This is a genomic window from Actinomadura sp. 9N215 (assembly GCF_044326345.1).
Classification (GTDB): domain Bacteria; phylum Actinomycetota; class Actinomycetes; order Streptosporangiales; family Streptosporangiaceae; genus Spirillospora.
In genome coordinates this window covers 1-229774 of sequence record NZ_JBIRBA010000009.1, presented here as the reverse complement: position 1 = coordinate 229774, position 229774 = coordinate 1, and the positions used below count along the sequence as shown (strand labels likewise).

Here is a 229774-nt window from a genome sequence, read left to right as displayed (position 1 = left end):
TCGTCGCCGGCGGACTGCTGGTCGGGCTCGCGTCCGGGGCGCTCAACTTCAAGTCCGACTACGACTTCCAGTCCAGCTTCCCGCAGGACACCGAGTCCGCGCAGGCCACCAAGGACCTGCAGAAGGGCTTCCCGGCCGGGCAGAACACGCCGGTCGAGGTCATGATCCGCTCCACCGACGGCCAGCCGCTGGACAAGTCCGACCTGGACGCCTTCGGGCAGAAGGCGAAGTCCCTGCCGGGCGTCGGCGGCGTACAGGCCACCGAGCTCAGCAAGGACCCGAAGGTCGCCCAGATCGACCTGGTCCTCAACGGCAACCCGGTCGACAACAAGGCCATCAACCTGGTCAAGAGCGATCTCGGACCGGCCGTCCACGACATCGCGCCCCAGGGCACCGAGGTGTTCGTCGGCGGCGAGACCGCGATCTACAGCGACATCAACCGGGTCGTCAACCGCGACCTGTCGGTGATCCTGCCGATCGCCGGAGCGCTCATCGCGCTGATCCTGCTGGCGCTGCTCCGGTCGGTGGTCGCGCCGCTGTACCTGGTCCCGGCGGTGCTGCTCGGCTTCGCCGCGACGCTGGGCTCCGCGGTGTACGTCTTCCAGGGCATCAAGGGCGAACCCGGGGAGATCTTCCACCTGCCGATCATGCTGTACCTGTTCGTGCTGGCCATCGGGACCGACTACAACATCCTGATGACCGCGCGGCTCCGCGAGGAGGCCAAGGAGGGCCACGAGCCGCGCAAGGCGGCGGCGCTGGCGGTCCAGCACGGCGGCCCGACGGTCGCCGCGGCCGGGCTGATCCTGGCCGGGACGTTCTCGGTCATGCTGCTCGCCAAGGTGTCGATGCTGCAGCAGATGGGCTTCTCCATCGCGCTGGGGATCGCGCTGTCGGCCTTCGTCATGGCGATGTTCCTGGTGCCGGGCGTCACCGCCCTGCTGGGCCACAAGGCCTGGTGGCCGGGACACGGCGACGAACCGAAGAAGAAGCAGGTCAAGTCCGCCGACACGCGGGAGGACTTCCTCCCGTCCGGGTACCGGTGATCGGCGCCCCATAGACGTCGGGTTGCGCGGCCCGGCCCGAAATGCCGCCCGCGAAACCCGACATCCTTCCAAGATAGAAGCGCCGGAGACCAGGAGGTCTCCGGCGCTTCGCCGTCTCGATCAGCCCCCGCCCGCCAGGAACGCGATGAGGTCCTGCCGCGTCACGAGCCCCTTCGGCTTCCCGTCGACCAGGACCACCGCGGCGCCGGACTTCTCCAGCACCCCGACCGCCTTGCTCACCGGCTCCCCCGAGCCGAGCGTCGGCAGCGGCTCCGACATGTGCAGTTCCACCGGCTCGGTCAGCTTCGCGCGCTCCTTGACGAGGATGTCGAGCAGGTCGCTCTCCACCACGGAGCCGATCACCTCCGCCGCCATGACCGGCGGCTCCTCCTTCATCACCGGGAGCTGCGACACCTCGTACTCCCGCATGATCGCGATGGCCGTCTGCACGCTCTCGTGCGGGTGGACGTGCACGAACTCGGGCAGCGTCCGCCCCTTGCGGGTGAGCACCTCGCCGACCCGCGCCTCCTCCGTCGCCGGGATGAGGAAGCCGTAGTCCGCCATCCACTCGTCATTGAAGATCTTGGTGAGGTAGCCCCGGCCGCCGTCCGGCAGCAGCACCACGACGACGCCGTCCGGCCCGGCCCGCTCCGCGACGCGCAGCGCCGCGACGACCGCCATCCCGCACGACCCGCCGACCAGCAGCGCCTCCTCGCGCGCCAGCCGCCGCGTCATGTTGAACGAGTCCTTGTCGGACACGGCGATGACGTCGTCGCAGATGTCCCGGTCATAGGTCTCGGGCCAGATGTCCTCCCCCACCCCCTCGGTGAGGTAGGGACGCCCGCTCCCCCCGGAGTACACGGACCCCTCCGGATCGGCCCCGATGATCTTGACCCGGCCCCCGGAGACCTCCTTCAGGTACTTCCCGGCGCCGCTGATCGTCCCGCCGGTCCCGATCCCGGCGACGAAGTGCGTGACGCGCCCCTCCGTCTGCTCCCAGACCTCGGGCCCGGTCGTCTCGTAGTGCGACACAGGGTTCTGCGGATTGGTGTACTGGTTCGGCTTCCAGGCGCCGGGGATCTCCGCGGCCAGCCGGTCCGACACCGAGTAGTACGAGTCGGGATGCTCGGGCGACACCGCCGTCGGGCACACCACGACCTCCGCGCCGTACGCCCGCAGCACGTCGATCTTGTCCTTGGCGACCTTGTCCGGGCACACGAAGACGCACCGGTACCCCCGGTACTGCGCCACGATGGCGAGCCCGACCCCGGTGTTCCCGGACGTCGGCTCCACGATCGTCCCGCCGGGCCGCAGCTCACCGGACCGTTCCGCCGCGTCGATCATGCGGACCGCGATCCGGTCCTTCACCGAGCCGCCGGGGTTGAAGTACTCCACCTTGGCGAGCACCTGCGCCCGGCCACCTGTGGCCGCGCCGTCGGTCACCTTGCGCAGCCGGACGAGCGGGGTGTTGCCCATCAGCTCGACGAGCGAATCGTGTACGTGCACCGCGACATCCTTGTCGTTCAGTGGTCGCGCCCCTGTTCACACACAGGACACCGGGACGCGGGTCCGGTCGGTCCCTTTTCCGACGGTAGCCGAGACGGACGCATGCGGGCATCAACGAGCCCGCCCGCGGGTAGAACGTGATCACGGAGGGTCAACGACGCATGTTGAGAGCATTCACGGCACGCCGCATCGCGGCGGCCGCGGCGTACGGGGGCGGCGGGATCACGGCCCTGGGCGGCATCACCTTCGGCCTCGTCGTGGCCGAGGCCAAACTCGCCCGCAGGATCATCGAGGCGACGCCCAACGGCGACCCGCCGCCGTCCGACGGCCTCTACGGCGGCGCGTTCGGCTCGACGCCCTTGTCCCTCGTCATGATCGGCGACTCCACCGCCGCCGGGCTGGGCGTCCACACCCCGGAGGAGACCCCGGCCGCGCTGCTCGCCACCGGCCTGTCCGCGATCGCCGACCGTCCCGTCCGGCTGACGAACGTCGCCCGATCCGGCGCCCGCTCGCCGTCCCTGCGCGGCCAGGTCGACCGCGCCCTGCAGACCCGTCCCGACATCGCCGTCATCATGATCGGCGCCAACGACGTGACCGGGCGCATCCCGCCCGCCGACTCCGTCCGCCACCTCGCGGACGCCGTCGAACGCCTCCGCGCCGTCGGAAGCCACGTCGTCGTCGGCACCTGCCCCGACCTGGGCTCCGTCAAGCCGCTGATGCCGCCGCTGAGATGGATCGCCCGCCGCGCCAGCCGCCAGCTCGCCGCCGCCCAGACCATCGCGGCGGTCGAACGCGGCGCCCGCTCCATCTCGCTGGGCGACCTCCTGGGCCGCGAGTTCGCCGCCGACCCGCTCTCGATGTTCAGCGAGGACCGCTATCACCCGTCCGCCCGGGGCTACGCCGCGGCGGCCGCGGCCGTCCTGCCGTCGATCGCGTCCGCGCTGGGCCTGGAACCCGACCTGGCCGAACGCCCTGGCGAGGGCGTCCTGCCGGTGTACCTGGCCGCCGCCGAGGCCGCCGAGGTCTCGGGCACCGAGGTCCGCGGCGCACCCGCGGCAGGCCGCGAACGGCCCCGCTGGGCCACCCTCCTACGCCGCCGCGCGGTGCCCGCCGACGAGTCCCCCACAACAGTCGCCCCCGACCTGGCCTGACGCCAAAACCAGGCCCAATTCTAAAAGCAGTTCAATTTACGAACTGGGGGCTGCGGCCGACGCGTCGGGCGGGGCGGGCGGAGCCTGGCCGATGAAATCCGTACCGGGGGCGGGCCTGTACGCAGCGCCGCCACCAGCCACGATTCTAGGTGCGAGAAGACAAAATGGACCCGACCGCCGGCGCCCCAAACATGAACAGGACCATTCTCGAAAACGCTCAATCAAGAAGCGGGGACAGGCCCGTCACGACCACCGAATGAGAGCCGTCCAGCAAGAGCCGGAAACAAGCCCACACGGGAGACGAGGACCGGGGCCCGTCCGGTCACCATCGACGAGCCCCGGTCGGTCATCCGACTCCGTCGTCCGGCCGCCGCCCGCGCTTGCGGCGGCCGGGCCGGTGGCGTCGTGTTCAGCGTCTGGCTCCCGCCGTCCCGCCCACATGGGGCGGGTGTCATCACCGCGCCGGGAACCACCGAACCGGCGAGCACCCCGCACTATTTGACTTCTGGTCAACAAAATCGGGACCCGCATCACGGGCTCCGATGGGGTAGCAGCTAGATTGCTGGTGACCGACGAGTAACACCGACCGTCACGGAACACGGCCGCACATCGCCCGCGCGGCGGCGTCCCGGGACACGGCCGCGCGGCACGCAGGGCGGCAGGGCCGCGAGACCGGTCGGTGCGGTCACTCGCAGGAACGGCCGCCGAGACAGGAGACCCGCACATGCCCGAGGCAGTCATCGTCGCAACCGCGCGCTCACCGATCGGCCGCGCATTCAAGGGGTCGCTCAAGGACATGCGGCCCGACGACCTCACCGCCCAGATGATCACCGCCGCGACGGCGAAGGTCCCGCAGCTGGACCCGAGCCAGATCGACGACCTCCTGCTCGGCTGCGGGCTGCCCGGCGGCGAGCAGGGCTACAACATGGGCCGCGTGGTGTCCGTCCTGCTGGGCTGGGACGACGTGCCCGGCGCCACCATCACCCGGTACTGCTCGTCCTCCCTCCAGACGACCCGGATGGCCTTCCACGCGATCAAGGCGGGCGAGGCGGACGTCATCGTCTCGGCGGGCGTCGAGACCGTCAGCCGGTTCGCCAAGGGCAGCAGCGACGGCCTGCCCGACACGCAGAACCCGCAGTTCGCCGACGCCCAGGCCCGCACGGCCAAGGCGGGCGAGGGCGGCTCGCCCGTGTGGCACGACCCGCGCGAGGACGGCGGCCTCCCGGACATCTACATCGCGATGGGCCAGACCGCCGAGAACGTCGCGGGCCTCCGCGGCGTGTCGCGGCAGGCGCAGGACGAGTTCGGCGTCCGCTCGCAGAACCTCGCCGAGAAGGCGCTCGCCAACGGCTTCTGGGAGAAGGACATCACCCCGGTGACGCTGCCGGACGGCACCGTCCTCGCCAAGGACGACGGCCCCAGGCCCGGCACCACCTACGAGAAGGTCTCGCAGCTCCAGCCGGTGTTCCGCCCGGACGGGACGGTCACCGCCGGCAACTGCTGCCCCCTGAACGACGGCGCCGCCGCGGTCGTCGTCATGAGCGACACGAAGGCCGCCGAACTCGGCATCACGCCGCTGGCCCGGATCGTCTCGACCGGCGTCACCGGCCTGTCCCCCGAGATCATGGGCCTCGGCCCGGTGGGGGCGTCCCGCAAAGCCCTCGCCAAGGCCGGCATGACGATCGACGACATCGACCTCGTCGAGATCAACGAGGCGTTCGCCGCGCAGGTGCTGCCGTCCGCCGAGGACCTCGGCATCGACATCGACAAGCTGAACGTGAACGGCGGCGCGATCGCGGTCGGGCACCCGTTCGGCATGACCGGCGCCCGCATCACCTCCACGCTGCTCAACAGCCTGAAGTTCCACGACAAGCAGTTCGGGCTGGAGACGATGTGCGTCGGCGGCGGCCAGGGCATGGCGATGGTCGTCGAACGCCTCTCCTGACCCCCGACCCGGCACGGCCCGCCGCGGCGAAACCGCCACGGCGGGCCGTCCACTCACCCCACAAGCCGCCACAACCCCACCAGGCCCTCACGGCCCACATGCCCTCACAGCCCCACAGGCCAGCCACGCAACCCAACGGACCGCCCGCCCGACCCCGCGGACCATCCGCCCGACCCGACGGCCCGTCGGCGCCACCGGGCTGGCCACCTGCGGGTTTCCGGAGAACATCCCCGTTATTGACGATCTACGTAACGTAATAGATAGGTCCCCGTTAGGGGGTTGTCACATCCGGTCTCCTGTTGCAGAGTCAGCAGGAAGAGCCCCGCGACCTGGAGGTGCCAATTGTCACTGAACCACTCGCCGGAGACGCACAGCAAGCTGATAGCCCGCATTCCGCAAGTCACAGGACGTGACATCCCCGAGTGGTTCACCGCCATCGAGAACGGCCCGTCGTTCATCCGCTGCGAGGAACGCAGCTCCTGGCTGGCCGAAGAGCACAACCTCTCCCACGGCTACGCCGCGGCGCTGGTGCGCGAGCACGAGCGCGCCCGCCGTGCGAGGCACTACTGAGCCTGAGCGCTTGAAGACCAGCGCATCCCGCGCCGAGCAGAGAGCAAGGCGCCCCTGAGAACTTCATACGGACTTGGTGGGATCCCGCCACCGGATGCCCCCGTCGTCGTGCCGCCAACGTTGCGCCACGACCCTGGCGCAGAGATCCCACGATGATCAGCCCCACGCGCAGGCGCGGGGCTGATCACTGACACGACACCCCGCCGACACAGCGCAACTCCCCGACACGGCTCCCGCTGACACGGCACCTCACGCTGACACGGCGCAACTCGCTGACACGGCAGGGGCTCAGCCCCCAGGACTGCCGCTCCACTTCACAGCTCAGCGCGCCGATCACAAGGCTCCCGCCTCACTAGGCTCCCGCCGACCGGCATTCCCCCCGATACAGGGCCGACTAGGCAGTCGCAGATGGGGAAAGGCGCGCGGTCAGGGCGTCGGCGCCAGGACCAGACAGGTCCGGTAGAGCCGCATGACGACCAGCGCACAGCAGCAGAAGCGCGGACATCGGAGCCCGGACCTCGGGACCCTGGCCCGCCGACCAGGGCGTGTCGGCGGCGACCAGCCGGAACCCGGCCACCTTCCGGGTCGCGGGAAGCGGCCGAGGCCAGCGCATCGACAGCAACCGACCGGCGGCGACGGCCGCGGCGGGCGCCGGCATGTCGTGGCGGAGGCCCAGCGGGACGGCGATGTCCTGTCCGTGGACGAGGATGTCGGTGAGCGTCTCCAGGTACGTGACCCCGACATTGTGCCGCCGTGACCCGGCCATGCCCCGGATCTGGGCGATGATCTGCGCGGTCGACAGTGCCGCGGCGCGCCGGCACGCCACGTGGTGGACGGTCCGGTCGAGGCTGCCGCGCCACTGCGCCATCATCGCGATCGCGGCGCCGAGGCCGATCTGCTGCAGGGTCAGGTGCGCGGCGACGTCCCGTACGGTCCAGCCGGTGCACAGCGACGGCTGCCGCCACTGGTCGTCCGACAGGTCGCCGAGCAGGTCGGCCAGGCTGTCCCGCTGCGCGTCGATCACCTGCCAGACCTGATCGCGGTCCATCTCCCCCATCTTGCCCGCCTCTCCGATCATGGCGTTCTCCCCCGCTTCGCCGGCTTCGCTGGTGCGTCCGTTGAGCGGGGCCGGACGACCGTCGTGACGAGCGCCGAGATCTGCGCGGACGGGTCGAACGCCGGATCCGGGTTGGCCAGCTGGTGCAGGACGACCCCCGTCCAGTGGTTCATGATGATCGGGGCGTCGCGTCCGGGGTCGGTGGAGCCGGCGATGCGGAGCCAGTTGGTGAACCAGGCGTTGACCCGGGCCCCGGTGTCGGTGAGTTGCGCGCGCAGCGACGGGTGGATGCCAGCCTCGACGAGGATCGCGTACCGGGCGAGGGTCAGTGTCCGGTGCGGACCGGTCGCGTCCTGCGCGAAGGCGGTGAGGGCGTGGGCCAGTTCCTGCGGCGTGGTCGGGCACACGCGTGCGGCGACCTCGTCCCAGCCGGCCCGCTCCCGGGCGGCGAACCGCTCCACCACAGCGTTGAGCAGGGCGTCCCGGGTGCGGAAGTGGTTGGACGCTGAGCCGTCCGGCAGCTCAGCGGCGGCGTCGACGGCGCGATGGGTGAGCCCGCGCATCCCCCGCTCACCGAGCACGGAGATCGCGGCATCGAGCAACTGCTCACGCCGGTTCGACACACCCCGGACACTACATCAGTAGTGTGATCTACTTCAATAGTAGTGGCGCCATCAGGGTGACCTGGAGCATGGATCAGGGCGCCGTGTCCGGGTTCCGTTAATTCAGTGCGCCGTATCCGGTGCCTCTGACCCGATACTCGAAAGCATTTCCCCGAAATGCCGGGTTTCTGCTATCCGGCAAAGCCTCCGGTGGCAACGGCGAGACTCGCCGAAACCCGGCTTCAATGTGTGCGTGAATAGCGCCCATCGGGCGGACCGGCGCCCTGCGGCAGAGCGCCGGCCGGCCGTTGTGTGCCCCTGGTCGGACTCGAACCGACACGTTGGCTCTTTTAGGGAGCCCGCCTCTGCCATTGGGCTACAGGGGCGGCGCAATCATATCGAGTCAGCGGCACATCACGGTGCGTCCTTTACGCCACAGTCATGGGCGCCCCAGCCATGCGCACACGGTCATGCGGGCACCGCCAAACAAGCACCAAGGTGATCACAGATGTGGGCATGGATGCGAACACCAAGGCAGGCGACGATGCAGAACCCGAGGTAGGCGCCGAGGTGGGCACGGTCATGCGGGCGTGGTCGCGGCGGCGCGGACGTCCTGGTCCCGGCGCGTCGCGAGGATCTCGTGCCTGCCGGTCTGCCCGCTCTCGCAGGCCAGGGCGGACGCGGCGAGATAGAGGAGCCAGACGCGCGCCCGGCCGGGTCCGGCCAGTTCCGCGCATTCGGTCCAGTGGCGGCGCAGGTTCGCGGCCCAGGCGCGCAGCGTGCGCGCGTGGTCTTCGCGGAGTGCCGTGACACCGCGCACTTCGAGCCCTGCCTCCTCCAGGTCGTCGACGAGCGCGCCGAGCGGGCGCGGATCGCCGTCGTCCGGGACCATGTAGCCGGTGGTGAGGCCGCGCCGGACCCGGTGCGGCCCGGGACGGCGGACCGGCTGCTGCAGGACGAGCCGTCCCCCGGGCGCGAGAAGTTCGTGCAACCGGGACGCCGGCCGGTCGATGGACGTCACCCCCGCCAGCCCGACGATCGCGTCGTACGGCCCGTCACCGGCCTCGGCCAGGTCGAAGCCGCGGACTTCGACGTCGTCGTCCGCGGTCACGGCGCGCGCGTGGTCGGCCTGCTCGGGCGTGCGGGCGAGCGCGACGACCCGGGCGCCGTGCTGGACGGCGGTGTACCGCGCGAACGCCCCCCAACCGCAGTTCAGGTCGAGGAGCCGGGCGCCGGGGAACAGCCCGAGCCGCTCGGCGACGGCCGCATGCGCGGCGAGCTGAGCGGCACGAAGGTCGGCGAGGCCGGCCCAGTTTGCGGTGCCGTGGGCGAGGGTGGCGCCGAAGAGCCGGGCGAAGAAGGCGGCGGGCTCCCTCATCGGCTCGGCTTCCGGCCCGTTCGGGGCACCGCGCCGTCCGGGGAGGAGCTCCTCGGGGGGCGGTTTCGGTTCGGGGCCGACGGCGCCCAAGGTCACGGCGGTACGGACGATGTCGCGCTTGTCGTCGCCGCTCAGCCGCATCGGCTCGTCGCCGTCGCGCATCACCCGCTGGACGGCGTCGAGCGCGGCGAAGACGTCCCCCTCGATGTCCAGCTCACCGGCCACGTAGGCGCGGACGAGGCCCATCTCGCCCGGCTTCCACAGCAGCCGCCGCAGCGCCCGCCGGTGCCTGACGACGAACGCGGGCGCGCCGGGCGGGCCGATGGAGCTGCCGTCCCAGGCCAGGACGCGGATCGGCAGCGCGTCCGCCGCCGTCCGTCCATCCCCCAGCAGGATCCTGGTGAGCAGCGGCGCCAGCCGGAACGCCACGCCCTTCGCCGCGGCGTCCGGCTCACCGACGTCGGCACCGGTGTCGGCACCGGCCTCGGCGTCGCCGGGAGCCGCCGTCTCCAGTTCCGCGGGCACCTCGCTCCAGGCCGCGTCGCCTTCGCCCATGGCGGCATCGTGCATGGCAGGGCGCGCCTCCTCGCGGGGACGATGTCGGACCATCAATGTCCGGGCAGGTCAGGTCAGGTGTCGTGCTGCCGGCCGGCGGCCAGCTCGAACTCCTGGTGCGGCCATTCCAGCTCGCCGAGGGAGACGATCTCGCGCCGGAAGAACGCCGCGAGCGTCCAGTCCATGGTGATCCGGAATTTGCGATTGACGGTCGGCATCCGCGACAAATGATATGTGCGGTGCATGAACCAGGCCGGGAGCCCGCGGAGCTTCAATCCGTAGACGTTCGCCACGCCTTTGTGCAGGCCAAGGCTCGCCACCGAGCCGACGTAGGCGTGCCGGTACGGCTTTCTGGGCTTTCCGCGCAGATCCGCCACGATGTTGTCACCCAGGCGTTTGGCCTGCCTGACCGCGTGCTGCGCGTTGGGCGCGGTGAACTCCCCGGTGTCGGTGAGGTCGGGGACGGCCGCGTTGTCGCCCGCCGTGTAGACGCCCTCCACCCCGTCGACGGTCAGCTCGGCGGTCGCCTTGAGGCGACCCTTGGCGTCCAGGGGGAGGTCGCTCCCCTTGATGACGGGATGCGGTTTCACGCCTGCGGTCCACACGAGCGTCCCGGCGTCGAACTCCTCGCCGTCGCTGAGCACGATGTGCCGCTTCTCGGCGGACTTCAGCAGCGTCTCCAGCTTGATCTCGATGCCGCGGCGGCGCAGCGCCTCCGCCGTCCAGCGCCCCATCTCCGGGCCCACCTCGGGCAGAATCCGGTCGGTCGCCTCGACCATCACCCAGCGCATCTCGCGCTCGTCGATCTGGTACGAGCGGCACGCGTCCCTGGCCATGTCCTCCAGCTCGCCCATGGCCTCGACGCCCGCGAACCCGGCCCCGACGAACACGAACGTCAGCGCCCGCTTCCTGATCTGCTCGTCGTCCGCGTTGGACGCGGCGATGTCGAGCTGGTGCAGGACGTGGTTGCGCAGGAAGATGGCCTCTTCGATGGTCTTGAAGCCGATCCCGCAGTCGGCGAGGCCCGGGATCGGCAGCGTCCGCGAGATGGACCCGAGCGCCACCACGAGCAGGTCGTAGCCGACCTCCCGTTCGGGCACGCCCGCCGTCTGCGAGCCCGCGGGCCGGACCGTCAGCCGCTTGGACGCGTGGTCGATCCGCGTGACGAACCCGTTCAGGATCCGGCAGCGGCCGAGCACCCGCCGCAGCGGCGCCACGACATGGCGCGGCTCCAGGTTCCCGGCCGCGGCCTCCGGCAGGAACGGCTGGTAGGTCATGTAGGACTGGGGATCGATGACCGTGACGATCACCTCGCCGCGGCGCAGCTCGCCGCGCAGCCTCTTCTGCAGGCGCAGGGCCGTGTACATGCCGACGTACCCACCGCCGACGATCACGATGTGCGTCGCGGAGCCGCGGCCGGACGGGTTGTGACCGGAAGGATTGCGATCGGAAGGCATGCCGGGAGCGATACCCGCATCTGGGGCCCGATCACCACACGGCAGGCCACAGCTGCTACGACGGCCGCGGGCGACCCGATTCCGCGAATCCGCGCATCACGCGAACTTCACCGAGCGAATCCGCATCTCACCGGACGTATCAGAAGGTACCGGCGCCGTTCACAGGCGCCGGGAGTGAGACGACGCGGGGTCAGGGCCGGACGGGGGCGCCAAGCGGCCGCGGGACGCGGGACGTCGGACCGGGACAGGGCCGGTCCCGACCGCACCGGCCGCTTGGCCAAGGCCCTGCCCCGCCGTCGCACTCGTCCACACCACGGGCACGATCGCACTCGCCCGCACGTCCGGGCTAGCGGTAATCGCGGGCGCGGGTGAGGACGGCGTCCAGCATGTCCTCGGTGACCCGGCCGGTGAAGGTGTTCTGCTGGCTCGGGTGGTAGCAGCCCAGCATCAGGACGGGCCCGCGCCGTCCCGCCGACGGCGGCGGGGTCAGCTCGATCTCGGCGCCGTGCCCAAACTTCGGCCGCGGCCGCGGCAGCCCGTACCCGGCCTGCCTGAGCGCGGGCCACACGCCCTGCCAGGCGAACCCGCCGAGGCACACGACGCAGCGGACGCTCGCCGCGACCCGCTCGACCTCGCGGGCCAGCCACGGCAGGCACGTCGTGCGCTCCCGCGGCGTCGGCTTGTTGTCGGGCGGCGCGCAGCGGACGGTCGCGACCATCCGCGCGCCGATCAGCCGCTGCCCGTCGCCCGCGCGGACGCTGGTCGGCAGCGCGGCGAGCCCGACCCGGTGCAGCGACGCGAACAGCCAGTCGCCCGAGCGGTCCCCGGTGAAGATCCGCCCGGTGCGGTTGCCGCCGTGCGCCGCGGGGGCGAGCCCGACGATCAGGACCCGCGGCTCCGGTTCGCCCCAACCGGCGATGGGACGCCCCCAGTACTCCTCGTCCGCGAACGCGCGGCGCCGCTGAACAGCGATTTTCTCCCGCCATTCCACGAGCCGGTCGCACGCCCTGCACACCGACTGGCGGGCGCACAGCTCGTCCAGGTCCGGCGCCCCGGCGGCCAGCTCGACGACGTCTCCAGTGCCGTGCGCGACGGGGGTTTCGGCGGTGGCCGGGTCTTCGGGCCAGCCGGATCCGGGCGGCACGAACGAGGCGTTGGCGGTCGGCATACCATCGATCGTCGCACGCCACAGGCCGTGGCCGGGTTCCGCCCAACTCTCTGCACAGGCGGTCTCTCTCGGTACGATGCGTTCGCCGGTCGGGGAGGCGGGGATGTCCGGCACGCCATGTGCGAAGCGGAGGCAGGGCAGTGTCGCAACCGGGCTGGTATCCAGACCCCTACGGCACCGGCAGCCTGCGCTGGTGGGACGGCGAGAACTGGACGGAGCGCCTCAACCCGGAGCCGTCGCGTCCGCCCCGGTTGCGTCTCCCCGCGCAGGAGCAGCGGCCGCGCGACGACTACGAGGAGACCCAGTACGGGGAGAACCACTACGCCGCCCCGCACTTCCAGCAGCCGACCTGGGAGGCCCGTCCGGCCGTCCAGCCGCTGGACGTGAACGTCCGCGGCGTCCACCTGTACGCGGACGACCGGTTCGTGGCGTACGGGAACGCGTCGCTCCAGTGGCCACATGTGGAATGGGTGGCGTACTGGGCGGCGGAGCGTCCGGCCGGATACGGCCAGGTCGCCGGCACCCAGTGGATCTTCCAGGCGGGCCGGTACCCGTTCCGCGGCGGCCCCCGCGTCGAGGTGGTCATCGAGCAGGACTCGCTGCCCGCGAGCGCGATGGCGAGAGAAACGGGCGCGACCCCCGACGTGGAGGGCGAGCCGGAGCACGTGTGGGGACGGCTCATCCAGCTGTGCCAGGAGCACGCCGAGCAGCGGCTGGTGGCGGAGCTGGCGCGACGCGTCAGGTCGGGCGAGTCGGTCGACGTGGCGCAGGGCCTGACCGTGCATCCGGGCGGCGTCCGCGGCAACCGCGTCTCGCTGAGCTGGGCGGCCATCGCCGGCGCGACGGTGGACGGCGGACGGGTGTGGATCCAGCAGGCCAGCAGCGCCGCGCCGGTCCTCTACATCCCGCAGCAGAACCCGAACGCGGTGCTCATCCCGGCCCTGCTGTCCCAGCTCAAGCACTGACTCCCGCAGGGGCGGGCGTCAGACCAGGGACCAGTCAGACCAGGGACCAGTCAGACCAGGGACCAGGCGAGGCCGTCCAGGATGTCGTGCTCGCTGGCCACGACGGCGCCGAACCCGTACTCCCGCATGATCCGGTCCAGGATCAGCGCGCCCGCGCCGATCACGTCGACACGCCCGGGATGCATGACGCCGAACTGGGCGCGCTCGGCGCGGGTGGCGTGCAGCAGCCGCCGCGTCACCTCGTGGACCTGGGTGGCGGTGACGCGGGACAGGTGGATGCGGGACGAGTCGTACACCGGCAGGTCGAGCGCGATCCCGACGACGGTGGTGACGGACCCGGCGAGCCCGACGAGGGTGCGCGCCTCGTGCACCGGAACCGTCTCGCGGACTTCGGCGAGCGCCGCGTCGATGTCGGCGGCGGCGCCGGAGATCTGCTGGGGCGACGGCGGGTCGGCGTCCCTGAGGTGCCGCTCGGTCATCCGCACGCAGCCGATGTCGATGGAGCGGGCGGCGTCGGCCGACGAGGTCCCGACGACGAACTCGGTGGACCCGCCGCCGATGTCGACGACCAGGTAGGGCCGCGCCGGACGCAGCGCGGCCAGCTCCCGCGTGGCGCCCAGGAACGACAGCTCGGCCTCCTCGTCCCCGGTGATCACCTCGGGGACGACGCCGAAGATGTCGACGACGCCGCTGACGAAGTCGGCCCGGTTCTCGGCGTCGCGGGTCGCGCTCGTCGCCACCACCCGCGTCTTGATCGGGCCGTGCCCGGCCCGCGCCCCGTGCCGGTCGATCAGCTCGGCGTAGCCGCGCATGGCGGTGAAGGTACGTTCCAGAGCGGCGGGCGACAGCCGGCCGGTCTCGTCGACGCCCTCCCCCAGCCGGACGATCTCCATGCGGCGCTCGACGTCGGTGAGGGTCCCGCCGCCGGTCAGCGCGCCGCCGGCGTCGCCAGGCGCGATGTCGGCGATGAGGAGGCGGACGGAGTTCGTCCCGCAGTCGATGGTCGCGACGCGCGTCACCGCTCCACCCTCGCTTCCGCGCCGGTGCCGGTGCCGGTGCCTGCCGTGCCTGCGGCCGGGTCCACGGCGACGCAGGGACCGGAGCGCCACCATTCGGGCAGCGCGTCCAGCCCTTCGCGGCCGAACGGGCTGATGCCGGGCACGGCGAGCTCGTGGGCGACGAGGGCGTGCAGGCATTTGACGCGTTCCGGCATGCCGCCCGCGCTCTGCGTGCCTTCGGGCAGCGGCTCGATGCCGTCCTCGCGGGCCGCGTCGCCGCGCCGCCGCAGGTAGTCCTCGTGCTCGGCCGCGTACCTGGCCCGCAGGGACGGATCGGCGGCGAGCCTCGCCTGCATCTCCCGCATGAGCCCGCCGCCCTCCAGCGTCCCGATGGCGGACGCGGCCTTCGGGCAGGTCAGGTAGAACAGCGTGGGGAACGGCGTCCCGTCGGGCAGCCGCGGCGCCGTCTCGATCACGGCGGGCAGCCCGCACGGGCAGCGGCTCGCCACCCGGCGGATGCCGCGCGGCTCCCGTCCGAGCTGGGCCGCGACGGCGGCCGTGTCACGTGCTTCGATCATCTGCGTCCCCACCCGCGGATCTCCCCGATCCGCCTCGACAGCGCGTCTCACCGCGCCCCTCCGGCTAACGGCGTCCCTCCCACGGGCCACGCCCCTCCCACGAGCAGCGCCCTCACACGAGCAACGCCCTCCCACAAGCAGTGCCCTCCCACAAGCAGTGCCCCTCCATCGAGCAGTGCCCCTCCCACGAGCAACGCCCTCCAGCGACTGGCAACGTCCCTCCGGCGACCACTCCGTCCGACGATCCTTCCGTCCGACGCCTTCGTTTCGGCGGTGCCCTGCGGCGGCGCCGGGGGCGGCGCGGCGGCGGATCCCGTCCCGGAGGGTCCGGCCCTCCCCGCCGGACGCGTCCGTTCCTGGCCTGCCGGGCCCGTCCACGAGCCCGTCTCCGGTCCGTTCCGGCCGGGGGACGGTCAGCGCGGCCTGTCGGCGGCCTCCACCGACCGCCACAGCGTCTCGTACCAGGGCGGCCTGGTCGTCGGTCCGCCCTTGCGGGCCTGCCGTCCGTCACCCCCGCTGCCGTCCAGGACGATGTAGCACTTTACGTCAGGACGGCAGTAATGGAGCCTTCGCGTCGCCTCACGCTCAATGTACGACTTCTCGCCCAGTTGTTGCTTCCGTTGGGCAAGGATCTCCACTTGCCGCCGGGCCACGGCCTCCTTGCGCTGGAGGTCCGCGATCTCCTTGCGCTGCGCGATGTACTCGCGGACGGGATAGGCCAGGCTCAGCGCGATGGCGCACACCACCACCGCCAGGATCGCGGCACGGCTGGTCAGCGCCGGATTGCCGCGGCGTGCGCCGCCGCCGTCCGCGGCCTCGGGGCCCGTCTCTTCGTCGTCGTGCCCGCCTTTGGGGCCGGCCTTGTCGTCAGCCATCGTGTCCCCTGCGTGGTCGTACCGAACTCGCGTGTCTCGGGTATGCGGTCGGGGTCGTCCGTCCGAAACCCAGCCGCCCGGAGACCGGAACAGGGTTCCGGCTCCGGGTCGCGCCGGCTCGGCCGTGCGCTCCGGCCGGTCCGCGCGCTGTCAGCCCTGCGCGTCAAAGCGCGGGAACGCCGCCGCGCCGGCGTAGCGGGCGGCGTCGTCCAGCAGCTCCTCGATGCGCAGCAGCTGGTTGTACTTCGCGACGCGGTCGCTGCGGGCGGGCGCGCCGGTCTTGATCTGCCCGCAGTTGGTCGCGACGGCCAGGTCGGCGATCGTGGTGTCCTCCGTCTCGCCGGAGCGGTGGCTCATCATGCAGCGGTAGCCGCTGGTCTGCGCGAGCGAGACGGCGTCGAGGGTCTCGCTGAGCGTGCCGATCTGGTTGACCTTGACCAGCAGCGCGTTCGCGGCCCGGGCCCTGATGCCGCGGGCCAGCCGCTCGGGGTTGGTGACGAACAGGTCGTCGCCGACGATCTGGACGCGGTCGCCGACGGCCGCGGTGAGGCCCTCCCAGCCGGGCCAGTCCTCCTCGTCGAGCGGGTCCTCGATGGAGACGAGGGGGTACTCGCTGATCAGCTCGCCGTAGTAGGCGGCCATGTCGTCGGCGGTGCGCTTGGCGCCCTCGAAGGTGTACTGCCCGCCGGCGTGGAACTCGGTGGCGGCGACGTCCAGGGCGAGCGCGATGTCGCGGCCCGGGGTGAAGCCCGCCTTGCGGATCGCCTCCATGATCAGGTCGAGCGCGTCGCGGTTGCTCGGCAGGTCGGGCGCGAAGCCGCCCTCGTCGCCGAGGCCGGTGTTGAGGCCCTTGGACTTCAGCACCGACTTCAGCGCGTGGTAGGTCTCGGCGCCCCAGCGCAGCGCCTCCGCGAAGGTCGCCGCGCCGATCGGCGCGATCATGAACTCCTGGACGTCGACGTTCGTGTCGGCGTGCGCGCCGCCGTTCAGGATGTTCATCATCGGGACGGGCAGCAGGTGCGCGTTCGGGCCGCCGACGTAGCGGAACAGCGGCAGCCCGGCGGAGTCGGCGGCGGCCTTGGCGACGGCCAGGCTGACGCCGAGGATCGCGTTGGCGCCGAGCGCCGACTTGGCCGGTGTGCCGTCCAGGTCGACCAGCATCTGGTCGATCAGCCGCTGGTCGGACGCCGGGTAGCCGACGAGCTTCTCGTCGATGGTCTCGTTGACGGCCCGGACGGCGTTCCGGACGCCCTTCCCGCCGTAGCGCTCGCCGCCGTCCCGCAGCTCGACCGCCTCGAACTGGCCGGTGGAGGCCCCGCTCGGCACGGCCGCGTGCGCCTCGGTCCCATCGGCGAGCAGCACCTCGACCTCGACGGTCGGATTGCCGCGGGAGTCCAGAATCTCCCGGGCGAGTACGGCCTCGATCGACGACACGGGGAACCCCCTGATGATGCGTGTGTCTGTGCGACTGGTCCGCGCACAGCGGTCTTGTATCTCGGTCCTGGGTGCAGGCACCGAGCCTAGCCGGGCGGCCCGCGCGCCGCCGAACGGGCTCGCCGTCCGCCGCGCGACGCCGTACAAATCGGACGATCCAGGAACATCAGCGACACCTCCCGGCTGAACGATCTTTTACCCGTCCACCACGGTCGCGTTTGCCCTGTTCCGGCAAGAAAGACCTGGTACTGGCAGGAGCGTCCCCGGGAGGTCGTCATACGTGTCCGGCAGAGGCGGTTCCGGCCGGGGCGCTCCCGGCCCGGACGCCCTTGGCCCGGGCGTTCCCGGCCCAAGCGCTCCCCGCCCGGGCGTTCCCGGCCCGGCTGGCCCGCCACGGGCCTGAGCGGCTGGATCTGGCGGGCCGTGCTGCGCCACCCGAAGATCCGGCTGCGGGTGACGCTGACCTCGACGCTGGTCGCCTTCGTCCTGATCTCGGTGATGGCGGGGCTGGTGCTGGCGGGCAGCAGGCAGCAGACGTTCGAGGACACCGTCCAGGACATCTCGCAGGACGGCCGCCGCGTGGCGACCTTGGCCGAGGCCGGCGGCCTGGCGCCCGAGCTCGGCGGCAGCGGCGGCGACCTGCTCCAGGTCGTGGACTCCGAGAACCGGGTGATCGCGGCGTCCCCGCGGATGCGCGGCCGGCCGCCCGTGCAGTTCCCGCCTCCCCCGCCGTTCGACGACCGCCGGGAGGGCCGGAGCTGCAACGTCGACGGGCCGGGCGGGCGCTGCTTCCTCGTCGTCGAGTACCGCGTGGGGGTGGGACGGTCCGCCAAGTTCATCTTCTCGCTGGCGCCCGAGCCCGGGCTCGTGCCGCAGCCGAAGCTCGCCCTGCTCCTGCTGATGGGCATCGTGACCGGCACCTCCATCGTCGGCACCGGGACGTGGCGGTCGGTGGGCCGCACCCTGCGCCCGGTGGACGACATCCGCCGGGAACTGGACGAGATCACCGCGACGGACCTGGAGCGCCGCGTGCCGCAGCCGTCCCGCCGCGACGAGGTGGGCCTGCTCGCCATGAGCATCAACGCGACGCTGGACCGGCTGGAGCGGGCGGTGGCGCGGCAGCGCGCGTTCGTCATCGACGTGTCCCACGAGCTGCGCAGCCCGCTCGCCGCGCTGCGGATGGAGCTGGAGCTGGCCATGTCGGCCCCGGACGAGACCGACGTGCGCGAAACGCTCCAGGCCGTCCTGATCAACACCGACCGGGTGTCGGCGGTGGTGGACGACCTGCTGGCGCTGTCCCGCCTGGAGGCCGACAAGAACTTCCCGCGCGAGCCGGTGGACCTGACCGAGCTGGCGGACCAGGAGGTGCTGCGCCGCCCGTTCCGCACCCAGGTGACCGTCCTGGCGGAGGGAGCGGTGACGGTGAACGGCGGCCGCGGCGAGCTGTCCCGGCTGCTGACGAACCTCATGGACAACGCCGACCGGCACGCGGCGTCCGAGGTGACGGTCATCATCGGCATGGAGCAGCCGTCCACCGCGGTGGTCGAGGTGATCGACGACGGCACCGGTGTCGCGCCGAAGGACCGGGAGCGGGTGTTCGAGCGCTTCGCGCGGCTGGCGGAGGGGCGGCACCGCGACGCCGGCGGCACCGGCCTCGGCCTCGCGATCTCCCGTGACATCGCCGAGGCGCACAGCGGCTCGCTGGTCCTCACCGACCGCGTGGACGGCCTCCCCGGCGCCCGGTTCGTCCTGCGCCTCCCCCGCTGAGGGCGGGCCGGTCCTGGAGCCGGGCCGTCAGGCCTCAGCGCAGGTCAGGCAGGCCTCGGCGCAGGTCAGGCAGGCCTCGGCGCAGGTCAGGCAGGCCTCGGCGCAGGTCAGGCAGGCCTCAGCGCAGGTCAGGCAGGAGGACGCGGGTCAGGTCAGGCCGAGTTCGGTGCGGAGGCGGTCGCGTTCGTACTCCAGCAGCTCGATCTGGCCCTCCAGCTCCTCCCGGGCGGCGAGGTACTGCCCGGAGTCGACGTTGTCCCCGGCGTCGGCGGGCGGCGGGGTGAGGTCGGCGCGGAGCCGGTCGAGGGACTCGTCGATGTCGCGGAGCCGGGCGTGCCGGTCGTCCTCGCCGGACCGGTCACTGTCGCCCTGACCCATGCTGCTCTGGTTCATGTGTTCCTCCTGTGGGTCTGCATGCCCGTGGCAGGACGGTTCACCCGCGCCCGGAGATCAGATGCGGATCACGGTCTTGCCGCGCGCGCCGCCCGCCCGGTTGGCGGCCAGGGCGTCGGGCGCGTCCTCCAGCGGCACCTCGCGCTCGACGCGGACGCGGAGATCGCTCGCGTCGACGAGGTCGGAGAGCCGGTCGAGCACGTCCGGCGAGAGGCCGCCGTCCACGTTGACGCCGCGCAGGCCTTTGGCCTCCATGGAGTCGGGGTTCACGGCCCAGACCGAGCTGGCGTACGTCCCGCCCGGCCGCAGGAGCTGCGCGATGTCCTCGGTGGCGGGGGTGTCGCTGACCACGTCGAGGACGGCGTCGATCCCGTCGTTGTGGACGGCCAGCACCCGCGCGTTGAGGTCGTCGTCCGCGGAGTCGCCGTTGCGGGAGTAGGCGACGGTCTCGTCCGCGCCGAGGCGGCGCATCGTCCCGGCCATGTCGTCGCGGGCGGTGGCGATGACCTTGGCGCCGGCCAGGGACGCGAGCTGCACCATGCCCTGCCCGACGCCGCCGGTCGCCCCGACGACGAGGACGGTCTGCCCCGCGTCGACGCGCGCCTCGTCCACCATCGCCAGCGCGGCCGCGCTCGCGGTCGGCACCGCCGCGGCCTGCGTGTAGATCATCCCTTCCGGCATCTTGGCGACCGGCCCGTCGTCGCGGGTGATGGCGTACTCGGCGAACGCGCCGAGGCCCCGCTTGATCGAGCCGAACGCGCCGTAGACCTGCTCGCCGTGCCGCAGCCGGGTCACGCCCGGGCCGACGTCCTCCACGACGCCGGCGCCGTCCACGCCCAGGATCAGCGGGAACGACGTGTCGACCGAATCCTTGACCATGCCGTCGGCGAGCTTCCAGTCGAACGGGTTCAGCCCGGCCGCGATCATCTTGACGAGGATCTCCCCGGGGCCAGGCTCCGGGCGCGGCAGGCTCATCAGCGCCGGTGTGGCGCCGTACTCGGACACGGCGATGGCTCGCATGACGATCGTCCCCCCGAACGGATTCGCAGCGGTTCACGCGGGTGAACCCGACCGGTGATCTACCCGGAGATCGTCCGGTCACACGGATCCGCAGGTCAGGGCGGTGTCAGCTGGCCGCGGTCGCCGTCCGGGACGGTCGGGAACGTCGGCGGCGGGGTGATCGGCGGGATCGGCGGATGCTGGTCGCCGCCACCGCCGTCGTCGCCGCCGGGACCCGGGCCCTTGCTGACGTGCAGCGTGATGGTCTCCTCGGGCTCGGCGGAGCCGGGGCCCGGCGACATCTCGGCGACGGTGCCCTTCTTGTACTCGCGGGACTTGACGGGCTTGCCGACGCGGGTCTTGAAGCCGGCGTCGCGGAGCTTCTCGATGGCCTCGTCCGGCTTCATGCCGCGGACGTCGGGAACCTTGACCTTCTCCTCGCCCGACCCCTTGCTGAAGAATCGCGACGGCGGCCGGTCGAACGAGGTCGCCGACGTGCCGGACAGCGCGCCGAGCATGCTCTGCTTCCAGATCGGCGCGGGGATCGTCGCGCCGAACACGGTGCCGTAGCAGCGGCCGTCCATGCACAGGCCGTCCATCGGGTACCGGTAGCCGCCGCGCGGGTCGCCGACCCAGACGGCGGCGGCGAGGTCCGGCGTGTACCCGGCGAACCAGGCGGCGGAGAAGTCGTCGACCGTGCCGGTCTTCCCGGCGGCGTCGCGGCCGAGGCCCATCCCGCGGGCCGTGCCCTTGGTGAGGACGCCGGTCAGCACGTGGTTGACGGCGTCCGCGACGCCCTTGTCCATGACCTGGTCGCATTCGCGCGGAGGCACCTTGTGCCTGCGTCCGGTCGCGTCAGTGATCGCCTTGATGGCGATCGGCTTGCAGTACTTGCCGCGCGCGCCGAACGCCGCGTACGCCGCCGCGAGCCGCAGCGGCGAGACGGGGTTGGAGCCGAGCGTGAACGACGGGACCTGCTCCAGCCGCTCCCCGTCCGACTTCCGCATCCCGAGCCGTTCGGCCATCTTGACGGTGTCGCAGAGGCCGACCTCCTTCTCCAGCGCGAGGAAGAAGGTGTTGACGGAGTGCTGGGTGCCGGTGACGATGCTGAACTGCTTACCGCCCTCGCCGTCGGCGGCGTTGCCCAGCGACACCGAAGGGTCGCCGACGCGCTGCCCCTTGCAGTTGCGGTAGCCGACGGGCGTGTACTCGCGCGGAGCCATCAGCCTGGTGCCGAACGGCATGCCCTCGTCCAGCGCGGCGGCCAGCGTGAACACCTTGAACGTCGACCCGGCCTGCATGCCGATGCTGGAGCCGTGGCTGGCGTCGGCGGCGAAGTTGATCCAGGTCTTGCCGCGTTCCTTGTCGGGCCCGAGCGCGCGGTCGACGACCATCGCCTTGATCTCGCCGGTGCCCGGCTCGACCATCGCCTCCGCCGCCGCCTTGCGCGCGGAGTTCCTGGGCGGGACGTGCTCGTTCACGGCGCGCTGCGCGGCCTTCTGCGCCCGCCGGTCCATGGTGGTGCGGATCGTGAGGCCGCCCCGCTTGAGGAGCTTCTCCCGTTCCACCGCCGTCTTGCCGAACACCTCGTTGGTGAGGATCTCCCGCTGGACGTAGTCGCAGAAGAACGGCGCCTTGCTGGTGACGCAGCCGCTCTTGACGTCGTCCACGTTCAGCCTGATCGGGAGGCGCGCGGTGGCGTCCGCCGTGGCGCGGTCGATCCAGCCGAGCTCGGCCATCCGGTTCAGGACGATGTTGCGGCGCTGCCGGGCCGCGCCGGGATGCTGCGTCGGGTCGTAGGCGTACGGGTAGCGGATGACGCCGGCGAGCAGCGTCGCCTCGGCCAGGGTCAGCTCGGACGCGTGCTTGGAGAAGTAGTGCCGGGACGCCGCCTCGATGCCGTAGGCGCCGTCGCCGTAGTAGGCGATGTTGAGGTAGCGGCGCAGGATCTCGTCCTTGGTGAACCGCTTCTCCAGCGCGACCGCGTACCGGAGCTCGCGGATCTTGCGCGCCGCCGTCACCTCCTGCGCCTCGGCCCGCTCGTCGGCCGAGTCCGCCTGGGTGATCAGCAGGTTCTTGACGTACTGCTGCGTGATGCCGGACCCGCCCTGCGTGACCTGGCCGTGGCCGAGGTTGCTCGCGAGCGCCCGCAGCGTGCCCTGCGCGTCGATGGCGCCGTGGTTGTAGAAGCGGCTGTCCTCGATGGCCAGCACCGCGATCCGGAGGACGGGCGCGATCTTCTCCAGCGGGACGTCGACCCGGTTCTGGTAGAAGAACGTGGCGATGGTGCGGCCTTCGGCGTCGAGGATCGTGGACCGCTGCGGGACGCCGGACGTGCTGAGCCCCTCCGGCTCCTTCAGGAACCAGTCCGCGGCGTCGCGGGCGCCGATCCCGGCGGCGCAGGTGGTGGGGAGCAGCATCAGCGCGACCAGGCCGCCCGCGAGGCCGCCTAACGTGAACAGGCCGCGAAGCGCGCGGGCCTTCTCGGCGCGGGTCGTGGACGCGGTGAAGACGCGGCGGGGCCGGCGCCGCGGCGCCAGGGCACCATCGTCCATCGGGACGCCCTGTGCTACAGCGGGCTCCTCTGAGTCACCATCAGCCCCAGCCGACACGCGCTCAGAGTAGACGCGCCTCCCCGGCCGTACTACCCCATCGGCGATATTCGGGTAGATACCTCGCGAATCAGTCTCGCCGTTGTCGGGGTCATCGCCGGTCTTGCCGTTCCCACGCTCGGACACGATCGCGGAATACCCGCGATACCGCCCGCAACTCGGCTTCCGGGTCAAGGCCGACGTCGGCCGCCTCCCGGACGAGCGCGAAAAGCCGTCCGCCCACGTCGCTCCCGGCCGCCTCGCCACCCGCCAGACCAGCACCCGCCAGATCACCACCGGGCAGATCGGCGCCGGTGAGATCGGTGCCCGTCCGGCCGGCGGCGGCCGGATCGGCGACGGTCAGGTCGTCCGCGAGCGCGGACGGGGCGTCGATGCGCGCCGCGCGGCGCTGGAGCTGCGCGGCGAGCGACAGCGCGGGCTGCCCCATCGGGACGCCGTCGAGGGCCGACGCGTCCTCCCCGCTCTTCTCCGCCCGCTCGGCCGCCTTGATCTGCTCCCAGTTGGCGTTGACCTCGTCGGCGCCGGAGACGGTCACGTCCCCGAACACGTGCGGATGGCGCCGGACGAGCTTGTCCACGATCGCGCCCGCCACGTCGTCGATGGTGAACGCGGTCTCGTCGTCGCGTTCGGCGGCGACCACCGAGTGGAACGCCACCTGCATCAGCACGTCGCCGAGCTCCTCGCGCAGCGCGCCGTAGTCGCCCGACTCGATGGTGTCGAGGACCTCGTACGCCTCCTCCAGCAGGTACGGGACGAGCGTGGCGTGCGTCTGCTTGCGGTCCCACGGGCATTCGCGGCGCAGCGTGTCCATGACGGAGACGAGGTCGAGCAGCCGGGCGCCTGGCAGGTCGTACGACCCGTGCAGCACCTCCACGTCCAGCGGGTCGTCCACCACCAGGTGGCCGATCTCGCGCATCAGCGACTCGTCGCCCTCCGGCGCCGCGATCCACAGGACGTCCGCGCGGCGCGCGTCCGCGACCAGCCGGGCGGCGTCGGGCGCGTCCACCGTCTCGGGGACGATCCCGGCGTCGCCCAGGGACGGCAGCAGCGGATGCCCCGCCCGGGCGCGGACGGCCGACGCCGACCGGAGCGCGTCCCACGCGCGCCAGGTCAGCAGGCCCGGCGCCACCCGGTGCGTGGTCGCGAGCAGTGTCAGGCTCATGCGCCCCGGGTACCCGAATCAGGGCTGGACAGCCGGAACGTGACCGGCCCGACCTCGAACTTGCCCGGGTCGTAGGTCCCGTAGCGCGGGTTGACCTCGACGTCCATGCGGTCGGCCGTGCTCCGGAACGTCTCTTGCCAGCGGTTCTCGGCCTGGAGCGTCGCCGGGCCCTGCGGGTTGTTCGGGTCGGCGCCGAACGACCGCATCACCGCGCCCTGCGCAGCGAAGAGCCGCGCGAGGTCGCGGGTGTGCTCGCGGGGCAGCCCGTTCGCCAGCGTGATCGAGTCGGCCCCGCCGGGCAGCTTCCGCTGCGCGACCTCCTCGTTCATCCCCGCGACGACGGCGTCGACCTGCGCCCCGGTGACCGTCACCTTCGCCCGCTCGGCGACCTCGTCGACGACCCGGAAGTGGATCAGCAGGGTCAGCGCGCCCTGCAGGTCGGACTCGGAGTCAGCGGCGAGCTGCGGGCCGGCCGGGTTGGCGCGCAGCTGGTTGGCCGTGGGGTCGGCCCTGAACTGCTCCCGCCAGTCGCGGACGGTCTGGCTCAGCGAGGTGACGGTGATGCGGTTGTCGCCGACGATCGCGGCGGCGCCGACCTTCGGCGAGTCGCCGCAGCCGGTCAGCGCGCCGGCCGCGACCACGGCGGCCACGGCCGCCGCCGCGGCCTTCACGGATCTACCGTGCACGGAAACCTCGTCTCATCGTGGTCGATCGGCTGTTGATCACCTGGGGGTCGCGCCAGACTACCGGTTGCCGCCGGGTACCACGGGCTCCAGGGGACGCCCCCGGATCAGACCTCAGCCGGGGCCACGGGTCGTGCGGCCGGAGGCGCCCCGCGCCGGAGGTCGCACGGCCCGCCGGTCGGCGGGCCGTTTCGCGAGACGCGTCAGCGGCTCGGGAAACGGTTCGCCGACCGTGGCGGGGGTTCCAGGGGGTCGCCCCCCTGGGTGAACAGGGCCTGGACTAGGTCGGTTGCCCAGTGCAGTAGTTCCTGATCGCGGAGCGGACGGCCGCCGAGCTGCGCGGTCTTCGGCGTCGGGACGAGCAGGGTGTCGGTCGCCGGCTTGAGGATGCTCTTCGGGTACAGCCGCTGGAGCCTGACCTGCTTGGAGTCGGGCAGGCGCACCGGCGTGAACTTGATGAAGGTGCCCTGGACGGTCACGTCGCTGAGCCCGGCGCGGCGCGCCCTCGTCCGGAACCGCGCCACTTCGAGGAGGTTCAGCACCGGGACGGGCAGGGGCCCGAACCGGTCCTTCAGCTCGTCGTGGACGGCGCCGATCTCGTCCTCGGACGTGATCGCGGCGATGCGGCGGTAGGCGTCCAGCCGGAGCCGTTCGCCCGGGACGTACTCGTGCGGAAGGTGCGCGTCGACGGGCAGCTCGACCTTCGTCTCGACGGCCTCCGGTTCGCGGCCGCCCTCCTTCAGGTCCCGGACCGCCTCCCCGACCATCCGGACGTACAGGTCGAACCCGACGCCCGCGACGTGCCCGGACTGCTCCGCGCCGAGGATGTTGCCCGCGCCGCGGATCTCCAGGTCCTTCATCGCGACGTACATGCCGGCGCCGATCTCGGTGTGCTGCGCGAGGGTCGCGAGCCGCTCGTGCGCGGTCTCGGTCAGCGGCTGTTCCGGCTGGTAGAGGAAGTACGAGTAGGCGCGCTCGCGGCCGCGTCCGACGCGTCCGCGGAGCTGGTGGAGCTGCGACAGGCCGTACATGTCGGCGCGGTCGACGATGAGCGTGTTGGCGTTGGGCACGTCCAGCCCCGACTCGACGATGGTCGTCGCGACCAGGACGTCGTAGTTCCTCTCCCAGAAGTCGACCATGACCTTTTCGAGCTCGTGCTCGTTCATCTGGCCGTGCGCGATGCCGATCCGCGCCTCCGGGACGAGCTTCGCCAGGTTCGCCGCCACCTTGTTGATCGACCGGACCCGGTTGTGCACGAAGAACACCTGGCCCTCGCGCAGCAGCTCGCGCCGGATCGCCGCCGCGATCTGCTTCTCCTCGTACGGGCCGACGAACGTCAGGACGGGATGCCGCTCCTCAGGCGGCGTCAGGATCGTCGACATCTCCCGGATGCCGGTCAGGCCCATCTCCAGCGTCCGCGGGATCGGCGTCGCGGACATCGCGAGGACGTCGACCTGCGTCCTGAGCCGCTTCAGCTCCTCCTTGTGCTCGACGCCGAACCGCTGCTCCTCGTCGATGACGACCAGCCCGAGGTTCTTGAACCGGGTCTGCGACGACAGGATCCGGTGCGTGCCGACGATGACGTCGACGGTGCCGTCGGCCATGCCGCGCAGCGTCTCGCCGATCTCCCTGTCGGACTGGAACCGGCTGATCGGCTTCACCACCACGGGGAACGCCGCGAACCGCTCGGTGAACGTCGACATGTGCTGCTGCACCAGCAGCGTCGTCGGGACCAGCACCGCGACCTGCTTGCCGTCCTGGACGGCCTTGAACGCCGCCCGCACCGCGATCTCCGTCTTGCCGTAGCCGACGTCGCCGCAGATCAGCCGGTCCATCGGGACGGGCTTCTCCATGTCGAGCTTGACCTCGTCGATGGCGGCGAGCTGGTCGGGCGTCTCCACGTACGGGAACGCGTCCTCCAGCTCCCGCTGCCACGGGGTGTCGGCGCCGAACGGGTGGCCGGGGCTCGCCATCCGCGCCGAGTACAGCCGGATCAGCTCCCCGGCGATCTGCTTGACCGCCTTGCGGGCGCGGGACTTGGCCTTCTGCCAGTCGGCGCCGCCGAGCCGGTGCAGGCTCGGCGCCTCGCCGCCGACGTAGCGGGTCAGCTCTTCGAGCTGGTCGGTCGGGACGAACAGCCGGTCGCTCTTGGCGTACTCCAGGATCAGGTACTCGCGGGTGGCGCCCTGGACCGTCCGGCTGACCATCTCCACGTACCGGCCGACGCCGTGCTGCTCGTGCACCACGTAGTCGCCCGCCTTGAGCTGCAGCGGGTCGATGCCGCCGCGCCGCCGCGACGGCATCCGCCGCGCGTCCTTGGTGGACGACTTCTGCCCGGACAGGTCGGTCTCGGTCAGCACCGCCAGCCTGACCGACTCCCAGGTGAACCCGCTCTCCAGCAGCCCTGTCGTGACGGTGACGACCCGCGGGTCGGGCGGTCCGGCGAGGTCGGCGAGCCGCGCGCCGATCCCCTCCTCCCCCACGAGCTGGACGAGGCGCTCCGCCGGGCCGTGCCCGGCGGTGACCATCACGACGCGCCAGCCGCCGTCGATCCAGCCCTTGAGGTCGCCGACGACGCGCATCGTGTCGCCCCGGTACGCCTCAGCGGGCTGCACGCCGAGGTTGAGGGCGTCCCCCTCGGGGTTGAGGGCTGTCACGCTCCAGCGGGGCAGGCCCAGCTCCGTGCTGTGCGCGCGGACCTCCTCCAGCGACCGGAACGCCGCCGCGCCCAGGTCGATCGGCGCCTCTCCCCCGGCCGCGGCGTTGACCCAGCTCGCCTCCAGGAACTCCTGGCTCGTCCGGACGAGCTCCTCCGCCCGGGTGCGGATCCGCTCCGGCTCGCACACCAGCAGCGCGGACCCGTCCGGCAGCAGGTCGGTCAGCAGCTCCATGCTGTCGGCGAGGACGGGCGAGAACGCCTCCATGCCCTCGACGGTGTCGCCGTCGGCGATCCGGCCGAGGATCTCCTCAAGGGCCGGGTGCTCCTCGGCCAGCAGCTTCGCGCGCTCGCGGACGTCCTGCGTCAGCGGCAGCTCGCGGCACGGCGGCGCCCACAGCCCGGCCTGCGCGACCTCCAGCGAACGCTGGTCGGCGGCCTTGAAGTAGCGGATCTCCTCGACGGTGTCGCCCCAGAACTCCACCCGGAGCGGGTGCTCCTCGGTCGGCGGGAACACGTCCAGGATCCCGCCGCGCACCGCGATCTCGCCGCGCTTCTCCACCAGGTCGACGCGGTGGTACCCGGCGTCGACGAGGCTGCGGACGGCGTCGTCCATGTCGGCGTCCTCGCCGGAGACCAGCCGGACCGGCTCCAGGTCGGCGAGACCGGACACGATCGGCTGCAGCACCGCCCGGATCGGCGTCACGACGACGTCCAGCACACCGCCCTTGACCGCACTGCCCGCCTCCTCCTCGGTGGGCGGACCGCCCGCCCCCGGGTGGACGAGCCGTCGCAGCACGGCGATGCGCTGCCCGACCGTGTCGGAGCGCGGCGACAGCTTCTCGTGCGGCAGCGTCTCCCACGCCGGGAAGTGCGCGACGCGGTCGGGCGCGAGCAGGCTCGTCAGCGCCGCCGTCAGGTCTTCGGCCTCGCGTCCCGTGGCGGTCACCGCGAGCACGACCCCGCCGCCCGGCTCGGCGCCGGAGCCGGGGCCGGGGCCGCTGACGCGGCGGGCGAGCGCCGCCGCCAGGATCGGCCACAGGGAGGACGGCGCGACGATCTCCTGATCCGTCCGCGCCGTCGTGAGAGCGCGCTCCAACCCGGGATCGGTGCACGCGAGATCAACAAGTCCAGAAAGCGTCATCATCGCCGTTTCGTCAGCCGGAGCAGGGCAGCCCGAAAACCCGGAAATCCCACACGGATCCCGGTACCGCGTTCCAGGGTACGCGCCGCGGCGCCCTCTCGTTCAGGCTGCGCCGCAGCTCACAGACGGGACGAGGACGGCGACGCAGCGCGACACGGCCATTACCAAGAATAGGCAAATAGCGGACGGACCGCAGTCAGGCGATTACGCTGCGATACCGTGACCGATCTGCGTACGCCGCCGGTCAACGACGGCGATCTCTTCTCAGAACGCGCTCGTCAGTACGCCCTAGAGAAGCCCCTGCAGCGGATCCACATCCTGGAAGCGGGCTGCGGCTGGGGCACGGGCTTGGACCTCGGCGACCGCGAACACCACGTCACGGGCGTCGACATGGAGTCCCCCGAGCTGCGCGCCTACACCTGCGAGCGGCCCGACCTGGACACCTGGCATCTCGGCGACCTGCGGACCGTGCCGCTGCCGCCGCGCGCGTACGACGTCGTCCACGCCTCGTACCTGATCGAGCGCGTCCCGCACGCCGAGCTGGTCCTCGACCGGTTCGTCGCGGCGCTGAAGCCCGGCGGGCTGCTGCTGGTCCACCTGCGCGACCGCAACACCGCGTTCGGCTTCCTCGACCGGACGCTCCCGCGGTGGCTGCACACCTCCGGCCGCCGGCGGCGCAGGCGGGCCCACGGCGTCCGCCCTGGACGCGGCCCGGGCGGCGCCCACGCCCGCGTCCCGTATCCGGCCGGCGGCGACGCGTCCGGCACGGAATCCGGCCGAGAGGACGGCGCGGCGACGGCCACGGAGCTGACCCCGCGGCCGGTGGTCCGGACGAGCCCGCCGCCGGCGGTCTACGACCGGGTCGCGTCGCGGTCGGGCATGCAGTGGTACTGCGTGATGCGCGGGCTGGTCGTCGCGGAGGAATACACCTCGCGGCAGGCCATCGCGGCCCTCGGGGCCGGAACCGGCCTCGCCGAGTTGCTTTGCCGGCTGGTGTCGGTGCTCAGCAGGGGCCGCCTCCCCGCGGACCACAGCGAGGTCACGTTCGTGATCCGCAAGCCGGAGAACCGTTTCGCCAGGGTTATCTGACTCCCGCGTACGGGCGGGCGGTGGTGCGCGAGGCAGGCCGGACGCAGTATTTTTCCTGCGGAAACTCCTCCCACACGGTTCAGCCCGGCCGCCGCGCCTTCGCCACGGCGGCGACGCAAGATCGGAGATCGCGGTGACCGCCGAGCCCGGCCTGTCCGACACGCTGCGCGACCTGCCCGCCTGGACCCCGGGTCCGGTGGAGCTCGCCGACCTGGAGCTGATCCTGGCCGGCGCGTACCGGCCGCTGACCGGGTTCCTCGGCTCGTACGACACCGCCATGGTGATCGCGGGCGGACGGCTCGCGGATGGGACCCCGTGGCCGGTCCCGGTCACGCTGTCCGTCCCGAAGGAGCTGACCGGGCACGAGCGGGTCGTCCTTCAAGACCCGGAGGGCGTGCCGGTCGCGGTCCTGCGCGTCGCGGAGGCGTGGCAGGACCCGACGAGCCAGGGATGGCGGCTCGCCGGGCCGCTTGAGGCCCTCCGCGCTCCTGCGCACGGACCGTTCCACCGCCTGCGGCGCCGTCCCGACGAGCTCGACCTCGCCGAAGGGAACGTTCTCGCGGTGGCCACCCGCGTCCCGCTGCACCGCAAGCAGCTCGGGCAGCTGAGGCAGGTCGCCGAGCGGCTCGGCGCCCAGGTGATCGTCCTGCCGCTGCTGGGCGGCGAGCACGACGAGTCGCTGGTCCGGGCGCTGCTCGGCGTCCGCAAGGAGCTGCCGGACGGCGCGCGGATCATCCCCGTCCCGCTTCCGGCGCGCGGCGGAGTCGTGGGCGGCGCGCGGGAACGCGACCTCCTGCTGCACGCGCACGTCGCCGCCGCGTACGGCGCCACGCATCTGCTCTCCGAGCACGAGGTCGAGGACACCGCGATCCCCGTGGTCGTGCCGGAGCCGTGGGCCTACGACGCCGACGTCGAGGTCTGGCGGCCGGTCGCGCGCATCGAGCCCGACCACGTCCAGGCCGAGCTGACCCAGGAGCGGCTGAACGAGCTGCTGGACGCCGGCGAGCCTGTCCCCGACTGGTTCACCCCGCCCGCCGTCGCCGCCGAGCTGGCGCTGGCGCGCCCGCCGAAGCTGTCCCGCGGCATCACGGTGTTCTTCACGGGCCTGTCGGGCTCGGGGAAGTCGACGGTCGCGCGCGGCCTCGCCGACGCGCTGGTCGAGCGCGGCGGCCGGACGGTCACGCTGCTGGACGGCGACGTCGTGCGGCGGATGCTGTCGTCCGGCCTGACGTTCTCCCGCGCCGACCGCGACCTCAACATCCGGCGCATCGGGTTCGTCGCCGCCGAGATCACCCGGCACGGCGGCACGGCGATCTGCGCGCCGATCGCGCCGTACGCGGCGACCCGCGCGGAGGTCAGGCGGATGGTGTCCGCCGTCGGCGACTTCATCCTCGTGCACGTCGCGACGCCGCTGGAGGAGTGCGAGCGGCGCGACCGCAAGGGCCTGTACGCCAAGGCCCGCGCGGGTGTGATCCCCGAGTTCACCGGCATCTCCGACCCGTACGAGGAGCCGGCGGACGCCGACCTGACGCTCGACACGTCCCGGATGACGCCGGACGAGGCGGTCGCGAAGGTCCTCGACCTGCTGGTCGGCGGCGGCTGGGTACGCTCCGCGTAGACCTGGGTACGGAAAGGCGACAAATCCCGAACTAGGGGTTCGAAAGGGATACCAGGGTTAGCAGGTATGGATGACCTCCTTTACCCTGATGGACGAGTTTCCCGACAAACCAGGTAGGTCATGCCGATGGACTTCGATTGGACGATGGCGCTGGGCTCTTTCCTCGTCGCCATCATCGTCGGGCTGACCGGCATGGGCGGCGGCGCGCTGATGACGCCGATGCTCGTGACGTTCTTCGGGGTCAGCCCGCTCGCCGCCGTCTCCAGCGACCTGGTGGCCGCCGCCGTGATGAAGCCCGTCGGCAGCGCGGTGCACTACCGCCAGGGCACCATCGACATGCGGCTGGTCGGCTGGCTGTGCGCGGGCTCGGTGCCGGCGGCGTTCTCCGGCGTCCTGCTCGCGCGGGCGCTCGGCGACGGCGACCAGGTCGAGGACATCATCAGCAAGGCCATGGGCGTCGCCCTCATGATCGCCGCCATGGGCCTCGTCATGCGCGGCTACCTGTCCCGCCGCGCGGGCGGCGCCCCCGGCGCCACCGAAGAGAAGGACGGCGGGACGGCGTCGAGAGTGAAGGTGCGGCCGGTGCCGACCGTGCTGGTCGGCGTGATCGGCGGGCTCGTCGTCGGCATCACCTCGGTCGGCTCAGGCTCGCTCATCATCGTCGCGCTGCTGGCCCTCTACCCGGCGCTGAAGGCCAACCAACTCGTCGGCACCGACCTGCTCCAGGCCGTGCCGCTGGTGTTCGCGGCCGCAATCGGCCACCTACTGTTCGGCGACTTCAGGATGGAGGTCACCGCCGCGCTGCTCGTCGGCTCCGTCCCCGGCGTCTACCTCGGCTCGCGGATCTCCTCGCGCGCGCCCAGCGGCGTCATCCGGCGCATCCTGACGCTCGTCCTGGTCGCGTCGTCCCTGAAGATGTTCGGGCTCGGCGCCGTCCCGCTGGCCTGGACGCTCACCGCCCTCACCGCCGCCGCGGCCGCCGCATGGCTCGTCCTGCGCCGCCGCGCCGCCCGGACCCCCCTCCCCGCCACGGACACCGCGACCGCGTCGGCGGACGAACTCGTCCGCTGAGCCGCCCCGGGCCACCCCCGGGCGCACCCGGGCGCGCCCGCCGCCCTGGCCGGGCTGAGCACCGGAAATAGGGGGAAACGCGACCAGTAGCCCAGCGCGCACCAGTACGGTGGTCACCTATCCGTTCGTCTTGAACATCCCGCCCTGAGCAAGAAGGACCGTCATCCGTGATGCCGCACTCCATCCGGCGCGTCCAGGTCCAGCGAGTCCGTCGCCTGGCGCTCGCCGTTCTGGCCGCCTGCGCGACGCTGTTCGCCGCCCCCGGGCTGCCCGCCGCGCGGGCCGACGTGAACCCCGTCCAGCTCGCCGACGCGCTGGTGTCGTACAACTCGCTCTACGTGGCCTCCGGCACAGGGAAGTGGGACACCGATCCCACGCTCGACTACCTCCGCAAGACGATGGACGGCCAGAAGCTGCCCGTCTACGTCATGGTGCTGCCGAAGAGCAAGGACCTCCCGGACGCCGCGTCCCAGGACGCCCTGCTGAAGCAGGTCGCCGAGCAGGTGGGACGGTCGGGCACGTACGTGCTGCTCACCGGTAGCAGCCTGCGGGCCCACTCGACGTCCCTGAACCCGGCGACCACCACCCGGCTGGTCGAGCAGGCGCAGCGCCAGGGCGGGAAGAACCAGCTGAAGGCGATGGGGAATCTGATCAAGTCCGCCGGCAGCGCCCCGCAGGAGACGTCGGCCCCGGGCCGGGCCGCCAACGGAGGCCGCTACATCCCGCCCGTCAAGAAGGACGACTCGGGTTCGACCGGCATCCTGCTGATCGTGGCGGGGATCGTCGTGGTCGCCGCGCTCGCGGCGGCCGGCGCGGTGCTGCTCAGGCGGCGCAAGCGGGGCGGAGCGAACGCCGCGAAGCCCGGCAGGCACACCGGAAAGCCGACCCGGCCCGCGGCCGCCAAGCCCGGCACGCCCAACCCCACCGGCACGACCCCCGGCGGCCGCAACCCCGCCGCGCCCAACCCCGGCGACCCGACACCCGCGGGTACAGGCCCCGGCGGCGCGACGTCCGGCAACGCCACGCCCGGCGGCGCGATGCCCGGCAACGGAGCGTCCGGCAACGCGACGCCCGGCGGCGAGGTGAAGCCCAATGGCGCCAGGTCCGGCGGTGCGTCCCAGGGTGCCGGTCAACACGGAGGCACGCCCGCGCGGGACGCCACGACGCCCGAGAACAGGTGATCGTCACCGGCGCGTTCCCGAGCCCGAACAGCGTCCCCCGGTCGGGCTTCGTTCAATTCATGGCACCGGACGAGTCAAGGTAGTGTAACGTCGGCCGACACTGTCGCTCGGCCCGATGGCATCGTCCGCCGCCCGCCGACCGATGATCGAGGGAGACTCCACACCATGGATCCGTCATCCCGGCCGGACTCGATAGAGATCACCGACTATCCGGCGATCCTCCGCCGCCGCTGGCGGCTCGTGCTCCTCGCCACCGCCGCCGGCCTCGCCGCGGCGTTCGCCCTCGTGCTGGTGTCACCGAAGACCTACTCCTCCCAGGCGTCGATCCAGGTCACGGAGACCGGCGCCGACGAGGCCCCGTCCAACGCCCGCGGCACCGGGGGGGCCAACCTCGACACTGAGGCGCAGATCGTCAAGTCCACGGAGGTCGCGGCGCGGGCCAGGGAGCTGCTGAAGTCGTCGGAGAACCCGGGCGCGCTGGCCGACCGCGTCACGGTGACGGTGCCGCCAAACTCCAGCATCCTCACCATCGCCTACGACGGCCCCTCCGCCACGGAGGCCCGCGACGGCGCCCGCGCCTTCTCCCAGGCGTACCTGGACAACCGCGCGGCAAGCGCGCGCGGCAAGCTCGACGCCGACATCAAGAACGCCACCGAACGGCTCGACAAGCTGACCGCGCGGCTGCAGGAGGTCGTCGGCATGCTGCGGCTGACCACCAGGGGCACCGCGGCGAGGGCCAACGCGCAGAACCAGCAGCGAATCATCACCGGCGAGATCCAGGCGCTGAACGAGCGGCTGGCCTCGGCCAACATCAAGGCGAGCAACATCACGCCGGGCACGGTCATCACCGGCGCGTCCCTGCCCGACACGCCGTCCAACCCGAACCCGCGGCTCTACCTGCCCGCCGGGCTGATGGCCGGGCTCCTCTTCGGGCTGGTGATCGCGGTCCTGCGCGACCGGGCCGACAAGCACATCCGGCACCCGCAGGACATCGAGCGGACGACCGGGCTGCCGGTGCTGATGACGACGCCGTTCGGCCGCCGTGAGGCCACGCTCGACCTGCAGCTCGGCCGCAGCCGGATCGGGCAGAGCTTCAACCAGCTCGCGCACCTCGTCACCGCCACGCTCGGCCACGGCAACCACGTCATCCTCGTGACCGGGGCCGCGTCCGGCGTCGGTCCGGGCGTCGTCGCCGCCAACCTGGCCGCCGCGTTCGTGCGGACCGAGTCCAAGGTGATGCTGGTGTGCGCCAACCTCGACTCCAGCGCGTCCGCCGACCTGCTCGGCGTCCCGCCCGGCCCGGGTCTCGCCGAGGTGCTGCTGGAGCAGGAGGACCTCGCCAAGGTCGCGCGCGTCTCCCCGCGCGTCCCGAACCTCCGCGTGATCACCTCGGGCGTCGACGTCGACATGGCGTCCGAGCTGCTCCAACGGCAGAACATGGACCGGCTGATCGAGCGGCTGCGGCGGACGGTCGGCTACGTCATCATCGAGACCGCGTCCACCACCGTCAGCGCGGACGCGCAGGCCCTCGCCGACGCGGCGGACGCCGCGCTGGTCGTGGTGGAGATCCCGCTGACCAGGCATGACGACGTCGCGCTCGGGCTCAGGCAGCTGGAGCGGATGGGCACCGCGGTGCTCGGCGCCGTCGGTGTGCCCGAGCAGGGCGAGCCGAAGCCGTCCCCCCAGCCGCCGCAGCGGCGCCCCGCGCCCGCCGCGATGCGCCGTCCCGCCGCGGCCGCGCAGCCGGCGATCGAGCCCGGGCAGCCCGATGTCCGCGGCTCCACGCCCGGCGCGGGGCCGGGGCAGCCGGTCGTCGAACCGCGGCTCTCCCGCCGCCGGACGGCCGGCGGCCGCGAGCCCCGCGACGCCCGCGAGGCCCGTCCCGCCCGGGACCGGACGGAGAGCGACGACGAGCGGAAGCGCTTCGAGAACGGCGACACGCTCAGGTTCAAGCCCGCCGACGTGCTCGACAAGCCCATGGCGGACAAGCGCGTCGTCGAGAAGCCGTCGTCCGAGAAGCCGCCCCGGGACGCGTCCGCCCGCGAGACGCCGGCCGGTGAGAAGCCGCGCGGCGCGAAGCACGCCCCGGCCCGCGAGGATCGGCTCCCGGACGAGCTCGGCGGGGAGAAGACCAAGAGCATGCTCGAGGCGCTCGACCCGACGGCGTCGCCCAACGGGAAGACGCTCCCCGACACGACGTGGCGGCGCTAGCGGGCCGGGCCGTGCATCCGTCGTCCCGGGCCGGCCTCGCCGCCCCACCCGCAGCCACCCCGCCCGCAGCCGCCCGTCCCGCGGTCGCCTCACGTGCGGCTGCTCCTGCTGCGGCCGCTTCGCTCGCAGCCGCCTTCTCCTCGGCCGCCCCTGCCGCGGCCGCTTCGGTCGCGGCCGGGCTTCGCGCGGCCGCTCCTGTGCCGGTCGACCCGCGATGATCGTCGATCTGCCGCGGGAGGGCCGGACGTCGGCGCGGCCCCTGAGCTCGGTCCCGGAACCGGCCGCCGGGCGGCCCGGCCGCCCGCTGCCCGCCTGGCCGCTGTACGCGCTGTTCGCGATCTACCCGGTGTGGTGGGCGCTCGGCATGACGTCCATCATCTGGGGCGCCGCCGCGGTCCCGATGGCGTGGCTGCTGATGCGGCGGCGGCGGATCAAGGTCCCGCCCGGCTTCGGGATCTGGGTGCTGTTCCTGATCTGGGCCGCCGCCGGCGCCGCCTCGCTCGGCCTCGTCGCCCCCGGCACCATGCCGGACTCGGGCGGCTTCCTGGGCTTCGCCCAGCGCATCGTCCTGTACACCGCCGCCACGGTCATGTTCCTCTACATCGGGAACCTCACCGAGGAGCAGATGCCGCTGCGGAAGCTGGCGCGGCTGCTCGGCCTCCTCGGCATCGTGACGGTGATCGGCGGCGTGCTGGGCGTCCTGTTCCCCGAGGCGAGCTTCACCTCCCCGGTGGAGATGCTGCTGCCCAAGTCGTTCACGGGCAGCAAATGGGTCCAGGACATGGTCCATCCCGGCCTCGCGCAGGTGCAGGACGTGCTCGGCACGACGTCCAACGCGCGTCCCAAGGCGCCCTTCGAGTACACGAACATCTGGGGCAACAACCTCGTCGTCCTCATGGTGTGGGTGTTCGTCGGCTGGTGGTCCACCGGGTCCCGCGGCGCGAAATGGGCGGTGGCGGTGCTCGCGGTGGTCGCCGCCATCCCGACCGTCTACTCGCTGAACCGGGCGATGTGGCTGGGGATCGTGATCGCCGTCCTGTACGTCGCGTTCCGGCTGATGATGCAGGGTCGCCTGTTCGTGCTCGGGGCGCTGGCGCTCGGCCTGATCGTCGGGATGCTGGTGTTCGCGCTGTCCCCGCTGAGCACCATGGTCAAGGCGCGCGCCGAGCACGGGCACAGCGACAACATCCGCTCCACGCTGGCGCTGCGGTCGTGGGAGGCGGCGGTGAGCTCACCCGTCCTCGGCTACGGGTCGGGACGGGCGCTGCGCGGCAGCCCGTCGTCCATCGCCATCGGACGGACGCCGAGCTGCGAGCAGTGCGGCAACTCCACGGTCGGCAGCACCGGGCAGCTGTGGCTCCTCCTGATCTCCAACGGTTTCGTCGGGACGGCGCTGTTCTTCGGTTTCTTCCTGCATTCGCTGTGGCGCTACCGGCATGACCGAACCGCGTACGGCATCGGCGGCTCCCTCGTCGTGCTGCTGTCGTTCTGGTTCAGCACGGCCTACACGTCCGCGGGGTCGCCGCTGTCGCTGACCTTCGTGAGCCTTGCCCTGCTGTGGCGCAGCGACCAGGCGCGCCGACGACAAGAAGACGGGTGAACTACACGTGGGAACATCCTCCGGCCCTGCTCCGGCGGCCGTGTCGGGCCGCGCCCGCTATGTGGCGGAGATCGCGGCGCTGCTGTGGCCGCCGCCGCGGCACGTCGCGATGGGGTCCGGCGCCGGTGGCACGGGACGGCCCGTCCGCGAGTACCTGCTGGTGCCGCACGCGCGGGAGCCGCGGCTGATGCTGCCCGCGGCCGGCCGTCCGGGCGCGACGGCGGTGCTCGGCTTCAACAAGGACCGTTCCCGCAAGGCGAACCTGCTGTCCCGCGCGCTGGCGATCGGCCTGCGGTCCGGTGTGGGCGGCCCGCTCCTGCGGGACCGCATCCGCGTCTACGAGACAGGACCGTCGAACGGCACGGCCGCGGACGAGGCGTCCACGGGGCCGGCCGACGCGCCGGACATCGAGGGATATCTCGGGCGCGTGCTCGGTGCTGAGGTGACGATCGCCCTGCACATCGGGCCGGACCGCGCCAACCGCAAGCCGGTGGCGCAGGTCCTCGCGCGGGACGGACGGACGCTCGGCTACGCCAAGATCGGCGTCAACGAGCTGACCCGCGAGCTGGTCAGGGCCGAGCGGACGGCCCTCGAAACGCTCGCGAAGCGGCCGATGCCCACGGTGCGGGTCCCGTCGATCGCGCACGCCGGGCAGTGGAACGGTCTGGAGATCCTCGTCCTGGACCCGCTGCCGGTGTGGTCGCGGCACGCGACGCTCAGCCATGACCGCATGATGGCGGCGGTCGCGGAGGTGGCGGAGGTCGACGGCGTCGAACGGCTCCCGCTCACCGCCGCCCCCTACTGGGACGCGCTCCGCTCCCGCGCCACGGCACTCGGCACCGACGCGGCCAGAGAGATCACGGCGGCGCTGGACAGGGTGGCCGAGCGCGCGGGCGACCGCGTCCTGCCCTTCGGCGCCTGGCACGGCGACTGGACGGCCTGGAACATGGCCGCGCTGCCCGACACGATGCTGGTCTGGGACTGGGAGCGCTTCGGCACGGGCGTGCCGGTCGGGTTCGACGCGGTGCACTACGTGACGCAGGACGCCATCACCGAGGGCGGCGTCGATCCGCGGCGGGCCGCCGACGAGGGGCTGGCCGGGGCGCCGGAGGCGCTGGCGCCGCTCGGTCTCACGCCCGACGAGGCGACGCTCGTGGCCCTGCTGTATCTCGCCGAGCTCGGCACCCGCTACCTGACCGACCGGCAGGACGAGGCCGGAGCCCGCCTCGGACGCCTCGACACGTGGCTCCTGCCGGTGCTCACCTCATGGTCGGACCGGGTGGGCTGACGCGACCGCTCCACGCGAAACGCGGGAAGCGCTCTACGCGAAACGCCTGAGGGGCGGGCCAGGTGATCTGGTCCGCCCCTCAGGCGTTCCGGTGTCCGGCCCGGCTCACGAGGAGCCGGGCCGGACGCCGCGTCACTGCTGCGGCTTCAGCACGATCGTCCACATGGCGGCCTTGTTGGCCGCCACGTTCGCGGTCGCGGTGAGCCCGCCGTAGGCGCCGAGCGGCACGGAGCCGCCCGAGTCGCCGACCAGGACGCTGATGCTCGACGAGCTGCCGCCGCCCTCGGTCCCGCGCGTCGTGATCGCCGGCGGGGCCGTCCAGCCGGTGGTCGTCCCCTTGTCGGACCAGTAGGAGATGACCACGCTGCCCGCGGCGGCGACGTCCGCCTTCGGCGTCACGTGCTCCGTGGCGGACGTGAGGCCGACGCCGTGGGCCGCGCCCGCGACCGGGTCGGTGGCGTTGGTCCCGCGGTAGGTCAGCAGCCGGGCGTCGGTCTTGGCGAAGCCGCTCAGGCCGACCTTGACGACGGAGCCCGCGTCGCCGGCGACGGCGACCCGCTTGTAGACCGTGCTGGTCATGCTCCCGGCGGTGACCTCGTCGACCTTCGTCCAGCCGGCCGGCGGGGCGGTGACCGTGACCGTGCTGCTGTTCTTGGTCATGATCAGCACCATGCCGTCGCCGGGTGCGACGGCGGCGGGCACCGTCACGGCCGGCGCGTTGGTGTTGCGGTTGTCGCCGGCGCCGCCGCGGTACGCGATGGCCTTGTCGACGACCTGGACGCTCTTGCTCACCGTGCCGGTGTCGCCGTCGTTGTCCGTCACCGTCAGCTTGACCGTGTAGGTGCCGCTCTCCTCGTAGGTGTGCTGCGGCGCGGCGCCGGTGCCGGTCTTGCCGTCCCCGAAGTCCCACGCGTAGCCGGTGATCTGGCCGTCGGAGTCGAGGGACGCGGCGCCCTGGAAGTCGCAGGCGCGGGCCTCGCAGGACGAGGTGAACGCCGCCACCGGCTCCTTGTTGGGCGTGCCGGCGAGCAGGAACAGGGCGCGTGCGCGCCAGTCCCCGGTGGACTCGGCGGTCTTGACGGTGCCCGCGACGGGCGCGCCGTCCTTGAACTCGACGCTCTTGAGGTCGCCGCTGGCCTTGCTCGCCCAGTACAGCTTGCCTCCGGCGACGAACATGCCCTCGACGTCGCTCCAGCTCAGCCCGGTGACACCGGTGGACGCGGTGTAGACCTCGCCGCCGACGATGCCGCTCTCGGGCTCGAAGTAGCGGTAGTAGAGCCTGCCGGTCGCGCCGAACCCGGACCGCGTGTAGTAGACGCGGCCGTCCTGGAAGAACATGCCGGTGATGTCGTCGACCTCGCCGTGCCAGGTGGACATGTTCGCCAGCTGGTCGGCGGTGTTGATCGTCTCGGGGGCGCCGAAGGACGTCCCGTTGAACGTCCGCCGGTTGAACGTGCCGTTGGACGCGCCGTAGTACAGCTGCCCGTTGATCATGAAGGCGCCGCGGGCGGCCGACCAGGGGGTGCCGCCGTTCGGGACGGACGCGGCCGCCCCGGCGGTGGTGCCGTCGAAGTGGCGCTTGTCGACGTTGTTGTCCGCGCTGCCGTCGGCCATGAAGACGTCACCGGGAAGCTTGCCGGTGTTGTTCTTCGGGATCTGCTTGCCGCCGGCCAGCGGGAACTTGGCGATCTTGGCGTGGTACTCGCCGCCGACCTGGTCGGTGTCGGCGCCGAACCACAGGCCGTCGGGGGTGGGGAGGATGTCCTCCACCGCGTGCCCGCGGTCGCGCGTCGGGTTCCAGGCGAACGGGACGCCGTTGACGGGGTTGAGCGCGGCGATGCCGGGCCGGCTGACGGCGCCCTGGCAGGCGCGGTCCGCGCAGAACGGGTTGTTCAGCCAGCGGTTGTGGCCGCCGACGTAGACGGCCGCGCCGGTGATCGCGACGGCGCTCAGCGTGTCGCCGCCGGTGTGGTTGACCCAGGTGGGCTTGAGGTCGGTGCCGCTCTGGTCGGTCTTCCACCGGGTGGCGGTGTCGCAGAGGGTGTTGGCGTAGTAGGCGCCGGTCGAGACGATGACGAAGTACTCACCGTCGGGCGAGAACTCGACGTCCCGCAGGTAGGTCTCCACCGAGCGGGTGCACTGGGCCTCGAAGCCCCTGGTGTAGTAGTTCGCCACCGCGGCCTTGTCGCCGGTGAGGTCCAGCATGGCGAACTGGTCGCGGGTCTTGCCGTCCATCTGCGTGAAGTTGCCGATGACGGCCATCTTGCTCGCGTCCGGGGTGATCGAGAACTGCCAGACCTTGGTGGTGCCGCCGTTGTGCAGGCCGCCGACGCCGAGGTCGACGAAGTCGGTGAGCTTGCCGGTGCCGGCGTCGAGCGCGGCCAGCGCGGGGTGCGACTGGTTGGCGATCTTGGCGAAGGAGCCGCCGATGAAGAGCCGGCCCTTGGACAGGCCGATCGTGCGGACCATGCCGTCGACGACCGGCGGCTTGAACGTGGTGACCGTCGACCCGTTGGCGACGTTCAGCAGCGCGACGCCCTTCAGCGCGGCGCCGTTCACGTTGTTGAAGCTGCCCGCGACGTAGACGGACTTGCCGTCCGGCGCCGCCTGCAGGTCGTACACCGCGCGGTCGACCTTGGGCACGAACGCCGTGTCGATCTTCCCGGTCGTCGCGTTGAACGCGAGGATGTTGGCGCGGGCGAAGGCCGTGCTGTTGCCGACCTCCTTCACCTGCGTGAAGGTGCCGCCCACGATGATCTTGTCACCGATCTGCTCGATCGCGTAGACGGTGCCGTCGAGGATGTTGGGGGACCAGTTCACCGGGTCGGGGCTCACCAGCCGGTCCTGGGTCAGCCGTTCCGCGGACGCCTGTCCGGCGAGGGCGAAAACCCCCGTCACGACAAGCAGTACCGCGGCCAGCGCTCTACACGTTCGAACCATCTACGGTCACTCCTGGAATTGCCCCGTCGGGGCCCACCGAGGCGCGGGGCCTATATGAGGGGACGGCCACCGCGCACCACCGTTGCGCGAGAACGTTACCGCTCGCACATCGTCCGGCTCACGAGTTCCCAGTGGTCAGCCGGTGTTACATAAATTGTTATGTACGTTAGGTAAAAGTCCGCTACGGAAAGTGATTCATGCCTGGCCGCGGTAAACCTTCCTCCCGGCCGGGGCGTCTACTGCTGACCCTCTTCACCGCCGGATTGGCTGGACGGCTCATCTGCCGGGCTACGGCATAATTGCGCAGAACCCCTCTCACGCTGCGGCGTCCAGGCCTTCGGCCCGACCTCTCAAGGTGCCATGTCCCTCATCATCGCCCTCCTGCTGCCTTTGGGCCTGCTGCTGATCGCGCTCGCCGGCGCCGCCGCCTTCTACCGCGCCGGCCGGCTCGACACGGCCCATGCCCGAGCAGGCGCCCACGCCGGACCAGGCGCCCACGCCGGAGCAGGAGCCCACTCCGGAGCAGGCGCCGACGCTGGAGCGGTCGCCCGGCCCGGGGCAGGCGCCCACGGCATGGAACCCGCCGGACCCCGGGGCCGAGGCCGGAGCCGCGGCCGGGGCGGGATCGTCGCGTGGCTGCGCGGCGGGCCGGTCGGACGGCTAAGCGCGCCCTGGCGATTCATGGTGGTGGCCGCCGGGGCCCTCGCGGTCGCCTGGTGCGTCTCCGCCGCGCTCGGCCCGGTGGCGGTGGCGGCCCAGCCGTTCGACGACTGGGTCTACGAGGGCACGCTCGACCACCAGATCGGGTTCTGGAAGTCGTTCAACGAGGTGATCACGGACGTCAGCACGTCGTGGCTCGTCCGGGGGACGTGCGTCGGGGCCGTCCTGATGCTGACGCTGGTGTGGCGGCGGCACCGCTGGCTGCCGGCCGCCGCGATGGGCGCCATGCTGTTCGCCTCGCACTACCTCGTCCTCGGCCTGACCTACCTGATGGACCGCCCCGCCCCGCCCAACTCGGGTGGAACGTACCCGTCGGGCGGGAACGTCCGGGTCGTCGCGGTGTACGGCATCGTGGCCTTTTTCTTCTTCCTCAGCGCGCGGACGAGCCGCCGCGGCCGGGTGATCGGCTGGACGATCCTGGCCCTGCTCGCCTGGATCGAGGCATATTCTCGCACCTACCTGGCCGTCCACTGGGTGTCCGACGTGATCGCGGGGCTCGTCTTCGGCGTCCTGATTCTCGTCGCGCTGAACCTCGCGACCCGCGCCGCCATCGGCGACGAGGACCCGGCCGTCGACCTCTCGGGGCCGGAGCCGGCGCACACCTACGGGCAGCGGGCCCCGCAGCGCGCGACGACCGGCGCCGCCGGGCCCGGTGCACCGGCCGGACTAGGCGCGCCAGGTGCGCCGGCCGCGCTGGGCGCACCGGGCGCACCGACCGGGCCGGGCACGCCGGCCGGACTGGGCGGGCCGGGCTGAGCGACTGCAGAACGAGGATCGGGGGGCGTTGAATCTTGAAGGAGCCGACCACTCCCCCTCAGGCGAACGGGCCGCAGGCGCCCGGGCCTGGGGGAGGTCGAGACGGGACCGCGCCGAAGCGCCGCGGGACGCTCACGCGCCCGTGGGCGATGGCGCTGGTCGCGGGCGCGGCGGGCGTCGTGCTGGCGGGCGTCGCGGGGCTCGCCTGGGCCGCCCGCGACGGCGGGCCCGCGCCCGTGCGGGAGCTCGACTCCTATCCGCAGGGCGGGCCGCGTCCGCCCGGGCAGGGCGCCTGGTTCGGCGCGTACGTCGAACCGCGGGACGGCGACCACTCCCAGCAGAGCCAGATCGGCGCGGTCACCGACTTCGACCGGCGGATCGGCGGCCCGATGGACCTCGTCCGCTCCTACTACCCGTGGGAGAAGCCGTTCCCGCGGGAGATCGACCAGCGGTTCGCCGGCGAGGGCCGGGTGATGATGATCGGCTGGGGCGGCACCGGCACCGAGTCGATCGTCAAGGGACGCGAGGACGACGTGATCCGCGCCCGCGCCCGCGACGTGAAGAAGCTCGGCAGGCCCGTCCTGCTGGCGTGGCGCGGCGAGATGGACCGGCCGAACCTGCAGAAGGAGATCGGCTCCCCGGAGCAGTACGTCGCCGCGTGGCGGCGCATCAGGGGGATCTTCCATGCCGAGGGCGCGTCCAACGTCGGCTGGGTGTGGTGCCCGACGGTCGAGGGCTTCGACGCGGGCCGCGCCGGCGCCTACTATCCGGGCGACGGGCAGGTCGACTGGCTGTGCGCCGACGGGTACGCCTATCCGGAGCTGCGCCCGCCCGAGCAAGTCTTCGGGTCGTTCCTGAATTGGGCGAAGGGCCACGACAAGCCCGTCGTCATCGGCGAGTACGGCGCCGAGGAGAAGGGCGGCGCACGCGCGGAATGGCTGCGCTCGTTCGGCGACTACATCCGGCGGGAGCCGCAGGTCAAGGCGCTCGCCTACTACGACAAGAACCACCGGCACAACAAGAAGACGACGATGTACTACTCGCTGCGCGGCCACCCCGAATCGATGCGCGCCTTCCGTGAGCTGGCCCAGTCGTCCTATTTCAACCCCGACGGAAGGATGCGGCCGTGACCGGTTCCCAGGCGCTGACGGGATCCGCCAAACAGACGGTCCGCAAGGGCGTGCGGGCCGTGGGGCGTCTCACCCACGAGGCGCGGATGGTCCCCGATTTCCTCATCGTCGGGGCGCAGCGGTGCGGCACCACGTCGCTGTTCCGTTATCTGCGCGCGCACCCGGCCGTCCTGCGGGACCGCATGGACAAGGGCGTGCACTACTTCGACATGGCCTATGACCGCGGATTTCCGTGGTACAAGGCGCATTTCCCGTTGAAGGCGACCGCCCGCCTGGTGGAGCGCCGCGTCGGGGTGCGGCCGCAGACATTCGAGGCCAGCCCTTTCTACATGTTCCATCCGCTCGCCCCGGAACGGATCGCGAAAGACCTGCCGGACGTGAAACTGATCGTGATGGTGCGCGACCCGGTGGAACGCGCCTATTCGGCGCACGCCCAAGAGGTGCGGCGGGGGTTCGAGACCGAGCCGTTCGAACGTGCGCTGGAACTGGAGGAGGAGCGGCTGGACGGCGAGGTCGACAAGATGGTCGCCGACCCGTCGTATCTGAGCTTCGCCGTCCAGCATCACGCCTACCGCGCCCGCGGACGGTACGCCGAGCAGCTGGAACGGCTGGAGGGCCTGGTCGGACGGGAGCGCATCCACGTCATCGACAACCACGCGCTCGCGACCTGCCCCGAGAGCGTCTACGACGGCGTGCTGACGTTCCTCGGCCTGCCGGGCGGGCAGTATCCGGCGTTCGAGCGGCACAACGCCGCGCCCCGCGCGTCGAAGCTCTCCGACGCGGTGCGCCGGGAACTGGCGGACCATTTCCTGCCCGAGGACGAGCGCCTCGCCGGCTGGCTCGGGAAGCCGCCGTCTTGGCGATGACGTCGACCTCCGAGACGACCACGACCACGACCGGGACCGCCGGACGCGGGACGGCCGATCTGCGGGCGCTGGCCCGCGGCGGTGTCCTGAACTTCATGGGCGCCGGGTTCGCCGCCGTCGCCCAGTTCCTGTCCGTGGTGGTGCTGACCCGCGGGTTCAGCAAGCAGGAGGCGGGCGTCTTCTTCGCCGCCACCACGGTCTTCCTGATGGGCCTGGCGCTCGCGCGGCTCGGCACCGACGTGGGGCTCGTCTACTTCATCGCGCGGACGCGGGCGCTCGGCTTCGGGCACCGCGTCGCCGCGTACGTCCGCGCGGCGTTCGGGCCGACGGTCGTCGCGGCGCTCGTGATCGCCGCCGCGCTGTACGCGGCCGCGCCGTGGATCGCCGAGGCGGCGGTGGAAGGCCCGGCCGACGACGGCGCCCGCTACCTGCGCGCGCTCGCGCTGTTCCTGCCTGCGGCGGCCGTGTCCGACGCGGCGCTGGCCGCCACGCGCGGGTACCGCGCCATGCGGCCGACGGCGCTGGTCGAGAACATCGCCCGGCAGGGCCTCCAGCTGTCGCTGCTGGCGGGCCTCGCGCTGTTCGGCGCGACGTCGCTGCTGGGCGCGGCCTGGGCGGGCCCCTACATCGTGACCGCGGTGCTCGCCGTCCTCCTCCTGCGCCGCCTGATGCGCCGCCCCGTCCCGCCGCTCGAACCCGCCACGGCGGAGCCGAACAAGGCGGGCCCTGCGGAGCCGAACAAGGCGGCCGGTGCGGAGACTCCCGGCGGGACGACCCGTGAGTTCTGGCGGTACACGGCGCCGCGGGCCATCGCGTCGCTCGCGCAGATCGTCCTGCAGCGGTTCGACATCGTCCTCGTCGCGGGCCTGCTCGGCCCGGTGCAGGCGGCCGTGTACACGGCGGCCACCCGCTACGTCGTGGTGGGGCAGATCGGCAACCAGGCCCTGGGCCAGGCGGTGCAGCCGCAGCTCAGCGCCGTCCTGTCGCGCGGGGACATGGCCGGGGCCCGGTCGCTCTACCAGACGGCGACGTGCTGGCTCGTCCTGCTCACCTGGCCCGTCTACCTTGTGTTCGCCACGTTCGCGCCCTACTCGCTGCAACTCTTCGGCGGCGGGTACGAGGAGGGCGCCGACGTGGTGCTGATCCTGTCGCTGACCATGCTGTTCGCGACGATCTGCGGCCAGGTCGACACCGTGCTGATCATGGCGGGGAAGACGACCTGGAACCTCGCGAACATCGTGACCGCGATGACCGTCAACATCGTCGCCGACCTGCTGCTGATCCCGTGGCTGGGGATCACCGGCGCGGCGGCCGGGTGGGCGATCGCGCTGTTCGTGAAGAACGCCGTGCCGCTGGCGCAGATCGCGCACGTGCTGCGGCTGCACCCGTTCGGGCGCGGGACGCTCACCGCCGCCGCACTCGCCGGCGTCGGCTTCGGCGTCCTGCCGCTGACGACGCGGCTGCTCCTGGACGGTCTCCTGCCACTCCTCGTCGCCACCTTCGTCGGAGCCTGCCTCTACGGGACGGGCTGCCTGCTGCGCCGCGACGTCCTGCGGCTGGACGAGATCCGCCGCATCCGACGACGACGCACCGCCCCCTCCTGAACCGGCTCGCCCCCCAGACCTCCTCCCCCCGGAATTCCCCCGAAGCCTCCTCCCCCACCCCACGCCCGTGAAGGAGTCCAATGCCACCGACCGGAAGACATGTCCTGCTGATCGGGTCCGCGGGCGGCCATCTGACGCAGCTGCTGGCCCTCGAACCCTGGTGGCGTCCGCATGAGCGCTCCTGGGTGACGTTCGAGTCCCGGCACGCGGAGTCGCTGCTGGACGGCGAGCGTGTGTCCTGGGCCTACCAGCCCACCACCCGCAACATCCCGAACCTGCTCCGCAACACCAGGCTCGCCTGGCGGCTGCTGCGCAGGTCGCGGCCGGACGTCGTCGTGTCCACGGGCGCGGGCGTCGCGCTCCCGTTCTTCGTCCTGGCCAAGCTGATGCGGATCCCGTCGGTGTACATCGAGGTGTACGACCGCATCGACTCGCCCACCCTGACCGGACGGCTGTGCCGCCCCTTCGCGTCGCTCTTCCTCATCCAGTGGGACGAGCAGCGCCGCTTCTACCCGAACTCCGTCGTCGTGGGGAACCTGCTGTGAACGATCGTCCGCTGGTGCTCGTGACCGTCGGCACCGACCACCACCGCTTCGACCGGCTCGTCGAGTGGGTGGACCGCTGGTTCGACGAGATGGGGCGGGGCCGGGTCCGCTGCGTCGTCCAGCACGGCGCGTCCCGGGCGCCCGAGCACGCCGAGCCCCGCGACTTCCTCGACCATGTCGAGCTGCTGGAGCTGATGGGGCGGGCGTCCGCCGTGGTGACGCACGCGGGCGCGTCGACGATCGGTGAGGCGCGCCGCCTCGGCCGGCTGCCGGTCATCGTGCCGCGCGACCCCGCCCTCGACGAGATCGTGGACGGCCACCAGATCGACTTCCTCCGCCGGATCGAGGAGAAGGGCCTGGTCGCCGCCTGCGCCACCGAGAAGGACCTCCGCACGCGGCTCGACCGCCTCCTCGACGAACCGGACGCGTTCCTGCTGGCCGAGGGCGACTCCGGGGCCGTCCAGGCGGCGGCCGTCCAGCGGACCGGCTCGCTGATCGACACCCTGATGAACGTCCGCGCCAAGACGCCCGGCGAGACGCCCGGCGAGACGCCCGGCGAGACGCCCGGCGAGACGTCCGGCGAGACGTCCGGCGAGACGCTCAGCGAGGCGAACCAGGCGGGCAAGGCGGACGAGGGCGGCGAGCCGGAGGAATTCCCGGGCGTGACCGTCGTCGTCGCGACCCGCGACCGGCCCGAGCTGCTGCGCGTCGCGCTCGACTCGATCCTCGCCCAGGACTATCCCGGCGACGTCCGCTGCCTCGTCGTCCACGACCAGAGCGAGATCGACGGCACGCTCGTCGTCGACAGGCCGGGACGGCGGGTGTCGGTCATGTCCAACACCCGGGCGCCGGGCCTCGCCGGGGCGCGGAACTCGGGCATCCTCGCGGCGGCGAGCGAGCTCGTCGCGTTCTGCGACGACGACGACCGGTGGCTGCCCGGCAAGCTGACCGCGCAGGTCGCGGCGCTGCGGTCCGCGCCGGGCGCGGGACTCGCCTGCTGCGGCATCCGCGTGCTGTACGACGACACGAAGGTCGACCGGACGCTCGACCGCGCCGAGGTCACCTTCACCGATCTGCTGCGCTCCCGCCTCACCGAGCTGCACCCGTCGACGTTCCTGCTCCGCCGGGACGCGCTGATCGAGCGGATCGGCCTGGTCAGCGAGGAGGTCCCGGGCAGCCACGGCGAGGACTACGAGTTCCTGCTCCGCGCCGCCAGGGACGCCGCGATCGTCAACGTCCCGGACGTGCACGTCGAGGTGCTGTGGCACAAGCGGTCGTACTTCGCGCAGCGGTGGCAGGTCATCGCCGAGGCCCTGGCCTGGCTGCTGGAGCGCTTCCCCGAGTTCCGGCTCATGCCCGCCGGGTACGGGCGCATCGCCGGGCAGATCGCGTTCGCGGAGGCGGCGTCGGGCCGCCGCCGCGCCGCGCTGCGGTGGGTGCGCCGGACCGTCCGGGCGAACTGGCGGGAGCCGCGCGCCTACCTGGCCGTCGCGATCGCCTGCCGTCTCGTCGGCGCGGACCGGATCGTCCGGTTCCTGCACCGCCGCGGCCGCGGCGTCTGAGCCTCCGCTCTCCGGCGGCGGTCAGTCGCCGGAGACGCGGAACTTGGTGGTGTAGGGGGCCTGGCCCGCACCCGCGAGGGCGGCGACCTCGGCGGGCCTGTCCATCAGCCGGTACGGGCAGGCCATGCCCTTCGGCGGCTGCCACAGCTGGACGGCCTTGATCTGCGGGTAGCGCTGCAGCGTGCCCGGGATCTGCTTGTACCAGCGCACGGACAGCGCGGGATCGGCGAACCGCACCGACGCCATGCCGTTGAGCATGTACGGCTTGCGCGGGTCGATCCCGGCCTTCGCGCCGTCCGTCTTGAGCCAGTCGTAGAACGGCTTGAACGTGTCCTCGAACGACCGGAACCGGCGGTTCTCCCAGACCCGGCCGTCGCAGAGGGTGCCGAGGTAGTTCTCCCAGCCGATCCAGTCGACGTACCGGTCGCCGGGGTAGAAGCCCGCCGCGCGCGGGAGGTTGCCGGAGTACCCGGTGAGGACCCACACCCAGACGGCGTTGGACGCGCCGTTGCGCTCGTAGATGCCGTGGACGCGGCGCCACGCCCGCGCGAAGTCGGCCGGGGTGCCGCGCGTCCGCGCCTTCGCCTTGGTGTCGGGCTCGTGGTCGAACGTCAGGAACACCGGCTCGCCGAAGGCGGCGACGCCTCGGGCCTGCTTGGTCAGGGCGGCGTCCCAGCGTCCGGCGGCGATGTCGCTCCACCGGGCCGACCCGGAGCCGGAGAAGGGCCGGGACGCGATGTTGATGTGCAGGATCCGTCCCTGCGCGGCCAGCCGTTTCGCCTCGCGGCTCGGCACCTTCGTCTGGTCGACGCCGTGCCAGAAGTGCACGAGGTCGAACCGGCGGCCGAGCCTGGCCTCCAGCACGTGGAGCGGGTCGATGCCCGGGCTGTCACCCCACAGGACGCCGCAGCCGGGCACGAGGTTCGCGCGCATGACGCAGGCACCACCGCCCGACGCTCGTGGACGCGGCGCGCGGGACTCCCGGCTCACCGCACCGACACCGGCGTCGGCCGGGGACGACCGGGGCGCGGGCCGTGACGTGGCCGTGCCGAGCGACGGGGACGGCCGCCGGACGTCGGCGGCAGGACGGGCACCGGCCTCGCCGCCCCCGTCGTAGAGAACGAAGACGGCACCGGACCCGGCCACGACGCTGGCGGTCGCGGCCAGCGCGGCACGGCGGCGCCACCGCCGGGACCGGCCGGAACGCTGGGGTGGACGTGGCACAACCAGCAACCTAGCCGTACCGGGAACCCCCGTGCATCCCAGACCACATCCGGACAACCACGACACATCGCCCAGGCGGGGCCGGGTGGGTCAGCCGGGTGGGGGCCGGGTGGGGGCCAGGCTCAGCCGCTCGGGCGGCGGCGGTACCCGTAGCGGCCGAGCATCGGCATCGTCACCGCCGTGACCAGCGCGCGGTGCACGGGACGCGTCGCCTCGCGCCACGCCTCGTCCGCCCGCAGCTCGACCCGTCCCGTGCGGAACCGCATCGGGTTGCCCGCCACCTGGTGGTTCGCGCTCAGCTCCACCGTGGCGGGGTCGGCGAACGGCGGCTCGGCGCCGTCCAGTCCGGCGAAGCGGGCGATGCCGCGCACCGTGTCGGCGGGCGCGGCGGCGAAGTCCTCGTAGCGGACGCGCAACGTGGGAACCCCCGCCCGGGCCAGCAGGTCGAACCCGAAGTTCTGCGCGTCCCAGTGCAGCGCGGTCTTCCCCGGCGACCAGCGCGCCATGAACTCGCCCTCCGCCGTGTCGCCGACCGCCTCCGGGCGCCGCACCGTCTTCGCCCACGAGTGGGCCACGGCCCGGGGGTCCCGGACGACGTGGACGATCCGCAGGTCGATGTCCGGGCTCCACCGCAGGCAGTGCGCCAGCGACGCCGACTTGCTGGAGTCGATCAGCACCTGGGCGCCGCTCACCTCGCGGACGGCGCCGTACAGCCGCGCGTAGACGGCGTTGTGCTTCTCGACGCGGCCGCGCAGGTCGTCGGCGAGCCGGGCGCGGGCGAGGGACGGGATGTACCGGGTGCGGTCCGCCGACGCCTTCACGTCAAGGAAGCCGGCGACGTCGAACGACGGCCAGCCGCCGAACGCGCTCTCCCCGGCCTTGCGCCACAGCTCGCAGTCGTGGAACGGCTCGCCGCAGCCGCAGCGCTCGCCGTCCACGACGCCGCGCTGCCACAGGTGGACGACCTCGCCCATCGCGAACGCGCCGTCCAGCTCCCCGAGGATCCGCTCCAGCAGCGTCGACCCGCTGCGCCCGAGCCCCCCGATGAACAGCACCCTGATCGAGTCCGCTGATCGCTCCACCGGGGCCATTACCGGGCGCCGGTGATCATGCCGGCGCCGACGGTGTTGTTGGTGGCCTCGTCGATGAGGATGAACCCGCCGGTGAGGCGGTTGCGGCCGTAGTCGTCGACGAACAGCGGCTGCGTGACCCGGAGCGCGACCCGGCCGATCTCGTTGAGCTCCAGGGCCGTCGCCTGCTCGTCGCGGTGCAGGGTGTTGACGTCCAGGCGGTAGTGCAGGTCCTTCACCACGGCCCGCGCGGTCCGCGTCGTGTGCTTGATGATCAGCTTGGTGCGTGGGGCGAGGGTGCGGTCGGGGGTCATCCAGCACACCATCGCGTCGATGTCCTGCGCGACCTCGGGACGGTTGTTCGGACGCGCGATCATGTCGCCGCGGGAGATGTCGATGTCGTCGGCGAGCCGCAGCGTCACCGACATCGGCGCGAACGCCTCGTCGACCGGGCCGCGCGGCCCGTCGATGTGCGTGATCGTCGTGGTCAGCCCGGACGGCAGGTGCACCACCTCGTCGCCCGGCTTCAGCACCCCGCCCGCGACCTGCCCCGCGTACCCGCGGTAGTCGTGCAGCTCGGGGTCGGTGGACGCGTGCGGACGGATCACGTACTGCACCGGGAACCGCACGTCGATCAGGTTCCGGTCCGACGCGATGTGCACGTGCTCCAGGTGGTGCAGCAGCGACGACCCCTCGTACCACGGCATGTTCACGCTGCGCTGGACGACGTTGTCGCCGTGCAGCGCCGAGATCGGGATGAACGTCATGTCCGTCACCTCCAGCTTGGAGGCGAACGCGGTGAACTCGTCCACGATCCGCTCGTAGACGCCCTGGTCGTAGTCGACCAGGTCCATCTTGTTGATCGCGACGACGAGGTGCGGGACCTGCAGCAGCGTGGTCAGGAACGCGTGCCGCCGCGACTGCTCCAGGATGCCCTTGCGGGCGTCCACGAGGATGATCGCCAGGTCGGCCGTCGACGCGCCCGTCACCATGTTGCGCGTGTACTGAATATGGCCCGGGGTGTCGGCGATGATGAACTTGCGGCGCGGCGTCGCGAAGTAGCGGTACGCCACGTCGATCGTGATGCCCTGCTCCCGCTCGGCGCGCAGCCCGTCGGTCAGCAGCGCCAGGTTCGTGTACTCCTCGCCGCGGTCGGCGCTCGTCTTCTCCACCGACTCCAGCTGGTCCTCGAAGATCGACTTGGAGTCGAACAGCAGCCGCCCGATCAGCGTGGACTTGCCGTCGTCGACGCTGCCGGCGGTGGCGAACCGCAGCAGATCCATGCTCTTCACCGTGGACGGCCGCTGCGCGGGCCCGGTAGCGGCCATTAGAAGTAGCCCTCCTTCTTGCGGTCCTCCATGGCGGCCTCGCTGGTGCGGTCGTCGGCGCGGGTCTGGCCGCGCTCGGTGATCCGCGTGGCCGCGATCTCCTCGATCACCTCGTCCAGCGTCGTGGCGGACGACTTCACCGCGCCGGTGCAGGACGCGTCCCCGACCGTCCGGTACCGGACGGTCGCCTCGAACTCCGGCTCGTCGTCGCCGCGGTTCGCGAACCCGGTCTGCGCGTCCAGCAGCAGCCCGTCCCGCTCGAACACGCGGCGGGCGTGCGCGAAGTAGATCGGCGGGAGCTCCAGCTCCTCCCGGCGGACGTAGTCCCAGATGTCGAGCTCCGTCCAGTTCGACAGCGGGAACACCCGCACATGCTCACCCTGGACGATTTTGGTGTTGAACAGGTTCCACAGCTCGGGGCGCTGGTTCTTCGGGTCCCACTGGCCGAACTCGTCCCGGAACGACACCACCCGCTCCTTCGCCCTGGCCTTCTCCTCGTCGCGGCGCGCACCGCCGAACGCCGCGTCGAACCGGTGCTCCTCGATGGCGTCCAGCAGCGACGTCGTCTGCAGCCGGTTCCGGGACGCGCGCCGCCCCTTCTCCTCCACCACCCGGCCGCTGTCGATCGACTCCTGGACGGACGCCACCACCAGCCGGATGCCCAGGTCGGCGACCCTGCGGTCGCGGAACTCGATCACCTCGGGGAAGTTGTGCCCGGTGTCGACGTGCATCACCGGGAACGGGATCGGCGCCGGCCAGAACGCCTTCTGCGCCAGCCGCAGCATCACGATGCTGTCCTTGCCGCCCGAGAACAGCAGCACCGGCCGCTCGAACTCGGCCGCCACCTCACGGAAGATCTGGATCGACTCGGCCTCAAGGACGTCTAGCTGGGACAGCAGATAATCGCAACGCTGCATGGTCTAAGGGCTCTTTTCACGCTGTTGTGGCAGATGCACCAGTGGCCGACGGGGACGGAGGCCACACCCGGATCGAACGCCGGCCCGCCGCGAATCAGTCCCGCCTGGCCGGAGACGGCCCCTCCGGGCGGTCCCGCGGAGCGGGTGCCGCAGGGGCGGGTTCCGGCGGGCGGATCAGTCGGGCAGGGCGCCGCGCACGTCCCGGATGCCGGTCAGCAGCGTCCGCGCCGACACAGGGTGGCACACCAGGATATCCGGGAGCCGGGGGTCCTTCCGGTTGTACTCCAGCGCCGACCCGTCGACGCGGGACGCGTGCGCGCCCGCGGCGAGCGCCACCGCCGCCGGGGCCGCCGAGTCCCACTCGTACTGCCCGCCCGCGTGCACGTACGCGTCGACCTCGCCGAGCAGCACCGCGGAGATCTTCGCCCCCGCCGACCCGATCGGCACCAGCTCGACGTCCAGGTCAAGCTGTTCCGCCAGGAGCCGGACGAACTCGGGCGGCCGGGTGCGGCTGACGGCGATGCGGAGCTTGCCCGCGTCCGGCGCCGGGACGTGCAGCGGGACCTCGCGCGGCTGCCCCCTGCGGGACGCGTCCCAGCCGTTCCCGAGGGTGTGGGGGGTCGTCCCCCCGCCGTGAATCGGCCCGGCCGTCACCGGGTCGGGCTCGCCGGGGTCGACCCGGACGAGGGAGGCGCCGCCGGTCGCGTCCGTCCGGAGGGTCAGGCCCTGCGCCGGGAGCGCCACCGCCCCCGCGGCCAGCCGTCCCCCGCCGCCGGACGGGTCGCGCCGCCACAGCGCCACGTGGACGGCCCAGTCGCGGCGGCCCTCCTCGGAGAACTCGCGGGTGCCGTCCAGCGGGTCGACGATCCAGACCCGGTCGGCCGTCAGGCGCTCCGCGTCGGCCGTGTTGCGGGTCGGGGCGCGGTCGTCGCCGCCCACCCGCTTCCCCGCGACGGCGGAGCGGCCCTCCTCGGACAGGACGGCGTCGCCGGGACAGCGCTCCGCCAGCGCCGCCATCAGGTACTCGTGCGCCCGCAGGTCGCCCGCGTCCTTCAGGGCCCGCGCGTCGGCGAAGCCCTGCTCGTCCCGAACGTCCAGCAGCAGGCGTCCCGCCGCCGCGGCGAGCTCCGCCGCCAGCGCATGGTCGTCCGCCACCGCTTCCACCGTCATCCCTTGATCACATTCCCGGCTCGGCTGATCTGCTCGGTCAACTTTCTCATGCGCACCGGAAACCGCCCACCGCCGGGGCGGACGATCCCGGCACCGGCGCGGTCAGCACGCCCGGAGCCCATCGCCCCGCGCGGTCAGTACGCCCCGGAGCCGCGGAAGACCGCCGACCACGTCTTCCACATGATCTGCAGGTCGAGCGCGAGCGTCCAGTTGTCGACGTACCGCAGGTCGAGCCGGACCGACTCCTCCCACGTCAGGTCGGCGCGGCCGCTCACCTGCCACAGGCCCGTCAGCCCCGGCTTCACCACCAGCCGCCGGTACACGTCGCCGCCGTACTGGGCGACCTCCTCCGGCAGCGGCGGACGCGGCCCGACCAGCGACATGTCGCCGCGCAGCACGTTGAACAGCTGCGGCAGCTCGTCCAGCGAGTAGCGGCGCAGCCACCGGCCCACCCGGGTCACCCGCGGGTCCGCGCGGATCTTGAAGAGCACGCCGTCGTTCTCGTTCTGCCTCAGCAGCTCGACCTTGCGGGCCTCCGCGTCCCGCACCATCGTGCGGAACTTCAGCACCGTGAACTCGCGGCCGCCGCGGCCCACCCTGACCTGCCGGAACATCACCGGGCCCGCGCTCGTCACCTTGATCAGGAACGCGACGACCGCCAGCAGCGGGCTCAGCAGGACGAGCCCGCCCAGCGCCGCCGTCCGGTCGAACATCCCCTTGAGAACCTTGCGGCCGCCGTCCAGCTCGGGATGCTCCACGTGCAGGAGCGGCAGCCCCGCCACCGGACGGATCGAGATGCGGGGGCCGGTCACGTCCATCAGCGCGGGGGCGACCACCAGCTCCACGTCGTTCCGCTCGATCTGCCAGGCCAGCCGGCGCAGCGCCGTCCCGTCCATCTCCGGACAGGCCAGCACCGCCACCGAGTCGGCGCCGATCCGGTCGGCGACCCCGGCCGCCTGGCTGAAGTCGCCCAGCACCGGCACGCCCTCGACCTCGCTGACGGCGTCGTCGCCCGCGGCCAGCGCGGGCGGCAGGCACACCGCCACGATGTCCATCCCGTGGTAGCGCTTCTGCCGCAGCACCCGGATGAGGTCGGCGACGGACGTCCGGTGCCCCACCGCGACCACGCGGCGCATGCACTCGCCGTTCCAGCGCTTGCGGTGCAGCCACTTGCGCAGCCGGTACCTGGCGAAGATGTTCAGGAACGTGCCGAACGGCATCGCCATCACGACGTAGCCGCGCGCCACCTCCGTCTTGGTGGCGTACGCGATGATCGCCAGCGCCGCCATGAAGATGAACCCGGCGCGAAGCACCCGGTGGAACTCCTCGTAGCCGACGCCGAGGTACCGCGGCTGGTAGGCCCGGCACATCATCAGTATCGGCACCCACACCACGGGCAGCGCCACCGTCAGCGCGACGTACGGCGCCGTGGGGTCGGTCGGCACCCCGGGGAACCGGAGCACGAAGGCGATCACACCGGCCAGGAGCATGCTGAGGAAATCGAGGTATCCAGCGACCCGGCGGTACAATCCGCTCCAGCTCTGGAACGTCGCACGCGCCTGCTCATGGCTGATCGATGACTCGGCCTGGACCTTGTCAACGACGGCCATAAACCTCTCACCGATCCCCTGTAACGCACGCCCCGTCAGCGCGATTCACACCGAAGACGGCTGAACGTCGCTTGAGGTTCACAAGCATCATGAACCTCAATCGAGGAGCATCCTACGACCGCTTTGCCATGGTCAGGGCCCGAACACGCCCATCACCCCAGCAAGTCGGGCAAACCCGGCCGGACGTGCAGCGCAACACCCCCGATGCGCACGGTCATCGGCCCGATGGATCTTACGGTCCCGACCGATGGCCGGATCCGGTCAGCCCATTCACACCGCACACCTCGGTTCCGGCCACGCGCCTCCGGGGCCGGTTCAGCCCGCGTGGAAGACGTTCTGCGCCGCGCCCAGCCCATCGGTGATCAGCGCCTCCACTGCGTCCGCCGCCCGGTCCACGTCGAGATCGAGATCCTTGCGCTCGGCCGCGGAGAAGTCCTTCAGCACGAACGCCGCCGCGTCCATCCGCCCGGGCGGACGGCCCACCCCGAACCGCACCCGCAGGTAGTCCCGCGTACCGAGCGACTTCGTGACCGACCGCAGCCCGTTGTGGCCATTGTCACCACCGCCCTGCTTGAGCCGCACCGCCCCGAACGGGATGTCCAGCTCGTCATGGACGACGATCAGCCGCTCCACCGGCACCTTGTAGAAGTCGCACAGCCCCTTCACCGGGCCGCCCGACTCGTTCATGAACGAACGCGGCTTCGCCAGCACCGCCCGCGCGCCGGCGAGCCGGCCCTCCAGCACGTCCGCCCGCGCCCGATGCGACTTGAACCGCCCGCCCGCCCGCGCGGCGAGGACGTCCAGCACCATGAACCCGGCGTTGTGCCGGTTCCTGGCGTACGAAGGCCCGGGATTGCCCAGGCCGGCCACCAGCCAGAGATCCCCGCTCACGCGATCCCTCCACAGCGAAACGGCCCCCGCCGGTGCGCGCACCCGCGGGGGCCGTGCAGAACACGGGCCGTGAAACAGCGGCCGGTCACCCGGCGCGCGCCGCCTCCGTCACTCGGAGCCGGACTCGCCCTCCGACTCGGCGCCCTCGCCCTCGGCCTCCGCGGCCTCGGCCTCCGCCTCGACCTCCGGCTCCGTCGACACGCTCGCGTCGCGGATCTGGACGATGAGGACCTCGTCGTCGGCCACCAGCGTCGTGCCCGACGGGAGCTTCAGGTCCTTGGCGAGCACCTGGCTGTCGATCTCCAGGCCGCTGATGTCCAGTTCGACGGACTCGGGGATGTGCGTGGCCTCCGTCTCGACGGAGATCTCCACCGCCGTCTGCGCGATCTGACCGCCCGCGATCACGTCGCCGACCAGGACGACCGGCAGGTCCACGACGACCTTCTCGCCGCGCTTCACCAGCAGCAGGTCGACGTGCTCCAGGAACCCCTTGACCGGGTCGCGCTGCACGTCCTTCGGCAGCGCCAGCTCGGCGCCGTCGCCGAGCCCCTCGATCGTCAGCAGCACGTTCGGCGTCTTGAGCGCCAACATCAGGTCGTGGCCCGGCAGCGAGATGTGCTGCGGGTCGGTGCCGTGACCGTAGAGCACGGCGGGCACCCTGCCGGCCCGGCGGGTGCGCCGCGCGGCACCCTTACCGAACTCGGTGCGCGGCTCGGCGGCGATGCGTACCTCGGACACGGGGAAGACTCCTCATTGTTGCGATCCACGGCCGTCCGGTCATCGGACGTCCGCTACGGACAGTAGCGACCCTCGCACGCCAACGGGGGCGGGCGACTCAAAGACTCATTGCGTTACCCAGGGAGCGCGGGACCTAACCGGCACGCACTGAACAACCTGAAGCAGACGCGGTCGCCAAAGTCTAGCCGATCGAAGCCCCACCCCAAGCCGCAGGCCCGACCCGGTAACGGCTACGCCACCCCGCGCCCCCGCTCCGCACAACCTCCAACCACCACCGCACCCGCTCCGCACAAACCCCGGCCACCACCGCAACCCCGCGACGACCCTGACACTCGCGATCGCGACCGAAGGCAGGTTTCGAGCCTGCGAGAAACCTGATCACGCAGCGAGCCCCCAGGCGAGACGAAGCGATGCAGCGATCGCACCGCGTTCTTCGACGATGGAGGGCCGCCAAGGCCCGAAGGAGGAGAAGAACGCAATATTAAGAGTGTCCGCCGAAGAGGCTGGTGACGGAGCCGTCGGAGAAGACCTCGTTGATGGCGCGGGCGATCAGCGGGGCGATGGGCAGGACGGTCAGCTTGTCGAACCGCTTCTCCTCCGGGATCGGCAGGGTGTTCGTCAACACGACCTCAGAGACACGCGAGTTCTTCAACCGGTCGACCGCCGGACCCGACAGCACGCCGTGCGTGGCGGCGACCACGACCCTGGCGGCGCCGTGGTCGAACAGGGCGTCCGCGGCCTTCACGATCGTCCCACCGGTGTCGATCATGTCGTCGACCACGACGCAGGTGCGGCCCTCGACCTCGCCGACGACGTCGAACACCTTGACCTCGTTCGCCACGTCCGGGTCGCGCTTCTTGTGGATGATCGCCATCGGGACGCCGCCCAGCCGGTCCGACCAGCGCTCGGTCACCCGGACCCGGCCCGCGTCCGGGGCCACCACCGTCACCTGCGAGGTGTCCAGGCGGCTCTCGAAATGGTGGGCCAGCAGGTCCAGCGCGAACAGGTGGTCGACCGGGCCGTTGAAGAAGCCCTGGATCTGCGCGGTGTGCAGGTCGACGGTGATCAACCGGTCGGCGCCCGCGGTCTTGAACAGGTCCGCCATCAGGCGGGCGGAGATCGGCTCACGGCCGCGGTGCTTCTTGTCCTGCCTGGCGTACCCGAAGAACGGCGCCACGACGGTGATCCGCTTGGCCGACGCGCGCTTCAACGCGTCCACCATGATCAGCTGCTCCATGATCCACTGGTTGATGGGCGCGGTGTGGCTCTGGATCACAAAGGCGTCGGAGCCGCGGACGGACTCCAGGAACCGCACGAACGTCTCCCCGTTCGCGAAGTCGTACGCGGACGTCGGCGTGAGGTCGACGTGGAGGTTGTCGGCTACTTCCCTGGCCAGGTCCGGGTGGGCTCGGCCGGTGAAGAGCATCAGTTTCTTCTGACCGCTCGCTTTGATGCCACTCACCTTTGACAACTCCCCCTCAATGGAAAATGCCTTCACGTGGGTTGTCGTCCCCACTCCCGCGCACCACAAGAGTCCGGGGCACGGGGTCGCCTTGTTATTCGCCGCGGAGGACGCCGCTGTCCTCCACGTCCCCGCCGAGGGGCGGGGGAGTCTTCGCCGGACGCGCCGAGGTTACGGCGCGTCCCCCTCATGGGCCTCGTCCGCCTCTTGCGCATCCTGCGCCTTCCGGGCACGGCGGGCCGCGTCCGCCGCGGGGGTTCCCGGGCGCTTGCGCTCGACCCAGCCCTCGACGTTGCGCTGCCGTGCCCGCGCGACCGCCATCGCCCCCGCCGGGACGTCCTGGACGATCACCGAACCGGCGGCGGTGTAGGCGCCGTCGCCCACCGTCACCGGCGCGACGAACATGTTGTCGCTGCCCGTCTTCACATGCGACCCGATGACGCTGCGGTGCTTCCGCACGCCGTCGTAGTTCACGAACACCGAGCTCGCGCCGATGTTCGAGTGCTCGCCGATCTCCGCGTCGCCGACGTAGGTCAGGTGCGGCACCTTCGTGCCCTCGCCGATGTCGGCGTTCTTCGTCTCGACGTAGGTGCCGATCTTGCCCTTGCGGGCCAGCCGCGTCCCAGGCCGGAGGTAGGCGTACGGCCCGACCGACGCCTCGGAGCCGATCTCCGCCTCGACGCACACCGCGTTGACGACGGTCGCGCCGGCGCCGACGCGCGTGTCCGTGAGCGTGCAGTTCGGCCCGATCCGGGCGCCCTCGCCCAGATGCGTCCGGCCGTGCAGCTGCGTGCCGGGATGGACTTCCGCGTCCTGCTCGGCGGTCACGTCGACGTCGATCCACGTCGTCGCGGGGTCGACGACCGTGACGCCGGCCCGCATGTGCGCTTCGAGGATCCGGTCGTTCAGCTGCCTGCGCGCCTGCGCGAGCTGCACCTTGTCGTTGACGCCCTGCGTCTCGACCCAGTCGGCGGCCAGGTGCGCGCCCGCCCGGTGGCCGTCGCCGCGCACGATCGCGACCACGTCGGTGAGGTACTCCTCGCCCTTGGCGTTGTCGGTGGTGACGCGCTTGAGCGCGTCCGCCAGCAGGGCTCCGTCGAAGGCGTACATGCCGACGTTGATCTCGTTGATGGCGCGCTGCTCGTCGGTCGCGTCCTTGTGCTCGACGATCGCCGCGACGCTGCCGTCCGCCGCGCGGACCATGCGGCCGTAGCCGGTCGCGTCGGGCATCTCGGTCGTCAGGACGGTCGCCGCGTTCCGCTCGCCCTCATGCGTCCGGACGAGCGCGCCGAGCGTCTCGCCGCGCAGCAGGGGGACGTCGCCGTTGAGGACCACCACGGTCCCGTCCAGGGCACCGGTCTGCTCCAGCGCCATCCGGACGGCGTGGCCCGTCCCGTTCTGCCGTTCCTGGACGGCCGGCTCGGCGTCCGGCGCGGCCCCGGCGAGATGCTCGACGACCTGCTCGCGCCGGTGCCCGACGACCACGACGAGCCGCTCGGGCTCCAGCTCGCGGGCGGCGGCCAGCACGTGGCCGAGCATGCTTCGCCCGCACAGCTCGTGCAGCACCTTCGAGGTACGGGACTTCATCCTGGTGCCCTCGCCCGCGGCGAGAACGATGACGGCGGCCGGGCGGCTCGCAGCACTCACAAGGAGGCTCCTCGGCATCGCGGACGGATCGGTCGCGAGCACGCCCACCTGCGACATCCCTGCCCACCAGGCCGGACGCACCCGACACGGGCAGGATACCGCCCACACCCCACCTGTCACCCCGGCCACCCACCGGGACGACCCGGCCGCGACATTTCAGACAGCTCCGGCGCCAGGGCTCGAACCTGGACTAACAACTCCAAAGGATGTCGTGCTGCCGATTACACTACGCCGGACCAAGCAGTCGGCTCACATGAGACCGCGAGCCAACCGGCCCCTACGATACTCACAGACGCGCGGCAGAGCCCACCTCATTCCGCCGAAGCGCACCGCCTGCCGACGATCTCCTTCATGCCCTGATCCGAGCGCGCGAGGAGGCGAGCTTCGGCGGCCCCAGGACCGAGCATGGCGCCATAGGCCCATCCCTCGATCCTCTGATAGAGCTCCGCACTCTTGGTCACGGTGATGTGCAGGCAGCCCCGGTACCCGTCGACGAGATTCTTCCTGTTGGTCTTGGGGTCGTGTCGCTTGATCACCGGCTTCTGGAACTCATCGGGCGGAACCTCGATCAACTTCGACCACCATTCCGTGGCCTCCGCGATGTCGGCCGTCTCATGGATGTGCAACCGGATCCGCAGCTGTTCCGGGGACACTCCCGCCACCTGAAGGAATCGGTGGAAGAGGACGATCAGAGCCGGGTCGCTGTTGATGAACGACACCCGCTCGCGGCGCCGGTAGATCTTGTCCTTCTCCCCCTCGCACCAGTAGACGAGCGCGCCGGCCAACAGCGTCTCGCGTTCGGAGAGTTCTCCGGCCTCCCGGCAGGCAGTGAGCTTCACCTTCTGACGTTCTGCCTCACGTGCGATATGAAGCGGTTCCCACCGCGCCTTCCACATGGCCGCGACTCGCTCTTGCTCATGGCCCGGCCGTGGCGGGGCGGGGACGTCTCTTAACCACAGGGAGCAGGTGCTGATGGAGATGTCGAGCGAGCCTGCGATCTCACGGTAGGTCCAGCCCCGGCGGCGGAGTTCGATGGCCTTGGGCTTGAGCTTGTCTCGGACTTCGCCCGGCATTGGTCCACTCATGAGAGAAGCATACCAGCAATTTTAACTTTCTGTAGTTGACTCATAACATACTGCAATGAAGTGAATTGGTTCATATGTTCGATTTTGCGTACGTCTTTGGAGCGGCGGCGGAGAGGGTGGGGGTGAACCTTCGGGTGGGGGCGTGCGTTCGTCCTGGGTGAGGGGCATCTCGTCGGTCTGGCGCTTCCGCTTGCTCGGGGAGGGCGGACGATGGTGTCAGAAGAGTGTTTTGTGGCGGATGGGGCAGTTTCTCACTGAATTTACCGTTCATCGGTGTCCAACCTACGGTTCCGTAGGTTACGTTGGAGTAGGTATGGCTGCTCGAAGCCGCAGCGAGCGGTGACCGCAACGCCGCAGGGAGTACCGCAGATGCCGCAGGGAGTGGTGACGCAATGACGACAGCGCCGGCCGTGGACTCGCCTCGTCCTCAGAGGCTTCCGGAGATCGCTCCCGAACCCAGGGGGAACGCCGAACGCGCGCTGGTCGCGGCGTTCACGGTCGTTCCGTTCCTGGCCCTGTTCGCGGTGATCCCGCTGGCCTGGGGCAGGTTCCTCGGCTGGACGGACATCGTGCTCATGGCCGTGTTCTACGTGCTGTCCGCCGGGGGCGTCACGGTCGGGTACCACCGGCACTTCACGCACGGGTCGTTCCGGGCCAAACGTCCGCTGAAGGTCTTCCTGGCGCTGGCGGGGAGCATGGCGATCGAGGGGCCCGTCATCACGTGGGTCGCCGACCACCGCCGGCACCACAAGCACTCGGACAAGGAGATGGACCCGCACTCGCCGTGGCGCTTCGGCAGCGACTGGAAGGCGCTGACGAAGGGGCTGGCGTGGGCGCACTACGGGTGGCTGTTCGACGGCAACCGGACGTCCAAGCGGCGGTTCGCCAAGGACCTGCTGAACGACCCGGACATCAGGCGCATCCATCTCGCGTTCCCCGGGCTGGTGGCGGTGTCGTTCCTGCTCCCGGCGCTCATCGGCGGCATGGTCTCGATGTCGTGGGGCGGGTTCCTGACGGCGCTGTTCTGGGCGGGGTTCGTCCGGATCACGCTCGTCCACCACGTCACGTGGTCGATCAACTCGATCTGTCACACGTTCGGCAAGGAGGACTTCGAGGTCCGCGACAAGTCCAGGAACGTGTGGTGGCTGGCGATCCCCTCGCTGGGCGAGTCGTGGCACAACCTGCACCATTCGGACCCGACGTGCGCGCGGCACGGGGTGCTGAAGGGGCAGGTCGACATTAGCGCGCGGATCATCTGGGCGTTCGAGAAGGCGGGCTGGGCCTACGACGTCCGGTGGCCGAACGATGACCGGCTGGCCGCGAAGCGCACCAAGCAGGCGGTTTGAGCGCCACAATTGATCCCGTGACAGAACCCGCTCCCAGACCCCGCAGAAAGCGGATGACGGGCAAGGAACGCCGCGAGCAGCTCCTCGACATCGGCCGGACGCTGTTCGCCGGGCGCGGGCTCGACGGCACGTCGGTGGAGGAGATCGCCTCCGCGGCGGGCGTGTCGAAGCCCGTGGTGTACGAGCACTTCGGCGGCAAGGAGGGCCTGTACGCGGTCGTCGTCGACCGGGAGTTCGAGCGGCTGCTGAGGCTCGTCACCGAGGCGCTGAACTCGGCGATCCACTACCGGAGCAAGCTGGAGAAGGCGGCGCTGGCGCTGCTGGAGTACATCGAGGAGAACCCGGACGGCTTCCGGATCCTCGTCCGGGACTCGCACGGCGGCACCGGCACCGGCAGCTACGCGAGCCTGCTGAGCGAGATCGCCGGCGAGGTGGAGTACATCCTCGCGCAGGAGTTCGACCGGCACGGCTACGACGACAAGTTCGCGTCGCTGTACGCGCAGAGCCTGGTCGGCATGGTCGCGCTGACGGGCCAGTGGTGGCTGGACGTCCGCAAGCCGCGCCGGGAGGAGGTGGCGGCGCACGTGGTGAACCTCGCGTGGAACGGCCTGTCGGGGCTCGAACCGAAGCCGTCCCTCGATCCGCGCCGCCGGCGCAAGGAGCTGGAGCGCCTGGAGAAGCGCGCGGAGAAGGCCGCCGCGAAGGCGGAGAAGGCGGAGGAGAAGGCCGCGGCCAAGGAGGAGAAGGCGGCGGCCAGGGCGGTGCGCGCCCAGCGCAAGGGCCGCCGCGATCCCGAGGTCGCCGACCCGTCGCCGTGATCCGGACGCGTCAGTGGGACGCGGGCGACGGTTGCAGGAATTCGAGCCGGTTGCCCACCGGGTCGTCGGCGTAGAAGCGGCGGAATCCGGGGAACAGGTCGTCCGGTGTGACGTCGTGGCCCGCGGCGCGGAGGCGTTCGGCGAGCGCGTCGAGGTCCCGGACGAGGAGCGCAGGGTGGGCCTTGCGGGCGGGACGGAAGTCGCGCTCGATGCCGAGGTGCAGTTCGACGCCGTCGCCGCGGAACCAGGCTCCTCCTCTCCCGGCGAGTCCGGGCGGCTTGGCGGCCTCCTCCAGCCCGAGGACGCCGGTGTAGAAGGCGCGGAGCAGGCCTTCGCTGCCGGGCGGCGCGGCGAGCAGGACGTGGTGGACACCGCTGATCATCTGTGTCTCCTCGGTGCGCGACCGGCGGCCGCCCGGAGTTCTTCTGGGCGGCCGCCGGCCAGGGGTCGCCGGTCTCGGGTCGCGAGGCCGGGATACGCCGGACGCCGCCGGACCGTCCGAGCTGGCACACCGCAGGGGAACGAGTCGCTTCCCCCGGCCGGGCCGGGCGGCGTCCCGTCCTTGGGCGCCGCGGCCGCGCGCCGCTTGCGCGCACGGCATCTCTCGACGTCAAGACACAGCATGACCCGGACTGTATCTTGATGTCAAGAATCATTCCGGGTGGCGATCACGAAGATCCGCCGGAAGGGGAACACGGTGCCGTAGGGCGCGGGCGGGTACGCCTCGCGCAGCCTCTCCCGGTAGGCGGCCAGGAACTCCTCCGTCTCGCCGGGGTCGAGGGCGGACAGGACGGGACGCAGCGTGCTGCCCTTGACCCATTCGAGGACGGGATCGTCGCCCTGCAGGACCTGGACGTGGGTCGTCTCCCAGGCGTCCACCGCGCAGCCGTGGCGGGCCAGCAGGTCGAGGTAGCCGGCCGGGTCGAGGACGGGGGCGTCCCGCTGGAGCGCGCCGAGCTTGTCGCGCCAGCGGTCGGACCGGCCCAGCTCGCGCAGCAGAACGTGGCTCGGCTCGCCGAAGTTGCCGGGGACCTGGAAGGCGAGGCGTCCGCCCGGTGTGAGCGCGTCCGTCCACCGGGGCAGCAGGTCGGGGTGCTCCGGGATCCAGTGCAGGACGGCGTTGCTGACGATGAGGTCGACGGGGCCCTCGGGACGCCAGGCGGCGACGTCCCCGACGCGGAAGCTCAGCCGTCCGGGGATCTCGCGCCTGCGGGCCTCGGCGATCATCTCGGCGGAGCCGTCCAGGCCGTCGATGACCGCGGCCGGCCATCGGGCGGCGAGGGTCGCGGTCAGCTCTCCCGTGCCGCAGCCGAGGTCGACGATGCGGGCCGGGCCGGCGTCGGCGCCAGCGGTGGGGGCGGAGTCGGTGAGGCGTCTGACGAGTTCGCGGAAGGGTCGGGCGCGTTCGCCGCCGAATGCCTCGTACTGCGCGGGGTCCCACACCGTGTTCATAGTCCGCCTCACGTGTCTCGACATCGAGATACAGCGTGCTCACCGCCATATCTTGATGTCAAGAGTATGGGTGGGTAGGTCGCCCGGGGGATGCGGTCCGGCCCTCGCGCTTCCTACGCTCGCGAGCATGACGCAGAGCAGAGAATCGGGTGGGTGGGCGCTGGTGCTCGGGCCGGGCGGACCGGTCGGGACGGCGTGGCTGGCGGGCCTCGCCGCCGGGCTGCGCCTGGCGGGCGTCGAACCGGCCGCCGCGGAGCCGATCGTCGGGACGTCGGCGGGCGCGATCGCCGGCGCGATGATCGCGACCGGACGCGAGCTGGCCGCGGTGGCGGAGCTGCCGCTCCGGGGCCGGGACAGACCGGCGGCGGACGGCTCGGTGATGGTCAGGGCGCTCGAACTGACCGGCTCCCCCGGCCTGGACCCGGACGAGGTCAGGCGCCGGATCGGACGGCTCGCGCTGGAGGCCGAGGCACTGCCCGAGGAACGGCACCGGGCCGGAATGCAGTTCCTCGTGGGGACGGACGAGTGGCCCGTCCGGCGAACCGGACGGCCCCGGCTGCTCATCACCGCGGTGGACGTCGAGTCGGGCAAGCCGGTCGTGTGGGACGACGGCAGCGGCATCCCGCTGACGGCCGCCGTCGCGGCGAGCAGCGCCGCGCCCGGGTTCGCCGAGCCGGTGACCATCGCGGGCCGCCGCTACATGGACGGCGCGTTCGGCGGCGGCTCCAACGCGTACCTGGCGGCGGGCGCGAACGCCTGCACGGGCGCGGACGCCGACGCGGGCGTGGTCGTGCTGGTCGAGCCGATCCCGCAGATGTCGGACGGCCCGGGCGCGGACGTCCGGATCGTCCCGGACGAGCGGACGCTTGAGGCGTTCGGCGACAACGTCGGCGACATGGCGCGCTGGGCGCCGGCCTACCGGGAGGGCCTCCGGCAGGCCCCGGCGGCGGCGGAGCTGATCGGATCGGTCGTCAGCGTTCCGGGCGGGTGACTCGGCCGTCAGGGCCCCAGGCGGGGGGCTCGGTCGTCAGGGGTCAGGGCGGGTGATGAGGCCGCGGTCGAGGGCGACGATGACGGCGTGGGTGCGGTCGCTGACGTCGAGCTTGGCGAAGACGCGCAGCAGGTGCGTCTTGACGGTCGCCTCGGCGATGACGAGGCGGCGGCCGATGTCGGCGTTGGACAGCCCGTCCGCGACGGCGTTGAGGACGTCGATCTCCCGCGCGGTCAGCGCCACCGGCGCGGGCCGCCGCATCCGGGCGACGAGCTTCTCGGCGACGCGCGGCGCGAGGACGGTCTCGCCGCGGGCCGCGGCGTGGATGGCGTCGACGAGCTGGTCGCGGGTCGTGTCCTTGAGGAGGTAGCCGATGGCGCCGGCCTCGATCGCGTGCTCGATGTCGGCGTCGGTGTCGTAGGTGGTGAGGACGAGCACGCGGGTGCCGCCCCGGCCGGTGATCTCGGCGGTGGCGGCGACGCCGTCCAGGACGGGCATGCGCAGGTCGAGGAGCGCCACGTCGGGACGGAGCCGGTCGGCGAGCTCGACGGCCGCGCGCCCGTCGCCGGCCTCGCCGACGATGTCGATGGTGGGCTCCGAGGCCAGCAGCGCGACGACGCCCGCGCGCATGACCGTGTGGTCGTCCACGATGATGATCCGGAGCCTGCGGTCGGTCATGTCATGCCTCTCCGGAGCTCGTGGGCAGGGGGATCAGGGCGTGGACGCGGGTGCCGTCGCCGGGCGAGCTGGTGACGGTGAGCTCGCCGCCGAGTTCGGCGACGCGGCGGCGCATGCCGTCCAGGCCGAACCCGCGGGACTCGCCGGACTCGCCGGCCGCCGGACGGGCGCCGGTCGGGAAGCCGCGGCCGTCGTCGGTGATCTCCAGTTCGACGCCGTGCGGGTGCCGTTCGAGGACGACGCCGACCGTCGTCGCGGCGGCGTGCTTGCGGACGTTGGCCAGGGACTCCTGCGTGCAGCGCAGCAGCGCGATCCGGGTCGGCTGGTCGCAGTCGACGTCGGGCAGGTCGGCGGTGACGGTGAGCCCGGTGTCCTCGGCGAACCGGTCGAGGGTGCGGCGCAGCGCGCCCGCGACGGAGGCGGGCGCCACGCTGTTCGCGGACGCCGACCCGACGAGCACCCGCGCCTCGGCGAGGTTCTCGCGGGCGGTCTGCTCGATCGAGAGGAGCTGCTGGGAGCTCCTGTCCGGGTCGGCGTCGAGTCCGTTCCGGGCCGCCTCCGCCAGGACGACGATGGACGCGAAGCCCTGCGCGAGCGTGTCGTGGATCTCGCGGGCGAGCCGTTCCCGCTCGTCGGCGGCGCCCTGGCGGCGCTGGGCCTCGGCGAGCCGCCGCTGGGCGTCCTCCAGGTCCGCGGTGAGGAGGCGGGCGCGTTCGTCGCGCTGCCCGACGACCCGGTGCATCCACAGCCCGAACAGCACTCCGGCGGAGTAGCCGATGAGGGCGGCGATCGCGTTCCCGGTGAGGATCTCGCCGTCCCGTCCCTGCTGGACGATGTTCCCGGCGACCGTGGCCGCGGCGGCGGCGCCGCTGAGGACGACCGCGCGCCGCGGGCCTCCCGCGAGGATCCAGAAGTGCGGGAGCGACACGATCAGCAGGGACGCGGCGCCGTCCATCAGGTAGGAGACGGCGCCGATCCCGAGGATGAGCACGCCGAGGAACGCGTACCGGCGGACGGCCGCGTTCCCCGGAAACGTGCCGGTGATCGGATAGCAGAGCGCGAGCACGACCAGCAGCGACAGCGTCGTGGACCTCGTCGTGTTCGGCTGGTCCCACACGGCCATGGCCTGCGGGATCAGTCCGAAGGACAGCCAGAACGCGGCGTACCACCGGCGGAGTGCCCGTTGCGCCATGCGATCAGACTACGTTTTCCGCCGACGGCCCGGTGACCATGGGGTCACGCACCGGGCCTTCCGGTGCGGAGGGCCCAGTCGGCAGGGAGGGCCGGGACGGCCACCAGCTCTTCTCGCCGAGGAGCCGTCCGCCGGACCTGGCCCGCTCCTCCCGTTCCCGCTTGAGGTAGAAGAGGGTGTAGTCGACGCCGACGGCCATGCCGATCAGCAGGATCATGCTGGCGCCGACGCCCACGTCCGGGAAGGCGTGGGAGGCGAGCATCGACAGGCCCACGGCCGCCGCGATCGACGTCAGGGCCAGCAGGATCGGCACGACGGCCAGCGACACCGACCCGAACACCACCAGCAACGTGATCAGCGTGATGGGCAGCGCGATGACCTCGGTGCGCGACAGGTCCTCGCCGCGCAGCTCGTCGATGCCCTTGCCGATGGACGGCCCGCCGGTCTCCTCCACGCGCACGCCGGGATGCGCGGCCCGCACCTCGGCCGTCTGCGCGAGCAGCGGATCGACGTGCTTCTTGCCTTCGAGTTCGGGGCCGCGCAGCGTGACCTTGACGCGGACGGCCGTCCCGTCACCCGACCGGATCGGCGCGGACACCGACTCGACCTCGGGAAGCCGCTTCATACGGGACGCGGCGTCACGCGCGGCGGCGTCGGCGGCGGGCGCGTCCAGCGTGCCCGGCGTGCCCGGCGTGCCCGGCGTGCCCGGCGTGCCCGGCGTGCCCGGCGTGGCCGTGCCCGGCGTGGTCGCGCCCGGCTTCGCGCTGATCAGGATGTGTTCGACGGGCTTCTGCTGGAGGCCGCCTTCGGTCGCCATCGCCTCGCCCCGGCCGGCCTCGCCGATCCAGAAGTCCTCGGTGGTGGCGGCCTGGCCGCCGACCGCGATACCGGCGCCGAGGCACATCATCACGAACAGGAACCATCCGGCGATCGCTCTCCATGGGTGCCCGGCGCTCCACCGGGCCGCGCTTGTCGTCAGACTGGGAACAGAGGGGTTCGTCATACTGGAAATGCTGGTCGCGGGCCCCCCGTCCGCATGAGGCTCGACCGGCTGAACTTCGTGTCCACCGATCGGTGGACCCCCGCCGCCGAACCCCTTTTCTCGATATCAAGGCAGGTAGGGTGGTCGACCATGGCGCAGGATGAGGTGGACCGGCTCGTCGAGGCGTGGCGCACCGAGCGCCCGGACCTGGACGTCCGGCCGCTGCAGGTCCTCAGCCGCGTCTCCCGGCTGGCCCGGCACCTCGACCGCGCCAGGCGCGGCGCGTTCGCCGACCACGACCTGGAGTCGTGGGAGTTCGACGTCCTCACGGCGCTGCGCCGCGCGGGCAGCCCCTACCAGCTCAGCCCGGGGCGGCTGCTGCGGGCCACGCTCGTCACGTCCGGGACGATGACGAACCGCATCGACCGGCTCGCGGCGGCCGGGCTCGTCGAGCGGCATCCCGACCCGCAGGACAAGCGCGGCGTCCTGGTCCGTCTCACCGGCGCGGGCATGACCCGGGTGGACGCCGCGTTCGCCGACCTCCTCGAACGGGAGCAGGCCATCCTCGAAAGCCTCAGCCCCGTCCAGCGCGAGGCGCTTGCCGATCTGCTCCGCACGCTGCTCATCCCGTTCGACGAATAGCGGGCCGATCCGGCCGGTTAACCGATGTCCTCGGCGAGCATCAGCCATTCCTCTTCGACCGTGGCGGCCTCGGCCTGGATCTCCTTGAGACGCCCGTCGAGTTCCTGGAGCTTGGCGTAGTCGGTGGCGTGCGCCGCGAGCTGCTCGTGCAGGTCGGCCTCCTGCCCGGCGAGCTTCTCCAGGCGGCGTTCGAGCCGGTCGAGCTCCTTGCGGGCCTTCCAGTCCTGCCCGCCCTTGGGCCTGGGCGCGTCCTTGCCGGCGGGCGCATTCCTGCCGGCGGGGGCGGCCTTCCTCGCGGGGACGGGCGTGCCGTCGGAGCGCGCGGGCTTCGGGGCCGTCCCGGCGGCGCGGCGTTCGAGGTATTCGTCGACGCCGCCGGGCAGCATCGACACGCGTCCGTCGCCGAGCAGCGCCACGACGTGGTCGGTGACGCGCTCCAGGAAGTACCGGTCGTGGCTGACGACGACCAGCGTGCCGGGCCAGCCGTCCAGGAGGTCTTCGACCTCGGTGAGCGTCTCGATGTCGAGGTCGTTGGTGGGCTCGTCCAGGAGGAGGACGTTGGGTTCGCCCATCAGGAGGCGGAGAAGTTGCAGCCGGCGCCGTTCACCGCCGGACAGGTCGCCGACGGGCGTCCACTGGCGTTCGCGGTGGAAGCCGAGGCGTTCGAGGAGCTGGCTCGCGGTCCAGTCGCGCTTGCCGACGGTGATGCGGCGGCGGATCTCCTCCACCGACTCCAGGACGCGCTGAGACGGCTCGATGTCCTCCAGGTTCTGCGTCAGGTGCGCGAGCTGGACGGTCTTCCCCCGCACCACCCTCCCGGACACCGCGGGCACCGAGCCGTCCAGCAGGCGCAGCAGCGTGCTCTTGCCGCTGCCGTTGACGCCGACGAGCCCGACGCGGTCACCCGGGCCGAGCCGCCACGTCATGCGCTCGAAAATGGTGCGGGCCGCGGCGTCCTCGCCGACCCGGACGGTCGCGTCCTCCACGTCGTAGACGGTCTTGCCGAGCCGCGCTGTCGCGAAGCGAGTCAGTTCCACCGAGTCGCGCAGCGGCGGCTCGTCGGCGATCAGCGCCTGCGCGGCGTCCACCCGGAACTTCGGCTTGGACGTGCGGGCCTGCGGGCCGCGCCGCAGCCACGCCAGCTCCTTGCGGAGCAGGTTCTGCCGCTTGGCCTCGGTCGCGGCGGCGATCCTGGAGCGTTCGGCCTTCGCGAGGACGTAGGCGGAGTAGCCGCCCTCGTAGCGTTCGACGCCTCCGTCGACGACCTCCCACGTCCGGTCGGTGACCTCGTCCAGGAACCAGCGGTCGTGGGTGACGACGAGCAGTGCGGACTTGCGGCCCTTCAGGTGCCGGGCCAGCCAGTCGATGGCCTCGATGTCGAGGTGGTTGGTGGGCTCGTCCAGGAGCAGCACGTCGGACTCGGGGACGAGGAGCCGGGCCAGCGCGACCCGGCGGCGTTCGCCGCCCGACATCCCCGCGAGCGGCGCGTCCAGGTCGAGGCCGGCGAGCAGGCCGCCGAGGACGTCGCGGGCGCGGACGTCGCCCGCCCATTCGTGCTCGGCGCGGTCGCCCAGGACCACGGACCTGACCGTCGCGTCTTCGGCGAAGTCGTCCCGCTGGGCCAGGTGGCCGAGCCGCAGCCCGCGCGAGTGCGTGACGCGCCCGGCGTCGGGCTCGGTCTCCCGCGCGAGGACGGACACGAGGGTGCTCTTGCCGCCGCCGTTCCGGCCGACGACGCCGACGCGGTCGCCCTCGTCCAGGCCGAGGGACACGGCGTCGAGCAGCGGTTCCGGCGCGTAGGCCTTGGCGACGTTCTCAACGTTGATCAGATTCACGACGCCACCAAGCCTATTGGCCCCGCCGAACCCGTCCGACCGGGCGGGTCCCGGGCCGTCAGGCTCCGGGCGGCGGGCCTTGCGGCCCTTGCGGCCCTTGCGGGCCGTGCCCGGGCGGCGGAGGGCCGTATCCGGGCTGGCCTTGCCCTGGCTGGCCGTACCCAGGCTGGGCGTATCCCGGTGGGGGGCCGGTGTACTGGTTCTTGTTCCGGCTGGAGGACGCGACGGCGACGATGATCACCACGATCACGGCCACGAGTCCCAGCACGAAGAGCAGGAGCAGGAGGAGCGCCATGGATCCAACCGTCGTCATGTTCGTCCTCGGCCGATCGGTCGGTCGGGGGGCGGGAGGGTCAGCGCATGGCCGGCGGGGTCGGGCCTCCGTCGGCCTGCGCCTCAAGGCTAGCGGCCCGCGCGCGTCCCGCGACGACCGAGCCGGGCGCGTTGCGGCGCACGTCCCGGTCGCGGCGCACGGCCAGCAGGACGAGCGTCGCCATCATCGCGATCGCCATGACGGCGAGCAGCCCGGACAGGTACGTCATCGCTCCACCTCGCCGGAGGGATCAGCGCTTGCGCGAATCGGTGTCACGGATACATGACGCCTGTCGTGCGCAAGAAGTTCGCTTGTGTGACAAGCGCATCTACCCTTTTTTATTAGGAAAGCTTCTTGTTGGGGAGGGGGCGGAGGTCACATCGCCGTCGCGCCGGGGACGGGTCCGTGCGCCCGCAGGACCTGCCGGGCGACGCCCGCGCCGTCCAGCGCCTCGGCGAGCTCGGCGGCGTCCTCCTCGGTCTCCGCGAGGAACGCGCACGTCGGTCCGGACCCGGACACGAGCGCCCCGGCCGCGCCAAGATCGTGACCCGCGTCGAGGACGCGCCCCAGCGACGGCCGCAGCGACAGCGCCGCCTCCTGGAGATCGTTGGTCAGCGCCGCGCCGAGCCCCTTGGCGTCGCCGGTGGCGAGCGCGGTCATCAGCGCCTCGGAGACCACCGGCGGCGCCGCCTCCACCCCCTGGGCCGCGCGGATCCGGTCGCATTCGCCGTAGACGGCGGGCGTGGACAGGCCGCCGTCGGCGGTCGCGAACACCCAGTGGAACGTCCCGCGGGTCAGGGCGGGGGTGAGCCGCTCGCCGCGTCCGACGCCGATCGCGGTGCCGCCGAGGATGGCGAACGGCACGTCGCTGCCGAGCTCCGCGCCCAGTACCAGCAGGTCGTCGCGGGTGATGACGGGCTCGTCGCGGTCGTCCCAGAGCCGGGCGCAGGCGACCAGCGCGGCGGCGGCGTCGGCGCTGCCGCCCGCCATGCCGCCCGCCACCGGGATCGCCTTGCGGATCCGGATCGCGACGCGGGGTTCGACGCCGAGCCGGGCGGCGACGAGCCTGGCCGCCTTCGCCGCGAGGTTGTCGTCGTCGACCGGGACGTCGCCGACGTCCACCCGCGAGTACGGGGCGGACTCGACGCGCACCTCAAGCCGCGGCCCGTCCGCGGCCGTCACGTCGTCGAACAGGGAGACGGCATGGAACACGTTGACGAGGTCGTGGTAGCCGTCGTCGCGGATCGGCCCCACTCCGAGCTGAAGGTTGACCTTGGCGGGGACGCGTACGCTCACTGCGGTCACGACGGAAACCCTACGGCCAATTCCGAGCGGACGCGCCCCGGCCCGGCGTCATCGTGCGGCCCGGTCGGCCCTACCGCCAGGCGCATCAGTCTCCGCTGGTCACGGGCAGGTTGCGGGGGTTGAAGTAGGGGGTCGTGGCGAGTTCGCGGAGGGCCGACACGGTGTGCTTGTCGCCGGTCACCGCGTACGCGCGGCGCTTGTCGCGGGCGTTCGCGGCCTGCTCGTCGGAGTTGAAGTACACGACGGCCTTGACCTGCGGGTCCTGCAGCGTCTTCGACGCCTCCCTGAGCCATTCGGCGCGGCGCTCCCCGTACGACTTCGGCACGCCGAACTCGGCGATCATGATGGGCTTCTCGCGGTCCCGGGCCCACTGGAGGAACATCTTCACGGCCTCCGACAGGTCGCGGTACTCGTAGTCGGTGCCGGGCTGCGCGTCGGCGCAGATCCAGTCGACCTGGTCGTCGCCTGGATAGAACGCCGGGGCGTCGCCGCCGCCGAAGCCGCGGGCGCTGGGGCACCACACCCACGCGACGTTGTCGACCTTCTCCTGCTTGAAGATCGCGCGCAGGTGCTTCCAGGCCGCGACGAAGTCGTCCGGCGAGTGGACCCGTTTCTTGCCGGCCGCCTTGTCCATGTCCCGCGACCAGCGCAGGAAGACCGGCTTGCCGAGGGCCTTGACGGCGCGGGCCCGGCTCTTGACGAGCTCGTCGTACTCGCCCTGGACGATCTTCTTCGTGTCGGCCTCGCCCCAGGTCAGCAGCAGATAGCGGTTGCCGTCGGTGACGGACTTGTCGAGCCCGGCGGGGAACTCCGCCGTCCAGCTCCGGTAGTTCTGCACGATGTCGAGCTGCCGTCCGAGCTGCTGCTCGAAGCCGACGACCGGGGCCATTCCCGGCTTCTCCGCGTCCTTGCCGGTGGGCTTCACGGTCGGCGCATCCGACGGCGACTTCGACGCCGACGCCGACGCCGAGCCCGACGGAGAGCCCGAGGGCGATTCCGGCGGAGAGCCGGACTTGGACGCGGACGGCCCGCCCTCCCCCTCCGGCGGCACCCAGGCCCCGAAGTACGCCCCCTCCTTCGGCGGCACCGGCGCCACGCCCGCCCGCGCCGTCGTCGTGATCTTCGGTGCGGCCCCCGCGCCGCCGCCGCAGCCCGCCGCCACCGTCGCGACCATCGCCGCGGTGGCGAGCAGGGCGGTCCCCACGATCGGCAACCTCGCCCGCGCCGTCCGCGAACGCCCCTTCACATCGACCTCCGGCTCGTGCTGTCTAGTCGTCCCCTGTGGAGGCTGTCCAGTGTCCCCCGTGGAGGTTCCGCTCCCGCTCCCCGGTACCCACCAAGCTGAGGCACCCCGTGCTCGGAACACCGTGCCTGAAACACGCCTCAGGGGGTTGGGAGCCGATCTCCCCGGCGTGAAGGACCATACTCGGCAATACGGGCGAAGGCGGCCACGTCCAGAGCTTCGCCCCTCGACCGCGGGTCGACGCCCGCCGCGCGCAGCGCCTCCTCCGCGGCCGCCGCGGACCCGGCCCACCCGGCCAGCGCCGCCCGCAGCGTCTTGCGGCGCTGCGCGAACGCGGCGTCGACCACGGCGAACACCTCCGCGCGGGTCGCCGCGGTCGGCGGCGGCTCGCGGCGGGTGAACGCGACCAGGCCCGAGTCGACGTTCGGCGCGGGCCAGAACACCGCACGCCCGACCGCCCCGGCCCTGCGCGCGTCCCCGTACCAGGCGAGCTTCACCGACGGCACCCCGTAGATCTTCCCGCCGGGCGCGGCGACCATCCGGTCGGCGACCTCGGCCTGCACCATGACGAGCCCGGTCCGCAGCGACGGCAGGGCGGCCAGCAGGTGCAGGACGACCGGCACCGCCACGTTGTACGGCAGGTTCGCGACGAGCGCCGTCGGCTCGGGCCCGGGCACCTGTGTGATCTTCATCGCATCGGCGTGCACGACCTCCAGCCGTCCGGCGAGCTCCGGTGCACGCGCCGCGACGGTGCCGGGCAGCGCCGCGGCCAGCGCCGCGTCGACCTCCACGGCGACGACGCGGCCCGCCTCCGGCAGCAGCGCCAGCGTCAGCGACCCGAGACCCGGCCCCACCTCGATCACGACGTCGTCGGCGTGCGGCGCGGCCGTCCGGACGATCCGCCGGACGGTGTTCGCGTCGATGACGAAGTTCTGCCCGAGCGTCTTCGTCGGCCTGACGCCGAGCCGTTCCGCCAGCTCACGCACGTCTGCCGGACCGAGCAGCGCCGCCTGTGTCTCCCCCACGGCCCCGATTGTTCCAGCTCAGCTGAACAGGTACTTCCCGCAGTGCGGCCATTGGCCCTGCCAGCGTCCGTTCACCCGCTTGTAGAGCAGCTGCGCCCGGTAGGTCTGCTCGGCGGCGCTGGCGTCCGACGGCTTGCCCTTGCCGCCGACCGACGCCCACGAGGTCATGGAGAACTGGTACAGGCCGTAGTACCCGGCCGGGTTCACGGCTTTCGGGTTGTTGTTGGACTCGCAGCCCGCGAGCCCCCGCCAGTTGAGCCCGGCGGCCGAACCGGTGCCCGCCGCCTTCGGGCCGACCGCGAGGATCCGCGCGACGGGCTTCCGCTTGATCCGCTGCGTGATGATCTTCTTGACGGGCTTGGCCTTCGCGGCCGCCCCGGTCGCTCCGGCCTTCGCCCCCCGCGCGTTCTTCGAGACCGGCCGCCGGACGTACGCCCAGGTCACGACCTTGATGCCGGGACGGCCCTCGCGCAGCACCTTCTCGTCCCACGGCGCCACCGAGGCGCTCTTCTTGCGGATGGTCTTGGCGGGCACCTTCACGACCGCGGTCTTCGGCGCCGACAGCAGCCGCAGGACCTTGACGACGTCCCCGGCGGGCTGGTCCACGGCCGGCTTGACCAGGTCGTGCGGGCCCAGCGCGATCTTGGCCTGGTCGAGGACCTGCTGGACGGTCGTGCCGGTCGTCATCGTCTCGGCCGGCTTGCCGTCGACGACGATGACGACCTTGCGCGGCGCGGGCGCGCTGGTGCGGGGCGCGTCCGCGGCGGCCCGCTGCGGACCGGCCGATCCGCCCCCGCCGCAGCCCGCCAGCACCACCGCGCTCAACAGCGCAGGGGCCAGCAGCCATGGGACGGCAGGACGCGGGGAGTGGCGACGCACGGGAACCTCCAGGGGGTCGGGCTCGGGGGTGCCCGCTCAGAGGCCAGAGAGTAAGCCCGTCCCCCGGGTCTCCGCCACCACATCGCCCACATGCGTCCCCCAGCCCCCGCCTGAGCCACCTGATCGGCGGTCGACCTCGCCGGACGCCTACGATCAGGAGGCCGATTCGGCTACCAGGGACCGAAGGCGCGCTCGCCGTTGGCGGCGATGGCGGTGCACAGGTCCGCCACGTCCACGCCCTTGATCTCCGCCATGGCGCGGACGGTGTACGGGATCAGGTACGACGCGTTCGGCTTGCCGCGGTGCGGGATCGGCGTCAGGAACGGCGCGTCCGTCTCCACGAGCACCAGGTCGAGCGGCGCCGTCCGCAGCGCCTCGCGCAGCGGCTCGGCGTTCTTGAACGTGACGTTCCCGGCGAAGCTCATCAGATAGCCGTGCCCGGCGCAGATCTCGGCCATCCGGGCGTCGCCCGAGTAGCAGTGGAAGACGACCGTGCCGGGCGCGCCCTCCTCGTCCAGGACGCGCAGGACGTCGTCGTGCGCGTCGCGGTCGTGGATGACGAGGGCCTTGCCGGTGCGCTTGGCGATCTCGATGTGGGCGCGGAAGGCGCGGTGCTGGTCGGCCTTCGGCGCCCAGTCGCGGTAGTAGTCCAGGCCGGTCTCGCCGATCGCGCGGACCTTGCGGTGCTTGGCCAGCCGCGCCACGTCCTCCAGGACGGCGTCGGAGATCCGGGTCGTCTCGTTCGGGTGGATCGCCACGGCGGCGTACACGTCGTCGAACTCGTCGGCGGCCTCCACGGCGAACCGCGACGACGGCAGGTCGCAGCCGATCGTGACGATCCGGGTGACGCCCGCCGCCTTCGCCGACCTCAGCTGCTCCTGCACCGGCGTGTCGACGATGTCGAGGTGGCAGTGGCTGTCGAACACGTCCACCGGGAGCCGCTCGGGGAGCGGCGGGAACGAGCGTGAACTCTGCCCGTCCCCGTTCCGGCTCATCGGTTCTCCAGCCTGGCGAGCTCCTCGTCGACGACGGACGTGTCCAGCTTCGTGAACAGCGGCGTCGGTTTCGCCAGCGCCACGCCGGGCTTGATCGGCGTGGACTCCCAGCGCGCCTCGGTCGCGTAGTCGCCGGTCAGGATGGTGTAGTCGGGGCCGCCGTCCTCCGAGACGGTCTGCAGCTCCGGCATGCCGCTCCACACGCCCTGCCCGCCGAGCATCTCGTACACCTTCTGCGACGAGCGCGGCAGGAACGGCGTCAGCAGCGTCTTCGCGTCGTCGACGACCTGCAGCGCGGTGTAAAGGATCGACTTGACGCGGGCCGGGTCGTCCTTGAGCTTCCAGGGCGCCTGGTCGGACAGGTACTTGTTGGCGTCGCGGACGACGTCCAGCGCCTCGGTGATCGAGTTCTTGAACCGGGACCGTTCGAGCTCCGCGCCCACCGCCGCGAACGCGCTCCGGCTGCGCTCCAGCAGCGCCCGGTCGGCGTCGGTGAGGTCGCCCGCCTCGGGGATCGCGCCGAAGTTCTTCGCCGCCATGTTCACCGACCGGTTGACGAGGTTGCCCCACGCGGCGACCAGCTCGTCGTTGTTGCGGCGGACGAACTCGGCCCACGTGAAGTCGGTGTCCTGGTTCTCGGGTCCGGCGATCGCGACGTAGTAGCGCAGCGCGTCGACGTCGTAGCGGGCGAGGAAGTCCTGGACGTAGATCACGACCTGGCGGGACGAGGAGAACTTCCTGCCCTCCATCGTCAGGAACTCCGACGACACGACCTCCGTCGGCACGTTCAGCGCGCCCAGCGAACCGGGCGTGCCGCCCTTGTCGCCCTGGCCGCTGTAGCCGAGGAGCATCGCGGGCCAGATCTCGGCGTGGAAGACGATGTTGTCCTTGCCCATGAAGTAGTAGGACAGGGCGTCCGGGTCCTGCCACCAGGCGCGCCACGCCTCCGGGTCGCCGGACCGCCGCGCCCACTCCACGGACGCGGAGAAGTACCCGACGACCGCGTCGAACCACACGTACAGCTTCTTCGCCGGGTTGTCGCGCCAGCCGTCCAGCGGGATCGGGACGCCCCAGTCGAGGTCGCGGCTGATCGCGCGCGGCTGCATTTGGTCCAGCAGGTTCAGCGCGAACTTCAGCACGTTCGGCCGCCACGCCAGGGCGCCGTTCTGCTTGCCGCGCAGGTACCGGCCGAGGACCTCGGTGAACGCGGGCAGGTCGAGCATGAAGTGCTCGGTCTCGACGAACTTCGGCGTCTCGCCGTTGATCCGCGACACCGGGTTGATCAGGTCGACGGGGTCGAGCTGGTTGCCGCAGTTGTCGCACTGGTCGCCGCGTGCGCCGTCGTACCCGCAGATGGGGCAGGTGCCCTCGATGTAGCGGTCGGGGAGCGTCCGTCCCGTGGACGGCGAGATCGCGCCCATCGTCTTCTGCGGGAAGATGTAGCCGTTGTCGTACAGGCCCTTGAAGATCTCCTGGACGACGGCGTAGTGGTTCCGCGTCGTCGTCCGGGTGAACAGGTCGTAGGTCATGCCGAGGCCGTGCAGGTCCTGCGCGATGACCTCGTTGTAGCGGTCGGCGAGCTCCCGCGCGGACACGCCCTCCTTGTCGGCCTGCACCTGGATCGGCGTGCCGTGCTCGTCGGTGCCGCTGACCATCAGGACCTTGCCGCCCGCCATCCGCTGGTAGCGGCTGAACATGTCGGCGGGCAGCGCGAAACCGGAGACGTGCCCGATGTGACGGGGCCCGTTGGCGTACGGCCAGGCGGGCGCGGTCAAGATATGACGGCTTGACGAGGACATGGAATCAAGGGTAGTCGCGTCACGGGCGCCCCGGCACGCGAGTAGCCTGGTCCGGCGTCGCAGCCGCGCGATCCCCACGATCCCATGGAGGCGGAGCCAGGCATGGCCCAGACCACGTCCGATCAGCCGGCCGTCGACGAGGCGGGAGCCGGAGCCGACCCGGACGACCCGCCCCGAGACCTGCCGGCCCGCGCGGCCGCACGGCTGACCGCTCGGCTGGCGGGGCGGGTACGGCGGACGCGGCGCGTGGTGTGGCTGTCCCTGCTGGTCGCGGCCGCGACGGTGCTCATGCAGTGGGTGATCATGACCCCGCCGCTGTACTTCGACCCGTACTACGTGTGGCTCGCCGCCCGCGACTGGCCCGACGTCCCGCTGACGCAGTGGCCGTTCGACGAGGTCCCGCACCAGGTCACCCGGATCGGGCTGGTGCTGCCGGCGCGGCTCGTCCAGGAGGTCATCGGGGACGGGCAGGCCGCGTTCTTCGTCGTCGCGGCGCTCGGCGGCTGCGCGTTCTTCGTTGGAACGTACCTGGTCGTCAGGTCGCTGTTCGGGGACGTGGCGGGCGTCGCGTCCGCGGCGGTCCTGCTCGTCCACCCGTTCTTCACGATGACGAACCCGTTCGGCCGCGAGATCACCTGGTCGACCGGGCTGGTGCTGCCGGACATGCCCGGCGCCGGGCTGTTCACGATCGGGATGGCGGGCCTCGTCGTCGCGAGCCGCAGGACCGGACGCGCCCAGACCCGCATGCTGGTCGCCGCCGGGGTGTTCATGGCGTCGGCGTTCCTCGTTCGGGAGTTCCTGGCGTTCCTGTTCCTGCCCATCCCGGTCTACCTGGCTCTGCTGCGGATCCCGTGGCGCCGGAACGTCACGGTCGGCGCGCCGATGCTCGCGATCCTGGCGGTCAACCTCGTCCACAACCAGATCGTGTGGGGCAGCCCGCTCGCCGGGCTGATCTCGGCCGCCGAGCACGGCGGCCAGTCCCGCGACGTCGTGACGCGCGGCCTCGCCGCCCGCTCGTTCCTGCGCGCCATGCACGACTGGAACGCTCTCGGCCTGGTGTTCACCGCCGCGCTGGCGCTGACGATCGTCGGCTGGGCGGTGACCCGCGACCGGCGGCTCGCGCTGGTCCTGGTGTGGTTCTTCACGCTCGCCGTGCCGCTGACGCTGTTCTCCGGCGTCCTCGACCCCAACGACATCTCGCTGCGAGCCTGGCTCCAGCGGTACTGGTTCGCGGTGCTGCCCGCGCTGCTCGGGGGCGGCTTCGGCTCCCTGATCCTGATGTTCCGGATGCTGCCGTCCGGGCTGGTGTCCCGGCTGCGGCTCGGCACCCTGGTCGTTCCGGTGCTGGCGGTGGCGTTGGGCGGGACGTACGTGGTGGCCGCCGTCCGCGCCGTCCCCGACCTGCCGCGCGACAACGCGTGGAGCGAGCTGCGCGGCTACCTCGCCGGGCACCGCGACATCACGCTGATCTGCGCCGACCGGCGGCTCGCGCAGACCCTCACGTTCTACACGCGGGACGTCTGGGGCGACCCGGTCTGGCGCGGCGAGATCCGCGACTTCCCGCACTACATGCCGCAGGTCCCGCGGAACGCGACCGAGGGGCCGATGCTGTACACGCGGTGGCGCGGGATGGAGTCGCCGATCGCGGGCGGGTGGCGTCCTGACCCGGCGCATGGTTGGCGGCTCATGTGGCGCTCGTCCGACGGCGTCCTGCAACTCTGGAACCCGCCGCCCCAGCCTCCGCAGGACTAGCGGCCGCTGGCCGATGGGAGGACGGGCCTAGCGGCCCAGGCGACCCAGTCGCCCTGGATGGTGCGGCGGCTGTCGATGATCCGCCAGCCGGGCGGGGCGCCCTTGGGCCAGGACGCGGCGGCGGGCTTGTCCTTCGGCCACGCCAGGACGACCATGTCCACGTTCTGGGGCGGCGGGGTCCAGCGGGCGTCGAAGACGCTGCCGTCGCTCCACCAGGCCCAGTAGTAGTGCGACAGCCTGATCGTCCACGGGACGTTCCAGTCGACCGCGATGGACCGCTGACCGTGCAGGTCGATGCTCTGCCTGATGTCGGTGTGCGCGGTCTCCTCGCGGACCAGCGGGCGGGCGATGCGGTCGGTCGCGGTCATGGACATCCCGACCGCGACGACGGCCAGCACGCCCGCGAGCAGCAGCGGCCCGCTGCGCCGCAACCGGACGACCGCCACGGACGCGCCCAGCAGCACGAGGGCCGTGGCTGTGGCGTGCCATAGGCGGAACGACTCCCAGTCCCATGTCAGGAAGGACGTCTCCGGGAAGTCGTAGGCCGTGTGGGTGTACTGGGTCAGCAGATCGCCCGCGTACCACTGGACGACGCACGCGGCGATGACCGTCATGGTGGCCGCCGACGCCGTCGCCCACAGCAGCGTCCGCGGCGACGTGCGCAGCAGCACCGCGACCCCGACGGCGAACAGCACCGGCGTGACCGAGGCGAGGTAGCGGCCGTAGACGTAGTTGCCGACGCGGTACTCGACCGGCAGCGCCGCCGAGGTGGCGAACGCGACGCCCGCCACGATGACGACGAGCGCGAGCGCGAGCGCCCGCGTCCGGCCGGACGTGCCCAGCGGCGTGCCCGCCGGACGGACGGCGACGAACGCGACGGCGACGAGGCCGATCGCCGCCATCCCGCCGGTCGCGACGGCCTGGTACCAGACCTGGCCGGTGCCGAGCGACAGCATCCAGCCCCAGCCGTCCTCGGTGGTGAGCCGCCGGACGACGTTGCCGCCGAGGTCGTTGTCCCCCTGCGGGTACATGTGCGGCAGCAGCGACCGGTTCAGCAGCATCCCGGCGCCCGTCCCGGCGGCGGCGGCGAGCGCGGCGAGGGACGTCGCGCGCCAGGACCGCCACCGGAACACAAGCGCGGCGGCCAGCAGCGCCACGTGCGCGACCAGCAGGACCGCGCCGCGCGTGTGGCAGGCGTAGGCGTAGGCGACGAGCAGCGACGCGCCCGTCCCGGCGAGCGCGAGCCGGGAGGACGCGCGCCGTCCGGCCGGGGGCGGGGCGTTCAGCCACGCGTGGACGAGCAGCAGCCAGCCGGCCAGGATCACCGGGAGGACCGCGTCGGTCAGCGCGAACTCGGAGTAGAACAGCACGCACGGCAGCACCGCCGTCACGTGCCCGAACACGTACGACCAGCGCCTGCGCACCCCGAGGCGGCGCAGCAGCAGGTAGGCCAGCGGGAGCATCGCGGCGCTGATCAGCGCGTTGATCACCAGGGCGCCGCGGTAGACGGTCACCGGGTCGTCGCCGAACCAGAACGCGGGCGTGAGCAGGAGCGGGTACCCGCCGCGGTAGACGGTCCCGAACGACATGTCCGCGTCGGGACCGCCGGTCAGGACGCGGGCGGCGAACAGGTAGCCCGACTCGTCCGGGGTCGCGACCGGCACCGTCTGCCCGGAGGCCAGCACGAGCCGGACGGCGACCTGCGCGACCCAGCCGAGGACGAACAGCCAGGCCCAGCGGCGGCGGCTCGGCCGGGACGGGGCGGGGCGCCGGTCCGGCGGCGCGACCGGCGGACGCGCGCTGACAGCCGGCCCGGCAGCCGACCGGGCGACCGATCGGGCGGCCGGCCCGGGCGCTGACGGAGCCGGTGACGCGGTCTCGGCGCCCGCCGGCGTTGGCGTGCTCATCGACGTACGGCCCCCCGGGCGCCGGGCTGTCAGAGAACGGTGATCCATCGGCGGTCAAGCCTGTCACAACGCGGCCGGGACACCGGTCCGGGGCCCGGAAACAGTCAGCGAGTCCTCGGCATTCGCGACGGTCTGTCCCGCCTGTTTTTCAGATGTTGACAATCATCGTGCGACGGATCGGCGACCGGTACGACCCGGCCGGTCCCGCTATTTCCTGGACGCGCCGCCCTCGTCCCCTTCGCCGCCCTCAGACGCCTGCGGCTTCGACTTCGACCTCGTGGCGTCCGCCTTGCCGGCGGCACCGTTCCCGGCGGCGCCCTTCCTCGCAGGGCTCTTCCGAGCGGCGGCGCCCTTCCCGGCGGTGACCCTCGCGGGCTGCTCTTCGTTGGCGCCCTCGGCACTCTCGGCGTCCTCGGCGTCCTTGGCGACGCGGCGGGCTGCGGCGTCCACGACGCCCGCGGCCTCCTCGGCCGGGTCGATGATCGGCGGGTGCTGGCGGCGGCGGATGCCGAGGATGCTGACGAACAGCGACGCGAAGATGGCCTGGAGGCTCATCACGAGCGCGGTGGCGGCGGGGACGACGATGCGCAGCGACTCGCGCGGGTCCAGCTCGCCGAAGCTGTTGACGCGCCAGTGCAGCAGCGACGCGACGAGTCCGCCGAGACCGGCGACGGCGAGCAGCCCGCCGAGCAGCAGCCCGCGTTCCAGGCTCCACCAGTCGATGATCTTCTGGACCCGCCGGTCGTGCGGCAGGAATCCCTCCTGCATCGCGTAGACCTTCGTGAGCAGCGCGAACAGCACCGCCTGGAAGCCGATCACCAGCGCGGCCCCGGCGCCGACCAGCGTGTCGACGTCGAACGCGATCTCCCCGACCGTGACGGGACCGGTCGACAGTGCGATCCCGGCGAGCAGTCCGAGCGTCATGAAGACGAGACCGGGGATGAGGAACAGCCAGCGCGGGCTGTAGAGCATGAGGAAGCGGAGATGACGCCAACCGTCACGCCAGGTGTTCAGGTGCGGGGCGCGGGTCCGGCCGTCCGGCGACAGGGTCGTCGGGACCTCGCGGATGTCGTAGCCCTGCAGGGTCGCCTTGACGACCATCTCGCTGGCGAACTCCATGCCGCCGGTCTGCAGGCCGAGCCGCATGATCGCTTCCTTGTCGAAGGCGCGCAGCCCGCAGTGGAAGTCGCCGATCTTGCTGCGGAAGAACAGCCGGCCGACGAAGCTCAGCACCGGGTTGCCGAGGTAGCGGTGCAGCGGCGGCATGGCGCCTTCGGCGATGCCGCCCTTGAACCGGTTGCCCATGACGAGGTCGGCGCCGTCGCGCAGCTCGTCGAGGAACGGCCCGAGCGTGGCGAAGTCGTAGGAGTCGTCGGCGTCGCCCATCGCGACGTACCGGCCGCGCGCGGCGCGGATCCCGCCCATCAGGGCGTTGCCGTACCCCTTGTCGATGACCGGCACGACACGTGCCCCCGCGTCCCGGGCGAGCTGCTGGCTGCCGTCGGTGCTGCCGTTGTCGGCGATGACGACCTCGCCGTCGATGCCCTTGTCCTCGAAGAAGCCGATCGTCTTGCGGACGCAGGTCTCGACCGTCTCGGCCTCGTTCAGACACGGCATCACTACGGAGAGTTCCACGCGATCTCCTTCGTTACCCCTGGTGACGTTTCCCCGGATGACGTTTCCCCTGATGACCGCCCGCGGGGTGATCTACTAATCTCAGTTGTTCCGCGCGGCGGCCCGTCGTCGTTCATGAATCTCGCGGTTCATGATGCCTGCCGGCGCCGGGTATTGATGCCCGCTCTCGTCAAGAGCACCCGTATCGTGTTGCCCTATCGCAACCCAAAAAACGTCACCGCCACGGTCGCGGGCGGCAGGCTAGGACGTCAAGCATACGGGCACAGCGGCCCGGAAGGGGTGGGTCGGCTGTGACGCGCGCCGAACGACGCAGTGCCGCTGGACGACCCAGCGCCGCTGGACGACAACGCAGTGCCGCTGGACAACGCAGTGCCGCCGGACAGGGGGCCGGACACCGAAGGGGAGGTGCGGCAGTGGCGGGCGAATCGCCGCGGGGCACCACGGCCGGTCTCGGGCTGGACGACGCGACACAGGGCCACACACCGCAGGGCGGCACGGCGCTGGCCACGGCCGACGCGGCCGCCGGCGGCGCGGACGGACGGCCTGGCGCCGCGAGCACGCGCGACGGCGACGCCCGCGACGGCGACACGCCCGGGAGCACGACGGGCGGCACGGCCACCGTCCCGGTCCCCGACGAGGACCTGGAGGGCGCCGGGCGATCCGGCTCGGCCGCGGCGGACCCGGAGTCCGGAGACCCGGACGGCACGCCGGACGACGAGTCCGCGGACTCCCGGCGCAGGCGGCGCGGCCGCGGCCTGTGGGAGCTGGCCCGGCGGCACCCCGCGTTCAGTGTGATCATTGCCACAGCGGCGCTGCTCCGCGTGATCGCGATGCTCGGCTACCAGCCGGTGATGTTCTTCAACGACAGCTTCGACTACCTGCACGTCGCGACCGACCCGTACCCGCATCCGCTGCGGCCCGACGGCTACTCGTTCCTGCTGCTCGGCCTCAAGCCGTTCCACAGCTTCGTGCTCGTCGCGGCCGTCCAGCACCTCATGGGCCTCGCCATGGGCGTGATGATCTACGCGCTGCTGCGGCGGAAGTTCCGGCTGCCCGGCTGGGGCGCCGCGCTCGCCGCCGCGCCCGTGCTGCTGGACGCCTACCAGCTCCAGCTCGAACACCTCGTCCTGTCGGACACGATGTTCACGTTCCTGGTGATGAGCGCGGTCACGCTGCTGCTGTGGCACGACCGGCCGTCCTGGAAGATCGGCGCGGCGGTCGGCCTGATCGTGGGCCTGGCCTGGCTGACCCGGTCGGTCGGCATGCCGGTGCTGCTCGGCGTCCTGGTGTACATGCTGATCCGGCGCAGCGGCTGGAAGCTGCTGGCGGCCACGCTGGCGGCCTGCATGCTGCCCGTGCTGGCCTACATGGGCTGGTACCAGGCCGAGAGCGGCAAGTTCGCGATCACCGAGAGCAACGGGATCTTCCTGTACGCGCGGGTCTACAAGTTCGCCGACTGCCACCAGATGAAGGACCTGCCGGTCAGCGAGTACCCGCTGTGCACCGAGCCCGCGAACCGCCTGCCCAACTCGCAGGACGGCATCTGGAACTCCCAGTCGCCGCTCAACCGGTACACCGGCACGCGGTTCAGCCCGGAGAACAACGCGCTCGGCAACGATTTCGCCAAGCGCGCGATCGTCGCGCAGCCGCTCGACTACCTGCGGGTCGTCGCGCACGACTTCTTCCGGGTGTTCCGGTGGGAGCGAACGGTGTTCCCCGACCCGGCGACGTACTCGCAGTACGAGTTCGAGCGGAAGAGCAGGCCGCTGCCCGACTGGCACATGGCGGGCGGCGGGATCGCGTCCGCGGAGGCCAGGGCCTACGAGCGCGGCGAGGCCCGTCCCCAGGTCGTCGAGCCGTTCGCCGGGGTCGCCCGCGGCTACCAGGACGTCTTCTACCTGCGCGGGACGATGATCGGCGTCATCCTGCTCGTCGGGCTGGCGGGGCTCGTCCCGCTGTGGCGGCGGTTCGGCGGCGAGGCGCTCCTGCCGTGGACGCTCGCGACCGGGCTGCTGCTGGCCCCGGCCGCGACGGCGGAGTTCGACTACCGGTACGTGCTGCCCGCCATCCCCCTCGCCGCGCTCGCCGCCGGGACGGCGTTCAGGCCCGAGGCCCGCGGGACGGTCGTCGCCTGGACGCGCCGCCTCGCCGCCCTGCCGAGAGCGCGCCGCGGCCCGGGCAAGGCGACACCCACGGACGCCGCCCCCGAGCCCCCCAAGACCTCCGAGCCCCCGGCGAGTTAACGCGCGCCGAGCGTGTTCACCAGGCGTGCATGCGGCGGAGATGGAACACCATCGCCACATCGCTGCCGCTGCGCACCTTCGGCGCCTCGGTGTGCCTGCCCTTCGCCGCGGACAGCGCTTTGACGTTCTGGCTCTGGCAGTTCGGGCAGGAACGGTCCACCCAGGGTGTCGTGCAGGGCTGCCCGCCGCGCTCGTAGATGACGGCCGCGTTCCCGTGCCCGTCCCCGTAATGGCGGACGTCCAGCTCCTCGTCCCAGGTCGTTGTGCAGTTGAGGCACTCGAAAACCCAGACCTCGTGGCTCGACCATGCGTCCTGCATGGCACTCACCTCCGCATCCGTGGTGACGCCACCAACTCCATAGTGCGCCCGCCGCACGCCGTCGGCGCGGGTCATTCCCCGAAAGAACCGTTTCGACCGCTCCGATTCCCGGCGGCCGTCCCCTGGCCGGGATTCCTGGCCTGGACGACGGCGTCGTAGACCACGCGTTTGGGGGCGCCGTTCTCCTTGGCGACCTCCGCGATGGCCTGCTTGCGGGGCGTCCCGGCGTCCTCGCGGGCGGCGACGGCGGCCGCGAGCTCGGCCGGGTCGGACAGCCCCTCCGGCTCGGGCGCCCCGCCGACCACCAGCGTGATCTCGCCGAGCACGCCGTCCTCGGCCCACGCGGCCAGCTCTCCGAGCGGCCCCCGGCGGATCTCCTCGTAGGTCTTGGTCAGCTCCCGGCAGACGGCGGCCGGACGGTCCGCGCCGAACGCGTCCGCCATCGCCGCGAGCGTGGCGGGCAGGCGGCGCGGCGACTCGAAGAACACCATCGTGCGGGGCTCGCGGGCGAGCGCGTCCAGCCGCCGGGCGCGCTCGCCGGGCTTGCGCGGCGGGAAGCCCTCGAAGCAGAACCGGTCGGTGGGCAGCCCGGACGCGACCAGCGCGGTCGTGACGGCGGACGGCCCGGGCAGCACGGACACCGGCACGCCCTCGGCGACGGCCGCGCGGACGAGCCGGTATCCGGGGTCGGACACGCCGGGCATGCCCGCGTCGGTGATGACGAGGACGTCCCGTCCGGCCAGGAGTTCGGCCAGCAGCGCGTCCGCCCGCGCCTTCTCGTTCTGGTCGTGGTAGGACACGATCCGCGCGGTGAGCGACACGCCGAGGTCGTTCGCCAGGCGCCGCAGCCGCCGCGTGTCCTCGGCGGCGATCACCGGCGTGTCCGCCAGCGCCCGCCGCAGCCGCGCCGACGCGTCCTCCGGCCGCCCGATCGGCGCCGCCGCGAGCACCAGAGTCCCCATCACGAACGCCATCCTTCCAGGGACCCCGGCCACCTCAGCCACCGCCGCGACCACGCAACAACCGAAACCGTCGCGATCGTGTCCGAAGGCAGGTTTCGAGCTTGCGAGCAACCTGATCGCGCAGCGAGCCGCCAGGCGAGTCGGAGCGATGCAGCGATCGCATCGCGTTTCTCGACGATGGAGGGCCGCCAAGGCCCGAAGGAGGAGAGAAATGCAAATAAACTCGCGGGATGGCGACGGATCTCGTTCACGCCCCGGCGACCGGGTCGCGGCGCAGGCCGCCCCCGCTCAGGGAATGGCTCGCTCCCGCGATCCCCGGCCACCCGCTGCTGTCCTGGCTCGGGCCGCTCCTGGTGACGGTGTTCGCCGGGTACCTGCGGTTCGACGGCCTGGGGTCGCCGAAGCAGGTCGTCTTCGACGAGACGTACTACGCCAAGGACGCGATGGCCCTGCTGAAGTTCGGCTGGGAGCACAACACCGTCAAGAACGCCGACAAGATGCTGATCGCCGATCAGCACGCGAACGTCTGGGGGGACGGGCCCTCGTTCGTCGCGCACCCGCCGTTCGGCAAGTGGATGATCGCCGTCGGCGAGTGGATGTTCGGCGCGACGCCGTTCGGATGGCGGTTCATGCCCGCCCTCGCCGGGACGCTGTCGGTGCTGATCCTGTGCCGGGTCGCGCGCCGGATGACGGGGTCGACGCTGCTCGGCTGCGCCGCCGGGCTGCTGCTCGCCGTGGACGGCCTGGCATTCGTGACGAGCCGCACCGCGCTCCTCGACATCTTCGTGATGTTCTGGATCCTCGCCGGTTTCGCCTGCCTGGTGAACGACCGCGACCGCTCCCGCCGCGTCCTCGCCGAGAAGATCGAGCGGGGCGACGCCTCGGTCTACGGGCCGTTCCTCGCGCACGGCTGGCGGTGGGGCGCGGGGGTCTGCCTCGGCCTGGCCTGCGCCACCAAGTGGACGGGCGTCTTCTACGTCGCCGCGTTCGGGCTGATGGTCGTCCTGTGGGACTACGGGGCCCGCCGCGCCGCCGGGGTCAGGGCGCCGCTCACCGGGACGGTGCTGCTGGAGGCCGTCCCGGCGTTCGTGCAGCTCGTCGTGGTCGGGGTCATCACGTACCTGGTGACCTGGTGGGGCTGGATCTTCAAGCCGGGGGCGTGGGGACGCGGTGAGGCGTCCAGCCATGTGCTGTGGCGCCCGTTCGAGGCCATGCCGGACCTGTGGCGCCACCACAAGCAGATCCTCGACTTCCACACCGGGCTGGACGACAAGCATCCGTACCAGTCGTGGCCGTGGGACTGGCCGGTCCTGAAGCGTCCGGTCGCGTTCTTCTACACCGAGCCCAAGGGCGCCTGCGGCGGCGCGACGCGCTGCTCCCGCGAGATCCTCGGGATCGGCACGCCCGCGCTGTGGTGGGGCGCGCTGGCGGCGCTGATCGCGGTGCTGTTCATCTGGGTGATGCTGCGGGACTGGCGGGCCGGGGCGATCCTGGTCGGCTTCCTCGCCGGGTGGCTCACGTGGTTCCCGTCGGCGTTCTCCGAGCGGACGATGTTCCTGTTCTACGCGACGCCGCTGATCCCGTTCATGGTGCTGGCGGTCGTCCTGGTCCTGGGCTATCTGATGGGGCCCGCGCCCGCCTGGTTCGCGGGCGCGCACGCCGCCCGCCGAGGCGAGGACGCGGACTACCACGACGACGCGGAGGGCGGCGCGTCGACGCTCCCCGGCTACGGGCAGGGCGGCGGCGCGCACACGCCCGTGCACCCGGGCGCGCCGCCTCCGGGCGCGGGGACGCGGCGGCTGGTCGGCGCTGCCGCCGCGGGCGCGTTCATGCTGGTGGTGCTGGCGAACTTCGCGTACTTCCACCCGATCCTGTCGGCGCAGACGATCCCGTACGAGGACTGGCACGAGCGGATCTGGTTCGACTCCTGGGTCTAGGCCCCCCGACCGGGCAGCGGGTCAGGCGGTGGCGTTGGCGGGGACGGCCGGGGCGGTGCGCGGGCGGAGCGTCCGGGCGCCGAGCAGGCAGCAGGCCAGGGCGAGGACGCCGCCCGCCCCGGCCCCGGCGAACGCGCCGGGGACACCCGCGAGGTCCTGCCCGAGCCCGGCGGCGAACGAGCCGGCCGAGCTGCCCGCGCCGACCGCCGCGACGACCCACGCGAACGCCTCGGTGACGGTCCCGCTCGGCGCGAGCCGGTCGACGAGCGTGAAACTGCACGCCAGCACGGGCGCGAGGAACACGCCGGACACGAACGCCAGCACCGACATCGCCGCCAGTCCCGGCGCGACGACGAGCGGGACGTATCCGGCGGCGAGCGCGGCCAGCAGCCACGGCAGCCGCCGGTGCGGCGCGCCCGCCCACCGCCGGGCCCCGTAGACGATCCCGCCGGTGAGCGCGCCGCCCGCCATGCACGCCAGCAGCAGCCCGGACGCGATGCCGCTGTCCTGCCGTTCGGCGTAGGCGACGACGGCGACCGCGTACACGCCGAGCGCGATCCCCGCGCACGCCAGGGACAGCAGCAGCACCCGCAGGCCGGACGACCGCAGCGGACCGGCCCAGTCGGAGGCGCGCGGCTCGCCCGTCCAGCGGCGGGACGGCCCGGACAGCGCGACGATCAGCGTCCCGGCGACGCCGAGCGCGCCGGTCAGCAGCAGCGCGGTCTCGGTGTTCACGACGGCCGCGGCGACGACGAGCAGCGGCCCGAGGGTGAAGAGGAGCTCCTGGGACGCGGCGTCCAGCGCGTACGCGGCGTCGACCTGCTCGGGGCCGTCGAGGACGTCCGGCCACAGCGCGCGCAGCCCGGCCTCCAGCGGCGGTGTCGCGAACCCGGCGACGACCACCGCGACCACGGCCGCGGGCAGCGGACCGGCGCCGACGGCGGCGAGCAGCCCGAAGCCCGCAGCGGACGCGCACGCGGCCGGGACCAGGACGCGGGGCTGCCCGAACCGGTCCATGGCGCGGCCGAGGACGGGCTGCCCGGCGGCCATCGCCAGGCCGAGGATCGCGGCGAGCGTCCCGGCGAGGGGGTAGCCGCCGCCGTCCGCCCGGACGTGCAGGACGACGGCGAGCATGGCCATCCCGTTGGGCAGCCGGCCGAGGAGGGTCGCGCCGAGCAGCCTCCCCGCATACGGCCGTCGCAGGAAGACGACATAACCCCGCATGATCCCCCCGTATAGATCCCCGTCATACGTATTACCTGCCGGGGTCATACGTACCACTCCGCGGCGGCGCGGCGCTAGTCTGAAATCGTCCAAGATCCGCCAGGGAGGCCCAGGTGCCGGCAGTCAGCCGTCCCACCAGCAAGGACGTGGCTCACGAGGCCGGGGTCTCGCAGTCCACGGTCTCGCTCGTGCTCGGCGGCAAGTGGACCGGCCGGGTGTCCCCCGCCACCGCGCGCAGCGTGCGCAGCGCGGCGGAGCGCCTCGGCTACCGGCCCAACCTGGCGGCCCGCAACCTGCGGCTCGGCACGACCCGGACCGTCCTGCTGATGGTCCCGACACTGACCGCGCCGTTCTTCGGCCCCGTCTACACGGGCGCGGCGCGGGTGGCGTCCCGGCACGGCTTCGGCGTCGTCGTGTCCACCTGGTCGGACGACACCGCCGGACGCGCCGACAGCCCGTTCGCCGCGCCGGACGAGGCGATCGACGGCGTCCTCGCGTCCTCCATCGCCGTGGAGGCGCTCGGCGAATTCCGGCAGACGCCCGCCGTGATGCTCGACAGCGGCCCGGCCGACCCGGCGGACCCGGCGGGTCACCGCGTCCCCACGGTCGACTTCGGCGTCGCGGACGGGATGCGCGACATCGCCGCGCACCTCGCCGGACTCGGCCACCGCCGCTTCGGGCACGTGGCCGCCGCCGTCGACCAGTGGACGTTCCGCGCCCGCGCCGACGCCCTCGCCGACGCCGTCGCCGCGCTGCCCGGGGCGACCCTGCGGCGCGCCTCCTGCGCGATCGACGTCGGCTCGGCCAAGGACGCCGCCGCGCGGCTGCTGGACCGTCCCTCCCGGCCGACGACCCTGATCTGCGACGACGACCTGATCGCCGCGGGCGCCTACAAGGCGGCGCGGGCCCGCGGCCTGGACGTCCCCGCCGACCTGTCCGTCACGGGGTTCGACGACGTGCTGCTCGCCACCGCGCTGGAGCCGGAGCTGACGACCGTCCGGCTGCCGGCGGAGGAGCTGGGCGCGCAGGGCATGACGGCGCTGCTCGACCTCCTCGCGGGGCGCCGTCCCGCGCCCCGCGTCCTGCCGGGGCAGCTGATGATCCGCGGGTCGACCGCGCCTGCCGTGTAGGCGTCGCTCCAGTTCAGGGCGTATTCATAGGGAAAGCGCTATCGATATGCGTCCAATATCAATATTGGACATGCCGTTGCCCGCTCTGTTCTGCTCTGCTCCATGAAGACTCGCGCTTCCCGGTTCCGGACGCCGCTCGGCGCCGCCGTCCTCGCCCTCTCGGCCTTCGCCGCGATCGCCGGCTGCGACTCCGAGGCCGTCCCGAAGAGCGGCCCCACCGCGGAGGGCGGCGCGTCCCAGCGCCCGCAGGCCTCCGCGCGGCCCGTGCCCGCGCCCGCCCAGGCCGAGGTCACGGAGAAGCTCCGCCGCCTGGAGAAGTCGCGCGGCACGCGCATCGGCGCGTACGCCGTCGACACCGGCACCGGCCGTTTCGCGGGCCACCGCGCGGACGAGACGTTCCCGTTCGCGTCCATGTTCAAGGCGATGGCCTGCGGCGCGGTCCTGCGGAAGGCGCGCGGTTCCGACCCGGGCCTGATGGACCGTGTCCTCCGCTACACGAAGAGCGATCTGCTCCCCCACTCACCCGTCACCGAGAAGCACGTGAACACCGGGATGACGGTCGCCGACCTGTGCCACGCGACGATCACCCAGAGCGACAACACCGCGGGGAACCTGGTGCTGAAGGAGGTCGGCGGGCCGTCCGGCCTCACCGCCTTCCTCCGCTCCCTCGGCGACACGGTCAGCCGCAGCGACCGCTGGGAGCCCGGCCTCAACGACTGGCGGCCGGGCGAGCGGCGCGACACGACCGCGCCGCGCGCCTGGGCGGGGAGCCTGCGCACCCTCACGGCGGGCGACGCCCTCGCGCCCGCCGACCGCGACCGGCTCAACGCCTGGCTGAGGGCCACGGTCACCGGCGACAAGCGGATCCGCGCCGGGCTGCCCGAGGGCTGGACGGCCGGCGACAAGACCGGCACCGGCGGCACCTACGGCAGCGCCGACGATGTCGCGATCGTCTGGCCCCCGTCCCGCGCCCCGCTGGTCATCGCGGTGCTGACGACCAGGCCGGACGCGGAGGCGGAGACCGACGAGCGGGCCATCGCGGAGGCCACCCGCGTCCTCGTCCAGGCCCTGCGCTGAGCCCGGCGGCCGGTCAGAGGCCCTTGAGGAAGTTCGCGGCGATGGGCGCGGCCGCCTCGGCCCCGGTGCCGCCGCCCTCGACGATGACGGCGAACGCGACGTCCTTCCGGTAGCCGATGAACCAGGCATGGGTCGGCGGGTTCTCGCCTTCGCCGAACTCGGCGGTGCCGGTCTTGCCCGCCGTACCGGACGGGAACGCGACGCCGGACGCCGTCCCCTCGCTGACCACGGCGGGCATGATCGTCTGAAGCGCCTTCTTCACGGCCGGTTCGAGCCTCTTCGGCGGCTCCGGCTTCCGGCCGCCGGTGTCCACGGCCTGCACGGCGTCGCCGGCGCTGACGAGGCGCGGCGACCTCCAGGTGCCGTCGGCCGCGGCCGCGGCGACGGCGGCCATGTTGAGCGGGCTGGTCAGCACCTGGCCCTGCCCGAAGGACGCGGCGGCGAACGCGGTGTCGTCCTTGTTGGCGGGGAACGCGGCGCGGACGGCCGGGACCCCGGCGATGACCGGCGCGTTGAAGCCGAACTGCGTCGCGACCTGGGCGAGCCGCTTCTCGCCGAGCCTGTCGACGGCGAGCCGCGCGAACGTGGTGTTGCACGAGTGCGCGAACGCCTCGCGGAACGGGATCGTCCCGAAGTCCTCGTGCTTGTAGTTATGAAAGGAGCGGCCGCCGACCGTGGTGGTGGCGGGGCACGCGACCTTCGTGGCCGCGCCGGTGCCGCCCGCGACGAGCGCGGCGGCGGTGACGACCTTGAACGTCGATCCTGGCGGGTACTGGCCCATCAGCGCCCGGTTGTAGCCGCCGGGCTTGTTCGCCACGGCGAGGATCTCGCCCGTGGACGGACGCAGCGCGACCATCGCGGCGGGCTTCTTCGCCGCGTTGAGGGCCTTCCCGGCGGCGGCCTGCACCTTCGGGTCGATGGTCGTCTGGAGGGACTTGCCGGGGCTGTCGTCGAACCGCTTGAGCGTCTTGACCGGGTCGCCGCTCGCGTCGACGATCTGCACGGCGAGCCCTGGCGTCCCGGCGAGCCGCCGCTCGTACTGCTTCTGAAGGCCGTCCATGCCGACCGGGTCGTCCTTGCGGTAGGGGGCGCGGAGCCTCGTCGCGGCCTCGGCGGACGCGGGCCCGACCGGCCCGGCGAGCTGCCGCGCGGACCCGGACGGCGAGTCGGTCAACGGACTGCCGTCGACGGCGAGGATCGCCGCGCGCTCCGGCCAGACACGCCCGGCGCTCAGCCGCTGCCCCTCCTTGAGCTCCGGGTACAGGAGCTGCGGCGACCACCGGACGCGCCACTCGCCGTCCTGCTCGACGAGCGGCAGCGGCGCCTCGTACTTCCACGTCCGGGTGCCCGCGAGGAGCAGTTCGGCGCTGTAGGACGCGCCCGCCTTCCCGCCGTCCGCGCTTCCCACGGACGCGACGGTGTAGCGCTGCGAGGTGAGCTCCAGGTCGTCGTACATGCGGGTGAGGCGCTGCTCGAAGTCGGCGGGCGGCCGGTCGGTCAGCGCCTTCATCGCCGCGTGGTCGCGCTTCGTCCAGGCCGCGAGGTAGCTCTCCGCGGTGTCCCTGGGGTCGTCTCCCCTGGTCAGGAACCACACCGTCCCCGCCACCACGACCGCGGCCGCCGTCGCGGCCGCCGCGACGGCGACCATCCGGGATCGGCGCATCATCGATCTCCCCCCTGAAGCACACAGGGCCCCTGAAAGACGCGGGCCCCTGAATGAAGACACAAGGACACCAGCCGTGCGCCGAAATGTCCAAGATTGATATTAATGTCATAGGTATATCCGAATTGATATGATCGCTGGTCGTGAACGTCGTCGGCCATCTGCGGTGCTTCGTCATCGTCGCGGAAGAGCTGCACTTCGGCCGCGCGGCGGAACGTCTCGGCATGGCGCAGCCGCCGCTCAGCCAGCGCATCCAGCGGCTGGAGCGGGAGCTCGGCGTCCGGCTGTTCGACCGGACGAGCCGGCGCGTCGAGCTCACCGCGCCCGGCAGGCTCCTGCTGGACGAGGCCCGTGACATCCTCACCCGCGTGGAGCGCATCTACTCCGTCGCTGAGCGGGCCAGGCGCGGCGAGGTCGGCACGGTGCGGGCGGGCGTGCCGAGCGACCTCGGCGGCCCGATCGTCGCCGCGCTGATCGCCGCCTTCCGGGACCGCCGTCCCGACCTGCGGCTCGACCTGCGCGAGACGGGCACGGCCGGGCAGGTCCGCGCGCTCGCCGAGGGCGCGCTGGACGCCGGGGTCGTGCGCCACCCCTGCGACTCCCGCGACCTCGAACTCGGCCCGATGCTCGCCCAGCCCCTCGGCGCCCTCCTCCCCTCCGCCGCCAGCGCCGACCGCCACGCGGAGGTCCACTTGGCGGACCTGCACGGGCTCGACCTCGTCGTGCCGCCGCGGGAGGACGCGCCCGGCGCGCACGACGACCTCCTCGCGGCCTGCCGCCGGCACGGGTACGCGCCCGCCGCCGTCCACGAGGCGCGGCATCCGCAGTTCGCGCTGGGACTCGTCCTCGCGGGGACGGCGGTGGCGCTCGTCCCCCGCACCGACGACTCCGCCGGGGCGACGTGGCGTCCGCTGGTCGGCGGGCCCCTCGCCTGGCGGACGTCGTGCGCGTGGCGGCGGGCCCGCGACCCCGAGCACGCCCGCGCGATCGCCGACTTCACCGCCGTCGCGACCGCCGTCCTCCGCACCGAGGCGGGCATGGCGCCGCTGGACGGCGCGCCCGCCCGCCGCGTCGTCCCGCGTCCGTCGTCCGGATTTCTGGCATGAGCGAGGTGAGTCCGGGCGTGAGCGCGTCGCGGGACGTCCGGGCGGACGTGGTGGAGCGCATCGAGGCGGAGTTCCGCTCCGCGGGCGTCACCGGGTTCCTGCACGCCGCCGACATGGACACCGGGCGGGAGGTCGCCGTCCGCGCCGACGCGCTCGTCGTGCTCGCGTCGGTGTTCAAGGTGCCGCTGCTCGTCGCGTTCCACCGGCAGGCCGCCGAGGGGCTGATCGACCCGTCCGAGCAGGTCACGCTGCCTGCGGACGGCCGCACCACCGGGCCCACCGGGGTGTCGGGAATGCTGGACGAAGCCCGCCTCTCGCTCCGCGACCTCACCTTCATGATGATCACCGTCAGCGACAACGCCGCCGCCGACGCCGTGCTGGACCGGGTCGGCCGGGACGCGGTCAACGCGACGGCGGCGGCGCTCGGCCTGCGCGACACCGTCGTCGAGGTCAGCGGCCGCGAACTGCACGAGACCCTGCTCGCGGACGCCGGGGCCGGCAGCGTCGCCGACGTGTGGGCCAAGCTGGACGAGCCCGGAATGCGGTCCCGCCTCCGCGCCCTCGACCCCGCCAGGACGAGCCGCAGCACCCCCCGCGACATGACCCGGCTGCTGTCGGCGATCTGGCGGGACGAGGCCGCGCCGCCCGAGGGCTGCACGGCGATGCGCCGGTTGTTCGGGCTCCAGGTGTGGCCGCACCGGCTGTCGTCCGGGTTCCCCTACGACGACGTGGTCGTCAGCGGCAAGACCGGGACGCTGCCGACCCTCCGCAACGAGGTCGGGGTCGTCGAGTACCCGGACGGCGGACGGTACGCCGTCGCGGTGTTCACGAGGTCGCCGCTGCCCGTCGCCGTCCTGCCGGAGGCCGACGCCGTCATCGGCACCGCCGCCCGCATCGCCGTCGAGTCCCTCCGCCGCCGCCCCTGACCGCGCACCCGCCCGCCGGTCTGTTCGCACCGTCGCCCGCCGGACCGTTCGCATCGACCGCGCGACTGAACGTGACAGCCCCAATACCTCTGATTGGGCGGACCGCTAACCCGGCACTCCCTCGGGAAACGTAGGCTGTACCCCTGCTTTGATCGTTCTTGGGGAGACTTCTTTGCGGCTGCCGGAGCACCTTGAGCTACTGCTCACCGACGAGCCGGTCCTCGACGTCTACTCGCACGGCCCGTGGCGCGTTCCGGACGGGCTCTTCGAGGAGATCTCGGCGCGGATCGACGGGCTGGCGGCCGACCCGCGGGCCGCGGACCTGACCACCGACGAGCACAAGCTGCTCACGCTGCCCGCGTCGCTGGTCACCGCGGAGATCTTCGGCATCCTGGCGTTCCTGCCCGGCGGCGGCGCGATCAAGGCGGGCTCGTGGTCGCAGCTGCCGGAGCGGCTGCTGTACCGGCATCTGGTCAACCCCGGCCCGATCAGCACCCGGATGACCCGCTGGGACGCGCCCGGTGGCCGGTGGCGGCCACCGGTCGACTGGTTGATCGAGGCGCCCGACCGTGAGCTGGCGATCGACCTGGCGCGCGACTGCCTGTCCGTCCTGGAGGGCGTCGAGCCGCTGGAGGAACGCCGCAAGGCGCTGCTGCGGATGTACGACGACCCGCCCGCCTGCGACGTCAACCTGCCGAAGATGGAGCTCCGGGAGCACTGGCACGCGCACGCGGGCGACGACATCGTCACCGCCGTCCCGGAACTGCTCGGCCCCGTCGGCTACCTGGAGTGGGTGTGCGCGGGCCTGCTCGCCGCGTACGAGCACCTGACGGACGCGGCGCCGCGCGACGAGAACGTCGAGGTGCACCTGGTCCAGTTGCTGTTGCAGGGCAGCATGGAGCACGTCCCGGCGGAACTGGCCGCCGCGCTCGGCGAGGACCGGTACGGCGATCTCCAGCAGCGCTTCCCCGGTGAGCGTCGCGGGTTCAAGCCGGGCGCGTGGCAGGAACGGACGCGGGCGTGGCTCGTCCGGGCCCTGGTCGCCGGGGCCGCCGACGCCTGCCGCGGCTGGCTCGACATGGCGATGCGGTTCATCGCGGTCGTGCAGGGCCTGCCGGGCGACCCGTGGTTCCCGAAGGCCGAGTGGATCCCGGTCGGGCAGTTCCAGACCGACCTGCGCCGCCTGTACGCGCCGCGCCGCCGCGTCGTGAACCCGCTGACCGAGACGCTGAAGAGCGTCCCGGCGAAGGCCGCCAGGCCCGCCGGGTCACGGTCGCGCGGGCGTCCGGAGATCGCCACGTCGCTGGTCGGGCAGCCCGAGGTCGTGCAGGCGCTGGACGAGCTGACCCGCGGCGACGAACCCGTCCGGCTGCTGCTCGCCGGGCCCGACGCCACCGGCAAGCGCGACGCCGCGCAGGAGCTGGCGAAGGCCCTCGCGCTCGGCCGCGACCCGCACTGGGTCACCGACAACCTGTTCACCGGGCAGCGGCTGTCGGACGCGGTCGCCAAGCTGCACGCCGACGCCCGCGACTGCGCCGGGGACCGGCTGCTCATCATCGAGGGCCTGGACGGCATCGTCACCGACCCCGGCAACGGCGAGGCCATCGCCGCCGAACTGCACCGGCTGCTCGCCGTCCATCCGGACCTGCACCTGGTGGCGCTGTGCGACGCGGGCGGCGAGGACCGGATCCGCGAGATCAACCCCGTCCTGCCGCAGCGGTTCCGCATCGCCAGGACCCGCCCGTTCACCGCGGACGGGCACGCCGAGCTGTTCCGCCGCGCGCTGGACGCCCGCGGCGCCCGCGGCACCCGGCAGGCCGTGGAGGCGGCGGGCGCGCTGCTGGCCGCGACACCGCCGATGCAGACGCTCCGCAACGCGCGCCTGGCCCCTCACCTCGCCGATCAGGTCGTCGCCACCGTCCGCGCCCGCATCGCCAAGGACCCTGCCGCGGCCGCGACGGACGCAACCAAAACTGCAACGGCCTCGGACAAGAGCGCAACGGACCCAGCCAAGAACACAGCAGCCAAGGCCGCGACGGCGGCGCCCGCCAAAGACCCGGCCCAAGACGCCGCGACGACCGCCAAGGACGCGGGCGGCCGGGACGCGGCGCCGGCCGCCAAGGAAGTGGTCGTCCGCAAGCACGACATCCCGGACACGCTCGACACCTCGCTCGCCGCCGGGAACCCGCTCGCCGAACTGCACACCCTCACCGGCCTCGACACCGTCAAGCACGAGATCGCGCTCATCGTCGCCGGGACGCACGCGGCGCGGCTGCGCAGCGAGTCCGGGCTGCAGATCACGCCGCCGACCCGGCACATGGTGTTCACCGGCAACCCGGGGACCGGCAAGACGATGGTGGCGCGGCTGCTCGGCCGCATCTACAAGCGGCTCGGCGTGCTGTCGTCCGGGCACCTCATCGAGGCGTCCCGCGCGCACCTCGTCGGCGAGTACATCGGGCAGACCGCGCCGCGCACCCGCCGCCTGGTGGAACGCGCGCTCGGCGGCGTCCTGTTCATCGACGAGGCGTACACGCTGACGCAGTCCCCGCTGAAGGGCGACTACGGGCACGAGGCGATCGCCGAACTGGTCAAGCTGATGGAGGACCACCGCGACGACCTCATCGTGATCGTGGCCGGGTACCAGCAGGAGATGGCGGAGTTCCTCGTCGCCAACCCGGGCCTCGACTCGCGTTTCCCCAAGCAGATCCACTTCCCCGACTACACCGACGACGAGCTGATCACCGTGTTCGGGCAGCTCGCCGCCGCGGACGGCTTCAAGCTCGCGCCCGGGACCGACGACGTCCTGCTCGCGATGCTGCGCCGCGCGCCCCGCGGCCCGTCGTTCGGCAACGGCCGCCTCATGCGCAACATGCTGGACGTCGCCGTCGCGAACCAGGCCGACCGCGTCGCGTCCGCCGCCTTCGCCGCCAAGAGGCAGGAGACCGCGAAGAAGGAAGGCGGCAGGAAGGAAAGCGGCAAGAAGAAGGTCAGGACGCCCACGAAGAAGGAACTGATCACGCTGACGGCCGAGGACCTGCCCCCGCTCCTGGATCATCCCGAGGAATTCTTCGGCCTGTACCTGTAGCCCGGTGGGTATGACGTAGATGGCTTCCCCGCCCGCCGAAGGCGAGGAGGTCTCCATGCGCCCGGACGACCGGCGTCTCCTGCGGGCCATCGCCGATCGGGAGACGGCCCGGCTGCGGGACGGGACGCGCCCTTGGTCATGGTGGCTGGAACGCGCCGTCCTGCACGGGCGCCGCCACGGTTACACCGCCATCCTCCTGATCGGCGCGCAGTGGCGGGGCGCCACGGACGTCCGCTCGTACGAGGCGTGGCGTTCCGCGGGCCGCCAGGTCAGGAGGGGCGAGACGGGCATCCGCGTCCTGGGCCGGACGACGGGCGCCCCGCGCGCCGTCTTCGACGTGTCCCAGACGGACGGCCTCCCGCTCCCCCAGACGCCCGTCCACCGTCCGCCGGACGCCGAACACCACCTCGCGGCCATCCAGGCGAGGGCCCCCGACCGGGGCGTGCGGCGGATCGAGGCCGACTCGGTCGCATTCCTCGTCGCGGCCTGGCTCGGCGCGGAGCCGCCCATGCCCGCCTTCCCCTCGCGGGCGTTCTGGGCGGGCCCGGGACTGGGCGACCGCATCCTCCGCACGGCCAGGCGCGTGCACGGGCGCGTGTCAGGCGCGTCCGCGTCCCAGAACGGGATCATGGCGGACGCCCACCGTTTCTTCCGCGCCCGGCTCACCACCGGCTGGGTGCCCGGCTACCTGGCCGGACGCGGGTTCCCCCCGGGCGTCCAACGCCACTGGCGGATCGGATGCGCACCGCCGGGGCCGCACGCCCTCACCGGCCACCTCCGGACGCTCGGCCACGGCGACGACGAGATCGCCGCCGCGGGCCTGGCGCGTCCCGACGCCGCCGGACGCCTCCGCGACACGTTCCGCGACCGCGCCATGTTCGCGATCCGGACACCGGACGGCGCCGTCGCGGGTTTCATCGGACGCCGCCGCGACGGAGCCCCCGGCCCCAAGTACCTCAACGGCCCCGACACGTCCCTCTTCCACAAGGGCGAGCTGCTGTTCGGGCTGCACGAGGCCCGCGACCGCCTCGCGGCCGGGGCGCGTCCCGTGATCGTCGAGGGCCCGCTGGACGCGATCGCCGTCACGATGGCCGGGCCCGCCGAGTACGCGGCCGTGGCGACGTGCGGCCTCGCCCTGACCACGGCGCAGCTGGCCGCCCTCGAAGAGGTCGCCGATCTGGAGGCCGCGGGCGTGCTCGTCGCGCTGGACGGCGACCCCGCCGGACGGTCCGGGACCGTCCGCGCGTGGGAGCGGCTCGCCGGTGTCGGCGGCCCGGTCGAGACCGCGGGCCTGCCCGACGGCCACGACCCCGCCGGGCTCCTCCAGGCCGAGGGCCGCGCGGCCCTCCGCCGGGCCCTCCGCACCCGGACGCCGCTGATCGACGCGGTCGTCGACGCCGCCGTCGATCGCGCGGGCGGGACGCTCGGGTCGCCGGAGGAACGGCTGGCCGCGATCCGGGCCGCGGCCAGGATCATCGCCGTCCGTCCGGCGGAGGCGGCGCGTCAGGTCGTCCGCGTCGCGTCCCGGGTCGACGTGCCGCCCGCCCTCATCACCGAAGTGCTGGTGGACACCGTCAGCCCGTGAGCGCGGCGAGCCGTCCGGCGGCGTCGAACAGCAGGCTCTCGCCGCCGCGCCGGGTGACGAACTGCGCCCCGACCGGCAGCCCGCCGACCGTCCCGGCCGGGACGCTCAGCGCGGGCAGGCCCAGCACGTTCCACGCGCAGGTGAGGCTCACCAGCGCCGGCGCCCACCGGCCGAACGGCCCCTCCGTCTCGCCGATCGGCGGGGCCGTCATCATCATGGTCGGCAGGGCCAGCAGGTCGTAGCGGTCCAGCAGACCCGCCACCTGACCGGCGAACTCGTCCCGTTCGCGGAACGCCCGGATGTACCGCCAGCCCAGCGTCCGCGACGCCTGCTCCAGGCGTTCCAGCGTCAGCGGCTGGTACCGCTCGGGCGCCTCCGCGACGCGCTCGGCATGGATCTCGTACGCCTCGCAATCCTGGATCGCCCGGAAGATCCGCCGCAGCTCGAACAGGTCGAGCGGCTCGGCGGGCGCGTCCGGGAACAGCGCCCGGACGGTCCGCACCACCTCCGGGTCGGCGGCCTCCGGCTCGATCCAGGCGACGCGTCCGGTCCGGACGCTCTCGTCGGCGGGCGGCGGAACGGCCTCCGCCAGGCCGGTCAGCGCGTGGTAGGCGATCCGGCAGTCGTCCGCGGACCCGGCGAGGACGCCCACGTGGTCCAGCGACGGCGACAGCGGGAACACGCCGCCGGTCGGGATGACGCCGTACGGCGGCTTGAACCCGGCGATCCCGCAGAACGCGGCGGGGATTCGCACCGACCCGCCCGTGTCCGTGCCGAGGGCGAGCGGGACCATACCGGCGGCCACGGCGACCGCGCTGCCGCTGCTGGAGCCGCCCGACATCCGCTCCCGGTCGTGCGGGTTGCGGACCGGCCCGTTCACCGACACGTCGCCGCTGCCGCCGTACGCGAACTCGTGCGTGCCCGTCTTGCCGACGATCACGGCGCCCGCGTTCCGCAGCAGCGTCACGCAGGCCGCGTCCGTCTCCGCGACGTGCCCGTCGAAGTGCGCCGACCCCATGCCGGTCGGCAGTCCGGCCACGTCGATGATGTCCTTCACCGCGACCGGGACGCCGTGCAGCGGGCCCCGGCCGACGCCGGACGCGAGTTCCTTGTCCGCGTGTTCGGCGGCCGCCTCGGCGCCCTCGTGGTCGAGGGTGACGAAGGCGTTGAGCTCCGGGTCGACCGATTCCAGCGCGTGCGCCAGCAGTCCCGCCGCCGACGCGTCGCCGGAGCGCAGATCGCGTCCGAGGTCCGCCAGCGTCCGTCCGGTGAAGAACCCGCCCATACCGCCTCCCATCAGTACCGTCCCGTCCGGACGGCCCTGCCGATCTGCGTACCATGACAGACCGTCCGGCGGCGAGCCCGGCGCCGGGTATCGCGCTCCGTCGCCTGTTCGTCGCGGAGCGTGCGCCTCTCGTCGCAGATACCCGACCGCCCGTCGACCGCGGCCCCGAACCGGCGAACCTACGCGCGAGTAGGCGGCAGGCTGCAACGCACCTGGTCAGACGCTCCCACCGGTTCGCTGGGGGGCGGGGCGGTGGCCGCCCGTCTCCGGACGCGGTCACCGCCCCTGTAACCGGTGACGTCGACAGGTGGGGGGACAAAGCCACGGCGGCACGGCGAAGGCGCGCACCCGCCGCCGTGGCTCTGTCATCGCAGCCGCCCCCGCCGCCGTGGTGACGGCGGTTGAGGCGCCCGATCGCGGGGACGTGAACCTTCCAGCGACAAGCGGCGCCGGAGGGCAGAGGACGCGCGATGACCCAGCCCAGCACACCCCAGACCCAGACCCCGTCAGGTCATCACCCGGTCGGGTTGACCGACGACGAGGTCCGCCGGATCGACGCGTACTGGAGGGCGGCCAACTACCTGTCCGCCGGGCAGATCTACCTGCTGGACAACCCGCTGCTCCACGAACCCCTCGCCCCGCGGCACATCAAGCCGCGGCTGCTCGGCCACTGGGGCACCTCGCCCGGCCTGAACTTCTGCTACGCGCACCTCAACCGGGTGATCAGGGCGCGCGACCTCGACATGATCTACATCATGGGTCCGGGGCACGGCGGCCCGGCGGCCGTCGCGAACGCCTGGCTGGAGGGCACCTACAGCGAGGTCTACCCGGACGTGTCGCTGGACGCCTCCGGCATGCGTACGCTGTTCCGCCAGTTCTCGTTCCCGGGCGGCATCCCGAGCCACGTTGCCCCGGAGACGCCCGGGTCGATCCATGAAGGCGGCGAGCTGGGCTATTCGCTCGCGCACGCGTACGGGGCGGCGTTCGACAATCCGGGCCTCGTCGTGGCGTGCGTCGTCGGCGACGGCGAGGCGGAGACGGGTCCGCTGGCGGCGAGCTGGCATTCCGACAAGTTCCTGGACCCGGTGAAGGACGGCGCCGTCCTCCCGATCCTGCACCTCAACGGCTACAAGATCGCGAACCCGGCGGTGCTGGCGCGGATTCCCGAAGAGGAGCTCGTCCAGCTCCTCGACGGCTACGGATACCAGCCGTTCCTCGTCAGCGGCGACGAACCGGCGTCCATGCACCGCAAGATGGCCGCTGCGCTCGACCAGGCCCTGGACGAGATCGCCGACATCCAGCGGAACGCCCGCGAGGGACGCGTCTCCGAACGCCGCCGCTGGCCCGTCATCGTCCTGCGCTCACCCAAGGGCTGGACGGGCCCGAAGGAAGTCGACGGACGACCGGTCGAGAACACGTGGCGCTCCCACCAGGTCCCGCTGCCCGGCGTCCGCGACAACCCGGAGCACCTGGCGCAGCTGGAGAAATGGCTGCGCTCGTACCGTCCCGACGAACTGTTCGACCGTGACGGGCGCCCCGCCCCCGGCCTGCGCGCCCAGGCGCCCGAAGGCGACCGGCGGATGAGCGCCAACCCGCACGCCAACGGCGGACTGCTGCTGAAGCCGCTGATCCTGCCCGACTTCCGCGACTACGCCGTCCCGGTCGACGAGCCCGGTACAACGTCGTCCGAGCCGACCCGCACGTTCGGGACGTACCTGCGCGACGTCGTGCGGGCCAACCCGTCCAACTTCCGCATCATGGGCGCGGACGAGACCGCGTCCAATCGCCTCGGCGCGGTGTTCGACGCGACCGACCGCGTCTTCCAGGGCGAACGGCTCCCGACCGACGAGCACCAGGGCCCGTCCGGGCAAGTGATGGAAGTGCTGAGCGAGCATCTGTGCCAGGGCTGGCTGGAGGGCTACCTCCTCACCGGACGGCACGGCCTGTTCAACAGCTACGAGGCGTTCGTCCACATCGTCGACGCGATGTTCAACCAGCACGCCAAATGGCTGAAGGTCACCCGGGACCTGCCGTGGCGCCGCCCGATCGCCTCCCTGAACTACCTGCTCTCCTCCCACGTGTGGCGGCAGGACCACAACGGCTTCACCCACCAGGACCCCGGCTTCCTCGACGTCGTCATGAACAAGAAGCCGGAGATCGTCCGGGTGTACCTGCCGCCGGACGCGAACACGCTGCTGTCGGTCGGCGACCACTGCCTGCGGTCCCGCGACTACGTCAACGTGATCGTGGCCGGGAAGCAGCCCGCGCTGAACTGGCTGCCGATGGACGAGGCCGTCGCCCACACCACCCGCGGCATCGGCATCTGGGAATGGGCTTCCAGCGACAACGATGCGGACCCGGACGTCGTGCTCGCCTGCGCGGGCGACGTCCCGACACTCGAAACGCTCGCCGCCGCCGACCTGCTCCGCGAACTCTTCCCCGACCTCCGCGTCAGGGTCGTGAACGTCGTGGACCTCATGCGGCTCCAGCCGTCCAGCGAACACCCCCACGGCCTCCCCGACCGTGACTACGACGCGCTGTTCACCACCGACAAGCCGGTCATCTTCGCCTTCCACGGCTACCCGTACCTGATCCACCGGCTCACCTACCGCCGCACCGGACACCACAACCTGCACGTCCGCGGCTACAAGGAGGAGGGCACGACCACCACGCCCTTCGACATGGTCATGCTGAACGACCTGGACCGCTTCCACCTCGTCATGGACGTCATCGACCGCGTCCCGTCCCTCGGCGGACGCGTCGCCCACCTCCGCCAGCGCATGACCGACCGCCGCCTGGCCCTCCGCGCCTACACCCGCGAGCACGGCGAGGACGCCCCGGAGATCCGCGACTGGACGTGGCCGCATTGAAGATCCTGACCGTCAACCCAGGTTCGAGCAGCCTGAAACTGAGCCTGCTGGACCACGACGACACGCTCCTCACCGAGGACGCGGGCCCAGGCCACGAAATCGCCGACATCATCACCCGGATGCCCGCCGAACCGGACGCGATCGGCGTGCGCTTCGTCCACGGCGGCACCCGCTATACGGAACCGATCCGGATCGACGCCGCCGTCACCGAGCACCTGCACGATCTGGCCGACCTGGCGCCCCTCCACCAGCCCGCGTCCCTGCACGCCCTTTCAGAAATCAAAAGCGCCTTGCCCGGCGTCCCGGCCGTCGCCTGCTTCGACACCGCGTTCCACGCCACGCTCCCCGACGCCGCCGCCACCTACGCGCTGCCCGCCGAATGGCGCGAACGGTTCGGCCTGCGCCGCTACGGTTTCCACGGCTTGTCGTTCTCCTATGCCGTCCGCCGCACAGCCGAACTGCTCGGCGGCATCCCACCCCGGATGGTCGTCTGCCACCTGGGCTCCGGCGCGTCCCTCTGCGCCGTAGCCGAAGGCCGCTCAGTCGACACCACGATGGGCTTCACACCCCTCGAAGGATTGATCATGGCGTCCCGCGCGGGCAGCATCGACCCCGGCATCCCCCTCTGGCTGATCGAACACGGCCTCTCACCGCAGGACGTCAACTCAGCCCTCGAACGGGCCTCCGGCCTGCGCGGCCTCACCGGCACCGGCGACATGCGCCGCATCCGCGACCTCGCCGAGCAGCGCGACGTGAACGCCCTCGCCGCCCTGGACGCCTACCACCACCGCCTCCGCGCCTGCGCCGCCGCGATGACCGCGTCCCTGGGCGGCCTGGACGCCCTCGTCTTCACGGGCGGCGTCGGCGAACACGACCCGTCCGTCCGCATGCGCCTCACCGAGGACCTCGCCTACCTGGGCACGTCCATCGACCCGGACCGCAACGCCACCGCCGACGGCGACACCGACATGACATCCGCCGACGCCTCCGTCCGCACCCTCGTCGTGACGGCCCGCGAAGACCTGGAAATAGCAACCGGCGTCAGACGAATCCTCACAACCGGCGATGAGTCTGGCGGCGGCCGCGGGTCTACCTGCTGATCAGGACAATCAACTCATCGGGAGTGGAGCATGGGCCTCATCCATATCGAGATGTTCGCGACCCTCGACCTGGTCGGGCAGGCGCCCGGCCGCCCGGAGGAAGACCCGTTGGGGTTCGCGTTCGGGGGCTGGCAGGCGCCGCTGATGGACGACGTCGCCGCGGCGCAGATCGGCGCCTCGTACGAGGGCACGGACGCCCTGCTGCTCGGCCGCCGGACGTACGACATCTTCGCCGCGTTCTGGCCGTACCAGGAGGGCGGCCAGGACAACGAGATCGCCACGCTGTTCAACAGCGTCCCGAAGTACGTGGCCTCCCGCGGCAAGCCCGACCTGTCGTGGGCCGGGTCCACGCGGCTCGGCCCGGATCTGGCGGGCGCGGTGCGCGAGGTCCGTGACCGGCACGAGCACGTGAAGGTCGTCGGGAGCCTGAACCTCGTGCAGACCCTTCTGCGCGAGAAGCTCTTCGACCGTCTGGACCTGTGGGTGCATCCGATCGTGCTCGGTACCGGGAAGAAGGTGTTCGACGGCGGCGCGGTGCCCACGAACGTCACACTCCTCGAACCGCCGGTGGCCACTCCGAAGGGGGCCGTGTACCTGCGGTACGGGCTCGCCGATGGCACGCCCGGGACGGGGGACATGAGCGCACCCGATCGCGGTGCCGGGCGCGACGGCTGAATCCGCCCCAGGTGCGTCGGCGGTGGATCCGCCCGAGTGGTCAGCGGGTGCGCTGGTGGGTGGTCACGAGGACGCCGTCACCGTAGGTCGTCGACCCGGTCAGGGCCCAGGCGGTCTTGTCCGGGGTCGACGCCCAAAGCTTGCGGCCGTGGCCGAGTATCACGGGGAACCACATCAGGCGGATCTCGTCGACGAGATCGCGCGCGAGCAGGCCCTGGACGAGCCGGATGCTGCCGGGCACGGAGATCTCGCCGTCGACGTCCCGCTTGAGCCGGGTGACCTCCTCGGTCAGGTCGCCCGAGAGCACCGACGTGTGCTGCCATCCGGGGTCGGTGAGCGTGCCGGAGACGACGTATTTCGGCATGCCGTTGTACTTGTCCGCGAGCTCGCCCTCGTACTGCGGCCAGGCGGAGGCGAAGCCCTCGTAGGTGGCACGGCCCAGCAGCAGCGCCTCGGCGGCGAGGGCCTCGTCGGTCTTGAACTGCTCGCCGTCCGGGCCGCGGTCGAAGTCGAAGGTCCAGTTCGGGTACTTGAAGTCCTCGCCGCCCGGCGCCTCGACGACGCCGTCCAGGGAGATGAACTCGGTCACGACGATCTTTCCCATGTCAGGCTCCCCTGGTGAATCCGCGCAGGGCGGGCGCGAGGACGTCCGCGGTCGTGCTGTGGTTCTCGCCCGGGATCGCCTTCAGCGTCGCGGTCGGCAGGTGGTCGGCCACCGCTCTCGCGCCCGCGGCGAGGGCGGGCCAGGTGCCGTCGCCGTGGAGGACGAGGACGGGGACGCCGACCCTGTCCCACAGCCCGGCGCGGAGCGGCCTGCCGGACATGGTGTCCCCGACGATCCGGCCGTCGTAGGCGATCGTCGGCGCGATCGCTTCGAGCCCCGGCCAGAAGTCGCTCTGCCGCATTTCGGCGACGGCGTCCTCGGGCATTCCCGCGGCGGCGGTCATGAACAGCGCCACGGCGTCCCCGGGCCGGCCTCCGGCGACGGCCGCGTCGAGCCGCTCGACATAGTCGGGAGGGAGCGGCGGACGGACGTCGTCGACGACGACCGGCGGCTCCCACAGGACCAGGCGCGCGATCGGGACGCCGGCCTGCGCCGCGTGGAGGGCGAGGAGCGCCCCGGACGACCAGCCGAACACCGTCGCCGGGCCACCGCCGCCCGCCTGCTCGATGATCGCGGCGAGGTCCTCGACCTCGCGCCCGACCGCGTAGGGGGCGGTGTCCCCGCTCTCGCCGCGCCCGCGGCGGTCATAGTTGATCACCTGGAAGTCGCCGGCGAGCAGCTCCGCGGTCTGGGCGTTCTCCGGGGTGGTGGCGCGGTGGGCGGTCGCGCCGTCGATGAGGACGATCGGATCGCCGCCGCCCCACGCGGAGTAGGCGATGACGGTGCCGTCGGCCGAGGTGACAATGCCCTGGGACATCGGGTCGGACCTTTCTCGTGATCGGTGCCGCGCCGCGGTCGGCGCGACGGCACCGACCCTAGAAGCGCCCGTCCCCCTCGATCTTGTACAGGAGCGACAGTGGCTCGTCGCCGTCGTCGCGCCGCCGCAGCCGCGTCGCCGTCCGGCCGATGAACCGCTGTAGCGACCTCGCCAGGTGCGGCTGGTCGTAGTAGCCGAGCCGGTGCACGACGTCCAGCGACGGCACACCCTCTTCGAGGAGCACTGCGGCGTGCCGGGCACGGTCGATCTGCCGGATCGCGCCCTGTGTCAGGCCCGTCGCGCTGACGACGCGCCGCTGCACGGAACGGGTCCCGACCTTGGCGACGCCGCCCCACACGACCTCGTCGACGAGCGGGTCGCGCGTGAGGACGCCCGCGCGCACGAGCTGGTGGACGAAGTCCTCCGCGCTCTCGAAACCGGGGGTCGCCCATTCCTCGCCCCGCAGGACGAACACGCGCCCGTCGGCGTGCGGGCTCTCCACCTCGGCGTCGACGAGCCGGGCGATCGGCAGGTGCGGCATCGACGTACCGTGCGCGAACGTGATCCCGAACGCCTCGGAATCGCCGGCCAGCTCCGCGGTCGACGCCGACGTCTCCGGCCCCCGGAGCGCGGCGTGCGCGGCGCCCTCGAACTCCCAGAAGACGAGCTCCCAGTTCGACGTCGCGACGGACGTCATGGTCTCCTCGCCGCTCGTCCGCCCGCGCCAGACGCGCGCGATGTACGGCGAATCGGACCCGCGATGGTCGCTTTCGATCGGCATACGGCGCGCCCTTCCATCCCCCTCGCCGACGCTGTCGAGCCCGCGATGGCAGAAAAGCCGGGCTCGGTCCGTGTTTATCATCCCATTACCCCTCAGGAATCAGGGAGCGAGCTCTATGTGGGATACCGCACGGCTTCATCGACTCCGAACACTGGCCTTACTGATCTGTGCCGTTGCGCTGCCGGTGGCGTTGGCCGCGCCGGGCGGGACGTCCGGGGCGGCGGCCGGACACAAGAAACCGAACTTCGTGTTCCTCCTGGCCGACGACCTGGACGAGACGACCACCCCCTACTGGGACGCGCTGCCGAAGACCGCCCGGCTCATCCGCGATCGCGGGCTGACGTTCTCCAACGCGTTCGTGCCGATATCGCTGTGCTGTCCCGCACGCGCGGCGCTCCTGACGGGCAAGTACGGTCACAACTCCGGAGTCCTCACCAACGCCGGTGACCAAGGCGGATGGCCCACGTTCGTCCGCAACGGCAACGAGGAACGCACCTTTGCGAAGGGCCTGGCCGACGCCGGGTACCGGACGGCGCTGGTCGGCAAATACCTCAACCGTTACGAGGAACGGCCACGGCACATCCCGCCGGGCTGGACGGAATGGTATGCCGCCACCGACAACAAGTTCTACAAGGGCTACGACTACGTGCTGAACGAGAACGGCACGCTCGTCCAATATGGGTCCGGGGAGTCCGATTACTCCACCGACGTCGTGGCACGCAAGTCCGTCGAGTTCATCAAGCGGTCGGCCGCGTCCGGCGAGCCGTTCATGCTGTACGCCTCCCCGACCGCACCGCATCTGGGGCTCAGGCCGCCGAGCCGTTACCGCGACCACCCCTGGGCCCAGGCCCGAGCGCCGGAACGCCCCAATTTCCAAGAGCGGGACGTCTCCGACAAGCCCGCCTGGCTGCGCAAGTCCGCCGAGGAGCGCTCCGCGGCGGTCACCAAGATCAACAACCCCGATTTCCGCGACCGGATGGGGACGCTGCTGGCGTTCGACGACATGGTCGCCGGCGTCGTGGACGCGTTGCGGGCGACGGGACGGCTCGATGACACCTACCTGGTATTCGTCTCCGACAACGGTTACAACCTCGGCGCCCACAGGCTTCTTGACAAGATGGCGCCCTACGAGGAGTCCATTCGTGTCCCGCTGGCGATCGCCGGGCCCGGCGTCCGCAGGGGCGTCGATCGGCACACCGTCCTGAACATCGACTTCGCTCCCACCTTCCTCGACCTCGCGGGGCGGCCCGTCCCCGGCGACATGGACGGCCGGTCGCTGCGGCCTCTGCTGGCCGGGTCCGCGCCGCCGCCGAAGAACTGGCGGACCGACCTGCTCGTCCAGTACGTCGGCACGCCTGGTCTTGGCATCGCTCAGGAGAAGTCTTCCGGTCCCGCGGGGCGGCGGAGCGCCGACGAAGGGTTCGACCTGCCCAGCTTCTTGGGCGTCCGCACTGGGCGCTACTTGTATGTGCGCTGGTACGCCCCCGACGACCGTCCGCACGAATATGAGCTCTACGACCTGAAGAAGGACCCGTACCAGCTGCGCAACCTCCTCGCCACCGCCGACGGCCGGGACCGCTACGCGCGGCTGGTCAGGAAGCTGGACGCCCGCCTGCGGATCCTTTCCACCTGCAAGGGCGTCGGCTGCCGGTCCTGAGCGTCCGGCCGTGGGTTCAGCGGCGGGTGGGTTTCTGGGCTTCGCGGGTGCGTTTCTCTTCGTCCTCCAGAAGCGGGCCTACGCGGAAGGGGACCTGGTGGGTCAGGACGATCGAGGTGATGCTGCGGCGGACGCCCGGGCAGGCGAGGATCGCGTCGATGACCTCGTGGAGCTGCTTGCCGTTCGGGGCGACCGCGCGGACCAGGAGGTCGCCCTGGCCGGTGATGCCCAGCACCTCCAGGACGCGCGGGATCGCGGAGAGGGCCGCGGCGGCCTCGCGGAGGCGGCCCTGGGCGACTTCGAGGGTGACGAACGCGGTCAGCTCGAACCCGATGGCGCCGAGGTCGACCTCGCGGCCGCGGTGCCCGATGACGCCCTCGCGTTCGAGCCTCTCGACGCGGGCGTGCGCGGTGTTGCGGGCGATGCCCAGCTTGGCGGCCAGTTCCGTGACGCCGATGCGGGGCTGCTCGACCAGGCGGCGGAGTATCTGCAGGTCGAGAAGGGTGGTGCGGGTCACAATGCTCAGCTCCGGCGGGTGGTTCGGGGTCGTACTTGAGCAATCTGGTTAATTGTCGTTCTGTCATCTTGCACACCGCTCAGCGGGGCGGCTCAATGCAGGCATGAGCACCACCGCTTCTCCGATGCGTGACCGGCTGGAACTGGAGCGGGGGCGGATCGCGATCGGCGGCGTCCACGCGCTCGTCCGGCTGCTGCTCGACCAGCGGCGCGCGGACGCGCGGCGGGGATGGACGACCGCCGGGTTCGTGTCCGGGTACCGGGGGTCGCCGCTGGGCGGGCTCGACCAGCAGCTGATGAGGGACGCGCGGCTGCTGGACGGCAACGACATCCGGTTCGTGCCGGGGGTCAACGAGGAGCTGGCGGCGACGGCCGTCTACGGGTCGCAGCTCGTCGAGCATCTGCCGGGGCCTCGGTATCAGGGCGTTTTCGGGCTCTGGTACGGGAAGGCGCCGGGCGTCGACCGGTCGCTGGACGCGTTCAAGCACGGCAACTGGCTCGGCACGTCCGAGCGGGGCGGGGTGCTCGCGGTGGTCGGCGACGACCCGTCGGCCAAGTCGTCGACGCTGCCTTCGGCGACGGAGGGCGCGCTGGCCGAGGCGTTCATGCCGGTGCTCGTGCCCGCGTCGGTCGGGGACGTGCTGCGGCTGGGACGGCACGGGTTCGAGATGTCGCGGTTCAGCGGCGCCTGGACGGGCTTCAAGATCGTGACCGATGTCGCCGACTCGCACGAGATCGTGGACGTGGCGCCGGTGCCCGACCCGGTGCTCCCCGGGTTCGAGTGGCGGGGGCGTCCGTGGCGGCCGACGCGCAGGCCCGGCGTCGACCTGAAGGAGACGACCTCGCTGGAGGCGGAAGTCCTGCAAGGCCGGCTGCAGGCCGCGACGGCGTACGCGGCCGCGAACGGACTGGACCAGATAGAAGGCGCGGCCGGGGACGCGTCCATCGGGCTGGTCGCCGGCGGGCGGACGTACCTGGAGCTGCGCGAGGCGCTCGACCGTCTGGGGCTGGACGACGCGGCGCTGGCCCGGCGGGGCGTCCGGCTGCTCCGGCTCGCGATGATCTACCCGGTGGACGGCGGCCGGGTGCGGGAGTTCGCGCGCGGGCTCCGCGAGATCGTCGTGGTGGAGGAGAAGCGCGCGTTCGTCGAGACGCAGATCAGGGACGTCCTGTACGAGGTGGAGGGGCGACCCGCCGTCTACGGGAAGAACGGACCGTCCTCCAGCCCCCACCCACCACCAATCAACGGACGAGCTCCGCTCGACGGACCGGACGGCGCCGGTCTCGTCCCCGTCGACGGAGGGCTCGACGCCGACGCGATCACCAAGGCGCTGGCGTCGCTGCTCGCCGACCGTGTCGGGGCCGAGCACGTCGATCTGCGCGACCCTGTGCTGCGTCCGCGGAAACCGGCGGTGAACCTGCTGTCGTCCGGGCGGACGCCGTTCTTCTGCTCGGGCTGCCCGCACAACCGGTCCACGGTCGTCCCGGACGGGTCGATCGCGGCGAGCGGCATCGGCTGCCACGTCATGACCGTGTTCACCGACCGCAGCATCGGCACGACGCAGATGGGCGGCGAGGGCGTGATGTGGGTCGGGGCCGCGCCGTTCAGCGACACCGATCACCTGTTCCAGAACCTCGGCGACGGGACGTTCTTCCATTCGGGGAGCCTCGCGATCCGGCAGGCCGTCGCCGCCGGCACGAACATCACCTTCAAGATCCTCTACAACGCGGCCGTGGCGATGACGGGCGGGCAGGACGCCGACGGCGGCTCCGACCCGGCGGCGATCACCCGGATGCTGCACGCCGAGGGCGTCGCGAAGATCGTCGTGGTGGCGGACGACCCGTCCCGCTACGCGCGGGGGACGAAGTGGGCGCCGGGCGTCCGGGTCCGGCACCGGGACGACCTCGACGCCGTCCAGCGGGAGCTGCGCGACGTGCCGGGCGTGACCGTGCTGCTGTACGACCAGGCGTGCGCGGCGGAGACGCGGCGGAAGCGCAAGCGCGGGCTCGTCCGCGACCCCGCGACCCGCGTGCTGATCAACGAGGCGGTGTGCGAGGGCTGCGGCGACTGCGGCGTGAAGTCGAACTGCCTGAGCGTGGAGCCGGTCGAGACGGAGTTCGGACGCAAGACGCAGATCAACCAGACGTCCTGCAACAAGGACTACTCCTGCGTGGACGGCGACTGCCCCTCGTTCATCACCGTGACCTCTGGCGGCGAGCGGGAAACACGCGCATCGCTGCCGGAGATCGGCGCGCTGGCCGAACCGGACGTCCGGCCGCGGACGGCGGACGTCCTGCTCGTCGGCATCGGCGGGACCGGTGTCGTGACGGTCAACCAGGTCCTGGCGATGGCCGCGCTGCTCGACGGGCGCCACGCCCGCGCGCTCGACCAGACCGGGCTGAGCCAGAAGGCGGGCGCGGTCGTGTCGCATCTGCGGATCGGCGACGTCCACCGGGACCGTCCGGGGATGGTCGGCACGGGCGGCGCCGACGCCTATCTCGTGTTCGACTCGCTGGCGGGGACGTCCGAGACGAACCTGCGCCGCTGCGTGCCCGGCCGCACCGCGGCGGTCGTGTCGACCAGCGAGGTCCCCACCGGACGGATGATCACCGACACGGCGGCGTCGCTGCCGCCGGGCGCGTCCCTCGTGGCGCGGATCGCCGGACGGACGGACGCGGACCGCCTCGTCGCGCTCGACGCCCTCGGCCTCGCGGAACGCTGGTTCGGGAGCACGACCACGGCCAACCTCGTCGTGGTCGGCGCCGCGTACCAGTCCGGGCTGCTGCCGCTGTCGGCGGACGCGATCGAGGAGGCGCTCGCGCTCAACGGCGTGCAGGTGGCGGCGAACGTCCAGGCGTTCCGCGCGGGCCGGCGGCTCGTCCTCGACCCGTCCTGGGCCGCCGCCGCGTCTCTGGAGCCCGCCGCCTCCCCGGAGCCTGTCGCGCCGGTCGCGGCCCGGCCGCTGGACGGGACGGCACCGGCCGCAATGAGGCTGGTCGAGGCTTCGGGCGCGGACGGCGAGCTGCTCCGCGTCCTGCGGATCCGCGTCCCCGACCTCGCCGCGTACCAGAACCTCGCGCTGGCCAGGCGCTACCTGAACGCCGTCATGCGTGTCGCCGCAGCCGAACGCGCCTCCGGCGCGGACGGGCGTGCGTCGGGTCCGGACGGGCAGCGGCTCGCGGTCGCCGTGGCGCGGAATCTGTACAAGCTGATGGCCTACAAGGACGAGTACGAGGTCGCCCGCCTGCACCTCGACCCCGCGCTGGCGCGCCGCGTGGAGGAGCAGTTCGGGGCGGGCGCGTCCGTCCGGTACATGCTGCATCCGCCGGTGCTGCGGGCGATCGGGCTCGACAGGAAGATCGCGCTCGGCCGGACGGCCAGGCCCGCGTTCCACGCGCTCCGCGCCATGCGGCGGCTGCGCGGCACCCCGTTCGACCTGTTCGGCATGACGGCGCAGCGCCGCGCCGAGCGCCGCCTCGTCACCGGCTACCTGGCCGTCGTGAACGAGCTGGTCACCGCGCTGGAAGACGGGCCGGAGGACGGCGCCGGACAGGCGAAGCACGACCTCGCCGTGCAGATCGCGGAGCTGCCCGACATGATCCGCGGCTACGAGGACGTCAAGACCGCGAACATCGTCCGCTATGAGGAGCGCCTCCGCGAACTGCTGACCGCCTGGCGCACCGCGCCTTCCGCGGCGGTCGTCTGACCGCCGCACCGCGCATGCACGCCGAACGCGCGGGCGGGCGCGGAGGTCAGGAGAGTGCGCTGGACAGGGCGCCGACCAGTGCGATGAGGACGATCTGCACGGCCAGGACCTTCGCCAGGGCGCGCGGCGCGAGGCGGCACTCGTAGCATCGCTCGACCAGCGTTTTGAGCTGGTCGGTGAGATTCGTGCGCGGTGCGGAGTGCCGTGACGGGACGCCCCGGAACGTGACCGGCGGAGGCGGCGGCTGCTCCTCGATCGGACGCAGCAGGACGCTCACGACCGCGCGGGTAGGGACGATCATCTGGTCCCAATGCAGGGCGTCCAGCGGCAGCGGTTTCCCGTGGCCGTCGAGCTGGAAGATCGGTCCGTACAGGACGATGAAGCGGACGCCCTGCCCGCCGACCGCGGCGGCGCATTCCTCGCCCAGCATTCCGCGAAACGTCTGGCCGCTGTTCAACGTGATTTCGAGTTCGATGTCGCGATCCGAGTAGTCGGTGCGCGCGGCGGCCGACATACGGGACACGGCGGGGAAAGGACCCGGATGGTTCTCCAGACGAATCATGACAACTGCCGCAAATGCGGACAAAGTCAGAGACAACCCGAGAAAGCAGGTGATCGACCAGGCCGCGACCAGCGGGGAGTGGAGCGTCGCGGCGTTCTCGTCCAGGAGGCGGCGCAGGCTCAGCTGCGACTCCCGTCCCAGCAGGCCGAGGACCATCAGCGTCCCTGCGGTGATCAGCGTGCCGGCGACGACCACGCGAGCGAGCTGCGGGCGCGCGCCTCCCGTGCGACCCCTCTCCCGGCCGCCGCGGATCTGATCGAAATGCAGCCCCGGAAGCACCGCCAAGGCGAGAAGAGCGATAGGAACGACTGTGGAAACTTCGGTCATCGTCACCCCTGCCCGCTTGGGGGTACATGAGCCACAAATCTTCCCAGTTACCCACTGGAATCTCAACATCACCACTTGCTGACATCTTGTCGTACTTCCAGGCCATTTCACCGCCTTGTCGAACCCGTCCGCCGGACGGCGCGTATCAGCTGGTACGCCGGGGAAGGCGCCTGGCCTGGAAGCGCGACGAGGGTTGGTTCGAGTGGAATCGGGCTTGCGGCTGACGGAGCGTTACCGTCTCGTGGAGCGCCTCGACTCGTCCACGGGCAGGCCCTCTCGTACCGGCACGGCCGTTCGTACGGGCAAGGCCGTTCGTCCCCGCAGAGCCTCTCGTCCCAGCGCGGGCGCTCGTCTCCGGAGAGCCGCTCGTGGCCGGTGGGACGGCGAGTCGATGGAGGTCTGGCGTGCCTGGGACGAGCTGCTCGGACGTCCCGTCGCGGTGAAGCTGCTGGCGTCCGCGCGCACCGACCTGCGGCGCGCGTTCCAGGAGGGCGTCAACCGGGCGGCGGGCCTCTCGCATCCGGCGCTGGAGACGGTCTACGACAGCGACCGGACGCGCGACGCGTCCGGGCGTCTCGTGTCCTATGTCGTGACCGAGTTCTTGGACGGCGAGACACTTGCCGAGAGGTTGCGCCAGGGCCCGCTCACCGCGTCCGAGACCGTCGACGTGTGCGCGCAGATCGCGGGTGCGCTGGACGCCGCGCACAAGGCCGGAGTGACACACGGCGACCTGAACCCGCGCAGGGTCGTGCTCGTCGGCGGCGACGTGAAGATCATCGATACCGGCATCGGCGGCATAGCCCGCGGCCTCCGCGACGCCAACGCCAACGCCGACGGTGGCGGGGAGGCGGCCGATGTGCGCGCTCTTGGCGCCGTCATCTCCGCCTGCCTGCCGGCCGGGGCGTCCGGCGAACCGGCCGCCATCGCAGCGCGCTGCCTCGCCGCGACGATCGTGGACGGTCCGTTCGCGAGGGACGTCGCCAGACTCCTCAACCGCGATGACGGGCCGTCGAACGCGGCGTTCACCGCGAGGAAGAGCCTCGCGGACGCCCCCGCACGCGGAACCGCACCGGCCCGCCCGGCCCGCCCGGCCCGCGACCACCGGACGAGGGCCATGCGTCCGCCGCCGCCACCGCGTCGCAACGCGGCGGGCGTCCGGCTGGCGGCGATCGCCCTCGTGATCGCCATCCCCGTCACCGCCGCCGTCGCGATCTTCGTGTCGGCGCCGCGCTCCCCCGTCACCGTGCCGCCGCCGTCCCCGGCCGACACCGCCGCGCGCGACGTGACCGGAGCGGTCGGACGGCTCCGCCCGATCGTGAGCCGCGGCTACACCTCGGGTGAGATCCGGTCCGACGCCGCCATCGACCTCAACAACCTGATCACGAACCTGGAGAACGACCTGACCTCCGACCGGAGCCGCAAGGCGAACCGGCGCACCGTGAGCCGGCGGATCGCCCTGCTCCAGGACAAGATCGTCGCCCGGCAGCGGGAGCGCGCCCTGTCCAGGGACGTCGCCGCCGAGCTGAACCGCGTCCTCGCGACGATCCAGACATGACGGGCGAGCGCGCATGATGGCCGGGCGGCGGGAGCAGCGGGCGCGGCCGGGCCGCGGGTTCCGGTTGCCCTGGCTCGCGCTCGCGGGCGTCGCCGCCACGATCGTCGCCGCGGCCACCCTCGTCGCCGGGATCGGCGACACGCTCGACGGCGGCGGTCCGCCCGGCCGGCTGCTGCCGCTCCACGCGGCGTCTCCCCCGCTCACCCCGCCGCCGAACGATCCAGGACGGGCTCCGTCCACCCCGGTGGCGCCGCCCGAGTCTCCCGAGACGCGTCTGCATGACGCGCTGGTCAGGCTCCGGCTCTCCGTGAGCCGGGGCGTCGATGCCGGCGACGTCCGCGGCGACGTCGGCCTGGACCTCACGAAGGTGATCGAGCAGATCCTGGACCGTCCCTGGACGCCGCTCGAACACCGCCGCGCGGACGTCGGCCGCCTCCACCAGCGGATCGCCGTCCGCGCCCGGCAAGGCACGATCGCCGGACGCCGCGCCGACGAGCTGCACCTGATCCTCGACCGCGCCACCTGACCGGATCAGCCGCACGGCGAACCGACGGCGGACTAGACGCAGCCCTCGAACTGGGGGATCTCGATGATCGACAGGTCCATGCCGGTGCCGTCGAACCATTTGCGCATCAGCTTGGCGGCCGTCCCGTCCTGGTACATCCGGGTGATGGCGCGGTTGAGCGCCTCGCAGCCGTCCGGGTCGCCCTGCTGGATTCCGATCCCGGTGTTCTGCTCGCTGATCCGCGCGTTCACCAGCCGGAACCCGCCGCCCTCCCGCCGGATGAGGCCCGCCAGGATCACGTCGTTCGTCGTGATGGCGTCCACCCGGCGCTGCTTGATCATGGCCATGCACTCGTCGTAGTCCCTGGCCTGGACGATCTCGGCGGTCATCCCGTTGATCGCCAGGAGCCGCTTCGTCGGATCCGCCCCCTCGACCGCGCAGAACCTGCGTCCGCGCAGATCCCGCACGCCCTTGACGCCGCGCTCGTCGGAGCGCACCAGCACGTCCTGGTACGACATGTAGTACGGCCCCGCGTACGCGATCTCCGTCTTGCGCTCGGGCGTGACCGACAGCGTCGCGAGGACCATGTCGGCGCGGCCCGACGTCAGGATCGGTATCCGCTCGGACGCCAGCGCCTGGACGAACCTGACCTTCTTCCCCAGCCGGTCCGCCACGTACTGGGCCACGTCGATGTCGAAGCCCTCGAACCGTCCGTCCGGGTGCCGCACGCCGAGCCCGGGCAGGTCCGGCCGGACGCCGACCACCAGCGTCGACTTGTCGAGAAGCGACTCGTCGCCGCCCTGCCCGCACCCCACCAGCAGCCCGCCCGCGAGGACGCCCGCGGCCAGAATCCGGGAAACCCTACCGGCACCCACAACCGCACCTCACGATCCCCGGCCCGGGCAATGCGGGCACAATCCAACTATTTCGCGGAATCCTCACGGCGTAACCATAAACGCCGTGACCGCGCGAGTCAGGGGTACGCGCGGCCGGCGGCCCGGGCTTTGGCCGCGGCCGGTCGCGGCCGGACGGCGGCGGGACAGTCCGGAAACAGTGTGGACAAGTCCGGCGACCTGGGCGAATCGCGGTCTGATGACCGGCGGCGGCCACCCATCGAAAGCGCCGGTCCACCTGCCCGGATATGCGGAGTGAAGTACCATCTCAGCACCGAACGCTGGACGTTCGCGTCCATGGAACGGGAGCCCCGTGCAGGAACTTACCCAGGAGGACTTCGCCGCTCTGCTGGCTTTCCGCACCGGGCTGCGGCGCTACCTGCGCTGGAGCGAGGCGGCGGCACGAGCGACGGGCCTGACTCCGGCGCAGCACCAGTTACTGCTCGCCGTGAAGGGCCACGGTCCCGAACGACCCCCGACGATCGGCAATCTGGCCGACTACTTACTCCTCCGCCATCACAGCACCGTGGAGCTCGTCAACCGGGCGGAGACGGCGGGCCTGGTCAGCCGGGAACGCGACCAGGACGACAACCGGGTGATCCGGGTGCGGCTGACGGCCGCCGCCGACCGCGTGCTGACGGAGTTGACCGTCGTGCACCTGGCCGAGTTACGAAGGCTCGCGCCCATCTTGGACGGGCTGGGCGCCGAGCTGAAGTCCCTGGAGAACAAGCCCGGCGACCCGCCCGCCCGGACGACCCGTCCAGACGGTCCACCCCGCCCGCCCCGCCCCGATGATCCCCCCGGACACCCCACCCCGGACGTCCCACCCTGACCCCCCGCCAGGACCCCCCCGCCTCCCGGACGACCACCCCGTACGGCCCGCCCTGACGCCCCGCCTTGACGGTCCGCCCTGGTGATCGACCCGGACGATCCACCCCTGGACGATCGCGGCGGCGTTCTCGCGCCCCGGCTCCGACGTCGGCGGACATCGGCGGACGTCGGCGGACATCACAACAGGCACCTCCTCCGGATGAGGTGCCTGTTGTGCTGCGGGGCGGCCGGGCGAACCGGACCTTTCGGGTCCGGGTCAAGGTTTCGTCCGGTGCCCCGGGCTGTGGTGTTGTGAAGCTGGTGTGGGGGCTATGAGGTGCCGGCGACCACTTCCGTTTCTGTCTCGGGGACGGTGGGCGAGGACGGCCTGGGTCGGCGCGGGGTCATGCCAAGGGCGGCGATCGCTGCGACCGCCATGAACCCGGCGACCATCAGCCAGGCGTTCACGAATCCGCTGTGCGCGTCGGGGTAGCCGTGCGGGGTGCCGAGGACGGCGACGGCGAGGCTGACGCCGAGGACGCTGCCGATCTGGCGGCTCATGTTCACGACGGCGCTGCCGGTGGCGTAGCGGTGGGACGGCAGGTCGACGGCGGCTGCGGACAGGATGGTGGGGAGGGCGAGGCCGACGCCCGTCCCGCCGATGAGCCAGCCCGGCAGCAGCTCGGACGCGTACGCGGGCGCCGGGCCGAGGCTCATCGCGATCATGACGACGCCGAACGCGCAGAGCATGCACCCGACGGCGGTGATCAGACCGACGGGGACCCGCGCGGCGGCGAGCCGTCCGGCGACGATCGCCATGATCGGCACCATCAGCGGGCCGGGCGCGACGGCGAGCCCGGTCCTGATGGGCGAGTAATGCCAGATCTGCTGCATCCACAGGACGCCGAGCAGGAGGTTGGCGGCGAACGCGACGCTGAACAGCAGGATCGCCGCGTTCGACCAGGAGAACGTGCGCACGGCGAGCAGGGACGGCTCGATCACCGGTGCCGGGTGGCGGAGCGAGCGGAGCCAGAACCAGGTGAGGCCGAGGAGGGCCGCGGCGATGACGACGGTGGTCCGCTCGCCCGGCCAGTCGTTGATCTTCACGAGGCCGAGGGCGAGCAGCGCGACCGCGAGGGTGAGCACCGCGGTGCCCGGCAGATCGGGCACGCGGGCCGCGGCGCCCTCGCGGGAGTCGGAGACGACGCGGGGGCCGGGGACGAACTTGAGCGCGAGCAGGATCACGGCGATCCCGATCGGGATGTTGACCAAGAAGACCCAGCGCCAGGAGAGGTCGACCAGGACGCCGCCGAAGGCGGGCCCGGCCGCGGCGGCGACCGCGGCGGACGCGGACCAGATCCGGACGGCGCCGGCCCGGCGGGCGGCCGGGTACGCCGACAGCAGGAGTCCGAGGCTGGTCGGGATGAGCGCGGCGGCGCCCGCGGCCTGGACGACGCGGAACGCGACGAGCCACCACAGGGACGGCGCGACGGCGCAGGCCAGGGACGCGAGGGTGAAGACGGCGAGCCCGGCGATGAGCCCGCGCTTGCGGCCGTAGCGGTCGGCGAGCCGTCCGAGCGGGACGAGCAGCGCGGCGAACACGATCGCGTACCCGTTCAGGACCCAGGACAGGTCGGCCATCGGATGGCCGGCGAAGTCCCGGCCGATGTCGTTGAACGCGACGTTGACGATGAACAGGTCGAGGCCCGCCATGAAGGAGGCGACGGAGAGCACCGCGAGCACCGGCCCGAGACGCGCCTGGCGGCGTACCTGACTTTGTTCCACCATAGTCAGGGAGGCTAGCGAGCGGGCTGACTTTGGTCAAGCGAAGTCAGCAGGTTTATAGTGGACGGGTGACAATCGCACTTGAAGGGCACTTCGCCGACCGTGACAGCTGGTCGATGCAGAACTGCCCGGTCGCGAGGACGCTGGCCGCGCTCGGCCCGCCGTCGGCGGTGCTCGTGCTAAGCGAGGCCTACTTCGGGACCAACCGGTTCGGCGACTTCGTCCGCAATCTCGAGATGACCGAATCGGCCGTCACCGCACGCCTGCGCCACCTGGTCAAGGCGGGCCTGCTCAGCCGGGAGCCGTACCAGGAGCCCGGGCAGCGCACCCGCTACGAGTACCACCTGACGAAGATGGGCCAGGACCTCGCGCCGACCCTCGTCGGGCTCATGGAATGGGGCGAGACCTACCTGCCCGGCGAGGAGGGCCGCCAGGTCATGCTGACGCACGCCGGCTGCGGCGAGGCCGTGACGGCACAGGTCAGATGCGCCGACGGCCACGACGTCGGGGTGGACGAGATCATCATGCGCCCGCCCCAACCCGAGGAGGAATGACCCCGAGCCGAGCCGAAGCGGCGGCTGGGAGGATCGGCTAGGGGCGGTGGTTGGTGCCGCCGGCTATCCGTAGCGCGTGCTCGACCAGCGAGACCAGCACTTGCTTCGCCGACACCGCGCGGCGCGCGTCGCACAGCAGGACGGGCACGTGCGGGTCGATGTCCAGGGCCATCCGGATCTCGGGCGGGTCGTAGTGTTCGGCGTCGTCGAAGCAGTTGACGGCGACGACGAACGGGGTGCCCTTCTGCTCGAAGTAGTCGATCGACGCGAAGCTCGCCATCAACCGCCGCGTGTCCGCGAGGACGACCGCGCCGAGCGCGCCGCGCGACAGCTCGTTCCACATGAACCAGAACCGCTCCTGGCCCGGCGTCCCGAACAGGTAGATGGCGACGCCGTCGCGCAGGGTGATGCGGCCGAAGTCCATCGCCACGGTGGTGGTCGTCTTGGCGGCCACGCCGTCGAGGTCGTCGACGCCGACGCCGACGTCGGTCAGCGCCTCCTCGGTGCGCAGCGGCCGGATCTCGCTGACCGCGCCGACCAGCGTCGTCTTCCCGACGCCGAACCCACCGGCGACGAGGATCTTCAGCGCGACGCGCGGACCGTCCGCCCGGTCGTCGTGTTCGCCGTGTTCAGCGTGATCGTCGCGTTCGTCGTGGTCGTCGGGGGCGTCTCCGGTGGCGGGCGGGGCCGTCGTGGACGGGAGGTCAGAGCGCGCGGAGTTCATCGAGCACCCTCCTGAGCAGGTTCGGATCGGCGTGCGGCCTGTCGGCGTACGGCCCGTCCGCGTGCGGCGGGCCCGCGGTGAACGGGTCGGACGGCACCGTCCAGCGCTGGACGTCCATCAGGCCCGAGTCGAGCAGGTCACCGGTCAGGACGCGGATCACGCCGAGCGGCAGGTCCAGGTCCGAGGCGAGGTCGGCGAGCGCGTACGGGCGCCGGCACAGCGCCAGCATCCGGCGCTGCTGGCGGGACAGCCGGCCGGGCTCCGCGGGCTTCCGGCCGGTCGCGACGAGGATCGTCACGATGTCGAGGGGCTCGCCGTTCGCCCGGGTGCGCCCGCGGGTCATCGCGTAGGGGCGGACGATGGGTCCGGCGGCGGCGTCCAGCCACCGTTCCCTGCCCGGCGCCCCGTGGTCGGCAAGACCGTGATCGGCGACACCGTGGTCGGGGGGACCGTGGTCGGGAAAGCCGTGGCCGGGGAGGCCGTGGCCGGGCGCGTCGCCGGGGTCCATCGCGGGTCACCTGGTTCCCGGGCCGGGCCCGCTCTGCCTGAGGCCCGTGGACAGCTGCCGGCCGACGCGCTTGACCAGCATCGTCATCTCGTAGGCGACGAGTCCCGCGTTCGCGCCGACCTCGCTGAGCAGGGCCAGGCAGCTGTTGGTGCCCGCGGGGACGACGAAGAACAGCCCGTCCTCCATCTCGACGAGCGTCTGCCGGATCTCGCCGGAGTCGAGCTGCGCCCGCGCCCCGGACGCGAGGCTCTGGAACCCGGCGGCGAGGGCGGCCAGGTACTCGGCGTCCTCGCGGCCGACGCCGCGCGACTTGCCCATGACGAGCCCGTCCCGCGACAGGACGACGACCTTGCGGACCTGCGGAACCCGGTCGACGAGATCGTCGAGGAGAAAGTTCAGCTCGGTCGCGGCTCCCTGCCGGATCATGATGGTCCCTCCATGTCGTCGCCGGGTCCTTCGTCGTCGTCCCTGCCGCGCAGCCAGCCGGCCTGCAGCGACGCGAACAGGTCGCGCGACGCCTCCGCCGAACGGTCCTCCCACGAGGCGACCGCGTCGCCGGCGGGCGCTCCGCCGGCTCCTGGCTCGCGTCCCGTGGCGGCGTGCGGGGCGGAGTCGCGTAGCTGTGGCGCCAGGTTGCCGCCGCGCACCCGGCGCGGAAGCGGGGCCCGTCCGCCGGTGCCCCCTCGGGCCTGGGCCTGCGCCTCGGCCTGGGCCTGCGCCTGCGCCTCGCCGAAGGACGGCGGCGACTCGAACCCGCCCGTCCCGCCGTAGGGGTCGCGCCCGTAGGGCGGCACGGGCGGCCCCGCGGCCTGGAACGGACGCGTCGCATCGACGGAGGGGATTCCGTACCGCGGGGTCTCGTGCGGTGGCTGCTCGTACGACGGCGACGGCGGGGTCTCGTACGACGGCGGGGTCTCGTACCGTTCGTACGAGGGCCGGTCCTCGGTGGACGGCGGCGCGTTGAACCCCGCCGTCGCGTCGTACTCCGGCGGATCCACGAGGGACGCCGGCGAATCGGGCGGCGTGGTGTCGGCGTAGGTCGGCGCGTTGAGCATCGCCGTGGACGCCGGGGTCTCCGGCGTGGGCCACGGCTTCATCGTCCCGTTCCCGAAGGACGCCCCGTTCTCCTGCCCGGGGCCGGTCGCGGCGGCGACGGGCACATCAGCGGATCCGGCCGCGCCCGCGGATCCGAACGCGGATCCGGCCGTGGTCGCGGACGCGTCTTCGTCCTCGGGCTGGTCGACGTCCACGATGAGCTCGCGCGGGATCAGCACGACCGCGCTGACGCCCCCGTACAGCGAAGGCTGCAGGGCGACGCGGATGCCGTGCCGTCCGGCGAGGCGGGCGACGACGAACAGGCCGAGGCGGTCGGTGACGGCTAGGTCGAACTCGGGCGGCCGCGACAGCCGCAGGTTCAGCGCGTCGAGTTCGGACTGGTCGAGGCCGATGCCGCGGTCGATGACGTCGACGGCGAACCCGTTGGCGCCCATCTCGCCGCGGACGAGCACCTCGGTCGGCGCCGGCGAGAACACCGTGGCGTTCTCGATCAGCTCGGCGAGCAGGTGGATGATGTCTGCTACCGCCCCGCCGATCACGGCGGGCGCTCCGTCGAGCGGAGCTCGTCCGTTGAATGGCGGTGGGTGGGGGCTGGAGGACGGTCCGGTCACGACGACGACCTCGACGCGCGTGTAGTCCTCGACCTCGGAGACGGCGGCGCGGAGCACGTCCTCGACGTGCACGGGGTTGCTCCAGCCGCGGCCCGGTGACGTCCCGGACAGGATGACCAGGCCCTCCGCGTGGCGGCGCATCCGGGTGGTGAGGTGGTCGAGGCGGAACAGGTCCTCAAGGGCCTTCGGGTCGGACGCGCCGCGCTCCATCTCGTCCAGCATGCGGAGCTGGCGGTGCAGCAGCGACTGGCTCCGCCACGCGACGTTGAGGAACACGCGGCTGATGCCCTGCCGCAGGTACGACTCGCGGACGGCGGTGTCGATGGCCGTGTGCTGCACCTTCGTGAACGCGTCGCCGACGCGGGCGACCTCCTTCGTCCGGCCCCAGTCCATGAGCCCGACGAGGGGCGGCGCCTCGGCGTCCACGTCGACCTCCTCGCCGCGGCGCAGCCGGGCCACCACGGCGGGCAGCCGGTCCTCGGCGAGGTGCAGCGCGGCGCGCTGCAGGCCGCGCAGCTCGCGCGACAGGCTCCGCGCGGCCAGCAGCGACAGCACGATCGACGCGACCACGGCGAGCAGGCCGAACCCGCCCGCGAGGACGAGCCGCAGCACGATCCGCTCACCGATCGGCTCGGCCATCTCGTTGAGCGCCAGGCTCGCCTGCGTGACCTTCTGCGCCCAGGCCTGCGACAGCAGCTGCGTGGTCGCCTGCCAGTCGGCCGCCTCGGCGGGCAGCCGCCCGCCGCGCGCGTTGACGATCGCGGTCTCGGCGGCGCGGTAGCGCTTGAAGCCGTCGGACGCGGCGAGCTGCTCCAGCGGCCCGCGGATCCCGGAGTTCAGGTCGGCGAGCCCGGCGTCGAACTCGCGCCGCCCCTCCGCCGCCCACTGGATGAACGCGGTGTGCTCGGCGGGCGTGAGCCGCCCGTTCCGCGCCATCGCGGCGGTGACCAGCGAGTCCTCGCGGAGCATGTAGGCGCGGGCGTTGCCGAGGCCGATCAGCGCGCGGCCCTGCGTCAGGATGGCGACGTCGTTGACCGTCACCAGCCCGTTGAAGACCTTGATGACCTGGTCGAGGACGGTGCTGTAGGAGTTGATGACGTCCAGCGGCTCGGCGCTGCCCGCGTCGACCTTCGCGCGCAGCTCCGGCACCGTGTCCAGCGCTTCGACGGCGGCGGCCAGGCGCTTCTTCGTCTCGGGTTCGGCCGCGTCCCGCGCCTCGGCCGACAGCGCGGTCGCGCGGAAGGACCTCTCCACGGCGGTGACCCGGGCGCGCTGCGCGCCGAGCTTCTGCCTGTCCGCGGCGTCGCGGGTGCTGAGCGCGACGACGCTCAGGGAACGTTCGGCCTGAAGCTGGTTCACCAGGTGGATGCCGGGGAGCCCCATCTTCTCGTACGTCGTCGAGAAGTCGAACTTGTCGGACGCGTCGCCGACCGTGATGTTCGCGGCGAACGCCCACAGGGCGATGAGGGAGACCAGCGGGACCAGCAGCAGGGCCGTGATCCGCAGCCGGATGGGACGCTTCCGCCGCCGTTTCGGCCGCTGCTCGCGGGCGGACGCCTCGCGGGCGGACGCGTCGTGCGGGGACTCACTGTTCGAGGCGGCCGCGTAGGGGCCCGCCGGCCGGCCTTCGCCAACCATCAGATCACAACCTCATGCGGGGGGACGGGCCGCAAGCCGTGGCCCGTTCATTCGGTCTCTGACTCAGCTTTCGCTCCGCACCTCGTCCATGGCCGCGCGTGCGACCAGGCCGCGGAGCCTGTCGGTGATCATGGCGACGGCCCGCGCGTGCCCGCGCACGGCCTTCTCGCGCGTGGAGTACCGGCCGACGTCGGCGTGCATCGACAGATCGGACACGATCGTCTGCCACAGCAGCGGTCGCCCGTTCGCCGCGAAGCCGAGATCGATCACGGTGAACCAGGTCGACACGACCACCACGACGCCGCCGACGCGGATGACGTCCTGTGCCAGCAGGCGTCCTCGTACGTCCAGCAGAAGCCGCTGGGCCTCGTCGGAGGTGACGCGTCTCCCGTCCGAGCGGTAGTAGTCAACGGACATGGTGCTTCCCATCGCTGCGCGGGGTTCTGCGAGGAAAGGCGGGCTCAGCGGCCGGGACGCGCGTCCGGCGGCCAGGCGCGGACCTCGCACCAGACCGCCTTGCCGGACGGGGTGTGGTCGGTGCCGTGCCGGTCGGCGATGATCGCGACGAGGAACCAGCCGCGTCCCGTCTCCTCCATGAGGTCGACGCCGCCGCCGTCCGCGAACCGCGTCCGCGGGACACCCGCGCCCTGGTCGTGGACCTCGATGCGGAGCCGGGCGCCGGCGCGCAGCAGCCGCAGGGACAGCGCCGAGCCGGGGACCGTCGCGTGCCGGACGGCGTTGGTGACGAGTTCGGAGACCAGGACCTCCGCGTCGTCGCCGACGTGCCCGATGTCGGAGCCCGTGGTGACGGACCGGCTGAAGCGCCGCGCCTGCGGCACCGACTCCCGCTCGGCGGGCAGCGTCAGCTCGCCCAGCAGGATCGCTGCGGGCTCGTCCAGCGTCGGCAGCCCGGGCGGTCGTGCCGCCGTACCGCTTCCGTTGGCTTGCGCCGCTCCGTTGGACGGGCCTGCGCCACTGGCCAGATCCGTGCCGTTGGACGGGACCGTGCCGTTCGGTGGAGCCGTTCCGTTCGGTGGAGCCGTGCCGTTGGGAGGGGCCGTTCCGTTCGGTGAGGTGCCGTTCGGTGGGGTCGCGAGGGTGTTAGGGAGTTCGATGGTGTGGTTTTCGCCCGACATGATGGACGCCTCCTTGACTAAGGCGTATGGCCCAGATCCAGCCCGGCCGGGACGCGAGGCTGGGAAGGGCGCGGGGGGTCGTGCGGGTGCCGCCGCCGTGCGGGCGTGCGGCGGCACGGTGGTCGAGGACGTGGGACCGGCGAGGCGCTGTGCACGTCCCCTTGACAGGGTGCACAGTCATGTCGGCTCACCGTCCTCGGCATGGTCGCCCGCCCGGGTGCGCAGCAGCCGGGCGGTACTGGTGAACCACTCGTAGTTCTCCTGCTCGAAGCGCAGTCCGCGCATGCAGGTCAGGTACGGACCGACGGGGGAGCCGGTCCGCAGGAACGTCTGTTCGTCCATGTCGCCGCGCAGGTGCTTCATGGTGTGCTCGAAGACCTCGATCTTGGCGGCGGAGGCCACCGCCCGGTCTTCGAGCTGCGCGATGACGGACGCGGCGGAGATGTGGTCGACGGCCTGGACCATCGCGAGCAGGTTCTCGCGGATGATGCCCGGCTTGGCGGGGGTCGCGGCGAACCGTTCGAGCTCGTCGAGACCGGCCCGCGTGACCGTGTACACGCGCTTGTTCGGACGGTCGTGCTGGATGATCTGCCGCCCGCTGATCAGGCCTTCCGTCTCCAACCTCGACAGCTCCGAGTAGAGCTGCTGCGGTACGGCGTGCCAGAAGTTGGAGACGGACAAATCAAAGATCTTGGCCAGCTGGTAGCCGCTGTACTCGCCGTCGAGCAGCGCCGCCAGCACCGCGTGACGTAGTGCCATCGGCCTTCTCTCCCCGCCTTGACTCAGGGTGAACCCGACGTTAGCAGACAACGACATGAATAGTCATGCTTTTGACTAGGATCGGTTAGGTCGTTTTTTCTTGTCCACTGGAACTTTCCCTCCGAGTCACTCAGGCGTCGGTTGGAAGTCACTTGCGCGTGATGCGGGCGTTACCTTCGCGTCCCGGTGCAGCTCCGCGACGGCGGGTTCCAGGTCACCGGCGAGCGCGGTGATCTGTCCGCTGAGGAACGCGTCCCGGGTCTGGCCGCGTTGCAGCTTCCCGCTGGTCGTCCGCCGTATCGTGCCTCGTCCGGACAGGACGACGCTCAGCGCGGGCAGCTCGAACGCGCGGGCGACCGCCGTCTTGACGAGGGTCGCCAGCTCGTCCGGCGGCGTCCCGGCGGCGGCCCTGGTGCTGATCTCCTGGACGATCACGACGTGTTCCCGGTCTCCCCCGTCGTCGAGGGTGAACGCGGCGGCGGCGAGCGCCGCCGGGTGGGCCTCCCGGGCGGCCTCTTCGACGTCGTGCGCGTGGATGTTGCGGCCGTTGACGATGATGAGGTCCTTGATGCGTCCGGTGACGTACAGGTCGCCGTCGGCGAGGAACCCGAGGTCGCCCGTCCGCAGGTAGGGGCCTTCGCCGTCGGACGTGTGCGCGCCGAACGTCTCGCGGCTCGCTTCGGGGTTCTCCCAGTACCCGCGTGCGACGCTTCCGCCGCGGACCCAGATCTCGCCCACCCGCCCTTCCGGAAGTCGGGCACGTGTCTCGGGGTCGACGACGCCTACGTCCAGCGTGACGGGGCGTCCGCAGCTCACCAGCCGCCGCGCCCCACCACCGCGACCGGCGGGGGCGGGGACGGCCTTGTCGAGGGTGAGGGCCTCGGAGTCGAAGTCGCGGACGGCGGCGCCGCCGCCGACCGGCGCCGCGCTGATGAGCAACGTCGTCTCCGCCATTCCGTAGCAGGGCATCCACATGCCGGGCCGGAACCCGATCGGCGCGAAACGCTCGGTCATCCTCTCCAGCGTCGCGGGCCGGACGGGTTCGGCGCCGTTCTGGACGACGCGGAGCGACGACAGGTCCAGGCCGTCCAGCCAGTGGTCGGCGACGCGGCGCAGCAGCAGTTCGTATCCGAAGTTCGGGGCCACCGTGACCGTGCCGCGGTACCGGGTGATCAGCTCCAGCCACAGCACGGGACGCTTGATGAACGTGATCGGCGAGGTGAACACGTAACGGCAGCCGAGGTACAGCGGTTGCAGGAACTGACCGACCAGTCCCATGTCGTGGTAGTGCGGCACCCAGCCGACCCCGACGGTGTCGGTCGTCGCCTCGATCCGGCGTTTGATCTCCTCGCCGTTGCACAGCAGGTTGCCGTGGGTGACCATCACGCCCTTGGGTTCGCTGGTCGAGCCGGACGTGTATTGAAGGAACGCAAGGGTGTCCGGACGAAATTCAGGGGGCGTCCAACCGGTCGGGTCGGCGTCCTCTTCCATCGCCTGGGTGTCGAGGGTGTGCAGGCGTGTTTTCAGGTCGGCGTCGGCCAGCCAGGTGTCGAGGATGTCGCGGTGGGCGGTGTCGGTGAGGATCAACGCGATGTCGGCGTCCTCGATGATGCGGCGGGTGCGTCCGTACCGTCCGGCGTCCAGGTCGGGCAGGGGCGCGGGGACGGCGACGACGCGCGCGTACAGGCAGCCCAGGAACGCCGTCAGGAACTCCAGCCCTTCCGGATACAGCAGCAGGACGGCCCTGTCCCGCAGCCCGCGGGCCTCTAAGCGGCAGGCCAGCGTGCGGGCCTTGCGGTCGAGTTCGGCGAATCCGAGCACGTTCTCCTTGTACTTCCCGCCGGATTCCTTGTACTTCCCGCCGGGCTCCTTGTACTTCCCGCCGGGCTCCTTGTACTTCCCGCCTCGTTCTTCGGTGATGAAGGTGAACGAACGGTCGTCACCGTGGGCTTGGACGTTCTCCCGGACGAGCGACACGAAGTCCTGATGCTTGTGCATCGTGGGTCACTCGTCCTCTACATCGGTCAGCAACTCGGCCAGGGACAGCAGCGAGAACCAGCGGCCCTCGTCGAAGCCGCGGAACATCGCGTCCTCCAGCGACGGGAGGAACTCCTCGGACAGCAAGGTGTCGGGCTGCGCGCGCTGCAGCAGACGTTGCAGGCACAGCACGAGCCACTGCCCGTCGGCGAACGGCCCGCCGAACTGGTGGCGGTTGTGCAACCAGGTGAGGACGCACGAGAACATCGCGTGCAGCTCGCAGTACCGCTTGGCGCGTGCCAACGCCGCCACGGAGGACGTGTCGCCCTCGCCGGCCCGGATGCCCTGCTCCACCTTGGCGCGCATGCCGCCGATGCTCGACATCAGCTCCTTCAGCTCCGCCGCGACGCCGGGCGCGGCGTGGGCGTTGGCGGCGGTCAGCAGCTCCTCGGAGATCACATCGAAGCGCTGGCCGATCTCGTCGCGGCCCTCGTTGGTGAGCTGGAGCATGCGGCCGTCCGGCGTCCAGGGGGGCGGTGTCCGCGTCCAGCGGAACAGGTCGGCGAGCAGGTCGTCCGCGCCGTCCGCCGTGTCCGGCGGGTCGATCAGGAAGGGCAGCTGACCTGCGACGTTGGCGAGGTTCACATGCGTGGTGCCCTCGAAGATGCTCGCGATCGCGTGGTCGCGCTGCAGCTTCTGGAACACGCCGTGCGCCACGCCCTCGCGCAGGTAGCCGCGCGCCGCGAGGACGGTCCCGATGCTGGCCACGACCTCCTCGCCCAGGACGGGCACGAAGTACTTCACGATCGACGACCACAGGCTCAGCCGTCCGGGCGCGACCGTCAGGGCCCGCGCCACCGGGATCGCCACGCACTCGGCGATCAGCAGGTCCAGATGCGCCTTGAGCAGATGGTCGCGGATGACCGGGATCTGGTAGATGTCCGAGCCGTAGAGGGTGCGGCGCCGCGAGTACTCCATCCCGATGCGGACGACCGCGTCCATCGTCCCGACCGACAGCGCCGCGATCGCCGTCCGGGTGATCTGCAAGGTCTTCAGCGTCTGGACGAGCCCGGAACCGCGCCGCCCGATCACCCGGTCCGCCGGGACGCGGGCCCCCGAGAACGCGACGCCGCTCAGGTCGTGGCCGCGGAGCCCGACCGTCCGGACCGGCGGCAGCGTCGACCACGTGTCCGGGTCGAGCTCGGTCTTGTCGACGAGGATGAGGGAGAAGTCGCGGGCGCCGGTCCTGGCGTAGGTGGTGACGAACCGTCCGCGGGTGGCGTTGCCGACCGGCCATTTCGTGCCCGTCAGGACAAGGTCGTCGCCCTGCTGCTCGGCCTCCGACTCCGAGGCCATCACATCGCTGCCGTGGTCGGCCTCCGAGACGCCGAAGCAGGCCAGGTCGCCGTTCAGGACGCCGTCCGCGACCGTCCTGCGCTGCCGGTCGTCCCCCCACAGCCACACCGGGTTCACCGCCAGCAGCCCCGAACCGTACATCACCGCGACGGTGACGCTGCGGCGCGAGATGCCGCGGGTGACGAAGAACAGCTCCTCCAGCGTCGTGAGCCGTCCGCCGAGCCCGCTCGGCACCAGAAACCTCGGAAAACCCCAGGCCCGGACGGCGTCGACCGCGCCCGGCGGAAGCTCGTCGCGCTCCTCCGCCTCGACGATCGCCTTGTAGGAGAAGGGACCGGCCGCGTCGTCCATCGGGTCGCCGAGATAGCCGTCCAGGTCGGCGGCGATGCGATGCGCGGGGGACAGCTCATCGACGGGGGGCGACTCGGAACGTCCGGAATGCACCGGACGCCGCGGCGGCGGGACCTGGACGGCACCCGCCGAATGCGCAGGCGCCGGGGAGTGCGCGGAAGTCGGAGAATGCGCAGGGGTCGGGGAATGCGCGGAAGTCGGGGAATGCGCCGAGGGCGCGGAGTGCGGGGAGGTCGGGGGGTGTGCGGGGGTCGCGGGGTGCGCGGGGACCTTACTGTCCATCGTTTCCTTCGACTCTCTGGAGATGGGCCGGCTCTAGTGCTGAGCAGGGTCGGACGGGGCCCCCGGACCCTCCGCCGCTTCCATCCGCCGCCCGACCACCCGGGCGAGCGTCATCGCCGCGGGCAGGGGACGGACCATGACGGTCAGGCCGGTGACGAGGCCGGTGTCACCGAAACTGAGCAGGTCGAGCCCTTGGACGTCCTTGCCCGCCACCCGGGCCGTGAAGATCAGCGCCACGGCCGGGACGGCCGGGACGGCCGGGGGGCCACCGCCCGCCGCGTGCTCGCCCGCCGGTCCCGAGCTCACCAGTTCGTCGGTGTAATGGAAGTCCTCGAAGACCTCCAGCAGGACGCCGAGCAGCGCGACGACCGAATCGCGGCCGAGATAGGGCTTCACCATCACCGGACTGTGGAACTCGATGCCAGGGTCGAGCGCACTGGTGATCGCGGCGAGGTCCTTGGCCTCCACCGCCTTCCGGAACGTTCCGCGAGCCGTCACCTGAGCTGCTCCCTTCACTTGCCGTGGGACGGGGTCAGTTCATCGTCTGGGGCGGGACGGTGTCGGCGGGGGACGTGTCGGCGGGGGTGGCGGCGCGGGCGAGGTCCTCGGCCCAGGCTCGGTAGCCGGCGGGGGACGGATGGAAGCCGTCGGAGGCGAAGAGGCGGCGGTCGCGCGCCATCGCCTCGTCCATGGGGGCGTGGACGGCGCCGCCCGCCACGGCCACGTCCCGCATGATCCGGTCCATGGTCCGCGCCCGCGCGCCGAGGACGTGGCGCAGCGGCTGCGGGAGGGCCGGGAACCGGTGCACGGGCGGCATCCCCGCGACGACCAGCGTCGCGTCCGCGTACCTGCCCCGCAGGACGTCGACGAGGTCGGCCAGGTCGGCCGTCCACCGCCGCAGCGGTCGCCGCCGGATCAGGTCGTTGATCCCCACGGTGACGACGACCAGGTCGAGAGCAGGGGTGCGGGCGGAGTCGTCGGCAGGGGCGTGGACGGCAGCGGGGGTTGGGGCTTGGGCGGGCATACCGGCCGCCGACGGGACGAGGGCGGTCGCGACGCGGCGGGCCGTGGCGCCGTTCTCGCCGGTGACCGACCAGGCCACGCTCCGCCGGAGCCGCTCCTTCAGCGCCTCGGCGAGGAAACCCGGCAGCGCCTCCGCGTGCTGGGACGCGCCGACCCCGGCCGCGGTGGACTCGCCGATCACCACGACCCGGAACACGGGACCGGCTCCGGGGTTCGCGCCGGGGACGAAGCCGTGCTCGTCGCCCGACGCGGGATCCAGCCGGGGTGTGCGGCGCACCGTCCGCCACGCCTGGACGACCAGGACCGGCGCGAGCGGGACGAGCACCATCGACTGGGGGACGCGCCAGCGTCCGTTCAAGAAGGTGAATGGTTTCTTCATCTCTGTCCCAGACTTCGAAAATTGGTCCCCCTGGGCTCAGATCGCCCGCTCCCCGAGCAGGCTCGCAGCGATGTCCGCGATCACCTCCGCGACATAAGCGTGTCCTCTCGGGTTGAGGTGGATTCCATCGGGACTCCACATCGCGGGGTCGGCGACTTTCGCCACCGATTCCTGCGCGGGAAAAGACATTCCGAACTCGTGCGAGGCGCGCCTGAGCTCCGCGTTGAAGTCGTGAATCCGCTGGACGGTCCGCTTCTTGCGGAACTGCGAGATCGGGGACAGGTCGAGCAGCGGCGGCCGCGGCACCGGGATCGCGAGGGTGACCGCGCCGATCCCGGCGGCCCATCCGAACAGCTCGTCCAGCCGGGCTGCGGCGTCCGGGCGCTCGAACCCGCGCAGCGCGTCGTTCATGCCGCAGCCGAGCACGACGAGGCCGGGCCGCAGGTCCCGGACGGCGGGAAGCTGGTCGCGGACCACGTCCTCCACCGTCGCGCCCGGGTCGGACGCATTGAGCATCTCCTCGCGGGGAATGCCCAGGTGGCGGGCCAGCCGACCGGCCCAGCCGAGCCATCCGCCGGCGGGGTCGGGGTCGTCCTGGCCCTCGGCGACGCTGTCGCCGAGCACCACCATGGCGGGCGCGGCGCCGGCCGGACCGGCGCGGCCGCCCATCACGCGCCGCCCATCACGCGACGAGTTCGAGCAGGTAGTCGGTGAGCGCGGCCACCGTCTCCCGGCGCCGGGCCTCGGCCACGTCGACCTCGACCTGCAGGTGGTCCTCGATGTCGCTGATGATGCTGATGGCGTAGACCGAGTCCACGCCATAGCGCGCGAGTTCGACCGCCGGATCGATGTTTTCCGTCGGCTTGTCGAGGTAGAAGGCGATCCTGTCAAGAAGCCACGATTGAAGCTCGTCGTGGGAAATTGTTTCCGATCTGGTCACCGCACTCCCCCTTTGTCAGAGGATCTTCGGAGCATTCGCGATAGCTATCGGAAGACGAGCAACACGCAAGATACCGGGAAATGGATGTTGTGTCTCAGATCCAGATGTGAACGATCGGACACAACCATGTCTCTGTTCCGTAAATTATGTCAGCGGCACGGTAAAACGGCGCAAAGTTACCGCTAGGTAGCGTGTTCCGTTAAGGGACCCACCGGGGCCTTGATCGGAAACCGCTGTCCCCGCGCGTCCCACCGATCCGTTCCTTCTCGCGGGCCGCACCCCGGCACGCGACCTGCGCCGTTCCCCAGCGGACCCGCCGCGAACGCACGCCCGCCGGACGCGGCAACACGGCACGTTCCATGAGAATTTCGGACAACTGGCCAGACCGTCCAGCACGGTCAGGCAAGGGGCTCCTCGCCCGGAGGCAAGGAACACCTTGCGACGACGCCAGCCCACGCCGACCGGCACCAGCCTCGGTGGCGTCGGCGCCAGTGGTGTCAGTTCTCTTCCAGGTGGTGGGGTAGCGGCACTGGGCCGCGCACCAGGGAGACGACCGGGTTCGGCTCGCGGGCCTGCGCGAGCAGGTCCAGGAAGGCGTGCGCGTGCCGCGAGCGCCAGCGGTGCGCCGCGATCCGGTGGAACTTGGCGAGGTGCGCGGCCGCCGGACGCGGCGCCCCGGAGAGCGCGTAGCCGTGGTCGAGCAGGCGGGAGGCGAGGACGTGCTCGACCAGGCTCGCCTCCCAGTCGTCCAGGCGGTACCGCCAGGCGCCGACGGTGCGGGTGTTCGGCGCCTCGTGCGTGCGCAGATGCCACTTGCGCGCGGACGGCACCGTCCGGCGGGCGTGCTCGTACGCCCTGGTCATCTCGGGGTCGTACTCCTCGTCCAGGAAGGCGCACAGCTTCGCCAACGCGTACTCCGGATCGGCGACGAGGTCCTCGTACCGGAGTTCGTGGAAGGTGCCGGGACCGAGCCGCGGGCCGAGCCGTCTCCCGGTGTCGACGGCCTCCCGCCAGGTCAGCGCGGCGGCGTAGATGTCGCCGCTGAACCACGGCATGCGCATCAGCGAGCTCACCGCGTCCCGGCCGTCCCGGACGAGATGGACGAACTGCGCGTCCGGGAACATCCGCCGGAGCATCGGCACCCGGCGGAAGTAGCTCGGGCGCTTGTCGCCCCAGCGCGGCTTGCCGTGCCGCCGCGCGTAGGCGCGGAAGACGGTCGCCAGCGCGGACCCGAGCGTCGGGGGGCCGTGCACGATCTCCTCGATCACGTCCTCGGCGTCCAGCTCCAGGACCCGGAACTTCGTGTGCCGGCCGCGGGTGATCCACTCGGCCAGCGCCCGCCGGTTCTCCGCCCGTTCCAGATCGCCGAACCGGTGCCGCGCCGCGTACGCGGTGTGCACGAACAAGGTCTCGGACGGGAACGCGATGCGCCGGTGCGAGTGCAGCATCTGCTGCAGCAGCGTCGTCCCCGAACGAGGGCAGCCGAGCACGAAGATCGGGCGGCTGATCTGCGAAGTCATGGGCCGCGAAGGTACCCGCGCCCCCTGGGCCGAATCCCAAGGCCCCGTCAACGAAACCTGAAAGTTCGGCCGGTCCTCGCGCGTGCGGTGTCGCACGTGGTGCGTGTTATGCGCCGCGGACGTCGAGCGGGCGCTAGCCGGACGCGGGCGCTAGCCGGACGCGGGCGCTAGCCGGACGCGGGCGCTAGCCGGGCGCGGGCGCGCAGACGGCGTTGTCGACCAGCCGGAGCGACGCCCTGTCCTGGGCGTCCTGCTCGTCGCCGAACCGCAGGGTGGACACGGCGACGCTGGCGGCGCGGCGGCCGTCCGCGCTCACGCCCGACTCCGAGACGACGCCGAAGCTGGTGCCGCCGTGGAACCAGACGCCGCCGTCGCAGCCCGCTGCGGGCCGCCACGCCAGGCCCAACCCGTAGCGGCCGAAGAGCTCGTCGCCGGTCGTGACGGTCTGCTTCATCTGGGCGAGCTGGGCGGGCTTCAGCAGCCGTCCGCTCATCAACGCGCGCAGGAAGGCCCCGTGGTCGCCGGTGGTGGCGATGATGCCGCCGTCGGCGCCGCCGCCCACGGTCACAGACGTGTCGGTGAGTTCCTTCCGCCCCGGGAAGCGGGTGTAGGCGGCGGCGCTCGGCTGCGGGACGTACGCCGAGGTGCCGGGCGTCATGGTGTGGCGCAGGCCGAGCGGCTCGATGACGCGGTCGTGGATCTCCTGCGCCCAGGGGTTCCCCGTGGCCTTCTCGATGATCAGCCCGGCCAGGACGTAGTTGGTGTTGGAGTAGCCCCAGCGGGTCTCCGCGGCCGGGTTCGCCGCGTCCGGCAGCCAGGCCGGGGCCTTGGTCATCGCCGCGGCCACCTGCTGGTGCGGGGTGGTGACGCGGAAACGGTTCATCCGGTACGCCTCGGGGGTGAGATCGTCCTCGTCCAGGTCGACCGTCACGTAGTCGTTCAGGCCGCTGGTCTGGCGCAGGAGGTTCATCACGGTGATCCTGCGGCCGTCGTTCCCGTTGCCGCCGACCATGCCGGGCAGCCATTTCTCGACGGTGTCGGTCAGCCGGAGCCTGCCCTCGCCGACCAGTTGCAGCGCGACGGTGGCGGTGTAGGTCTTCGTGTCGCTGCCGAGCCGGAAGTAGGAGTTCCACGGAACCGGACGCCGCGTCTTCAGGTCGGCGACGCCGGCGCGGGCCACGTGCGCGTCCCGCCGCGTCTGGACCTCGGCGAGGACGCCGGTGGCGCCGGTCGCCCGGACGGCGTTCACATCGCGCTGGAGATCGCCCTCTCCGTACGGGTGTCCCGGGCGTTCTGCTCCGTACCGGTTTCCCGGGTGCCCTTGGGCGGCGGCGGCCGAGGGCACGAGTGTGATCAGCAGCGCGCCCGCCGTCAGGACGCCGACGGCTTGCCTGTTCATCGTGTCTCCCCGGGGTGGGCGCAGGTGAGGTCGGTCGCGGGCAGGACGCCGGTGCGGAAGTAGGCGTTCACGACGCGGTCCGCGCAGGGGACGGGCGTCAGCCCGTCGGCGCCGCGCCCGTAGACACCGTGGGAACGGATGTCCGCCGAGATCATGCGGGAGCCCGTGAGCCTGCGGTGCATGGCGACGGCGCCGGCGTAGGGGACGTTGTTGTCGCGCTTCGCTTGGAGGAGCAGCAAGGGGACCCTGTTGCCGAGGTCGACTCCGGGCTCACGGGGCTCGGACTTCCAGAACGGGCACGGGAAGATGGCATTGGCCGTCGCCGCGAAGACCGGCTGCGTGGCGCGGGCGCGCTGGATGTTCCGCCAGTACTGCTCGGGATCGGACGGCCAGCCCCCGGCGGGCCAGCCGCCGTCGCCGCAGAAGATCGCGTTGCCGCTGTTGAACTGGTTGTCCAGCTCGGGGCTCGGCGTGTTGAACACCTCAAGCCACATGCGGAGCTCGGCCGTCGGCTCGACGGGACGTCCGGCGGCGGCGTCGGCCAGGTTCCGGACGGCCCTGGCCATGACGTCGTTGTACTCCTCCGTCCCGACGAACTGGCGCAGAATGAGGCCGAGGGCGCTCGCGTCCATCGTGTAGTCGCCGATGCGGAGCGGCCCCCTGTCCACCTGGGAGGACAGCCTCTCGACCGTCGCCCTGACCTGGCGGGGCGTACGGCCGAGGTCGTACTTGGCGGCGCGCTGGGCCGTCCAGGACGCCCACTCGTCGAGGCCCCGCTCCTGGGCCGCGCCGGCGGCCTGGAAGTTCTCGTACTGCGTCAGCGCCGGATCGGTGACGCTGTCGATCACGATGCGGTCGGCGCGGCCGGGGAACATCTGGGTGTACGCGGCGCCCAGGTCGGCGCCGTAGGAGATGCCGTAGTAGGACAGCTTGCGCTCGCCCAGAACCGCGCGGATCAGGTCCATGTCGCGGGCGACGTTGCGGCTGGACGCGTGGGGCAGCAGCGCGGCGTTGTTCCCGTGCTCGTGGCAGCGCCGCGCGGTGTCGCGGGCGTTCCGGACGGACGCCTCGAACGCCTCGCGCCTGGAGTGCGTCGGCTGCGCCTTAGGCGAGATCCCGCAGTAGATCGGGGTGCTGCGGCCGACGAACCGCGGGTCGAAGCCGATCAGGTCGTACGGGTCGGCCGCGTCCTTCATCGCGGACTTCAGATACGCCGTGTAGTCCAGCCCCGGCCCGCCGGGCCCGCCCGGATTGCCGAGCAGGATGCCACGGCGGTGCGCGCCGTCCTTGGCCCTGATGCGTGAGATCGCGAGCTTGATGGTGGCGCCGCCGGGGGACGAGTAGTCGAGCGGCGCCGTCACCTGCGCGCACTGCGCGCCCGCCTCGATCAGTTCGGTGGCGTCCGCCGGGCAGGCGCCCCAGTCCAGGTGCTGCCCGGCGTAGCGCGCCAGTCCAGGCGCGGGGGCCTGGGAGCCCGGCGGCGGGGCGGGCGAGAGCGAGGCCGAGGCGGCTCCCGTCCAGCCGACGATCCCGGCCACGCCGACCGCCGCGGCGACCACCACGACGCGCGGGCCTGCGATACGTGAGACCGCGGCGTGCGGGGCCGCGGCGATGCGTGGGAGGGGCATGGGTCGATCCCATCGCCTTCGTGGTCCGAAGATCATTACGGCTGGCCCGCGACCCGGGGGTGGGGACAGCCCCACCACCGCGCTGAGGGCGTCCGGCACGGGACACGGCGCCGGCATGCCGATCGTCGCCAAGCACGCCGTGACGCTGGTCGAGTCACGTCCCGCGGACCTTGAGGACTCGTGTGCCCGGAGTGCGGGCACGAGGAGGAGTACCGCTGGGGCAGCCACCTGCGCAAGGGGTATGTGGAGCGGCAGTACCGGGAGGCGAAGGCACGGCTGGACGCACACGCCTGCCGCCCCCGGTGACCACACCGCCGTCGGGTTCCGGCGTTCACGCGGGCGCCGGCCTAGGCGGGCGGTGGCGGGACGTCCTTGACGCCGTGCTGCCTGAGCGACATGTCGACGGCGAGGTCCCACCGGTCGGACAGTTCCCGCGACATCGCGTACGCGTCGTCGCACATCGCCGCCGCGGCCCGCGCCGTCTCACGGTCGCCGGCGCGCTCCGCGACGCGCCGCAGCATCTCCCCGGCGGCGACCTGCAGGTGCGCGGCGACGTAGGCGTCCCGCATGTGCTTGCCCGCGGGGTCGCGGCGGCTGCGGCCGAGCCCGCCCTCGACCACCGCCGCGAACAGCATCCCCGCGTCCCGCACGATGGACGGCGCGGACCCGTGCGCCTTCAGCCGGGCCTCGATCGCCCGCGTGTGCGCCCGGGACCGCTCGGCGTACCGGCCGAGCGGCCCGCACATGTCGGGCTCGTTCGCCGCCGTGGTCAGCATCTCGCTGAGCGCGGCCTGCACGTGCTGCTGCAGCGCGTGCGCGTCCTTCAGATAACCGATCAACTGCCTGTCGATCGTCGTCATCCGGGAAGCCCCGTCACCTGGACTTCCTCTTGCGCTGCCCGCGCGGCGTCGGCAGCTCCCTGACGACGACGGCGAGCACCGCCAGCACGAACAGCGCGATCATCAGCCGGATCGCGGCCGGGCCGAAACGGAATCCCTTTCTCATCTCACACTCCCTCCCTGCGGATCGGTCGCTCTCATCACCTGCGGCGGCCGGACGGTCGCCGTCCGGCCACGTTCATGCGGTCGGCTCCCCCTCGCGGAGCGGCTCCCCCTCACGGGGATCGTGGTCGCGCAGGAGGTCGCGCCACGCGCGGACGGGCAGCACCGTGGTCGTCTCGTGGCGCCAGGGGGCCTGGCCGGCGCGCGTCCCGTTCTCGCCGGGGTAGAAGACCGTGCCGTCGAAGGCCAGGTCGAGCGGGACGCCGCCGCCGTCCACGGTGTGCGGACGGCATTGCTCGGCCACGGCCGGCACCACGGGCCGGCACGGCAGCGTGAGCGTCAGCTCCGTCCCGCCGCGGAACGTCGGCACGGTGGCGCCGGCGCGCGCCCAGGACAGGCCGGCGGCGGCGATGGTCACGGTCGTGGTGAGCAGGACGCACTGGACGGGTCCGCCGTCCACCCGCCGCAGCCCGACGCGCAGGCTCAGCACCGGGGTCGCCGCGGTCGTCCCGGCCTCGATCCCCAGCACCTCCAAGCCGAGCTCCGGCGGCCCGTTCATGATCATCACCAGGTGGGCCTGCCCGTCCGGAACGGCCCGAAAACACCGGCCGCAACCTCCGGGCGCGGGGATTGGGGAGATTTTCCCGTGCCGTGCCGGACGCCTGCCGCGGGCTTCGCCGAAAGGTTGCTTGACCTGGAGCGCGCTCCAGCTCGTACGTTCAAGCGCGATCGCGGTTTGGAGCGCGATCGCTATCCGAGGGAGTTCACCGCATGCAGTACCGCAAGCTCGGCCGGACCGGCGTCGAGGTCAGCGTCCAGTGCCTCGGCGCGATGATGTTCGGCGAGGTCGGCGAGCCCGACTACGACGAGTGCGAGCGCATGGTCCACCGCGCGCTGGACGCCGGGATCAACTTCATCGACACCGCCGACATGTACTCCAATGGGGAGAGCGAGCGGTTCGTGGGCCGCGCCGTCAAGGACCGCCGGGACGAGGTGGTCCTCGCGACCAAGTTCTTCTTCCCGATGGGCGAGGACCGCAACAGCCGGGGCGGGTCGCGCCGGTGGATCGTCCGGTCCGTCGAGGACAGCCTCCGCCGCCTCGGCACCGACCACATCGACCTGTACCAGATGCACCGGCGCGACTGGGACACCGATCTGGACGAGACGCTCGACGCGCTCACCGACCTCGTCCGCCAAGGCAAGATCCTTTACATCGGCTCGTCGTCCTATCCGGCCGACCAGATCGTCGAGGCGCAGTGGGCGGCGCGGCGGCGCGGCACGGCGCGGTTCGTCTGCGAGCAGCCCCAGTACTCGATCTTCGCGCGGTCGGTCGAGGAGTTCATGCTGCCCGCGGCGCGGCGGCACGGCATGGGCGTCATCCCGTGGAGCCCGCTGGCGGGCGGCTGGCTGACCGGCAAGTACCGGCGCGGCGAGCGGCCCCCGGCCGGGTCGCGGTTCTCCGGATCGTCGCACCCGGCGTGGGAGCGGCGCGCCGTGGACGTGGAGCCGAACTCCCCCGTCCGCTTCGACGCCGTCGAGCGCCTCGCGAAGATCGCCGAAAACGCGGGCCTCTCGCTGACGCACCTGGCGCTGGGCTTCGTCGCCGAGCATCCCGCCATCACCTCGACGATCATCGGGCCGAAGACGATGGACCAGTTGGACGACCTGCTCGCCGCCGCCGACGTCCGCCTCGACGCCGCCGCCCTGGACGCGATCGACGAGGTCGTCCCGCCGGGCACCGACATCGCGGGCATCGATCACCGCAGCGGAAACCCCGCCCTGGAGCCCGGGAACCGCCGCCGATCGTCCACGGCCCGGCCCACCGCCACCGCCACCGATCAAGCGACCTGACCACACCCACGCGATTCGCTTCACGATCAGGGCGGTGCGGACGGTTCTCCCCCGTCGGGGCGGTGGAGCGGGCGGCGGCCGAGGAAGGCGACCAGGCGGGCTCCCGGCGCGGCGTCCGGGGCGGGCTCGACGGGTTCGGCGAACAGCAGGTGGCGCGGCGATTCGGGCACCACCAGCGGGCAGATCGTCAGCAGCTCGTCCGCCAGCCCCGGCGGGATCGGCGACCGCCGGCCCGACGCCTGCGCGATGTCCCAGCCGTGCACGGCCACCTCGATCGCGCCGGCCGCGGCCATCAGGTCCCCGCCCAACTGGCGGTCGCCGACGTCGACCCGCTCCGGCGAGACGGACGCCCGCAGCAGCCGGACGGCGCGCACCCGCACCGCCGACACCGGGTCCTCGTCCGGTGCGGGCGGCTCGGGCGCCATGCCGACCCGGCCGGAACTGACGCCGTCGTGCAGCGCCGCGAGGGAGTCGCGGAGGTGCAGCAGCAGCATTTCCAGATCCCACGATTCGCATGGCGTCCGGCGCGCCAGCATGTCCGGCGTGACCGCCTGGACGGAGGTCAGCGCGAACCCGATCGCGCGCTCCAGCAGCCCGCCGTCCTGGAGGACGGGCCGCGGCGCATTCGTCCGCTCGTGCATCCGCCGCTCCAATCGTGGTGAAGTCCGGTGTTCGGTGAAACCCTGCTGTTCTTTGGACCACGCGCACGACGGAAAATCATCGGCGATCACGCATCACGCGAAATCGACCCTGCCGGAAGAGCGAAACGTCGTCCGCGGCCCGGAACCCTCACGTTCGCATGGGGCGGGCTAGGACGCGACGCCGTCCACCGTCTGCAGGCGGATCGCGATCGACCGGGCCTCCGGGACGTCGAGCATCTCGAACAGGTCGAGGGCCTGCCGCCAGTGGATCCGGGCGGCGTCGGTGCCGCGGAGTTGCAGGACCGCGCCGGCGATCCCCTCGTGCGCCTTTCCCTCCCCGTACGGGTCGCTGATGTCGCGCGCTATGGAAAGCGCCTGCTGGTAATGGTCGAGCGCGGTGGAGTAGCGGCCGGAGGCGCGGTGCGCGTCGCCGATGCCCTGCAACGCCCGCACGCGCTGGTACGGGTCGCCGACTTCGCGCGCCAGCCGTTCCGCGTCCTGATGGTGGACGAGCGCCTCCGTCGGACGGTCCATCAGCAGATACGTCACGCCGAGGCTGTTGAGAGTGTCGGCGATGTTCCGCCGGTCGCCCGTCGCGCGGAATACCGCGATCGCCTCACGATGGCAGCGCAGCGCCTCCTGGTATTCGCCCTTGTAAAGGTGGACGTTCCCGATGTTGCTCCTGAGGATCGCGGCGTTGCGGCCCTCGTCGCTCCCGCCGAACACGCGGGCGGCCTCCAGATAATGCTGGACGGCGTCGCGATGGTAGCCGCGCTGCCGCTGCACTTCGCCGAGGTTGTTGAGCACCGCCGCCTCACCGCGCTCGTCCCCTACGCGCCGGTATCCGTCGAGCGAACCGCGAAGGTGGACCATGGCCTCCTCGTAGCGGCCGAGATGCCACAGGACCATCGCCGCGTGGACGAGCGCCTCCGCCTCGCCGTGCCGGTCGCCGAGCCGCGAATGGATTCCCTGCGCCTCCTGGCAGTGCGCGAGCGCCTCGCGGTAACGGCCGGTCGCCGCCAGATAGATGCCCATGCGGTCGAGCACCTCGGCGGTCGCGTGCCGGTCGCCGGCGGCCCGGCTCAGGGCGAGCGCCTGCTCGGCCGCTTCGAGCGCCTCGGCGAAACGTCCCGTGCGTGCGTTGGTGACGCTCAATTCGTACAGCGTCTGCGCGGTGAAGCCGGTGTCGCCGAGTTCGCGCGCCGCCCGGAGCGCCTCTTCCTGGGCCTCTCCGGCGCATTCATGGTGTCCGTGCACTTCCAGGAATTGGGAGAAGAGGTGCACGAGCAGCACACCGTCCTGCTTCCTTTCGCGCGCCATTGCGTGGTGCGCCAGGGCGAGGCCGTTGCGCCATTCCTCTTTCATCCATGCCTGCGCCTCGCGGACGCACGGCCGGGGGGCGGCGTCTCCTGTCCCGTCCGGTATGGGGAGCCTGCGCCGGTGCGGATGCAGGACGCGATCCGCGCGATGGGCGCACCCGAGGTAATGGTTCAGCAGGCGTCCGAGGGCGCGTCTGCGGTCCCCGTTGGAGTCCTCGTCGAGCGCGCGGGACCGGGCGTAGTCGCGGACGAGATCGTGCATGCGCAGGCGTCCCGGCCGGTGCTCCTCGACCAGATGGTGATCGAGCAGGGTCTCGACGGCGTCGTCCGCGACGTCGCGGGGGTGCCCGCTCAGGATGTGGACCGCCCGCGACCCGGTCTCCGCGCAGGGGTTCAGGCCCAGCCGCCGGAACACCGCTCGCTGGTCGTCGGTGAGCGCGCGGTAGGACAGCTCGAACGCGGCCTCGGCCAGGCCCTCGTCCTCCTCGGGGAGGGCGAGCCCGTCGAGCCGGTCGTCCTGCGGGCTCGCGGCGGCCCGTCCGGCGGCCACGCGCAGCGCCACCGGCAGCCCACCGCATCGGCGGACGATGTCGTCGACGTGCCCGGCGGTGAGGCGGTCGCCCGTGACGGCGCGGACGAGCGCGCGTGCCTCGTCCGCCCCGAGGACGTCGAGGGGCAGGTAGCTCGCGCCGGGAATCCCGGCCAGCCGCCGCCGGCTGGTGACGAGGAACCGGGCAGGCCCCGCGGTGACCAGCGCGCGGACCTGTTCGGCGCCGGTCGCGTCGTCGAGGACGACGATCGCGCGCCGCCGTCCGAGCTCCCGCCTCCAGAGCACGACCCGGTCGCCCGGCTCGGCCGGGATCCGCTCGGGCGGGACGCCGAGCTGCGGGAGGAGCTCGGCGAGCGCGGCGTGCGGCGACACCGGCGGCCGCTCCGGGTCGTGCCCGCGCAGGTGCAGGTAGAGCTGGGCGTCCGGATAGCGGTGCGCGAGCATGCGGGCCGCGCGCATGGCGAGCGCGCTCTTCCCGACGCCCGCCAGGCCGGTGATGACCGAGATCCGCGCGGCGCCGTCCTTGGGCTCGGCGGCCGGACGGGTGAGCACGCCGAGTTCGGCGTCCCGTCCGGTGAAGTCCTCGGCGTCGGGCGGCATCAGCTCGGACGGGAACAGACCAGGCGGGAACGGCCCGGACGGCGCCGACCCGGGCCCCGCCGCATCGGGCGCCACCGCGCCGGGCCCCGCCGCCTGACTGGCCCCGGCGGGAGCGGGGACACGGCGGTAAAGGGGCGTCGCGGCCAGGTCGAGGTCGCGCCGGAGGATCCGCTCGTGCAGGTCGCGGAGCCGCTCCCCCGGTTCGGTGCCCGTCTCGTCGGCGAGCAGCCGGTGGACGCGCCGGTAGACGGCGAGCGCGTCCGCGTGCCGGTCGCACCGGTACAGCGCGGTCATGAGCAGCGCCGCCGCGCGCTCGTCGAACGGATTCGCGGCGGTGAGCCTGGACAGGTCGCCGACGACGACGTCGTGGAGACCGAGCCGCAGCTCCGCCTCGATCCGCTCCAGCCTCGTGGCGTGGAGTTCCTCGCGCAGGCTCGTGCGCAGGTCGCGCGCCCATTCGCCGGGGAGCCCGGCGAGCGGCTCGCCCCGCCAGAGCGCCTCAGCCTCGATGAGCAGCGCGCGGGCGTGCTCGTCGTCCCCGCTCCCCGCGATGGCCCGCGCCTGGCGCCGCAGCCGCCGGAACCGGTGGAGATCGACCGCTTCGGGGTCGAGGGTCAGGACGTAGCCGCCGGGACCGTGCCCGAGCGGCGCGATGTCCGCGTCCGCGTCCCGGAGCCTGCGGCGCAGCCGGGACAGGTAGCTCGTCAGCGTCGCCCTCGCCTGCGGCGGGGGGTTGAGGCCCCAGATCCGGGCGGCGAGGGTGTCCGGGGAGACGGTATGACCGCACTCCACGGACAGGACCGCGAGCACACAGCTTTCCTTCGGCGAGCCAGCGTCCAGCCGCCGACCGTTCACGCTCAACTCGACCGGGCCGAGGAGCGCGACCTCCTCCATCTGTCCCTCCGTATGACCCCCGCTAGGCAAGGTCTCATACGAATTAACTAGTTACTACCCTACCAGCGCGTTAATGGGCGCAATGGGTATAAGTCCACATTCCCAATGGAACGAATGTTCGGATTCGTCGGTATCGTAGCCAACGTCCGAAAAACTCATTCTCCGGCGCATAGTGTCCGGTTAACTGGAACTATCAGGACCCAAGTGACCGAAAGGTCATCTCGGACAACTCCTCACTGGTTCACACACGCCACAGCAAAAAGGTCTATCCTCCTCTTACGCCCCAGTTCCCCCGAGGGACTCATCGGGCGCTGACCAGTAACGGATCCGCACGTGCAGCGGCATGTGCGGATTCCTTCATATAGATCCGAGTTTTGGAGGACCCGTTGATCTGGATTTGGTGATCATGGCGGACCGGGGGGCGGACCCCGCAAAGGCTCAACCCCGGTCTCCGTCCGCAGTGCTCACCAGCCCCGCTCCCACCAGGACCGCAATGAAAGCGTCCAGCCCCCTGCAAGGGGCCCGTCCAGCGTCGGCGTGCACCTTGGCTCCGAGGCGGTCATCCAGGTCGCCGCACCAATCGGGGCAAGGGGGACGCAATGTCTGTCGACGGATGGTCCATAGGACCGTTCGGCTTGGACAGCGGTATAGGGGCGACGCTTCAGGGGCTGCACAAGGTCCTGATGGTCGTCCACCATCTGACGGCGGCGACCAGGCTCGCCGACGTCGCACCGCTGGTCGAACGCGACCGGCGGATCCAGACCGTGTACACGGTGGCGCCGACGTCGCCGCGGGCGGCGGGCACAGCCCGCCATCTCGCCGCGTCCGGCGCGGTGATCATCCCGTTCGCGCAGGCGGCGCAAACGCCGTTCGACCTGGCGGTCGCGGCGGGTGACGGCGCGCTGGACCGGATCCACGCGCCGGTCCTGATACTCCAGCACGGCGCGGGCCCGGCCACGGTCGCGCGCCGCTGGGATGGCGCCGGGCCCGCGGCGGAACCGCCGATCGCGGGTCTGCGTCGCGAGGGGATCGTCGCGGGTGGGCGGGTCATCCCGTCCGTCCTCGCGTTCGCACACCACGACCACCGGGCCCTGCTGGCGCGGGTCTGCCCGGAGGCGCTGCCCGTGGTGCGTATAACGGGCGATCCCGCCCTCGACCGGCTGCTTGCCAGCGTCGCGTTCCGGGAGCGGCATCGGGAGGCGTTCGAGGTCGCGGACGGACGGCGCCTGGTCGTCGTCTCGTCCACCTGGGGGGCGCGGGCGCTGCTCGGACGGCACCGCGAGCTGGTCCGGCAGCTCGCGCTGGACCTGCCGTCCGAGCGCTACCGCATCGTGCTGGCCGTCCACCCTGTGACCTGGGGCTTTCACGGGTATCGGCAGGTCAGGGCCTGGTTCGACGACTGCCTGCGGCTCGGTGTCGGGCTGCTGCCGTTCCACGAGGGCTGGCGCGCCGCGCTGGCGGCGGCGGACCTGGTGATCGGTGACTGTGGGTCGGTGACGTCCTACGGGGCGGCGGCCGGGGTCCCCGTGCTGCTCGGCGCGTTCCCCGCCGACAAGGTGGTGCCGGGGTCGGTGAGCGACCTGCTGGGCCGGCGCGCCCCGTACCTCGTGCCGCACCGTCCCCTCCTCCCGCAGGTCGAGGACGCCATCGCGAACCCGTATCCGGCGGCGCCGCTGTGCGACCGGCTGACCTCGGAGCCGGGACGGGCGGCGGTGCTGCTGCGGCGCGAGATGTACTCGCTGATGGGCCTCGACGAGCCGGCGGAACCGCCGCCCACCGAGCCCGTCCCGCTGCCGGAGCTGATCCCGGCACAGCGCGAGCCGAGCGGTCTGTCATGAGCGCGCGCCACGAAAGCGTCCGTCTCGTGCGGGCCCGTCTCGTGCGATCACCAGGATCGGACGGCGGCGACGTTCACGTGACGGCCGACGGGCCGCACGACGCGCTGAGCCTGGCGCTGGCCCGCATACACGTCACGGACGACCCGTCCCCCTCCTGCGCGTTGCTGGACGAGCACTTGGCAGTGCATCAGGCGGAGGGCGACGCCACCGGGTGGGCATCGGCCGCCGACGTACTGTTCTACGACGGCACCCGGCGGCCCCTTACGGGCTTCTACGGTCTGGTGGCCTGCGCGCTAGAACCGGACGGACGCTGCACCATCACGGTGAGGGACGAGCCAGGCACGACCCTCGCGGCATCCCTGGACGACGCCGTATGGGTCGCGTCGTTCGTCCACGCGTGGCGTGTCTCCAGACGGCGCGCGGCGACGCTCATGTCCATGCGGATCACGGTCCGCCGAGCTCCGACAATCGTTCCCTGATCTCCCGCGCCTGGTAGGAACCGAGTTCGTCGAAGACCGCGGCCGCCTGCTCAAGGTGGCCGCGCTCCGCGGCGAGGTCGCCGCGGAGCGCCGCGAGGCGCGCCCGCGCGACATGGATGTCCGCCAGGGAATACCGGGCGCCGACGCGGGTCGCGGCCTCCCCCGCCTCGTCGAGGGCCGCGCCCGCCTCGGCGTCCTGGCCGTCGGCGGCGAGCGCGTCCGACAGCGTGCTGAGCGTCCGGGCGCGGTTGTAGTCGTCGCCGCGACCGGTGAAGAAGGCCAGCGCCTCGCGCAGGCGTCCGGCCCCTTCCCCGGAACGGCCGTCGCGGACAAGCGCCTCCCCCAGGCGGCGGCTCATCATCGCCACATGCCGGGCGGCGTCCCCGGGCACGTCGCGGCAGGCTTCCAGGGCGCGGGTGAAGGTCTCCGTCGCGTCGGTCACGTCGCCCTGGGCCAGCTGCGCGACGCCGAGGCATTCCAGCGCCGTCACCACGCCGTCGCTGTGCCCCGCGTCGCGTTCGAGGGTGAGCGCCTCCCGGCCGAGCCGCTCCGCCTCGCGGAATTCGCCCAGGTTCAACCGCGCGAACGCGAGCGCCTCCAGCATCCGGGCCCGCGCGACGGGATCTCCGAGCGCGGCGGCCGACGCGAGACCCTTCTCATGGGTCTCGATCCAGATCGCATAGTGCTTGCGGAATGTCAGGACGGCCCACAGCGCCTCGCACATCTCCCAGGTATCGCGGTGCAGTCCGCGCCCGTGGGCATCAGAGATCAGGTCGCGCAGCAGGGTCAGCTCGCCTTCGATCCAGCCGATCGCCTCCGTCGTCCCGGAAAAGGACCGGACGGGCGGCTCAGCGTATTTCCGGCCCAGATGCCAGCGATCCGGGATGATGGCGCGGTCCGCCGCCACGGCCATTCCGAGATAGTGGTCCATGAGCCGCTGGAACGCCCGCGCCTTTTCTGTTTCGGGCTCGAACCGCTCGGCCACGGAACGGGAATGCAGGTGCGCCAGGTCGTGCAGGCGGAAGGATCCGTCCGCGCCGGCGTCGACCAGATTGACGTCGACCAGCACGTCGAGATCCCGCGCGGTGTCGTCCGCGCCGGTCCCGGCGGCGGCCGCGGCCGCGGGAAGCCCGAACCACCCGTTCGGATGGACGCTCATCAGCCGGTACAGCCGCGCCGCGGACGGCGGCAGATCCCGGTACGTGACGTCGAAGACGGCTTGCACGGACAGATCCTCCTCACCGAGTACCGCCAGGCGCCTCCGCTCGTCGGCCAGTTCGCCGACGAGCCGCTCGATGCGCCAGTGCCCGCGCGTCGCCAGCCGGGCCGCGGACGTGCACAGCGCCAGCGGGAGCCGTCCGCACAGGGCCGTCAGGGAGCGGACGGCCTGCGGTTCGGCGCCCGTCCGTCCACTGCCGAGCATCCGGTCGAGCAACTGGACGGCGCCGGTCTCGTCCAGCGGATCCAGCGACAGGAAGGACGCGCCGTCGACCGCGAGCCCCGACAGCTTCCGCCGGGACGTCACCGCCACCACCGACGGGCTGTGCCCCGGCAGCAGCGGCCGGACCTGCGCCGCGGAGGCCGCGTTGTCCAGCATGATGATCAGCTTGCGGCCCGCCGTCAGCGTGCGGAACAGGGCGGCCTGCTCGTCGACGTCGGCGGGCACCGCCTCCGGCGCCACCCCGAGCGCCCGCAGGAAGCGGCCGAGCGACTCGTCCGGCATCACGGGCGCGCCGGTGGAGAACCCGCGAAGGTCGGCGAAGAGCTGCCCGTCGGCGAATCCCGCGACGACGCGGTGCAGCCACGCCAGCGCCAGCGAGGTCTTCCCGACGCCCCCGACACCGCTGATCACGATGACGGCGGCCTGCTCGCCCGCGGTCTCGCCCAGCCGGGCGAGCGTCTCCAGCTCCTGCGCGCGGTCGGTGAAGTAGGGCCGCGACGCCGGCAACTGCGCGGGCACCGACGGATACCGGCTGTCCCGGTGCAGATGTATCCCGCCGTGGACGGTGCCCGCCTGTACCACTGAACCGGACACGTCCGCATCGACTTCATTACGCACCGACGGCATTTCCGGCCGCCGTTCCTCTGCATCGCGTTCGGGCAAGGAATCCACTCCACCGGGGCCGGGGGACGCTCGGAATCCGGGTCAACATAACCCGGCCACCCTCATGCGGCAAGGCAAACGGGTGATCACACGCTCGGTCGCCGACATATATACGGATGGGGTCCGTTATTGGCAGCAATAGACAGGTATACGGTCGGCAACTCGCGAATCTCGCCGAGAATCCGCTAGCACTTCCGTCCCCCGCGACCCAGCGCGAACAAAGCGCCTGGCAAGGGGCGGCCTGACGTGATGGACTGAACAAATGACAGATCCGATGACCGTGGCGATCGCCACCGCCATGGCGGGCAAGGCCGTCGAGGTCGCGGGCGAGCCGGTACGCGCGGCCGTCGCCGAGATCTCCCGGCGGGTGCGCGAGCGGTTCCGCGGCCGTCCGTCCGACGAGGCGGCGCTCTTCCGCGCGGACGAGGAGCCCGAGGTCCTCCAGGGCGCCGTCCGGCACCTCCTCGACGAGGACCCGGCCTTCCGCACGGAGATGGAGACCCTCTGGAACAACGCGCAGACGCTGGCCTCCGCGTCCGGCGAGGGCGTCGTGAACGTCTTCAACGGTCAGGCCGGAAAGGTCGTCCAGCTCCGCGACGTCACCGACGGCGGCGTGCACCTCCGCTGACCGTCCCGGCCCCGGCTCACCCCCCGCAGGACGACCCCGGCCCGGCTCCCGGCGGCGTCGGATGCGAAGAACGTCCTGTACGGGAGCGTTCGCCCGCATGAGAATGGCCGCATGGAAGAGATCCTCGGCCTGGTCGACGGGCTGACCCCCGGGCAGGCCGCCGGGCAGGCCGCGCCGAAGGCCCGCGGCGCCGGCGCACAGCGGGTTTTCGGTCCGTGACGGTCGTCCACCCTCCGGCGGCCGCCGGGCCGACCCCGGGCCGCGGGCGCCGCAGGCTCGTGCCGGTCGCGTACGCCGGCCCCGCCTGCCTCGTCGCCGTCGGCTACGTCGACCCGGGCAACTGGGGGACGGACATCACGGCCGGCGCCTCGTTCGGCTACCGGCTGCTGTGGGTGCTTGTCCTCGCCAACTTCATCGCGCTGTTCCTGCAGTACCTGGCCGCGAAACTCGGACTGGCCACCGGGGCCGACCTGGCCGCGCTGCTCGGAACCCGGCTGTCCGGCGTCCCGCGGGCGCTGGTCGTCGCGGTCGTGGCGGCGATCATGCTGGCCACGGAGGTCGCCGAGTTCCTCGGGGTGGTGCTGGCGCTCCGGCTGCTGCTCGGCATTCCGATGGCGTGGGCGATCGTCCTCGGCGCGGCGCTGGTCGTCGGGATCCTCACGGTGGCCGCCGGGAACCGCGCGGTGGAACGTTGCATCATGCTGCTCCTGGCCGTGGTGGCCGGGGTGTACGTGTACGAGGTGTGGCTCAGCCGCCCGGGCGGAGAGATCGCGGCCGGGCTGGCGCCGACGCTCCCGCCGGAGTCCGCGCCCGTCGCGATCGCGATGCTGGGCGCCACCGTCATGCCGCACAACCTGTTCCTGCACTCGCGGATCGCGCGCTGGCCGCTGGAGGACACGCACGGCCCCGCCCCGGCGGACGCCCCGCGCAGGTCAGTGCTGCGGCGGACCACCGTGGCCAGCGCCCTGGCCCTGAACGTCGCACTGCTGATCAACGCGGCGATCCTGATCGTGGCCGCCGACACGCTGGGCGGCGGGCACGTCCCGGAGACGCTGGCCGAGGCGGCGCGGTCGCTGTCGCCCGCGCTGGGACCGCTGGCGACCGGCGCGTTCAGCATGGCGCTGCTGGCCGCCGGGCTGGCGTCCACGACCACCAGCGGCGTCACCGGCCAGTTCGTGATCGAGGGACTCACCGGGCTCCGTCCGCCGCTGCTGGCCCGCCGCGCCGTCGCGCTCGTCCCGGCCGCCCTGCTGCTGCTCCTGGGGGTGGGCGAGGTACGGGCGCTGATGCTGAGCCAGCTCGTCCTCAGCCTGGCGCTGCCGGTCGTGATCTTCGTCCTGATCCGGCTCACCGCCGACCGGACGCTGATGGGCCCGCTCACCGACAGGCCGCCGACCCGCTACGCGGCCTACGCGGTCCTGACGCTGGTCGTCGTCGCCGACCTGGTCGCCCTCACCGACATGATCACCGCCGCGTTCGTCCACGGATGAGCTGCATTCCGCATTGCCGCGAAAGCGCCCGGTCAGGAGGCCCCTCCCCGGACGGCTCGAAGAAGGCCGTCCCCGCTTCGGCCGTTGACCATCCGGACCATTCTCTCCAGGTCCGGAGTGAGGTTCCTGTCGTCCCGGAGTTCGGCGATCGCGCTGCGAATGGCGGCGTGAATGCGCTGCGTTCCCGCACCGAGGCGCGGGTCCGCGGCGCCGTCGTCGATTCCGCGGACGACCAGGTCGACGCCCTGCGCGCTCATGATGTACTGCACCGCCAGCACGGTGTCGAGACGGGTCTGGTTCGCGCGCAGATTGCGCGCCGACGCCATCGCCATCGTGTTGTGGTCCTCCTGGCCGTCCTTTGCGGGCCGCGAAAGAGTCCCGGACGGAAAGGCCCGCACCTGCATTTCCGGGATCAGCGCCGTCGCGACCGTCTGAAGCTGCACCATGCCGGAGTTGAGGCCGACCTTCCCCCCGGCCAGATTGGCGGGCAGCCCATAACTCCACCTGCTGGACAGCAGCCGTGCCGACAACTCCTGCGAGAGCACACCGGCATCGACGAGCCCGGCGTTCAGCGCGTCCAGCGAATGTCCCAGGACGGCGCCGTCCCAGTTGCCGCCCATCACGAACTCCACCTGACCGTCCTCCTTGCGGAAGACCAGTGGATTGGACGTGGACGCGTTCATCTCCGGCGCGAGGACCCTCTCCGCATGGTTCAGGTTCTGCCGCAACGACGCCAGGATGTGCGGCGCCGCACGCACCGAGACCGCGTCCTGAACACGATGCGTGTCAGCGGGATTGAACCGCGCGCGCGTCCGGTCGGTCATGAATTCGCTGCCGTCCACCAGCCCCCGCAGCCGGGCGACGACTTCCTTCTGCTCGGGAATCTGCCGTTCGTCATGCGTCCGGGTGTCCAGTGACCCGGCTTCGGCCCGCAACGCCTCCATGAACAGCGCGAACGCGCCTTCCGCGAGGTCGGCCTGCGCTTGCGCCCGATGCAGCGCCTCCAGGGCGGACGCGGCGACGACCGTGCTGCCGCTCATGATGGGCAGCGCCTCGCCCATCTCCAGTTCCGCCGGGGCGATCCCGGCGTCCCGGAGGATCTCGGCCGACTCGGCGACCCGCGTGGGCCGCCCGGGCCGCATCCAGCTGGCGCATCCCCCCGCGCCCGTCACCACCTGCCCGGCCACCGCCATCGGCTGCAGATCGCCGGAGCCCAGCGACCCGACCTGCGGCATCACCGGGGTGACGCCCTTGTTGACCAGTTCGAGGAGCTTGCCGGGCAGCTCCGGCCGGACGCCCATGTGCCCGCGCGCCATCTGGTTCGCGCGGACCACCAGCGCCAGCCGGGCGATCCGCCCCGGAAGGACGGGCTCGGTCGCCACGCCGTGCGAGGCCAGCACCCGCTTCTGGAACTCCTTGGACTCCTCGGCGCCGATGGGCTCGTCCTTCAACGGGCCGAGCGCCTGGTTCCACCCGTAGACGCGCGGCGGCGGCGGACTCTGCCGCGTCACCAGCTCCACCGCCTCACGCCGGTACCCGCGCATCGTCTGGACGGCGTCCGGAGCGAGGCTCACCCGCAGGCGCGGCGCCGTCAGGACCTTGAACGCGTCATCGACGGTCAGGCTCCTGCCGTCCAGCCTCAGCGAGACCTCAGGACCGCCGGGAAGCCGTGACGGGTCGACGCTGACGTCCTTGCAGTCGGCGATCGTCCGCCGCTGGGCCGGGACCTGCTGCTCGCGAGCACCGGGCCCTGGAGGCGCCGCCGCGGCCGCCACACCGCTCCCCCCGACGAGCAGCAGAGCCGTCCCCCCGACGACGAGCCCTCTCACCGGCACGGCAGTCGACAGTCCGCACTTCCCCACACGAGCCTCCCCGAGCATCGCGAAAATTCGCGTCCATGCGAGATCGACGTACCCGCGCGGAGGTCGGCAGGCCGCCCACCACAAGCAAAGATCACCCCTACCGTCTCGCCCACCGACTCGGCCGCCTAGGCCAGCCTCACAACACCCTCGCCGAGACGGCAGCCCGCACGCCCAGGAACTCGCCCAGCTCATCGGCCGCGCCATGCAATGCGGCGGTCTCGGCGGCGTCCAACGGCCGGTACAACGCCGCCTCAAGCACCACGGCGTCCGCCCGGACCGTGCGCCTCCAGCGGCCGGCCACCTGCGTGTCCACCACGATGACGCCGTTGGGCAGGCCGCGCCTGCCCAGTGCCGCCGACGCCGCACCACCGAGGTCGAGCAGATGCTTGCTCTGCCTGTAGCCGACGATGTACTCGTCGTAGGCCTGCAACAGCCGCACCGATGGGGACTCTGCTGGCATGGGACCGTGCCCAGGCGCGGACCAGTAAGTGACACCGTCGACGCTGGTGCTCTCCAGGGCGTCGCCGACCAGTGACAGCCCAGTGACGACGTCGGCGCGGGTAAGGCTGGACCACCACGACAGGTCCTTCACCGTCGCCGGACCATGGCTGGTGAAGAACCGGCGGACCACCTCAGCCAGCGCCACCTCACGCTCCACGCCCGACGTCCGCGCGACCCGCTCCTCCAGCAACGCGTAGGTGTGCCGCCTCCCCCGCAGCCGCCCGCTGCAGATCACCCGCTCCAGTTCGGCGTGGATGAGGATGTAGCCGAGCCGGAACCGCCGCCGCTCCTCGGTGACGATGCCATGCCGCCCGAGCAACACGGCGATCTCGGCGCCGGTCAGGTGATTCCCACCGGCGAGGGCGTCGGCGATCAGATCCGTGGAGCGACGCAGCAGCGGACCGTCGAGCTCGAACCGCCGGTAGGCATACGCGTTGAGCGCGTGCACCCGAGGCGCCGTCAGCTCCAACAGCCAGCACAGGTCGGCAGGAGCCACAAAATGCCACGTCGGCCGCAGCACATGCGTGCGCAGGACGACGCCGTCGTCGAACGCCCGATCAAGCCCCGAATCGGTGACACCGGAGCCGAGCCGCTGAGCCACCGACCACTTGGCGAGGTGGTAGTCCTGCGACTGCAACCCACCGAACCAGCCGACCACGTCCGCAGCATCGGCGAACGGCACCGGCCGAGCCCCACCCAGGCCAACCGCGCCGATCCGGCGCCGGGCCAACTCGACCTCGTCCACCATCACCGCCGCCCGCTCACAACCACCATGCGAATTCCCTCCATGGACCGACTCGAGCGTAAATCCGACCCCCGACAGGACGTGCCACACCACACGACCCACCCGTCCGATTGCCTACGCGGACTGACGCCCAAGGCCAAGAGAACCGCAAAGAGCACGACCGCCTACGGACATACTTGAAATGCGGCGAACCCCGGAGTTTCCTGAAGCGCCGAGACTTCTGCGGATGCCCCGCCGCGTACCGGGATCGCACGATAGAAGACCAACCTCATGTAGTACTTATCGGCGAACTCCCCGTCCACGCACTCTGCCGAACACCGGAGCCCCTCCACCTATGAACCCGCAGGCTTCAAACAGACACAGCGCGACCTTGTTGTGGCTCATGGACGTCAGTTCCAGCCGCCTCATTTCCAGAAGCCGCGCCTCATCGATCGCCGTGTCCAGCAGGCCACGTCCGACCCCTCGCCCATGGCGGGAAGCGCGTACCTGGGTGCGGAATCGTTCAGCGTCGGCCCTGACGGCGCCGCACGCTCCTGCTGCATGCCCGTTCGCCAGCCCGTCCGGCGACAGCACACTCAGGTTCTGGGGTGCGCCGCGCGAGGTGTTCCCGCAGGCCCGCGAGCAGCGCTGCAGGTCTCACAAGATCGCCAACTGGGTGCAACTGCGCACCGCCAACCCCACCGAGCCGATCTCCGCCCCGGTACGGCACCGCACCAAGGTCACCAAAGGGCCCGGATCACGCGCCACCGGCCTGGCCAAGGACTTCAAACTGATCGAGGCCGTCCAGGCCCGCTGGCGCGCCGCTAACGCACCCCACCTGGTCGCCCTCGTGCGCGCCGGAGCCCGCTTCGAGCGAGGCGTCCTCGTCGAGCGTGCGGAGACCGCCGCAGCATGAACGATCATGTGGAACGCCCGCTTCTCTTCCTCGACGTCGACGGGCCGCTTCTTCCCTTCGGGAACAATCCGCAAGGCCAGGCATCAGCCGTCGCATCCCCCTCACATCTATCCCGGCTACGCCCCGAGGTAGGGCTTCGGCTGGCGGCGCTGCCATGCGACCTTGTCTGGGCTACAACCTGGGAAGACATGGCGAACACCGAGATCTCGCCCCGGATCGGGCTACCACGACTTCCGGTCGTGACCTGGCCGGAGTCCACCACCGAGCATGAACGCGAAGACCAGTGGTTCGGGCTCTGCTGGAAAACCCGGGCCCTGGTGGACTGGGCGGGCGGCCGCCCGTTCGCGTGGATCGACGATGAGATCACCAACGCCGATCGGGACTGGGTGTCCGCACACCACCGCGGCCGCGCCTTTCTCCACCACGTCGAAGCGTCCCAAGGACTCACCGAAGCAGACTTCGCAGCCCTAGACCGTTGGCTACGAGCACCGTGAGTCACCCACGATCCACAGGATTTGACAATTGCTCCGACCATCCGCCCTTGGGCCTCTGGCGTGTTGGGGCAAGACGAGTTTGCCTCCGTCCAGCAATGGCACCAATCGGACTGGGGAATGGCGAATCGCACGGTCCTGCGCTGGCCGGTAGCCGATCCTCTGTTCGGCCAGCCTGGGCAGGACCTTGCCGAGGGCGGACGTGACGAGCTTGCCGCCGAGGCTTCCGCCAATCGCGCCACCGATGCCGCCGATTAGCATCGACTCGCCCGAACGACCCGGCCTCTGCGCCGTCCTGAACGCGAGCCCGTCGCCCAAACAGTTCACCGACCGCGCTTCGAAGCCGGTGGGGTACCAGATGTTCCTACGGGATCGGCTCAAGGACGTAGGTTCCCGTTCCGTCCGTCCTGCCCATGCTGTACTGCCGCATGGTCTCGTTGTCGGTGACCCGCTCCTGGCCGATCATGAATCCGGTCATCTTGTTCTGCAGGCCGACGAGGTTCGAACCGGGCACGTCCTGGTAGACGTAGAACCGCTGGCCATCGTCGACGGTCCGGCAGCCTTCCTCGAAGAACCGGGCGCTCTCCGTCGGCGCGTCCGCGGCCCTCAAGGTCAGGCACTTCTTGCTCTGGCGGGTGAGGAAGACATGCTCGACCATGCCGTTGGTGGACGGTCCCTGGCAGACCTGCCACTGCACCCTGGTGGACTTCGCCCAGGCGTGCAGCCGGAACTCGGCGGTGCCATCGGCGTTCCACCAGAACAGCAGACGATCAGGTGTGGCGATCCGGTAGTAGCCCGCCAAACAGGTGAAACCCGGCGGCAGTGCCGCGGGCGCCGTAACGCGGCCGACCGGAGCCTTAGCGGCCGGGGCGGGCGTCCGCGGCGCCGCCTGTGCCTGGGCGCCGGTGCAGCCCAGAACCTTCTGGGCCTTGCTCATGATGCTGCCGGCGGGCACTTTGTCCTCGCATCGGACGGCCCCTTCCTCGATCGTGGAGAAGGTCGTGTAAGTGCCCCCTGGACGCTCGACCCACCGGGTCGCGAACCGGCCTCCGCCCAGATCGACCCGGCCGCAGTTGAGGCTGCCGTAGACGCCGGTGACTTTGCTCGTCCCCTGGTAGAGGCCGTAGTAGCCAGGCTTGAGGAAATTCCAGGTAATGGTCTGGGACTCGACGTTGGTGGTGGCGGTGGACTTTCTCACCGTGCGGTTGACGAACGCTTCGACCTTGAACAGGGCTCCGATGCTGAACCCGCTGCTGATCTGGGTCGTGTTGCCGACCTCGACCGCGATCACGGTCTGGGTGCTCATCGTGACGCTCTGAGAGCCGGTCGAGCCGTCGGTGATGTAGTACCCCTTGAAATGGGTGATGGTGGGATCGGTCACCGCGCTCTTGATGAACGGATGTCTCTTGCCCAGATCTGCGGCCGTGCAGGCATCGCCCGCCTTGGGATCCACGGCCGCCGCGGCCGATCTGACGGCCGTGTTCACGATCACGAACGTCGATCCGGCCACCAGCGGAAGCAGCAGCCCGTGCGCCATCATCTTGATCTTTACCATTGGGTAACTCCCGAGTGTGAGATCACAGTCAGGAGCAGATTCACACGCTTCGCCGCACGCGAGGAGACCCACATTCAGGCCAGATGCGGCCTAACCACGATCGCCTGTACTCCCCAGCCGCCCCCGAGCCCGACGACCTTGAGCGCCAGACTCAACCAGATCCACGAGATTCGCCCGGAGGGCAGGCGACGTGGGGCGCCACAATATTTCGAGAGCGCAAATAAGAAATGCGGCCCGCTGCGTTCTGGCCGTGGTCGCAGTCGGGTCACCACTGGTTGATGAGCGGCGTGTCCGGTTCGTACTCCGCCAGGCCTCGGTGAGGCGGGCGAGGCGGGTGGGGGGCGGCGGGTGTGCCGCCAGCAAATCGCCCGTTTCGTAGGTGTAGGCATGAAGCCAGCCCACACGAGGGGCGGCGATGCGCTGCGGAGTGTCGTATCGCCACAGCCTCTGGGCCAGGGCCGGCGCCGTCGGAGATCGCGGTCACGTCGTCGGTAAACAGCGCCACCAGCCGTTCGGTGCGGCCCGAGGAGACGGCGGCGAGGAATTCCTCGACGATCCTGCGGGCGGATGCCGGGTCGACTTCGCCACCGCGGCAGCGCGAGGCGGTGATGCGGCGCCGAGCCCGGTGGAGGTGCTGCTGGCTTGCGGGCCCGCCGCCGTCGAGGATCGCGGCGATCTCGGCGTGGGCTGTGGGAGAACGCTTCGCGCAGGACGTACACGGCCCGCACCAAGAGTGACAGGCGTTCCACAAGCGTCGGCACGGCCAGGGAGACCGATTCGCGCTGCTCGTAGGTGTCGGCCGGGCCGAGCATCGGGTCGCCGTCCAGGAGCGGTTCGGGCAGCCAGGCGCCAGCAGTGCGTTCGTGGCGGGCCTGTGGCGAGCGGAGCCGGTCGAGGCACAGGTTGGTGACGACCTTGGTCAGCCATGCTTCCGGGACCTTGATCCGCTGCCGGTCGACGGCTACCAGTGCAGGAACGCATCCCGCACCGCCGCCCTGCTGCGGGAGGCCCGCACCGGCGACGGCCCGACGGGCTAGAACCGGGTGCGCTCGTCCACCCTCGCCACCGCCCGGATCTCCTGTTCCGACTGGCCGACCACTCCGCGCAGGCCCGCACCCTCCAAGTTCGCTTCCCTCAGGTTCGCGCCGACCAGCTTCGCGCCCACCAAGCGCGCGCTCACCAGGCGCGCACCTCTCAGATTCGCGTCCTCCAGGCGCGCACCACTCAGATTCGCGTCCTCCAGGTGCGCGAACCTCAGGCGCGCGCCTCTCAGATTCGCGTCCCTCAGGTTCGCGCCCACCAGGTCCGTGCACACCAGGTTGGCGTCCCTCAGGTTCGCGCCAACCAGCTCCGTGCCCCTCAGGTTCGCGCCCCTCAGGTTCGCTCCCACCAGGTTCGCGTCCACGAGGTTCGCGCCGACCAGGTCCGCGTCCCTCAAGTCCGTGCCCCGCAGGTCGACGTCATGGAGATCGGCTGCGGGGATGCGCGCCTGGCGGAGGTGCAACCTGCTGAGGTCCAGGGTGCGGCGTTCGGGACGGTGGGATCGTGCACCGAGCGCGGTCAGCACGGCTTGGACGTCCGCCTCCGGGCGGTCGGGCAGGCGGCCAGGCCGCCCCAGAGTGGGGGCATCGTCTTCGCGGCGGGCAGCGGGAGCGCGGCGCCGCACGAAGGTCTCCAGGACCTCCACGACGTCGTTGTGGTGCAGACGGGAGTCGGCGGCAACGTGGGCCAGGGCGTAAATGCCGCCGAGTCGGGCGTCGATGTCAGCAGAACTGAGCCGCTCCAGGGCCTTGGTAAAACGGTCGGTGACCTGGCCGCGGTGGGAGAGCCGGTAGTTGCGGGCGGTGTACAGCAGGGAGATCGCCACCACCACCCCAGCGCCGACCGACACCACCAGCACCCGCGCGTAATACCGATCCCGCGGATCAGACGCGCTCATCCAGCCGGGCATCTTCCACAGCGCCACCGCGTACGCCGCCGCCAGCACGGCCAGGCCAAACCCGGCCAACGCCACGCCCGCAGCCCGCGCGGACGGCTTGGCGAGCTCGTACTGTGCCCTGCGCCGAAGACGCCCCATCCGGTTCACGGCATACCAGTCAAACCACAGCCGCCCCGACCCTGCAGGCGATCGCGCATATGGGTAGGAGTGCCTCGGCCACGAGATGGGCGGAGTCAGGACAAGGCACTCGCACGCTACGAACCGGATACGGGACGATCTATGCGCGAGGCACTGACGGCTCGATGAGAGTCGGCGCTCAACACCCCGACTCGATCTGTCCAACGGGTCGCCGGTCAGACATCCTGGACGACTTGATGAAGGCCCACCGGAACAAGAAAATCGGCGGCGCCGACGCCGCCGATTCCACGACCGTCCCACAGAATTCCCACCACGGGACGATTGCGGGACTTCGAACGAGACCCCGAAAGCGGGCCTGACCTTGGGTGGGGTGTTCACGAGTGGGTCTGGCCTGGGAGAAGTGTGGGTCTGGAAGATCGCTTCCCGTGACGTAGGTGCTCGTTTCCACCGTTCTTGGGTGAGTGGGAGCGGAGTGTAGTGGCGGCGTTTAGGGCATGGACGGGGTTTTGCGATCTGGGAGACCTGGCCCAGGGCTGCGGTCACCTCTGATGACATGCCGCTTGTCTCGAATCCGGGCAATGACCTGCACCATCGCCACGACGTACCTGCCCTGACGAATCGAGCCACTCCGTGACAAAAGGTAATAGGCTTCTTACTGTCCGCAGAGGATTGGAATGAGGGCTGAGGTCTCTACGTTAGCTGAGTGAAGATCCACGGTTGTCGAAGGGTCCTCATGTCAGCAGCATGCACCTCCGATCCAGCAGAACCGATCGGTTCCCGCTTCCGTGAGACGGCGTCAAGTGGTCGGATCGCTGGCTTTCTGCGTCAATTGGAGCAGGATGAGCCTTGGGAGAGCCCTATGCCGGTCGTCGGCCTGACCGTGTCCTGTTCCCTTCTTCCACTCGGCCTCGGTTCGTCCATCGTCCTGGTGTTTTTGTTGGAATGGATGGCGCCCGATGTCATCCCGTTTCAGCTGACAACATTTTGGACGGTGCCCGACGAGCCGGGGTCCGCTGTCACTGGAGCGCTGGGGCTGATCTGGCCGGTCCTGGTCACCGGCTTGCTGGCAACGATCCTCGGCGTGCTCCGCACCCGCCCGCTCCAGCGGAAGTTGGCGCAGCTGGAGCCCACGGACGGTCTCATCACCCTCACTCCCTATAAACTGCTGGTCAACAGCGTGCTGGAGGAGGTCTTCTTCCGCTGGCTTATCTTCTTCGCCGCGATCGCCACCGTGAGGTTTGCCGATTTCATCATTCTGGGCTTCGCTGATCTGCATCCGATTCGGTGGGTGTTCCAGCAAGCCCTGATCCCCGTAGCCGACCTCGCCACTTGGCACCAACTGCACGAGGTGCTGACCGGCCAGCCCTGGATGGTGGGCGCGGCGATGCTCACCAGCAACAGCAGGTTCCGCAAGGGTCACTTCTACCAGGGGCTCTTTGGTCTGGTCTGGTCGTGGTACCTGGGAATGTTCCTGTTCCTGATCATGTTCGATTACGGCCTGCCGCTCGCCATCGCCGTCCACCTCGGCTACAACCTGCTCATCATGGCGGTGCACCTGGCCCTAGTCGGCACCCTCCCCCGCCTGCGCATAGCCGACGACAGGCTCAGTGTCGGGTGACATCAGCGAGGGGAACGTCGTCGATGCACCCGGCGGGGTGTTCACGAGTACGTCTGACCTGTGGTGAGGCGCCCACGTGAAGATCGCTTCCCAGCTCGCCAAAGATCGTTTCCCGCCGTTCGAGTGGACTGCAGATCGTTGGAGCGCTGGTGGTAGCCGGGCGTCGTCAGGGATTTGTGCTGCGGGTGGGGTGGGTTGCGCAGATGTGGCGGTGAGCCGTACCGGGTTTGGTGAAAGTTGATGTGCCCCGAGTTCCGTGGTGTCGGCCGCAGGCCCAGCCGTCGTCGGAGGTGGCCTCCACGGTATGGCGCAGCAGCTTGGGATGCCGGTCTTGGTGGCGATCACGCCGCAGACGGGGCACTGGTGCCGCACCGCTTGGGGTGTCAGCCAGGGACGCCACCGCGGCACGACGTTGCGTCCGACTTCGCCGGAGGCCAGTAGCACCGAGTCCTGGCGGACGTAGGTGTCGAAGTGTTCCTGGTCTCCTTCGTCGAGGCCGTCCATCAGCCAGGGCACCCACCCTGCGAACGTCATCGCCCGCAGGTCACCGAGCTCGGCGCCGGCGCGTTCGCTCACCTCGGCGCGCGCGCGGGCGGCTAGGACGCGGTCGTGCGGGTCCCAGTCCAGGTCGGCCGCGGTCCATCCCTCGTCGACGATCGAGGCCGACCCGAGGTTGTGTTCGAGCAGATCGCGCAGGGTCAGGGAGTGCTCGCCCGAGACCCGGTCCAGCCACGACGACAGCGCCTCGCCCGGCCGCCGCCTCGGGTGTAGCGGCCAGCGCTGGACCCAGCCGTTCACAGCAGTTCCCGCTCGACCAAACAGCGCCGCTCGGTCGGCCCGGCGTAGGTGGCCACCAGCAGGGTGCGCCGGTTGATGGCCTCCTCACCGCACTCGATCGCGGCGACGGCCGCGTCGGTGAGCAGCGCGGCGAGTGCGCCGATCGTCCCCTCGCTGCGCGCCAGAAGGTATTCGGCCATCTCCATCGCGGCGATCGGCGAAGACCGGCGCAGCGGGAACGAAGCGGCGAAGCTGGCCGGCAGCGAACAGGCCTCCCCGCCCGGCTCCCACCTGGGCAGCACCAGCGACTGGAACCGGTTCTCCAGCTGGTCATCGCTTCGGATCGCCAGATAGGCCTCTCTAGTCCCCACGCCGACCAGCGGGATCTTCAGCTCGTTGCCGAGAAACCGCAGCAGGTTGAGGAACTCGCGCCGCACATCGCCGCGTCCGGCCAGGACGTTGTGCAGCTCGTCGATCACCGAGACCCGCACGCCGACACGGCGCAGCAGATTCAGCGCCGCCCGAGGCGATACGGCGGCGGGCCGCAACGGTGCCCCCAACGCGGCCAGCACTTGACCTCAAGCCGTCTCAAGAACGGCCCTTGGGGGACATGGTGCCGGTCAGGTTTGTTCGGCTTGGTGTCGGCGGATGACGTCGGCCAGTCCGGGGAATCGGGCTTCGAGATCGGGCTCGCGAAGCGCGGCGTACTGGTGCTTGCCTTCCCAACGGACCCGGATGAGGCCGCTTTCCCGTAGCACCCGGAAGTGATGTGCGCGGGTGGCCTTGGCGAACGGCAGGTCGAAATCCGCGCATGCGATCTCGCCCTCGGTGAGCAGGCGGGCCACGATGCCCAACCGCGCCGGGTCGCTGAGGGCGTGGAAGACGTTGACGATCCGAAGGTCCCCGACTGCCGGATGACTGATTTCTCGCATGGTGCCCACGATGATACCTTCGGTGCTACAGTTCGCAAACTATAGAACGAAGCACGCGGGCCCAGCGTCGGCGCTGAGGGACTCGACCACGATGTCGAGACGGTCGCACCTGGCGCGGGCGGGACGGCGCGGCCACGGCTCGCACTCGCCGCGATGGCTGATCGTGGCGTTCGTGATCATGACTGAACGGTGTGGGCGCGACACACCAAGGAGGCAACTCATGAGTTCGCTAGGTCGGAGATTCCGTCGGGTCGCGGTCCCGGTTCTGGCGTTGACGCTGACAGCGGGCGTAGCCGGACCGGCGTCGGCGGCAGGACCCCGCAAGGTGATCGTGCTACCGGAGGCACGTTCCGCCGAAGGCATCGCGGCCGGCTGGAGATCCACCTTCTATGCCGGGGACATGTTCAATGGCGACATCTTCCGCGGCGACACGCGGCGCGGTACCGCCGGACTGTTCATCGACGCGCCGGCCGGCCGCATGGCCCTCGGCATGACAGCCGATCTGGGCAATGGACTGCTTTTCGTCGCGGGCGGTTTCACCGGTCATGCCTACGTTTACGATATCCACGACGGCAGCACAGTGGCGGTATACCAGTTCGCCGAGCCGAACGCGGGAATCATCAACGACGTGACGCTGACCAACGACGGCGCCTGGTTCACCGACTCGCGGAAGGCGAAACTCTACTTCATACCGATCAGCGACAATGGCCGGCTTCGACCGTTCCGCACGCTCACACTGACCGGTCCGGCTGCGGACACCAGCGGCCCGTTCAACAACAACGGCATCAGCACGACACCGGACGGAACCGGGTTGATCGTCGCGCACACCGCTCGTGGCGAGCTCAACGTCGTCAACCCCGGCACCGGCACGAGCAAAACCATGAAGAGCGTGCCGGTTCCCAACGTGGACGGCCTCGTACGCGAAGGACGCACGCTCTGGGCGGTGCAGTTCAACCGGGTCGGTGGCGAACGGCCGCAGGCGGGGCAGATCAGCCGCATCCGGCTCAGCTACCAGTCGAGCTCCGCTGCGTTGGAGAAGGTCATCCTCAGCGACGAATTCCAGGTGCCCACTACCGCAGCCAAGTTCGGCGACCGGCTGGGCGTGGTGAACGCCAAATTCAACACCGGCTTCCCACCCACGGCCAAGGAATACGAAGTGGTGGTCGTCGGCAGTTAGCCGCAACCCGCGTTGTGGAACCTGTGTCGCCCCAAGGTTCCGCAACGCCACCCGATAGCTTCGCGAGATGACGCGCGACACAATTGCTCACACCTGGCGATACTGAGCTTGGCCCCGCCGTCAGCGCCACACCGCTGGAAACCGCCCCGGCACGCCGAACGCGTCAGCCACCCGACTCCACCCACCCAGCCCACAGCGACCAACCCAGCCTCCCCACAACCCCAACGCGGACGGTCGCCGCCAGCAGCGCACCAAACCACCGCGCCACCAACCACACCCCCGCGAGGCCCCACACCCCTCGCGGCCAGCCCCCACGCGCTCACGACCAGCAGGCACCGTCCACGGCCCCTCCGCGACCGCCGGCACACACCACACAAACCCGACCGGCGATCACAACAGCTCCGAAACAACAAGATCCCGCCTGATCACAAGATCAAACGGGAACTCGTCAATGACCTCAAGCCGCCTCAAGAACGGCCCTTGGGTTGGGTGGAGCTGAGGGGATTTGAACCCCTGACCCCCTCGATGCGAACGAGGTGCGCTACCGGACTGCGCTACAGCCCCGAGGACTCCGTAAGGTTAGCAAACTTCGGAGGGTGGTCGCGCACAGGTTATTCGGGGGGCGTCGGGCAGGGGTCATTCGCCGACGGCGCGGCGGTCGTCGGCGTACTGGTCGAAGACCTCCTCAGGGGTGGGGAGTTCGATGACCTCCGCGGGTTCGGTCGTCTCGGCGGCGCGGCGGGCCTCCAGGGACCGGGCGCGGGCCAGGGCGCGGGCGTCCGCGGCTGCGCGGCGGCGGGCGGTGTCCACGCCCACGGCGACGCGGAGGAGGGCCAGGTGGCCGGCCAGCAGGACGGCCGGAGGCATGCTGATCCACCAGGGGGCGAAGCCGGACGCGACGACCGCCACGGCGGTGAGGACGAGGGCCATCAGGCCGGTGGTGCGGCGGCGGCGCCGGGCGATCACGGTGGCGCGGGTCGTCCGGCGGCGGGGGCGCGGCTCAGGGAGTTCCTCCGGCTCCTCCTCCGTCTCCGCGGTGTCTTCGGCGTCCTCGGCGAGGGTTTCGTCGGAGCGCTTGTGCAGGAGGCGGGTGATGCCCGTCGTCTCGGTGTCGCGGCGCAGCCACATGGGGACGAGGACGATGCCCCAGACGGCGACAATGGCGAGGTACAGGACCGCGCTGCTCATCGGCCCCACCGTCCCAGGGCACGCTCGACCGGCGGGCCGACTTTCGGCGCGCGAACGTGCAATGGGAGCAGGGTCACGTCCCGCACGGTACGAGGGGCTGTCAGAGGTTGAACAGCATAAGGGGCGGTGTGTCGCGAGATCGATCTCGCCGTTACTCTCCGTTTGCCTGCCCTTGTCGATCGCAGGATTCTTACGGAGAGAAAGTCACGGCGGACTCAAGTGTGCCGGGGAAATGCTTGTTTGCGTTCGGCGAGCCAGCGAGCGCGCAGGCCACCGGGGACGTCCTCGACGGTCAGGGCGTAGCAGATGTGGTCGCGCCACGCGCCGTCGATGTGCAGATGGCGGCGGCGAATTCCCTCTTCCCGGAATCCGAGTTTTTCGACGACGCGGCGGCTCGCCGTGTTCTCGGGACGGATATTCGCTTCCAGGCGGTGGAGGCCGACCGTGAAGAAACAGTGGTCGACGGCGAGCGCGACCGCGGTGGGAATGACGCCGCGGCCGGCGACCTGCCGGTCGACCCAGTAGCCGATCTGGGCGGAGCGGGCCGATCCCCAGACGATGGCGCCGATGGTGAGCTGCCCGGCGAATTCGTCCTCGTGGGTGACGACCCAGGGAAGGGCGAGGCCTTGGCGGGCTTCGCGCCGCATGGTGTGGACCATGCTGAGGTACGGTCCGAGACCGCTGCGGAACAGCGGGGTCTCCGGATTGGTGGGCTCCCAGGGACGGAGCCAGTCGGCGTTGCGTACGCGCAGTTCACGCCAGACGGCGGCGTCGCGGTGCCGGAGCGGGCGCAGCCCGACGGCCCCCTCCGTCAGGGTGACCGGCCATCCCCGCAAACGTTCCACGCTTCCATGATTCCCTGGTCGGACGTCTGGACGCCATCAATTGTCTCCGAGAAATCGGGCACGCGGGACGTTCGGACGCCGTTTGTCACACCCGCCTGCCGCGCTTCATCACCCAGGCGATGCGGAGGTCGTCGTCGAGGACGACGAGATCGGCGTCCTTACCGGGCTCCAGCGATCCGACACGCGAGGCGATGCCGAGCGCGCGCGCCGGGGTAAGGGATGCGGCTTCTGCGGCCACGTGGACGGGCACGCCGACGTCCATGACCGCTCTGCGGAACGCGTCCGCCATCGTGATGGTGCTGCCCGCGATGGACGTCCCACCGGCAAGGACGGCGCGGCCGTCGCGGACCTCGACGTCCATCCCGCCGAGGCTGTAGTCGCCGTCGCCCATCCCGGCCGCCGCCATCGCGTCGGTGATCAGAGCGAGCCGGCCTGGGGCGCCGAGCGGAGCTCGTCCGTTGGATGGCGGTGGGTGGGGGCTGGAAGACGGGGCGTCGAGCGGAGCTCGTCCGTTGGATAGCGGTGGGTGGGGGCTGGAGGACGGGCCTGCGGCCGCGAACGCGAGGCGGGCGACGGCGGGCTCGACGTGCACGCCGTCGTTGATCAGCTCGACGGTGACGCGGGGGTCGTTCACCGCGGCGGCGACCGGGCCGCCCTCGCGGTGGTGCAGCGGCCGCATCGCGTTGAACAGGTGCGTCGCGACGCGCGCTCCCGCGTCGAACGCGGCCCGGGCCGTCGCGCCGGGGGCGTCGGTGTGGCCGACCGCGGCGATCACACCGGTGTCCACGGCCTCCCGGACGAGGTCGAGCGCGCCCGGCAGCTCGGGAGCCAGGGTGATCATGCGGACGTGCCCGCGCCCGAGCCGGACGAGGCGGCGGAACTCGGCGAGGTCGGGGGCGCGCAGGAGCGCCGGGTTGTGGGCGCCGCAGCGGTCGCGGGCGAGGTAGGGGCCCTCCAGGTGGACGCCCGTGATCACGCCGTCGGCGGCGAGGTCGGCGAGGCGGGCGACGGCGCCGGCGAGCTCGTCCGGGGCGCCGGTGACGAGGCTTGCCATCGTGGTCGTCGTGCCGTGCGCCAGGTGGTATTCCGCTCCGCGGCGCACGTCGTCGGGGTGTCCGAGCTGGTAGGACGCGCCCGCTCCGCCGTGGACGTGCATGTCCACGAAGCCGGGGACGACGTGCCGTCCGCCGAGATCGATCACGTCGCCGCCGGGGGCCGCTCCCGCTTCCACGATCTTGCCGTCCGCGATGTGCAGGTCGCCGCGGTGAACGCCGTCGGGCAGGACGATCCGGGCGTCGGTCAGGACGGTCATCGAGCTCCCTCGGGGCGGGATTCCTGCCGATCGGCATGATCGTCGCCGATTGTTTCATGGTGGAAATATGCAGGAAAATCCATGGCTGCCCATGGCTGGAACGTCCCGCTCGAACCTCTCGCGGACGCCGGTCGGCTCACCGTTGAGGACGCGTCCCAGGGTCCTGGGGGTGGTCGCCGCCCGGGTGGTCGCCGCCCTTGATCTGGTCGACGGCGTGGGCGAGGACGCGGCCGAGGACCGTCATGCCGTCGCGGACGCCGCCGGTCGAGCCCGGCAGGTTGACGATGAGCGTGCCGCCCGCGACGCCGGCGAGGCCGCGGGACAGGATCGCGGCGGGCACCGCCTCGCGCCCCTCCAGCCGGACGGCCTCCGCGATGCCCGGTATCTCCCATTCGATCACCTGGCGGGTCATCTCCGGGGTCTGGTCGGTGGGGGTGAGGCCGGTCCCGCCCGAGGTCACGACCACGTCGTAGCGGGCGGCGACCGCGTCCCGCAGGACGTCCGCGACCGGCTCGCCGTCCGGGACGACGACCGGGCCGTCCACCTGGCAGCCGAGGTCCTCCAGCATGGCGACGAGCACCGGGCCCGACTTGTCCGCGTAGACGCCCGCCGCGGCCCGGTTGGACACGGTGACCGCCATCGCCCTGATCATCGCCGTCCCGCCCTGATCATCGTCGTCCCGCCCTGATCATCGTCGTCCCGCCCTGATCATCGCCGTCCCGGCCCGATCATCGCCGCCCGGTCTGATCATCGCTGCCATACCCCGGTCTTGCCGCCGGTCTTCTCCTCGACCCGGACGTCGGTGATCACCGCGGCGGGGTCGACGGCCTTGACCATGTCGACCAGGGCGAGCGCCGCGACGCTGACGGACGTCAGCGCCTCCATCTCCACGCCCGTCCGGTCGGCGGTGCGGGTGACGGCGGTGATCGCGACGCCGTCGTCCCGGATCTCCAGGTCGACGGTCACGCCGTGCAGCGCGATCGGATGGCACAGCGGAACGAGGTCGGGGACGCGTTTCGCGCCCATGATCCCAGCGATGCGAGCGACGGAGAGGGCATCGCCCTTGGGGATGTCACCGGCGCGCAGCAGGGCGACGCACTCGGTTGACAGGCGAACGAAGCCCGTCGCCGTCGCCGTCCGGGATGACACGTCCTTGGACGACACGTCGACCATGCGGGCCGCGCCTGCGTCGTCCAGGTGGGTGAACTCGGAGCCCATGGCACTCAAGACGGCAACCTCATGACTTCGACGTGGGAACCGGCAGGAAGGGCCTCGACGTCCTCCGGTAGTTCGACGAGCGCGTTCGCCGACGCGAGGGAGCCGAGCTGATGCGAGCCCTGCGTTTCGGCTGCTGTGACGGTGTAGGAGCCGTGGGCGAACGACAGTTTCCCGCGCAGATAGTGGCGGAGCCCAGCGGGCGACTTCACGTCGTCGGCGAGGACGGCGCTCACCGTCGGCAGTGGGTCAGGCGTCAATCCCTGCATGGCGCGCAGTGCGGGACGCACGAAAACCTGGAACGACACGTACGCGCTTACCGGATTCCCGGGGAGGGTGAAGACGGGCGTGCCTTCGAGGAGGCCGAACCCTTGAGGCTTGCCTGGACGCATCCGCACCTTGTGAAAGCCCACCGTCCCCGTCCCGGACAGCACTTCCTTGATGACGTCCTTAGTGCCCATCGAAACGCCGCCGGTGGTGACGATGGCGTCCGCACGGACGAGCTGGTCTTCCAACATCTCCAGCACCTTGCCGGGCTCGTCTTCGACCGTCGCCTGCCGGTAGCCCACCCCGCCCGCCTCGACGACGGCGGCGGTGAGCATGTAGCTGTTGGACTCCCAGATCTGTCCGTGGGCCAGCGGCTCGCCCGGTTCGCGCAGCTCGTCCCCGGTGGACACGACGACGACGCGCGGCCGCGGCCGGACCGTCACCCGGGACCGTCCCACCGCGGCGATCATGCCGAGCTGCGGGGCGCCGAGCCGCGTGCCCGCGTCCACGACGACCTGACCTGCGGGGACGTCCTCGCCCGCCCGGCGGATGTAGTTGCCGGACGGCGCCGGCCGCGAGATCCGGACGGTGGCGTTGCCGCCGTCCGTCCACTCGACCGGGATGACCGCGTCCGCGCCGGCGGGCAGGGGCGCGCCCGTCATGATCCGGGCGGTCAGGCCGGGCCTGATCGCCGACACGCCGGTGTCGCCTGCGACGATGTCCCCGACGACGGGCAGCGTGACCGGATCGGCCTCGGTGGCCGCCGCGACGTCGGCCGCGACGACGGCGTAGCCGTCCATCGCGGAGTTGTCGAACGGCGGCAGCGGCACGGGCGCGGACACGGCCTCCGCGAGGACCGTGCCCTGCGCCTCCAGCAGCGCCAGGTCGAGCGGCGGCAGCGCCGTGACGCCGCCCAGGATGTCCGTCAGATGCTCGTCGACCGTTCTCATGCCCACCGCCCCAGTGTGACCTGCCGTCACGAGTCCCCGGCGCCGCCCACGCCGTCTCAGCCGCCCTCGGAAGCGGTCTCGGAACCGCCCTCGGCGTCCTTCCGGCGGACGAACTCGCGCAGCCACGGCATGAACTCCGGCGCCAGATCAGGACGTTCCGAAGCGAACTGGACGACCGTGCACAGGTATTCGAGCTTGTTCCCGGTGTCGTAGCGGCGCCCGCGGAACTTGACCCCGTAGACGCCGCCGCCCTGGTCGGCGGGCGTGTCGGCGAGGGTGCGCAGCGCGTCGGTGAGCTGGATCTCGCCGCCGCGGCCCGGCGGGGTCTTCTCCAGGACGTCGAACACCGCGGGGTCGCAGACGTACCGGCCGATGATGATCCAGTTGCTGGGCGCCTCCTCCGCCGACGGCTTCTCGACCAGGTCGGAGATCCGGACGACGTCGTCCTCGTCCGTCGCCTCGATGGCCGCGCAGCCGTACGCCGAGACCTGGTCGGGCTCGACCTCCATCAGCGCGACCACGCTGCCGCCGTACTGCTGCCGCACCTCGATCATGCGCCGCAGCAGGTTGTCGCGGGCGTCGATCATGTCGTCGCCGAGCAGCACCGCGAACGGCTCGTTCCCGACGTGCTGGCGGGCGCAGTGCACGGCGTGCCCGAGCCCGCGCGGTTCGCCCTGCCGGACGTAGTGCATGATGGCCAGGTCGCTGGACTCGTGTACGGCGCCGAGCCGCTCGTCGTCGCCCTTGGCCCGCAGCGCCTCCTCCAGTTCGTACGCCCGGTCGAAGTGGTCCTCGATCGATCGTTTGCTGCGGCCGGTGACCATCAGGACGTCGCTGAGGCCGGCGTCGACCGCCTCCTCGACGACGTACTGGATCGCCGGTTTGTCGACGATGGGCAGCATTTCTTTTGGAGTCGCCTTGGTGGCGGGCAAGAATCGGGTACCGAGGCCGGCCGCCGGGACGACCGCCTTGAGCACAGGTGCAGAGTCGGCCATGTAGAGACCCTAGCCATCCGTGAGGACAGCAGCGTGCGCGACATCGCTTCTAAGACCGGCCTTAGGGCTGACCTGCTCGGCAAGCGTGCGGCGATGCCGCCCGAGGCCCGCTCCGCGGCCGGACGGTCGATCCGGGACGCGCTGCTGTCCGTCCCGGAGATCGAGATGGCGGGGACGATCGCGGCCTACGTCTCGATCGGCACGGAACCGGACACGCGGAGCCTGCTGTTCGCCCTGTGGAAGCGCGGCACGTACGTCCTGCTCCCCCGGCTGCTCCCGGACGGCGACCTGGACTGGGCGTCCTACGAGGGCCCCGACTCGCTCGTGCCGGGGGCGCGCGGCTGTCCGGAGCCGTCCGAGCCGCCGCGCGGGCCCGGCGCGGTGGCCAGCGCGGACGTCGTCCTCGCCCCGGCCGTCGCCGTCGACCGGACGGGCGTGCGCCTCGGCCGCGGCGGCGGCTCCTACGACCGGGCGCTCGCGCGCGTCGGGCCGGCGATCCTGACCGTGGCGCTCCTGTACGACGCGGAGCTGGTGCCCACCTTGCCGTCGGAGCCGCACGACCAGCGCGTCCGCGCCGCCGCCACCCCGTCCGAGGGCCTGGTGCGGTTCGCCTGACCGGCTCCCCCGCCGGTCCTCATAGGGTTGGGACGGAAGATCACGGTGTCGGGCGTCGGGGCGTGGTCCGGCAGACGTCGAAACGGGAGGTTCTACATGACGGCGCCGTGGCGGATCCCGGCCCTGCCCCCGATCGGAGAGGACGTCGTGCGGGGGCTGTTCGCGCCGCTGGGCGACGCAGCCGAGGTGACGTTTCCGCAGACCAGAGACCGTACCGGCCTGCTCGCCTCGCTTCCGGGCGCCGACATCGTGATCGCCGACTTCGCGGGACGGCTCGCGCTGGACGCGGAGGCGGTGGCGGCCGCGCCGCGGCTGGCGTTCGTCCAGATGCCCGCGGTCGGGACGGACAGCATCGACGTCGCCGGGCTGACCGCGGCGGGGGTGCCGGTGGCCAACGCGGCGGGCTTCAACGCGCGCAGCGTCTCGGAGTGGGCGGTCGGCGCGGCGCTCGCGCTATGCCGCAACCTGGCGTGGGGCGACCGTGCCGTACGCGCGGGCGAGTGGCCGCAGATGGAGATGGCCGCCCGAGGGCCGCGGGAGCTCCACACGCAGCGAATCGGCATCGTCGGCTTCGGCGCGGTTGGCGCGGAGACGGCGCGGCTGTTCACGGCACTCGGCTGCAAGGTGTCGTACTGGACGAGGCGGAAGCGCCCAGAAGCGACGGCCACCTACCGCGAGCTGGACGACCTGATGGCGACGTCCGACATCCTCGTCCTCGCCTTGCCGCTGGCAGACGAGACCAGGGGGCTGATCGGTCCCGAACGTCTCGCCCTACTGCCGGACAACGCGTTGCTGGTGAACGTGGCGCGCGGGGGCATCGCACCTGACGACGCCGTCCTCGACGCTTTGAAATCGGGACGGCTGGCGGGCGCGGCCCTGGACGTGTACGACGAGGAGCCGCTGCCGCCGGAGCATCCACTGCGTTCCCATGAGGACGTCCTGCTGTCCCCGCACGCGGCGGGGACGTCCGTCCAGTCGCAGCTGAACCTCGCGGTGATGGTGCGCGACAACGTGTCGGCGGCCGTCCTGGGGCGCGACGTGCGGAACGTCGTCAACGGGGTAAATCCGCAGGTCAGGCGGCGATAATCAGCTAATCCGACATGCCGTCCCTCAACCGCAAGTGTGCGATCGGCCGGTGAATCTGTAGGATTCCTAAACGATCAAGTTTGACGACCCCGAAAGGTGGATGTGCACCTCGACATCTGGCTACTCCTCGGGGCCACGCTCGTACTCTGCGCCATCGTCGCGGTCCGGCTGTCGCACAAGGCGGGCCTGCCGACCCTCCTGGCGTACATGGGCCTCGGCCTTCTCATCGGCGAGTCCGGCCCCGCGCACATCCAGTTCGACGACGTGGAGCTCGCCGAGACGCTCGGCCTCGCGGCCCTCGTCCTGATCCTCGCCGAGGGCGGCGTCACCACCAACTGGCGGCACGTCCGGCCCTCGGTGCCCGCCGCGCTCGTCGTCTCCACCATCGGCACGCTGATCAGCATCGTCGTGGTCGCGCTCGCGTCCATGTGGCTGATCGGCCTGGACTGGCGGGCCGCGTTCCTCCTCGCCGCCGTGCTCGCCCCGACCGACGCCGCCGCCGTGTTCTCGGTGCTGCGGCGGCTGCCGCTGCCGTCCCGGCTGAGCGGGCTGCTGGAGGCCGAGTCCGGCTTCAACGACGCACCCGTCGTGATCATCGTGGTGACGCTCAGCGCGCACACCGGCGTGCCCAACCTCACCGAGCTCCTCGGCGTGATGCTGTACGAGCTGATCGCGGGCGGCGTCGTCGGTTTCGCCATCGGCTGGCTGGGCGCGCAGGGGCTGCGCCGCATCGCGCTGCCCGCGTCCGGCCTCTATCCGATCGCGGTGCTGTCGCTGTCGATCGGCGCCTACGGGGCGGCGTCGCTACTGCACTCCAGCGGGTTCCTCGCCGTGTACGTCAGCGCCCTCGTCCTGGGCAACGCCCGGCTACCGCACCGTCCGGCCACGCGTGGCTTCGCCGAAGGGGTCGGCTGGCTCGCCCAGATCGGACTGTTCGTGATGCTGGGCCTGCTTGCCTCCCCCAATGAGCTGCCCGGTCAGATCGTGCCCGCGCTGGTGGTGGGGTTCGTTCTGCTGCTGATCGCACGTCCCGTGTCGGTCGTGCTGTCGACGATCGGATTCAAGCTGTCGTGGGGCGAGAAGATGTTCGCGTCCTGGGCGGGCCTACGCGGGGCCGTGCCGATCGTCCTCGCCACGATCCCGATGGTGGAGGACGTCGAGAGCGCCGACCGGCTGTTCGCGATCGTGTTCAACATCGTCGTGGTGTTCACCCTTCTGCAGGGCCCCACGCTGCCACTAGCCGCGCGCCTGTGCCGCCTGGAGAGCGACGAGCAGGCCCGGGAACTGGACGTGGAAGCCGCACCCCTGGAGGAACTGCACGCCGACCTGCTGGAGGTGCGGATACCCAACGACTCCATGCTGAACGGCGTGGAGATATTCGAGCTCCGGTTGCCGCCGGGCGCGTCAGTCACCCTCGTCGTGCGGAACGGGTCGAGCTTCGTCCCGGAACCCACCACGCCCTTGCAAGCGGGTGACACGCTCTTGGTCGTGACCACCGACGCCGTACGCGACGCCACCGAGCGCCGTCTGCGCGCGGTCAGCCGGAAGGGTCGGCTGGCAGGCTGGTTCGGCGAGACAGGCGCATGACGCCGTGACGGGCCAGAAGAACCGCGACGGGCCAGGAGAGCCGTGACGCGCCAGGAGAGCCGTGACGCGCCAGGAGAGCCGTGACAGGCCATGGAGAGCCGTGACGGGTCAGGGAACAAGGCCGGGGGCGAATCCTGTTCCAACCATCGGTACCATTAGCAGTCGTTCAAACTGAGTGCCAGTCCGGGTCAGCCGGGTTGAGTCAGCGAGGAGGAACCGTGCCGACGTATCAGTACGTTTGCACCGAGTGCGGCGAGCCTCTTGAGATCGTGCAGAAGTTCAGCGACGACGCGCTGACCGAGTGCCCGGCGTGCGACGGCAAGCTCCGCAAGGTCTTCTCGGCCGCGGGGATCATCTTCAAGGGGTCCGGCTTCTACCGCACCGACAGTCGCGGCGCTGGGAAGCCTTCGACCGCGGGCGCTTCATCCAACGGCTCCTCTGGCGACTCTTCGTCCAGCGGTGACTCGTCCAAGACGGACACGTCCGCTTCGTCGTCGTCTGCCTCGTCCTCTTCGTCGTCTGGGGGCGACTCGTCGTCGTCTTCCGGTTCCGGCAAGTCGTCGTCCTCGTCCTCTGAAAAGGTCGCCTGACCTTCCCGGGCCCGGACTTCCTTCGCGTCTCCGGACGCGCTGAACCGAGGATCCATCGGCCAGACCCACGTCCGGTCGGCGGACCCTCGGTTTCGTCATGCCCGGCCACTGTTCGCCCTTGGCACTCACCCACCATCAGCAGGCGCGCCTAGCGTCGGCGCCGCCAAGGCGGAGACGCGCCTAGCGCTGGGGCCGCCAAGGCGGAGAGGGGCCTAGCGCCGGTGCCGCCGAGGCGGAGACGGGCCTCCTTTTCAAGACCTGTGCCAACTGCCGGCTTCTACACCTCGAGGGGTATCCACGGGCTCGCGCGTGCCCCGGCCGGGGTAGCCGGGGTCCCATCCAGCGCCGGACGCGCGGCGCGCCGCCTTCTCGCGACGATTGAGGACGTGGGAGGCGACCGGAATGCATGCATCCTCTCCCCCGAGTTGACAAAGCTCTCTTTTAGAGAGACTCTCTACTCGAGAAGCTCGAAGCAAGCGGAATCGAGATCTCGCGATACTACTTGACATGTCTCCACCATCGAGACATTCTATGGCGAACGCGACATATCTTGACCGCGGAGTGCAACAGGAGAGGACCATGAGCGAACACAGCCCCGCTCCCCCGAGGTCACGGGTCCACCGCGTGGCCGGACTGATCGCCGGCCGGCGCACCAAGTGGGCCGTCCTGGCCCTGTGGGTCGTCCTGCTGGTCGCCCTCGGCCCGCTGGCCGGCAAGCTCGGCGACGTCGAGGAGAACGACGCCGCGTCGTGGCTCCCCGGCGGAGCCGAGTCCACACAGGTCGTCGAACTTGAGGAACAGTTCCGCAAGGACGAGACGATGCCCGCGGTCATCGTCTACGAACGATCCGGCGGAATCACCGCGCAGGACCGCGCGAAGGCCGCCTCGGACGTCTCCGCCTTGCAAAAACTGCCCGGGGCGCAGAAGGCGCAAGGTCCGTTCCCGTCCAAGGACGGCAAGGCCCTGCAGACGTTCGTGCCCCTCACAGACGAGGACCTCACCGGTGCGATAGACGAGGCACGTGAGCTCGCCAAGCGCGGACCTCCCGGACTGACCGCGCACGTCACCGGACCCGCCGGCATGGGCGCCGACCAGTTCGAGGTCTTCGAGACCATCGACGGCTTCCTGCTCATGGCCGCGGGCAGCGTCGTCATCGTCCTGCTGCTCATCATCTACCGCAGCCCGATCCTGTGGTTCGTCCCTGTGCTGAGCGCCGTCTTCGCTCTAGGACTGGCCCAGTCGCTGGTGTATCTGCTCGCCAAGTACGGAGACCTCACCGTCAACGGCCAGAGCTCCGGAATCCTGACCGTGCTCGTATTCGGTGTAGCCACCGACTACGCACTGCTGCTCGTCGCCCGATATCGCGAGGAACTGCATAGGCACGAGGACCGGCACGAAGCCATGTCGTACGCGCTGCACCGCGCGGCCCCGGCGCTCATCGCGTCCGCCGCCACCGTCGCCGTCGGCCTGCTGTGCCTGCTGCTCGCCGAGATGAACTCCACCGCGGGCATGGGTCCCGTGGCCGCCGCGGGCGTCCTCACCGCGCTCGGCGCGATGACCACCCTCCTGCCCGCGCTCCTCGTCATCTGCGGCCGGTGGCTGTTCTGGCCGCTGATCCCCCGGTACGACGCCAAGTACCTGCAGCCGGAGGCGTACGAGGCCGAACACGGCATCTGGAGCCGCGTCGCCGGTCTGGTCGGAAGGCGTCCGCGCGCGCTCTGGGCCGTCACCATGCTCGGACTGATCGCCCTCACCCTCGGCCTGGGCTCGCTCAAGGCCGACGGACTCTCCGACGCGGGACAGTTCACCGGACGTCCCGACTCCATCAAGGGCTCCGAGGTCGTCGCCCGGCACTTCGCCGCCGGATCGGGCTCCCCGGCGGTCGTCATCGGCAGCGCGGCGGCGTCCGACCGGATCGCCGAGACCGTCCGCGGCACGCCCGGCATCGCCGAACTCGGCCCGGCGGCCACGGCGAACGGCCTGGTCAAGTACGAGGCGACGCTGAAGGACTCGGCCGACAGCGAGGCGGCGCGCAACACCATCGACCGGCTGCGGACGGCCGTGCACGGCGTCCCGTCCGCGGACGCCAAGGTCGGCGGCACCACCGCGACGTCCCTCGACATCAAGCGGGCCTCCACCCGCGACAACAAGGTGATCATCCCGATCGTGCTGGGCGTGGTGTTCCTGATCCTCATCGCGCTGCTGCGCGCCGTCGTCGCGCCGCTGCTGATGATGGGCACCGTCGTGCTGTCGTTCCTCGCGTCGCTCGGCGCCTGCGCGGTGATCTTCGAGCACGTCTTCGGCTTCGAGGGCACCGACGCCGGATTCCCGCTGCTGGCGTTCATCTTCCTGGTCGCGCTGGGGGTCGACTACAACATCTTCCTGATGCACCGCGTCCGCGAGGAGTCGCAGGCCCTCGGCACCCGCCGCGGCATCCAGCGCGGCCTCACCGTCACCGGCGGCGTGATCACCTCGGCCGGCCTGGTCCTGGCGGCGACGTTCGCCTCCATGGTCACGCTGCCGCTGGTGTTCATGGTCGAGATGGGCTTCGCGGTCGCGTTCGGCGTGCTGCTCGACACGCTGATCGTCCGGTCCCTGCTGCTTCCGGCGCTGTCGTACGACATCGGACGTCGGATCTGGGCACCGGGCCGCCTCGCCAAGGAGGAGCCGCCCGTCGACCGGCCCGACAAGGTCCTCGACCCGGTCGGCTGACCCCGCGCGACTCGGCTGACCTGCACAAACCCCCGGCCACGGCCGGGACGGGGAAGGGAAGGGGCCCGGCTCAGGCCGGGCCCCTTCTCCGGTTCCCCGGGGTTATCCACAATTGGCGGACGGTCTCCCGGGGGGCGTCGCGGGGTGGCTAGTGTCGGCGCCATGTCCACCACTCAGCCTTCCGGTTCACAGCACACCGCCGAGATCGGGGTCATCGGCGGCTCCGGGTTCTACTCGTTCCTCGACGACGTCGAGGAGGTGCGCGTCGAAACCCCCTACGGACCGCCGAGCGACGCCATCACCGTCGGCGAGCTCGCGGGCCGGCGCGTCGCGTTCGTCCCGCGGCACGGCCGCGACCACCGATTCCCGCCGCACAAGATCCCCTACCAGGCCAACCTGTGGGCGCTGCGCTCCCTCGGCGTCCGGCAGGTGCTGGCCCCGAGCGCGGTCGGCTCCCTCACCCCCGACTACGGCCCCGGCACGCTCGCCGTGCCCGACCAGCTCGCCGACCGCACGTCCGGACGAGTGCAGACCTACTACGACGACGGCGCGGCCGTCCACGTCTCGTTCTCCGACCCGTACTGCCCGGTGGGCCGCCGTACCGCCGTGACGTCCGCCCGCGCCTCCGGCTGGGATCCCGTCGACCGCGGCACCCTCGTCGTCATCGAGGGGCCGCGCTTCTCGACCCGGGCCGAGTCCCAGTGGTTCGCCTCCCAGGGCTGGACGCTCATCGGGATGACCGGCCACCCCGAGGCCGTCCTCGCCCGCGAGCTGGCGCTCTGCTACACCCCGCTGTGCCTCGTCACCGACCTCGACGCGGGCATCGAGGAGGGCGAGGGCGTCACCATGGACGAGGTGCTCCGCGTCTTCGGCGAGAACATCGGCCGCCTCCGCACCGTCGTCGCCGACATCGTGAAGGCGCTGCCGGCCGACCGCTCATGCCCGTGCCCGGATGTTCTCAACGGCATCGAGCTCCCCCTGGAGCTCCCGTGAACGCCCGCTTAACCCGCCTGAGGCGACCGCTGGCGGCCCTGTTCGCCGCGGCCGCCGCCGGGCTCGCCCTCATGGCTCTGCGCCCGGCGCCGCCGCCGTCCGTCCGGGTCCTGGCCGCCGCCCGCGACCTCCCGGCGGGGACGTCGCTCAGCCCGTCCGACCTGCGCGGCGTGAACCTCCCTCCGGCCTCCGTCCCCGCCGGCACTCTCCGCTCGCGCGCCGCCGGCCGCGTCCTCGCCGGCCCCGTGCGCCGGGGCGAGCCTCTCACCGACGCCCGCGTCGTGGGCCCCGCCCTCCTCCGCGGCTACGGCCCCGGCACGGTCGCCGTCCCCGTCCGCATGGCCGACGCCGACGCCGTCCGCCTGCTCCACCCCGGCGATCACATCGACGTCCTGACCACCCCGGCCCCGCCTTCGTCCGCCCCACTCGAAACGACACCGCAGCAGCAGGGCTCCGCACGCCTGGTGGTCCCGGCCGTGCCCGTGGTGGCCATGCCGTCCCCTGACGAGGACGGCGCCCAGGAGGGAGCCCTGGTCGTCCTCGCCACCGACCGGGCGCAGGCCGCGGCCCTGGCAGGCGCCGGCGCGCCCCTGACCCTGACGATCACCGGCCATTGACACGTTCGGCACCCGCGTCCGTAAGTCCGCACGTCAGAGATCGTTTTCATCCTGACTTGGCGAACCCCAGGAGGTTTCATTACGATCCGTAGCCGTTCCTGCGCAGCCCCGTCCTGCGCACCCCCGACATCCCTGGGAGCTCGGTATGAGTGGATTCAAAACGTTCCTGTTCCGCGGGAACCTCGTCGAACTCGCGGTCGCGTTCGTCGTCGGGGCCGCCTTCGCCGGCCTCGTGAAGGACTTCGCGAACTCCTTCATCACACCGCTGATCGCCCTGCTCGGCGGCAAGCCCGACTACACCGGGCTGTCCGTCACGATCGACGGCACCGCGTTCCCGTACGGCATCTTCGTGACCTCCGCGATCGCCTTCACCATCACGGCCGTGATCGTGTACTTCCTGGTCGTGCTCCCGACGACCAAGCTGATCGAGCGGATGGACCGGGGCAGGGAGGCCACCGAGCGCGAATGCCCGCAGTGCCTCGGCGAGATCCCCATCAAGGCCAGCCGCTGCCGCCACTGCACCGCCGAAGTCGCCCCCACCGCCGAAGCCCCGGTCTAGCCCACACCCAAGCCGCACCCGCCGCGCGCGCCCCCGGCACCGCCCGCCAGCCGGCACCCAGCACGCAATCAGCTAAGTGCCCAAGTGCCCGCTCTCACGAACAGCGGCCAACGACACAGGCAACGAGGGGCGCGCGCGGCCAGAAACCCCACACCGCCAAACCCGAGCCAGCCGAGGCCACCAGCCCCGGCCAAACCCAACCCGAGCCAACCCCAACCCGAGCCGAGCCAACCCGAGCCAACCCCAACCCGAGCCGAGCCAACCCGGGCCGAGCCAACCCGAGCCGAGCCAACCCGGGCCGAGCCGAGCCGAGCCGAGCCAACCGAGCCGAGCCAACCCGAGCCGAGCCGAGCCGAGCCAACCCGGGCTGACCCAACCGGGGCGGGCCGGGCCAGCACGAGCCGCGCCAGCACGAGCCGCGCCGACCACAAAGCCGAGACCGCGAGCCGCTGCCGCCGGGGACCACAGGGCAAGACCAAGGGCCCGATTCGGAACGCAGCTGACGAAAGCCGGGGCCTCACCTGGCACCCGACCAGTGTCGGCACCACAAGATGCGCACCAGAGCGGCGAACGCCAAAGTCATTCGTCGTTCTCGGTGCCGTACTCCCAATGCCACGGCTCGAACGGGTTGCTGTAGGCCCATGACGGGTGGATCCACCCATAGTTCCCGGCCTTGGCCTCCATCCAGTTGAACTGGACGGATCCGGAGTTCTGCACGCCGCCGCACAAGTCGACGGCCTGTCCCTTGCCGTGGTTGCTCGTCCCGGGGACCGCGGCGAAGCCGGGTCGCTGCGCGTAGATCCGGTGTTGCTCCGACAGGTTCCGGTACGCGTCCGTGACGCACATGTCCCGGCCGAACCGGCGCTTGTACGCGGCGTTCAGCTTGTAGAACGCCTGGGCCGCGTCCGCCCGCAACTTGTGTCCCCTCTGCGGCAGCACACAAAGGTACTTGGACGGGATCAGCCCGTTCGGGAACTGCTTCGCGTCACTCGAAAGGCCCTTGTCACATCCGAGCTGCAGCCGCTTCAGACTGCCCACCGCGAGCTTGTCGAGCATCTCGTTGAGCTGCTCGGTCAGCCGCGCCGACTTGCTCTTCAGCCCGTCCACCTCCTGCTGCAGGCGGGTCTGCTCGACCGCGTTGCGCGACTGCAGGTCCTGCGCGGTCGTGGCGAGCCGCTTCCGCCGTTCCTGCAGGTCGTCGGCACGGTCCACCAGCGCCTGCTGCGTCTGTGCGAGCAGCGTCACGTCCGCCGTCGAACGCAGCGCCTGTCCCGGGTCACCGCCACCGAAGATCGACATCGACCCGGCGGCGCCGCGCTGCTGGTACGACGTGTTCGCCAGCCGGGCCAGCGGCTCCCGGATCTGGTTCAGCTCGGCCTCGGCCGCCGCGAGATCCTTCAGCGTGTCCCGCAGCTTGACCTGCGAAGCGGCCAGATCCTTCTTCCGATCCTCCATCCGCTTCGTGGCCTTCTCCAGCTCGCCGCGGGCCTTCGACGCTTCACGGCGCAGCGACTCCAGAGGGTCGGCCCGACCCTCGGCCGCCGTGGCGGCGCCATGCGGTGAGATCATCGTCATCACCAGGAAGACCGCGGTCAGCGCCGCCGACCGGGGGTTCGGCACGGTGGTTTTCCTCCTGATGCCCAAATGCGGAACAGCGGCAGAACGCTACTACAGGTTCTACGATGACCTGTCCGTAATCGGTTCAGCGGCCACGGTGACCATACTGGCGCTCGCACCACCGACGCATCCACCAGACGTCCTCCCAGCCCGGCGGGCACGGCCTCCGCGTCCTGGTGGACGGCGACGGCCTCGGCGTCACCCTCTTCCGCGGCACCACCTTACGAACGGGCGCCCGCTCGGGCGCCTTCGTCGCGGCCTGCGACTCCGGCTCGGGCGGCACGTACTCCCCGTACGTCGGCTCCCCCTCCGGCGTCACGGTCGGAGTCGCGTTCCGCGCCGACGACCCCGCCGACTCCGGCCTCTCCCGCACCGGCTCCCCACGCAACCCGAACGCGAGCAGCGACGCCAACACGACGGGCACCACGAAGGCACCGGCGACAACGCCGATCCGCACGCCTCGGGACGAACGCTCGCCCACCTCGTCCTCGGCAGACCGGTCCTCCGGCTGCCCACGATGCCGACCCGTCACGGCACCGAAGCGTACCCACACCGCCCCCACCCGGCCTAGAGGCACCGGCGGCCCCATAAGAAGGAGCGCTCAACGATCCCCGTCCCCTACCCTGTAGTTGCCGTCCGCTACGCTCTTGCCGCAGCGACGACACGCCTCCGTAGCTCAGGGGATAGAGCACCGCTCTCCTAAAGCGGGTGCCGCAGGTTCGAATCCTGCCGGAGGCGCGCAGAACACGGGAAACTCCGCCCGGCCTCGGCCAGGCGCTCGCGTTGGTGCGCTTGAGGTACATCGCGATCTTCTCGGGCCCGAAGTGGTAGTTCTGCCGCAGGTAGATGATCTTCCCGACCACCTCGACGTGGGTGGCGTTCGGGCTGGTCTTGGGCCGTCTTCGCGCAGCAGGCACGTGGTGCACTGGCGCTCTCTCCTCCCTCCTGCTTCTCGGTTGATGTGGCAGAGTTGATGCCGAGGAGGCGCGCTCATGGTCTGGTCTCTGGTACTCACGGTGGTCCTGCGGGGCTTCGCCGTAACCGGATGGGCGGGGCCAGGGCAGCCGGTGCTGACGCTGATGGGCGCGCTGACCGTGGCGGGCCTGCTGGCCTTCGCGGCCGGACGGGCCGGTGCCGTCCGCCGGGGACGCCGGGTCGTGCTGGCGCACGTCCGCACGACGCTCCGCGAACGGACGCTGCGCACCGGCTTCCTGCCGCAGCGCGACCCCGACGCGGCGGGACGCCCCCGCCCGCGAGCGCCCGGAACGGGGATCGCGGCCGCCTGAGCGCGGCCGAACGCCACCGATCCCCTCGTTTCCGGAAGGTCTCCTCATGTTCGACGTCCCCGTCTCGATCGCCGCCGCCCTCGTCGGCGGACTGGCCGACGTCCTGCGCCCGGCCGCCGGCGACCTCGCCACCGCGCTGGCGATCGTCCTGTTCACCGCGGCGGTGCGGCTGCTGCTCGTCCCACTGGCGATCGCCGCCGCCAAGGGCGAGCGGACACGCACACGGCTCCTGCCCAAGATCCAGGCACTGCAGAAGAAGCACGCGAAGAATCCGCAGCGGCTCCGGCGTGAAATGGCCACGCTGTACGAGAAGGAGGGCGCGACGCCGCTGACCGGGTGCCTGCCGATGTTCGCGCAGGCGCCGTTCTTCATGGTGATGTACCGGCTGTTCGTCTCGGCGACGGTCGCCGGGCACCAGAACCTGCTGCTGGCGCACACGCTGCTCGCGGCGCCACTCGGGCAGAACTGGATCGGCGTCGTGGGCGGCGGCCTGCTCTCGCCGCCGTCACTGGTGTTCCTCGCCCTGTTCGCGCTGCTGGGCGCGGTGGCGGTCTGGACGTCCCGGCGCGTCACCGCCGAGGGGCCGATGGCCCTGGTGGCGCGATTGCTCCCGTTCGGGACAATCGTCGTCGCGGCGTTCGTCCCGCTCGCCGCGGGGCTGTACTTGCTGACCTCCGGGGCGTGGACGGCCGCGGAGCGGGCGGTGCTGCGACGCAGGGTCGTGCTCGCGAGGACTTGACACCGTCCGCGACGGCGCCATCGGTCACCTCGAACACCGGCGCCCAGCCGGTTGGACGCCGGCTCGTCCGGCCCCGTGATCCGGAACGTCCGCGGGTTGGCGGCCACGACGTCGCGCAGGTAGTCGCCGAGCACACGGATCGCCTCCGTAGTGACCGTGCCGGGCTTGTCCGCCGGCACCGCGTACTTTCGCAGATCGGGCAGTTCCAGCGGGCGCAGCAGCAATCCGCCGTTGACGTGCGGGTTCGCGCTCATCCGCCGCTCCTCCACCGGCGCCAGGCCGCGCACCGCCGCGACCGCGCAAGCGGCACCTGATGGGATCGTCAGACCTCCCACCTCGCGATGGTGGCGCACGGAGGCTTCTTGCTGGTCCAAGACCGACCGGCCAGGTGTTCATCAGGGAACGTGGCCCAGACACCCGAATCCGTGGCATCTGAAACGGGTGCCTGCCGAAGTTCAGGCGGGGCCGGGATCGTTGGGGGGCAATCGGGTCAGGTATGGGGATCGGCCGCGGAATCCGCGTTGGAAGCGGGGCGGTGGGCCCGTACCGAGGAATTCGTGGAACCAGGCCTCATGCTCGCCCTCCTCGAAGAGGATCGCCTGGGCGAGGTCGTGGGTGCGATGGTCCTTGCCTTCCGTGACTTCGCATAGGCGCGTGAAGAGCCGTGTCGCTTTCCTGTTGGAGTCGATGAGTGCGGTCACCAGCGCGTTCGGGTTGTCACCGATCCCGTCTGGCAGATTCTCGCCCGAGGGCGCGTTGGCCGCGAAGTGGTTGAGATCGTCCGGTAGGCGGCCGTCCAGTTCGTAGATCCGGGTCACCAGAGCGTCGAAATGGTTGAGGTGCTCGGCACGAACGTCCATGAGCACCTCTTGCAGGCGTTCGCCCATCAAGCTGGCCAAGCCGGCGTGCAGGACCGTGTAGCGGTAGTGGGCGGCCAGTTTCGTTCGTGCGGCCGCCGTCAGTTTCTGGAGCAGGGCGTCCACGTCGACACCGGCACGCTCGACGAGGTCCCGTGCGATCCTGCTCATGAGTCGGTTCCCTTCGCGAGGTGGCGTGACGGTCAAGCCGCCGAGGTCTCCGATGGGGCGCGGTCCTCGGGGTTGAGGGCCAGGAACGCCGCGGCGGCCACGGCTCCCCCAGCCAGGTCGGCCAGCAGCCAGATCCAGAGCTTGGACCAGGCGAACAGGCCCATCGTCGCCGCGCCGGTGGCGACCGCGGGGTTGAACGCTCCTCCGGAGACGCCGCCGACCGCCAGCGCGCCCGCGGTCACGGTGAAGCCGATGGCCAGCCCGTAGAAGTTGTTGTCGGGGTGATCCCTGCTGGTCGCCACGTTGAGGACGACGTAGGCCAGGGCGAGGGTGAACACGGCCTCGCCCAGGAGCGTCGCCCCCAGTGCATGGCCGGACGGCGACAGTTCCGCGGTCTTGTCCGGATCCATGATGTACCGGGCGGCCAGGGCGGCGACGACGCCCGCGATGACCTGGGCCGTCCAGTAGGCGGCAGCCTCGGTCCAGCCGATCCGCCCCCGCAACAGCACCGCCAGCGTCACCGCCGGGTTGTAGTGGGCACCGGAGACGTGTCCACCCGCGTACACCATGACCATCAGCACCGCCCCGATGGCCAGCGGGGCGAGCGGCGCCTTCGCCAGGACGGTGCAGCCCACGGTGAAGACCAGGAAGAATGTGCCTATGAACTCGGTGACGTAACTACGCACGATCGACCTTCCAAAGATCTGGGAATGGCTATTAGCCCGCCGCGGCGTCTTGAGCCTGCCACCTTGTCCGATCTTTAAGGAGCCCAGCCGTCCTTACAGGGTGATTACGGTCAGGCGCGCCTCGCAGCGAAGTGCCGTCCTGGCTGGAAGACCTGTTCTTCATCGGCGCGGTCATCAATTGACGCGGCCCTCGGGATAACCAAATTGGTGGTGGAATCGGAGCACCCGCCTCCGTCCAGCCGCTGTGCGCGGACGAAACAGATCCATTCAAGGATGGACCACCGGATGGACCGCCTGCGCCGGACGCTGGCTCGGTACGCCCCGGCCCGGCCAGCGGCGACCGCGTCCATGAGCTCGGCAGGTTCGCCCGCCTCTTCAGCACCTGCTGCGCCTGGCCCGGCGCAGTGCGGTCAAGTCACGCACGCAGGCTCCCAATCAGTTCCAATCCTCATCGATACCTCTCCCGACGACGTGCGTGAGCAGCTCGGCGGGCTAAAGACACCGATGGCGATCAAGCGTGCCGCGGGCTTTCGCCCCGGCGACATCACCCAGCCCAGCCAGGGTGCCCGATGGGTGCTGGCGCGGCTGGCCCGTCGTATCGAGTAGCTGGACGCCGAAATCGCCGAACTGGACGCCATGCAGCGGCAGCTGGTCACGGCCATCGCGCCAACGGCTTCACCCGCGGGCCGCTTCGACTCCTTGCCCGTTGCCGAACCAGTAGCCGGGGAGCAACTCTCAGCCGATCGGCGGCGGACAGGCGTCTGGAGTAAAAGTTCCTGGTCACATCAGGCGTGGAGGCAACCGTCGATCTCCCGCCCGGTCGGCGCCGGACGATTGTTACGGTAATGGCCACACGTGTGATTGAGGGCGCGGCGGCCTAGGTTGAGCTGATGACCTCCACCGGCCAATGCGCCCCATGGGCTCACAAGCGTTCCTAATCACCGAACACGATCAGTGAGGATCTGCAACGCTTCGTCTTGAAGCGCGGCTTTGCCGCGGTCAGGAACGCCATCAAGGAGGCTCCCCCGGTGCACGACTTCGCGATCACGGATCACGTCTACCCGTCTCGCCCTGACGTTGCCGTCGTGGAACCTGCCGGTGAAATCGACGCCTACACCGCGCCGAGGCTCCAGAATCACTTGGACGAGGTCATGGATCGGGGGACGTGTCGGGTGGTGGTGGACCTGACGCGCGTTGTGTTCCTCGACTCCGCGGCCCTGGGTGCCCTGATCCATGCGTTGAACAGGGCAGAACGCGACGGCGGCGCGATAACTCTGGTCTGCCGCGACCGGCGGATACAAAAGATATTCGCGGTGACCGAGCTCACCACGGTCTTCTGGATTGTCGGCACCGTTCGGGAAGCGGCCGAACTGTTCGACGACATGGCCGTCGCGCGCCGGCGCGTCAGCCTGCGAGGCCGTGGTGTGCACTGGTGGTCGTCCCGGATCTACCTCAGTTCGCCCGAGCAGCACGTCGCGGCAGAGACGGCCCTGGTCGGGATCATCGGGGATCTTGGCCTTCAGGTCGGCCATGCGTTCGCCCCGGTGCGGGCGAGCTGGTTTCGTGAGTTCCTGCTGCGCTTCCGCAAGGCCGCGAGCGGAGCGGCTCCGATGGACGACGTCGTGGCCAGGCTGGTGCGCGCGACGGAGATGCAGGCGCTGCATCGTCCACAAGCCGAGATCGACGCCAGCCAGGGAGAGGCCGTGGCCCGGCTCGTGGTCGCGCTCGGCCAGACCCCGCGCGCCGTGGTGCAGGTCGGCTCGATCCTCATCGTGAAGGTCGATGAGGTCCTTGTGGTCCGGAACCTGACGCAGCTCGAACTCGCCTACTGGGAGAGAAACCCCAGCCTGTTCCGCGATCCCGAAGCGGCCCTCAATCAGCTACAGAAAGCGGTGGTCGACGACGAACGCCGCGACCCGCCACCGGCCGTCTCTGCCTGATATTCCTGGCGGCCCTGGGCAAGACCTCTTACCCTTGCACGTCGGTGCGGGGACTCGAATCAATGAGCTGGCAGCGGCCGCTGAGGCGTTCGGACAGAGCCGCCCGATGCCGTTGCAGCCGAGCGCCAGCTCCAGGACCGAGTCGTGCTGGGACCCGCCGATGTAGGGCCGGGACGAGGCGGGCACCAGTGCGACGGCCGTGGCCCACCACCTGGCCGCCGCCACCAGCGCCCCACCGGCGGCGGCGAGCTGCCGCAGCCGGCGCCGTACCGGCGGCGGCGCGGTCACCAGGTAGACCGGCGCGAACACCGGGACGACCAGGAACGCCTGAAGCATCTCGGCCAGGAACCCGGTGCCAGCGCAGGCGGCGGTGAGCAGCCGCCAGCGGATGCTCGTGTTCTGCTGCGCGCGGATCGCCCCGTACGCGCCGAGGATGAGCAGCAGCACCAGCAGCGCGTCGGGGTCGTTGAACCGGAACATCAGCGCCGCGACCGGGTCAGCGCCAGCGCCGCCCCGGCGAGCAGCGCCACCCACGCGGGATCCGGTGCCACACCGCGACGTGCACGACGCCGACGATGGCGACGCCCGTGAGCGCCTGCGGAACCAGGACGCTCCAGGTTCAGGGAGGCGTGAGCCCGATTCGAGTGCGGACCAGCGTCCACCAGCCCATAGGAGGCGAACCGCAGCTCGGGTGAGCCCGCCTCCGTGCCAGAAGACCGCCGGGACGCTACCGCCGGGGAGACCGCCGCGCAGGTGCGGGGTCTCTACCAGTTCGTCCCGTCCGCCGACGGCGCCGACGCACACGGCCGCACCGTCGCACCTCGCGCTGCAGGTGGGCGAGCGCCACTGCCTGTCACACACGAAGCCCCGGACGGGCGGGCTCCATCACCACGTCCGGGGCCGCAGGACAGGCGGGCGCTGGTGTGCGAAGGGCGCTCGCACGGTGTGCTGGTCTACACGGACGGGGTTCCGGTCGGATGGTGCCAGTACTGCTGGAGAACCGAGTTGCCGCTGGTGGACGGCGGCTGCGGCAGGTTCGCCATGCCGGCAGTGGACGATGTCCCTGCCGACGCTCAGGCCGATCACCAACCGGTTCGCGGCCCTGCATCATGGACGCCGCTATCGCGGCACCTACCACCTGGCCGCTTATTGCGGGCAGCCGCGCCATAGCGCCTTTCTGGGCGACGGCTCCGTGCTCGCTTTGCATCCAAATGCCGCCACGCCTCGATCAATTCGAGGAAGACCTGCTGGTCCGCCCGCGCGCGGCGCGGCCGGGCTGCTTGACCAACGCAGTCACCATGGTCGGCGGTCGGCGGTGAGTGACCAGAGCGCTCAGATCAACGATCTCCTGGAACCGTCAAGCATGTCCCAGATCTGCCAAACATGATGCTGGGTCTTCGCTTTCCGTGTTCCGGAGCGGTCACAATCGTCCAAGACCGGGACGGCTGCTCGCCTGTACTGTCAGCCTCACCAGCGCAAACATCATGAGGAGTTCCCATGCACGGCGAACCTTCCTTCTTCGAAATCGGCGTCCCCGACGCCAAGCGCGCAAAAGCCTTCTACGGCCGGTTGCTCGCCTGGACCTTCCACCCGATGGGAGAGGGCGATCAGGCATGGGTGGAGACTCCTACGACCCGCGGCGGTCTCCACGACCAAGATTCGGAATGTCGCATCGACGTCTTCTTCTCAGTCCCCGATATCGACGGCGCCGTGACCGCCGTCCGCGAACTCGGTGGACAGGCCGAGGATCCGCGCCCAGAAGAACCGGGCTTCGGACGGTTCGCGTTCTGCCAGGACGACCAGGGCGTACGATTCGGCCTCCATCAGCCGCCGGCCGCCTGACCGAGGTCCAAGCCCGCCTTGCGGGCCCGATAGGCGGCTTATCGGCACGCCTATTGGCATCGATTATCGGCACGGCTACTGGCATCGAGACGACGGGCGGCGAAGTCATCGCCCGCGGTCGCGTCGCGGCCGCGTCGCGGTCACGGCGTGCGTGGCCTTGTCTCTAGACCCTCGGACTGGGATGGGGCGCGGCCTAAGCCTGGCCAAGGCCGCGAGGCCGTACTGGATAACGATCTCGCTACTGCGCCAGGTGATCAGTCTTGCCGTCCGGCAACCCCTCAGGCCGCCGCAGGGCCGCTCCGGCGAACGTGACCTGCCGCGCGCGAACCGGGCGCGGTCGAACATGACCGCGCCACTCGCAGAACGGGCTCGCCGGAAGAAGGCGTTCGCGTCGGCGAAGACGGCGTTGCGCTCAGCCGTCCACCGGGGAGAAGCCCTCGTCGCCGTCACCCGCTCGGCCCTGGGGCAGAGGAAGCCGGTGGCTGGCGGGATCGGTCGTGAGCGCGTTAGCCTGCGGTGATGTCCACACCACCGCTCGCTCTGCTCGACGACTGCATGGCGTGGGCTGACGGAGTCGTCGAAGGAATCCACGCCGAGCAAGGCAGTGCGGCGACGCCGTGTTCGGAGTTCACCGTCGACGACCTTCTCGCTCATCTCATCGATGGCCTCACTTGGTTCGGCCAGTTGCCTGCCGGCGGGCCGACTGATCCGCGCAGGGTCCACGGTCTCGACCCGGTAGGGCGATCACATGTCGAGGCCTTCCACGCGGCGCGCGCGACGATCCGCCGCAACTGGACACCGGCCCACCTGTCCGACACTTACGCGCTGCCGTTCGGCCAGACCACCGGCACCGGCATCACCGAGTACATGAGTGTGGAGACCCTCGGCCATGGCTGGGACCTAGCGGCCGCGACCGGTCAACCCATCACAGTGGCTCCCCACCTTGCCGAAGCAGCTCTCACCATCGCACGCGGGCTGGAACCGGCTCTTCGAGCACCGGGCATGATGGCCGACGCAGTGACGGTCACGGCCGACACCCAGCCGATCGACAGGTTCGTCGCCTTCCTGGGACGACACCCCCAGGCCTGGACGACGCCTCGTTGATCGACCGACCGCGCAAGCGAAACATCGGCCGAACCGCCAGACCGGCGCGGCACCTTCCCCAATGCTCCGCGTCGGATCCATGCCAAACTCGCGCGCGCCGCCCCCGCCAAACAGCATTCACCTGACCCGAAAGGCGTCAGCCGAACCAACCACTCCGTCCTCAAGCAGGATGGGCGGGTCGGCCGCCGGTCGGAGCACCCCTGCTTCACCTCTCGCAGCGGACTCGCTTCCGAACTCAGCGTCGACGTCTGCGCCACCGCCGCATCCGGGCCCACTGAGACCCATGCGGTCCCTTCAGCGGTCCAGATCGGCACGCGGTTGGAAAGCCTGATCGTCCCGTCACAACACCGTGGCAGCGGCGCGCCGACCTGAACGACAGTTTCCGGAAGGGTGGGGTCGTGCCGGCATGCGGCTGGCACAAACGGCGCCTCAGCGCACCTCACAAGGCCCCACCAACCCGCACGACACCAACAGAGAAAGGGAGCCTGACCAGCTCAAACCTCTCAGGCCCGTCCTGGCCCCACGAAGGTGATCACCCTGCTAATGCGGTTCGGGTCGACGTCCATCGGGATATCGACCCCCGTCCCTCGTCACGGCCGAATTGGGCAATGCCGCAAGCACCGGGCACGGCGCGACGAACCGCCACCGAAGTCATGCGGTTCAACGTTTCATGCGGCCCCGGCGACGGCCCGCCGCTGAGTCGGCTGGCAGCTCACTCGACAAGGTCAACGTGCCGAATGAGCTGAAAGAGCCGCCAATCCAGAATCGCGCCATCGGACGGCCCTAAACGGCCCGGGGGGCGCGCGACCGCACGGGTGCCGCTGCGGTCATCGCACAAAACATTCCGCATACGGGCGTCGGCAGGACCGCTCTGGAAAGCGGTGCGCGCATGTTTCGCAGGTAAGCAGGTCGCCTTGACGACGCAGCGCTGGTGCGCGTTCTGAGAGAATCGCCGGCATGCGTGTCGCCGCAGCACAGGCCCGGTCCCCTTGGCTCGACGCCGCGGCCGGGGCCGCCAAGGTGATGGACTTCCTTCAGCGGGCCGCCGCCGACAACGTCGACCTGGTCGCCTTCCCCGAGACGTTCTTGTCGGGCTACCCGTTCTGGGTCGAGCAGACGGACGGGGCCCGGTTCGACGACCCCGACCAGAAACGCGCCTACGCCGCCTACCTGGACGCCGCCGTCGAACTCGACGGCCCCGAACTGCGCATGATCGTTGAGGCCGTCCGCGACCTGAAGGTCTTCACCTACCTGGGCATCACCGAACGCGTCCGCGGCACCGTCTACTGCACGCTCGCCGCGATCTCCCCGGCGGACGCGATCGTCAGCGCGCATCGCAAACTGATGCCCACGCACGAGGAACGCCTGGTCTGGGGCATCGGCGACGGACACGGCCTGCGCACCCATCAGGTCGGCGGCCTCGCCGTCGGCGGCCTGATCTGCTGGGAGAACTGGATGCCGCTGGCCCGCCACGCCCTGTACGCCCAAGGCGAGGACCTGCATGTCTCGGTCTGGCCCGGCTCGTCCCGCCTCACCGGCGACATCACCCGGTTCATCGCCCTCGAAGGCCGCGTCTACTCCCTGGCCGCCGGTGCCCTGTTCTCCTACGCCGACATCCCCACCGACTTCCCCTTCCACGACCAACTCGCCGAACGCGCCTCCCGCTACGACGGCGGCTCAGCCATCGCCGGGCCCGACGGCCAATGGATCGCTCCTCCGGTCTCGGGTGAGGAACGGCTCGTCACCGCCGACATCGACCCCGCCGCCGTCCGCGCCGAACGTCACAACTTCGACCCCACCGGCCACTACGCACGAGCCGACGTCCTCCGCCTCCACATCGATCGCCGCCGACTCGATACAGCGGAGTTCATCGATTGACGACGCTGCGGAGCCAGCGCCCGGCCAGTTCTAGCGGCATTTCCTACACGGCCGCGCGCTGGTGACAAAGTGCCCGCAATTCCTCACCCCAACCGAGCCTGGCATGTTCTGCTGCAACTGCCCCACGCACGTGAGAATTACGTGGCCGCATTAGATCGCATCCTCGGGCCGTCCTGAAACTCCGCAGGAAACTGCATACCCTCAGCGCTAGGACCGAGTAGAGGCTGTAGATGTCAGCGGCATCGCGATGCCCGCTTCGGGAGCGTTCAGCTCTGGAAAATCCTCCAGTGCTTCAACCTTTGAGTGTCCGTCCGCCATGTTCTGACCGAGTGTCCACAACTCGTCCAGACGAAGAGGTCCGCGTCCTCAGCCCGGCCGGTTTCTTTCCCGTGCCGTCCGGTGAACAACTGGGCGACTCGCTCTGCGCAGCCAGCGGGGAATACGCGCGCCAGCTGTGGCCCCCGGACTCCAGAGAGCTCACAAGGTGAGGGTGGCTGTAGCCGCATTCCACAAGGAACCAGATCAGCGTCCGCGCGACCCACATCTCCGTGGGAGCGTCCGGCTGACCGCTTGGACGCACCTTCGCGACCCGACTGTGGTTTCCTGGATCGTACGTGTCTGATGCAGAGCGATTGCTCGATCGAGCGTCTCGCCTTGGCAGTTGTGGACGAGGACGGCGGTCGTTCCCGCCACGAATTAGCAGGTGTGGAGGGTCGTAGCCGTACGTGGTGGTCCCGGCCGCGTCGGTCCGCGCGGTGGGTTGGCCGTCGAGGTTGTAGGCGAACGAGCTGGAGCCCGCCGATCCGGACGCGGTGAGCAGCAGCCCGCGGTCGTGTAGGTGAAGGTCTCCGCGGCGGCAGGCGCCGGCCCGGCGTCCGAGGTCGCGGCGGTCACGTTTGGCGCCAGGCTGAACATTAGAGAGCGCATCGCTGGCTCGGGGCCGTTGTTGTCGGATTCGGGGCGGATTCCGGGTGGCCGAGCGGCACCGCCACGGCGGGGATGGTGACCGGCGGTGTCGCGTCGCGTCATGGGGTGGGGCCGTCTGAGGGCTTTTGGTCTGCTGGGTGGCGGGAGGTCGCCGGCGTTGCCGGGTTGCCCACGAGGCGTCGCTTTCCGGCGCTGAAGGACAGGGCCGCCTGGACGAGGCAGATCGCGATGAGGAGCGACAGCGGCGTGGTCCAGGAGCCGGTGACGTCTCGCAGGACGCCGATGGTGAACGGGCCGAGTGCGGCGAGGAGGTAGCCGGCGCTTTGCGCCATCGCCGACAGGGTGGCGGTTTCCGTCGCGGTTCGGGTTCGCATGCTGAACAGCGCCAGGGTCAGCGGGAACACGCCGCCGCCGATGCCGATGAGCATCGCCCAGAGCCAGGGGACCGACTCCGGGCGGAGCAGGAGACCGGTCAGGCCGACGATCTGGACGGCGGTCATCCCCGCGCCGAGGGCCCCCTGCCGCCGCAGCCGCGCCGCCAGGACAGGGACGACGAAGTACACGGGCACGCCGACGAGGAGCGCGACGGCCAGCAGCGTGCCGGCCCGGTCCGGGGGGAAGCCGGCGTCGAGGTAGATGGTCGGCAGCCAGGCCATGACCACGAAGGCGAGCACGGACTGCGTCGCGAACAGCAGGGTGACCGCCCAGGCGACCGGACTGCGCATCATGGCGGTCGCGGGCGCGCGGGGTTCGGCCGGGGCGACGCTCCGGCGCGTCTGGGGCAGCCAGATCGCCAGGGTGACGGCGGCGAGGACGGACCAGGACGCGAGGCCGCCCCGCCAGCCGCCGACGGCGTCGCCGGCCGGGACGGTCGCGGCGGCGCCGATCGCGGCCCCGGCCGACATGGCGGCGCTGTAGGCGCCGGTGACCTCGCCGACGCGGGCCGGGAACTCGATCTTGACGATCACCGGGATCAGCACGTTCCCCGCCGCGATGCCGGCGCAGGCGACGAAGGTGCCGGCGAGCAGGGCGGTCTCGCCGCCGGCGACGCGGAACAGCTGCCCGGCCAGGAGGAGTCCGAGAGCGAGGGCGAGCCCGGGCTTCGCGCCGACGCGCCGGATGAGCCAGGGCGTCGCGAGCGCGACGCCGCCGAAGCACACGACCGGCAGGGTCGCCGCGGTCGACGTGGCGAACGTGGACATCGCCAGATCGGTGCGGGCCTGGTCGAGGACGGCGCCGAGGCTCGTCACCGCGACGCGGAGGTTCGCGGCGACCAGGACGACGGCGACCAGCCCCAGCAGCGGCCGGCCCAGCGCGCCGCGCGCGTGTGTCGTGCGGGTGGCCGGGCCGTCCGCGCCGGACCGGTCGGGCAAGTCCCCGTCGGCCTCCAGGTTTGGGTGGTTCGTGGTCACGTCGCGTCCCGTGCGCGGGGGTTGCCCGGCATCCTGCGGAACACCGCGTGCACGTGCGCGCAGCGGAGCACCGCGTGCACCTGCGCGCAGCGGAACGTTGCCGGCACCTGCGCATTGCGGAACGCTGCCGGCACCTGCGCATTGCGGAACGCTGCCGGCACCTGCGCATTGCGGAACGCTGCCGGCACCTGCGCATTGCGGAACGCTGCCGGCACCTGCGCATTGCGGAACGCTGCCGGCACCTGCGCATTGCGGAACGCTGCGGGCGGCTGGGCGTTGCGGGACGTTGCGGGCGGCTGGGTGTTGCCGTGGCTGTTGGGGGAATCGGTGGCCGGGTTTGTCACGCGCCGCCGGCCGTTCGCGCGGGTGTGGTGGACGGGGTGCTCGACGTAATGAGCGTGCGTACCGCGTCGACGGCGGTGGTGAACAGCGGGTCGCTGGACGGGGCCGTGCCGGCGTCGATGGCGTCCTGGCTCCACATCATCACGACGGCGCCCGTGCGCACGTTGAGCACGGTGCCGACGATGAACACGGTGGCGGTCTCCATCTCCGAGCAGACGGCGCCGCCGCTGCGCCAGGCCTCGAATCGCTCGGTCAGCGTGGCCGCCAGCGGCATCCGCTCCGGTTCCGTCTCGCCGTAGTAGGAGTCCTTGGTGTGCGCGGGCCCGCACCTGTAGGGCACGCCCGCGCGGTCCGCCGCCTGGCGCAGCGCGAGGACGACGTCGATGTCCGCGACGGCCGGGAACTCGATCGGCAGGTACTGCCTGGTCGTGCCCTCGTCGCGGATCGCCGCGGTGAGGACGGCCAGCTCGCCGTTGACGATGTCGGCACGCATCGAGCCCGACACCCCGACCCGGATCATCGTGTCGACGCCGAGCGCGGCCAGTTCCTCCACGGCGAGGGCGGTGGACGGTCCGCCGACGCCGGTGGAGGTCACGATGACCGTCTCGCCGTCCGCCGTGCCGCGCCAGGTCTCGAACTCGCGGTTGCGGGCGACGAACTCCGGCGCGTCGAGGAGCGCCGCGATCGAGGCCACCTGGTCGGGGTTGCCGGGCAGGAGGGCGTACCGTCCCACGTCCCGGGAGCGAAGGTGCAGGTGGTGGGCCAGCTTGTCGCCGTTCATCCAGTCTCTCCTCCGTACGTCAATTGCGGCCATACAGTGTCATAACCCGACTACGTTCGTCACTATTGACATACCTGGACAAGGCACCTACGGTTCCGGCACGGCCTGACGACGAGGAGGCAACCGTGCGGCACACGCCGGTGATGGAGTCCGCGCTTCTGGCGTTCATGAGCGCACAGGAGGGCCCGGTGGGGGCGCGGGCCGCCACCCGGCACCTGCGGGGACGCGGCTTCGACGTCAGCGAGTCGACCGTCAGCCGGCTGCTCAACGACCTCGACGAGCGAGCCCTCACCCTGTCCCTGGGAAAGAAGGGGCGGATCCTCACCGAGGAGGGAAACCGTGTCGCGGCGAACCAGCAGCTGGACAGCCGGCGGGAGTCGTCCTTCGCCGAGGCGCTCGCGCTGCGCGACGTCCACGACCTGATCGACCATCTGATCGGCCGGCGGGGCATCGAACGGGAGGCCGCGCGGGCCGCCGCGCTCCGGGCCCGCCCGGAGGAGCTCACCCGCCTGCGGGCGATGGTCGAGACAAGCGGTGAGGCGCGGTGGCGCGAACGGCTCGCCTTTCACAAGACGATCGGCCAGGCCTCGCACAACAAGCAGATCCAGGCGATCAGCACGACCCTGTTCGACGAGCGCCTCGACCTGCTCGAACGACTGCTCATCATGATCGGAATCAAGCAGGATGCACTGCTTCGGTGGGACCAGGAGCACCGCGGCATCGTCGCGAGCATCTCAGACCGGGATGCCGACGCCGCCGAGCGGCTCATGGTCGTGCATCTCGACGGAATGATCCGTGAGACGGAGCACTTCGCCAACAGCGGAAACGCTCACGTCATCCACACGCTGCTCGCGGAAAACGACCTCGCGTAGAGCGCTAGCCCTTCCTCAACACAGCGATCACGACGACGACTCTTTCGGGAGCACGAAATGACTCACTTCTGCGCGCCGCCTGGCCTTGGCCGGCGTTCGTTCCTCCGGGTCGCGGGCCAGAGCGCGGCCGTGGTGGCAGCCGGCTCGGCCGTCCCCTGGCTGGCGGGATGCGGCTCGTCCGCCGCCGGCGGCGACGGCGACGGCAAGGGCCGGTTCACGGTGAAGCTCGCCTGGATTCCGAACGCGGAGTACGCGGGCATCTTCGTCGGGGCCGAGGACGGGCTCTACACCAAGCAGGGACTCGACGTCGAGGTCCTGCCGGGCGGGCCGAACTCCGCGGTCGTCCCCATGGTCACCACGAACCGCGTCGACCTCGGCGTCGAGGCGATCCCGGAGAACGTCGCCACCGCCGTCGCCCGCGGCTCGAAGCTGAAGATCGTCGGCGCCGGGCTGCTGAAGAGCCCCGAGTCCTGGATCTCGCTCGCCGACCGTCCGGTCAGGAGCCCGAAGGAGATCGAGGGCAAGAAGCTCGGCATCACCCTGGCCGGGAAGAACACGGCCCTGGTCTTCATGAAGCGCAACGGCGTCGACGTCAGCAAGGTGAGGCTGGTGCCGATCCAGTTCGATCCCGCGCCGCTCGCCGCCCGCGAGGTGGACGCGATCTGGGGATTCGCGTCCAACCAGCCCGTGTCGCTGGAGTTGCGCGGAGTCAAGACGCATGTGATGCCGCTGGCCGACTTCGGGTTCAACCGGATGCAGAGCGTCTTCTTCGCGTCCCAGAAGACGCTGGACGACCCCGCCGCCCGCGAGCGCGCCCGCAAGTTCATGACGGCCAGCAGGCTGGGCTGGGAGGCGGCGCTGCGCGATCAGCGGCACGCCGCCGACGTGATCATCAAGAAGTACGGCGCCAAGCTCGGCCTGAAGCTCGACGAGCAGGCCAAGTCCCTCGCCGCCATCGCGCCGTACGTCAGCGGCGCCGGAACCGGCGCCACGAAGCTGTTCTGGATGTCGGACGCGCTCATCGAGGAAACGATCACGAGCCTGACCAGCATCGGGATCAAGCTCGACAAGTCGCTGTTCACCAACGAGCTGCTCGGGGGGTGAGGCACGCCATGCCGGAGAAGAGAACACTGCCGGGCACCGGGGCGGCGCAGGCCGCCTCAGGCGACGCACCGGTTTCCGAGGGGATCCGCACGAGCGGCCTGAAGAAGACGTTCGCCGGCAAGGGGACGTCGGTCGAGGCGCTGCGCGAGTTCTCGTTCGAGTCCCGGCGCGGCGAGTTCGTCGGGCTGCTGGGGCCGTCCGGGTGCGGCAAGTCCACGGTCCTGCGGATGCTCGCCGACCTGGAGACCCCCACCGCCGGGACCGTCACGGTCCACGGGCGGACGCCGCGCGAGCTGCGCGAGGGCCACGGCGTCGGCATCGCGTTCCAGGACGCCGGCCTGCTGCCGTGGCGGAGCGTGCAGGCCAACATCCGGTTGCCGCTGGAGGTCGCCGGCCGCCGCGACGGCGCCGCGGTGGCCGACCTGATCCGTCTCGTCGGCCTCGAAGGGTTCGAGAAGGCCCGGCCGTCGCAGCTGTCCGGAGGGATGCGCCAGCGGGTGTCCTTGGCCCGGTCGCTGGTCACCGATCCCGAACTCCTGCTGCTCGACGAGCCGTTCGGGGCGCTGGACGATCTGACCCGGCAGCGGCTCAACTTCGAGCTTCAGCGGATCTGGGCCGAGCGGGGCACGACCACGGTGCTGGTCACCCACGGCATCGCCGAGGCGGTGCTGCTCTCGGACACCGTGGTCCTGATGTCACCGCGTCCTGGAACGATCCTGGACGTCGTCCGCGTCGACCTGCCCAGGCCGCGCACGCCCGAGATCCTGCAGGACGGCGCCTTCCACGCGCTCTGCGACGAGCTGTCGGAGAAGCTCTTCACCGGCACCGGCACCGGCACCGTGAGCAGCACCGGTAGCGGGAACGGGGCGGCGCCATGAACGCCGCCGCCCCGCCGCGCACCGCGCGCCTGAGGCGCGTCGCGCCGACGGGTCTGGGACGCGTCGCCTCCGCCGGGCTGCGGCGGGCCGTCCCACCGCTTCTGACGGTCGTGGTCCTGACCCTCGCGTGGCAGGTGCTGTCGCTCGGCGGGCTCGGGTCGCTGGTGCCGGCGCCCGCCGACGTGCTCGCGCAGATGCGCGACGACGCCGACTACTACGTGCCGAACGCGACCGTCACCATGTCGTCGGCGTTGCAGGGCTACCTCTGGGGCAACGGCATAGCGATCGCCCTGGCCCTGTGCACGCTGCCGTTCCCCCGCGTCCAGGCGCTGTTCGAGCGGGTCGCGGTCGGCGCGATCGCGCTGCCGCTCATCGCCCTCGCCCCGCTGCTCGCGATCGCCTTCCGCGGCAACGTCCCGAGCGTGATCCTCGCCGCGCAGGCGGTGGTCTTCACCACCCTGGTCGCCGCCATCCTCGGCCTCGGCAGCGTGGACCGGACCTCGGTCGACGTGGTGCGCGCCGCCGGCGGCTCCGAGTGGACGGTGATCCGCAAGGTGCGGCTGCCCGCCGCGATCCCCAGCCTCGTCGGCGGCCTCCAGGTCGCCGCGCCCAGCGCCATCCTCGGCGCGATCATCGGGGAGTACATGGGCGGCGAGGAGGGGCTGGGGGTCGCGATGATCCAGGCCCAGGGCGCGTTCGACGTCCCCCGCGCCTGGGGCCTGGCGATCGTGACCTCGCTGCTCGCCGCCGTGGCGTTCCTGGCGCTGCCGCTGATCGTCCGGCTGATCCTGCCGTGGACCCGCTCGGCGGACACCGTCCTGGACGCGCGCGCAGCCCGCCCCGGAGGACGCCGCGACGCGCGCCCCGCGGCCCGGGTGCTGCGCGCCGCGTTCGCCGCGGTCGGGACGCTGGCGGGCGTCGTGCTCGGCTGGTGGCTGCTCGTCCTCGTCGTGCCGGGCGGCACCGAGGTGGCGCGGGGCCCGCTGCAGGTCGCGCCCTACTTCGCCACCGGGGACACGCAGCTGGTCACCGCGTCCGGTGAGGCGGAGGCGCCGCTGCCGTACCTGCTGTCGTCGCTGCTGCGCACCATCGGCGACGCCGGTCTCGGCTTTGTGGTCGGCTTGGTCCTCGCGGTGGCGATGGCAGTGGTCGCGCACGAGTTCCCGGTGATCGAGCGGGTGCTGATGCCCATCTCGATCGCCCTCAGGTCGATCCCGATCGTGGCCGCGATGCCGCTCCTCGCGCTCGTGTTCGGGCGGGGGATCCTCGCCGTGACGATCCTGATCGCCGTGATGACGTTCTTCCCGATCCTCGTCAACGTCCTGCTCGCGATGCGGGCGGTCCCGCGCAGCGCCGTGGACCTGCTCACCGCCGTCGGAGCCGGACGGAGGCACCGCCTGACCAAACTGCTCATGCCGTACGCGCTGCCGGCCCTGCTGGCCTCGGTCAAGATCGCGCTACCGCTGTCGATCGGCGCGGCCATGGTGGCCGAATGGCTCGCCACCGGCTACGGGCTGGGCGCCTCGATGACCGTCGCCGCGACGCTGTCGGACTACGACTTCGTCTGGGGCGGCGTCGCCATCGTCCTGCTGGCCTCGCTCATCGCCTACCGCCTGGCCGGCGCGCTGGAGGAGACCGCGCTCAGCCGCCTCGAATAGTCGAGGTCACGACCATTCACGATCCCGGACGCCGGGACGCACGAGAAAGCGGATCATGCCCAGAATCATCCTGTCCAACGTCCGTCCGCACGGCGCGGGCGACCCGCGGGTCATCACCGTCGCCGACGGGAGGATCCACTCCGTCGGCACGCGGACGCCGGCCGATCTCGGCCCGGACGACCACGTCGAAGACCTCGCCGGACAGATCGTCCTGCCGGGCTTCGTCGACGGCCACGCCCACGCCGACAAGAGCCTGTGGGGCGAGCCGTGGGTGCGGCGGACGTCGGAGCCGATCACCATGGAGCAGATGTTCGAGGACCAGCTGCGGCAGTGGGCGGAGACCACGACCCCGGTCGCCACCCGGGCCCGCGCCTTCCTCGACAGGTGCGTCGCCTACGGCTCGACGTCCATCCGGACCTTCACCGACGTGGCCCCGGAGATCGGCCTCGACGGCGTCCACGGCCTGCTCCAGGTCCGCGAGGAGATGGCCGATCTCGCCGACCTGCAGATCGTCGCGTTCCCCCAGCTCGGCATCCTGCGGAAGCCCGGCACCGCCGAACTGCTCGAACAGGCCCTGCGCGCCGGAGCCGACATGATCGGCGGGCTGGACCCCGCAGGCGTCGACGGCGACGCGGTGCGCCAGCTCGACATCGTCTTCGGCCTCGCCGACAAGTACCAGGTGCCGGTGGACTTCCACGCGCACGAGTCCGGCGACCTCGGCATCTGGCTCATCGAGCGGATCGCCGAGCGGGTCAAGGCGCTGGGCATGCACGGCAAGGTCAGCCTCTGCGACGTGTTCAGCCTGGCCGACCCGACGCCGTCGCAGTTCGAACGCCTGGCCTCGGTGCTCGCCGACGCGGACATCGCCGTCGCCGTCGGCGTGCACGGACTCCTGCCGGTGCCGGACGTCAAGGCCCTGCACGCGATGGGCGTCCGCATGTGCCTCGGATCCGACTCCGCCCGCAGCCGCTGGTCGCCGTGGGGCGAGGGCGACATCCTCGCCAGGGCGATGTTCCTGGCCTACAAGCGCTACTGGCGCAGGGACGACGACCTCGAATTCGCCGTGACCATGGGCACGACCCTGGGCCGCCAGGTCCTCGGCGTCCCGCCCTGCGACCTCAAGCCCGGAGACGTCGCCGACCTCGTGGTCCTCCCCGGCGAAGCGATCGGCGAGATCGTCGTGACACCACCGCCGCGAACGCTCGTCATGAAACGCGGGAAGATCATCGCCCGCTCCGGCGCCCTGGTGCGCCCATGAACGCTTTCGCACAGGCCCGGGCGGCTGCGGACGAGTTGCGCGCTCGCGCGTCGGTGGACTCCTTCGATGTCGCGTTGGTGATGGGTTCGGGTTGGGTTCCGGCCGCGGACGCGTTCGGGTCGCCGAGTACCGATGTGCTGGTCACCGAGTTGCCCGGGTTCGCGCCCCCGGCCGCCGAAGGGCACGCGGGACGGGTGCGGGTGGTGGAGGTCGGCGGGCGCCGCGCGTTGGTGTTCTTGGGCCGCACGCACCTGTATGAGGGTCACGGGGTGGACGCGGTGGTGCATCCGGTGCGGACGGCGCTGGCCGCCGGGGCCACCACGATCGTGCTGACGAACGCGGCGGGCGGGCTGCGGCCCGAGCGGCAGCGGGTCGGCGACCCGGTGCTGATCTGTGACCATCTGAACCTGTCGGGCGCCAACCCGCTGACCGGCCCGCAGTTCCTGGACCTCACCGAGGCCTACTCCGCCCGGCTCCGCACCCTCGCCAAGGAGGCCGACCCGACACTGTCGGAAGGCGTGTACGCGGCGTTGCGGGGCCCGACCTACGAGACACCCGCCGAGATCCGGATGCTGCGGACACTGGGCGCCGACCTGATCGGCATGTCGACCGTCCTGGAGACGATCGAGGCCCGGCGGGGCGGCGCGGACGTCCTGGGCATCTCGCTGGTCACCAACATCGCCGCCGGACTGGCCGACCAGCCCCTGGACCACGAGGAGGTCCTGGCGGCGGGACGCGCGTCGGCCGGACGCATGGGCGCGCTGCTGGCCACCGTGCTGGCGAAACTGTGAGCGAGCTTCGCGCGCGGGCGGCGGACTGGCTGGCCCAGGACCCCGACCCCGAAACCCGCGCCGAACTCCACACCATCCTGGACAACGGCGACCAGCAGGCGTTGGTCGACCGGTTCGGTGCGCGGCTGGAGTTCGGCACGGCCGGGCTGCGCGGTGAACTCGGCGCGGGCCCGAACCGGATGAACCGGGTCACGGTGATGCGCGCGGCGGCCGGGCTGGCGGGGTGTCTGCCGGCGGGTGGGCGGGTGATCGTCGGGTTCGACGCCCGGCACGGCTCACACCGGTTCGCCGACGACACCGCCGCCGTGCTGGCCGGGGCGGGGCTGCGGCCCGAGGTGTTCACCGCCCCGGTCCCCACCCCCGTCCTCGCCCACTTCGTCCGCGCTTTCGACGACGTGGTGGCGGGGGTGATGGTGACGGCCAGCCACAACCCGCCCCGCGACAACGGCTACAAGGTGTACTGGGCCGACGGCGCACAGATCGCCCCACCCACCGACACCGACATCTCCGCCGCGATCGACGCCGTCGGCCGCGTCGACGAACTCCCGCTCGGTGACTCCTGGCCCGTCCACCAAAGCGCGGGCCTCTACCTGGACGCGGTCGCGTCCCTGAACCTCGGCGCTCCCGCCGATGACGGGCTCTCGATCGTCTACACGCCGCTGCACGGCGTCGGCCGCGACGTGCTGCTCGCGGCGTTCGACCGCGCCGGGTTTCCCGCGCCCGCCGTCGTCCCCGAACAGGCCGACCCCGACCCCGACTTCCCCACCATCGCCTTCCCCAACCCCGAAGAACCCGGCGCCCTCGACCTGGCCCTCGCGCTCGCGCGGGAGCGGGACGCCGATCTGGTCATCGCCAACGACCCCGACGCGGACCGGTGCGCGGTGGCCGTCCCGGACGCCGGCGGCTGGCGGGTGCTGACCGGCGACGAGGTCGGCGGGCTGCTGGCCGAGCACGTTCTGCGGCACACCACCGGGGACGACCGCCTCGTCGCCACCACGATCGTGTCGTCGTCGCTGCTGCGCTCGATCGCCGCGGCACATCGCGTCCGGTACGCCGAATCGTTGACCGGCTTCAAATGGATCATGCGCGCGGGCGGGCCGACCGACCGGCTGGTGTTCGGCTACGAAGAAGCCCTCGGCTACAGCATCGGCGACAACCACGGCGTCCTCGTCAACGACAAGGACGGGATCAGCGCCGCCCTCACCGTCGCCGCGCTCGCCGCCCACGCCCGCCGCGACGGCCGTACCCTCCTGGACCTCCTCGACGACCAAGCCCACACCCACGGCCTGCACACCACCACACAACTCTCCATCCGGACCGACCATCCGGCCCAGATCACCGCCACCATGACCCGGCTCCGCACCCACCCACCAGCACACCTGGCCGGACGTGCGGTCGAAACATTCGACGACCTCGCCCACCCCACCGAAGGTCTGCCGCCCACCGATGGCCTGCGATTCCACCTCACCGGCGGGGCACGAGTGATCATCCGACCGTCCGGGACCGAACCCAAGCTCAAGTGCTACCTCGAAATCGTCCAACCGGTTGAGAACGACGTCAGCACCGCCCGCGCACGCGCCGCCGCCGAACTGGACGCCCTCCGCACCGCCCTCTCCACAGCCCCTCAGCTGACCGCGGCGCCGGGCACCGGCATACCGGAAGGTCCAGTCTCCTGCATGGCTTTGTAGGTGAGATGCAATCGCGTTCACTCGTGAGGGGACGTCGACGCTCAAGGGCCAGTGGCCGGTTACGACCTCGCCCGAGAACTGAACGGCACCGGGACGGGCAGGCGCCTACCCCCCGCTGCCACCATGACGAGCGTCGCTTGCCGGGTCTATTTGTCGGCTGGCGCGTACACCAGTTCGAGGATTCCGGACGGGAAGGACGTGCTTTTCACCAAGCGCAGGTTCACGGGCTCATCCAGCTCGGGAAACAGCGGCGCGCCCTTGCCGGTGGCGGCGGGCAGCACCCACAGCCGGTATTCGTCGACCACGCCGAGCTTGATCAGCGAATGCATGAACTCGGTGCCGCCGGCGGCGACGAGGTCCTTGCCGGGCTCGGCCTTGAGCTTGGCGATCTCCTCCGCCGTGTCGCCGCCGGCGATCCGGGTCTCGGGCCAGTTGTCGGCCGATTTCAGGGTGCGGGAGAACACGACCTTGGGGATCTCGTTCATGGCCTGGGCGGACGGGTGGTCGGAGGTGGGCCAGTATCCGGCCATGATCTCGTAGGTGTTGCGGCCCATGAGGAAGGCCCCGGCCTCCCACAGCCGGTTGACGAAGTACTCCTCCTGCTCGGGGTCGTCGATGCTCATCATGACGTCCCGGATTCCGTTGTCACCGTCAGCGCTCTTACCGTCGAGCGAGACGTAAAAACCCAGAATCAACTTCCGCATCCGGTACCTCCATGTGTTTCTTCCCGCGCCGGGACGGCCCCAGCACAAGCCCAACGCGCCCTACGGGGCGCCTACATGAACTCCTAAACTCCTCACCGATCAGCACCCGCCGCTCGATCAGCTCGTGCTCAGCGGTGATCACTCACAAACTCAGACCGTCGGTTCCTCCGAAACTCATCGCATTCCGCGCCATGACACCTGGCCCATGCCAGCCTTCGTCGGCGCGCTCGGACGCCGCGCCCCCGTTCACAGGCGCGGTGTCCGCGTTCTCGGGCGCAGCGGGGCGGCGCCGCGACAGGCTTCGCGGCCTTCCTTGAACGCGACGGCGGCGATGTCCCAGCGCGGCCTGACTCGCCGGTGAAGGCCGCGGCCACCATGTGGGCAGCCGAAATGACATCTGACGCCAGCGTGCTCTTACCCCGCGGTGAGAACTGTGACGGGACGATGGCAGGACGTGACCAGAAGTGGGGTGATATTGCCGATGGTGTCGTCCACATGACTGTGAGTTGCGATGGTGCGAGGCGAGAACGTCCGGGTGCACGACGAGGTGCTCCACCTGGCGGCCGGGGCGGCCGATGTGGTGATGGGCGGGATGCGCGGCGTGGTGCGGCGCCTTCCCGGGTTGGGCGAGGTGCGGCAGGAGCTGCGGGCGCGGGGCGAGCTGGCGCTGCGGCGGACCCCGCAGACGCCGCCGGCGCACATGGAGATTCTGGCCCGGCGGGTGAGCGAGCGTGCCGCCCAGAGCCCGCGGGACGATGGGTGACCTTCGGGTCCGTGTCGACCGGGCCTTGGCGGAGTTCGTCGACTCCGAGATCGGCGCGCTGACGGCGCTGGACGTCGAGCTGGAGCCGGTGGCCGAGCAGCTGCGCGCATCGGTGACCGGAGGCAAGCGGATCCGTCCGGCGTTCTGCTACTGGGGGTGGCGGGCGGCCGGGCAGCCCGACGCCGAGCCGATGGTGCGGGCGGCCGCGGCGTTGGAGCTGGTGCACGCGGCGGCGATCGTCCACGACGACATCATCGACCGCAGCCCGCTGCGGCGCGGCCGGATCACCGCGCACGCCAGGCTCGGCGACGGACTGGCCATCATGATCGGTGACCTGCTGCTGGCCTGGGCGGGAGAGCTGTTCCACACCTCGGGGCTGCCGCGCACGTTCCTGGCCCGGGCGGTGTCGGCGTGGACGGCGATGGGCAGGGAGCTGATCGCGGGCGAGTGCCTGGAGATACTGCGGACCGGGGCCGCACCGGACGTGGGCCGGTCATTGCAGGTCGTGCGGCTGAAGACCGGTTCCTACACGATCGAGTGGCCGCTGCGGATCGGCGCCGTCCTGGGCGGCGCGGCGCCGGCGGTGCTGGAGGCGCTGACCGCGTACGCCCGCCCGCTCGGCGAGGCTTTCCAGCTACGGGACGACTTGTGGGGCGTGTTCGCCGACCCCGCCGCAACCGGCAAATCGTCGCTGGACGACCTGACGGGCCGGAAACCCACCGCGCTACTGGCCCTCACGCTGGAGCGGGCCGACGACAGTGACCGCGTCCAGTTGCAGGAACTGCTCCAGGCTCCCGTCCAGGAGGACGAGACCGCGCGTATCCGGCAGATCATGCACCGCTCGGGCGCCCGCGACCAGATCCGGCAGATGATCGACGACCGCGCCGCCGCGGCACGCGCGGCCCTGGAACGCGTGCGCCTGCCGTCCGAGGCCGCGGGCGCCCTGACCCGACTGATCACCGAGGTGACCGCAGATGTCTGAACCCACCGCCCAGACCGATCCGCCCGCCGCGACGGGCCGGTACACCGACGCCTACCTCGACTCGCTGCGCCTCAAGGGCGACGAACTCGCCGACGCGACCGTCGAGGCCCTGTTCACCGGCGGGCAGGTGCCCCGGTTCAACACGCTGATGCGCTGGGTCACCACCTCCGGACAGGACCTGCCGACGGGGCTGCCGGACGCCGCACGCGACTACCTGCAGGCCACGGCCACACCGCCCGACTGGGTGGACTGGACGATGATGGAACAGGCGCGGCAGTTCTTCATCGACAACGACGTGCACATCTCCACCGCGCTGTCGTTCGCGTCCATGCCCGCCTGCTACGTCGTCCCGCACGTGGCCAGGCTGCTGTCGGCCACCCACTCGCTGGCCTACCCGGCGCGGCGGATGGCGGAGACCGGCCAGTTCACCGTCTACCTGATGCAACCCGACGCGTTCGAGGCCGGCGGCCGGTTCCTGCCGGCCGCGCAGAAGGTCCGGCTGCTGCACGCCACCATCCGCCGCCACCTGCGCCAGGAGGACCGCTGGCCCGAACCCGTGGCGATCTGCCAGGAGGACATGCTCGGCGGGCTGATGATGTTCAGCATCCAGGTCCTGGACGCCCTGCACCGCCTCGGCGTCCACATCACCCCCGGCGGCGCCGACGCCTACTACTACGCCTGGACGGTCGTGGGCGCCGTCCTGGGCTGCGACCCGGCCGACATCCCGCCCGACCTGCAGGCCGCCCGCGAGTTCTCCGACCGGTACATGATGCGCCACATGGGCCCTTCGCCCGAAGGCGTCCACCTGACCCGGCAACTGATCGACATGTACGAACAGGTCGTCCCCGGCACTCTGCTGGACCCTCTCGTCCCCGCCCTCATCCGCTTCCTGATCGGTGACACCGCCGCCGACTGGCTCGAGGTGCCCCGCTCCGGCTTCGACACCCTCGTCAAGGCCGGCCCCGCCCTGCTCAGCGTGATCGAAAGCTTCGAGGACCGCGGCCCTTGGGCCTCCCAACTGTCCGACCGCCTCGGCCGCCTGGTCACCCGCCTGGAACTGTCCTCGCTGACCCGCGGCCGCGTCATGCATTACGCCATCCCCGAAGAACTCAAACCCGCCCGCGGCATCCCCACTCCCACCAGCCGCTGGACCCCACCCCCACCCATCGACCACCCATAGCCTTCCGGCCCCGCCGTCGGGGGCGGGGCGGGGACTGGACGGCCCGGTGCCGCGAGTCAGTTGCCGGTGATGGCGTACAGGGCGATGAGGGTGGTGGCGCCGGCAGAGACGGGGTCGCCCAGCACGGGAAGGACGGCCACGAGGATGCCCGTTGCCGCACCACCGGCCACCGCCACCACACGCCGGACGTTGGTGAGGCGCGGCCCGAGATTCGGTTCGGGAGGCTCTTGCGAGATGTCGGGTCCGGGGATCGGTTCTGGAGGCTCTTGTGAGGTGTCGGGTCCGGGGAGGGGCACCGCGGAGGGGTCGGTGCGACGTAGCCTGCCCATGGCGGGTACTCCAATCATGATCCTGTTGCAGTGGATGCGGGTTGCGGGTCCTGCCAGATGGCTCTCCCCGTGGCTGCGGGGAGAGCCATCCGCTCCCTCACCGGGAGCCGTGGCCGGAACCGTGCCCGCCGGCTGAGTTGTCCACGTCGGAGAGGAAGCGATCCCGCAGGTCGATGGCGGACAAATATGCAGCCCGACGGCCCCTCGTCACCGAGACGCCGCCTGCTTCAGAAGGCGCGAGCAGCCACTGACCGGGGGCACCTGTGCGACCGCGGGGGGCCGTCCACGCGTCCACCCGCTCACCACACGCAGAGATCCTTTGGGGAAATGGGCGTCACATCCCTCCGATTGAAGGGCGGAAGAGGAAGAATCTTGACTGAAGGGGTCAGGGAGGTATGTCGCCGCGGGACACCAGCCAGTTGAGGCGCCGGGGACGGCCCTCGGAGCTACGGGCTGAGACCGAGGAAGCCGCCGCGCTGGTCGAGTTCCTCCGGGAGCTGACCTCGGGATTGACGGTCCGGCAGATCGTGGAGCAGGTCCCTCCCTATGGGAGGACCAAGTGGGCGGGTTTCCTCAACGGTTCGCAGCTGATCCCGAGGTACCTGCTGGACAAGCTGATGCGTGAGGTGGTGCGTGAGCCTCGCCTGCAAAATCTGCGTCTGGAGCAAGGCCGGGAGCTGCTGGACAAGGCCGAGCGGGCCGCCGCCGGCAAGCTCGCTCCGCACGAGATGGGCCTGCCGGAGCGTGAGCTGCGGCGGCGGCTGGACCAGGCGCAACGCGGCATGATCAATGCCCAGGAGCAGCTGCTGAACATGTCCAAGCTGGCCACCGGCCTGGTCCTGTTGGTGGCGAGGCTGCAGCAGCGCTGCGCCGACTTGGACAGAGCGCAGCACCGGTCGCATCAGGACCTGAGTGAGCAGCGACGGCAGTTCGAACAGCGCCTGCAGATCGCCGAGCACAACCTGGCCGAGGCCCAGCGACGGCAACACGAGGCCGAGACCCTGCGGGTGGAGGCCTTGCAGCGGGCCGAGCGCTACCGCCTGGCGCTGACACAGGAGCAGGACGCCTCAGCAGCCCCGCCAGACGCCGGAAAAGGCGACACGGCCGCGATCGCCGAACCGTCGCTGGAGGAGCTGGAGGAGTACGACGCGCTGCTGGAGCAGAGCACCACACGCCTGGACGAGACCGGCCGCGCCGTGGACGAGTTGCGTCGCCAGCTCGGCATCGCTCCCCCCGAACAGGAAACTCCCAGCTCACAGCGGCCCCGACTTGTCCGCGGACAAGTCGAGGACAAACCCGTCCCAGAGAAGACGGCCACGTCGCCGCCCGCGACATCACCACCACGACCACCAGAGCCCGGGAGCGACGCCGAGCAACCCCCCGCCGAGCCGCCGCACATGCCGCGGATCCTCCACGTCATCCTGGGGGCGCTTGCCGCGTGCGTCGTCGTGGCGATATTCGGGGCAATCATCCCCTTTGCCCTGGTCGATCCGTTGGTTCACCGCGACAGCAGGACGATCGCCTCGACCTGGTTGGCCGCCGGAGCCATTCCCTCGCAGACTTCGGCGCCCGACCACTCCAACACCAAGGTGCTCGTCTACCGGCTTTCCACAGGACAGTCCGTGGACTCCACCTTCGCCCTGCCTCGTCTGGCGAGGACCTGGGCTCAACGTGTCCTCGACGCCGCTCCCCGATACAACTTCGACGGCTACATCGATTTCCAGCCCGACAGGAGCTGCGCCTCCAAAGCCCGTCTCACCTGGCGACTCCACAACAGGACCGGGCGACTCCCCCTCACCCACGAGGTCGTCTTCCACGAAATCAAGGTGCCCACCGACAAGATCACCTTGACCGCCCGCCTCGACGCCCCCGCCCCCTGTACCGGATTCCTGCGCCTCATCAACCCCGAGGTGGCCAACCTGGAGACGCCCCACGGCAAAAGCGCGCCACCCCCCGAGGTGGCGACCCGCCGCAAGTAGCCGCCGACAGTCCCGGCGCTGCCTGGGGTCCTCGGACCGGCCCCCGTGACGCGTGAACAACATGATGCTACCTTCATTAGCACCATGTTGTTGAGACTGCCGAAGGGTGATCCGCGACCACTGCACGAGCAGGTGGCCTCGGCGATCCGGCGCGCCATCGCCGAGGGCGAGTACGCGGTCGGCAGCGGCCTGCCCCCCGCGCGTGACCTTGCCGCGATGCTCGGCCTGAACCCCAACACCGTGCTGCGCGCCCTGCGCCAACTGCGCGACGAGGGCCTGCTGGAGTTCCGCCGCGGCCGGGGCATCCGGGTCGTGGCCGGTCCCGAGTACGGGGTGTTCACCGAGCAGGTGCGGCAGATCGTCGCGGAGGCCGCCCGGCTCGGCCTGTCCCGGGACGAGCTCGTCGAGATGATCGAGACCGCCTGAGAACGTTCGGGAGTGTGAAAGCGATGGGCTGGGGACGGTTCGTGTGGCCGGTGGTGGTCGTCGGTGCGGCGGCCGGAGCCGGGGCGGCGCTGCTGTGGACGATGCCGGACATGTTCGGCGAAGCGCTGCCGGACAAGATCGCTGTCCACTGGGGGGCGAACGGCCGCGCCGACCGGTGGGCTCCGTCCTCGGACCTGCGCGAGACCGGGCTGGTGCCCTGGCTCGTGGCCTGCGCGATCGCGCTGGGGATCGGGCTGTTCGGGTGGCCGCGCCGGATGCTGCGCGGCTCGATGGGCGCGGTGCTGTTGGGCGGCCTGGGCTTCTTCGGCGCGATCCAGTACTCCACCATCACGATCAACGCGGCCGCGACCGACTGGCGTCAGACGTCCGTTCCCTGGTGGCATGTCGCGCTGGTGCTGGCGGCGCTCCTGCTCGGCGGAGCCATCGGCTACTGGCTGGGCTCGCGCGGCCCAGACCACCGGCCCGAACGGGCCGAGCCGCCTAAGACGCCACGGATCCGGCTGGACAAGCGGGAGCGCACGGTCTGGATCGGCTACTGCCGCAACCGTTGGATGCCGTGGGTCGGCGGCGTCCTCCTCGTGACGAGCGCGTCCCCGTCGCTGGCGATGGAGGAACCCGACCTGGGCTTCGTGCTCATGTTCAGCAGTTCGCTGCTGTTCACGGCCCTGGTGCTGGCGGCCCTCACCTCCGTCCGCGTCCTGGTGGACGAGCGCGGGCTACAGGTGCGGCTCGGGCTGCTCGGCCTTCCGGCCAAGCGCATCCCGCTGGACCGCGTGGTCTCCGCGTACGGCGCCGAGTTCCAGCCGGCCCAGATGGGCGGGTGGGGCTACCGGATCACACCGGACCACACCGCGCTGATGCTGCGCGGCGGACCCTGCCTGGTGGTCAGGCAGACCGGCGCCGAGCGGGATTTCGTCGTCAGCGTGGACGACGCCGACCGGGGCGCGGCGCTGCTCAACACGCTCCGCGAACACGCCTCCCGCTGGCCGCGCGAAACTTGAGGAAGACGGCCCCGAGCAACGCCCTCACCCACTACGGGCCGTTGGATTTGAGCCAGTACTCCGAGGACCCAGCGGCTGGGGACACGTTCGGGAGCGGGGGCCCCCAGAACCGCCGCGGCGACGCCGGCCACGCTCACGATCGGTGCCGCAGTGGCGACCAGCGCCCCGACCGCCACCGCGCAGGTAAGCGCCCCGACCTCCACACAGGCGAGCGCTCCAGCCGCCGCGCAGGTGAGCGCTTTGGCCGCCGCCGGGCAGGTGGACGCTCCAGCCGCCGCAGCGCAGCATCGGGCTCTGGCCACCGCCGCGCACCAGCGGGCTCCGGCTCCGGCTCCGGGTCCGCTAAGACGGTCGGCCGAGCGCCGTCAGCGTGCCGTCGTGGGAAAGGACGAGCAGACGGCCCGCGGCGATCCCGATGTCCTGGATCGGCGGGCAGGTCGCCACGCGTCGGGGCTTGCGGGCGTCCTCCGGATGCACGACAAAGATCTGTCCCCGGTCGTCGGCGAGGACGAGGCGACCGTCGGCGCTCCGTACCGTCCGCGATTTGTACACGCCTCCCATGCCGGACGGTTCGAACCGTATGTCGGCGGCCACCCGGGCGTGGACCAGGTCCACCGCGAGCCAGCCGTCTTCGTCGCCGATGTGGAACGTCCCGGCCTGGTCGAGCAGCCCCGTCAGGCGTGATGGCCGGGGCATCGCGATCGCCGCGGCCTCGCGGCCGGAGTCCACCGCGAACCCGACGAGCCGCTCGTTGATCGGGTCCGCAGTCCACAGCACCCCGTCCACCACCGCGATCGCGTCCGATGCGGAGAGCATCGCTCTCTTCCGGCGCCACAGCTCCCCGCCGGTGCCGAAGTCGAGCGACACCAGGTCGTCGCGGTCGGCCCCGCCGATCACCTGACCGCCGGTGGGCATCACCGGCGACAGCATGACCGGGCTGTGCCACAGGACCTCTCCGGTGGACTCCTCGATCAGACTGGTCCCGGTCCTGATCTCGCGCGTCGGAGACCAGGCGTCGTCGAACGACGACACCATCAGGCGTCCGCTGGGCAGTCCGTCCACACTGGTGTAGTTGGGATCTTCCCGGCAGTGCCACACCGGCACGGGCGCCACACCGGGGGCGAGCCGGTACACCGTGTCCGCCTCGTCGATCACCATCAACTGGCCGGGATACCCCGATCCGATGACACTGACGGGCACGGGCCAAAGATCCGCGTCCGGCTGCAGCACCGGCGGATCCGCGCCGAGGGTCACCACGCCGCGCTCCGCGGACGTCAGCACGGCTTCTCCGGACACCGTGTGGATTCGCGCATCACGAGGCTCGGATCCCGCCAGGGGAACCTGCCACACCACCGTGAGCGACTCGTCCAGCGGCCGGTCCACCACTGTCCGGCCCATATCGTATGTGGGCGCCGCGATCACACCATTCTGCATGCGCGCATGCTAGTCGGCACCGCCCGCCCGACATGAGAAAAGCCCGGCAAACGCAACCGACCCGGAACACTCCGCCAGAAGCCGGAAATGGCAATTAGTGCCCGATGATCATTTATGCAGATGTTCCGCGGGGGTGTCGATCAGCGCAAACAGTGCCCGGCGAAGGTGGACGGGGACGGGTTGCCTGATTCGTTTTGGCATTTCAGCCCGGAAGCGCCGTTACCGCCGGGGCCGTTGGAGGCTCTCAAAGCGTTGGTATACGAGTTGTGCCTGGCGGCGGGGGGTGCGGCCGTTGGGCGCGATCACAGGTTGGAGTCGCCGAGGACGATCTATTGCCCGGCACGCCCAAGCGGGACGTCCAAGCGACACGCCCGAGCGGCACGCCCGGGCGAGACGCCGTTGACGGGGGGCGTGACCTCACTGGCCGAACAGGGGCAGGATCGCCCGGACGGTCTCGACGACGCCGTAGATCAGCGGAATGCCGACGATGGACCAGGAGATGACGAGCCGCGGCAGATCCGCGTCGGCGCCCCTCCCGATCCGGCCGTCGTCCGGGCCGCGGTCCTCGGTTGCTGCCATGGTGCGCACTTCCTTCGGTGTCGGGCCGGAGCGGTCGTCAGGTGGCGGGGCTGGGATCGGAGACCGGGGGCTCCGACGCGGAAGTGCTGTGCCGTTCGGCCACCGGCCGGATGAACAGGTTGGCGGCGAATCCGATCGCGAGAACCCCGACCATGGTGAAGAGGGCGGGCCGGTAGTCGGCGGCCACCAGGGCGCCCGGTTCTCCGCGTGCGTCCAGGAACCGGTTCACGATCAGCGGTCCGGCGATGCCCGCCGCCGACCACGCGGTCAGCAGCCGGCCGTGGATGGCGCCCACCTGGTAGGTGCCGAACAGGTCCCGCAGGTAGGCCGGGACGGTCGCGAACCCGCCGCCGTAGAAGGAGATGATCAGCGCGGCGAGCGCGACGAAGAACGCGGTGGAGGTGTCGCCGAACAGCGCCAGCAGGACGTAGGCCGCCATCCCGACGCCGAGGTAGCCGACGTACGTGGGCTGGCGGCCGATGTAGTCCGAGGTCGAGGACCAGACGAACCTGCCGGCCATGTTGAACATCGACAGCAGCCCGACGAACCCGGCCGCCTCGATCGCCGACACCGAGGTCGAGGCACCGGAGCGGAAGAAGTCGCTGATCATCGGCCCGGCCTGTTCGAGGATGCCGATGCCCGCGGTGACGTTGCAGAACAGCACCGTCCAGAGCAGCCAGAACTGCGGTGTCCTGATGGCCGACGCCGCCGAGACGCTGTGCGTCGTGACCATCGTCCTGGAGCGTTCCGACGTCGGATCGAAGCCCGCGGGACGCCACCCCGGGGCGGGGACCCGGACGTTGAACACGCCGAGCATCATCACCAGGAAGTAGGCGACGCCCAGCGTGACGAAGAGCAGGGCGACGGCCGCGCCGGACGGAGGGGAGCCGTCCGGGTCGTACAGGGACAGCAGCCGGCGGGACAGCGGCGAGGCGACCAGCGCGCCACCGCCGAATCCCATGATGGCCATGCCCGTCGCGAGGCCGGGCCGGTCCGGGAACCATTTGATCAGCGTCGAGACCGGCGAGATGTAGCCGATGCCCAGGCCGATTCCGCCGATGAACCCATAGCCGAGGTAGACCAGCCAGAGTTGCCCGGCGGCGATGCCCAGCGCGGCGACGAGGAAGCCGGACGCCCAGAAGCAGGCCGCGGTGAACATCGCGCGCCGCGGCCCGACCCGGTCGACCCAGGTGCCCATGACCGCGGCGGAGGCGCCGAGCATGACGATCGCGATGGAGAAGATGACGCCGATCGCGGTGAGGCTCGCGTCGAAGTGCTCGACAAGGGCGGTCTTGTAGACGCTGGTGGCGTACGCCTGGCCGATGCAGAGGTGAACGGCCAGCGCCGCCGGAGGGATCAGCCAGCGGTTGTAGCCCGGTTTCGCGACAATGTGCCGCTGGTCAAGGAAGGAGAGCGCCACTGCGGGCCTCCAAGTTCGGGGAGCGTGCGGGGAGCGTCGTCTAGTGCCGGACAGGTCGTGAGGCCCCGATACCGAAGAAACATAGACACGAACGTGCTTCTAGAACAGCCCCTGCGCTGTTGAAGTCGTGAGTGTGCGGCGAAATGACTCCAGACGCCCGGGATGGCGCTGGCCGACCGAAACCAGCGCCGTTCGTCACACGGCCGGAGGCAGGCGTCGACGATCAACACCGAGTCCAAGCTGGTCAACAGGCGGATGGACCGCCGGGCGGGCCTGATTAATGTTCGTGGTCGTGTTCGACCGCCGTGGGTGAGCGGCGCTCCTGAACTGGTGAGGATGCGCCTACGGCCGGGGATGTGCTTGCGGCCGGAGATGCGCCTACGGCTGTGGGTGTGCTTGCGGCCGGGATAGGCCTACGGCTGGGGCGGGCTTGCGGCCGGCGATATGGCTGTGGCTGGGGAGGTGCCTGCGGCTTTGGCGTAGCGCGCGGCGAGTTGGGCGAACGCGGCGGTCAGTTGTGGTGGACCGATGACATGGACGTCGGAGTCGAAGCGGCCGATGGCGGCGGCGAGGCCGGTCCACGACCAGGAGCCGAGGGTGAGGCGGCAGCTGCCGGGGCCGAGATCTTCGACGACTCCGTCCTGCACGAAGGGGGCCACGGCCTGGGCGGGGAGGTCGAGGACGACTTGACCTCGACAGGACCAGTCGGAGGCGGAGCCGTCGGTTCCCCGGAACCGGCCGATGATGAACGCGGTGACGTCGTCGCCGGGGAGATCGCGTGGGGTGAAGCGCGGGCCGGTCGGGGTGCGGGGGCGAATACGGTCGGCGCGGAAGGTGCGCCAGTCGTCGCGGTCGAGGTCCCAGGCGATCAGGTACCAGTGGCCGCGCCAGGTGACGAGGTGGTGGGGCTGTGTCCGGCGGGATTGGGCGACGGGGCCGGTGGCGTCGTGCCCGTAGTCGAAGCGCAGCTCCTCACAGGCGTGGATCACGCGGCTCAGCTCCACCAGGACCTCCGTGCCGGCCGCCGGGACGTCGCCGCTCCCGGGTGCCTGAACGGCAGTGATCTGCAGCATGTCGATGCGCTGACGCAGACGGGACGGCATGGCCTGGCGGACGGTGGACAGGGCCCGGACGGCGTCCTCGCCGATCGTGCTGCTGGAAGCCACTGATTGCAAGGCGAGCGCCAGGGCGACGGCCTGGCCGTCGTCGAACAGCAGCGGAGGCAGGTGCGAGCCGGCGTCCAGGCGGTAACCGCCGTGGGGCCCCTTGAAGGCGAGGATCGAATAGCCCAGTTCGCGTAGCCGGTCGACGTCGCGGCGCACCGTTCGCGGGGTGATGCCGAGCCGCTGGGCGAGGTCCTCACCGGACCAGTCTCGATGCGCCTGAAGCAGCGAGAGCAGCGTGAGCAGCCGCGAGGACGTCTTCTGCATGCCCACCATTCTGCTCGAAGTATAGGACACAGCCTGTCCGCTATCCGTGGCACGGTGAGCATCAAGATCCGCTGGAGAGGCCATGGGGCCCCCTGGCCACGAGGTCGCTGCCGCAAGGTTCATCGCCGCGGCCGTGCACCTCGCCGAACCGCGAGCAAGGAGCAGGCCATGTCCGTCACGACCACCACCCATCTGAACTTCCAGGGCGACGCACGGGCGGCGCTCGACTACTACCGGTCCGTCTTCGGCGGGCGCATCGCCGCCGTCACCTACAAGGACATGGGCAACACGCAGAACGAGCACGAGGCGGACTGGGTGGTGTGGGGCGAGGTGGCGAGCGACAACGGCTTCCACGTCATGGCCTACGACGTCCCGTCCCATCTGCCCTGGGACCAGGGCAGCAACCCGTTCTTCGTCTCCGTCCGCGGTGACGACGCCGACGAGATCGGTGTCCTGTGGCAGAAGCTGGTAGAGGGCTCAACGGTGATGCAACCCCTGGCACCGTCGCAGTGGGCACCCCTGTACGGCATGCTCACCGACCGCTTCGGTGTGACCTGGGTCCTGGACGTGGCGGCCCCGTACAACGACTGATCCACACCCCGGGTCGCCACTTGCGAAAGGGTGCTTCACCTGAAGCGACCTACCTGCGACCCCGTCAGCGCGATGGGGTGATGCCGGATATATCTGGAGTTGGAAGGCGTCATAGAGTCGGCGTTGCAGATCCTCGGGCAAACTCACCCGGATTAAGGGGCTAGGGGATCTCTTTCTGGCGAGCGATGCGAAGTCGTCTCCGAGCGGTTGAGACTTCGTCGCGACCTGGGCCAGCCTTGCTTGTGCCTCACGGTGACACGGCTGCGTGCGGATAGGCGTTAGGCGTAGCGCGTCGCCCGGCCGTGGTGGTAAGTAGTGCGGCTTGGTGGCCGGATGGCCCGGGATCACCCCGGGGCCGCTCGATATCCACGTCGCCGTTGCCGTCGCCGTCGCAGGGCAACGGGCCTGCGTCTGCGATTGGACGGCCTACGCCGCTGAGGTCGGCCAGCGGACCGAACGACCGCGACCAGACCGCCCCGAACTGAAAGGCACGGTGATCGGCATGGGACGCGACCGGCCGGCGCCGGACGGGGAACCGCTGATCGGGGACGGCGTTACGCCGAACATCATCCGGATCGCCGACACCGTCCGACGTCCGGTCAGGCCGTTCACCACCACTGTCCAGGCCTATCTCGCACACCTGCACCAGGCCGGCTTCTCCGCCGCCCCCAGGCCGCTGGGATTCGACGAACAGGGCCGGGAAGTACTGTCCTTCGTGCCGGGCGACGTCCCTCGGGAGCCGCTCCCACCCGAGGCGACAGGCGAGGACGTCCTTGTCGCCCTGGCTCGTCTCATCCGGCGGCTCCATGACGCCGCCCAAGGCTGGACACCGCCCCAAGGTGCGGTCTGGGCGACCCTGCCGGGAACAGCGGCGATCCCGCTCGTTGACACCGAGGCGGAGCTGGTCGGCCACCGAGACTATTGCCCAGGCAACGTGGTCTTCCGCAACGGACTCCCTGCGGCCCTCATCGACTTCGACCTCGCCCGACCGACCACCCGGCTCTATGACATAGCCAATGCCCTCTATTGGTGGGCGCCTCTGCTGGACCCCACGGACCGCACCCCCGCCCTCATCGACGCCGACATCCCACACCGCGCGGCTGTGTTCGCCGACGCCTACGGGATGACCGACCAACAGCGCTTTGACCTGATGCCCTTGGCCAAACGGATGGTTCATCGCTTCCACCTGGCCAGCCGCGCCGCAGCCGAGGCCGACCCGGTTTTCCGGCGCTTCTGGCAAGAGGGCGTCAAGGACCGCATGCCCCGAGCCGAAACATGGCTCGCGCAGGAAGCTCCGGCCATTACCAACCGGCTCACAGCAACGACCCCGAAGCCCTGAAGCCCTGAAGCCCTGAAGCAAGACGCTGCCGGGCGAGCGGCGTAACGCCTGACGATGGACAAGGGAAACCCGCGGTGAAACGGAACCCGCCCTAAGCCGCAGCTAACGTCTCCTGTGCCCCGTCATCAGCCTTCGTATTTGAATTTCAGTCGATCGGGTCATTTGTTCACTCTCACCTTGGTCGCATTCAGGGGGATATCGCGTCCGTCGGTGATGGCGTGCAGCGTCAGAGCGTGGTCGTGTGTCCTTGGGTGTTGGGAGGTGCACCGTGCCGGACAAGGAGCTGGCCCGGTTCGACGATTTCGTCTCGAGCCGGCTGCCGGCGCTGTACCGATACGCCTGCGCGCTCACGGGCAACCGGCACGACGCCGAGGACCTCGTCCAGGAGGCCCTGACCAGGACGGGCGCCGGGTGGCGGCGGGTGCGGCGCAAGGACGATCCGGAGGGCTACGTCCGCGTGACGATGGTGCGGCTCGTGATCAACCGGCGGCGGCGCAACCGTGAGCAGTTGATGGCCGACCTGCCGGATCGGGCGACCGACGACCAGCAGTTGGACGGGGTGACAGCACTTGCCGCGGCCCAGGCCGCGTTGGCCGGTCTGCCGAGAGGGATGCGGGCCGTGCTGATGCTCCGCTACGTCGACGGGCTCAGCGACGAGCAGATCGCGAGTGTGCTCGGATGCGGCGCCAGCACGGTGCGCAGCCAGGCGTCCCGTGCGCTCTCCAAACTGCGGGCCGCGGCGGACACTCAGGAGGAGTCACATGGATGAGCTTGAGCGAAAGCTCGAAGAGTTGCTGACCTCACCGTTCAAGGACGAGTATCCGCCCGAGTCACTGCGGAGCCAGATCCTGGAGAGAGTTGCGGCGGCCCGTCGTCACAGGGTGGCCGCCGGCACGGTGACGCTCGCCGCGGTCGCGGCCCTCGCTCCGATCATTGCCATGCAAGCCGTATCGGAGCGGTCCCCTGCCGACGAGCCTGCGACCGTGACGGTGACGGCGACGGCGACATCGGGGCAGACGGGCCTGGGCGCTTTGGTGGATCCCGGCACGATCGTGAGGATCCCAAGAGATCTGCCGGGGAAATCTCCGTTCGAGGCGATGGCCTTGGGGAGGGACGGCACCGTTCTCGGCGCCCCTCAAATAGGCGCTTCCGGGAACAGCCAACGGTCTACCGGAATCTGGCGCGCGGGACCCGACGGCGGCCTGCCCGCTCTCGTCGCCGAGACCGGACCCGAAGTGCGCGCCTATCTATGGGCAATGGCGGCCGGTGTTCCGGGGTATTTGTGGCCCGACGGCGAACGGCTTTCCTGCCGTGGGCCCGACGGTGAAGGCCCGACCCGCACCCTCGACGAGGCCTGGGGCGGACGAGACCGGTTCTTCGCCGACGGCCCCGCATTCGTCTGGGGCCGCAACGCCCGCGCTTTGCTGGTGGCAACCGCTTGTGGCGGCCAGATACGGAACTATCCGATCAGCGGAACGCTGGAAGCTCTCTCTTATCCGCACGCGATCGTCCGATCGGGATCCGACCTTCGGTCGGTCGACGTGCGCGACGGTGCCATACGAGACCTTCGTCGACTGGAATCATCGTCCGACCTGGTCTTCGCAGCGAACCCGCACCTGGTCGCCTGGGCAGGCGGCGGAGCCCTCACCGTGCTCGACAGAGACACCGGCCGCTCACGCCAGATCCTCCACACGCTGCCACACGAAGCGGACACCGCCTACGCGGGACGCATCACCGCTGGAAACCGGATCATCGTCTACACGGCCGCGCATCAAGACAGGGATGAGGCTGAAACAGTCGTCTACGACGTCCGGACCGGCCGTGAGGCCAGACTCGGCGGCGAAGCCTGGACGGCGGGCGACTGGCTGTTGTGGCGCGACGGCGCCGACTACCGCCTCGCCCGAGTGCGGCCCTGATCGTCATCACCCCACCCGCTGGGCGACCGCGACCACCACCTCACGTAGAGCCCGAAACGTCCCGACGGCCCGCAACCTCGCCTTTCTCGGGGCCAGGGCTGGGGCTGGGGTAAGGGCGGCGAGACCGTGGCCATGCTGCCTCTGGCTTGTATGCGCGCTGCGCGATGCGCTCGCTAGCCGGACGCACCGTGCACGAGTTTGGAGGACGGCTGTCCCGCACGACCGGCGCCGGGTGATCCCTGCGTGGTGCCGCATCGCCGCCGCAGACCCCACCCGGCTCGCGCCGCACGTACTGCGCGCCTCCAACCGCGCCACCCTGCTGCCGACCGCCGGAGTTCCTGCCGACGCCGTCAGCGGGTGCTCGTCCACGCCTCCCCCGTCAACGTCCAGCGGTACGACCACCGCGCTTGCACCCTGGCCGCACACACCTACAACCATCACCGCGGACACACCGCGCTCGGCGGCCTGCCACCCGCCAGCCGCGTCCCAACCCTCTCAGGGCAGTGCAATTAGGCCGGGGCTCCGGGACGTATGAATCCCCTGCTTCGTGAAATGTCGGTGGCCATCAGCGGCCTGCGGCCATCGAGCATCGGATTGGGACGTGCCTCGAAGTCGGTTCTCCTATCGTCCGGCGTCCTGGCCGGGGATCGGGACCGCGGCGCCGGAGACGCGGACGCGAGGGTCGCCGTCGCGGAGTTCCACGGTGAGGAGCCCGGGGCGGCCCATGTCCTCGCCCTGGTGGAGGGTGAGCGTGGCGGCGGAGGCGACTTCGCCGAGTTCCCGAAGGTATGCGCCGAACGCGGCCGCCGCGGCGCCGGTGGCCGGATCCTCCACCACGCCGCCGACCGGGAACGGGTCGCGGACGTGGAAGACGTGCTGCGATGCACGCCACACCAGCTGGACGGTGGTCAGATCATGCCTGGTCATGTACGCGGTAAGACGGTCGAAGTCGTAGTCCAGATCGGCCAGGCGTTCGCGGGTGGCGGCTGCCAGGACCAGGTGGCGGGCTCCCGCATAGGCGACGCGGGGCGGAAGATCGAGATCGAGGTCGTCCTTGCCCCAGTGCAGGATGTCCAAGACCTGGGCGATGTCGGCCGCCTCTTCCAGGTACGGCTCCACGCTGGTCAGCGTCGCGTGGAGGACACCGTCGACCTCGACGACCTCGACAGGGACCGTGCCGTTCTTGGTGGCGAACGTGAGAGAGCCCGGTCCGATCCGTTCCGCCAGGGCGACCGCGGTGGCGACGGTGGCGTGGCCGCAGAACGGAACCTCGGCCTTGGGGCTGAAGTAGCGGAGGGTGAAGGCTCTGCCCGGCTCGCCCAGTCCGTCCGGCGGCGGGGTGAGGAACGCGGTTTCCGAGTAGCCCAGGTCTGCTGCGATCGCGAGCATGGCCGCGTCGTCCAGGCCGGAGGCGTCCAGGACGACCCCGGCCGGATTGCCTCCGGCGGGGTCGGTCGCGAAGGCGGTGTAGTGCAGTACGTCGCTGCTCAGGTCGGTCATGACGCCATCGAACACCAGGAGCCAAGCAGCGGGTCAAGCCCACCGGTCACTCGAAACACGCCCTGGTATTGAATGCGATCATGCCGGCGAGGTCGGCGTGCGCGGTCCGGCTGACCGGGCCGTCGGCAGGGAGCGCGGGCCTCGCCGGACTCCAGGTCCAGGTCGGGAACTGCGCGGTGCTGGCGGCAGCGTTCCGCTTGACCTGCCGTTTCGTGGTCGCACCTGGTTATTCGGACAGGCGGCCACGGCGACGGCTCGGCTCCGAGACACCCGTTGCCCCAGTTCCGCAAGGAGGCCGTCGACCCCGCGGGGTTGGGGCTGAGATCCGGCGTCGGCCAACCTGCGGACCTGCTCGATTCCGTCCTGCTGGACATCGATGAACGTCTCGATCTGCCCGTGGTGATCGCCTCGACCGAGTGGACGCTCCTCGACCGGGTGGACGGTCGTCGGGTCGCCGCACCGAGAACGCCGCCCGCTCCACCGTCACCGAAGTCAGCGCGACACAGTGACCCGCCCGGCCATCAGCCCAAGCATCAACGAGCATCTGGGAATCGCTGTCGGCGTGCAGCTGACCATTCGAGAGGGGGGCATAGCGTCGTCGGGCAATGGTCTCCGCCGCTATCCGCCGCGTCGTGATGACGAGGGTGGAGCGCTTGGCCCGCCAGAGCCCGCCGTTCCCCGCTCCATCTGTATAAGAGCCGGTATGATCCGGCGGGTCGGCATATCCGCGACTTTCTGGCTGCTGCGTTCGGGCCCTTGGCTCTCTGGATTGCATCGGCGGCCTTATCAGATCTTCATGGCGAACCTTGCCCGGCCGATCACCGATCTGGCCTGGTCACGGTCCTGGGCCGGGGTTCGCGGACCGTCCGAAGCGAGGCGTGAGAACCGATGGATCCGCGGCGTATCGAGCTCAACCGGCAGCACAGCCGTGAGATGGGTCTGCTATTCGCGGAATTCCTCGATGCCCATCCAGACGTCGAATCCGAAGTCCACGGAGCTCAGATGACCGCCGACCAGGAGTCCGCGTGGACGGACTACAGCGCCGAACTTCTCGCTCGGCACCAGGCCGAGCGTTCGGCCTTGGCGGACGCGATCGAAGCCGAGCAGCGCCGCCGCGACGACCCGTGACACTCACTGGCCACCAAGCTGGTCAACGAACTGGTCGAGGCCGCCGACGACAAGCAGCTCACCATGACCATCGCCCCCTACGGCCGCGTCGACCTGCCCTGCACCGATGAGCTGGGCCACATGGAACTCGACCGCCGCGGCGCCGAGCTGCCCGTTCCACGTTCTGACCGAGCCCGAGGAGAAGCACAGCCTGGCCATCGCATTCCAACAAAGCCTTCAGCGGCTGGGCCAAGACCTTCACCGACCCGAGTCTCTGCGCCGCCATCGTCGGCAGCCTCACCTTCGGCGGCACCATCATCGAGACCGGCACCGACTCGTACCGGCTCGCCCATACCCGAGCCTGAGAACACGCCGCCGGTTAAGTAGCGGGCGTCAGTGAGTGCCTAGGCCAGGGCCTCGGCGATCGCCGTCCGGTCCTGGTACTCGCGCCAGTGCACGATGCGTCCGTCCCGGGCGCGCAGGACCACCACGAACGGGGCCTGCGCTCGCGTGCCGCCGCCCGGCATGGTGGCCACGATCTGGTATTCGGCGATGATCACCTCCGGGTCGGCAGACTCGTGGATCACCACGTCCTGGAACTCCTCGAACACGATCGGGAGGGCCTCACGGCCCGCCCGGGCCATGGCCACGACCTCCTCGCGGCCCTCGACCCTGCGGCTTCCCGCGGGAGCGAAGGGCGTCTCCACGACGACGTCAGCGGCCAGCATCTCCTCATCGAGGCCGGCTTGGCCTGCGAGGACGTTGTCCTGGAAGCGAGCGAACAGATCTTGCGGAGTCTGCCTGGACATGGCCGGTCCCTTCACAACGAACTAAGATGAGTGATGGCTCATAAAAATATGAGTCTCGACTCATCTTGTCAACGGTTGGACGAATGACACCGAGCAAGCCCATGCGTGCCGACGCCCTGCGCAACCGCGCGCGCATCCTCGCCGCCGCCGAGGAGGTGTTCGCCGAACGCGGCGCCTCCGCCTCCACCGAGGAGGTCGCCGCCCGTGCCGGCGTCGCCATCGGGACGGTCTTCCGCCATTTCCCGACCAAGCGCGACCTCCTCGCCGCAATCATGAAGGAGCTGCGAGAGAGTCTCATCGCCAAGGCGGATTCCCTCATCGCCGCCGGCGACAAGGGGACCGCGTTCTTCGACTACTTCACCTTCCTCGTCGAACGCTCGGCGAAGGTCGGCACCGTCGTGAGCCTCCTCGCCGAGGAGGGGACGTCCATCGAGCCGGGCGAGCAGATCATGGCGCTCACCCACACATTCGGGTCACTGCTGGACGCCGCCCAAGAGGCTGGAACCGTCCGCCCGGAGGTCCGCCTCGACGAGGTCATGGCCCTCCTTACCGCCACGACCCACGGCGCCCTGGCCGCCGCCTGGTCCGACGACCTCCGCCACCGGACGGTGGCCCTGCTCCTGAACGCACTCCGCATCCGTTGACGTCGCCCTCCCACCACCGCCACGAACGACAAAGCACGATCGGCAGCAGACCCCGCCCACCGGGCCCGCCGTTCACCTGTCCAGCCTCACGACCGTCGCTCAAACGTTGCTGCTTCTCACGCTCGCAGCCACACCGGCGATGCCTCATCAGGCGCTGGATGCGGCTGAAGTCCTAGCCGGACGTCTTCCTCCTGTGTGCCGCGACCCGTTCCCTGGTCGCGCAACGGCGGGAGCAGTACCGGCGCGGCGGGCCGCTGCCCTGAGTGAGGAAGACGTTCGAGCAATCGGGTGACGCGCAGATGCCGCCGGGCGGACGCTGCCGGTCCCAGACCAGAACCGTGAGGGCTAGGCAGGACGACGCCAGAAACCACTCCGCCCAAGGGGCGTCGTCATCGCCGTCCAGATGTGGATGCCAGGGAGACCGCCCGGCGTGTGACGTCAGACGGAGTCGCCCGGCGTTGCGCCGGAGCAGGCCGTTCAACACGGACGCCGCCTGATCGACGTCAGCGGCCGCGTAAGCCTCCCGCAGCAGGTCCGCGACGGCCCGCATCTCCTGGACGTCTCGGGCGGAAATATCCGGAGAGACGTCCTCGCCATGCGCACGAAGGACCTCGGCCACCGCTTCAGGCCGCAACTCACCCCCCGCACCGGACGCCGCACCGGACGCCGGACCGGGGACAGACAGGACGTTCACGAGAGCGGTGGTCCGGCGTGCGGTGGCCGCCACCGAGTGCCGGGTCGACCAGTCGGCTGCGATTGGGCGGCGCAATTCAGCGGATCTTGAAAGCGCGAATCCTCGACAAGGATTTACACGCACACTCACTGGCTTGGATGATGCGAATTCCGGTCCAACTACGGGAGGAGCGCATGGCCCACAACCGGAACTGCGCAGAGGCCACGTTGCCTGGATGTGTATGCGCATGTGGCGGAGCGAGGCACGGTTGTCAGGGGGCGTTCAACATTGCGGATGGGACACTCGGTGATGTGCTTTCGTATGTGAAGCAGCAGGAAAAGGAGTGGTACGCGAGGCCCGCAAGGCTGTCCCGCGGACAGGCCGTGATCGGTTGTGCCCGAGCTGATGTCGTCCACTGGCTGCATCGCGACCGCGAACTCCTCGACTGCGCCAGAACCGCGCATGCGGTGACGTTCGAGGAGGTCGACGACTCAGATGCCGCTACGCGAGGCCTGGCCTTACGCAGGGTGGCCGCACATCTCGGCTCGCCGCTGATGGAGGAGTTTCAGCAATGGGCGGGAGAAACGCACTTCTGGTGTGAGTTGCTTGCGCAGATTGCCTGTGCGCTCACGCAGTACGAAGAGATCCGCGGACGAATGTTCCGTATGGTGGAAGATGTTCTCCATCAGCGAGATGAGCGGCCCCTGCCGGATGGATTGCGTCGCGCGGGAGCGATCGGATCCGCGGTCCATTGGGCCTGGCGATTCGTTCTCGCGAGCGTCGTCGCGGCATCGGGTGCCGGGAGTCTGGCGACGCTGCTGGCCAGCGGAGACGTGGAACGACTCCTTTGGCCGATCCGCGTCATCGCGGTACTGATGTGCCCGGACGCGTCGCATCACCCGACGGTCAGAGAACATTGTTGGGAACCGATCGTCCGCCTTGCTAGAGCGGAGGTCCGCAACAGCGTGCGCGAGCGCCTCACCCAGGTCTTCGCGGATGACCCGTGGTTCGTCCCGGGCCGGAATTCCCCGGGGTGGGCCTAGCACCGCTAAATTGCCTGACGCTCAACGCAATAGACGACCCCGTGGACGACGCCCATGGACGACGCCATAGGCGGCCCATAAAGGGTTCTGTGTGCGTGGAAGCGTTGGAGGGGCGTGCTGGCCCTCCGGAGGTTGCTGGTCCGATGCTCAACCCCGGCCGTTTGGCCATGGTCTGGGCCGCGCCCGGATCTTCGATCGACTCGATCAGTTCGGTCGGCGTCACGTCCGAGGGTGGTCCCGGTCAAATCTCGCACGGGTGCGCGGTCATCACGATCGTGCGCGTGTGTGGATGGCGTTGTCCCGTCCAGGCATCGGGTGGTCGTCGATGAGGTTCTTCGACAGCGCCCAGTAGGCTGCGCTTACCGGCTTCGGTCGGTTTATTGTTTCAGCGCTTCGAGGAATGGTGCCACGACCGCCAGGACGTCCCGTCGCGCGGCGGATTTATCCTCGGCTGTGCTGACCAGGAGGGCCGCCTCGTCCGCCAGCGCCAGCAGCGCGTGGGCGAGCGGCTTGACCGGCAGATCGCGGACCGTGCCGTCGGCCATCCCCTGGGCGAGGACGCCCTCGATCATGCCGAGGATGTGGTTCTGGCAGATCGCGCGCCAGCGGGCCCAGCCCAGCACCGACGGCCCGTCGATCAGGAGGATGCGCTGCAGTTCGGGTTGTTCGCAGGCGTCGAGCCAGGCCAGGAGAGCCCGGGTCATGCCGCCGGCGAAGTCGGCCTCGGGCGCGGCGAACGCCGCTTCCGCCACCGGCCGGGCGGCCTCGCCCTCCAACTCTTCGAGCACGGCGGCGAAGAGGCCGGTCTTGTCGGAGAAATGGTGGTAGAGCGCGCCGCGGCTGACGTCGGCCTCACGGACGATCGTGTCGGTGCCGACACCGGCGAAGCCGTGTTCGGCGAACAGCTTCCGGCCGGCGCGCACCAGTGCCGCCCGGGTCGTGGCCGAGCGGTCCGCTTGCGTTCGACGAGGTTGTTTCATACAGTCTGTCCGTAAGATACATGCAGGTTGTATGTTACTTCACAAGGAGGTGGGCGGATGGAGATGATCGATCTGCCCCACGGCACCGTAAGCTACCGGGCCGCCGGTCCGGAGGACGCCGCGTCGCCGCCGGTCGTCTTCGTCCACGGCTTCCTGGTCGACGGTTCGCTCTGGACGGGCGTCGCGGACCGCCTGGCCGACAAGGGCGTCCGCTCCTACGCACCCCACTGGCCGCTCGGTTCCCACCGCGTGCCGGTGCCCGGGGCCGACCAGTCGCCGCGGGGCGTCGCCCGGCAGATCCTGGCGTTCCTCGAAGCCTTGGACCTCACCGACGTGACCCTGATCGGAAACGACACCGGCGGCGCGCTGTGCCAGTACGTCGTCGACACCGACGCGAGCCGCGTCGGTCGGCTGGTGCTCACCAACTGCGACGCCTTCGACACCTTCCCGCCCTTCCCCTTCAACGTGATCTTCCATCTCCTCAAGGGGCCCCGCCGCCTCCGGTTCAACCTGCTGCCGATGAGGTTGCGCCCGTTCCGGCACTCGGTCCTCGGGTTCGGTCTTCTCGCGCGGAAATTCGATCCCGCGCAAAGCCGCGCATGGATCGAACCGGCGCTCACCGACGCCGCCGTGCGGGCGGACGCGGTCCGGTTCCTCAGAGCGGTCGATCCGGGCGACTTGAACGACGTCTCGACACGATTGGCCGGCTTCCGCGGCCCCGTCCGGCTGGTCTGGGGCACCGCGGACCGGGCCTTCAAACCGGCTCTCGGCAGGCGGCTGGCGCAGGCGTTCGGCGACGCCGAGTTCATCGAGATCCCCGGAGCCCGGACGTTCGTCCCACTCGACGCCCCGCAAGCGCTCGCCGACCAGATCGCCAGCATCGGCGACGCCGCCCCGTCACCGTCCTGACCGCCGCATCACACCCAGAGGCAGGCGCACGCCAACGCCGCATCCCACACAGAGGCGGACTCACGCGGACGCCGCGCCCCACGCAGGGCCGGGTCACGCCAACGCCGCGCCCCACGCAGAGGCGGGGGCACGCCAACGCCGCATCCCACGCAGAGGCGGGGCACGCGAACGCCGCGCCCCACGCAGAGGCGGGGCACGCGAACGCCGCGCCCCACGCAGAGGCGGGGCACGCGAACGCCGCGCCCCACGCAGAGGCGGGGCACGCGAACGC

General features: G+C 71.2%; 201 protein-coding genes, 4 tRNA genes and 4 pseudogenes (1 of these 209 cut by a window edge). 90 read left to right on the top strand and 119 right to left on the bottom strand.

Annotation, left to right across the window (positions count from 1 at the left end; translation table 11 throughout):
• Nucleotides 1-1043: the final stretch of an MMPL family transporter gene (locus ACH34T_RS17735; RefSeq protein WP_395993228.1), read on the top strand. The gene continues 1117 nt to the left of window position 1, outside the view; 1043 of the gene's 2160 nt are visible here — the last part of the coding sequence; the start codon falls outside the window, past its left edge; its stop codon occupies nt 1041-1043.
• 120 nt (nt 1044-1163) lie between these two features.
• Here the strand turns inward: ACH34T_RS17735 and ACH34T_RS17730 are convergent, their stop codons facing one another.
• On the bottom strand, nt 1164-2549 hold the full coding sequence (locus tag ACH34T_RS17730; protein WP_395993227.1) for a cystathionine beta-synthase: 1386 nt from the start codon (nt 2547-2549) through the stop codon (nt 1164-1166).
• A 161-nt stretch (nt 2550-2710) separates the two neighbouring features.
• On the opposite strand from ACH34T_RS17730, the gene ACH34T_RS17725 reads away from it, so the two are divergent.
• The 3 genes from ACH34T_RS17725 to ACH34T_RS17715 all read left to right on the top strand — a co-directional run bounded on the left by ACH34T_RS17725 (nt 2711) and on the right by ACH34T_RS17715 (nt 6215).
• On the top strand, nt 2711-3700 hold the full coding sequence (locus tag ACH34T_RS17725) for an SGNH/GDSL hydrolase family protein (protein ID WP_395993226.1): 990 nt from the start codon (nt 2711-2713) through the stop codon (nt 3698-3700).
• Between the two features lie 724 nt (nt 3701-4424).
• Complete coding sequence (locus tag ACH34T_RS17720) at nt 4425-5645, top strand: acetyl-CoA C-acetyltransferase (RefSeq protein WP_395993225.1); 1221 nt, start codon at nt 4425-4427, stop codon at nt 5643-5645.
• A 342-nt stretch (nt 5646-5987) separates the two neighbouring features.
• On the top strand, nt 5988-6215 hold the full coding sequence (locus ACH34T_RS17715) for a DUF4287 domain-containing protein (protein ID WP_395993224.1): 228 nt from the start codon (nt 5988-5990) through the stop codon (nt 6213-6215).
• A 394-nt stretch (nt 6216-6609) separates the two neighbouring features.
• Here ACH34T_RS17715 and ACH34T_RS17710 read toward each other — a convergent pair whose 3' ends face one another.
• From ACH34T_RS17710 to ACH34T_RS17685, 6 genes are all read right to left on the bottom strand, one after another.
• Complete coding sequence (locus tag ACH34T_RS17710) at nt 6610-7293, bottom strand: maleylpyruvate isomerase family mycothiol-dependent enzyme (RefSeq protein ID WP_395993223.1); 684 nt, start codon at nt 7291-7293, stop codon at nt 6610-6612.
• On the bottom strand, nt 7290-7895 hold the full coding sequence (locus ACH34T_RS17705; protein ID WP_395993222.1) for a TetR/AcrR family transcriptional regulator: 606 nt from the start codon (nt 7893-7895) through the stop codon (nt 7290-7292). Before ACH34T_RS17705 ends, ACH34T_RS17710 begins: the two co-directional genes overlap by 4 nt.
• Nucleotides 7896-8187: 292 nt before the next feature.
• Nucleotides 8188-8260 (bottom strand) — tRNA-Leu (locus ACH34T_RS17700).
• Nucleotides 8261-8454: 194 nt separating this feature from the next.
• On the bottom strand, nt 8455-9822 hold the full coding sequence (locus tag ACH34T_RS17695) for a class I SAM-dependent methyltransferase (RefSeq protein WP_395993221.1): 1368 nt from the start codon (nt 9820-9822) through the stop codon (nt 8455-8457).
• A gap of 59 nt (nt 9823-9881) precedes the next feature.
• Nucleotides 9882-11264, bottom strand: a complete 1383-nt coding sequence (locus ACH34T_RS17690) for an NAD(P)/FAD-dependent oxidoreductase (protein ID WP_395993220.1) — start codon at nt 11262-11264, stop codon at nt 9882-9884.
• Between the two features lie 346 nt (nt 11265-11610).
• Nucleotides 11611-12432, bottom strand: coding sequence for a uracil-DNA glycosylase (locus ACH34T_RS17685; protein WP_395993219.1), 822 nt, complete (start codon nt 12430-12432; stop codon nt 11611-11613).
• A gap of 140 nt (nt 12433-12572) precedes the next feature.
• Here ACH34T_RS17685 and ACH34T_RS17680 point away from each other — a divergent pair, with 140 nt between their 5' ends.
• Nucleotides 12573-13397: a DUF2510 domain-containing protein gene (locus ACH34T_RS17680; protein ID WP_395993218.1), complete on the top strand. Its 825-nt coding sequence runs from the start codon at nt 12573-12575 to the stop codon at nt 13395-13397.
• A gap of 50 nt (nt 13398-13447) precedes the next feature.
• On the opposite strand, the gene ACH34T_RS17675 is transcribed toward ACH34T_RS17680, so the two are convergent.
• From ACH34T_RS17675 to eno, 4 genes are all read right to left on the bottom strand, one after another.
• Nucleotides 13448-14416, bottom strand: coding sequence for an exopolyphosphatase (locus ACH34T_RS17675; protein WP_395993217.1), 969 nt, complete (start codon nt 14414-14416; stop codon nt 13448-13450).
• Nucleotides 14413-14973, bottom strand: a complete 561-nt coding sequence (locus ACH34T_RS17670; protein WP_395993216.1) for a DUF501 domain-containing protein — start codon at nt 14971-14973, stop codon at nt 14413-14415. Before ACH34T_RS17670 ends, ACH34T_RS17675 begins: the two co-directional genes overlap by 4 nt.
• A gap of 413 nt (nt 14974-15386) precedes the next feature.
• A complete protein-coding gene (locus ACH34T_RS17665; protein ID WP_395993215.1) occupies nt 15387-15848 on the bottom strand; it encodes a septum formation initiator family protein in 462 nt (153 codons plus the stop codon).
• Nucleotides 15849-15998: 150 nt separating this feature from the next.
• Nucleotides 15999-17282, bottom strand: a complete 1284-nt coding sequence (gene eno / locus ACH34T_RS17660) for a phosphopyruvate hydratase (protein ID WP_395993214.1) — start codon at nt 17280-17282, stop codon at nt 15999-16001.
• A gap of 423 nt (nt 17283-17705) precedes the next feature.
• Here eno and ACH34T_RS17655 point away from each other — a divergent pair, with 423 nt between their 5' ends.
• Complete coding sequence (locus ACH34T_RS17655; protein WP_395993213.1) at nt 17706-19049, top strand: sensor histidine kinase; 1344 nt, start codon at nt 17706-17708, stop codon at nt 19047-19049.
• Nucleotides 19050-19196: 147 nt separating this feature from the next.
• On the opposite strand, the gene ACH34T_RS17650 is transcribed toward ACH34T_RS17655, so the two are convergent.
• The 6 genes from ACH34T_RS17650 to mfd all read right to left on the bottom strand — a co-directional run bounded on the left by ACH34T_RS17650 (nt 19197) and on the right by mfd (nt 28698).
• A complete protein-coding gene (locus ACH34T_RS17650) occupies nt 19197-19442 on the bottom strand; it encodes a hypothetical protein (RefSeq protein WP_395993212.1) in 246 nt (81 codons plus the stop codon).
• Between the two features lie 57 nt (nt 19443-19499).
• Nucleotides 19500-20462: an NADP-dependent oxidoreductase gene (locus ACH34T_RS17645; protein ID WP_395993211.1), complete on the bottom strand. Its 963-nt coding sequence runs from the start codon at nt 20460-20462 to the stop codon at nt 19500-19502.
• A gap of 95 nt (nt 20463-20557) precedes the next feature.
• Nucleotides 20558-22996 (bottom strand): penicillin-binding protein, encoded by a 2439-nt coding sequence (locus ACH34T_RS17640; protein WP_395993210.1) that lies wholly within the window; start codon nt 22994-22996, stop codon nt 20558-20560.
• 148 nt (nt 22997-23144) lie between these two features.
• Nucleotides 23145-24215: a YabN family protein gene (locus ACH34T_RS17635; RefSeq protein ID WP_395993209.1), complete on the bottom strand. Its 1071-nt coding sequence runs from the start codon at nt 24213-24215 to the stop codon at nt 23145-23147.
• Complete coding sequence (locus ACH34T_RS17630; protein ID WP_395993208.1) at nt 24212-24901, bottom strand: hypothetical protein; 690 nt, start codon at nt 24899-24901, stop codon at nt 24212-24214. Before ACH34T_RS17630 ends, ACH34T_RS17635 begins: the two co-directional genes overlap by 4 nt.
• Nucleotides 24902-25101: 200 nt before the next feature.
• A complete protein-coding gene (mfd, locus tag ACH34T_RS17625) occupies nt 25102-28698 on the bottom strand; it encodes a transcription-repair coupling factor (protein WP_395993288.1) in 3597 nt (1198 codons plus the stop codon).
• A 219-nt stretch (nt 28699-28917) separates the two neighbouring features.
• On the opposite strand from mfd, the gene ACH34T_RS17620 reads away from it, so the two are divergent.
• The 7 genes from ACH34T_RS17620 to ACH34T_RS17590 all read left to right on the top strand — a co-directional run bounded on the left by ACH34T_RS17620 (nt 28918) and on the right by ACH34T_RS17590 (nt 38756).
• Nucleotides 28918-29787, top strand: coding sequence for a class I SAM-dependent methyltransferase (locus ACH34T_RS17620; protein WP_395993207.1), 870 nt, complete (start codon nt 28918-28920; stop codon nt 29785-29787).
• Between the two features lie 133 nt (nt 29788-29920).
• On the top strand, nt 29921-31405 hold the full coding sequence (gene cysC, locus ACH34T_RS17615) for an adenylyl-sulfate kinase (protein ID WP_395993206.1): 1485 nt from the start codon (nt 29921-29923) through the stop codon (nt 31403-31405).
• Between the two features lie 126 nt (nt 31406-31531).
• Nucleotides 31532-32476 carry a sulfite exporter TauE/SafE family protein gene (locus ACH34T_RS17610; RefSeq protein WP_395993205.1) on the top strand — a complete coding sequence of 315 codons (945 nt, stop codon included), beginning with the start codon at nt 31532-31534 and terminating at the stop codon, nt 32474-32476.
• 170 nt (nt 32477-32646) lie between these two features.
• A complete protein-coding gene (locus ACH34T_RS17605) occupies nt 32647-33657 on the top strand; it encodes a hypothetical protein (RefSeq protein ID WP_395993204.1) in 1011 nt (336 codons plus the stop codon).
• Nucleotides 33658-33822: 165 nt separating this feature from the next.
• Nucleotides 33823-35868, top strand: a complete 2046-nt coding sequence (locus ACH34T_RS17600; RefSeq protein ID WP_395993203.1) for a Wzz/FepE/Etk N-terminal domain-containing protein — start codon at nt 33823-33825, stop codon at nt 35866-35868.
• A 214-nt stretch (nt 35869-36082) separates the two neighbouring features.
• Nucleotides 36083-37468 (top strand): O-antigen ligase family protein, encoded by a 1386-nt coding sequence (locus ACH34T_RS17595; protein WP_395993202.1) that lies wholly within the window; start codon nt 36083-36085, stop codon nt 37466-37468.
• 7 nt (nt 37469-37475) lie between these two features.
• Nucleotides 37476-38756, top strand: a complete 1281-nt coding sequence (locus tag ACH34T_RS17590) for an aminoglycoside phosphotransferase (protein WP_395993201.1) — start codon at nt 37476-37478, stop codon at nt 38754-38756.
• A gap of 132 nt (nt 38757-38888) precedes the next feature.
• Here ACH34T_RS17590 and ACH34T_RS17585 read toward each other — a convergent pair whose 3' ends face one another.
• On the bottom strand, nt 38889-41654 hold the full coding sequence (locus ACH34T_RS17585; protein WP_395993200.1) for a PKD domain-containing protein: 2766 nt from the start codon (nt 41652-41654) through the stop codon (nt 38889-38891).
• Between the two features lie 402 nt (nt 41655-42056).
• Here ACH34T_RS17585 and ACH34T_RS17580 point away from each other — a divergent pair, with 402 nt between their 5' ends.
• From ACH34T_RS17580 to ACH34T_RS17555, 6 genes are all read left to right on the top strand, one after another.
• Nucleotides 42057-43172 (top strand): phosphatase PAP2 family protein, encoded by a 1116-nt coding sequence (locus ACH34T_RS17580; RefSeq protein ID WP_395993199.1) that lies wholly within the window; start codon nt 42057-42059, stop codon nt 43170-43172.
• Between the two features lie 35 nt (nt 43173-43207).
• Nucleotides 43208-44302 carry a glycoside hydrolase family 26 protein gene (locus ACH34T_RS17575; protein ID WP_395993198.1) on the top strand — a complete coding sequence of 365 codons (1095 nt, stop codon included), beginning with the start codon at nt 43208-43210 and terminating at the stop codon, nt 44300-44302.
• Nucleotides 44299-45168 (top strand): sulfotransferase family protein, encoded by an 870-nt coding sequence (locus tag ACH34T_RS17570; protein WP_395993197.1) that lies wholly within the window; start codon nt 44299-44301, stop codon nt 45166-45168. Before ACH34T_RS17575 ends, ACH34T_RS17570 begins: the two co-directional genes overlap by 4 nt.
• On the top strand, nt 45165-46772 hold the full coding sequence (locus tag ACH34T_RS17565) for a lipopolysaccharide biosynthesis protein (RefSeq protein ID WP_395993196.1): 1608 nt from the start codon (nt 45165-45167) through the stop codon (nt 46770-46772). The genes ACH34T_RS17570 and ACH34T_RS17565 overlap by 4 nt, the downstream gene beginning before the upstream one ends.
• An 80-nt stretch (nt 46773-46852) precedes the next feature.
• Complete coding sequence (gene pssD, locus ACH34T_RS17560) at nt 46853-47317, top strand: PssD/Cps14F family polysaccharide biosynthesis glycosyltransferase (protein ID WP_395993195.1); 465 nt, start codon at nt 46853-46855, stop codon at nt 47315-47317.
• Nucleotides 47314-48879, top strand: a complete 1566-nt coding sequence (locus ACH34T_RS17555) for a glycosyltransferase (RefSeq protein ID WP_395993194.1) — start codon at nt 47314-47316, stop codon at nt 48877-48879. Before pssD ends, ACH34T_RS17555 begins: the two co-directional genes overlap by 4 nt.
• Before the next feature lie 21 nt (nt 48880-48900).
• Here ACH34T_RS17555 and ACH34T_RS17550 read toward each other — a convergent pair whose 3' ends face one another.
• The 12 genes from ACH34T_RS17550 to ACH34T_RS17495 form a co-directional block, all read right to left on the bottom strand.
• Nucleotides 48901-50103, bottom strand: coding sequence for a glycosyl hydrolase (locus tag ACH34T_RS17550; protein WP_395993193.1), 1203 nt, complete (start codon nt 50101-50103; stop codon nt 48901-48903).
• Between the two features lie 122 nt (nt 50104-50225).
• Nucleotides 50226-51185, bottom strand: coding sequence for a sulfotransferase (locus ACH34T_RS17545; protein WP_395993192.1), 960 nt, complete (start codon nt 51183-51185; stop codon nt 50226-50228).
• Nucleotides 51186-51193: 8 nt separating this feature from the next.
• The gene (locus ACH34T_RS17540) at nt 51194-52501 is read right to left on the bottom strand and encodes a sulfate adenylyltransferase subunit 1 (protein WP_395993191.1); all 1308 of its coding nucleotides are present in this window, start codon (nt 52499-52501) and stop codon (nt 51194-51196) included.
• Nucleotides 52501-53418 carry a sulfate adenylyltransferase subunit CysD gene (cysD, locus tag ACH34T_RS17535; RefSeq protein WP_395993190.1) on the bottom strand — a complete coding sequence of 306 codons (918 nt, stop codon included), beginning with the start codon at nt 53416-53418 and terminating at the stop codon, nt 52501-52503. Before cysD ends, ACH34T_RS17540 begins: the two co-directional genes overlap by 1 nt.
• A gap of 174 nt (nt 53419-53592) precedes the next feature.
• Nucleotides 53593-54588 (bottom strand): inositol monophosphatase family protein, encoded by a 996-nt coding sequence (locus ACH34T_RS17530; RefSeq protein WP_395993189.1) that lies wholly within the window; start codon nt 54586-54588, stop codon nt 53593-53595.
• 134 nt (nt 54589-54722) lie between these two features.
• A complete protein-coding gene (locus ACH34T_RS17525) occupies nt 54723-56198 on the bottom strand; it encodes a sugar transferase (protein ID WP_395993188.1) in 1476 nt (491 codons plus the stop codon).
• 315 nt (nt 56199-56513) lie between these two features.
• Complete coding sequence (gene pth / locus ACH34T_RS17520; protein WP_395993187.1) at nt 56514-57089, bottom strand: aminoacyl-tRNA hydrolase; 576 nt, start codon at nt 57087-57089, stop codon at nt 56514-56516.
• A gap of 108 nt (nt 57090-57197) precedes the next feature.
• Nucleotides 57198-57827, bottom strand: coding sequence for a 50S ribosomal protein L25/general stress protein Ctc (locus tag ACH34T_RS17515; protein WP_395993186.1), 630 nt, complete (start codon nt 57825-57827; stop codon nt 57198-57200).
• 481 nt (nt 57828-58308) lie between these two features.
• Nucleotides 58309-59289, bottom strand: coding sequence for a ribose-phosphate diphosphokinase (locus ACH34T_RS17510; RefSeq protein WP_395993185.1), 981 nt, complete (start codon nt 59287-59289; stop codon nt 58309-58311).
• A 171-nt stretch (nt 59290-59460) separates the two neighbouring features.
• The gene (gene glmU / locus ACH34T_RS17505) at nt 59461-60936 is read right to left on the bottom strand and encodes a bifunctional UDP-N-acetylglucosamine diphosphorylase/glucosamine-1-phosphate N-acetyltransferase GlmU (protein WP_395993184.1); all 1476 of its coding nucleotides are present in this window, start codon (nt 60934-60936) and stop codon (nt 59461-59463) included.
• Nucleotides 60937-61100: 164 nt separating this feature from the next.
• Nucleotides 61101-61172 (bottom strand) — tRNA-Gln (locus tag ACH34T_RS17500).
• A gap of 75 nt (nt 61173-61247) precedes the next feature.
• Entirely contained in the window at nt 61248-62009 is a 762-nt protein-coding gene (locus tag ACH34T_RS17495) for a helix-turn-helix domain-containing protein (RefSeq protein ID WP_395993183.1), read from the bottom strand.
• Nucleotides 62010-62413: 404 nt separating this feature from the next.
• On the opposite strand from ACH34T_RS17495, the gene ACH34T_RS17490 reads away from it, so the two are divergent.
• Together ACH34T_RS17490 and ACH34T_RS17485 are read left to right on the top strand one after the other, a co-directional pair.
• Entirely contained in the window at nt 62414-63367 is a 954-nt protein-coding gene (locus tag ACH34T_RS17490; RefSeq protein WP_395993182.1) for an acyl-CoA desaturase, read from the top strand.
• A 17-nt stretch (nt 63368-63384) separates the two neighbouring features.
• Complete coding sequence (locus tag ACH34T_RS17485) at nt 63385-64185, top strand: TetR/AcrR family transcriptional regulator (RefSeq protein ID WP_395993181.1); 801 nt, start codon at nt 63385-63387, stop codon at nt 64183-64185.
• A gap of 10 nt (nt 64186-64195) precedes the next feature.
• Here the strand turns inward: ACH34T_RS17485 and ACH34T_RS17480 are convergent, their stop codons facing one another.
• A complete protein-coding gene (locus ACH34T_RS17480; protein WP_395993180.1) occupies nt 64196-64567 on the bottom strand; it encodes a VOC family protein in 372 nt (123 codons plus the stop codon).
• A 263-nt stretch (nt 64568-64830) separates the two neighbouring features.
• Nucleotides 64831-65637, bottom strand: coding sequence for a trans-aconitate 2-methyltransferase (locus ACH34T_RS17475; protein WP_395993179.1), 807 nt, complete (start codon nt 65635-65637; stop codon nt 64831-64833).
• Between the two features lie 127 nt (nt 65638-65764).
• On the opposite strand from ACH34T_RS17475, the gene ACH34T_RS17470 reads away from it, so the two are divergent.
• Complete coding sequence (locus tag ACH34T_RS17470; protein ID WP_395993178.1) at nt 65765-66628, top strand: patatin-like phospholipase family protein; 864 nt, start codon at nt 65765-65767, stop codon at nt 66626-66628.
• Nucleotides 66629-66664: 36 nt separating this feature from the next.
• Here the strand turns inward: ACH34T_RS17470 and ACH34T_RS17465 are convergent, their stop codons facing one another.
• From ACH34T_RS17465 to ACH34T_RS17455, 3 genes are read right to left on the bottom strand one after another with little or no spacing between them, the layout of a single operon-like run.
• Complete coding sequence (locus tag ACH34T_RS17465; protein ID WP_395993177.1) at nt 66665-67306, bottom strand: response regulator; 642 nt, start codon at nt 67304-67306, stop codon at nt 66665-66667.
• Between the two features lies 1 nt (nt 67307).
• Complete coding sequence (locus ACH34T_RS17460) at nt 67308-68498, bottom strand: sensor histidine kinase (protein WP_395993176.1); 1191 nt, start codon at nt 68496-68498, stop codon at nt 67308-67310.
• Nucleotides 68499-68502: 4 nt separating this feature from the next.
• Complete coding sequence (locus tag ACH34T_RS17455; RefSeq protein ID WP_395993175.1) at nt 68503-69501, bottom strand: MMPL family transporter; 999 nt, start codon at nt 69499-69501, stop codon at nt 68503-68505.
• Between the two features lie 129 nt (nt 69502-69630).
• Between ACH34T_RS17455 and ACH34T_RS17450 the strand changes: the two genes are divergently transcribed.
• Complete coding sequence (locus ACH34T_RS17450) at nt 69631-70122, top strand: MarR family winged helix-turn-helix transcriptional regulator (protein ID WP_395993174.1); 492 nt, start codon at nt 69631-69633, stop codon at nt 70120-70122.
• 17 nt (nt 70123-70139) lie between these two features.
• Here ACH34T_RS17450 and ACH34T_RS17445 read toward each other — a convergent pair whose 3' ends face one another.
• The 9 genes from ACH34T_RS17445 to metG all read right to left on the bottom strand — a co-directional run bounded on the left by ACH34T_RS17445 (nt 70140) and on the right by metG (nt 79516).
• Complete coding sequence (locus ACH34T_RS17445; protein WP_395993173.1) at nt 70140-71957, bottom strand: ABC-F family ATP-binding cassette domain-containing protein; 1818 nt, start codon at nt 71955-71957, stop codon at nt 70140-70142.
• Nucleotides 71958-72015: 58 nt separating this feature from the next.
• On the bottom strand, nt 72016-72270 hold the full coding sequence (locus ACH34T_RS17440) for a hypothetical protein (protein WP_395993172.1): 255 nt from the start codon (nt 72268-72270) through the stop codon (nt 72016-72018).
• A gap of 40 nt (nt 72271-72310) precedes the next feature.
• Complete coding sequence (locus ACH34T_RS17435; RefSeq protein ID WP_395993171.1) at nt 72311-72499, bottom strand: hypothetical protein; 189 nt, start codon at nt 72497-72499, stop codon at nt 72311-72313.
• 146 nt (nt 72500-72645) lie between these two features.
• Nucleotides 72646-73566: a 4-(cytidine 5'-diphospho)-2-C-methyl-D-erythritol kinase gene (locus ACH34T_RS17430; RefSeq protein ID WP_395993287.1), complete on the bottom strand. Its 921-nt coding sequence runs from the start codon at nt 73564-73566 to the stop codon at nt 72646-72648.
• Nucleotides 73567-73660: 94 nt separating this feature from the next.
• Nucleotides 73661-74779: a glycoside hydrolase family 26 protein gene (locus ACH34T_RS17425; protein WP_395993170.1), complete on the bottom strand. Its 1119-nt coding sequence runs from the start codon at nt 74777-74779 to the stop codon at nt 73661-73663.
• Nucleotides 74780-74958: 179 nt separating this feature from the next.
• The gene (gene rsmA / locus ACH34T_RS17420) at nt 74959-75843 is read right to left on the bottom strand and encodes a 16S rRNA (adenine(1518)-N(6)/adenine(1519)-N(6))-dimethyltransferase RsmA (protein WP_395993169.1); all 885 of its coding nucleotides are present in this window, start codon (nt 75841-75843) and stop codon (nt 74959-74961) included.
• An 18-nt stretch (nt 75844-75861) separates the two neighbouring features.
• A complete protein-coding gene (locus ACH34T_RS17415; RefSeq protein WP_395993168.1) occupies nt 75862-76722 on the bottom strand; it encodes a transglycosylase family protein in 861 nt (286 codons plus the stop codon).
• 170 nt (nt 76723-76892) lie between these two features.
• Nucleotides 76893-77717 (bottom strand): TatD family hydrolase, encoded by an 825-nt coding sequence (locus ACH34T_RS17410; RefSeq protein ID WP_395993167.1) that lies wholly within the window; start codon nt 77715-77717, stop codon nt 76893-76895.
• Nucleotides 77714-79516, bottom strand: coding sequence for a methionine--tRNA ligase (gene metG, locus ACH34T_RS17405; RefSeq protein ID WP_395993166.1), 1803 nt, complete (start codon nt 79514-79516; stop codon nt 77714-77716). Before metG ends, ACH34T_RS17410 begins: the two co-directional genes overlap by 4 nt.
• A 102-nt stretch (nt 79517-79618) precedes the next feature.
• On the opposite strand from metG, the gene ACH34T_RS17400 reads away from it, so the two are divergent.
• Nucleotides 79619-81268, top strand: a complete 1650-nt coding sequence (locus ACH34T_RS17400) for a glycosyltransferase family 39 protein (RefSeq protein WP_395993165.1) — start codon at nt 79619-79621, stop codon at nt 81266-81268.
• Here the strand turns inward: ACH34T_RS17400 and ACH34T_RS17395 are convergent.
• Nucleotides 81265-83175: a hypothetical protein gene (locus ACH34T_RS17395; protein WP_395993164.1), complete on the bottom strand. Its 1911-nt coding sequence runs from the start codon at nt 83173-83175 to the stop codon at nt 81265-81267. The genes ACH34T_RS17400 and ACH34T_RS17395 overlap by 4 nt on opposite strands.
• Before the next feature lie 207 nt (nt 83176-83382).
• Nucleotides 83383-84810 carry a glycosyltransferase family 2 protein gene (locus ACH34T_RS17390; protein ID WP_395993163.1) on the bottom strand — a complete coding sequence of 476 codons (1428 nt, stop codon included), beginning with the start codon at nt 84808-84810 and terminating at the stop codon, nt 83383-83385.
• Between the two features lie 413 nt (nt 84811-85223).
• On the opposite strand from ACH34T_RS17390, the gene ACH34T_RS17385 reads away from it, so the two are divergent.
• Complete coding sequence (locus ACH34T_RS17385) at nt 85224-87053, top strand: glycosyltransferase family 39 protein (RefSeq protein WP_395993162.1); 1830 nt, start codon at nt 85224-85226, stop codon at nt 87051-87053.
• Between the two features lie 16 nt (nt 87054-87069).
• Here the strand turns inward: ACH34T_RS17385 and ACH34T_RS17380 are convergent, their stop codons facing one another.
• Both ACH34T_RS17380 and rsmI read right to left on the bottom strand, forming a co-directional pair.
• Nucleotides 87070-87372, bottom strand: a complete 303-nt coding sequence (locus tag ACH34T_RS17380; RefSeq protein WP_395993161.1) for a hypothetical protein — start codon at nt 87370-87372, stop codon at nt 87070-87072.
• 71 nt (nt 87373-87443) lie between these two features.
• Nucleotides 87444-88334, bottom strand: coding sequence for a 16S rRNA (cytidine(1402)-2'-O)-methyltransferase (rsmI, locus tag ACH34T_RS17375; RefSeq protein WP_395993160.1), 891 nt, complete (start codon nt 88332-88334; stop codon nt 87444-87446).
• A 230-nt stretch (nt 88335-88564) separates the two neighbouring features.
• Here rsmI and ACH34T_RS17370 point away from each other — a divergent pair, with 230 nt between their 5' ends.
• Entirely contained in the window at nt 88565-90271 is a 1707-nt protein-coding gene (locus ACH34T_RS17370; protein WP_395993159.1) for a dolichyl-phosphate-mannose--protein mannosyltransferase, read from the top strand.
• 21 nt (nt 90272-90292) lie between these two features.
• Here ACH34T_RS17370 and ACH34T_RS17365 read toward each other — a convergent pair whose 3' ends face one another.
• A complete protein-coding gene (locus ACH34T_RS17365; protein ID WP_395993158.1) occupies nt 90293-91495 on the bottom strand; it encodes an MFS transporter in 1203 nt (400 codons plus the stop codon).
• A gap of 113 nt (nt 91496-91608) precedes the next feature.
• Here ACH34T_RS17365 and ACH34T_RS17360 point away from each other — a divergent pair, with 113 nt between their 5' ends.
• A complete protein-coding gene (locus tag ACH34T_RS17360; protein ID WP_395993157.1) occupies nt 91609-92625 on the top strand; it encodes a LacI family DNA-binding transcriptional regulator in 1017 nt (338 codons plus the stop codon).
• Between the two features lie 102 nt (nt 92626-92727).
• Nucleotides 92728-93702 carry a class A beta-lactamase gene (gene bla, locus ACH34T_RS17355; protein ID WP_395993156.1) on the top strand — a complete coding sequence of 325 codons (975 nt, stop codon included), beginning with the start codon at nt 92728-92730 and terminating at the stop codon, nt 93700-93702.
• 13 nt (nt 93703-93715) lie between these two features.
• Here bla and ACH34T_RS17350 read toward each other — a convergent pair whose 3' ends face one another.
• Nucleotides 93716-95368, bottom strand: coding sequence for a penicillin-binding transpeptidase domain-containing protein (locus ACH34T_RS17350; RefSeq protein ID WP_395993155.1), 1653 nt, complete (start codon nt 95366-95368; stop codon nt 93716-93718).
• 140 nt (nt 95369-95508) lie between these two features.
• Here ACH34T_RS17350 and ACH34T_RS17345 point away from each other — a divergent pair, with 140 nt between their 5' ends.
• The 4 genes from ACH34T_RS17345 (at nt 95509) to ACH34T_RS17330 (ending at nt 102067) form a co-directional block, all read left to right on the top strand.
• Nucleotides 95509-96471, top strand: a complete 963-nt coding sequence (locus ACH34T_RS17345; RefSeq protein WP_395993154.1) for a LysR family transcriptional regulator — start codon at nt 95509-95511, stop codon at nt 96469-96471.
• Nucleotides 96468-97397, top strand: a complete 930-nt coding sequence (locus tag ACH34T_RS17340; RefSeq protein ID WP_395993153.1) for a serine hydrolase — start codon at nt 96468-96470, stop codon at nt 97395-97397. The genes ACH34T_RS17345 and ACH34T_RS17340 overlap by 4 nt, the downstream gene beginning before the upstream one ends.
• Before the next feature lie 172 nt (nt 97398-97569).
• Entirely contained in the window at nt 97570-100482 is a 2913-nt protein-coding gene (locus ACH34T_RS17335) for an AAA family ATPase (protein WP_395993152.1), read from the top strand.
• A gap of 19 nt (nt 100483-100501) precedes the next feature.
• Nucleotides 100502-102067 carry a toprim domain-containing protein gene (locus ACH34T_RS17330; RefSeq protein ID WP_395993151.1) on the top strand — a complete coding sequence of 522 codons (1566 nt, stop codon included), beginning with the start codon at nt 100502-100504 and terminating at the stop codon, nt 102065-102067.
• Here ACH34T_RS17330 and ACH34T_RS17325 read toward each other — a convergent pair.
• On the bottom strand, nt 102057-103352 hold the full coding sequence (locus tag ACH34T_RS17325; protein ID WP_395993150.1) for an amidase: 1296 nt from the start codon (nt 103350-103352) through the stop codon (nt 102057-102059). The genes ACH34T_RS17330 and ACH34T_RS17325 overlap by 11 nt on opposite strands.
• 470 nt (nt 103353-103822) lie before the next feature.
• Between ACH34T_RS17325 and ACH34T_RS17320 the strand changes: the two genes are divergently transcribed.
• Genes ACH34T_RS17320 through ACH34T_RS17310 form a run of 3 tightly spaced genes read left to right on the top strand, consistent with a single transcriptional unit; the run spans nt 103823 to nt 107997 of the window.
• Complete coding sequence (locus tag ACH34T_RS17320) at nt 103823-106222, top strand: phosphoketolase (protein ID WP_395993149.1); 2400 nt, start codon at nt 103823-103825, stop codon at nt 106220-106222.
• The gene (locus ACH34T_RS17315) at nt 106210-107322 is read left to right on the top strand and encodes an acetate/propionate family kinase (protein WP_395993148.1); all 1113 of its coding nucleotides are present in this window, start codon (nt 106210-106212) and stop codon (nt 107320-107322) included. The genes ACH34T_RS17320 and ACH34T_RS17315 overlap by 13 nt, the downstream gene beginning before the upstream one ends.
• Before the next feature lie 30 nt (nt 107323-107352).
• A complete protein-coding gene (locus ACH34T_RS17310) occupies nt 107353-107997 on the top strand; it encodes a dihydrofolate reductase family protein (RefSeq protein ID WP_395993147.1) in 645 nt (214 codons plus the stop codon).
• 40 nt (nt 107998-108037) lie between these two features.
• Here ACH34T_RS17310 and ACH34T_RS17305 read toward each other — a convergent pair whose 3' ends face one another.
• The 3 genes from ACH34T_RS17305 to ACH34T_RS17295 are packed head-to-tail and all read right to left on the bottom strand — an operon-like array spanning nt 108038 to nt 110199.
• Entirely contained in the window at nt 108038-108601 is a 564-nt protein-coding gene (locus ACH34T_RS17305) for a dihydrofolate reductase family protein (RefSeq protein ID WP_395993146.1), read from the bottom strand.
• Nucleotide 108602: 1 nt separating this feature from the next.
• Nucleotides 108603-109418, bottom strand: coding sequence for an alpha/beta fold hydrolase (locus ACH34T_RS17300; protein ID WP_395993145.1), 816 nt, complete (start codon nt 109416-109418; stop codon nt 108603-108605).
• Between the two features lie 58 nt (nt 109419-109476).
• Complete coding sequence (locus ACH34T_RS17295; protein ID WP_395993144.1) at nt 109477-110199, bottom strand: helix-turn-helix domain-containing protein; 723 nt, start codon at nt 110197-110199, stop codon at nt 109477-109479.
• Between the two features lie 184 nt (nt 110200-110383).
• Here ACH34T_RS17295 and ACH34T_RS17290 point away from each other — a divergent pair, with 184 nt between their 5' ends.
• Nucleotides 110384-111856, top strand: a complete 1473-nt coding sequence (locus ACH34T_RS17290; protein ID WP_395993143.1) for a sulfatase — start codon at nt 110384-110386, stop codon at nt 111854-111856.
• A 16-nt stretch (nt 111857-111872) separates the two neighbouring features.
• Here the strand turns inward: ACH34T_RS17290 and ACH34T_RS17285 are convergent, their stop codons facing one another.
• Complete coding sequence (locus ACH34T_RS17285; RefSeq protein WP_395993142.1) at nt 111873-112373, bottom strand: Lrp/AsnC family transcriptional regulator; 501 nt, start codon at nt 112371-112373, stop codon at nt 111873-111875.
• Between the two features lie 103 nt (nt 112374-112476).
• Between ACH34T_RS17285 and ACH34T_RS17280 the strand changes: the two genes are divergently transcribed.
• Nucleotides 112477-116079: an indolepyruvate ferredoxin oxidoreductase family protein gene (locus ACH34T_RS17280; protein WP_395993141.1), complete on the top strand. Its 3603-nt coding sequence runs from the start codon at nt 112477-112479 to the stop codon at nt 116077-116079.
• A gap of 46 nt (nt 116080-116125) precedes the next feature.
• Here the strand turns inward: ACH34T_RS17280 and ACH34T_RS17275 are convergent, their stop codons facing one another.
• Nucleotides 116126-116968, bottom strand: a complete 843-nt coding sequence (locus ACH34T_RS17275) for a DUF6338 family protein (protein ID WP_395993140.1) — start codon at nt 116966-116968, stop codon at nt 116126-116128.
• A gap of 391 nt (nt 116969-117359) precedes the next feature.
• Here ACH34T_RS17275 and ACH34T_RS17270 point away from each other — a divergent pair, with 391 nt between their 5' ends.
• On the top strand, nt 117360-118523 hold the full coding sequence (locus ACH34T_RS17270; protein WP_395993139.1) for a protein kinase: 1164 nt from the start codon (nt 117360-117362) through the stop codon (nt 118521-118523).
• 13 nt (nt 118524-118536) lie between these two features.
• Nucleotides 118537-119049, top strand: a complete 513-nt coding sequence (locus tag ACH34T_RS17265) for a hypothetical protein (RefSeq protein WP_395993138.1) — start codon at nt 118537-118539, stop codon at nt 119047-119049.
• A 32-nt stretch (nt 119050-119081) separates the two neighbouring features.
• On the opposite strand, the gene ACH34T_RS17260 is transcribed toward ACH34T_RS17265, so the two are convergent.
• Entirely contained in the window at nt 119082-119903 is an 822-nt protein-coding gene (locus tag ACH34T_RS17260) for a transporter substrate-binding domain-containing protein (RefSeq protein WP_395993137.1), read from the bottom strand.
• Nucleotides 119904-120234: 331 nt separating this feature from the next.
• Here ACH34T_RS17260 and ACH34T_RS17255 point away from each other — a divergent pair, with 331 nt between their 5' ends.
• Nucleotides 120235-120753 (top strand): MarR family winged helix-turn-helix transcriptional regulator, encoded by a 519-nt coding sequence (locus ACH34T_RS17255; protein ID WP_395993136.1) that lies wholly within the window; start codon nt 120235-120237, stop codon nt 120751-120753.
• Nucleotides 120754-121061: 308 nt separating this feature from the next.
• On the opposite strand, the gene ACH34T_RS17250 is transcribed toward ACH34T_RS17255, so the two are convergent.
• Nucleotides 121062-122519, bottom strand: a complete 1458-nt coding sequence (locus ACH34T_RS17250) for an MFS transporter (protein WP_395993135.1) — start codon at nt 122517-122519, stop codon at nt 121062-121064.
• 65 nt (nt 122520-122584) lie between these two features.
• Here ACH34T_RS17250 and ACH34T_RS17245 point away from each other — a divergent pair, with 65 nt between their 5' ends.
• Entirely contained in the window at nt 122585-123070 is a 486-nt protein-coding gene (locus tag ACH34T_RS17245; RefSeq protein WP_395993134.1) for a winged helix-turn-helix transcriptional regulator, read from the top strand.
• A gap of 37 nt (nt 123071-123107) precedes the next feature.
• Here ACH34T_RS17245 and ACH34T_RS17240 read toward each other — a convergent pair whose 3' ends face one another.
• From ACH34T_RS17240 to ACH34T_RS17165, 16 genes are all read right to left on the bottom strand, one after another.
• Nucleotides 123108-123794, bottom strand: a complete 687-nt coding sequence (locus ACH34T_RS17240) for a GTP-binding protein (RefSeq protein WP_395993133.1) — start codon at nt 123792-123794, stop codon at nt 123108-123110.
• Nucleotides 123775-124302: a DUF742 domain-containing protein gene (locus tag ACH34T_RS17235; RefSeq protein ID WP_395993132.1), complete on the bottom strand. Its 528-nt coding sequence runs from the start codon at nt 124300-124302 to the stop codon at nt 123775-123777. Before ACH34T_RS17235 ends, ACH34T_RS17240 begins: the two co-directional genes overlap by 20 nt.
• 6 nt (nt 124303-124308) lie before the next feature.
• On the bottom strand, nt 124309-124728 hold the full coding sequence (locus ACH34T_RS17230; protein ID WP_395993131.1) for a roadblock/LC7 domain-containing protein: 420 nt from the start codon (nt 124726-124728) through the stop codon (nt 124309-124311).
• On the bottom strand, nt 124725-127607 hold the full coding sequence (locus tag ACH34T_RS17225; RefSeq protein WP_395993130.1) for a nitrate- and nitrite sensing domain-containing protein: 2883 nt from the start codon (nt 127605-127607) through the stop codon (nt 124725-124727). The genes ACH34T_RS17230 and ACH34T_RS17225 overlap by 4 nt, the downstream gene beginning before the upstream one ends.
• A gap of 63 nt (nt 127608-127670) precedes the next feature.
• Entirely contained in the window at nt 127671-128024 is a 354-nt protein-coding gene (locus tag ACH34T_RS17220) for a hypothetical protein (protein WP_395993129.1), read from the bottom strand.
• A 44-nt stretch (nt 128025-128068) separates the two neighbouring features.
• Nucleotides 128069-128743 carry an ATP-binding protein gene (locus tag ACH34T_RS17215; RefSeq protein WP_395993128.1) on the bottom strand — a complete coding sequence of 225 codons (675 nt, stop codon included), beginning with the start codon at nt 128741-128743 and terminating at the stop codon, nt 128069-128071.
• 177 nt (nt 128744-128920) lie between these two features.
• Nucleotides 128921-129502, bottom strand: a complete 582-nt coding sequence (locus tag ACH34T_RS17210) for a PadR family transcriptional regulator (protein WP_395993127.1) — start codon at nt 129500-129502, stop codon at nt 128921-128923.
• Between the two features lie 126 nt (nt 129503-129628).
• Complete coding sequence (locus tag ACH34T_RS17205) at nt 129629-131500, bottom strand: fatty acyl-AMP ligase (RefSeq protein WP_395993126.1); 1872 nt, start codon at nt 131498-131500, stop codon at nt 129629-129631.
• 6 nt (nt 131501-131506) lie between these two features.
• Nucleotides 131507-133279, bottom strand: a complete 1773-nt coding sequence (locus ACH34T_RS17200; RefSeq protein ID WP_395993125.1) for an acyl-CoA dehydrogenase family protein — start codon at nt 133277-133279, stop codon at nt 131507-131509.
• Nucleotides 133280-133501: 222 nt separating this feature from the next.
• Nucleotides 133502-133966, bottom strand: a complete 465-nt coding sequence (locus ACH34T_RS17195; RefSeq protein WP_395993124.1) for a nuclear transport factor 2 family protein — start codon at nt 133964-133966, stop codon at nt 133502-133504.
• A gap of 34 nt (nt 133967-134000) precedes the next feature.
• Nucleotides 134001-134870, bottom strand: a complete 870-nt coding sequence (locus ACH34T_RS17190) for an SGNH/GDSL hydrolase family protein (protein ID WP_395993123.1) — start codon at nt 134868-134870, stop codon at nt 134001-134003.
• Between the two features lie 36 nt (nt 134871-134906).
• Complete coding sequence (locus tag ACH34T_RS17185) at nt 134907-135539, bottom strand: SGNH/GDSL hydrolase family protein (RefSeq protein ID WP_395993122.1); 633 nt, start codon at nt 135537-135539, stop codon at nt 134907-134909.
• A 13-nt stretch (nt 135540-135552) separates the two neighbouring features.
• The gene (locus tag ACH34T_RS17180; protein ID WP_395993121.1) at nt 135553-135810 is read right to left on the bottom strand and encodes an acyl carrier protein; all 258 of its coding nucleotides are present in this window, start codon (nt 135808-135810) and stop codon (nt 135553-135555) included.
• A gap of 497 nt (nt 135811-136307) precedes the next feature.
• Entirely contained in the window at nt 136308-137330 is a 1023-nt protein-coding gene (locus ACH34T_RS17175; protein WP_395993120.1) for a sulfotransferase family protein, read from the bottom strand.
• Between the two features lie 184 nt (nt 137331-137514).
• Nucleotides 137515-138729, bottom strand: a complete 1215-nt coding sequence (locus ACH34T_RS17170; protein WP_395993119.1) for a serine hydrolase domain-containing protein — start codon at nt 138727-138729, stop codon at nt 137515-137517.
• Nucleotides 138726-140357: an alpha/beta hydrolase gene (locus tag ACH34T_RS17165; RefSeq protein WP_395993118.1), complete on the bottom strand. Its 1632-nt coding sequence runs from the start codon at nt 140355-140357 to the stop codon at nt 138726-138728. The genes ACH34T_RS17170 and ACH34T_RS17165 overlap by 4 nt, the downstream gene beginning before the upstream one ends.
• A 180-nt stretch (nt 140358-140537) precedes the next feature.
• On the opposite strand from ACH34T_RS17165, the gene ACH34T_RS17160 reads away from it, so the two are divergent.
• On the top strand, nt 140538-140663 hold the full coding sequence (locus tag ACH34T_RS17160) for a hypothetical protein (protein ID WP_395993117.1): 126 nt from the start codon (nt 140538-140540) through the stop codon (nt 140661-140663).
• A 41-nt stretch (nt 140664-140704) separates the two neighbouring features.
• Here the strand turns inward: ACH34T_RS17160 and ACH34T_RS17155 are convergent, their stop codons facing one another.
• The 3 genes from ACH34T_RS17155 to ACH34T_RS17145 form a co-directional block, all read right to left on the bottom strand.
• The gene (locus tag ACH34T_RS17155; protein WP_395993116.1) at nt 140705-141217 is read right to left on the bottom strand and encodes a DUF892 family protein; all 513 of its coding nucleotides are present in this window, start codon (nt 141215-141217) and stop codon (nt 140705-140707) included.
• 13 nt (nt 141218-141230) lie between these two features.
• The gene (locus ACH34T_RS17150; protein ID WP_395993115.1) at nt 141231-141362 is read right to left on the bottom strand and encodes a hypothetical protein; all 132 of its coding nucleotides are present in this window, start codon (nt 141360-141362) and stop codon (nt 141231-141233) included.
• Between the two features lie 72 nt (nt 141363-141434).
• On the bottom strand, nt 141435-141917 hold the full coding sequence (locus ACH34T_RS17145; protein ID WP_395993114.1) for a DUF6084 family protein: 483 nt from the start codon (nt 141915-141917) through the stop codon (nt 141435-141437).
• A 212-nt stretch (nt 141918-142129) separates the two neighbouring features.
• On the opposite strand from ACH34T_RS17145, the gene ACH34T_RS17140 reads away from it, so the two are divergent.
• On the top strand, nt 142130-143209 hold the full coding sequence (locus tag ACH34T_RS17140) for an aldo/keto reductase (RefSeq protein WP_395993113.1): 1080 nt from the start codon (nt 142130-142132) through the stop codon (nt 143207-143209).
• A 26-nt stretch (nt 143210-143235) separates the two neighbouring features.
• Here ACH34T_RS17140 and ACH34T_RS17135 read toward each other — a convergent pair whose 3' ends face one another.
• Both ACH34T_RS17135 and ACH34T_RS17130 read right to left on the bottom strand, forming a co-directional pair.
• A complete protein-coding gene (locus ACH34T_RS17135; protein WP_395993112.1) occupies nt 143236-143850 on the bottom strand; it encodes a TIGR03086 family metal-binding protein in 615 nt (204 codons plus the stop codon).
• A gap of 168 nt (nt 143851-144018) precedes the next feature.
• Nucleotides 144019-147213 (bottom strand): AfsR/SARP family transcriptional regulator, encoded by a 3195-nt coding sequence (locus ACH34T_RS17130; RefSeq protein ID WP_395993111.1) that lies wholly within the window; start codon nt 147211-147213, stop codon nt 144019-144021.
• Nucleotides 147214-147848: 635 nt separating this feature from the next.
• On the opposite strand from ACH34T_RS17130, the gene ACH34T_RS17125 reads away from it, so the two are divergent.
• Both ACH34T_RS17125 and ACH34T_RS17120 read left to right on the top strand, forming a co-directional pair.
• Complete coding sequence (locus ACH34T_RS17125; protein WP_395993110.1) at nt 147849-149051, top strand: hypothetical protein; 1203 nt, start codon at nt 147849-147851, stop codon at nt 149049-149051.
• A 26-nt stretch (nt 149052-149077) separates the two neighbouring features.
• The gene (locus tag ACH34T_RS17120; RefSeq protein WP_395993109.1) at nt 149078-149530 is read left to right on the top strand and encodes a hypothetical protein; all 453 of its coding nucleotides are present in this window, start codon (nt 149078-149080) and stop codon (nt 149528-149530) included.
• Here ACH34T_RS17120 and ACH34T_RS17115 read toward each other — a convergent pair.
• Nucleotides 149496-151565, bottom strand: coding sequence for a hypothetical protein (locus ACH34T_RS17115; RefSeq protein ID WP_395993108.1), 2070 nt, complete (start codon nt 151563-151565; stop codon nt 149496-149498). The genes ACH34T_RS17120 and ACH34T_RS17115 overlap by 35 nt on opposite strands.
• A 331-nt stretch (nt 151566-151896) precedes the next feature.
• Here ACH34T_RS17115 and ACH34T_RS17110 point away from each other — a divergent pair, with 331 nt between their 5' ends.
• Complete coding sequence (locus ACH34T_RS17110; protein WP_395993107.1) at nt 151897-152262, top strand: hypothetical protein; 366 nt, start codon at nt 151897-151899, stop codon at nt 152260-152262.
• 215 nt (nt 152263-152477) lie between these two features.
• Nucleotides 152478-153752 (top strand): Nramp family divalent metal transporter, encoded by a 1275-nt coding sequence (locus ACH34T_RS17105; RefSeq protein WP_395993106.1) that lies wholly within the window; start codon nt 152478-152480, stop codon nt 153750-153752.
• A gap of 32 nt (nt 153753-153784) precedes the next feature.
• Here ACH34T_RS17105 and hutH read toward each other — a convergent pair whose 3' ends face one another.
• The 3 genes from hutH to ACH34T_RS17090 form a co-directional block, all read right to left on the bottom strand.
• The gene (gene hutH, locus ACH34T_RS17100) at nt 153785-155587 is read right to left on the bottom strand and encodes a histidine ammonia-lyase (RefSeq protein WP_395993105.1); all 1803 of its coding nucleotides are present in this window, start codon (nt 155585-155587) and stop codon (nt 153785-153787) included.
• 163 nt (nt 155588-155750) lie between these two features.
• On the bottom strand, nt 155751-156863 hold the full coding sequence (locus ACH34T_RS17095; protein WP_395993104.1) for a winged helix DNA-binding domain-containing protein: 1113 nt from the start codon (nt 156861-156863) through the stop codon (nt 155751-155753).
• 276 nt (nt 156864-157139) lie between these two features.
• Nucleotides 157140-157433, bottom strand: a complete 294-nt coding sequence (locus ACH34T_RS17090) for a GNAT family N-acetyltransferase (RefSeq protein WP_395993103.1) — start codon at nt 157431-157433, stop codon at nt 157140-157142.
• A gap of 79 nt (nt 157434-157512) precedes the next feature.
• On the opposite strand from ACH34T_RS17090, the pseudogene ACH34T_RS17085 reads away from it, so the two are divergent.
• The 3 genes and pseudogenes from ACH34T_RS17085 to ACH34T_RS17075 form a co-directional block, all read left to right on the top strand.
• Nucleotides 157513-157755, top strand: a pseudogene (locus ACH34T_RS17085) (IS256 family transposase); the annotation flags it as partial.
• Nucleotides 157752-158249, top strand: coding sequence for an HAD domain-containing protein (locus ACH34T_RS17080; RefSeq protein ID WP_395993102.1), 498 nt, complete (start codon nt 157752-157754; stop codon nt 158247-158249). The pseudogene ACH34T_RS17085 and the gene ACH34T_RS17080, both read left to right, overlap by 4 nt.
• Nucleotides 158250-158366: 117 nt before the next feature.
• On the top strand, nt 158367-158504 hold the full coding sequence (locus ACH34T_RS17075) for a hypothetical protein (RefSeq protein ID WP_395993101.1): 138 nt from the start codon (nt 158367-158369) through the stop codon (nt 158502-158504).
• Nucleotides 158505-158610: 106 nt separating this feature from the next.
• Here ACH34T_RS17075 and ACH34T_RS17070 read toward each other — a convergent pair whose 3' ends face one another.
• Nucleotides 158611-159801, bottom strand: a complete 1191-nt coding sequence (locus ACH34T_RS17070) for a hypothetical protein (protein ID WP_395993100.1) — start codon at nt 159799-159801, stop codon at nt 158611-158613.
• Between the two features lie 1033 nt (nt 159802-160834).
• Complete coding sequence (locus ACH34T_RS17065) at nt 160835-161878, bottom strand: pentapeptide repeat-containing protein (RefSeq protein WP_395993286.1); 1044 nt, start codon at nt 161876-161878, stop codon at nt 160835-160837.
• An 859-nt stretch (nt 161879-162737) separates the two neighbouring features.
• Here ACH34T_RS17065 and ACH34T_RS17060 point away from each other — a divergent pair.
• A complete protein-coding gene (locus ACH34T_RS17060; protein ID WP_395993099.1) occupies nt 162738-163496 on the top strand; it encodes a hypothetical protein in 759 nt (252 codons plus the stop codon).
• Here ACH34T_RS17060 and ACH34T_RS17055 read toward each other — a convergent pair.
• The 4 genes and pseudogenes from ACH34T_RS17055 to ACH34T_RS17040 all read right to left on the bottom strand — a co-directional run bounded on the left by ACH34T_RS17055 (nt 163440) and on the right by ACH34T_RS17040 (nt 165385).
• Nucleotides 163440-164294, bottom strand: coding sequence for a TniQ family protein (locus ACH34T_RS17055; RefSeq protein ID WP_395993098.1), 855 nt, complete (start codon nt 164292-164294; stop codon nt 163440-163442). The genes ACH34T_RS17060 and ACH34T_RS17055 overlap by 57 nt on opposite strands.
• Nucleotides 164291-164845, bottom strand: a pseudogene (locus tag ACH34T_RS17050) (TniB family NTP-binding protein); the annotation flags it as partial. The gene ACH34T_RS17055 and the pseudogene ACH34T_RS17050, both read right to left, overlap by 4 nt.
• Before the next feature lie 48 nt (nt 164846-164893).
• Nucleotides 164894-165214 (bottom strand): ArsR/SmtB family transcription factor, encoded by a 321-nt coding sequence (locus tag ACH34T_RS17045; RefSeq protein ID WP_395993097.1) that lies wholly within the window; start codon nt 165212-165214, stop codon nt 164894-164896.
• Between the two features lie 30 nt (nt 165215-165244).
• Complete coding sequence (locus ACH34T_RS17040; protein ID WP_395993096.1) at nt 165245-165385, bottom strand: hypothetical protein; 141 nt, start codon at nt 165383-165385, stop codon at nt 165245-165247.
• Between the two features lie 145 nt (nt 165386-165530).
• Between ACH34T_RS17040 and ACH34T_RS17035 the strand changes: the two genes are divergently transcribed.
• Nucleotides 165531-166382, top strand: coding sequence for a hypothetical protein (locus ACH34T_RS17035; protein WP_395993095.1), 852 nt, complete (start codon nt 165531-165533; stop codon nt 166380-166382).
• Between the two features lie 490 nt (nt 166383-166872).
• On the opposite strand, the gene ACH34T_RS17030 is transcribed toward ACH34T_RS17035, so the two are convergent.
• The 8 genes from ACH34T_RS17030 to galU all read right to left on the bottom strand — a co-directional run bounded on the left by ACH34T_RS17030 (nt 166873) and on the right by galU (nt 173154).
• A tRNA-Ala gene (locus ACH34T_RS17030) sits at nt 166873-166946 on the bottom strand.
• A 72-nt stretch (nt 166947-167018) separates the two neighbouring features.
• A complete protein-coding gene (locus tag ACH34T_RS17025) occupies nt 167019-167570 on the bottom strand; it encodes a hypothetical protein (protein ID WP_395993094.1) in 552 nt (183 codons plus the stop codon).
• Between the two features lie 215 nt (nt 167571-167785).
• Complete coding sequence (locus tag ACH34T_RS17020) at nt 167786-168406, bottom strand: GNAT family N-acetyltransferase (protein ID WP_395993285.1); 621 nt, start codon at nt 168404-168406, stop codon at nt 167786-167788.
• Between the two features lie 94 nt (nt 168407-168500).
• Nucleotides 168501-169727: an N-acetylglucosamine-6-phosphate deacetylase gene (locus ACH34T_RS17015; protein WP_395993093.1), complete on the bottom strand. Its 1227-nt coding sequence runs from the start codon at nt 169725-169727 to the stop codon at nt 168501-168503.
• A gap of 136 nt (nt 169728-169863) precedes the next feature.
• On the bottom strand, nt 169864-170367 hold the full coding sequence (locus ACH34T_RS17010) for a molybdenum cofactor biosynthesis protein B (RefSeq protein WP_395993092.1): 504 nt from the start codon (nt 170365-170367) through the stop codon (nt 169864-169866).
• Nucleotides 170368-170474: 107 nt separating this feature from the next.
• The gene (gene moaC, locus ACH34T_RS17005) at nt 170475-170945 is read right to left on the bottom strand and encodes a cyclic pyranopterin monophosphate synthase MoaC (RefSeq protein ID WP_395993284.1); all 471 of its coding nucleotides are present in this window, start codon (nt 170943-170945) and stop codon (nt 170475-170477) included.
• Nucleotides 170946-170950: 5 nt separating this feature from the next.
• Nucleotides 170951-172159 carry a gephyrin-like molybdotransferase Glp gene (gene glp / locus ACH34T_RS17000; RefSeq protein WP_395993283.1) on the bottom strand — a complete coding sequence of 403 codons (1209 nt, stop codon included), beginning with the start codon at nt 172157-172159 and terminating at the stop codon, nt 170951-170953.
• Nucleotides 172160-172215: 56 nt separating this feature from the next.
• Nucleotides 172216-173154 carry a UTP--glucose-1-phosphate uridylyltransferase GalU gene (gene galU, locus ACH34T_RS16995; protein ID WP_395993091.1) on the bottom strand — a complete coding sequence of 313 codons (939 nt, stop codon included), beginning with the start codon at nt 173152-173154 and terminating at the stop codon, nt 172216-172218.
• A 33-nt stretch (nt 173155-173187) separates the two neighbouring features.
• Here galU and ACH34T_RS16990 point away from each other — a divergent pair, with 33 nt between their 5' ends.
• The 4 genes and pseudogenes from ACH34T_RS16990 to ACH34T_RS16975 form a co-directional block, all read left to right on the top strand.
• Entirely contained in the window at nt 173188-173769 is a 582-nt protein-coding gene (locus ACH34T_RS16990) for a 5-formyltetrahydrofolate cyclo-ligase (protein ID WP_395993090.1), read from the top strand.
• A 96-nt stretch (nt 173770-173865) separates the two neighbouring features.
• Entirely contained in the window at nt 173866-174855 is a 990-nt protein-coding gene (locus ACH34T_RS16985; RefSeq protein WP_395993089.1) for an NAD(P)-dependent oxidoreductase, read from the top strand.
• A gap of 102 nt (nt 174856-174957) precedes the next feature.
• Nucleotides 174958-176442 carry a potassium/proton antiporter gene (locus tag ACH34T_RS16980; RefSeq protein ID WP_395993088.1) on the top strand — a complete coding sequence of 495 codons (1485 nt, stop codon included), beginning with the start codon at nt 174958-174960 and terminating at the stop codon, nt 176440-176442.
• Between the two features lie 218 nt (nt 176443-176660).
• Nucleotides 176661-176801: pseudogene (locus tag ACH34T_RS16975) on the top strand (FmdB family zinc ribbon protein); the annotation flags it as partial.
• 14 nt (nt 176802-176815) lie between these two features.
• Here ACH34T_RS16975 and ACH34T_RS16970 read toward each other — a convergent pair.
• A complete protein-coding gene (locus ACH34T_RS16970) occupies nt 176816-177088 on the bottom strand; it encodes a hypothetical protein (protein WP_395993292.1) in 273 nt (90 codons plus the stop codon).
• A 523-nt stretch (nt 177089-177611) separates the two neighbouring features.
• Here ACH34T_RS16970 and ACH34T_RS16965 point away from each other — a divergent pair.
• The 4 genes from ACH34T_RS16965 to ACH34T_RS16950 all read left to right on the top strand — a co-directional run bounded on the left by ACH34T_RS16965 (nt 177612) and on the right by ACH34T_RS16950 (nt 181913).
• Nucleotides 177612-179744, top strand: coding sequence for an MMPL family transporter (locus tag ACH34T_RS16965; protein ID WP_395993087.1), 2133 nt, complete (start codon nt 177612-177614; stop codon nt 179742-179744).
• A 162-nt stretch (nt 179745-179906) separates the two neighbouring features.
• A complete protein-coding gene (locus ACH34T_RS16960; RefSeq protein ID WP_395993086.1) occupies nt 179907-180737 on the top strand; it encodes an S-methyl-5'-thioadenosine phosphorylase in 831 nt (276 codons plus the stop codon).
• Nucleotides 180734-181354 carry a Flp pilus assembly protein CpaB gene (gene cpaB / locus ACH34T_RS16955; RefSeq protein WP_395993085.1) on the top strand — a complete coding sequence of 207 codons (621 nt, stop codon included), beginning with the start codon at nt 180734-180736 and terminating at the stop codon, nt 181352-181354. The genes ACH34T_RS16960 and cpaB overlap by 4 nt, the downstream gene beginning before the upstream one ends.
• A 145-nt stretch (nt 181355-181499) precedes the next feature.
• Entirely contained in the window at nt 181500-181913 is a 414-nt protein-coding gene (locus tag ACH34T_RS16950) for an MscL family protein (protein ID WP_395993084.1), read from the top strand.
• A 579-nt stretch (nt 181914-182492) separates the two neighbouring features.
• Here ACH34T_RS16950 and ACH34T_RS16945 read toward each other — a convergent pair.
• Both ACH34T_RS16945 and ACH34T_RS16940 read right to left on the bottom strand, forming a co-directional pair.
• Nucleotides 182493-183533 carry a D-alanyl-D-alanine carboxypeptidase family protein gene (locus tag ACH34T_RS16945; protein ID WP_395993083.1) on the bottom strand — a complete coding sequence of 347 codons (1041 nt, stop codon included), beginning with the start codon at nt 183531-183533 and terminating at the stop codon, nt 182493-182495.
• 82 nt (nt 183534-183615) lie between these two features.
• Complete coding sequence (locus tag ACH34T_RS16940) at nt 183616-184062, bottom strand: hypothetical protein (RefSeq protein WP_395993082.1); 447 nt, start codon at nt 184060-184062, stop codon at nt 183616-183618.
• A 133-nt stretch (nt 184063-184195) separates the two neighbouring features.
• On the opposite strand from ACH34T_RS16940, the gene ACH34T_RS16935 reads away from it, so the two are divergent.
• The 3 genes from ACH34T_RS16935 to ACH34T_RS16925 all read left to right on the top strand — a co-directional run bounded on the left by ACH34T_RS16935 (nt 184196) and on the right by ACH34T_RS16925 (nt 185555).
• Nucleotides 184196-184268, top strand: a tRNA-Arg gene (locus ACH34T_RS16935).
• A gap of 254 nt (nt 184269-184522) precedes the next feature.
• Complete coding sequence (locus tag ACH34T_RS16930) at nt 184523-184816, top strand: DUF6412 domain-containing protein (RefSeq protein ID WP_395993081.1); 294 nt, start codon at nt 184523-184525, stop codon at nt 184814-184816.
• A gap of 46 nt (nt 184817-184862) precedes the next feature.
• Entirely contained in the window at nt 184863-185555 is a 693-nt protein-coding gene (locus ACH34T_RS16925; protein ID WP_395993080.1) for a YidC/Oxa1 family membrane protein insertase, read from the top strand.
• A gap of 50 nt (nt 185556-185605) precedes the next feature.
• Here the strand turns inward: ACH34T_RS16925 and ACH34T_RS16920 are convergent.
• From ACH34T_RS16920 to ACH34T_RS16910, 3 genes and pseudogenes are all read right to left on the bottom strand, one after another.
• Nucleotides 185606-185809 (bottom strand): annotated as a pseudogene (locus tag ACH34T_RS16920) (hypothetical protein); the annotation flags it as partial.
• A 201-nt stretch (nt 185810-186010) separates the two neighbouring features.
• A complete protein-coding gene (locus ACH34T_RS16915) occupies nt 186011-186583 on the bottom strand; it encodes a ferritin-like domain-containing protein (RefSeq protein ID WP_395993079.1) in 573 nt (190 codons plus the stop codon).
• Between the two features lie 32 nt (nt 186584-186615).
• Nucleotides 186616-187269: an MIP/aquaporin family protein gene (locus ACH34T_RS16910; protein ID WP_395993078.1), complete on the bottom strand. Its 654-nt coding sequence runs from the start codon at nt 187267-187269 to the stop codon at nt 186616-186618.
• Between the two features lie 471 nt (nt 187270-187740).
• On the opposite strand from ACH34T_RS16910, the gene ACH34T_RS16905 reads away from it, so the two are divergent.
• Complete coding sequence (locus tag ACH34T_RS16905; RefSeq protein WP_395993077.1) at nt 187741-187875, top strand: hypothetical protein; 135 nt, start codon at nt 187741-187743, stop codon at nt 187873-187875.
• 422 nt (nt 187876-188297) lie between these two features.
• The gene (locus ACH34T_RS16900) at nt 188298-189209 is read left to right on the top strand and encodes an STAS domain-containing protein (protein WP_395993076.1); all 912 of its coding nucleotides are present in this window, start codon (nt 188298-188300) and stop codon (nt 189207-189209) included.
• Here ACH34T_RS16900 and ACH34T_RS16895 read toward each other — a convergent pair.
• The gene (locus ACH34T_RS16895) at nt 189150-189743 is read right to left on the bottom strand and encodes a glycosyltransferase family 39 protein (RefSeq protein WP_395993075.1); all 594 of its coding nucleotides are present in this window, start codon (nt 189741-189743) and stop codon (nt 189150-189152) included. The genes ACH34T_RS16900 and ACH34T_RS16895 overlap by 60 nt on opposite strands.
• Before the next feature lie 963 nt (nt 189744-190706).
• Here ACH34T_RS16895 and ACH34T_RS16890 point away from each other — a divergent pair.
• The 3 genes from ACH34T_RS16890 (at nt 190707) to ACH34T_RS16880 (ending at nt 194033) form a co-directional block, all read left to right on the top strand.
• Nucleotides 190707-191051, top strand: a complete 345-nt coding sequence (locus ACH34T_RS16890; protein WP_395993074.1) for a VOC family protein — start codon at nt 190707-190709, stop codon at nt 191049-191051.
• Nucleotides 191052-191570: 519 nt separating this feature from the next.
• Complete coding sequence (locus ACH34T_RS16885) at nt 191571-192155, top strand: TIGR03086 family metal-binding protein (RefSeq protein ID WP_395993073.1); 585 nt, start codon at nt 191571-191573, stop codon at nt 192153-192155.
• A gap of 957 nt (nt 192156-193112) precedes the next feature.
• Entirely contained in the window at nt 193113-194033 is a 921-nt protein-coding gene (locus ACH34T_RS16880; protein ID WP_395993072.1) for a carbon-nitrogen hydrolase family protein, read from the top strand.
• 292 nt (nt 194034-194325) lie between these two features.
• On the opposite strand, the gene ACH34T_RS16875 is transcribed toward ACH34T_RS16880, so the two are convergent.
• The 4 genes from ACH34T_RS16875 to ACH34T_RS16860 form a co-directional block, all read right to left on the bottom strand.
• Nucleotides 194326-194853, bottom strand: coding sequence for a hypothetical protein (locus tag ACH34T_RS16875; RefSeq protein ID WP_395993282.1), 528 nt, complete (start codon nt 194851-194853; stop codon nt 194326-194328).
• Between the two features lie 205 nt (nt 194854-195058).
• Complete coding sequence (locus ACH34T_RS16870) at nt 195059-196372, bottom strand: MFS transporter (RefSeq protein WP_395993071.1); 1314 nt, start codon at nt 196370-196372, stop codon at nt 195059-195061.
• Nucleotides 196369-196716, bottom strand: coding sequence for a hypothetical protein (locus tag ACH34T_RS16865; protein WP_395993070.1), 348 nt, complete (start codon nt 196714-196716; stop codon nt 196369-196371). The genes ACH34T_RS16870 and ACH34T_RS16865 overlap by 4 nt, the downstream gene beginning before the upstream one ends.
• Entirely contained in the window at nt 196713-197495 is a 783-nt protein-coding gene (locus ACH34T_RS16860; RefSeq protein WP_395993069.1) for a nucleoside phosphorylase, read from the bottom strand. Before ACH34T_RS16860 ends, ACH34T_RS16865 begins: the two co-directional genes overlap by 4 nt.
• Before the next feature lie 125 nt (nt 197496-197620).
• On the opposite strand from ACH34T_RS16860, the gene ACH34T_RS16855 reads away from it, so the two are divergent.
• From ACH34T_RS16855 to ACH34T_RS16825, 7 genes are read left to right on the top strand one after another with little or no spacing between them, the layout of a single operon-like run.
• Entirely contained in the window at nt 197621-198367 is a 747-nt protein-coding gene (locus ACH34T_RS16855) for an FCD domain-containing protein (RefSeq protein WP_395993068.1), read from the top strand.
• A 57-nt stretch (nt 198368-198424) separates the two neighbouring features.
• Nucleotides 198425-199471, top strand: a complete 1047-nt coding sequence (locus tag ACH34T_RS16850) for an ABC transporter substrate-binding protein (RefSeq protein WP_395993067.1) — start codon at nt 198425-198427, stop codon at nt 199469-199471.
• An 8-nt stretch (nt 199472-199479) separates the two neighbouring features.
• Nucleotides 199480-200349, top strand: a complete 870-nt coding sequence (locus tag ACH34T_RS16845) for an ABC transporter ATP-binding protein (RefSeq protein ID WP_395993066.1) — start codon at nt 199480-199482, stop codon at nt 200347-200349.
• A complete protein-coding gene (locus ACH34T_RS16840; protein WP_395993065.1) occupies nt 200346-202007 on the top strand; it encodes an ABC transporter permease in 1662 nt (553 codons plus the stop codon). The genes ACH34T_RS16845 and ACH34T_RS16840 overlap by 4 nt, the downstream gene beginning before the upstream one ends.
• A 55-nt stretch (nt 202008-202062) precedes the next feature.
• Nucleotides 202063-203265: an amidohydrolase gene (locus ACH34T_RS16835; protein WP_395993064.1), complete on the top strand. Its 1203-nt coding sequence runs from the start codon at nt 202063-202065 to the stop codon at nt 203263-203265.
• Nucleotides 203262-204056 (top strand): purine-nucleoside phosphorylase, encoded by a 795-nt coding sequence (locus ACH34T_RS16830; protein ID WP_395993063.1) that lies wholly within the window; start codon nt 203262-203264, stop codon nt 204054-204056. The genes ACH34T_RS16835 and ACH34T_RS16830 overlap by 4 nt, the downstream gene beginning before the upstream one ends.
• A complete protein-coding gene (locus tag ACH34T_RS16825) occupies nt 204053-205744 on the top strand; it encodes a phospho-sugar mutase (RefSeq protein WP_395993062.1) in 1692 nt (563 codons plus the stop codon). The genes ACH34T_RS16830 and ACH34T_RS16825 overlap by 4 nt, the downstream gene beginning before the upstream one ends.
• Nucleotides 205745-205890: 146 nt before the next feature.
• Here the strand turns inward: ACH34T_RS16825 and ACH34T_RS16820 are convergent, their stop codons facing one another.
• Nucleotides 205891-206448 carry a dihydrofolate reductase family protein gene (locus ACH34T_RS16820; RefSeq protein WP_395993061.1) on the bottom strand — a complete coding sequence of 186 codons (558 nt, stop codon included), beginning with the start codon at nt 206446-206448 and terminating at the stop codon, nt 205891-205893.
• 511 nt (nt 206449-206959) lie between these two features.
• Between ACH34T_RS16820 and ACH34T_RS16815 the strand changes: the two genes are divergently transcribed.
• From ACH34T_RS16815 to ACH34T_RS16805, 3 genes are read left to right on the top strand one after another with little or no spacing between them, the layout of a single operon-like run.
• A complete protein-coding gene (locus ACH34T_RS16815) occupies nt 206960-207211 on the top strand; it encodes a hypothetical protein (RefSeq protein ID WP_395993060.1) in 252 nt (83 codons plus the stop codon).
• Nucleotides 207204-208193 (top strand): polyprenyl synthetase family protein, encoded by a 990-nt coding sequence (locus ACH34T_RS16810; RefSeq protein ID WP_395993059.1) that lies wholly within the window; start codon nt 207204-207206, stop codon nt 208191-208193. Before ACH34T_RS16815 ends, ACH34T_RS16810 begins: the two co-directional genes overlap by 8 nt.
• Nucleotides 208186-209373: an oxygenase MpaB family protein gene (locus ACH34T_RS16805; RefSeq protein WP_395993058.1), complete on the top strand. Its 1188-nt coding sequence runs from the start codon at nt 208186-208188 to the stop codon at nt 209371-209373. The genes ACH34T_RS16810 and ACH34T_RS16805 overlap by 8 nt, the downstream gene beginning before the upstream one ends.
• A gap of 56 nt (nt 209374-209429) precedes the next feature.
• Here the strand turns inward: ACH34T_RS16805 and ACH34T_RS16800 are convergent, their stop codons facing one another.
• On the bottom strand, nt 209430-209702 hold the full coding sequence (locus ACH34T_RS16800) for a hypothetical protein (RefSeq protein ID WP_395993057.1): 273 nt from the start codon (nt 209700-209702) through the stop codon (nt 209430-209432).
• Nucleotides 209703-210097: 395 nt separating this feature from the next.
• Here ACH34T_RS16800 and ACH34T_RS16795 point away from each other — a divergent pair, with 395 nt between their 5' ends.
• The 3 genes from ACH34T_RS16795 to ACH34T_RS16785 all read left to right on the top strand — a co-directional run bounded on the left by ACH34T_RS16795 (nt 210098) and on the right by ACH34T_RS16785 (nt 213129).
• Nucleotides 210098-211681, top strand: a complete 1584-nt coding sequence (locus ACH34T_RS16795) for a hypothetical protein (RefSeq protein WP_395993056.1) — start codon at nt 210098-210100, stop codon at nt 211679-211681.
• An 84-nt stretch (nt 211682-211765) separates the two neighbouring features.
• A complete protein-coding gene (locus ACH34T_RS16790) occupies nt 211766-212107 on the top strand; it encodes a GntR family transcriptional regulator (RefSeq protein WP_395993055.1) in 342 nt (113 codons plus the stop codon).
• Between the two features lie 23 nt (nt 212108-212130).
• Entirely contained in the window at nt 212131-213129 is a 999-nt protein-coding gene (locus ACH34T_RS16785; RefSeq protein ID WP_395993281.1) for a DUF1648 domain-containing protein, read from the top strand.
• A gap of 342 nt (nt 213130-213471) precedes the next feature.
• Here the strand turns inward: ACH34T_RS16785 and ACH34T_RS16780 are convergent, their stop codons facing one another.
• The 4 genes from ACH34T_RS16780 to ACH34T_RS16765 all read right to left on the bottom strand — a co-directional run bounded on the left by ACH34T_RS16780 (nt 213472) and on the right by ACH34T_RS16765 (nt 217992).
• Complete coding sequence (locus ACH34T_RS16780; RefSeq protein WP_395993054.1) at nt 213472-214563, bottom strand: hypothetical protein; 1092 nt, start codon at nt 214561-214563, stop codon at nt 213472-213474.
• A 417-nt stretch (nt 214564-214980) separates the two neighbouring features.
• Nucleotides 214981-215142, bottom strand: coding sequence for a hypothetical protein (locus tag ACH34T_RS16775; RefSeq protein ID WP_395993053.1), 162 nt, complete (start codon nt 215140-215142; stop codon nt 214981-214983).
• Between the two features lie 37 nt (nt 215143-215179).
• Entirely contained in the window at nt 215180-216562 is a 1383-nt protein-coding gene (locus ACH34T_RS16770) for an OFA family MFS transporter (RefSeq protein ID WP_395993052.1), read from the bottom strand.
• 413 nt (nt 216563-216975) lie between these two features.
• Nucleotides 216976-217992, bottom strand: a complete 1017-nt coding sequence (locus ACH34T_RS16765; protein ID WP_395993051.1) for a helix-turn-helix transcriptional regulator — start codon at nt 217990-217992, stop codon at nt 216976-216978.
• A gap of 168 nt (nt 217993-218160) precedes the next feature.
• Between ACH34T_RS16765 and ACH34T_RS16760 the strand changes: the two genes are divergently transcribed.
• From ACH34T_RS16760 to ACH34T_RS16745, 4 genes are all read left to right on the top strand, one after another.
• The gene (locus tag ACH34T_RS16760) at nt 218161-218583 is read left to right on the top strand and encodes a VOC family protein (RefSeq protein ID WP_395993050.1); all 423 of its coding nucleotides are present in this window, start codon (nt 218161-218163) and stop codon (nt 218581-218583) included.
• Between the two features lie 325 nt (nt 218584-218908).
• Nucleotides 218909-219922 (top strand): phosphotransferase enzyme family protein, encoded by a 1014-nt coding sequence (locus ACH34T_RS16755; RefSeq protein ID WP_395993049.1) that lies wholly within the window; start codon nt 218909-218911, stop codon nt 219920-219922.
• Between the two features lie 268 nt (nt 219923-220190).
• Nucleotides 220191-220691, top strand: a complete 501-nt coding sequence (locus ACH34T_RS16750; RefSeq protein ID WP_395993048.1) for a SigE family RNA polymerase sigma factor — start codon at nt 220191-220193, stop codon at nt 220689-220691.
• The gene (locus ACH34T_RS16745; protein WP_395993047.1) at nt 220684-221838 is read left to right on the top strand and encodes a hypothetical protein; all 1155 of its coding nucleotides are present in this window, start codon (nt 220684-220686) and stop codon (nt 221836-221838) included. Before ACH34T_RS16750 ends, ACH34T_RS16745 begins: the two co-directional genes overlap by 8 nt.
• A gap of 621 nt (nt 221839-222459) precedes the next feature.
• Here the strand turns inward: ACH34T_RS16745 and ACH34T_RS16740 are convergent.
• Nucleotides 222460-223338 (bottom strand): PhzF family phenazine biosynthesis protein, encoded by an 879-nt coding sequence (locus tag ACH34T_RS16740; protein ID WP_395993046.1) that lies wholly within the window; start codon nt 223336-223338, stop codon nt 222460-222462.
• Between the two features lie 1002 nt (nt 223339-224340).
• On the opposite strand from ACH34T_RS16740, the gene ACH34T_RS16735 reads away from it, so the two are divergent.
• A complete protein-coding gene (locus ACH34T_RS16735) occupies nt 224341-224466 on the top strand; it encodes a hypothetical protein (RefSeq protein WP_395993045.1) in 126 nt (41 codons plus the stop codon).
• Between the two features lie 3 nt (nt 224467-224469).
• Here the strand turns inward: ACH34T_RS16735 and ACH34T_RS16730 are convergent, their stop codons facing one another.
• Complete coding sequence (locus tag ACH34T_RS16730) at nt 224470-224664, bottom strand: hypothetical protein (protein WP_395993044.1); 195 nt, start codon at nt 224662-224664, stop codon at nt 224470-224472.
• Between the two features lie 65 nt (nt 224665-224729).
• Between ACH34T_RS16730 and ACH34T_RS16725 the strand changes: the two genes are divergently transcribed.
• Nucleotides 224730-224810: a hypothetical protein gene (locus ACH34T_RS16725; protein ID WP_395993280.1), complete on the top strand. Its 81-nt coding sequence runs from the start codon at nt 224730-224732 to the stop codon at nt 224808-224810.
• A gap of 39 nt (nt 224811-224849) precedes the next feature.
• On the opposite strand, the gene ACH34T_RS16720 is transcribed toward ACH34T_RS16725, so the two are convergent.
• Nucleotides 224850-225254, bottom strand: coding sequence for a nuclear transport factor 2 family protein (locus ACH34T_RS16720; RefSeq protein ID WP_395993043.1), 405 nt, complete (start codon nt 225252-225254; stop codon nt 224850-224852).
• 83 nt (nt 225255-225337) lie between these two features.
• Between ACH34T_RS16720 and ACH34T_RS16715 the strand changes: the two genes are divergently transcribed.
• The gene (locus ACH34T_RS16715; RefSeq protein WP_395993042.1) at nt 225338-225898 is read left to right on the top strand and encodes a TetR/AcrR family transcriptional regulator; all 561 of its coding nucleotides are present in this window, start codon (nt 225338-225340) and stop codon (nt 225896-225898) included.
• Between the two features lie 172 nt (nt 225899-226070).
• Here the strand turns inward: ACH34T_RS16715 and ACH34T_RS16710 are convergent, their stop codons facing one another.
• On the bottom strand, nt 226071-226448 hold the full coding sequence (locus ACH34T_RS16710) for a CGNR zinc finger domain-containing protein (protein ID WP_395993041.1): 378 nt from the start codon (nt 226446-226448) through the stop codon (nt 226071-226073).
• Nucleotides 226449-226882: 434 nt separating this feature from the next.
• On the opposite strand from ACH34T_RS16710, the gene ACH34T_RS16705 reads away from it, so the two are divergent.
• On the top strand, nt 226883-227614 hold the full coding sequence (locus ACH34T_RS16705) for a hypothetical protein (protein ID WP_395993040.1): 732 nt from the start codon (nt 226883-226885) through the stop codon (nt 227612-227614).
• Between the two features lie 377 nt (nt 227615-227991).
• Here the strand turns inward: ACH34T_RS16705 and ACH34T_RS16700 are convergent, their stop codons facing one another.
• On the bottom strand, nt 227992-228537 hold the full coding sequence (locus ACH34T_RS16700) for a TetR/AcrR family transcriptional regulator (RefSeq protein ID WP_395993039.1): 546 nt from the start codon (nt 228535-228537) through the stop codon (nt 227992-227994).
• A gap of 114 nt (nt 228538-228651) precedes the next feature.
• Between ACH34T_RS16700 and ACH34T_RS16695 the strand changes: the two genes are divergently transcribed.
• A complete protein-coding gene (locus ACH34T_RS16695; protein ID WP_395993038.1) occupies nt 228652-229503 on the top strand; it encodes an alpha/beta fold hydrolase in 852 nt (283 codons plus the stop codon).
• The last annotated feature ends 271 nt before the right edge of the window (nt 229504-229774 follow it).

Bases quoted from the DNA above. Each gene is read 5' to 3' on its own strand.
- ACH34T_RS17725 (WP_395993226.1), top strand. From the start codon at position 2,711: ATGTTGAGAGCATTCACGGCACGCCGCATCGCGGCGGCCGCGGCGTAC.
- ACH34T_RS17720 (WP_395993225.1), top strand. From the start codon at position 4,425: ATGCCCGAGGCAGTCATCGTCGCAACCGCGCGCTCACCGATCGGCCGC.
- ACH34T_RS17710 (WP_395993223.1), bottom strand. From the start codon at position 7,293: ATGATCGGAGAGGCGGGCAAGATGGGGGAGATGGACCGCGATCAGGTC.
- ACH34T_RS17695 (WP_395993221.1), bottom strand. From the start codon at position 9,822: ATGCACGATGCCGCCATGGGCGAAGGCGACGCGGCCTGGAGCGAGGTG.
- ACH34T_RS17690 (WP_395993220.1), bottom strand. From the start codon at position 11,264: ATGCCTTCCGATCGCAATCCTTCCGGTCACAACCCGTCCGGCCGCGGC.
- ACH34T_RS17685 (WP_395993219.1), bottom strand. From the start codon at position 12,432: ATGCCGACCGCCAACGCCTCGTTCGTGCCGCCCGGATCCGGCTGGCCC.
- ACH34T_RS17670 (WP_395993216.1), bottom strand. From the start codon at position 14,973: ATGATCGAAGCACGTGACACGGCCGCCGTCGCGGCCCAGCTCGGACGG.
- ACH34T_RS17665 (WP_395993215.1), bottom strand. From the start codon at position 15,848: ATGGCTGACGACAAGGCCGGCCCCAAAGGCGGGCACGACGACGAAGAG.
- ACH34T_RS17650 (WP_395993212.1), bottom strand. From the start codon at position 19,442: ATGAACCAGAGCAGCATGGGTCAGGGCGACAGTGACCGGTCCGGCGAG.
- ACH34T_RS17645 (WP_395993211.1), bottom strand. From the start codon at position 20,462: ATGCGAGCCATCGCCGTGTCCGAGTACGGCGCCACACCGGCGCTGATG.
- ACH34T_RS17640 (WP_395993210.1), bottom strand. From the start codon at position 22,996: ATGGACGATGGTGCCCTGGCGCCGCGGCGCCGGCCCCGCCGCGTCTTC.
- ACH34T_RS17635 (WP_395993209.1), bottom strand. From the start codon at position 24,215: ATGAGCCTGACACTGCTCGCGACCACGCACCGGGTGGCGCCGGGCCTG.
- mfd (WP_395993288.1), bottom strand. From the start codon at position 28,698: ATGACGCTTTCTGGACTTGTTGATCTCGCGTGCACCGATCCCGGGTTG.
- ACH34T_RS17610 (WP_395993205.1), top strand. From the start codon at position 31,532: ATGGACTTCGATTGGACGATGGCGCTGGGCTCTTTCCTCGTCGCCATC.
- ACH34T_RS17605 (WP_395993204.1), top strand. From the start codon at position 32,647: ATGCCGCACTCCATCCGGCGCGTCCAGGTCCAGCGAGTCCGTCGCCTG.
- ACH34T_RS17600 (WP_395993203.1), top strand. From the start codon at position 33,823: ATGGATCCGTCATCCCGGCCGGACTCGATAGAGATCACCGACTATCCG.
- ACH34T_RS17595 (WP_395993202.1), top strand. From the start codon at position 36,083: ATGATCGTCGATCTGCCGCGGGAGGGCCGGACGTCGGCGCGGCCCCTG.
- ACH34T_RS17580 (WP_395993199.1), top strand. From the start codon at position 42,057: ATGTCCCTCATCATCGCCCTCCTGCTGCCTTTGGGCCTGCTGCTGATC.
- ACH34T_RS17565 (WP_395993196.1), top strand. From the start codon at position 45,165: ATGACGTCGACCTCCGAGACGACCACGACCACGACCGGGACCGCCGGA.
- pssD (WP_395993195.1), top strand. From the start codon at position 46,853: ATGCCACCGACCGGAAGACATGTCCTGCTGATCGGGTCCGCGGGCGGC.
- ACH34T_RS17540 (WP_395993191.1), bottom strand. From the start codon at position 52,501: ATGGCCGCTACCGGGCCCGCGCAGCGGCCGTCCACGGTGAAGAGCATG.
- cysD (WP_395993190.1), bottom strand. From the start codon at position 53,418: ATGCAGCGTTGCGATTATCTGCTGTCCCAGCTAGACGTCCTTGAGGCC.
- ACH34T_RS17530 (WP_395993189.1), bottom strand. From the start codon at position 54,588: ATGACGGTGGAAGCGGTGGCGGACGACCATGCGCTGGCGGCGGAGCTC.
- ACH34T_RS17525 (WP_395993188.1), bottom strand. From the start codon at position 56,198: ATGGCCGTCGTTGACAAGGTCCAGGCCGAGTCATCGATCAGCCATGAG.
- ACH34T_RS17495 (WP_395993183.1), bottom strand. From the start codon at position 62,009: ATGCCGGGCGAAGTCCGAGACAAGCTCAAGCCCAAGGCCATCGAACTC.
- ACH34T_RS17490 (WP_395993182.1), top strand. From the start codon at position 62,414: ATGACGACAGCGCCGGCCGTGGACTCGCCTCGTCCTCAGAGGCTTCCG.
- ACH34T_RS17480 (WP_395993180.1), bottom strand. From the start codon at position 64,567: ATGATCAGCGGTGTCCACCACGTCCTGCTCGCCGCGCCGCCCGGCAGC.
- ACH34T_RS17475 (WP_395993179.1), bottom strand. From the start codon at position 65,637: ATGAACACGGTGTGGGACCCCGCGCAGTACGAGGCATTCGGCGGCGAA.
- ACH34T_RS17470 (WP_395993178.1), top strand. From the start codon at position 65,765: ATGACGCAGAGCAGAGAATCGGGTGGGTGGGCGCTGGTGCTCGGGCCG.
- ACH34T_RS17465 (WP_395993177.1), bottom strand. From the start codon at position 67,306: ATGACCGACCGCAGGCTCCGGATCATCATCGTGGACGACCACACGGTC.
- ACH34T_RS17460 (WP_395993176.1), bottom strand. From the start codon at position 68,498: ATGGCGCAACGGGCACTCCGCCGGTGGTACGCCGCGTTCTGGCTGTCC.
- ACH34T_RS17455 (WP_395993175.1), bottom strand. From the start codon at position 69,501: ATGACGAACCCCTCTGTTCCCAGTCTGACGACAAGCGCGGCCCGGTGG.
- ACH34T_RS17450 (WP_395993174.1), top strand. From the start codon at position 69,631: ATGGCGCAGGATGAGGTGGACCGGCTCGTCGAGGCGTGGCGCACCGAG.
- ACH34T_RS17440 (WP_395993172.1), bottom strand. From the start codon at position 72,270: ATGACGACGGTTGGATCCATGGCGCTCCTCCTGCTCCTGCTCTTCGTG.
- ACH34T_RS17435 (WP_395993171.1), bottom strand. From the start codon at position 72,499: ATGACGTACCTGTCCGGGCTGCTCGCCGTCATGGCGATCGCGATGATG.
- ACH34T_RS17410 (WP_395993167.1), bottom strand. From the start codon at position 77,717: ATGAGCCGGAACGGGGACGGGCAGAGTTCACGCTCGTTCCCGCCGCTC.
- metG (WP_395993166.1), bottom strand. From the start codon at position 79,516: ATGTCCTCGTCAAGCCGTCATATCTTGACCGCGCCCGCCTGGCCGTAC.
- ACH34T_RS17400 (WP_395993165.1), top strand. From the start codon at position 79,619: ATGGCCCAGACCACGTCCGATCAGCCGGCCGTCGACGAGGCGGGAGCC.
- ACH34T_RS17395 (WP_395993164.1), bottom strand. From the start codon at position 83,175: ATGAGCACGCCAACGCCGGCGGGCGCCGAGACCGCGTCACCGGCTCCG.
- ACH34T_RS17380 (WP_395993161.1), bottom strand. From the start codon at position 87,372: ATGCAGGACGCATGGTCGAGCCACGAGGTCTGGGTTTTCGAGTGCCTC.
- rsmI (WP_395993160.1), bottom strand. From the start codon at position 88,334: ATGGGGACTCTGGTGCTCGCGGCGGCGCCGATCGGGCGGCCGGAGGAC.
- ACH34T_RS17370 (WP_395993159.1), top strand. From the start codon at position 88,565: ATGGCGACGGATCTCGTTCACGCCCCGGCGACCGGGTCGCGGCGCAGG.
- ACH34T_RS17365 (WP_395993158.1), bottom strand. From the start codon at position 91,495: ATGCGGGGTTATGTCGTCTTCCTGCGACGGCCGTATGCGGGGAGGCTG.
- bla (WP_395993156.1), top strand. From the start codon at position 92,728: ATGAAGACTCGCGCTTCCCGGTTCCGGACGCCGCTCGGCGCCGCCGTC.
- ACH34T_RS17350 (WP_395993155.1), bottom strand. From the start codon at position 95,368: ATGATGCGCCGATCCCGGATGGTCGCCGTCGCGGCGGCCGCGACGGCG.
- ACH34T_RS17340 (WP_395993153.1), top strand. From the start codon at position 96,468: ATGAGCGAGGTGAGTCCGGGCGTGAGCGCGTCGCGGGACGTCCGGGCG.
- ACH34T_RS17330 (WP_395993151.1), top strand. From the start codon at position 100,502: ATGGCTTCCCCGCCCGCCGAAGGCGAGGAGGTCTCCATGCGCCCGGAC.
- ACH34T_RS17325 (WP_395993150.1), bottom strand. From the start codon at position 103,352: ATGGGCGGGTTCTTCACCGGACGGACGCTGGCGGACCTCGGACGCGAT.
- ACH34T_RS17320 (WP_395993149.1), top strand. From the start codon at position 103,823: ATGACCCAGCCCAGCACACCCCAGACCCAGACCCCGTCAGGTCATCAC.
- ACH34T_RS17310 (WP_395993147.1), top strand. From the start codon at position 107,353: ATGGGCCTCATCCATATCGAGATGTTCGCGACCCTCGACCTGGTCGGG.
- ACH34T_RS17305 (WP_395993146.1), bottom strand. From the start codon at position 108,601: ATGGGAAAGATCGTCGTGACCGAGTTCATCTCCCTGGACGGCGTCGTC.
- ACH34T_RS17300 (WP_395993145.1), bottom strand. From the start codon at position 109,418: ATGTCCCAGGGCATTGTCACCTCGGCCGACGGCACCGTCATCGCCTAC.
- ACH34T_RS17295 (WP_395993144.1), bottom strand. From the start codon at position 110,199: ATGCCGATCGAAAGCGACCATCGCGGGTCCGATTCGCCGTACATCGCG.
- ACH34T_RS17280 (WP_395993141.1), top strand. From the start codon at position 112,477: ATGAGCACCACCGCTTCTCCGATGCGTGACCGGCTGGAACTGGAGCGG.
- ACH34T_RS17275 (WP_395993140.1), bottom strand. From the start codon at position 116,968: ATGACCGAAGTTTCCACAGTCGTTCCTATCGCTCTTCTCGCCTTGGCG.
- ACH34T_RS17270 (WP_395993139.1), top strand. From the start codon at position 117,360: ATGGAGGTCTGGCGTGCCTGGGACGAGCTGCTCGGACGTCCCGTCGCG.
- ACH34T_RS17265 (WP_395993138.1), top strand. From the start codon at position 118,537: ATGATGGCCGGGCGGCGGGAGCAGCGGGCGCGGCCGGGCCGCGGGTTC.
- ACH34T_RS17250 (WP_395993135.1), bottom strand. From the start codon at position 122,519: ATGGTGGAACAAAGTCAGGTACGCCGCCAGGCGCGTCTCGGGCCGGTG.
- ACH34T_RS17240 (WP_395993133.1), bottom strand. From the start codon at position 123,794: ATGAACTCCGCGCGCTCTGACCTCCCGTCCACGACGGCCCCGCCCGCC.
- ACH34T_RS17235 (WP_395993132.1), bottom strand. From the start codon at position 124,302: ATGGACCCCGGCGACGCGCCCGGCCACGGCCTCCCCGGCCACGGCTTT.
- ACH34T_RS17230 (WP_395993131.1), bottom strand. From the start codon at position 124,728: ATGATCCGGCAGGGAGCCGCGACCGAGCTGAACTTTCTCCTCGACGAT.
- ACH34T_RS17225 (WP_395993130.1), bottom strand. From the start codon at position 127,607: ATGGTTGGCGAAGGCCGGCCGGCGGGCCCCTACGCGGCCGCCTCGAAC.
- ACH34T_RS17220 (WP_395993129.1), bottom strand. From the start codon at position 128,024: ATGTCCGTTGACTACTACCGCTCGGACGGGAGACGCGTCACCTCCGAC.
- ACH34T_RS17215 (WP_395993128.1), bottom strand. From the start codon at position 128,743: ATGTCGGGCGAAAACCACACCATCGAACTCCCTAACACCCTCGCGACC.
- ACH34T_RS17210 (WP_395993127.1), bottom strand. From the start codon at position 129,502: ATGGCACTACGTCACGCGGTGCTGGCGGCGCTGCTCGACGGCGAGTAC.
- ACH34T_RS17205 (WP_395993126.1), bottom strand. From the start codon at position 131,500: ATGCACAAGCATCAGGACTTCGTGTCGCTCGTCCGGGAGAACGTCCAA.
- ACH34T_RS17190 (WP_395993123.1), bottom strand. From the start codon at position 134,870: ATGAAGAAACCATTCACCTTCTTGAACGGACGCTGGCGCGTCCCCCAG.
- ACH34T_RS17185 (WP_395993122.1), bottom strand. From the start codon at position 135,539: ATGGGCGGCCGCGCCGGTCCGGCCGGCGCCGCGCCCGCCATGGTGGTG.
- ACH34T_RS17175 (WP_395993120.1), bottom strand. From the start codon at position 137,330: ATGACTTCGCAGATCAGCCGCCCGATCTTCGTGCTCGGCTGCCCTCGT.
- ACH34T_RS17170 (WP_395993119.1), bottom strand. From the start codon at position 138,729: ATGAACAGGCAAGCCGTCGGCGTCCTGACGGCGGGCGCGCTGCTGATC.
- ACH34T_RS17165 (WP_395993118.1), bottom strand. From the start codon at position 140,357: ATGCCCCTCCCACGCATCGCCGCGGCCCCGCACGCCGCGGTCTCACGT.
- ACH34T_RS17155 (WP_395993116.1), bottom strand. From the start codon at position 141,217: ATGACGACGATCGACAGGCAGTTGATCGGTTATCTGAAGGACGCGCAC.
- ACH34T_RS17150 (WP_395993115.1), bottom strand. From the start codon at position 141,362: ATGAGAAAGGGATTCCGTTTCGGCCCGGCCGCGATCCGGCTGATGATC.
- ACH34T_RS17145 (WP_395993114.1), bottom strand. From the start codon at position 141,917: ATGAACGGGCCGCCGGAGCTCGGCTTGGAGGTGCTGGGGATCGAGGCC.
- ACH34T_RS17140 (WP_395993113.1), top strand. From the start codon at position 142,130: ATGCAGTACCGCAAGCTCGGCCGGACCGGCGTCGAGGTCAGCGTCCAG.
- ACH34T_RS17135 (WP_395993112.1), bottom strand. From the start codon at position 143,850: ATGCACGAGCGGACGAATGCGCCGCGGCCCGTCCTCCAGGACGGCGGG.
- ACH34T_RS17130 (WP_395993111.1), bottom strand. From the start codon at position 147,213: ATGGAGGAGGTCGCGCTCCTCGGCCCGGTCGAGTTGAGCGTGAACGGT.
- ACH34T_RS17110 (WP_395993107.1), top strand. From the start codon at position 151,897: ATGACAGATCCGATGACCGTGGCGATCGCCACCGCCATGGCGGGCAAG.
- ACH34T_RS17095 (WP_395993104.1), bottom strand. From the start codon at position 156,863: ATGGTGGACGAGGTCGAGTTGGCCCGGCGCCGGATCGGCGCGGTTGGC.
- ACH34T_RS17080 (WP_395993102.1), top strand. From the start codon at position 157,752: ATGAACGATCATGTGGAACGCCCGCTTCTCTTCCTCGACGTCGACGGG.
- ACH34T_RS17075 (WP_395993101.1), top strand. From the start codon at position 158,367: ATGGCGAATCGCACGGTCCTGCGCTGGCCGGTAGCCGATCCTCTGTTC.
- ACH34T_RS17070 (WP_395993100.1), bottom strand. From the start codon at position 159,801: ATGGTAAAGATCAAGATGATGGCGCACGGGCTGCTGCTTCCGCTGGTG.
- ACH34T_RS17065 (WP_395993286.1), bottom strand. From the start codon at position 161,878: ATGGGGCGTCTTCGGCGCAGGGCACAGTACGAGCTCGCCAAGCCGTCC.
- ACH34T_RS17060 (WP_395993099.1), top strand. From the start codon at position 162,738: ATGCCGGTCGTCGGCCTGACCGTGTCCTGTTCCCTTCTTCCACTCGGC.
- ACH34T_RS17040 (WP_395993096.1), bottom strand. From the start codon at position 165,385: ATGATCACGAACGCCACGATCAGCCATCGCGGCGAGTGCGAGCCGTGG.
- ACH34T_RS17025 (WP_395993094.1), bottom strand. From the start codon at position 167,570: ATGAGCAGCGCGGTCCTGTACCTCGCCATTGTCGCCGTCTGGGGCATC.
- ACH34T_RS17015 (WP_395993093.1), bottom strand. From the start codon at position 169,727: ATGACCGTCCTGACCGACGCCCGGATCGTCCTGCCCGACGGCGTTCAC.
- ACH34T_RS17010 (WP_395993092.1), bottom strand. From the start codon at position 170,367: ATGGCGGTCACCGTGTCCAACCGGGCCGCGGCGGGCGTCTACGCGGAC.
- moaC (WP_395993284.1), bottom strand. From the start codon at position 170,945: ATGGGCTCCGAGTTCACCCACCTGGACGACGCAGGCGCGGCCCGCATG.
- glp (WP_395993283.1), bottom strand. From the start codon at position 172,159: ATGAGAACGGTCGACGAGCATCTGACGGACATCCTGGGCGGCGTCACG.
- galU (WP_395993091.1), bottom strand. From the start codon at position 173,154: ATGGCCGACTCTGCACCTGTGCTCAAGGCGGTCGTCCCGGCGGCCGGC.
- ACH34T_RS16985 (WP_395993089.1), top strand. From the start codon at position 173,866: ATGACGGCGCCGTGGCGGATCCCGGCCCTGCCCCCGATCGGAGAGGAC.
- ACH34T_RS16970 (WP_395993292.1), bottom strand. From the start codon at position 177,088: ATGGATCCTCGGTTCAGCGCGTCCGGAGACGCGAAGGAAGTCCGGGCC.
- ACH34T_RS16965 (WP_395993087.1), top strand. From the start codon at position 177,612: ATGAGCGAACACAGCCCCGCTCCCCCGAGGTCACGGGTCCACCGCGTG.
- ACH34T_RS16960 (WP_395993086.1), top strand. From the start codon at position 179,907: ATGTCCACCACTCAGCCTTCCGGTTCACAGCACACCGCCGAGATCGGG.
- ACH34T_RS16950 (WP_395993084.1), top strand. From the start codon at position 181,500: ATGAGTGGATTCAAAACGTTCCTGTTCCGCGGGAACCTCGTCGAACTC.
- ACH34T_RS16930 (WP_395993081.1), top strand. From the start codon at position 184,523: ATGGTCTGGTCTCTGGTACTCACGGTGGTCCTGCGGGGCTTCGCCGTA.
- ACH34T_RS16925 (WP_395993080.1), top strand. From the start codon at position 184,863: ATGTTCGACGTCCCCGTCTCGATCGCCGCCGCCCTCGTCGGCGGACTG.
- ACH34T_RS16915 (WP_395993079.1), bottom strand. From the start codon at position 186,583: ATGAGCAGGATCGCACGGGACCTCGTCGAGCGTGCCGGTGTCGACGTG.
- ACH34T_RS16890 (WP_395993074.1), top strand. From the start codon at position 190,707: ATGCACGGCGAACCTTCCTTCTTCGAAATCGGCGTCCCCGACGCCAAG.
- ACH34T_RS16885 (WP_395993073.1), top strand. From the start codon at position 191,571: ATGTCCACACCACCGCTCGCTCTGCTCGACGACTGCATGGCGTGGGCT.
- ACH34T_RS16880 (WP_395993072.1), top strand. From the start codon at position 193,113: ATGCGTGTCGCCGCAGCACAGGCCCGGTCCCCTTGGCTCGACGCCGCG.
- ACH34T_RS16860 (WP_395993069.1), bottom strand. From the start codon at position 197,495: ATGAACGGCGACAAGCTGGCCCACCACCTGCACCTTCGCTCCCGGGAC.
- ACH34T_RS16850 (WP_395993067.1), top strand. From the start codon at position 198,425: ATGACTCACTTCTGCGCGCCGCCTGGCCTTGGCCGGCGTTCGTTCCTC.
- ACH34T_RS16845 (WP_395993066.1), top strand. From the start codon at position 199,480: ATGCCGGAGAAGAGAACACTGCCGGGCACCGGGGCGGCGCAGGCCGCC.
- ACH34T_RS16840 (WP_395993065.1), top strand. From the start codon at position 200,346: ATGAACGCCGCCGCCCCGCCGCGCACCGCGCGCCTGAGGCGCGTCGCG.
- ACH34T_RS16835 (WP_395993064.1), top strand. From the start codon at position 202,063: ATGCCCAGAATCATCCTGTCCAACGTCCGTCCGCACGGCGCGGGCGAC.
- ACH34T_RS16830 (WP_395993063.1), top strand. From the start codon at position 203,262: ATGAACGCTTTCGCACAGGCCCGGGCGGCTGCGGACGAGTTGCGCGCT.
- ACH34T_RS16820 (WP_395993061.1), bottom strand. From the start codon at position 206,448: ATGCGGAAGTTGATTCTGGGTTTTTACGTCTCGCTCGACGGTAAGAGC.
- ACH34T_RS16815 (WP_395993060.1), top strand. From the start codon at position 206,960: ATGGTGCGAGGCGAGAACGTCCGGGTGCACGACGAGGTGCTCCACCTG.
- ACH34T_RS16810 (WP_395993059.1), top strand. From the start codon at position 207,204: ATGGGTGACCTTCGGGTCCGTGTCGACCGGGCCTTGGCGGAGTTCGTC.
- ACH34T_RS16805 (WP_395993058.1), top strand. From the start codon at position 208,186: ATGTCTGAACCCACCGCCCAGACCGATCCGCCCGCCGCGACGGGCCGG.
- ACH34T_RS16800 (WP_395993057.1), bottom strand. From the start codon at position 209,702: ATGGGCAGGCTACGTCGCACCGACCCCTCCGCGGTGCCCCTCCCCGGA.
- ACH34T_RS16795 (WP_395993056.1), top strand. From the start codon at position 210,098: ATGTCGCCGCGGGACACCAGCCAGTTGAGGCGCCGGGGACGGCCCTCG.
- ACH34T_RS16790 (WP_395993055.1), top strand. From the start codon at position 211,766: ATGTTGTTGAGACTGCCGAAGGGTGATCCGCGACCACTGCACGAGCAG.
- ACH34T_RS16785 (WP_395993281.1), top strand. From the start codon at position 212,131: ATGGGCTGGGGACGGTTCGTGTGGCCGGTGGTGGTCGTCGGTGCGGCG.
- ACH34T_RS16780 (WP_395993054.1), bottom strand. From the start codon at position 214,563: ATGCAGAATGGTGTGATCGCGGCGCCCACATACGATATGGGCCGGACA.
- ACH34T_RS16775 (WP_395993053.1), bottom strand. From the start codon at position 215,142: ATGGCAGCAACCGAGGACCGCGGCCCGGACGACGGCCGGATCGGGAGG.
- ACH34T_RS16765 (WP_395993051.1), bottom strand. From the start codon at position 217,992: ATGCAGAAGACGTCCTCGCGGCTGCTCACGCTGCTCTCGCTGCTTCAG.
- ACH34T_RS16760 (WP_395993050.1), top strand. From the start codon at position 218,161: ATGTCCGTCACGACCACCACCCATCTGAACTTCCAGGGCGACGCACGG.
- ACH34T_RS16745 (WP_395993047.1), top strand. From the start codon at position 220,684: ATGGATGAGCTTGAGCGAAAGCTCGAAGAGTTGCTGACCTCACCGTTC.
- ACH34T_RS16740 (WP_395993046.1), bottom strand. From the start codon at position 223,338: ATGACCGACCTGAGCAGCGACGTACTGCACTACACCGCCTTCGCGACC.
- ACH34T_RS16735 (WP_395993045.1), top strand. From the start codon at position 224,341: ATGACCGCCGACCAGGAGTCCGCGTGGACGGACTACAGCGCCGAACTT.
- ACH34T_RS16730 (WP_395993044.1), bottom strand. From the start codon at position 224,664: ATGGCCAGGCTGTGCTTCTCCTCGGGCTCGGTCAGAACGTGGAACGGG.
- ACH34T_RS16720 (WP_395993043.1), bottom strand. From the start codon at position 225,254: ATGTCCAGGCAGACTCCGCAAGATCTGTTCGCTCGCTTCCAGGACAAC.
- ACH34T_RS16715 (WP_395993042.1), top strand. From the start codon at position 225,338: ATGACACCGAGCAAGCCCATGCGTGCCGACGCCCTGCGCAACCGCGCG.
- ACH34T_RS16710 (WP_395993041.1), bottom strand. From the start codon at position 226,448: ATGCGGGCCGTCGCGGACCTGCTGCGGGAGGCTTACGCGGCCGCTGAC.
- ACH34T_RS16695 (WP_395993038.1), top strand. From the start codon at position 228,652: ATGGAGATGATCGATCTGCCCCACGGCACCGTAAGCTACCGGGCCGCC.